219 protein-coding genes and 3 tRNA genes (1 of these 222 running past the window's edge) are annotated in these 218349 nt (G+C 65.1%); 106 read left to right on the forward strand and 116 right to left on the reverse strand.

Translation table 11 applies throughout. The features are described 5' to 3' along the window. The 11 genes in view from JF290_RS07030 to JF290_RS07080 are tightly spaced (at most 25 nt apart) and all read right to left on the reverse strand, a layout consistent with a single transcriptional unit that may run on beyond the window. A protein-coding gene (locus JF290_RS07030; RefSeq protein WP_328701215.1) for a putative quinol monooxygenase crosses the window boundary here: on the reverse strand, positions 1 to 207 show its 5' portion. 129 nt of this gene lie to the left of the window's left edge; the window shows 207 of its 336 coding nt (coding positions 1–207); its start codon is at positions 205 to 207; the stop codon falls past the left edge of the window. After that, positions 179 to 1201, reverse strand: coding sequence for a Gfo/Idh/MocA family protein (locus JF290_RS07035; protein ID WP_199024135.1), 1023 nt, complete (start codon positions 1199 to 1201; stop codon positions 179 to 181). The genes JF290_RS07030 and JF290_RS07035 overlap by 29 nt, the downstream gene beginning before the upstream one ends. Next, a complete protein-coding gene (otnC, locus tag JF290_RS07040) occupies positions 1198 to 1836 on the reverse strand; it encodes a 3-oxo-tetronate 4-phosphate decarboxylase (protein WP_199024136.1) in 639 nt (212 codons plus the stop codon). The genes JF290_RS07035 and otnC overlap by 4 nt, the downstream gene beginning before the upstream one ends. Further along, on the reverse strand, positions 1833 to 3089 hold the full coding sequence (gene otnK / locus JF290_RS07045) for a 3-oxo-tetronate kinase (RefSeq protein WP_233155188.1): 1257 nt from the start codon (positions 3087 to 3089) through the stop codon (positions 1833 to 1835). Before otnK ends, otnC begins: the two co-directional genes overlap by 4 nt. Beyond that, complete coding sequence (locus tag JF290_RS07050; protein ID WP_199024137.1) at positions 3086 to 4189, reverse strand: isocitrate/isopropylmalate dehydrogenase family protein; 1104 nt, start codon at positions 4187 to 4189, stop codon at positions 3086 to 3088. Before JF290_RS07050 ends, otnK begins: the two co-directional genes overlap by 4 nt. A gap of 12 nt (positions 4190 to 4201) precedes the next feature. Then, complete coding sequence (locus JF290_RS07055) at positions 4202 to 5290, reverse strand: mandelate racemase/muconate lactonizing enzyme family protein (RefSeq protein ID WP_199024138.1); 1089 nt, start codon at positions 5288 to 5290, stop codon at positions 4202 to 4204. Then, positions 5290 to 6243 carry a 2-hydroxyacid dehydrogenase gene (locus JF290_RS07060; protein ID WP_199024139.1) on the reverse strand — a complete coding sequence of 318 codons (954 nt, stop codon included), beginning with the start codon at positions 6241 to 6243 and terminating at the stop codon, positions 5290 to 5292. The genes JF290_RS07055 and JF290_RS07060 overlap by 1 nt, the downstream gene beginning before the upstream one ends. Positions 6244 to 6246: 3 nt before the next feature. Then, positions 6247 to 7092, reverse strand: a complete 846-nt coding sequence (locus tag JF290_RS07065) for a fumarylacetoacetate hydrolase family protein (RefSeq protein WP_199024140.1) — start codon at positions 7090 to 7092, stop codon at positions 6247 to 6249. Positions 7093 to 7109: 17 nt separating this feature from the next. Next, positions 7110 to 8897, reverse strand: coding sequence for an IlvD/Edd family dehydratase (locus JF290_RS07070; RefSeq protein ID WP_199024141.1), 1788 nt, complete (start codon positions 8895 to 8897; stop codon positions 7110 to 7112). Positions 8898 to 8922: 25 nt separating this feature from the next. Further along, complete coding sequence (locus JF290_RS07075; protein WP_199024142.1) at positions 8923 to 9663, reverse strand: SDR family oxidoreductase; 741 nt, start codon at positions 9661 to 9663, stop codon at positions 8923 to 8925. Continuing rightward, positions 9660 to 10715, reverse strand: coding sequence for an L-idonate 5-dehydrogenase (locus JF290_RS07080; protein WP_199024143.1), 1056 nt, complete (start codon positions 10713 to 10715; stop codon positions 9660 to 9662). The genes JF290_RS07075 and JF290_RS07080 overlap by 4 nt, the downstream gene beginning before the upstream one ends. A 120-nt stretch (positions 10716 to 10835) precedes the next feature. On the opposite strand from JF290_RS07080, the gene JF290_RS07085 reads away from it, so the two are divergent. The 3 genes from JF290_RS07085 to denD are packed head-to-tail and all read left to right on the forward strand — an operon-like array spanning position 10836 to position 13479. Beyond that, positions 10836 to 11603 carry an SDR family oxidoreductase gene (locus JF290_RS07085; protein WP_199024144.1) on the forward strand — a complete coding sequence of 256 codons (768 nt, stop codon included), beginning with the start codon at positions 10836 to 10838 and terminating at the stop codon, positions 11601 to 11603. A 13-nt stretch (positions 11604 to 11616) separates the two neighbouring features. Further along, positions 11617 to 12501: an NAD(P)-dependent oxidoreductase gene (locus JF290_RS07090; RefSeq protein ID WP_199024145.1), complete on the forward strand. Its 885-nt coding sequence runs from the start codon at positions 11617 to 11619 to the stop codon at positions 12499 to 12501. Between the two features lie 3 nt (positions 12502 to 12504). Continuing rightward, positions 12505 to 13479 carry a D-erythronate dehydrogenase gene (gene denD / locus JF290_RS07095; protein ID WP_199024146.1) on the forward strand — a complete coding sequence of 325 codons (975 nt, stop codon included), beginning with the start codon at positions 12505 to 12507 and terminating at the stop codon, positions 13477 to 13479. Here denD and JF290_RS07100 read toward each other — a convergent pair. After that, positions 13449 to 14150: a GntR family transcriptional regulator gene (locus JF290_RS07100; protein WP_199024147.1), complete on the reverse strand. Its 702-nt coding sequence runs from the start codon at positions 14148 to 14150 to the stop codon at positions 13449 to 13451. The two genes, denD and JF290_RS07100, sit on opposite strands and share 31 nt — an antisense overlap. Before the next feature lie 152 nt (positions 14151 to 14302). Between JF290_RS07100 and JF290_RS07105 the strand changes: the two genes are divergently transcribed. From JF290_RS07105 to lpdA, 11 genes are all read left to right on the forward strand, one after another. Then, on the forward strand, positions 14303 to 15328 hold the full coding sequence (locus JF290_RS07105) for a TRAP transporter substrate-binding protein (RefSeq protein WP_199024148.1): 1026 nt from the start codon (positions 14303 to 14305) through the stop codon (positions 15326 to 15328). Between the two features lie 68 nt (positions 15329 to 15396). Continuing rightward, positions 15397 to 15975, forward strand: a complete 579-nt coding sequence (locus tag JF290_RS07110) for a TRAP transporter small permease subunit (RefSeq protein ID WP_199024149.1) — start codon at positions 15397 to 15399, stop codon at positions 15973 to 15975. A gap of 18 nt (positions 15976 to 15993) precedes the next feature. Further along, positions 15994 to 17577, forward strand: a complete 1584-nt coding sequence (locus JF290_RS07115) for a TRAP transporter large permease (RefSeq protein WP_199024150.1) — start codon at positions 15994 to 15996, stop codon at positions 17575 to 17577. A 21-nt stretch (positions 17578 to 17598) separates the two neighbouring features. Further along, a complete protein-coding gene (locus JF290_RS07120) occupies positions 17599 to 18543 on the forward strand; it encodes a phytanoyl-CoA dioxygenase family protein (RefSeq protein ID WP_199024151.1) in 945 nt (314 codons plus the stop codon). A 15-nt stretch (positions 18544 to 18558) separates the two neighbouring features. Continuing rightward, positions 18559 to 20070: a UxaA family hydrolase gene (locus JF290_RS07125; RefSeq protein ID WP_199024152.1), complete on the forward strand. Its 1512-nt coding sequence runs from the start codon at positions 18559 to 18561 to the stop codon at positions 20068 to 20070. A 163-nt stretch (positions 20071 to 20233) separates the two neighbouring features. Continuing rightward, entirely contained in the window at positions 20234 to 21121 is an 888-nt protein-coding gene (locus JF290_RS07130; protein ID WP_199024153.1) for an NAD(P)-dependent oxidoreductase, read from the forward strand. A gap of 3 nt (positions 21122 to 21124) precedes the next feature. Further along, on the forward strand, positions 21125 to 22024 hold the full coding sequence (locus JF290_RS07135) for a DMT family transporter (RefSeq protein WP_199024154.1): 900 nt from the start codon (positions 21125 to 21127) through the stop codon (positions 22022 to 22024). Between the two features lie 131 nt (positions 22025 to 22155). After that, positions 22156 to 22752, forward strand: coding sequence for a LysE family translocator (locus tag JF290_RS07140; RefSeq protein WP_199024155.1), 597 nt, complete (start codon positions 22156 to 22158; stop codon positions 22750 to 22752). Between the two features lie 226 nt (positions 22753 to 22978). Next, on the forward strand, positions 22979 to 25630 hold the full coding sequence (aceE, locus tag JF290_RS07145) for a pyruvate dehydrogenase (acetyl-transferring), homodimeric type (RefSeq protein ID WP_199024156.1): 2652 nt from the start codon (positions 22979 to 22981) through the stop codon (positions 25628 to 25630). Between the two features lie 24 nt (positions 25631 to 25654). After that, a complete protein-coding gene (gene aceF, locus JF290_RS07150; RefSeq protein ID WP_199024157.1) occupies positions 25655 to 26914 on the forward strand; it encodes a dihydrolipoyllysine-residue acetyltransferase in 1260 nt (419 codons plus the stop codon). Positions 26915 to 26926: 12 nt separating this feature from the next. Continuing rightward, the gene (gene lpdA, locus JF290_RS07155; protein WP_199024158.1) at positions 26927 to 28663 is read left to right on the forward strand and encodes a dihydrolipoyl dehydrogenase; all 1737 of its coding nucleotides are present in this window, start codon (positions 26927 to 26929) and stop codon (positions 28661 to 28663) included. Positions 28664 to 28667: 4 nt separating this feature from the next. Here lpdA and JF290_RS07160 read toward each other — a convergent pair whose 3' ends face one another. Genes JF290_RS07160 through JF290_RS07175 form a run of 4 tightly spaced genes read right to left on the reverse strand, consistent with a single transcriptional unit; the run spans position 28668 to position 31292 of the window. Further along, positions 28668 to 29285 (reverse strand): 2-dehydro-3-deoxy-6-phosphogalactonate aldolase, encoded by a 618-nt coding sequence (locus JF290_RS07160; RefSeq protein ID WP_199024159.1) that lies wholly within the window; start codon positions 29283 to 29285, stop codon positions 28668 to 28670. Continuing rightward, a complete protein-coding gene (locus JF290_RS07165) occupies positions 29282 to 30175 on the reverse strand; it encodes a 2-dehydro-3-deoxygalactonokinase (protein ID WP_199024160.1) in 894 nt (297 codons plus the stop codon). Before JF290_RS07165 ends, JF290_RS07160 begins: the two co-directional genes overlap by 4 nt. Next, positions 30175 to 30951 carry an SDR family NAD(P)-dependent oxidoreductase gene (locus JF290_RS07170; protein WP_199024161.1) on the reverse strand — a complete coding sequence of 259 codons (777 nt, stop codon included), beginning with the start codon at positions 30949 to 30951 and terminating at the stop codon, positions 30175 to 30177. Before JF290_RS07170 ends, JF290_RS07165 begins: the two co-directional genes overlap by 1 nt. 32 nt (positions 30952 to 30983) lie before the next feature. After that, positions 30984 to 31292, reverse strand: a complete 309-nt coding sequence (locus tag JF290_RS07175) for an EthD family reductase (RefSeq protein WP_199024162.1) — start codon at positions 31290 to 31292, stop codon at positions 30984 to 30986. 183 nt (positions 31293 to 31475) lie between these two features. Here JF290_RS07175 and JF290_RS07180 point away from each other — a divergent pair, with 183 nt between their 5' ends. The 9 genes from JF290_RS07180 (at position 31476) to JF290_RS07215 (ending at position 39520) form a co-directional block, all read left to right on the forward strand. Next, entirely contained in the window at positions 31476 to 32519 is a 1044-nt protein-coding gene (locus JF290_RS07180) for an AraC family transcriptional regulator (RefSeq protein WP_199024163.1), read from the forward strand. 204 nt (positions 32520 to 32723) lie between these two features. Further along, positions 32724 to 32906 (forward strand): hypothetical protein, encoded by a 183-nt coding sequence (locus JF290_RS07185; RefSeq protein ID WP_199024164.1) that lies wholly within the window; start codon positions 32724 to 32726, stop codon positions 32904 to 32906. A gap of 198 nt (positions 32907 to 33104) precedes the next feature. Then, positions 33105 to 33335, forward strand: coding sequence for a hypothetical protein (locus JF290_RS19470; RefSeq protein ID WP_233155189.1), 231 nt, complete (start codon positions 33105 to 33107; stop codon positions 33333 to 33335). Continuing rightward, positions 33310 to 33663 carry a Gfo/Idh/MocA family protein gene (locus JF290_RS19810; protein ID WP_425503925.1) on the forward strand — a complete coding sequence of 118 codons (354 nt, stop codon included), beginning with the start codon at positions 33310 to 33312 and terminating at the stop codon, positions 33661 to 33663. The genes JF290_RS19470 and JF290_RS19810 overlap by 26 nt, the downstream gene beginning before the upstream one ends. Positions 33664 to 34108: 445 nt before the next feature. Continuing rightward, positions 34109 to 35110: a type I glyceraldehyde-3-phosphate dehydrogenase gene (gene gap, locus JF290_RS07195; protein ID WP_199024165.1), complete on the forward strand. Its 1002-nt coding sequence runs from the start codon at positions 34109 to 34111 to the stop codon at positions 35108 to 35110. A gap of 31 nt (positions 35111 to 35141) precedes the next feature. Next, a complete protein-coding gene (locus JF290_RS07200; protein WP_199024166.1) occupies positions 35142 to 35363 on the forward strand; it encodes a hypothetical protein in 222 nt (73 codons plus the stop codon). Between the two features lie 95 nt (positions 35364 to 35458). After that, the gene (gene xylB, locus JF290_RS07205) at positions 35459 to 36910 is read left to right on the forward strand and encodes a xylulokinase (RefSeq protein WP_199024167.1); all 1452 of its coding nucleotides are present in this window, start codon (positions 35459 to 35461) and stop codon (positions 36908 to 36910) included. Further along, positions 36907 to 38214 carry a xylose isomerase gene (xylA, locus tag JF290_RS07210; protein WP_199024168.1) on the forward strand — a complete coding sequence of 436 codons (1308 nt, stop codon included), beginning with the start codon at positions 36907 to 36909 and terminating at the stop codon, positions 38212 to 38214. Before xylB ends, xylA begins: the two co-directional genes overlap by 4 nt. Next, positions 38207 to 39520, forward strand: coding sequence for a cytochrome-c peroxidase (locus JF290_RS07215; RefSeq protein ID WP_425503926.1), 1314 nt, complete (start codon positions 38207 to 38209; stop codon positions 39518 to 39520). Before xylA ends, JF290_RS07215 begins: the two co-directional genes overlap by 8 nt. On the opposite strand, the gene JF290_RS07220 is transcribed toward JF290_RS07215, so the two are convergent. Both JF290_RS07220 and JF290_RS07225 read right to left on the reverse strand, forming a co-directional pair. Then, complete coding sequence (locus JF290_RS07220; RefSeq protein WP_199024169.1) at positions 39514 to 41058, reverse strand: CRTAC1 family protein; 1545 nt, start codon at positions 41056 to 41058, stop codon at positions 39514 to 39516. The genes JF290_RS07215 and JF290_RS07220 overlap by 7 nt on opposite strands. Next, positions 41048 to 42244: an ROK family transcriptional regulator gene (locus tag JF290_RS07225; RefSeq protein WP_199024170.1), complete on the reverse strand. Its 1197-nt coding sequence runs from the start codon at positions 42242 to 42244 to the stop codon at positions 41048 to 41050. The genes JF290_RS07220 and JF290_RS07225 overlap by 11 nt, the downstream gene beginning before the upstream one ends. A 217-nt stretch (positions 42245 to 42461) precedes the next feature. On the opposite strand from JF290_RS07225, the gene xylF reads away from it, so the two are divergent. The 4 genes from xylF (at position 42462) to JF290_RS07245 (ending at position 46674) form a co-directional block, all read left to right on the forward strand. Next, entirely contained in the window at positions 42462 to 43490 is a 1029-nt protein-coding gene (gene xylF / locus JF290_RS07230) for a D-xylose ABC transporter substrate-binding protein (RefSeq protein WP_199024171.1), read from the forward strand. Positions 43491 to 43583: 93 nt separating this feature from the next. After that, the gene (locus tag JF290_RS07235; protein ID WP_199024172.1) at positions 43584 to 44882 is read left to right on the forward strand and encodes a sugar ABC transporter permease; all 1299 of its coding nucleotides are present in this window, start codon (positions 43584 to 43586) and stop codon (positions 44880 to 44882) included. A gap of 34 nt (positions 44883 to 44916) precedes the next feature. Beyond that, positions 44917 to 45693 (forward strand): ATP-binding cassette domain-containing protein, encoded by a 777-nt coding sequence (locus JF290_RS07240; protein WP_199024173.1) that lies wholly within the window; start codon positions 44917 to 44919, stop codon positions 45691 to 45693. 6 nt (positions 45694 to 45699) lie between these two features. Further along, complete coding sequence (locus tag JF290_RS07245; RefSeq protein WP_199024174.1) at positions 45700 to 46674, forward strand: glucokinase; 975 nt, start codon at positions 45700 to 45702, stop codon at positions 46672 to 46674. On the opposite strand, the gene JF290_RS07250 is transcribed toward JF290_RS07245, so the two are convergent. From JF290_RS07250 to JF290_RS07270, 5 genes are all read right to left on the reverse strand, one after another. Further along, entirely contained in the window at positions 46668 to 50669 is a 4002-nt protein-coding gene (locus tag JF290_RS07250) for a translocation/assembly module TamB domain-containing protein (protein ID WP_199024175.1), read from the reverse strand. The genes JF290_RS07245 and JF290_RS07250 overlap by 7 nt on opposite strands. Continuing rightward, positions 50669 to 52474 (reverse strand): autotransporter assembly complex protein TamA, encoded by a 1806-nt coding sequence (locus tag JF290_RS07255; RefSeq protein WP_199024176.1) that lies wholly within the window; start codon positions 52472 to 52474, stop codon positions 50669 to 50671. Before JF290_RS07255 ends, JF290_RS07250 begins: the two co-directional genes overlap by 1 nt. A gap of 173 nt (positions 52475 to 52647) precedes the next feature. Further along, positions 52648 to 53643 carry a type I glyceraldehyde-3-phosphate dehydrogenase gene (locus tag JF290_RS07260; RefSeq protein ID WP_199024177.1) on the reverse strand — a complete coding sequence of 332 codons (996 nt, stop codon included), beginning with the start codon at positions 53641 to 53643 and terminating at the stop codon, positions 52648 to 52650. Between the two features lie 42 nt (positions 53644 to 53685). Continuing rightward, entirely contained in the window at positions 53686 to 54006 is a 321-nt protein-coding gene (locus tag JF290_RS07265) for a hypothetical protein (protein ID WP_199024178.1), read from the reverse strand. A gap of 82 nt (positions 54007 to 54088) precedes the next feature. Continuing rightward, positions 54089 to 54922, reverse strand: coding sequence for a bifunctional allantoicase/(S)-ureidoglycine aminohydrolase (locus tag JF290_RS07270; RefSeq protein ID WP_199024179.1), 834 nt, complete (start codon positions 54920 to 54922; stop codon positions 54089 to 54091). Positions 54923 to 55127: 205 nt separating this feature from the next. Here JF290_RS07270 and JF290_RS07275 point away from each other — a divergent pair, with 205 nt between their 5' ends. Both JF290_RS07275 and JF290_RS07280 read left to right on the forward strand, forming a co-directional pair. Further along, positions 55128 to 55481, forward strand: coding sequence for a hypothetical protein (locus JF290_RS07275; protein WP_199024180.1), 354 nt, complete (start codon positions 55128 to 55130; stop codon positions 55479 to 55481). Positions 55482 to 55530: 49 nt separating this feature from the next. Beyond that, positions 55531 to 56466 carry a hypothetical protein gene (locus tag JF290_RS07280; protein ID WP_233155191.1) on the forward strand — a complete coding sequence of 312 codons (936 nt, stop codon included), beginning with the start codon at positions 55531 to 55533 and terminating at the stop codon, positions 56464 to 56466. A gap of 10 nt (positions 56467 to 56476) precedes the next feature. Here JF290_RS07280 and JF290_RS07285 read toward each other — a convergent pair whose 3' ends face one another. The 4 genes from JF290_RS07285 to JF290_RS07300 all read right to left on the reverse strand — a co-directional run bounded on the left by JF290_RS07285 (position 56477) and on the right by JF290_RS07300 (position 59255). Further along, the gene (locus JF290_RS07285; RefSeq protein ID WP_199024182.1) at positions 56477 to 57172 is read right to left on the reverse strand and encodes an EI24 domain-containing protein; all 696 of its coding nucleotides are present in this window, start codon (positions 57170 to 57172) and stop codon (positions 56477 to 56479) included. Next, complete coding sequence (locus JF290_RS07290; protein WP_199024183.1) at positions 57169 to 57747, reverse strand: nitroreductase family protein; 579 nt, start codon at positions 57745 to 57747, stop codon at positions 57169 to 57171. The genes JF290_RS07285 and JF290_RS07290 overlap by 4 nt, the downstream gene beginning before the upstream one ends. 87 nt (positions 57748 to 57834) lie before the next feature. After that, positions 57835 to 58944 (reverse strand): class II histone deacetylase, encoded by a 1110-nt coding sequence (locus JF290_RS07295; RefSeq protein ID WP_199024184.1) that lies wholly within the window; start codon positions 58942 to 58944, stop codon positions 57835 to 57837. 65 nt (positions 58945 to 59009) lie between these two features. Continuing rightward, positions 59010 to 59255 (reverse strand): hypothetical protein, encoded by a 246-nt coding sequence (locus JF290_RS07300; RefSeq protein WP_199024185.1) that lies wholly within the window; start codon positions 59253 to 59255, stop codon positions 59010 to 59012. Positions 59256 to 59356: 101 nt separating this feature from the next. Between JF290_RS07300 and JF290_RS07305 the strand changes: the two genes are divergently transcribed. The 5 genes from JF290_RS07305 (at position 59357) to JF290_RS07325 (ending at position 61421) form a co-directional block, all read left to right on the forward strand. Further along, positions 59357 to 60100 (forward strand): M48 family metalloprotease, encoded by a 744-nt coding sequence (locus JF290_RS07305; protein WP_199024186.1) that lies wholly within the window; start codon positions 59357 to 59359, stop codon positions 60098 to 60100. Between the two features lie 102 nt (positions 60101 to 60202). Further along, positions 60203 to 60490, forward strand: coding sequence for a DUF6455 family protein (locus JF290_RS07310; protein ID WP_199024187.1), 288 nt, complete (start codon positions 60203 to 60205; stop codon positions 60488 to 60490). After that, positions 60481 to 60762: a DUF6455 family protein gene (locus JF290_RS07315; RefSeq protein WP_199024188.1), complete on the forward strand. Its 282-nt coding sequence runs from the start codon at positions 60481 to 60483 to the stop codon at positions 60760 to 60762. Before JF290_RS07310 ends, JF290_RS07315 begins: the two co-directional genes overlap by 10 nt. A 1-nt stretch (position 60763) precedes the next feature. Next, a complete protein-coding gene (locus JF290_RS07320) occupies positions 60764 to 61033 on the forward strand; it encodes a DUF6455 family protein (protein ID WP_227362397.1) in 270 nt (89 codons plus the stop codon). Positions 61034 to 61061: 28 nt separating this feature from the next. Then, positions 61062 to 61421: a YigZ family protein gene (locus JF290_RS07325; RefSeq protein ID WP_199024189.1), complete on the forward strand. Its 360-nt coding sequence runs from the start codon at positions 61062 to 61064 to the stop codon at positions 61419 to 61421. Positions 61422 to 61480: 59 nt separating this feature from the next. Here JF290_RS07325 and JF290_RS07330 read toward each other — a convergent pair whose 3' ends face one another. The 8 genes from JF290_RS07330 to JF290_RS07365 all read right to left on the reverse strand — a co-directional run bounded on the left by JF290_RS07330 (position 61481) and on the right by JF290_RS07365 (position 69046). Further along, positions 61481 to 61726: a CDGSH iron-sulfur domain-containing protein gene (locus JF290_RS07330; protein WP_199024190.1), complete on the reverse strand. Its 246-nt coding sequence runs from the start codon at positions 61724 to 61726 to the stop codon at positions 61481 to 61483. Between the two features lie 55 nt (positions 61727 to 61781). Further along, positions 61782 to 62147 carry a thiol-disulfide oxidoreductase DCC family protein gene (locus tag JF290_RS07335; protein ID WP_199024191.1) on the reverse strand — a complete coding sequence of 122 codons (366 nt, stop codon included), beginning with the start codon at positions 62145 to 62147 and terminating at the stop codon, positions 61782 to 61784. 81 nt (positions 62148 to 62228) lie between these two features. Next, the gene (locus JF290_RS07340; RefSeq protein ID WP_199024192.1) at positions 62229 to 62852 is read right to left on the reverse strand and encodes a DUF2799 domain-containing protein; all 624 of its coding nucleotides are present in this window, start codon (positions 62850 to 62852) and stop codon (positions 62229 to 62231) included. Between the two features lie 94 nt (positions 62853 to 62946). After that, positions 62947 to 64320, reverse strand: a complete 1374-nt coding sequence (gene rimO / locus JF290_RS07345) for a 30S ribosomal protein S12 methylthiotransferase RimO (RefSeq protein WP_199024193.1) — start codon at positions 64318 to 64320, stop codon at positions 62947 to 62949. A gap of 149 nt (positions 64321 to 64469) precedes the next feature. Next, entirely contained in the window at positions 64470 to 65966 is a 1497-nt protein-coding gene (locus JF290_RS07350) for a phosphomannomutase/phosphoglucomutase (protein WP_199024194.1), read from the reverse strand. A gap of 20 nt (positions 65967 to 65986) precedes the next feature. Continuing rightward, positions 65987 to 66820: a 3-deoxy-8-phosphooctulonate synthase gene (gene kdsA, locus JF290_RS07355; RefSeq protein ID WP_199024195.1), complete on the reverse strand. Its 834-nt coding sequence runs from the start codon at positions 66818 to 66820 to the stop codon at positions 65987 to 65989. 2 nt (positions 66821 to 66822) lie between these two features. Beyond that, a complete protein-coding gene (locus tag JF290_RS07360) occupies positions 66823 to 68409 on the reverse strand; it encodes a KpsE/RkpR family capsule polysaccharide export protein (protein ID WP_199024196.1) in 1587 nt (528 codons plus the stop codon). Beyond that, positions 68387 to 69046 (reverse strand): ABC transporter ATP-binding protein, encoded by a 660-nt coding sequence (locus JF290_RS07365; protein ID WP_199024197.1) that lies wholly within the window; start codon positions 69044 to 69046, stop codon positions 68387 to 68389. Before JF290_RS07365 ends, JF290_RS07360 begins: the two co-directional genes overlap by 23 nt. Before the next feature lie 106 nt (positions 69047 to 69152). On the opposite strand from JF290_RS07365, the gene JF290_RS07370 reads away from it, so the two are divergent. The 4 genes from JF290_RS07370 to JF290_RS07385 all read left to right on the forward strand — a co-directional run bounded on the left by JF290_RS07370 (position 69153) and on the right by JF290_RS07385 (position 71805). Further along, positions 69153 to 69797 carry a uracil-DNA glycosylase family protein gene (locus JF290_RS07370; protein ID WP_199024198.1) on the forward strand — a complete coding sequence of 215 codons (645 nt, stop codon included), beginning with the start codon at positions 69153 to 69155 and terminating at the stop codon, positions 69795 to 69797. Next, positions 69794 to 70585, forward strand: coding sequence for an SseB family protein (locus JF290_RS07375; protein WP_199024199.1), 792 nt, complete (start codon positions 69794 to 69796; stop codon positions 70583 to 70585). The genes JF290_RS07370 and JF290_RS07375 overlap by 4 nt, the downstream gene beginning before the upstream one ends. 189 nt (positions 70586 to 70774) lie before the next feature. Beyond that, on the forward strand, positions 70775 to 71293 hold the full coding sequence (locus tag JF290_RS07380) for a YHS domain-containing (seleno)protein (protein ID WP_199024200.1): 519 nt from the start codon (positions 70775 to 70777) through the stop codon (positions 71291 to 71293). A 113-nt stretch (positions 71294 to 71406) separates the two neighbouring features. Continuing rightward, on the forward strand, positions 71407 to 71805 hold the full coding sequence (locus tag JF290_RS07385) for a DUF302 domain-containing protein (protein WP_199024201.1): 399 nt from the start codon (positions 71407 to 71409) through the stop codon (positions 71803 to 71805). A 7-nt stretch (positions 71806 to 71812) separates the two neighbouring features. Here the strand turns inward: JF290_RS07385 and JF290_RS07390 are convergent, their stop codons facing one another. Next, positions 71813 to 72397 carry a GcrA family cell cycle regulator gene (locus JF290_RS07390; RefSeq protein ID WP_199024202.1) on the reverse strand — a complete coding sequence of 195 codons (585 nt, stop codon included), beginning with the start codon at positions 72395 to 72397 and terminating at the stop codon, positions 71813 to 71815. Between the two features lie 136 nt (positions 72398 to 72533). Here JF290_RS07390 and JF290_RS07395 point away from each other — a divergent pair, with 136 nt between their 5' ends. Then, positions 72534 to 73343: an ABC transporter permease gene (locus JF290_RS07395; RefSeq protein ID WP_199024203.1), complete on the forward strand. Its 810-nt coding sequence runs from the start codon at positions 72534 to 72536 to the stop codon at positions 73341 to 73343. A gap of 16 nt (positions 73344 to 73359) precedes the next feature. Here the strand turns inward: JF290_RS07395 and JF290_RS07400 are convergent, their stop codons facing one another. Both JF290_RS07400 and JF290_RS07405 read right to left on the reverse strand, forming a co-directional pair. Further along, positions 73360 to 74580, reverse strand: coding sequence for an MFS transporter (locus tag JF290_RS07400; protein ID WP_199024204.1), 1221 nt, complete (start codon positions 74578 to 74580; stop codon positions 73360 to 73362). 138 nt (positions 74581 to 74718) lie between these two features. Then, positions 74719 to 75603 carry a DMT family transporter gene (locus JF290_RS07405; RefSeq protein WP_199024205.1) on the reverse strand — a complete coding sequence of 295 codons (885 nt, stop codon included), beginning with the start codon at positions 75601 to 75603 and terminating at the stop codon, positions 74719 to 74721. A gap of 71 nt (positions 75604 to 75674) precedes the next feature. Here JF290_RS07405 and JF290_RS07410 point away from each other — a divergent pair, with 71 nt between their 5' ends. Then, positions 75675 to 76103: a YqaA family protein gene (locus tag JF290_RS07410; RefSeq protein ID WP_199024206.1), complete on the forward strand. Its 429-nt coding sequence runs from the start codon at positions 75675 to 75677 to the stop codon at positions 76101 to 76103. 2 nt (positions 76104 to 76105) lie between these two features. On the opposite strand, the gene JF290_RS07415 is transcribed toward JF290_RS07410, so the two are convergent. Together JF290_RS07415 and JF290_RS07420 are read right to left on the reverse strand one after the other, a co-directional pair. Further along, positions 76106 to 76669, reverse strand: a complete 564-nt coding sequence (locus JF290_RS07415) for a hypothetical protein (RefSeq protein WP_199024207.1) — start codon at positions 76667 to 76669, stop codon at positions 76106 to 76108. Positions 76670 to 76908: 239 nt separating this feature from the next. Further along, complete coding sequence (locus tag JF290_RS07420; protein WP_199024208.1) at positions 76909 to 78456, reverse strand: flavin-containing monooxygenase; 1548 nt, start codon at positions 78454 to 78456, stop codon at positions 76909 to 76911. Positions 78457 to 78755: 299 nt separating this feature from the next. Here JF290_RS07420 and JF290_RS07425 point away from each other — a divergent pair, with 299 nt between their 5' ends. The 3 genes from JF290_RS07425 to JF290_RS07435 all read left to right on the forward strand — a co-directional run bounded on the left by JF290_RS07425 (position 78756) and on the right by JF290_RS07435 (position 81950). Then, complete coding sequence (locus tag JF290_RS07425) at positions 78756 to 79931, forward strand: aspartate aminotransferase family protein (protein WP_199024209.1); 1176 nt, start codon at positions 78756 to 78758, stop codon at positions 79929 to 79931. Between the two features lie 76 nt (positions 79932 to 80007). Then, positions 80008 to 80934: an ornithine carbamoyltransferase gene (gene argF / locus JF290_RS07430; protein ID WP_199024210.1), complete on the forward strand. Its 927-nt coding sequence runs from the start codon at positions 80008 to 80010 to the stop codon at positions 80932 to 80934. Further along, on the forward strand, positions 80919 to 81950 hold the full coding sequence (locus JF290_RS07435) for a 2-dehydropantoate 2-reductase (protein WP_328701216.1): 1032 nt from the start codon (positions 80919 to 80921) through the stop codon (positions 81948 to 81950). Before argF ends, JF290_RS07435 begins: the two co-directional genes overlap by 16 nt. Positions 81951 to 81963: 13 nt before the next feature. Here the strand turns inward: JF290_RS07435 and JF290_RS07440 are convergent, their stop codons facing one another. Then, a complete protein-coding gene (locus JF290_RS07440; protein ID WP_199024211.1) occupies positions 81964 to 83442 on the reverse strand; it encodes an inorganic phosphate transporter in 1479 nt (492 codons plus the stop codon). Positions 83443 to 83534: 92 nt separating this feature from the next. Beyond that, entirely contained in the window at positions 83535 to 83993 is a 459-nt protein-coding gene (locus tag JF290_RS07445; RefSeq protein WP_199024212.1) for an NUDIX hydrolase, read from the reverse strand. Between the two features lie 165 nt (positions 83994 to 84158). Here JF290_RS07445 and gndA point away from each other — a divergent pair, with 165 nt between their 5' ends. Then, positions 84159 to 85574, forward strand: a complete 1416-nt coding sequence (gene gndA / locus JF290_RS07450) for an NADP-dependent phosphogluconate dehydrogenase (RefSeq protein WP_199024213.1) — start codon at positions 84159 to 84161, stop codon at positions 85572 to 85574. 3 nt (positions 85575 to 85577) lie between these two features. Here gndA and hrpB read toward each other — a convergent pair whose 3' ends face one another. Further along, positions 85578 to 88034, reverse strand: coding sequence for an ATP-dependent helicase HrpB (gene hrpB, locus JF290_RS07455; protein ID WP_199024214.1), 2457 nt, complete (start codon positions 88032 to 88034; stop codon positions 85578 to 85580). A gap of 52 nt (positions 88035 to 88086) precedes the next feature. Continuing rightward, positions 88087 to 88695 carry a flavin reductase family protein gene (locus JF290_RS07460; protein ID WP_199024215.1) on the reverse strand — a complete coding sequence of 203 codons (609 nt, stop codon included), beginning with the start codon at positions 88693 to 88695 and terminating at the stop codon, positions 88087 to 88089. A gap of 82 nt (positions 88696 to 88777) precedes the next feature. Here JF290_RS07460 and JF290_RS07465 point away from each other — a divergent pair, with 82 nt between their 5' ends. From JF290_RS07465 to ptsP, 7 genes are all read left to right on the forward strand, one after another. Next, positions 88778 to 89269: a GNAT family N-acetyltransferase gene (locus tag JF290_RS07465; RefSeq protein ID WP_199024216.1), complete on the forward strand. Its 492-nt coding sequence runs from the start codon at positions 88778 to 88780 to the stop codon at positions 89267 to 89269. Between the two features lie 74 nt (positions 89270 to 89343). Then, entirely contained in the window at positions 89344 to 90102 is a 759-nt protein-coding gene (locus tag JF290_RS07470; RefSeq protein ID WP_199024217.1) for an EcsC family protein, read from the forward strand. Between the two features lie 122 nt (positions 90103 to 90224). After that, a complete protein-coding gene (locus tag JF290_RS07475; RefSeq protein WP_199024218.1) occupies positions 90225 to 90686 on the forward strand; it encodes an NUDIX hydrolase in 462 nt (153 codons plus the stop codon). 67 nt (positions 90687 to 90753) lie between these two features. Then, entirely contained in the window at positions 90754 to 91182 is a 429-nt protein-coding gene (locus tag JF290_RS07480; protein WP_199024219.1) for a DUF1178 family protein, read from the forward strand. 49 nt (positions 91183 to 91231) lie between these two features. Next, on the forward strand, positions 91232 to 91888 hold the full coding sequence (locus JF290_RS07485) for an SDR family NAD(P)-dependent oxidoreductase (protein ID WP_199024220.1): 657 nt from the start codon (positions 91232 to 91234) through the stop codon (positions 91886 to 91888). A 112-nt stretch (positions 91889 to 92000) separates the two neighbouring features. Next, positions 92001 to 93239: an aspartate kinase gene (locus JF290_RS07490; RefSeq protein WP_199024221.1), complete on the forward strand. Its 1239-nt coding sequence runs from the start codon at positions 92001 to 92003 to the stop codon at positions 93237 to 93239. A gap of 47 nt (positions 93240 to 93286) precedes the next feature. Further along, positions 93287 to 95530, forward strand: coding sequence for a phosphoenolpyruvate--protein phosphotransferase (ptsP, locus tag JF290_RS07495; RefSeq protein ID WP_199024222.1), 2244 nt, complete (start codon positions 93287 to 93289; stop codon positions 95528 to 95530). 19 nt (positions 95531 to 95549) lie between these two features. Here the strand turns inward: ptsP and comE are convergent, their stop codons facing one another. Genes comE through hisD form a run of 5 tightly spaced genes read right to left on the reverse strand, consistent with a single transcriptional unit; the run spans position 95550 to position 99688 of the window. Next, on the reverse strand, positions 95550 to 96116 hold the full coding sequence (gene comE / locus JF290_RS07500; protein ID WP_199024223.1) for a sulfopyruvate decarboxylase subunit beta: 567 nt from the start codon (positions 96114 to 96116) through the stop codon (positions 95550 to 95552). Positions 96117 to 96118: 2 nt separating this feature from the next. Continuing rightward, positions 96119 to 96616: a sulfopyruvate decarboxylase subunit alpha gene (gene comD, locus JF290_RS07505; RefSeq protein WP_199024224.1), complete on the reverse strand. Its 498-nt coding sequence runs from the start codon at positions 96614 to 96616 to the stop codon at positions 96119 to 96121. A 23-nt stretch (positions 96617 to 96639) separates the two neighbouring features. Beyond that, positions 96640 to 97620, reverse strand: coding sequence for a zinc-dependent alcohol dehydrogenase (locus tag JF290_RS07510; protein ID WP_199024225.1), 981 nt, complete (start codon positions 97618 to 97620; stop codon positions 96640 to 96642). After that, positions 97617 to 98375, reverse strand: a complete 759-nt coding sequence (locus JF290_RS07515) for an SDR family NAD(P)-dependent oxidoreductase (protein WP_199024226.1) — start codon at positions 98373 to 98375, stop codon at positions 97617 to 97619. Before JF290_RS07515 ends, JF290_RS07510 begins: the two co-directional genes overlap by 4 nt. Before the next feature lie 5 nt (positions 98376 to 98380). Next, on the reverse strand, positions 98381 to 99688 hold the full coding sequence (gene hisD / locus JF290_RS07520; protein WP_199024227.1) for a histidinol dehydrogenase: 1308 nt from the start codon (positions 99686 to 99688) through the stop codon (positions 98381 to 98383). Between the two features lie 114 nt (positions 99689 to 99802). Between hisD and JF290_RS07525 the strand changes: the two genes are divergently transcribed. Beyond that, complete coding sequence (locus JF290_RS07525) at positions 99803 to 100834, forward strand: LacI family DNA-binding transcriptional regulator (RefSeq protein WP_199024228.1); 1032 nt, start codon at positions 99803 to 99805, stop codon at positions 100832 to 100834. Positions 100835 to 100994: 160 nt separating this feature from the next. On the opposite strand, the gene phoB is transcribed toward JF290_RS07525, so the two are convergent. The 7 genes from phoB to JF290_RS07560 all read right to left on the reverse strand — a co-directional run bounded on the left by phoB (position 100995) and on the right by JF290_RS07560 (position 107704). After that, positions 100995 to 101684, reverse strand: coding sequence for a phosphate regulon transcriptional regulator PhoB (gene phoB / locus JF290_RS07530; RefSeq protein ID WP_199024229.1), 690 nt, complete (start codon positions 101682 to 101684; stop codon positions 100995 to 100997). Next, on the reverse strand, positions 101684 to 102400 hold the full coding sequence (gene phoU, locus JF290_RS07535) for a phosphate signaling complex protein PhoU (protein ID WP_199024230.1): 717 nt from the start codon (positions 102398 to 102400) through the stop codon (positions 101684 to 101686). The genes phoB and phoU overlap by 1 nt, the downstream gene beginning before the upstream one ends. Before the next feature lie 10 nt (positions 102401 to 102410). Continuing rightward, positions 102411 to 103208 carry a phosphate ABC transporter ATP-binding protein PstB gene (gene pstB, locus JF290_RS07540; RefSeq protein ID WP_199024231.1) on the reverse strand — a complete coding sequence of 266 codons (798 nt, stop codon included), beginning with the start codon at positions 103206 to 103208 and terminating at the stop codon, positions 102411 to 102413. 26 nt (positions 103209 to 103234) lie between these two features. Continuing rightward, positions 103235 to 104539: a phosphate ABC transporter permease PstA gene (gene pstA, locus JF290_RS07545; protein ID WP_199024232.1), complete on the reverse strand. Its 1305-nt coding sequence runs from the start codon at positions 104537 to 104539 to the stop codon at positions 103235 to 103237. A gap of 10 nt (positions 104540 to 104549) precedes the next feature. After that, on the reverse strand, positions 104550 to 105926 hold the full coding sequence (gene pstC / locus JF290_RS07550; RefSeq protein ID WP_199024233.1) for a phosphate ABC transporter permease subunit PstC: 1377 nt from the start codon (positions 105924 to 105926) through the stop codon (positions 104550 to 104552). Between the two features lie 71 nt (positions 105927 to 105997). After that, positions 105998 to 107035 (reverse strand): substrate-binding domain-containing protein, encoded by a 1038-nt coding sequence (locus JF290_RS07555; protein WP_199024234.1) that lies wholly within the window; start codon positions 107033 to 107035, stop codon positions 105998 to 106000. Positions 107036 to 107630: 595 nt separating this feature from the next. Then, positions 107631 to 107704, reverse strand: a tRNA-Cys gene (locus tag JF290_RS07560). A gap of 142 nt (positions 107705 to 107846) precedes the next feature. On the opposite strand from JF290_RS07560, the gene JF290_RS07565 reads away from it, so the two are divergent. The 3 genes from JF290_RS07565 (at position 107847) to JF290_RS07575 (ending at position 110687) form a co-directional block, all read left to right on the forward strand. Then, positions 107847 to 108500 carry a protein-L-isoaspartate O-methyltransferase family protein gene (locus JF290_RS07565; RefSeq protein WP_199024235.1) on the forward strand — a complete coding sequence of 218 codons (654 nt, stop codon included), beginning with the start codon at positions 107847 to 107849 and terminating at the stop codon, positions 108498 to 108500. 80 nt (positions 108501 to 108580) lie between these two features. Beyond that, positions 108581 to 109999 (forward strand): TolC family outer membrane protein, encoded by a 1419-nt coding sequence (locus JF290_RS07570; RefSeq protein ID WP_233155192.1) that lies wholly within the window; start codon positions 108581 to 108583, stop codon positions 109997 to 109999. Positions 110000 to 110072: 73 nt separating this feature from the next. Beyond that, positions 110073 to 110687 carry a hypothetical protein gene (locus JF290_RS07575; RefSeq protein ID WP_199024236.1) on the forward strand — a complete coding sequence of 205 codons (615 nt, stop codon included), beginning with the start codon at positions 110073 to 110075 and terminating at the stop codon, positions 110685 to 110687. Between the two features lie 130 nt (positions 110688 to 110817). Here the strand turns inward: JF290_RS07575 and JF290_RS07580 are convergent, their stop codons facing one another. Next, complete coding sequence (locus tag JF290_RS07580) at positions 110818 to 111138, reverse strand: DUF6280 family protein (protein WP_199024356.1); 321 nt, start codon at positions 111136 to 111138, stop codon at positions 110818 to 110820. Between the two features lie 218 nt (positions 111139 to 111356). Here JF290_RS07580 and efp point away from each other — a divergent pair, with 218 nt between their 5' ends. Then, positions 111357 to 111920, forward strand: coding sequence for an elongation factor P (gene efp / locus JF290_RS07585; RefSeq protein WP_199024237.1), 564 nt, complete (start codon positions 111357 to 111359; stop codon positions 111918 to 111920). 148 nt (positions 111921 to 112068) lie between these two features. Here the strand turns inward: efp and ygfZ are convergent, their stop codons facing one another. Further along, a complete protein-coding gene (gene ygfZ / locus JF290_RS07590; protein WP_199024238.1) occupies positions 112069 to 112803 on the reverse strand; it encodes a CAF17-like 4Fe-4S cluster assembly/insertion protein YgfZ in 735 nt (244 codons plus the stop codon). A 68-nt stretch (positions 112804 to 112871) separates the two neighbouring features. Here ygfZ and JF290_RS07595 point away from each other — a divergent pair, with 68 nt between their 5' ends. After that, positions 112872 to 113555 (forward strand): TIGR04283 family arsenosugar biosynthesis glycosyltransferase, encoded by a 684-nt coding sequence (locus JF290_RS07595; protein WP_199024239.1) that lies wholly within the window; start codon positions 112872 to 112874, stop codon positions 113553 to 113555. A 2-nt stretch (positions 113556 to 113557) separates the two neighbouring features. Here the strand turns inward: JF290_RS07595 and JF290_RS07600 are convergent, their stop codons facing one another. Continuing rightward, complete coding sequence (locus JF290_RS07600; protein ID WP_199024240.1) at positions 113558 to 115414, reverse strand: ABC transporter ATP-binding protein; 1857 nt, start codon at positions 115412 to 115414, stop codon at positions 113558 to 113560. A gap of 154 nt (positions 115415 to 115568) precedes the next feature. Between JF290_RS07600 and JF290_RS07605 the strand changes: the two genes are divergently transcribed. Continuing rightward, positions 115569 to 116780 carry a pyridoxal-phosphate-dependent aminotransferase family protein gene (locus tag JF290_RS07605; RefSeq protein WP_199024241.1) on the forward strand — a complete coding sequence of 404 codons (1212 nt, stop codon included), beginning with the start codon at positions 115569 to 115571 and terminating at the stop codon, positions 116778 to 116780. A 10-nt stretch (positions 116781 to 116790) separates the two neighbouring features. Here JF290_RS07605 and JF290_RS07610 read toward each other — a convergent pair whose 3' ends face one another. The 3 genes from JF290_RS07610 to JF290_RS07620 form a co-directional block, all read right to left on the reverse strand. Next, a complete protein-coding gene (locus JF290_RS07610; protein WP_199024242.1) occupies positions 116791 to 116976 on the reverse strand; it encodes a hypothetical protein in 186 nt (61 codons plus the stop codon). Between the two features lie 65 nt (positions 116977 to 117041). Continuing rightward, positions 117042 to 118163, reverse strand: a complete 1122-nt coding sequence (locus JF290_RS07615) for a pyridoxal phosphate-dependent aminotransferase (RefSeq protein WP_199024243.1) — start codon at positions 118161 to 118163, stop codon at positions 117042 to 117044. A gap of 42 nt (positions 118164 to 118205) precedes the next feature. Further along, positions 118206 to 118622, reverse strand: coding sequence for a YbaN family protein (locus JF290_RS07620; protein ID WP_199024244.1), 417 nt, complete (start codon positions 118620 to 118622; stop codon positions 118206 to 118208). 132 nt (positions 118623 to 118754) lie between these two features. Here JF290_RS07620 and JF290_RS07625 point away from each other — a divergent pair, with 132 nt between their 5' ends. Further along, the gene (locus tag JF290_RS07625; protein ID WP_199024245.1) at positions 118755 to 119537 is read left to right on the forward strand and encodes a crotonase/enoyl-CoA hydratase family protein; all 783 of its coding nucleotides are present in this window, start codon (positions 118755 to 118757) and stop codon (positions 119535 to 119537) included. Between the two features lie 19 nt (positions 119538 to 119556). Here JF290_RS07625 and JF290_RS07630 read toward each other — a convergent pair whose 3' ends face one another. After that, positions 119557 to 122676 carry a valine--tRNA ligase gene (locus JF290_RS07630; RefSeq protein WP_199024357.1) on the reverse strand — a complete coding sequence of 1040 codons (3120 nt, stop codon included), beginning with the start codon at positions 122674 to 122676 and terminating at the stop codon, positions 119557 to 119559. Positions 122677 to 122923: 247 nt separating this feature from the next. Here JF290_RS07630 and JF290_RS07635 point away from each other — a divergent pair, with 247 nt between their 5' ends. Together JF290_RS07635 and JF290_RS07640 are read left to right on the forward strand one after the other, a co-directional pair. After that, the gene (locus JF290_RS07635) at positions 122924 to 125224 is read left to right on the forward strand and encodes a xanthine dehydrogenase family protein molybdopterin-binding subunit (protein WP_199024246.1); all 2301 of its coding nucleotides are present in this window, start codon (positions 122924 to 122926) and stop codon (positions 125222 to 125224) included. Then, positions 125199 to 126296, forward strand: coding sequence for a DUF2235 domain-containing protein (locus JF290_RS07640; protein ID WP_199024247.1), 1098 nt, complete (start codon positions 125199 to 125201; stop codon positions 126294 to 126296). The genes JF290_RS07635 and JF290_RS07640 overlap by 26 nt, the downstream gene beginning before the upstream one ends. Here the strand turns inward: JF290_RS07640 and JF290_RS07645 are convergent. After that, entirely contained in the window at positions 126289 to 126768 is a 480-nt protein-coding gene (locus JF290_RS07645) for a PaaI family thioesterase (RefSeq protein ID WP_199024248.1), read from the reverse strand. The two genes, JF290_RS07640 and JF290_RS07645, sit on opposite strands and share 8 nt — an antisense overlap. 57 nt (positions 126769 to 126825) lie before the next feature. Further along, positions 126826 to 127692 (reverse strand): methylenetetrahydrofolate reductase [NAD(P)H], encoded by an 867-nt coding sequence (gene metF / locus JF290_RS07650; protein ID WP_199024249.1) that lies wholly within the window; start codon positions 127690 to 127692, stop codon positions 126826 to 126828. Between the two features lie 90 nt (positions 127693 to 127782). Here metF and JF290_RS07655 point away from each other — a divergent pair, with 90 nt between their 5' ends. Continuing rightward, positions 127783 to 128688 (forward strand): LysR family transcriptional regulator, encoded by a 906-nt coding sequence (locus tag JF290_RS07655; RefSeq protein ID WP_199024358.1) that lies wholly within the window; start codon positions 127783 to 127785, stop codon positions 128686 to 128688. Between the two features lie 87 nt (positions 128689 to 128775). Here the strand turns inward: JF290_RS07655 and JF290_RS07660 are convergent, their stop codons facing one another. Further along, complete coding sequence (locus JF290_RS07660; RefSeq protein WP_199024250.1) at positions 128776 to 129816, reverse strand: NADP-dependent oxidoreductase; 1041 nt, start codon at positions 129814 to 129816, stop codon at positions 128776 to 128778. A 166-nt stretch (positions 129817 to 129982) separates the two neighbouring features. Between JF290_RS07660 and JF290_RS07665 the strand changes: the two genes are divergently transcribed. Continuing rightward, complete coding sequence (locus JF290_RS07665) at positions 129983 to 130768, forward strand: inositol monophosphatase family protein (protein ID WP_199024251.1); 786 nt, start codon at positions 129983 to 129985, stop codon at positions 130766 to 130768. Positions 130769 to 130895: 127 nt separating this feature from the next. Here the strand turns inward: JF290_RS07665 and JF290_RS07670 are convergent, their stop codons facing one another. Next, on the reverse strand, positions 130896 to 131639 hold the full coding sequence (locus tag JF290_RS07670; protein ID WP_199024252.1) for a rhomboid family intramembrane serine protease: 744 nt from the start codon (positions 131637 to 131639) through the stop codon (positions 130896 to 130898). Positions 131640 to 131721: 82 nt separating this feature from the next. Further along, positions 131722 to 135129, reverse strand: coding sequence for a bifunctional proline dehydrogenase/L-glutamate gamma-semialdehyde dehydrogenase PutA (gene putA / locus JF290_RS07675; RefSeq protein WP_199024253.1), 3408 nt, complete (start codon positions 135127 to 135129; stop codon positions 131722 to 131724). 105 nt (positions 135130 to 135234) lie between these two features. Between putA and JF290_RS07680 the strand changes: the two genes are divergently transcribed. The 8 genes from JF290_RS07680 to JF290_RS07715 all read left to right on the forward strand — a co-directional run bounded on the left by JF290_RS07680 (position 135235) and on the right by JF290_RS07715 (position 141667). Continuing rightward, positions 135235 to 135723 carry an Lrp/AsnC family transcriptional regulator gene (locus JF290_RS07680; RefSeq protein WP_199024254.1) on the forward strand — a complete coding sequence of 163 codons (489 nt, stop codon included), beginning with the start codon at positions 135235 to 135237 and terminating at the stop codon, positions 135721 to 135723. Between the two features lie 31 nt (positions 135724 to 135754). Next, a complete protein-coding gene (locus tag JF290_RS07685; protein ID WP_199024255.1) occupies positions 135755 to 136324 on the forward strand; it encodes a tetratricopeptide repeat protein in 570 nt (189 codons plus the stop codon). A gap of 84 nt (positions 136325 to 136408) precedes the next feature. Beyond that, positions 136409 to 137038, forward strand: coding sequence for a paraquat-inducible protein A (locus JF290_RS07690; protein ID WP_199024256.1), 630 nt, complete (start codon positions 136409 to 136411; stop codon positions 137036 to 137038). Next, positions 137035 to 137658 (forward strand): paraquat-inducible protein A, encoded by a 624-nt coding sequence (locus JF290_RS07695; protein ID WP_199024257.1) that lies wholly within the window; start codon positions 137035 to 137037, stop codon positions 137656 to 137658. The genes JF290_RS07690 and JF290_RS07695 overlap by 4 nt, the downstream gene beginning before the upstream one ends. Continuing rightward, positions 137655 to 139742, forward strand: a complete 2088-nt coding sequence (locus tag JF290_RS07700) for an MlaD family protein (RefSeq protein WP_199024258.1) — start codon at positions 137655 to 137657, stop codon at positions 139740 to 139742. Before JF290_RS07695 ends, JF290_RS07700 begins: the two co-directional genes overlap by 4 nt. Before the next feature lie 7 nt (positions 139743 to 139749). Next, a complete protein-coding gene (locus JF290_RS07705) occupies positions 139750 to 140319 on the forward strand; it encodes a PqiC family protein (protein ID WP_199024259.1) in 570 nt (189 codons plus the stop codon). 53 nt (positions 140320 to 140372) lie between these two features. Further along, positions 140373 to 140457 (forward strand) — tRNA-Leu (locus tag JF290_RS07710). 163 nt (positions 140458 to 140620) lie between these two features. Further along, positions 140621 to 141667, forward strand: coding sequence for a ligand-gated ion channel (locus JF290_RS07715; protein WP_199024260.1), 1047 nt, complete (start codon positions 140621 to 140623; stop codon positions 141665 to 141667). Between the two features lie 41 nt (positions 141668 to 141708). On the opposite strand, the gene JF290_RS07720 is transcribed toward JF290_RS07715, so the two are convergent. The 5 genes from JF290_RS07720 to JF290_RS07740 all read right to left on the reverse strand — a co-directional run bounded on the left by JF290_RS07720 (position 141709) and on the right by JF290_RS07740 (position 146225). Beyond that, a complete protein-coding gene (locus JF290_RS07720) occupies positions 141709 to 143733 on the reverse strand; it encodes a PhoX family protein (RefSeq protein WP_199024261.1) in 2025 nt (674 codons plus the stop codon). Between the two features lie 105 nt (positions 143734 to 143838). Beyond that, on the reverse strand, positions 143839 to 144897 hold the full coding sequence (locus tag JF290_RS07725; RefSeq protein WP_199024262.1) for a YeeE/YedE family protein: 1059 nt from the start codon (positions 144895 to 144897) through the stop codon (positions 143839 to 143841). Positions 144898 to 144959: 62 nt separating this feature from the next. Continuing rightward, complete coding sequence (locus tag JF290_RS07730) at positions 144960 to 145304, reverse strand: ArsR/SmtB family transcription factor (RefSeq protein WP_199024263.1); 345 nt, start codon at positions 145302 to 145304, stop codon at positions 144960 to 144962. A gap of 28 nt (positions 145305 to 145332) precedes the next feature. Next, a complete protein-coding gene (locus tag JF290_RS07735; RefSeq protein WP_199024264.1) occupies positions 145333 to 145836 on the reverse strand; it encodes a GlcG/HbpS family heme-binding protein in 504 nt (167 codons plus the stop codon). Next, positions 145833 to 146225 (reverse strand): thioredoxin domain-containing protein, encoded by a 393-nt coding sequence (locus tag JF290_RS07740; protein WP_233155193.1) that lies wholly within the window; start codon positions 146223 to 146225, stop codon positions 145833 to 145835. The genes JF290_RS07735 and JF290_RS07740 overlap by 4 nt, the downstream gene beginning before the upstream one ends. Positions 146226 to 146335: 110 nt before the next feature. On the opposite strand from JF290_RS07740, the gene JF290_RS07745 reads away from it, so the two are divergent. From JF290_RS07745 to JF290_RS07825, 17 genes are all read left to right on the forward strand, one after another. Then, positions 146336 to 147073: a cytochrome c biogenesis CcdA family protein gene (locus JF290_RS07745; RefSeq protein WP_199024265.1), complete on the forward strand. Its 738-nt coding sequence runs from the start codon at positions 146336 to 146338 to the stop codon at positions 147071 to 147073. Positions 147074 to 147100: 27 nt separating this feature from the next. Next, a complete protein-coding gene (locus JF290_RS07750; protein ID WP_199024266.1) occupies positions 147101 to 147679 on the forward strand; it encodes a thioredoxin family protein in 579 nt (192 codons plus the stop codon). A gap of 121 nt (positions 147680 to 147800) precedes the next feature. Beyond that, positions 147801 to 148271 carry a sulfur oxidation c-type cytochrome SoxX gene (gene soxX / locus JF290_RS07755; RefSeq protein WP_199024267.1) on the forward strand — a complete coding sequence of 157 codons (471 nt, stop codon included), beginning with the start codon at positions 147801 to 147803 and terminating at the stop codon, positions 148269 to 148271. A 36-nt stretch (positions 148272 to 148307) separates the two neighbouring features. Beyond that, the gene (gene soxY / locus JF290_RS07760) at positions 148308 to 148727 is read left to right on the forward strand and encodes a thiosulfate oxidation carrier protein SoxY (RefSeq protein ID WP_199024268.1); all 420 of its coding nucleotides are present in this window, start codon (positions 148308 to 148310) and stop codon (positions 148725 to 148727) included. A 42-nt stretch (positions 148728 to 148769) separates the two neighbouring features. Further along, positions 148770 to 149099, forward strand: coding sequence for a thiosulfate oxidation carrier complex protein SoxZ (gene soxZ, locus JF290_RS07765; RefSeq protein WP_199024270.1), 330 nt, complete (start codon positions 148770 to 148772; stop codon positions 149097 to 149099). A 27-nt stretch (positions 149100 to 149126) separates the two neighbouring features. Continuing rightward, complete coding sequence (soxA, locus tag JF290_RS07770; RefSeq protein ID WP_199024272.1) at positions 149127 to 149987, forward strand: sulfur oxidation c-type cytochrome SoxA; 861 nt, start codon at positions 149127 to 149129, stop codon at positions 149985 to 149987. A gap of 93 nt (positions 149988 to 150080) precedes the next feature. Further along, positions 150081 to 151778 carry a thiosulfohydrolase SoxB gene (gene soxB / locus JF290_RS07775; protein ID WP_199024273.1) on the forward strand — a complete coding sequence of 566 codons (1698 nt, stop codon included), beginning with the start codon at positions 150081 to 150083 and terminating at the stop codon, positions 151776 to 151778. A gap of 35 nt (positions 151779 to 151813) precedes the next feature. Beyond that, complete coding sequence (gene soxC, locus JF290_RS07780) at positions 151814 to 153100, forward strand: sulfite dehydrogenase (protein ID WP_199024275.1); 1287 nt, start codon at positions 151814 to 151816, stop codon at positions 153098 to 153100. Then, positions 153084 to 153719 carry a c-type cytochrome gene (locus tag JF290_RS07785; protein ID WP_199024277.1) on the forward strand — a complete coding sequence of 212 codons (636 nt, stop codon included), beginning with the start codon at positions 153084 to 153086 and terminating at the stop codon, positions 153717 to 153719. The genes soxC and JF290_RS07785 overlap by 17 nt, the downstream gene beginning before the upstream one ends. A gap of 4 nt (positions 153720 to 153723) precedes the next feature. After that, positions 153724 to 154434: a c-type cytochrome gene (locus JF290_RS07790; RefSeq protein WP_199024279.1), complete on the forward strand. Its 711-nt coding sequence runs from the start codon at positions 153724 to 153726 to the stop codon at positions 154432 to 154434. A 36-nt stretch (positions 154435 to 154470) separates the two neighbouring features. Continuing rightward, entirely contained in the window at positions 154471 to 155730 is a 1260-nt protein-coding gene (locus JF290_RS07795) for an NAD(P)/FAD-dependent oxidoreductase (RefSeq protein ID WP_199024280.1), read from the forward strand. Positions 155731 to 155887: 157 nt separating this feature from the next. Next, a complete protein-coding gene (locus JF290_RS07800; protein WP_199024281.1) occupies positions 155888 to 156520 on the forward strand; it encodes an ATP-dependent Clp protease proteolytic subunit in 633 nt (210 codons plus the stop codon). A 154-nt stretch (positions 156521 to 156674) separates the two neighbouring features. Beyond that, positions 156675 to 157943 (forward strand): ATP-dependent Clp protease ATP-binding subunit ClpX, encoded by a 1269-nt coding sequence (gene clpX / locus JF290_RS07805; protein ID WP_199024282.1) that lies wholly within the window; start codon positions 156675 to 156677, stop codon positions 157941 to 157943. A gap of 3 nt (positions 157944 to 157946) precedes the next feature. After that, positions 157947 to 158309 carry a RidA family protein gene (locus JF290_RS07810; RefSeq protein ID WP_199024283.1) on the forward strand — a complete coding sequence of 121 codons (363 nt, stop codon included), beginning with the start codon at positions 157947 to 157949 and terminating at the stop codon, positions 158307 to 158309. 85 nt (positions 158310 to 158394) lie between these two features. Then, the gene (locus tag JF290_RS07815) at positions 158395 to 158778 is read left to right on the forward strand and encodes an NADH:ubiquinone oxidoreductase subunit NDUFA12 (RefSeq protein WP_199024284.1); all 384 of its coding nucleotides are present in this window, start codon (positions 158395 to 158397) and stop codon (positions 158776 to 158778) included. A gap of 28 nt (positions 158779 to 158806) precedes the next feature. Further along, positions 158807 to 159259, forward strand: coding sequence for an outer membrane lipid asymmetry maintenance protein MlaD (mlaD, locus tag JF290_RS07820; protein ID WP_199024285.1), 453 nt, complete (start codon positions 158807 to 158809; stop codon positions 159257 to 159259). Further along, positions 159256 to 159615: a DUF2155 domain-containing protein gene (locus tag JF290_RS07825; RefSeq protein ID WP_199024287.1), complete on the forward strand. Its 360-nt coding sequence runs from the start codon at positions 159256 to 159258 to the stop codon at positions 159613 to 159615. Before mlaD ends, JF290_RS07825 begins: the two co-directional genes overlap by 4 nt. Here JF290_RS07825 and aat read toward each other — a convergent pair. From aat to accB, 3 genes are read right to left on the reverse strand one after another with little or no spacing between them, the layout of a single operon-like run. Further along, complete coding sequence (aat, locus tag JF290_RS07830) at positions 159579 to 160211, reverse strand: leucyl/phenylalanyl-tRNA--protein transferase (RefSeq protein ID WP_199024289.1); 633 nt, start codon at positions 160209 to 160211, stop codon at positions 159579 to 159581. The two genes, JF290_RS07825 and aat, sit on opposite strands and share 37 nt — an antisense overlap. Positions 160212 to 160257: 46 nt before the next feature. Further along, positions 160258 to 161610 carry an acetyl-CoA carboxylase biotin carboxylase subunit gene (gene accC, locus JF290_RS07835; protein WP_199024290.1) on the reverse strand — a complete coding sequence of 451 codons (1353 nt, stop codon included), beginning with the start codon at positions 161608 to 161610 and terminating at the stop codon, positions 160258 to 160260. An 8-nt stretch (positions 161611 to 161618) separates the two neighbouring features. Continuing rightward, positions 161619 to 162116: an acetyl-CoA carboxylase biotin carboxyl carrier protein gene (gene accB, locus JF290_RS07840; protein ID WP_199024291.1), complete on the reverse strand. Its 498-nt coding sequence runs from the start codon at positions 162114 to 162116 to the stop codon at positions 161619 to 161621. A 265-nt stretch (positions 162117 to 162381) separates the two neighbouring features. Here accB and JF290_RS07845 point away from each other — a divergent pair, with 265 nt between their 5' ends. Beyond that, positions 162382 to 163881 carry a class I adenylate-forming enzyme family protein gene (locus JF290_RS07845; protein ID WP_199024292.1) on the forward strand — a complete coding sequence of 500 codons (1500 nt, stop codon included), beginning with the start codon at positions 162382 to 162384 and terminating at the stop codon, positions 163879 to 163881. Continuing rightward, the gene (locus JF290_RS07850; RefSeq protein WP_199024293.1) at positions 163878 to 164681 is read left to right on the forward strand and encodes a 3-hydroxybutyrate dehydrogenase; all 804 of its coding nucleotides are present in this window, start codon (positions 163878 to 163880) and stop codon (positions 164679 to 164681) included. The genes JF290_RS07845 and JF290_RS07850 overlap by 4 nt, the downstream gene beginning before the upstream one ends. A gap of 9 nt (positions 164682 to 164690) precedes the next feature. On the opposite strand, the gene JF290_RS07855 is transcribed toward JF290_RS07850, so the two are convergent. From JF290_RS07855 to JF290_RS07880, 6 genes are all read right to left on the reverse strand, one after another. Then, a complete protein-coding gene (locus tag JF290_RS07855; RefSeq protein WP_199024294.1) occupies positions 164691 to 164960 on the reverse strand; it encodes a hypothetical protein in 270 nt (89 codons plus the stop codon). 150 nt (positions 164961 to 165110) lie between these two features. After that, positions 165111 to 165866, reverse strand: coding sequence for an ABC transporter ATP-binding protein (locus JF290_RS07860; RefSeq protein ID WP_199024295.1), 756 nt, complete (start codon positions 165864 to 165866; stop codon positions 165111 to 165113). 12 nt (positions 165867 to 165878) lie between these two features. Continuing rightward, a complete protein-coding gene (locus JF290_RS07865) occupies positions 165879 to 166634 on the reverse strand; it encodes an ABC transporter ATP-binding protein (RefSeq protein WP_199024296.1) in 756 nt (251 codons plus the stop codon). A 12-nt stretch (positions 166635 to 166646) separates the two neighbouring features. After that, positions 166647 to 167849, reverse strand: a complete 1203-nt coding sequence (locus JF290_RS07870) for a branched-chain amino acid ABC transporter permease (RefSeq protein ID WP_199024297.1) — start codon at positions 167847 to 167849, stop codon at positions 166647 to 166649. Positions 167850 to 167852: 3 nt separating this feature from the next. Further along, on the reverse strand, positions 167853 to 168884 hold the full coding sequence (locus tag JF290_RS07875; RefSeq protein ID WP_199024298.1) for a branched-chain amino acid ABC transporter permease: 1032 nt from the start codon (positions 168882 to 168884) through the stop codon (positions 167853 to 167855). Between the two features lie 116 nt (positions 168885 to 169000). Next, complete coding sequence (locus JF290_RS07880) at positions 169001 to 170350, reverse strand: substrate-binding protein (RefSeq protein WP_199024299.1); 1350 nt, start codon at positions 170348 to 170350, stop codon at positions 169001 to 169003. Positions 170351 to 170581: 231 nt separating this feature from the next. Here JF290_RS07880 and JF290_RS07885 point away from each other — a divergent pair, with 231 nt between their 5' ends. The 5 genes from JF290_RS07885 to JF290_RS07905 all read left to right on the forward strand — a co-directional run bounded on the left by JF290_RS07885 (position 170582) and on the right by JF290_RS07905 (position 176600). Beyond that, positions 170582 to 171889 (forward strand): helix-turn-helix domain-containing protein, encoded by a 1308-nt coding sequence (locus JF290_RS07885; protein WP_199024360.1) that lies wholly within the window; start codon positions 170582 to 170584, stop codon positions 171887 to 171889. An 86-nt stretch (positions 171890 to 171975) separates the two neighbouring features. Beyond that, positions 171976 to 172356: a response regulator transcription factor gene (locus tag JF290_RS07890; RefSeq protein ID WP_199024300.1), complete on the forward strand. Its 381-nt coding sequence runs from the start codon at positions 171976 to 171978 to the stop codon at positions 172354 to 172356. After that, positions 172353 to 172664: a hypothetical protein gene (locus JF290_RS07895; protein WP_199024301.1), complete on the forward strand. Its 312-nt coding sequence runs from the start codon at positions 172353 to 172355 to the stop codon at positions 172662 to 172664. The genes JF290_RS07890 and JF290_RS07895 overlap by 4 nt, the downstream gene beginning before the upstream one ends. Next, a complete protein-coding gene (locus JF290_RS07900; protein WP_199024302.1) occupies positions 172665 to 175343 on the forward strand; it encodes an ATP-binding protein in 2679 nt (892 codons plus the stop codon). Between the two features lie 108 nt (positions 175344 to 175451). Continuing rightward, positions 175452 to 176600 (forward strand): flagellar motor switch protein FliM, encoded by a 1149-nt coding sequence (locus JF290_RS07905; RefSeq protein WP_199024303.1) that lies wholly within the window; start codon positions 175452 to 175454, stop codon positions 176598 to 176600. 38 nt (positions 176601 to 176638) lie between these two features. Here the strand turns inward: JF290_RS07905 and JF290_RS07910 are convergent, their stop codons facing one another. The 4 genes from JF290_RS07910 to JF290_RS07925 are packed head-to-tail and all read right to left on the reverse strand — an operon-like array spanning position 176639 to position 178835. Further along, positions 176639 to 177064, reverse strand: coding sequence for a protein tyrosine phosphatase family protein (locus JF290_RS07910; RefSeq protein ID WP_199024304.1), 426 nt, complete (start codon positions 177062 to 177064; stop codon positions 176639 to 176641). 9 nt (positions 177065 to 177073) lie between these two features. Next, positions 177074 to 177505 (reverse strand): DUF6691 family protein, encoded by a 432-nt coding sequence (locus tag JF290_RS07915; protein WP_199024305.1) that lies wholly within the window; start codon positions 177503 to 177505, stop codon positions 177074 to 177076. Next, positions 177505 to 177933, reverse strand: a complete 429-nt coding sequence (locus JF290_RS07920) for a YeeE/YedE family protein (protein ID WP_199024306.1) — start codon at positions 177931 to 177933, stop codon at positions 177505 to 177507. The genes JF290_RS07915 and JF290_RS07920 overlap by 1 nt, the downstream gene beginning before the upstream one ends. A 38-nt stretch (positions 177934 to 177971) precedes the next feature. After that, positions 177972 to 178835 (reverse strand): MBL fold metallo-hydrolase, encoded by an 864-nt coding sequence (locus JF290_RS07925; RefSeq protein WP_199024307.1) that lies wholly within the window; start codon positions 178833 to 178835, stop codon positions 177972 to 177974. Positions 178836 to 179103: 268 nt separating this feature from the next. Between JF290_RS07925 and JF290_RS07930 the strand changes: the two genes are divergently transcribed. Next, positions 179104 to 179319 carry a hypothetical protein gene (locus JF290_RS07930; protein WP_199024308.1) on the forward strand — a complete coding sequence of 72 codons (216 nt, stop codon included), beginning with the start codon at positions 179104 to 179106 and terminating at the stop codon, positions 179317 to 179319. A gap of 4 nt (positions 179320 to 179323) precedes the next feature. Here JF290_RS07930 and JF290_RS07935 read toward each other — a convergent pair whose 3' ends face one another. Next, entirely contained in the window at positions 179324 to 179542 is a 219-nt protein-coding gene (locus JF290_RS07935) for a hypothetical protein (RefSeq protein ID WP_199024309.1), read from the reverse strand. 161 nt (positions 179543 to 179703) lie between these two features. On the opposite strand from JF290_RS07935, the gene JF290_RS07940 reads away from it, so the two are divergent. Then, the gene (locus JF290_RS07940) at positions 179704 to 179961 is read left to right on the forward strand and encodes a DUF2312 domain-containing protein (RefSeq protein WP_199024310.1); all 258 of its coding nucleotides are present in this window, start codon (positions 179704 to 179706) and stop codon (positions 179959 to 179961) included. Positions 179962 to 179968: 7 nt separating this feature from the next. Here JF290_RS07940 and modC read toward each other — a convergent pair whose 3' ends face one another. From modC to JF290_RS07960, 4 genes are all read right to left on the reverse strand, one after another. Beyond that, complete coding sequence (gene modC, locus JF290_RS07945; protein WP_199024311.1) at positions 179969 to 181054, reverse strand: molybdenum ABC transporter ATP-binding protein; 1086 nt, start codon at positions 181052 to 181054, stop codon at positions 179969 to 179971. Continuing rightward, positions 181051 to 181749, reverse strand: a complete 699-nt coding sequence (gene modB / locus JF290_RS07950; RefSeq protein WP_199024312.1) for a molybdate ABC transporter permease subunit — start codon at positions 181747 to 181749, stop codon at positions 181051 to 181053. Before modB ends, modC begins: the two co-directional genes overlap by 4 nt. Continuing rightward, positions 181746 to 182525, reverse strand: a complete 780-nt coding sequence (modA, locus tag JF290_RS07955; protein WP_199024313.1) for a molybdate ABC transporter substrate-binding protein — start codon at positions 182523 to 182525, stop codon at positions 181746 to 181748. Before modA ends, modB begins: the two co-directional genes overlap by 4 nt. Before the next feature lie 86 nt (positions 182526 to 182611). Beyond that, a complete protein-coding gene (locus tag JF290_RS07960) occupies positions 182612 to 183487 on the reverse strand; it encodes a hypothetical protein (RefSeq protein WP_199024314.1) in 876 nt (291 codons plus the stop codon). Between the two features lie 182 nt (positions 183488 to 183669). Between JF290_RS07960 and JF290_RS07965 the strand changes: the two genes are divergently transcribed. Both JF290_RS07965 and JF290_RS07970 read left to right on the forward strand, forming a co-directional pair. Continuing rightward, entirely contained in the window at positions 183670 to 185490 is a 1821-nt protein-coding gene (locus JF290_RS07965) for an ABC transporter transmembrane domain-containing protein (protein WP_199024315.1), read from the forward strand. A gap of 246 nt (positions 185491 to 185736) precedes the next feature. Continuing rightward, positions 185737 to 187626: an acyl-CoA synthetase gene (locus tag JF290_RS07970; protein WP_199024316.1), complete on the forward strand. Its 1890-nt coding sequence runs from the start codon at positions 185737 to 185739 to the stop codon at positions 187624 to 187626. Positions 187627 to 187672: 46 nt separating this feature from the next. Here JF290_RS07970 and JF290_RS07975 read toward each other — a convergent pair whose 3' ends face one another. The 11 genes from JF290_RS07975 to JF290_RS08025 all read right to left on the reverse strand — a co-directional run bounded on the left by JF290_RS07975 (position 187673) and on the right by JF290_RS08025 (position 200121). Continuing rightward, positions 187673 to 188509, reverse strand: a complete 837-nt coding sequence (locus JF290_RS07975; protein ID WP_199024317.1) for an alkaline phosphatase family protein — start codon at positions 188507 to 188509, stop codon at positions 187673 to 187675. 96 nt (positions 188510 to 188605) lie between these two features. Continuing rightward, on the reverse strand, positions 188606 to 189553 hold the full coding sequence (locus tag JF290_RS07980) for an NAD(P)H-binding protein (RefSeq protein ID WP_199024318.1): 948 nt from the start codon (positions 189551 to 189553) through the stop codon (positions 188606 to 188608). A gap of 105 nt (positions 189554 to 189658) precedes the next feature. Then, entirely contained in the window at positions 189659 to 190876 is a 1218-nt protein-coding gene (locus tag JF290_RS07985) for a TsoY family (seleno)protein (protein ID WP_199024319.1), read from the reverse strand. Positions 190877 to 191016: 140 nt separating this feature from the next. Then, complete coding sequence (locus tag JF290_RS07990) at positions 191017 to 191679, reverse strand: VPLPA-CTERM sorting domain-containing protein (protein WP_233155194.1); 663 nt, start codon at positions 191677 to 191679, stop codon at positions 191017 to 191019. A gap of 107 nt (positions 191680 to 191786) precedes the next feature. After that, positions 191787 to 193424 carry an ABC transporter ATP-binding protein gene (locus tag JF290_RS07995; protein WP_199024321.1) on the reverse strand — a complete coding sequence of 546 codons (1638 nt, stop codon included), beginning with the start codon at positions 193422 to 193424 and terminating at the stop codon, positions 191787 to 191789. Next, complete coding sequence (locus tag JF290_RS08000; protein WP_199024322.1) at positions 193424 to 194239, reverse strand: ABC transporter permease; 816 nt, start codon at positions 194237 to 194239, stop codon at positions 193424 to 193426. Before JF290_RS08000 ends, JF290_RS07995 begins: the two co-directional genes overlap by 1 nt. Positions 194240 to 194354: 115 nt before the next feature. Beyond that, on the reverse strand, positions 194355 to 195311 hold the full coding sequence (locus JF290_RS08005) for an ABC transporter permease (protein ID WP_199024323.1): 957 nt from the start codon (positions 195309 to 195311) through the stop codon (positions 194355 to 194357). Beyond that, the gene (locus tag JF290_RS08010) at positions 195311 to 196906 is read right to left on the reverse strand and encodes an ABC transporter substrate-binding protein (RefSeq protein WP_199024324.1); all 1596 of its coding nucleotides are present in this window, start codon (positions 196904 to 196906) and stop codon (positions 195311 to 195313) included. Before JF290_RS08010 ends, JF290_RS08005 begins: the two co-directional genes overlap by 1 nt. 120 nt (positions 196907 to 197026) lie before the next feature. After that, on the reverse strand, positions 197027 to 199000 hold the full coding sequence (locus JF290_RS08015) for a CocE/NonD family hydrolase (RefSeq protein ID WP_199024325.1): 1974 nt from the start codon (positions 198998 to 199000) through the stop codon (positions 197027 to 197029). Positions 199001 to 199003: 3 nt separating this feature from the next. Then, positions 199004 to 199441, reverse strand: coding sequence for a D-aminoacyl-tRNA deacylase (dtd, locus tag JF290_RS08020; protein ID WP_199024326.1), 438 nt, complete (start codon positions 199439 to 199441; stop codon positions 199004 to 199006). Next, positions 199441 to 200121, reverse strand: a complete 681-nt coding sequence (locus JF290_RS08025; protein ID WP_199024327.1) for a nitroreductase — start codon at positions 200119 to 200121, stop codon at positions 199441 to 199443. The genes dtd and JF290_RS08025 overlap by 1 nt, the downstream gene beginning before the upstream one ends. Positions 200122 to 200268: 147 nt before the next feature. Between JF290_RS08025 and JF290_RS08030 the strand changes: the two genes are divergently transcribed. Continuing rightward, a complete protein-coding gene (locus JF290_RS08030; protein WP_199024328.1) occupies positions 200269 to 200688 on the forward strand; it encodes an Hsp20/alpha crystallin family protein in 420 nt (139 codons plus the stop codon). A gap of 39 nt (positions 200689 to 200727) precedes the next feature. Here JF290_RS08030 and JF290_RS08035 read toward each other — a convergent pair whose 3' ends face one another. The 7 genes from JF290_RS08035 to JF290_RS08065 all read right to left on the reverse strand — a co-directional run bounded on the left by JF290_RS08035 (position 200728) and on the right by JF290_RS08065 (position 207489). Further along, complete coding sequence (locus JF290_RS08035) at positions 200728 to 201843, reverse strand: TFIIB-type zinc finger domain-containing protein (RefSeq protein WP_199024329.1); 1116 nt, start codon at positions 201841 to 201843, stop codon at positions 200728 to 200730. Then, the gene (locus JF290_RS08040; protein WP_199024330.1) at positions 201830 to 202261 is read right to left on the reverse strand and encodes a hypothetical protein; all 432 of its coding nucleotides are present in this window, start codon (positions 202259 to 202261) and stop codon (positions 201830 to 201832) included. The genes JF290_RS08035 and JF290_RS08040 overlap by 14 nt, the downstream gene beginning before the upstream one ends. Positions 202262 to 202265: 4 nt before the next feature. Continuing rightward, complete coding sequence (locus JF290_RS08045; RefSeq protein ID WP_199024331.1) at positions 202266 to 203369, reverse strand: SPFH domain-containing protein; 1104 nt, start codon at positions 203367 to 203369, stop codon at positions 202266 to 202268. A 25-nt stretch (positions 203370 to 203394) separates the two neighbouring features. Further along, complete coding sequence (locus JF290_RS08050) at positions 203395 to 204360, reverse strand: DUF2927 domain-containing protein (RefSeq protein ID WP_425503931.1); 966 nt, start codon at positions 204358 to 204360, stop codon at positions 203395 to 203397. A gap of 8 nt (positions 204361 to 204368) precedes the next feature. After that, positions 204369 to 205559 carry a toxic anion resistance protein gene (locus JF290_RS08055; RefSeq protein WP_199024332.1) on the reverse strand — a complete coding sequence of 397 codons (1191 nt, stop codon included), beginning with the start codon at positions 205557 to 205559 and terminating at the stop codon, positions 204369 to 204371. A 19-nt stretch (positions 205560 to 205578) separates the two neighbouring features. After that, entirely contained in the window at positions 205579 to 206469 is an 891-nt protein-coding gene (locus JF290_RS08060) for a 5-bromo-4-chloroindolyl phosphate hydrolysis family protein (protein ID WP_199024333.1), read from the reverse strand. Positions 206470 to 206670: 201 nt separating this feature from the next. Further along, positions 206671 to 207489, reverse strand: coding sequence for a pseudouridine synthase (locus JF290_RS08065; protein WP_199024334.1), 819 nt, complete (start codon positions 207487 to 207489; stop codon positions 206671 to 206673). 61 nt (positions 207490 to 207550) lie between these two features. Between JF290_RS08065 and JF290_RS08070 the strand changes: the two genes are divergently transcribed. After that, entirely contained in the window at positions 207551 to 208024 is a 474-nt protein-coding gene (locus JF290_RS08070; RefSeq protein WP_199024335.1) for a nucleoside deaminase, read from the forward strand. Positions 208025 to 208029: 5 nt separating this feature from the next. On the opposite strand, the gene JF290_RS08075 is transcribed toward JF290_RS08070, so the two are convergent. From JF290_RS08075 to JF290_RS08090, 4 genes are all read right to left on the reverse strand, one after another. Beyond that, positions 208030 to 208452: a nuclear transport factor 2 family protein gene (locus JF290_RS08075; RefSeq protein ID WP_199024336.1), complete on the reverse strand. Its 423-nt coding sequence runs from the start codon at positions 208450 to 208452 to the stop codon at positions 208030 to 208032. A gap of 113 nt (positions 208453 to 208565) precedes the next feature. Next, positions 208566 to 209258 (reverse strand): metal-dependent hydrolase, encoded by a 693-nt coding sequence (locus JF290_RS08080; protein ID WP_199024337.1) that lies wholly within the window; start codon positions 209256 to 209258, stop codon positions 208566 to 208568. 66 nt (positions 209259 to 209324) lie between these two features. Next, entirely contained in the window at positions 209325 to 209720 is a 396-nt protein-coding gene (locus JF290_RS08085) for a hypothetical protein (RefSeq protein ID WP_233155195.1), read from the reverse strand. Then, entirely contained in the window at positions 209638 to 210762 is a 1125-nt protein-coding gene (locus JF290_RS08090; protein ID WP_199024339.1) for an alkane 1-monooxygenase, read from the reverse strand. The genes JF290_RS08085 and JF290_RS08090 overlap by 83 nt, the downstream gene beginning before the upstream one ends. Positions 210763 to 210889: 127 nt before the next feature. Between JF290_RS08090 and ftsY the strand changes: the two genes are divergently transcribed. After that, entirely contained in the window at positions 210890 to 212197 is a 1308-nt protein-coding gene (gene ftsY, locus JF290_RS08095) for a signal recognition particle-docking protein FtsY (RefSeq protein WP_199024340.1), read from the forward strand. A gap of 30 nt (positions 212198 to 212227) precedes the next feature. Here the strand turns inward: ftsY and JF290_RS08100 are convergent, their stop codons facing one another. After that, complete coding sequence (locus tag JF290_RS08100) at positions 212228 to 212713, reverse strand: MgtC/SapB family protein (protein ID WP_199024341.1); 486 nt, start codon at positions 212711 to 212713, stop codon at positions 212228 to 212230. A 69-nt stretch (positions 212714 to 212782) separates the two neighbouring features. On the opposite strand from JF290_RS08100, the gene JF290_RS08105 reads away from it, so the two are divergent. After that, entirely contained in the window at positions 212783 to 213685 is a 903-nt protein-coding gene (locus tag JF290_RS08105; protein ID WP_199024342.1) for an EamA family transporter, read from the forward strand. An 8-nt stretch (positions 213686 to 213693) separates the two neighbouring features. Beyond that, positions 213694 to 214329, forward strand: a complete 636-nt coding sequence (locus JF290_RS08110; protein ID WP_199024343.1) for an inner membrane-spanning protein YciB — start codon at positions 213694 to 213696, stop codon at positions 214327 to 214329. Between the two features lie 3 nt (positions 214330 to 214332). On the opposite strand, the gene JF290_RS08115 is transcribed toward JF290_RS08110, so the two are convergent. Further along, entirely contained in the window at positions 214333 to 215256 is a 924-nt protein-coding gene (locus JF290_RS08115) for an alpha/beta hydrolase (protein ID WP_199024344.1), read from the reverse strand. A gap of 268 nt (positions 215257 to 215524) precedes the next feature. Between JF290_RS08115 and JF290_RS08120 the strand changes: the two genes are divergently transcribed. After that, a tRNA-Thr gene (locus JF290_RS08120) sits at positions 215525 to 215600 on the forward strand. A gap of 379 nt (positions 215601 to 215979) precedes the next feature. Beyond that, on the forward strand, positions 215980 to 216903 hold the full coding sequence (htpX, locus tag JF290_RS08125) for a zinc metalloprotease HtpX (RefSeq protein WP_199024345.1): 924 nt from the start codon (positions 215980 to 215982) through the stop codon (positions 216901 to 216903). A gap of 243 nt (positions 216904 to 217146) precedes the next feature. Here the strand turns inward: htpX and JF290_RS08130 are convergent, their stop codons facing one another. Next, a complete protein-coding gene (locus JF290_RS08130) occupies positions 217147 to 217626 on the reverse strand; it encodes a hypothetical protein (RefSeq protein WP_233155196.1) in 480 nt (159 codons plus the stop codon). Positions 217627 to 218349: the final 723 nt, after the last annotated feature.

Genomic DNA, 218349 nt, shown 5'->3' on the forward strand with positions numbered 1-218349 from the left:
TTCGTAGAGCAACACCACGTTCGTGCCCGTATCGACGCAGATGTCGAACACATGGCAATCGGGCTCCTTGGCCAGCGAGGTGCGGGCCTGGACGCGCATCAGGGGCAGGAACGCAGGCAGCGCGTCCTGCGCCAGTTCAAAGGTCACGCAAACGGCGAACATGTCGATCCTTTCGGGGTCATGGCACGATCCGGCGGCGTTCGTCATGCGAGCGATAGGCCGCGTCGGTGGCGCGGATCACGCCGAGGTAGTCCTCGGCGGTGTTTTCGGGCACCGTGCCGTCGCGCCGGCAGCGGACGAGATGGTCGATCAGCGCGGCCACGCACCCACCGCCGAACGCGTCGGGATCGATAGGGGCCCGCAGCGGAACGATCTCTGCCGCGCGCGCGCCGAAGGGCCGAAAACGCAGCGTACCATCCCCGTCCAGTTGCAGCGTTCCCGCTTCGCCTTCCAGACGCAGTTCGCCCATGGTGAGGCGCGGGTTCCGTGCCGGCACGTCCGACAGGCGGTTGCCGTCGAAGACCGATTGCGTACCGCCCGCATGCGTCAGGATCAACGTGCCAGCGTCTTCGCCGGCGAGAACCGGGTTGATGCGGCGCAGGTCGGCATAGACTTCGGTGATCTCGCCGAAAAGCCAGCGGAACAGGTCGATGAAATGCACACCGGTTTCGTGGATCAGCAGGCGCGGCATGGTCTGGAACGAAGGTTGGCGGGCCAGATAAGCGTCGGGGCCGCGCCCGTCGCCTGGCCGCAGGTCGAAGCGGCACTGATAGACCTGTCCCATCCGGCCCGCGTCGAGAAACGCTTTCACCTCGCGGTACCAAGGTTGAAAACGGAAATTCTCGTGGATCACGAGCTGTGTTTCGGCCTTTTGCGCCGCGTCGAGCGTGGCCTGCGCTTCAGCAAGCGACCGACAGAACGGCTTCTGGCAGATGATCATGCGCCCCGGTTTCAATGTGGCGCGGATCAGCGCGGCATGGGCCGGCGGCGGGGCGACGATATCGACGATGTCCGGGTCCTGCGCGGCAAGCAGATCCGGCAGATCCGCATATCCCGGCACGTCGAGCCGATCGGCTGTTGCCTCTGTAAGCGCGCGGTCCAGATCGGTCACGCCGACGATCTCGGCATCCTCGCGCGCGGCCCACGCCTCCTGGTGCAGTCGGCTGAAATAGCCCAACCCGACGATGGCGACACGCATCATGTCCGCACCGGATGTCTGCGTCTCAGGTCGGCGACCTGTTCTGGGGTCAGCGGGCGGGTCTTCATGCCGTGCACCGCAAGGAACAGCTTTGCCGTCTCCTCCAGTTCTTCCGTGGCGTGGACCGCGTCGCGCAGGGACGTTCCGGCAACGACCGGGCCGTGGTTGGCCAGAAGAACCGCGTGGTGGTCGGAGGCCATCTCGCGCACCGCGCGCGCGAGATCGAGGTCACCGGGGGCGAAATAGGGGATCAAGGGCAGCGTGCCGATCCGCATCACGTAATAGGCCGTCAGGGGCGGCAGGACGTTGGCTGGATCGATGTCGTGAAGGCAGCTTACGGCGACCGAATGGGTGGCGTGCAGATGCACGATCGCCCCTGCGTTCGGGCGGCGATCGTACATGGCGCCGTGCAGGAACGCTTCCTTGGTCGGGGCGTCACCGGACACGTGCCGTCCCTCAGAGTCGAGCTTGCTGATCCGCGCCGGGTCCAGATCGCCCAGCGATGAGCCGGTCGGCGTCATTAGCCAGCCATCCTCAAGGCGCAGGCTGATGTTCCCCGAACTGCCGAAGGTCAGACCCCGGTCGAACAGGGATTTCGCCAGGGAGACGATATCGTCGCGCTGCCTGGTTTCGCTCATGCCAGCACCTTGAACGCCTTGTCGAAAAAGTCGACGCCACCGAAATTGCCGGATTTCAGTGCCAAGGCCATCGGCGGACCCGAAAGCGTGCGCGTCCACGGCACGCCGGGGTCGATCTCGCCGCAGATCTCGAGTGCTGGCAGGTCCAGTGCGCCAACCACGGCGCCGGAGGTTTCCCCGCCGGCCACGACCATGCGCGAAAACCCCGCCGCGCGCAGACCGGTCGCAAGTCGGGCCATTGTCTGTTCTACGAGCGCTCCGGCCCGGTCCGCGCCGAGCCGTGCCTGGACACGCGCGACGGTGGCGGGATCGTCCGAGGCGTGGATGAGCAGCGGTGAACCAGCCGGTGTTTCCCGCGCCCATGCGAGGATGTCCGCACAGGGGTCAGGGCCTTCCGCCAGTGCCTCGGCGTCGATCTTCCAATTGGGCCAGATATCCCGCACATGGTCGATCTGGGCCCGCGTCGCTGTCGAGCAACTTCCGGCCAGCACGACGCTTCGCCCTTGGACCTCGGGGCGGACGGGTGGGGCGTCGCTGGCGGTGAAGCCGAAATTCGCGGGCAGGCCGAGCGCGATACCCGAGCCGCCTGTGATCAGCGCATGGTCCGCCGCGGCTTGCCCGATCGTCCGCAGGTCGTGGTCGTCTATCGCGTCGAGCACCGCATACCGACGCCCGTCCGTTTGGAGTTTCCCGATCGCCGACCGCACCTCATCGGCTCCGCGCGCAACGACCGGGTGCGGGACGAGGCCGACCGTATGCCGGGACTGGGCCGCCATCAGGCTGACAAGGTTGCTGTCGCGCATCGGGGTCAGCGGGTGGTCACGCATGGGCGACTCCGACAACAGCTGTTCGCCGACGAAGAGATGGCCCATGTATACGGTGCGCCGATTGACCGGGAAGGCCGGGCAAACCAGCGCGAGCGGAGCCTGCAATGCCTCTAGCAGGGCGTCGGCGACAGGACCGATATTGCCTCGCTCGGTCGAATCGAAGGTCGAGCAGTATTTGAACATCACCTGATGCGCACCGCGTGCGCGAAGCCAATCCAGCGCGGCGAGCGATTGCGCGACGGCGTCGGGGGGCGCGATGGTCCGCGATTTGAGCGCGATCACCACCGCGTCGGCCGCGCCGATATCTATGGGTGATTCGGGTACTCCGAACAGCTGCGCGACCCGCATCCCCCCCTTGACCAGCGTCACGGCGAGGTCCGTCGCGCCAGTATAGTCGTCAGCGATGGCCCCAATGCAGATCGTCATGCACCCTCGCCGATCAGGTCCACGACCGTCGCAGTGACCGCGCGTGTTCCCATGTCGCCGCCGAATTCCATCGGTCGGAGCCGGTTGGCGACGAAACCAGCCATCACGGCGTCGTCGATCAAGGTGGCTGCGTTCGCATAGGCCTCCACGCCCAGCCTGTCGGCAAGGTAGTCCAGCATGAGTCCGCCCGACAGGATCGCCGCAAGGGGGTTAGCCTTGTCCTGGCCCATGATGTCTGGCGCGCTGCCATGCGCGGGCTGGAACAGCCCGTGGCGATCCCCGATCTCGGCGCAAGCCGCCATGCCCATGCCCCCGACCAGCCCGCCGGCGAGGTCCGACAGGATGTCGCCGAACATGTTCTCGGTCACCAATACGTCAAAGGCCCAGGGCTGGCGCACGAGGTCGAGTGCTTGCGCGTCGACATAAGCGTAGCCGGTGTCGATGCCTGGAAACTCCGGGCTGATCTCGTCGAAGATCTTGCGAAAAAAAGCCATCGACGCGAAGACGTTGGCCTTGTCGACGCAGGTCAGCAGGCCCTTTCCGCCCCGTGCCTTGCGCTTCTCGGCCAGGCGAAACCCGAAACGATGCAACCGTTCGCTGACCGAGCGCGTGATGCGCAGCGTGTCGCGCACCTCGCTGTCGCCGATGATCTGGCTGCGGCCATGCACTGCGGCGGAGTAGAACAGTCCCTCGGTGGATTCACGCAGGATCACCAGGTCGATATCCGCCGCACGCGGGTCCGCCAGCCGTTGCGGCGCGTTCGGATAGGCGCGCACCGGGCGCACTCCGGCATAGAGTTCGAACCGGTCGCGCAGGCGCAGGTGCGGCGAAATCTCGGTTCCGTCCGCATGGCGCACCGAGGGCAGTCCGATCGCGCCCAGGAAGATCGCATCGGCCTCTCCAGCGCGCTCTTCGCCGCCGGGTTCGATATCCTTTCCGGTGTCGCGAAAATAGCCTGCTCCGGCTGCGATGTCGTCATAGACCGGCCTCGGCAAGCCGACACGGGCGAGTGCTGTTTCGACCACTGCAAGCGTCGCATCCGTCACGTCGAGGCCGATGCCGTCTCCCCTAATGACGGCGATCCTGGCGGGCTGTGTCATGGCGAGAGTCCTTCAGACGTGATAAGGCGCGAGCCGGTTCCAGTCGAACGCGACACCCGTGCCCGGCGTGTCTGGCGCGACGGCCAAGTGGTTTTCCACAACCAGTGGTCGCGTGGTGTAGCGATCTATCGGAAATGAATGAACTTCGATCCAGCCGGGATTGCGCTGCGCGGACACGAGGCTGACATGCAGTTCCTGCATCCCGTGACTGCACACCGGAATGTCGTGGCGCGCGCAGACCGCCGCGGCCTGGAGCCACCCGGTGATGCCGCCGCAGTTGGATGCGTCCGGTTGCAGATAAGCCACGCGCGCCTGTTCGGCGGCATATTCGAACTCGTGGATCGTGTGCAGGTTTTCACCCATTGCCAGCGGCATTCCAGTGGCCTGCGCAATGCGGGCATAGGCGCTGTAGTGGTCCGGGATGATCGGCTCCTCGAACCACAACAGGTCGAACGGAGCAAAGGCGTGGGCGGCCTCTGTGGCCTGCGGTTCGGACATGGAGTAATTGGCATCGACCATGAAGGCGATGTCAGGGCCGATCAACTCACGCACCGCCTTGATGCGCTCCAAATCCTCGGCCAGCGTCGGCTGGCCGATCTTGATTTTCACGCCGTTGAAGCCGCGATCCAGATAGTCCTGAACGCTGTCCAGCAGCTTGGGAAGGGGAAAGCCCAAATCGATCCCGCCGCAATAGGTCCGGCAACGGTCGGCGGTCCCGCCCGCCATTTTCCAGAGCGGCTGCCCGCTGGCTTTTCCACGGATATCCCAGAGCGCGATGTCCACCGCGGAGATCGCGAAAGAGGCGATGCCACCGCGCGCAACGTAGTGTACGTGCCACTGCATCGCCTCATAAAGCGCTTCGACGTCCCCGGCGTCCTGACCAATCAGGAAAGGGGCGAGATCATGCTCGATCATCGCCTTGATCGCGTGCCCGCCCTTGCCGCCGGTATAGGTGTAGCCGGTGCCGTCCCGTCCGTCCTCCAGAGTGACCGTCGCGGTGATCAGCTGGAAATGCGTGTGATCGCCGTGTTTCGCATCCACCAGCACTTCGTCCAGCGGGACATTGAACAGTTGGCAGCGAAGCGCGGCGATCTTCGGCATCAGAGGTCCTTGCACTCGGGAACGGGGGTGACGGTGGTGCCGTCCTTCAGCCACCGGGTCAGGTTCTCGCAGGTCAGGTCGCCCATCGCCTGGCGGGTCTCATGCGTGGCGCTGCCCACGTGAGGCTGCAGCACGACGTTGTCCATCGCGAACAACGCCTCGGGCACTTTAGGTTCGGCTTCGAACACATCGAGCCCAGCGCCGCCAAGTTTGCCGTCCTTCAGCGCCTGCACCAGCGCGGTCTCATCCACGACCGTGCCGCGCGCGACATTAACCAGAATGCCCTCGGGTCCGAGCGCGGCGATCACATCGGAACTCACCAGATGCTTGGTTTCCGGCCCGCCGGGCGTGATGACGATCATCACGTCGCACTCCTTGGCCATCTCGGTCAGATCACCGTAGTAGCGATACGGCACGTCCTTTTCGCTGCGCGCGTGATAAACCACGGTCGCGTCAAACACCGCGAGCCGATCCGCGATGGCCTGTCCGATCCGGCCCAGACCGACGATGCCGACGGTGCGGCCCTGAACGGAGTGGGTTAGCGGCGTGTTGCCCTCCTTCTCCCACCGGCCCGCGCGGACATAGGCGTCGTAGGGCACCAGGCGGCGGCTGACCGCGAACCACAGCAGGATGGCCGTGTTCGCGACCTCGTCGTTCAGCACCTCCGGGGTGTGGGTGACGACGATGCCGCGCTTTGCAGCAGCGGCGGCGTCGATCGTGTCGTAGCCGACCCCGTAGTTCGAGATGATCTTGAGGTTCGTAAGCGCCGCCATCAGGTCGGGAGGCACCCCGTAGTGGCCGACATTGACGACGGCGGTGAAGGACTCGGCGTGCTCGGCGATGAACGCCGCTTGCGTGTCATCCATCGGCAGCGGAACGATCTCGAATTCCGCTTCCAGGTGGGACTTCATCCGCTCGGTGAGCGGTCCGATCTGCAGCAGTTTGGGGGCCATGGCTCAGGCGTCCTCCGCCACGGTCTGGGTCTGCTGGCCGAGGCCCTCGATCCAGACATCCATCCGGTCACCGACCTTCAGATACACGGGGTTCTCCATCCCCAAAGCCACACCGGGAGGGGTGCCGGTCGAGATCACGTCGCCCGGATGCAGCGTCATCAGACCCGACAGGTGTTCGATGATCTGCGCCACGGTGAAAATCATGGTCTTGGTGTTGCCGGTCTGGCGGCGCTCGCCGTTCACGTCGAGCCACATGTCGAGGTTCTGCGGGTCTGGCACTTCGTCGCGCGTCACCAGCCACGGGCCGGTCGGCCCGAATGTGTCGCAGGATTTGCCCTTGGTCCATTGGCCCGACAACTGGCTCTGGAAATGCCGCTCGGACACGTCGTTGATCACGCAATAACCCGCCACATGGTCCAGCGCGTCGGCTTCGGACACGTACTTCGCGGTCTTTCCGATCACCACGCCCAGTTCGACCTCCCAATCTGTATGGGTCGAACCGCGCGGCATGCTGACCGTGTCGTTCGGGCCGACGACGGCGGAATTGGCCTTGAAGAACAGGATCGGGTGATCCGGAATCTTGGCACCGGTTTCAGCGGCGTGGTCGGAATAGTTCAGGCCGATGCACAGAAACTTGCCGATGCTCCCGACGCAGGGGCCGATGCGCGGATCACCCGACACGGCAGGCAGGCTTGCCGGGTCGAGCCCGCGCAGGCGGGCAAGAGTATCGTCATCCAGTGTTGCGCCGATGATGTCGGCGATCTCGCCGGATAAGTCGCGCAGAGTGCCGTCACCGTCGATCAGGCCGGGCTTCTCTGCGCCGGGTTCGCCAAAACGTACCAGTTTCATATAGTTGGATCCTTTCTTCAGTGATTGTCACGCGGCAGGGACTTGTGCGCGATGTCCTGGAATTTCGTGGCACCGTCCAGCACCATGCCTTCGGAGAAGGGGCGCACCTTCTCGCGGAAGATCTCCTGCCAAGGCGATTGGCTGTCCGGCGCAAAGGGGCGCTCGGGCAGGGCGGCACGGCGTGCGTCCAGTTCGTACTGATCAACCAGCATGTTGGCGGTGCACTTGCGCAGGTCGATGCGGATGCGATCACCCGTCTTGACCAATGCCAGGCCGCCGCCATCCGCGGCTTCGGGGCTGGCGTTCAGGATCGACGGGCTGCCCGATGTGCCCGATTGCCGCCCATCGCCCATGCAGGGCAGGGCGTGGATGCCGCGTTTCAGCAGGTAGGCAGGCGGGCGCATGTTCACGACCTCGGCCCCACCGGGATAGCCGATCGGTCCGGCTCCGCGCATGATGAGGATGCAGTGTTCGTCGATGCCAAGGCTCTCGTCGTCGATCCGCTTGTGGAAATCCTCGGGCCCGTCGAACACGATGGCGCGGCCTTCGAAGGCGTCCGGGTCCTCTGGATTGGACAGGTAGCGGTCGCGGAACTCCTTGGAAATCACGCTGGTCTTCATGATCGCGCTGTCAAAGAGGTTGCCCGACAGGTTGATGAACCCGGCCTCCCTGGTCATGGGTTCGGCGATCGGCTTGATCACGTCGGGCGTTTCGGTGCGCTTGTCGCCGCAGTTTTCGGCCATTGTCTGGCCGTTTGCGGTGACCGCGTCCGGATGCGGCAGAAGCCCCGCGCCGATCAATTCTCCGATCACGGCGGGCACGCCGCCCGCGTGGAAGTAATCTTCGCCCAAGTAGGCTCCGGCGGGTTGCAGGTTCACCAGCAGCGGAACCTTGTGGCCCAGTTTCTGCCAGTCGTCGTTGTTCAACTCGACGCCCAGGTGGCGCGCGATGGCGTTCAGATGGATCGGCGCGTTGGTCGAGCCGCCGATGGCCGAGTTGACCACAATGGCGTTTTCGAACGCCTTTCGGGTCATGATGTCGGTCGGTTTCAAGTCCTCATGCACCATCTGCACGATGCGCTGTCCCGTGGCATAGCTCATCTGCCCGCGCTTGCGGTAAGCCGCTGGAATCGCGGCGGAACCCGGCAATTGCATCCCCAGCGCCTCGGCCAGGGAGTTCATCGTCGTGGCGGTGCCCATGGTGTTGCAATAGCCGACCGACGTGGCCGAGGAGGAGACGAGTTCGAGGAACCCGTCGTCGTCGATCTCGCCCGCCGCCAACAGTTCCCGCGCCTTCCAGACGATGGTGCCCGACCCGGTGCGCTCGCCCCGGAACCAGCCGTTCAGCATCGGGCCAACCGACAGCGCGATGGCGGGGATGTTGACCGTCGCCGCCGCCATCAAGAGCGCCGGTGTGGTCTTGTCGCAGCCGATGTTCAGCACCACCCCGTCGATCGGATAGCCGAACAGCGTTTCCACCAGCGACAGGTAGGCCAGGTTGCGGTCGAGCATCGCGGTCGGGCGCTTGCCGGTCTCCTGGATCGGGTGCACGGGGATCTCGATCACCGTGCCGCCCGCCGAGATCACCCCGTCGCGCACCCGCTTCGTCAGCTCGATATGGTGACGGTTGCAGGGGCTCAGGTCGCTGCCGGTCTGGGCGATGCCGATGATCGGCTTGCCCGACTGCAGTTCCTCGCGTGTCAGCCCGTAATTCAGATAACGTTCGAGATAGAGCGCGGTCATCTCCGGATCGTCCGGGTTGTTGAACCAGTTCTGCGACCGCAGCTTGGGAGTCTTGTCAGACATTGCGAGATTCCTTGTGATGGGCCGGTCAGCCTGACCAGCCACCGTCGATGATATGCGGCTGACCCGTGGTGAAGGCGCTTTCGTCGCTGGCAAGGTAAACAACCAGCGCGGCGATCTCCTCGGCCCTGGCGATCCGGCCCATCGGCTGGCGGGCGACGAAATCCTTCATCGCCTGGTCGTAGTCGCCGGTGGCCCGCAGCCGGTCATGCAGCGACGGGCTTTCGACCGTACCGGGACAGATCGCGTTGCAGCGGATGCCCTTGGTGATGTACTCGATCGCGACTGATTTCGTCAGCCCGATCACCGCCGCCTTGGTGGTGCCATAGACGAACCGGTTGGGCGCACCTATCACCGACGAACAGGCCGAGGACATGTTGATGATCGAGCCGCTGCCGCGCTCGATCATGCCGGGCAGGGCGGCACGGATCGTGCGGAACATCGACTTCACGTTCAGGTTCACGGCGAAGTCGAACTCCTCCTCGCTCGCGTCCAGAACCGAGCCGGAATGAACGAACCCCGCGCAGTTGAACAGCACGTCGGGAGCCGCCCGTTCGACGCCTTCGCGCACCGACGCGTCGTCCAGAACGTCGAGCCTGTAGGTTTCGATCTTGCCTTCTGCTTCGTCCGCCAGCTGCGCCAGCGCCTCCTCGTTGACGTCGGTCGCGAAGACCTTCGCTCCTTCGGCGGCCATGGCCAAAGCCGAGGCCTTGCCGATACCCTGGCCCGCGGCGGTCACCAGGGCGCGTTTGCCGGTCAGTCGTGTCATGTCGATGTCCTTGAGTGGGTCGTGAAATCGAGTTGGACCTTCATCGCCCGGCTGCGATCGGCGGCGAGGGTGAAGGCCTCTGTCGCTTCGGCGATCGGAAAGCGCGCGGTCAGAAGCGGTGCGAGGTCCAGCACCCCGGAATTGATCAAGGCGACGGCGTCCGCGAACTCTTCATGAAAGCGGAAAGCGCCGCGCAGGTCGATCTCCTTGGCGACGATGGCGTTGATCGGCAGGCTGATGTCGCCGCCCAGCCCGAGTTGCACCAGCGTCGAACGCGGGCGCAGAACGTCCAGTCCCGCCCGCAACGCGGCCTCGGTGCCGGACGCCTCCAGCATCAGGTCGAAACTGCCTTTGTCAGCCGAATGGCTTGCGGTCCAGTCTGGCGAGGTCGCGACATTGATCGCCCGGTCGGCGCCGAGCGTGCGAGCGATGGCAAGCACGTTGTCGACCACGTCGGTCACGACGATCTCGGCCGCACCGCTGTGTTTCGCGGCCAGAACACCGAGCCCGCCGATCGGGCCGCAGCCGGTGATCAGAACCCGCTTGCCTCTGACTGAGCCTGCGCGCTTGAGCGCGTGGAGTACGACCGACAGCGGTTCGGCAAAGGCCGCGTGTTCGATCGGAACGTTCGCATCGATCTTGTGGCACTGGCTGTCGTCGGCAACCAGGCTTTCCCGGAACGCTCCCTGGATATGGGGCATCGGCATCGCGCTGCCGTAGAACCGCATGTTCAGGCAGTGGTTGAACAGGCCTTCGTCGCAGTAGCGGCATGCATGGCAGGGCCGGCTGGGCGAAACCGCCACACGGTCACCGATTTCCAGCCCCGTCACGCCGTCGCCGAGCGCCTCGACAACGCCCGCGACTTCGTGCCCGAGGATCATCGGTTCGCGCAGTCGCACCGCGCCGAATCCGCCATTGTGAAAATAGTGGAGGTCCGAACCGCAGATCCCGCCCGCCTGCACCGCCAGCTTGACCTGACCGGGGCCAACTGGGTCGCATGTGCATGATTCTATGCGCAAATCCCTTGCGGCATGGATCACGACAGCCTTCATACGATCCCTCCAGATCGGCGTTGAACCACGCCGTTTTTTAATGGCCTAGTGCAAAGCGATTGAAAATACTAGGGTCCAGTTCTGCCTGCTTGTGCGGGCGAGGATCCGGGGGGAGAGGCCATGACACGGACACATTTCGACCTGACGGGGCACCGGGCGCTGGTCACGGGATCGAGCCTCGGGATCGGTCGCGCACTGGCCGAGGGGCTGGCTGAATACGGCGCCAGCGTGGTGCTGAACGCGCGCAACGAAACCCGCTTGCACGAAGCGGCAGACATCTTGCGCGGGCGCGGCTTCGATGTTGCGGAAGCGGCATTCGATGTCACCGACGCGGCCGCGGTGGAGACTGCCATCGCCCGGATCGAGGACGCCGAAGGTCCGATCGACATCCTGATCAACAACGCCGGAATGCAGTTCCGCGCGCCGCTCGAGGAGTTTCCGACTGACAAGTGGGACTTGCTGCTGGCGACCAACGTCACCAGCGCCTTCCTGGTCGGCAAGGCCGTGGCGTCGCGGATGATCACGCGCGGCGCGGGAAAGATCATCAATATCGCGTCTGTGCAGAGCGAACTGGCCCGCCCCGGTATCGCGCCCTATACCGCCACCAAGGGCGCCATCCGCAACCTGACCCGCGGGATGGCGACGGACTGGGCGCGGCACGGGCTGCAATGCAACGCCATCGCGCCGGGCTATTTCAAGACCCCGCTAAACCAGGCGCTGGTGGACGATCCCAACTTTACCGCTTGGCTGGAACAGCGCACTCCCGCAGGGCGTTGGGGCGATGTTGACGAACTGGTCGCCGCAGCGGTGTTTCTCGCCGGGCCGGGGTCTTCCTTTGTCAACGGGCACACGCTCTATGTCGACGGCGGCATGACCGCCTCCATCTGAAAAGGACAGCAAGATGACCGTAACCGTTACCGTTCTGGGCACCGGCCTGATGGGGGCGCCGATGGCGCGCAACCTGCTGAAGGCGGGGTTTCCCGTGCGCGTCTGGAACCGCAGCACCGCGAAGGCCGAGGCGCTTGCGCCCGACGGCGCCATCGTCTGTGCCGACCCGGCCGAGGCGGTGGCAGAAGCGGATTTCGTGATCACCATGCTCAGCGACGGCAGCGCGACCGGCGCGATCATCCATGACACGGGCGTAACGGACGCCCTGAAGGACGGCGCGACCTGGCTCGACATGAGTTCGACCAAGCCCGGCGAGGCGCGCGCTCAGGCCGAGTATCTGAAAAATCTGGGCTTCGATCACCTCGATGCGCCGGTTTCGGGCGGCACCAAGGGGGCCGAGGACGCAAGCCTTGCGATCATGGTCGGTGGCGATGCCGGGGTCTTCGACAGGGCGACGCCGGTCTTCGAGGCGATGGGCCGCCCGGTTCATGTCGGCCCGAGCGGCGCAGGGCAGCTTTCGAAACTCGCCAACCAGGCGATCGTTGCCGTGACCATCGGCGCGGTGGCCGAAGCGATGCTGCTGATCGAAGAAGGCGGGGCCGATCCGGCGGCGGTGCGGCGCGCGCTCAAGGGCGGGTTTGCGGACAGCGTGATCCTGCAGCAGCACGGTCAACGCATGACCCAACGCAATTTCGTACCAGGCGGTCTGTCCAAGTTCCAGGTCAAGGACCTGGACAACCTGCTCGAGGAGGCTGCGAGCCTCAACTTGACACTGCCGACTTCGCAACACATCCGCGACCGGTTCGTGGCCTTCTGCACCGAGATGGACGGCGCCGAAAAGGACCATTCCGGCCTTTACCTCGAACTGCGCCGGCAGAACGGCATGGACAAGGACTGAACGATGACCAACATCCTGATCCTCGGCGGCGGCGGCATGATCGGCCAGAAACTGGCGCATCACATCGCCCGCGAGGGCTGGCATGGCCAGCCCGCCAGCGTGACCCTGCACGACATCGCCTTTCCGCCCGATGGCGCCCCTGCGGCGCAGCGGATCACCGGCAGTCTGGCCGATACGGACGCGGCGGAGAAGCTGGTCGCCAGCCGCCCCGACGTGATCTTTCACCTCGCCGCCATCGTGTCGGGCGAAGCCGAACAAGCGTTCGACAAGGGCTGGCAGGTCAACATGTTCGCCACCTGGAACCTGCTTCAGGCGGTGCGGGCCGAACATGAGGCGAGCGTCGGCAGCTATCGGCCGCGGCTGGTGTTTTCTTCCTCCATCGCCGTCTTCGGCGCGCCGTTTCCCGAGCGGATCGACGACGAGTTCCTGACCGCCCCGCTGACGTCCTACGGCGCGCAGAAGGCCTGCTGCGAGCTGATGGTCAGCGATTTCAGCCGCAAGGGCTTCGTCGATGGCGTCTCGATCCGCCTGCCGACGATCTGCGTCCGGCCCGGCACGCCGAACAAGGCGGCCTCGGGGTTCTTTTCCGGCATCATCCGCGAGCCCCTGAACGGGCAGGAGGCGATCCTGCCTGTACCCGACAGCGTGCGCCACACCCACGCCTCGCCGCGTTCGGCCGTCGGCTTCCTGGTGCGGGCTGGAACGATGGATCTCGATCCCCTGGGTGCAAGGCGCAGCCTGAACATGCCCGGCTTGTCCTGCACCGTGGCCGAGCAGATCGAGTCCCTGCGCGAGATCGCGGGCGCCGATGTCGTGGCGTGCATCAAGCCAGTGCCGGATGAGGCAATCATGAAGATCGTCGAGGGCTGGCCCCGCGACTTCGATCCGAGCCGTGCCAAAGCGTTGGGGTTTGAGGCCGAAACCGATTTCGCCCAGATCATCCGCACCTACATCGACGAGGACATGACCGCCGGCTGATCGCTTCGCAGGTTGCGTTTGAGGTGGTCATGGATCGCCGCGCGCAGCGCGTCGGCATCCTTGGTCAATGCCGTTTCGACGATGCGCTGATGTTCGCTCACGTTGCCGGGGAAGTAGCCGTAGTTGCGCTCCTTGCTGACCAGTTGCTGGCGGAACTGGTCATAGATCGACTGAAAGGTGCGGATCAGGAACGGCGAGTCGCAGGCCGAGACGAGGGTTTCGTGGAATTCCCATTCCGCCCGGCACCACGGGATCAGGATCGGCTCGATCTCGCCCGTGTTCCTGATCTGTGTCTCGATATGAAGCAGCTTGTGATGAGCGGCGGTCAGGCGGGCTTCCCATTCGATTCCGCCCCGCACCATCGACTGCGTCGCGCCTTCCTGTTCGAGCGTGATGCGAAAGGTCGTCAGGTCGTGTTGCCGCTGCGGGCTGGCAGGGCTGGCGCGAAACCCGCGTTGGTCCTCGAACAGGACGAGGCCGACGGTAGACAGCCGGAACAGCACTTCGCGGATCGTGTTCGCCGAGCACCCGTAGGCCACGCGCAGATCGGCCGGTTTCATCTTCGCGCCCTGGCGAAAACCGGCCATCGTCAGTTTGATCCGAAGATCTTCATAGATATCGCGCGTGTCCTGGCGTGTGAGCCGCGGGGCGTTCTGGTCCTGTGATTTCATTTTCTTGAAATAACCCAAAAATTTCAAAATTCAAAGAATTTCAGAATTTTTGTTGTCGGGTCAGACCTCGGTTGCTACAGTTTTCGAACGCAGCCCGCCAAGCGCTCGCAGAAACCGCAGGGCAGCACTGACAAATCGTCTGGGAGGACATCATGAAGATTTTGACAAGAACGGCTTGTGCCGTGGGTGCCGCGGCGTTGCTGTCGGCCACTGCCATGACGGCATCGGCACAAAGCACGCAACTGCGGATTCAGACCCACTATGCGCCGGAAACGGTATCGGGAAAACTGGCCGCCGAGTACGTGGACAACGTTCAGACCATGTCCAACGGCGAAATCTCGATCGAGATGTTCTATTCGTCCTCGGTCGTTAAATCGGTCGAAACCTTCGACGCCGCGGCGACCGGCATCCTCGATTGCGACATGACGGGCGGAGCCTACCAGACCGGCAAGAACCCGGCCTTCCAGTTCGTCGGCGACATCATGGGCGGCTATTCCACCCCGTATCAGCAGCTGAGCTGGCTCTACTATGGTGGCGGTCTGGACGCGGCGCAGGAGCTTTACAACAAGTATGACATGCAACTCGTCGGCTGGTGGGTCTACGGGCAGGAAAGCCTGGCCTCGACCAAACCGATCGCGGGCATCGCCGACCTCAAGGACTGGAAATTCCGCTCGCCTCCGGGGATGGAGACCAAGATCTTCGAGAAACTGGGCGCCAAGCCGATCGTGATGGATTTCACCGAGATCTTCACCGCGCTGGAAACCGGGATCATTGATGGCGCGGACGCCTCGGGCCTGGCGAATAACGTGGGTCTCGGTCTCTACGACCTCGGCAAGTTCACCAACTACCCGGGCTTCCACTCGATGCCCTCCGATCACCTGGCCTGCAACAAGGCCAAGTGGGACGCGATGCCCGAACATCATCGCCGCATCATGTCGGTCGCAATGGAATCGCTCGCCCTGCGCACCGCGCTGACCTTCGAGAAGAAGAACGCCGAAGCCGCCGCGCAACTGCGCGAGCAGGGGGTGACCCTGTCCGAATGGTCGCCTGAAGACCTGCAGGCCTTCCGCAATGCCGCGCAGTCGACCTGGCCCGAATTCGCGACCACGCCCGAGGCGCAAGCCCTGGTCGAGGCGCATCTCTCCTATCTCGATCAACTGGGTCTCGTGTCAAAGTAACGACGCGCCCGATGGGCGGCCGTTGCATCGGCCGCCCGTTTCGTTTCACCTGACAGCACGAGGGCACCATGGTCGAACATGAGCGCACCGGATGGGTCGACGCGATTACCTGGCGATTCAGCCGGGCGGCGATGATCCTGCCGGCCATAATCGTTGCGATCATGTTCTACGAAGTGATCATGCGCTACGTGTTCGAAAAGCCGACGCTGTGGGTGAACGAGGCGTCGCTCTGGCTGGGCGGAATGATCTATTTGTTCTCCGGCCTCTACGCCATGCAGCAGCGCAGCCATATCCGGATCTTCATCCTTTACGATGCGGTTCCGCGACCCTGGCGCAAGCTGTTCGACGTGCTGTCGACGCTGGCGATCATCATCTTCTGCGTCGCGGTCATCTGGGGCGGGTTCGGCGAGGCTTATGCCAAGTTCATGCGCTGGGAGCGGTTTGGAACCGCGTGGGATCCACCGATTCCCGCGACGATGAAACCGCTGATCCTGATCACTCTCACATGGGTCACGATCCAGGCCGTCTCCAATCTCTACCACGATTGGGACAAGGACCCGGAATCGCACGATGTGACCGACGACATCGACATCGCAATCGAAGAAGTGAAACGCGCACAGGCCAAGGTCGAGAAAGACCAGGCCTGACGCCGCCGGGAGCCCGTCATGGATATCGGAACGATCTCGCTGGTTCTCCTGATCGGCATGCTCGCCCTGCTGGCGATCGGGATGCCGCTCGGCTTCGCCTCGGGTTTCCTGGCCGTTGTGGTCATGGTGATGAAGTTCGGCCCCGATCTGCTGTTCAGCAACTTCGGGACCGGTCCGCTGAACATTCTGGCGCAACGGATGTACGGGCTGACCACCGACTACGTGCTGATCTCGGTGCCGCTCTTCATCCTGATGGCGACGTTGCTCGAACGCTCCGGCATCGCGCGCGACATGTACTCCTCGCTCTCGGTCTGGCTGAACCGCACCCGCGGCGGCATCGCGCTGGTCACGTCGCTGATGGCGGTGGTCATGGCGGCGATGTCGGGCATCATAGGGGGAGAGGTCGTGCTGCTGGGCCTGATCGCGCTGCCGCAGATGCTGCGGCTGGGCTATGATCAGAACCTCGCCATCGGCACGATCTGCGCCAGCGGATCGCTCGGCACGATGATCCCGCCCTCGATCGTGCTGATCTTCTACGGACTGATCACCGAAACCTCGATCCACGCACTGTTCAAGGCGGCGTTCGTCCCGGGCTTCATCCTCGCGGCGTGCTACATGATCTACATCATCGTTCGCACCCGGATCAATCCGGACCTCGCCCCCTTGCCCGAGCCGGGGCCGAACGACATGACCGGCCCGCAGAAACGTGTTTATGGCAGCGCGCTGCTGTCGATGATCGCCATTCTCGTGCTCAGCGTGACGCTGGTGCGCTCGGGCTTCCTGATCGCGATGGACCGGGTGGACGAACAGACGTCGATCCTGTCCTCGACGCAGATGATCACCCGGGGTCTGATCGTGGCGGCGCTGTTGGCCTACCTGATGATCGTCGTCAAACCGGCGCGGGTTGTGGCAGCGTGGCATGTGGGCAAGGGCCTCCTCGCGCCGATGCTGGTGGTCGGCGTCGTGCTGGGCTCGATTTATGGCGGCATAACAGGCATCACCGAGGCGGCGGGCATGGGAACCGTGGCGGTTCTCGTCCTCATCATCTTGCGCGGGGAATTCTCGTTCACGCTGGTGCGCGAGGCGTTGATGCGCACCTTCAAGTCGACCGGCACGATCATCTGGGTCACCTTCGGCGCGACCGCGCTTGCGGGCGCCTATACGATCGCGGGCGGGCCGACCTATGTCGCCAACCTGATCGTCGGATACGAGTTGCCGACGCTGGGCGTGCTGGCCGTGATGATGATCATCTTCCTGTTTCTCGGCGCGTTCATGGATTGGGTCGGGATCGTGCTGCTGGTCATGCCGGTCTTTCTGCCCATCGTGCTGAAACTGCCGATCGACGAGATCGGCGTCTTCGCACCGCTGGTCGCGGATCCTCGTTTCCTCTCGGTCTGGTTCGGCATCCTCTTCTGCGTGAACATGCAGGTGTCCTTCCTGTCCCCGCCCTTCGGGCCGGCGGCCTTCTACCTGAAATCCGTAGCGCCGCCGCACATTTCGCTGCCGGATATTTTCCGCGGATTCCTGCCTTTCATCGCGATCCAGCTGTTCGTTCTGATGCTGATCCTGTTCTTCCCGGAACTGACGATGTTCTTCAGATGACTCAATACCCGGTGACATTCCGTGTTGACGCCTGACCAGATCGCCCGATTTCGCCGCGACGGCTATCTGGTCGTCGAGAACATTCTGGACCAGGCGCGCGTGCTCGACCCGGTACGCGCGGAATACGCCGTGCTGATGGACGATCTTTACGAAGGTTGGCTTGCCAAGGGGCGGGTGCCCGACGACGTGGCAGGGTTCGAGGCCCGTCTTCTAGCGGCTTACGCGGCCGGCTGCGACTGGTTCCAGCCGATGGACATTTCGCTGCCGGGCGATCGCATCACGATGGACACGCCGATGCATTTCGGTCCGGCGGTGTTTGACATGGTGACCGATGGCCGCTTGCTCGACCTCGTCGAGACGCTCATCGGACCCGAGATCACCTCGACCCCGATCCAGCATGTGCGCATCAAGCCGCCCGCCAAACAGCTGGCACCGGGCGAAGCCCGTGCGCATGTCGGCGGCACCGATTGGCACCAGGACCGCGCCGTGGCGCTTGAGGAAGCCGACCAAACCGAGATGGTCACCGTCTGGATCGCCGTCACGGACGCGACGGTCGAGAACGGCTGCCTTCAGGTCATTCCGCACAGGCACGACCGGATGCTTCCACACTGCCCGAAGACGCAGACCGCCATTGCCGACGGACATGTGGACGAACGTCACGCGGTGCCGCTGCCGGTGCGGTCGGGCGGTGTCGTGATCCTCGATCCGCTGGTGCCGCACGCCTCGCTGCCCAACCTTTCGGACGGATTGCGCTGGTCCTTCGATCTGCGCTTCAACAGGACAGGGCAGCCCACCGGCCGCGCACATTTCCCCGAATTCGTCGCCCGCTCGCCCCGCGCGCCGGAAACGGTGTTGACGGACTGGCGCGCATGGCGCGATCTCTGGCGCGAGGCAAGGGCGCGGCTGTCCGTGCAGCCTCATATCGACATTCACCGCTGGCGGTCGGATTCACCGTCGTGCGCGTAACCCGACGAGGACAAGATGCAAAAGGCGATCCGACTGGACCCGGACGACAACGTGGTGACGGCGACCCGGGCGCTCGAGGCTGGAACCGATGTGGACGGCATTGCAACTTGCAGCCTGATCCCCTCGGGCCACAAGATCGCGACCCGCGCCATCGCCAAGGGCGAACAGGTGCGCAAATACGCCCAGTTCATCGGACTGGCGTCGCAGGACATCGTGCCGGGAGAGCATGTGCACACCCACAACGTGGATTTCAGCGCGACCGATGCGGATTATGAATATGGCACCGACATGCGTCCGGTTCCTCCGGTCGCCGATGCGGACCGGGACAGCTTCATGGGCTATCGCCGCGTGACGGGACGGGTCGGCACGCGCAACTACATCGCCGTCGTCACTTCTGTGAATTGCTCGGCCACTGCCGCACGTCGTATCGCCGATGCGTTCGGCCGCGAGGAACTGGCCGCCTATCCCAATGTCGACGGGGTGGTCGCTTTCGTGCACGGCACCGGCTGCGGCATGGCCGGAGATGGCGAGGGGTTCGAGGCGCTGCAACGGGTCATGTGGGGCTATGCGCGCCACCCCAACCATGCCGGTGTCCTGATGGTCGGCCTGGGCTGCGAGATGAACCAGATCGACTGGCTGCTCGAGGCTTACGGTCTGAAACAGGGACCATTGTTCCAGACCATGAACATCCAGTCCGTCGCCGGATTGCGGCGCACGGTCGAACTGGGGATTGAAAAGGTCCGTGCGATGCTGCCGCTTGCCAACGAGGCGCGGCGCGAACCCTGTCCGGCGTCCGACCTGATGGTGGCGTTGCAATGTGGCGGCTCGGATGCGTGGTCGGGCATCACGGCCAACCCGGCGCTGGGATACGCTTGCGACCTATTGGCCGCCCAAGGCGGCACCGGTGTTCTGGCCGAGACGCCCGAGATCTATGGTGCAGAGCACCTCCTGACCCGGCGCGCGGTCGATCGCGCCACGGGAGAGAAGCTGGTCGGGCTGATCCGCTGGTGGCAGGATTACACCGCGCGCAACAAGGGCAGCATGGACAACAACCCCAGCCCCGGCAACAAGAAGGGTGGCTTGACCACGATCCTCGAGAAATCGCTTGGCGCTGCGGCCAAGGGCGGTACCAGTCCCTTGACCGGCGTCTACAAGTATGCCGAGCCGGTCACGGCGCGCGGCTTCACCTTCATGGACAGTCCCGGATACGATCCGGCCAGCGTCACCGGGCAGATCGCGGGCGGTTGCAACCTCGTCGTGTTCACGACCGGGCGCGGCTCGGCCTTTGGCTCCAAGCCTGCGCCGACGATCAAGGTGGCCACCAACACCGAGATGTTCACCCGCATGACCGAAGACATGGACATCAACGCGGGCGACATCCTGACGGGCGACTCGACGGTCGAAGCCAAGGGTCGCGAGATCTACGAGATGATCCTGCGGGTCGCCTCCGGAGAGGCGTCGAAATCCGAAGCGCAGGGTCTTGGCGACTATGAGTTCGTGCCCTGGCAGATCGGGGCGGTAATGTAACGGGCTTGCCGGGGCCGGCCTGATCGCATGCAGGTGCGCCGCGTTTCTCGAACATCCCGTGCCGCTGCTGGTCGGACCAGTGCCGCGGTGGCGAAGCACCATGCAGGACGCACCGCGGCGAATGGACAAACTCTGGACGCAAAACAGAAAGGGAGAATGAAAGATGAGCAAACCACGTATCGGGTTTATCGGGCTGGGTCTGATGGGAGCGGCGATGGTCGGGAGGCTGCAATCGCTTGGCTATGATCTGACCGTTCTGGGCAACGTGACCCGCCACCGGATCGACGCCGCCGTGGCCGCCGGTGCGACCGAGGCGGCCAATCCGCGCGAGCTCGCCGCGGCATCGGACATCGTCATGCTGTGCATGGACACGTCGGACTCCGTCGAGGCGCGGATGCGGGGCGATGACGGCGTGATCACCGGGCTGACGGCCGGGACCATCGTCATCGACTTCGGCACCTCTCTGCCCGGATCGACCAAGGCGCTGGGAGACGAGGTCGCCGCGGCCGGTGCGGTCTATCTCGACGCACCGCTCGGACGCACGCCCTCGCACGCGGTCGACGGGATGCTCAACATCATGTGCTCGGGCGACAAGACGGCCTTCGACACCGTCGAACCGGTGCTTCAGGATCTCGGCGAGAACGTCTTTCACCTCGGCGCGCTGGGGAACGGGCATACGATCAAGCTGATCAACAATTTCTTCGCGATGACCACCGCCAACGCCATGGCGGAGGCGTTCGCGATGGCCGACCGCGCCGGAGTGTCGCGTGAGCAGCTTTACAACGTGATGTCCGCGGGGCCGCTGAAATCTGGCATGATGGATTTCATCAAGGCCTATGGCGTCGATGGCGATCCCAATATGCTGGCCTTCTCGGTCCGGAACGCAGCCAAGGATGTGGGCTATTACGGCACGATGGCCAAGGATCTTGGCGCGGCCACGATCATGTCGAACTGCGCCCGCGAGGCGCTGGGGACGGCGATCGAGGAGGGCATGGGAGACGCCATGGTGCCCGAAATGGTCGACTTCTTTGTCAAGCGCTTCGACAAATAGGCCATGGCCGGCCTGACCGCCCAGGTTCGGCAGGATCGCGCCCAGCTCGGCATTGCGATGATGCTGGGCGCGTACATGCTGTTCGCGGCGGTCGATACCTCGGTGAAATGGCTGGTTCTGGCAGGATTCCACGCCTTCCAACTCGCCTTCATGCGCTATCTCGGGCATTTCCTGATATCGCTCGTGCAGATCGGACGGGGCGGGGTCACTTTCGCCCGGTTCGGATCGGGCCACGTCGGTCTGGTCCTGCTGCGGGCAAGCTTCCTCGTGGCCTCGACCGTGTTGAACTTCATTGCACTGAACTACCTGACGCTCACGGTCACCTCGGCGATCATGTTTTCGGCACCGATCATCCTCTGCGCCCTGTCTGTTCCGCTTTTGGGCGAGCGGGTCGGCCCTTGGCGCTGGTTCGCGATCTTCCTCGGCTTCGCGGGGGTCCTCGTGATCATCCGCCCGTTTGATGAAACCTTTCACTGGGCGGCGTTGCTGTCGGTCGGAAACGCCTTCTCGATGGCTTTCTACTCGGTTCTGACCCGGCGTCTCGCGGGCCTGATCGCGGCGGAGACGATGCAGCTTTATGCCGGGGCGCTCGGAACGGTCGTGCTGTTTCCGCTGGCCGTGATGACGTGGCAAACGCCCGATACCGGGCTCGACTGGGCGCTGATGCTGGGGCTCGGGCTCTGGGGCTGGGCCGGGCACGAGTTGCTGACCCGCGCGCATGGCTTCGCGCCGGCGAACACGTTGATGCCCTATACCTATTCCTTCATGATCTATCTGACGATCACCAGCTATGTGGTTTTCGGCAACGTGCCGGACATCTACACCCTGATCGGCGCTGCCATCGTGGTCTTTTCGGGGCTGCTGATCTGGCAGCGCGAGCGGGCGCTCGGATTGCGCAGATGAATGCTCCAATCGATGCGCCGGACGGAAAGGTGTGACTCTGCCGCTCGTTTCAGGCAGCCTGTGCCCATGACGCGCGACTTCCTGCACTCCGATCCGGCCAAGATAGGTCCAGCGTTGCGTGGAGTCCGGTCATGCTGACTTTCGCTGCGGCCGTGTTCTTTCTCATCATCACGCCGGGGCCGGGCGTTCTCTCGACCGCCGGCGTCGGCTCCGGCTTCGGCGCGGCGGCGGGAACCCGCTATGTTGGCGGCCTGTTCATCGGCACCAATCTCGTCGCGCTGGCGGTGGTCAGCGGGCTTGCCGCCCTCCTTCTCGCGGACACGCGGCTGCGGACCGCGCTGTTCGTGCTGTCGGTCGCCTACCTGTTCTATCTGGCGACGCGGATCGCCTTTGCCGGCTCGAACCTGGCCTTCATCGAACGGCAGCGACCGCCCGGAGTTCTGGGCGGCATCGCGCTTCAGGCCATCAATCCCAAGGCCTATGCGGTGAACACGACGCTGTTTACCGGCTTTTCCTTCTTGCCGCAGAGCCTGCTGGCCGAAACCGCGCTCAAGTTCGTGATCATCAACGCGATCTGGGTGCCGATCCACTTTCTCTGGCTCTGGGCGGGGATCCGTCTGGGACAGCTCGACCTTCCGCGCCGGATGCACATGGCGATCAACGGCGCGATGGCGGTGTCGATGCTGCTGGTCGTCGGGCTCGCAGTGGCGGCGCAGGTTTGGGGGTGATCCCGCATGGCCTCAAAAAGGTTCAAGGCTAAACAAAAAGACATGCATTCTGCAGGGGGGAGCTATGCAACAGACAGTCTACGCAACGTCACCTTGGCATGTTAGGGCGTGCGCGAGGGAGCGGACCATGATGCGACAGTGCGAGTTTGCCCTGTGGAACTTTTGATAGTTCAACGTTAAACAAATTCAAAACGCTCTGCTGTGAGGCGAGGGAGAGGAACACAAAATGGAACAAGTCAAGGACATCGACCCGGTCGAATCCCAGGAGTGGCAGGAGGCGATCGAGGATGTGATCGAGCGCGATGGTGCCAACCGCGCGCATTTCCTGCTCGACAAGGCGGTTCAACAGGCCCGCGCCGCCGGCGCCAACCTGCCGTTCTCGGCAACCACCCCGTATCAGAACACCATTCCGGCGGACGATCAGGAGCCGTTCCCCGGTGACATGGACATGGAATGGCGCATCCGCACCATCAACCGCTGGAACGCTATGGCCACGGTCGTGCGGCGCAACAAGGTCAGCAGCGAATATGGCGGCCATATCGCCAGTTTCGCCAGTTCCGCCGTCATGTATGATGTCGGGCTGAACCATTTCTGGCGCGCGAAATCCGCCATTCACGGCGGCGATCTTGTGTTCTTCCAGGGTCACGTGATCCCCGGGATCTATGCGCGCTCCTTCATGGAAGGCCGTATCAGCGAAGCGGAACTCGAAAACTTCCGGTCAGAGGTCGATGGCAAGGGCCTGTCGAGCTATCCGCACCCGTGGCTGATGCCCGACTATTGGCAGTTCCCGACCGTGTCGATGGGCCTTGGCCCGCTCATGGCGATCTATCAGGCGCGGTTCATGAAATACATGCACAACCGCGGCCATATCGATATGGCCGACCGCAAGGTCTGGTGTTTCCTTGGCGATGGCGAGATGGACGAACCGGAAAGCCGGGGCGCCATCGACCTTGCCGCGCGAGAAGGGCTCGACAACCTGATCTTCGTCATCAACTGCAACCTGCAACGGCTCGACGGGCCGGTGCGCGGCAACGGCAAGATCGTCCAGGAACTCGAAGGCGATTTCCGCGGCGCGGGCTGGAACGTCATCAAGCTTCTCTGGGGCAAGGGCTGGGACGAACTGCTCGAGAACGATTCGACCGGACGCCTGCGCCAGTTGATGGATGAAACCGTCGACGGCGATTACCAGACCTTCAAATCCAAGGACGGCGCCTATATCCGCAAGCATTTCTTCGGCAAGTACCCGGAAACCGCGGCGCTGGTCGAGGACTGGACCGACGACCAGATCTGGGCGCTGCGCCGGGGCGGGCACGACCCGGAAAAGGTCTTTACCGCCTTCAAGCGCGCCAGCGAGAACAAGGGCCAACCGACCTGCCTGTTGGTCAAGACGGTCAAGGGCCACGGCATGGGCACCGCTGGCGAGGGGCAGAACACCACCCACCAGCAGAAGAAGCTGAACGAGGAGCAATTGCGTGCCTTCCGCGATCGTTTTCAGATCCCGGTCAGCGACGAGGATGTCGGCAAGGCACCTTTCGTGACGCTGAACAACGCGCAGAAGGCCTATCTTGCGGATCGGCGCAAGGCGCTCGGCGGTGCGTTCCCGCAGCGCCAGGCGACCAGCGACAAGCTCGACATCCCGGAGTTGGCCAAGTTCGACGGCCAGCTCAAGGGCACAGGGGATCGCGAGATTTCGACCACGATGGCCTTTGTGCGCATCCTGACGACATTGCTGCGCGACAAGAAGGTCGGCAAGTACGTGGTGCCGATCGTGCCCGATGAAAGCCGCACCTTCGGCATGGAAGGGCTGTTCCGCTCGGTCGGGATCTACAACCCGCTGGGGCAGAACTACACGCCCGAGGACCGCGAGCAGATGTCCTACTACAAGGAAAGCACCGACGGGCAGGTGCTGCAGGAAGGCATCAACGAGGCCGGTGCCATGGCCGATTGGATCGCGGCGGCGACGTCCTATTCCAACCACGGCGTGCCGATGATCCCGTTCTTCATCTACTATTCGATGTTCGGCTTCCAGCGGATCGGCGACCTGGCCTGGGCGGCGGGCGACAGCCGGGCGCGCGGCTTCATGCTGGGCGGCACCGCCGGGCGCACGACGCTGAACGGCGAGGGCCTGCAGCATGAGGATGGCCACAGCCACATCCTTGCGAGCACCATTCCCAACTGCATCAGCTATGACCCGACCTTCCAGTACGAGGTCGCGGTGATCGTGCATGACGGGCTGAGGCGCATGTATGTCGAGCAGGAGGACGTTTATTTCTACCTGACCCTGATGAACGAGAACTACGCCCATCCGGACATGCCGATGGGGGTGGAAGACGACATCATCAAGGGGCTCTACCGGTTCCGCGAAACGCCGAAACCCGGCGAGCGGCACGTCAACCTGATGGGCTCGGGCACGATCCTCGTGCAGGCGCTGAAGGCGGCCGAGATGCTGGAAGAGGATTTCGGCGTGACCAGCGACATCTGGTCGGCGACCTCGTTCAACGAGTTGGCGCGCGAGGGTCAGGATTGCCTGCGTCACAATCGGCTGAACCCGCTGGCGGAGGAGCGCGTGCCCTTTGTGACGCAGCAATTGAGCAAGGCCAAGGGCCCGGTGATCGCGGCGACGGATTACATGAAGAACTTTGCCGAACAGATCCGGGCGATGGTGCCGGGGGATTACACCGTGCTGGGCACGGATGGCTACGGGCGGTCCGACAGCCGGGTCAACCTGCGCCGCTTCTTCGAGGTGGACGCGAACCACATCGCGGCGGCGGCGATGGAACGGCTGTTCCGCGCCGGTCACGTGAGCCGTGACGAGATGGAATCGGCCCTGAACAAATATGACATCGACGGCGCCAAGCCGAACCCCCGCCTGGTTTGAGAACGGGCACGAGGAGACAAGAGAATGACGACTGAAGTGAAAGTGCCCGATATCGGCGATTTCGGCGACGTGCCGGTGATTTCGATCCTGGTTGAGGTGGGCGACATGATCGCGCTGGAGGATCCACTGATCGAGCTGGAAAGCGACAAGGCGACGATGGAAGTGCCAAGTTCGGCTGCCGGCAAGGTCAAGGAGATCAAGGTCAAGGAAGGCGACAAGGTGTCCGAGGGCGCCGTGATCCTGCTGATCGAGGAAGAAGGGGGGGCGGCCGAAGCCGCCGTCGAGGCGGCTCCGGCCGCGGCCGCCCCGGAGAAGGCAGCGCCTGCCGAGGCCCCAGCGCCGGCGGCGGCGCCAGCTGTGACCGATGCGGGGTTCGGAAAAGTCCATGCCAGCCCGTCGGTGCGCGCCTTCGCGCGTCAACTCGATGTCGATCTGGCGAAGGTCAACGGTACGGGGCGCAAGGGCCGCATCCTGCGCGAGGATGTCACCAAGTATCTCAAATCGGCCGTGGCGCCGGCCGCTGCAGGAGGTGCCGTGCAGGGCGGCATGGGCATTCCGCCGATTCCGCCGGTCGATTTCAGCAAGTTCGGTCCGGTCGAAGAGATCGAGATGCCGCGCATCAAGAAGCTGTCCGGCCCGGCGCTGCATCGCAGCTGGCTGAACATTCCGCATGTGACCCACAACGAAGAGGCCGACATCACCGAGTTGGACCAGTATCGGCGCGAGTTGGATGCGCAGGCCAAACAGGACGGTTATCGCGTGACGCTCTTGTCGTTCGTGATCAAGGCGTCTGTGTCGGCACTGAAAACCCATTGGGAGGTGAACAGCTCCATTCATCCCGACGGCGACAAATTGATCAAGAAGGATTTCTACAATATCGGCTTCGCCGCGGACACGCCGAACGGGCTGGTGGTGCCGGTGATCAAGGATGCCGACCGTAAGGGGATCGTGCAGATCAGCAAGGAATTGGGCGATCTCAGCGCGCTCGCCCGCGAGGGCAAGCTCAAGGGGCCGGACATGTCGGGCGCGACCTTTACCATCTCGTCGCTGGGCGGAATCGGCGGCACGTCCTTCACCCCGATCGTCAACGCGCCTGAAGTTGCGATCCTGGGTCTGACACGGTCCAAGATGGCGCCGGTCTGGGATGGAGAGGCCTTCGTGCCGCGCAACATGCAGCCGCTGTCGCTGTCCTACGATCATCGCGCCATTGACGGCGCCTTGGCGGCGCGGTTCTGCGCCACGCTGAAATACCTGCTCGGCGATGTGCGCCGGCTGATGCTGTAAGGGGCGCGCGCAATGGAAGTTCAAGTTCCCGATATCGGCGACTTCACCGATGTGCCGGTGATTTCGATCCTGGTCAGTGTCGGCGACACGGTGGCCGAGGAAGACCCGCTGATCGAGCTGGAAAGCGACAAGGCGACGATGGAAGTGCCATCGCCGGCAGCTGGCGTGGTCAAGGAAATCAAGCTGGATGAAGGCGACAGGGTCTCCAAGGGCAGTGTCATCCTGGTGCTGGAGGGGGCGGCGTCCGGCGCCGCCGTCGAGACGGCGCCGGACGCGGCTGCGCCGGCAGCCCCGGCTGCCGTCGCAGCGACCGGGGGGGCGACGGGCAAGGGCGAGCAGCATGCCGAAATCGTCGTTCTGGGCTCCGGCCCCGGCGGTTACACGGCGGCGTTCCGCGCTGCCGATCTGGGCAAGTCGGTCATCCTGATCGAGCGCAACCCGACCCTGGGTGGTGTCTGTCTGAACGTCGGTTGCATCCCGTCCAAGGCGCTGTTGCACGCGGCCAAGGTCATCACCGAGACCGAGGAGATGGCCGACCACGGGATCAGCTTTGCCAAGCCGAAGATCGATCTGGACGCCCTGCGTGGCTGGAAGGACAGCGTCGTCGGCCAGTTGACCGGCGGTCTGGACGGGTTGGCACGGGCACGCAAGGTCAAGACCGTGCGCGGCACCGGCAAGTTCACCGGCCCGAACATGATCGCGGTCTCGGGGCCTGATGGCGATACCACCGTCAGTTTCGATCAGTGCATCATCGCGGCGGGGTCCGAACCGGTCAGCCTGCCCTTCATCCCGCAGGATGATCCGCGGGTGATGGACAGCACCGGTGCGTTGGAACTGGCCGATATCCCCAAGCGGATGCTGGTGCTGGGTGGGGGTATCATCGGGCTGGAAATGGCCTGCGTCTATGACGCATTGGGCAGCAAGATCACCGTGGTCGAGTTCATGGACCAGCTGATGCCGGGGGCGGACAAGGACATGGTCCGCCCGCTGCACAAGCGCATCGAGGGGCGGTACGAGAACATCCTTCTTAAGACCAAGGTGACCGCGATGGAGGCCCAGAAGAAGGGGTTGAAGGTCACATTCGAGGACGACAAGGGCGAGGTCAGGACCGACATGTTCGATCGCGTCCTGGTCGCCGTGGGCCGCAAGCCCAATGGCAAGCTGATCGATGCCGAGGCCGCGGGCGTGGCCGTGGACGAACGCGGCTTCATCGCCGTGGACCACCAGCAACGCACGGGGCAGAAGCACATTTTTGCCATCGGGGACGTGGTCGGCCAGCCGATGCTGGCGCACAAGGCGGTGCATGAAGGCAAGGTGGCAGCCGAGGTCGCCGCCGGGCACAAGCGGGCCTTCGATGCACAGGTGATCCCGTCGGTCGCCTATACCGATCCCGAAGTCGCCTGGGTCGGGTTGACCGAAACCGAGGCCAAGGCCAAGGGCATCAAGGTCGAGAAGGGCGTGTTTCCATGGGCAGCATCGGGGCGGTCCTTGTCCAACGGGCGCAGCGAGGGCATGACCAAGCTGCTGTTTGATCCGGAAGACGACCGGGTGATCGGCGCGGCCATCGTGGGCACCAACGCGGGCGACCTGATCGCAGAGGCCGCGCTGGCCATCGAGATGGGAGCGGATGCCGTCGATCTTGGCCACACGATCCACCCGCACCCGACGCTGAGCGAAACCATCAATTTCGCGGCCGAGATGTTCGAGGGCACGATCACCGACCTGATGCCACCGAAGAAGCGCAAATAGGCGCTTAGCCTCTTCGCCCGGACGTGGCCGCATCGAATGCGGTCACGAGTCCGGCGGCGCGCGTAGCGATATCGCTTGCGCTGCGGCCCGGCGCATAGAGCGCGGTTCCGATGCCGAACCCGTCTGCGCCGGCCTCCAGCCACGTTCCGATGTTGGACGGATCGACGCCCCCGACGGCGAAAACCGGGGTGGCGGCAGGCAGGACGGCGCGCATCGCCTGCAGCCCGGCCGGTCCCGCCAATCCGCCGGGAAACAGCTTTAGGGCGTCCGCGCCTGCGCGCAGGGCAGTGAAGGCTTCGGTCGGGGTGAAGACACCCGGCCAGCTTTGCAAGCCCTGCTCCTTGCTGCGCGCGATCACTGCCGGGTTGCAATCGGGCGAGACGATCAGGCGCGCACCGCAGACGGAGACCGCGTCAACTTCGCTGACGCTCAGCACCGTCCCGGCCCCGATCAGGGCCGTATCGCCGCAGGCATCCACCATGGCCGCGATGCTCGTCAGGGCGTCTGGACTGTTCAGCGGTACCTCGATCCGGTCGATGCCCGCATCGATCAGCGCCCGCGTGACGGGGACTGCATCCGGCGGTGTGATACCGCGGAGAATGGCGATCAGAGGCCGGCTCATAAGGCGCGATGGGCGGCGGTCAGCCCGGCCAGTGTCATGCGATCGCCATCGGCGACCGTGGCGGGCACGCCCTGCAACTGCAACGCCCGGACATAGGGCGCGGCCGTCTCGCTCGCGCCGATCACGGCGACCTGTTGGCCCAGCCAGTACGCCCGGCTCGCGGCCAGGTCCGCCCCGATCAACAGACCCGAGAGCCGGGCCCGCGCGGTGTCGGGCGGGCAGCCGTTCAGCAGGTCGTCAGCGCGAAGGGCGAACAAGGCGGCGGCCAGCCGTTCGGGCCGCGACCGGGCCTGATCGAGCGCCGCGGCGAAGGCATCCTCGTCCCAGCCGGTTTCGGCAATGGAATGGCGCAGCGTCGAGTGGCGCGCCAGCAGGGCGAAAAGCTCTCCCGTCAGCGCGGTCTGGAAGCTGACGACCTCCCCGGCACTGACATGCACCCATTTCGTGTGGGTTCCGGGCAGGCAGATCACCCCGTCCCAGCCCTTGTTGAGCGCAAGGAAACCGGCAATCTGGGTCTCTTCTCCGCGCATCACGTCGGGCGGGCTGGCCTGTTTCATGCCCGGCACGATCCACAGCCTGACTCGCGTGTCGATTGCCGGGGACCGCACTGCCGCTGCGACCGGCGGGGCAGTGGGCACGGCCACATAGGGTACTTCGTGCCACCCCTGCCGCGCGCCGACCATGCCGCAGGCCACGATATCCATGCCGTCCGGACCGATCCAATCGCCGGCAAGGCGCAGCAACGCGGGTTCGAATGCGTCAGGCGTCAGGCCGGTCAGACCGTCCTCGCTTTGCCGCTGCTCGCGCGCGGTCGCACCCTGCATCGCCCAGACGCGCAGGCGGCTCGTGCCCCAATCGACGGCGATCCAGTCTGGTGCTACCTGCACCATCAGCCCGTTCCCACGACGCCGCCATCGACGACCATGCACTGGCCCGTCATCATGGCGCTGGCCTGCGAGGCCAAGAACAGAACGGGCGCGACCATGTCGTCGGGCATGAGGTGCCGCTTGAGGCATTGCCGGTCCATGTGCGCAGCCAGCGCCTCGGGCGTGGCCCAGAGATCACGCTGGCGCTGGGTCAGAACCCACCCCGGCGCGATGGCGTTCACACGGATGTTCTCGGGGCCGAGTTCCCGCGCAAGGCTGCGCGTCAGACCGGTGATCGCGGCATTGGCGGCGGTATAGGCCGGGTATCCCGCGTTGCCCATCATGTAACTGATCGAGCTGAAGTTGATGATCGCGCCACCGCCCGCAGCCGCCATTGCATCCGCGACGGCCTGGCAGGAAAAGAAATAGGCCTTGAGATTGACCGCCAGCAGCGCGTCCCAGGAGTCGGGCGTGACCTCGCGTAACGTGTGGCGCAGGTCATGGGCAGCGTTGTTGACCAGTATTGTGACGGGCCCGTGCGCTTCGGCGGCCTCGGCGAGGGCAGAGCGCAGGCGGTCCGTGTCGGTGATGTCGCCTTGCAGAAACAGCGGAGCGTTGCCGTGCCGCTCCTGCATCCGCCCGACGAAATCGCCGGCATCCGAGCGCCCGATGAAGGCGACGCGCGCGCCCTGCGCTAGGAAGCCGTCGGTCAACGCGGCACCGATTCCCGCCCCGCCCCCGGTGATGAAGACCGAGGCACCGTCGAGGTCGGGAAACCGTGCAGGGGCAGGCGTCTGCATGAGGGGCTCTTGGGTCTTGCGCAGATGGTGGATCAGCCGACCACGTCGCCGATCAAGATCTGCGGCGTGGTATCTGTGAAGTTCGGGATATCCGCCATCACGGGGGCCGATACCTTCATCGCCTTGCCCATCGCTTCCTGGTCGGCAAAGACGATCGTCGCGACCGCATAGAGAGAGGGTGGCGTATCCGGCCCGCCCGCGACACCTTTCGTTACCAGAGTGCTCTGGATGTGCGGACCCATATGTTCGCCGACCAGCGCCATGTGTGTGGTCAGGTAGTAATCGTAGTCGAACTTGGTGTCGTCACGGATCGGATACATGACCTGGAGAGAGACCGGCATAGATTTTCCTTTTTCGGTGTGCAGGATACATCTGGAGACATTAACACCGCGGGTCGACACGATGTCAAAGCATGCTTGGCCGGCGGTTCACGTGGACAGAGGGAGGCGACGTTTGACACGAGGCTCGGAAAGTAGCCATGCGCCGCCGTGCAGCGCGACGGCGCCCACGCAGGACATCGCAAGATGCCGCGAACCGGGCGGGGGCACCTGATGCCGGCCCGATCGCCCCGTCATGGCGCTGTCTATGTGCAGAGCCTGGCCGAGGATCTGCTGGCGCAGGGATTCAGCGAAGCCGAGGTGTTCCGGGACTTTCCGTTCGGTCCCGAGATCCTCGGCGAGAGGAATCCCGTCGCCGAGTTTTCAGACATCGCGGCTTTTTTCGAACACGCCGCCGAACTGACCGACGACGACACGCTTGGTTTCCGGCGTGGCGAGGTACGCGAAATGCGTCGGATCGGGCTGTTGTGTTATGTCGGGATATCGTCGCCGACCGTGATGGATTTTATCAAGAACATCGCGCGCTACCGGCGCGTGTTCACCGACGCGCTGGAGATCGATGTGCAGCATCTCGAGGACCGTGGAGAACTCCGCTGGTCCTTCGCGGTGCCCAGCACGGTGGGGCGGCGGCAGTACGTGGAATTCGGCGCGTCGGGCATCGTCGCCGCGATCCGACAGGCGACGCAGACGAGGATTGAACCGCTCAACGCCCGTTTCCGCCATGCCCGGAACACCGATGTGGCGATGGTGGAAAGTTTTCTTGGATGTCCCGTCCAGTTCGGCACGGAGGTGAACGCGTTCCAGTTCGCCGCCGGGGACCTTTCGCTGCCGCTGTCGACCTCGGACGACCATCTGTTCGATATGCTGCAGGGCTATGCCGAGGATGCGCTGCAACGCTCGGCCCCGGCCACATCCTCGCTCGTCGTGCGGGTCGAGCGCGAGATCGCCGACCGGCTGGCTTCGGGCGAAGCCGTGCAGGACATCGTGTCCCGCGCCATGGGAATGAGTGCGCGCACCTTGTCGCGCAGACTGGCCGAGGAGGATACGACCTTTTTCTCCATCCTTGACAACCTGCGCCATTCGCTCGCCATCACCTATCTCTCCAACCCTGACCTGCGGCTGCGGGAGATCGCCTTCCTGCTCGGTTATTCCAGCCTCGCAGCCTTCCATGATGCGTTCCGCCGCTGGACCGGGACCAGCCCCGGAAAATTCCGCGACAGGGAGACATGACAGGTTCAGGCCGACGGAGTGGGAAGATCATGCTTGCCAAGACGGTGGCGGGAGGGGGAACCGCGAGGATGCAAGGGAGACGACCGTGAAGACGATCAAGGCCGGGCACCGTTCCTGGCGTAGTTCACCGAAGACGAGGTGCCGTCAAACACGTGGCCGACGATCAAGATATAGGTGGGCAACTGCGGCTACAAGGACGTGCGGGTGCCCAGCTGGGATGCACGGGTCATCGATCGCGCGACGGCGGCGGAATCGGTCGACTTCTGGGACACGTTCAAGGGGGGCACCGCCTGGAACTGGATCGAAGTCACCGAAGTTTCGTATTACCTGCAGGGCCAACTGGTGGCGTTGCGCCCGGCCTGTGACGCGTCCCTTCGCCGGCTCTGACACTGACGTGGCGGCGAACCGCAGGGCGCTGGGGCTGTGAGCGGGGTGGGGGCTCTGCCCCCGTCCCTGCGGGACTCCCCCGGAGTGTTTGCACGAAGATGAAGGGTGAAGAGTCGCTCGGGAGGGGAGAACAGATATGGGAATAGCAGAATCAGGTTGGGGATGGTCGGCGGCGGGCAGGGTGCATTCATCGGAAACATGCACCGGATCGCCAGCCGGATCGACGGAGGTTCGAATTGGTGGTGGGGTGTTTTTCAGCCATGGTGGCGAAATTGCGCTGCGTCGGCCGATCTCGGGTTCGGCGCGTCGCGGGGCAATGACGACGTCACCGTGATGGCGCAGCGGGCGGCGCGGTTGACGCAGGGGATGGAGACGGTGGCCATCGTCGCGCCGAACCACATGATTGCCCGGTGGCGCGCGAATTCCTGAAGCGAGGAATCCATGTCATCTGCGACAAGCTGCGGTCCACGCGCCTGGGCGAGGTGAAGAGGATGGCCGACACGGTGCGCAGATCCGGGGCGTTTTTCGGGCTGACCCTCCGAGACTCGAATCCGTGTGTGCGGACATGCAGAGCTTCGTCCCGGGGCTTCGGCTGGAAAACAATGCTCATGTGTTGCTGAGGTTTCACGGCGGCGCGTGCGGTGTTTTCTGGTCGAGCCAGGAGGCGGCCGGCAACCAGAACGCCTTGCGACAAAGGACTTTCGGCGCGAAGGGTGAACTGGAATCGACAAAGGAGACTCAGAACCCGCTTGGGTGACCCCCTATGGTGCGCCCCCGCAAAAGCTGACTCGCGCTCATGCCGCCAGCGGCCTGGCTGCCGCCCGTGTGAGCCGCTTGCCGCCCGGCCATCGCGAAAGGAAACTTGTGGCTATCGTCACGATCTGCGGTAAAGCGGCCCAAGCGATCCGGCCTCGTCGGGAAGGTAAGAAGCTCGCTGAGGAGGTCGAGTTTTCGGATGTGGCGGACGGATTGGCGGGCATGGCTTTCGGGGGCGCCTGCATCAGATCTTCGACCAGGGGCGGTGCGTGGACCAAGATCAGCGATTGAAAACCGCGTCCGACTTACCACGCCGATCTGCGTGGCTGGCGTCTCCCGACCGGGGCTGGCCAAACCGGCGGAGCGATGATAGGTGAGTCATGTTAGCGCTAACCTTCCTGCGGACCGGCCAAGCGCGCCCGCCAGAGCGAAAAGGACCACATGTCATGCCAGTCAGACTCGCCATCAACGGTTTCGGACGGATCGGCCGATGCGTGCTGCGCGCCTGGATCGAAAGCGGGCGCAAGGATGTCGAAATCGTCGCGATCAACGACCTCGCGCCGCTCGACATGAATGCGCATCTTCTACAGTTCGACTCGGTACACGGACCTCTGACCGCGCCGGTTTCCATCGAAGACGGCGCGCTCGTCGTCGCGGGTCACCGGATCCGCGTCACGCAGGAGCGCAGCCCGGACAGCCTGTCCTGGCAGGACGTGGACATCGCGTTGGAATGCACCGGCATCTTCAAGGCGCGCGACAAGGCAGCGCACTACCTCGAGGCGGGGGCGAACAAGGTGTTGATCTCGGCACCGGGAGAGGGGGCTGACCGGACCGTGGTCTATGGCGTCAACCATGATGGGCTGGGCGCGGCGGATCGGATCGTTTCCAACGCCTCCTGCACCACCAACTGCCTCGCACCAGTGGCTAAGGTGCTGGATGACGCCTTCGGCATCGCGACGGGCTACATGACCACGGTGCACAGCTATACCGGCGATCAGCCAACTCTGGACACGGCGCATTCGGATCCTTACCGCGCCCGCGCCGCGGCTCTTTCGATGATCCCGACCTCGACCGGAGCGGCAAAGGCCGTCGGCTTGGTGCTGCCGCAATTGCAGGGCAAGCTCGACGGCTCGGCGATCCGCGTGCCAACGCCGAATGTCTCGGTCGTCGATCTCTGCTTCATGCCCGAGCGGGCTGCCACAGCCGAAGCGGTCAACGCCGCCCTGCGCGCGGCCGCGGACGGCCCGCTGGCGGGCGTGCTCGGTGTCAGCGATTTGCCGCTCGTCTCCTCCGATTTCAACCACAATCCGCTGTCTTCGATCGTGGCCAGCGCCCAGACCCATGTGGGCGAGGGCGGCCTTGTGCGCGTGCTTAGCTGGTATGACAACGAATGGGGCTTTTCCAACCGGATGCTCGACACCGCGATGGCGATGCACGACGCGGGTTGACCGGGGCTTGCCTGCGACTAGATCGCAGAAGATGAGACATGCTTTGCTTCCCGCTCTCGCCGGTCTGCTCCTGTCCGCTTGCGACACGACGACTTCGGCCCCGCTTGCAGACCAGTCGCCCGCCGAGGCGCTGGCCGAGTGCCGCGATCTCGGCTTTGCCGACGGTACAGCCGAAATGCAGAAATGCATCGACGCCGACTCTCGCGCCGAGCGCCGGGTGCTGATCGACATGGAAACCTACGGCACCTTCTGATCGCCTTCCCCCGGGTGAACCAAGTCCAGTGTCAGGTTTTAATTTGACTTGAGAATTAAATCGCGAAACACTTCTCCCAAGGGTGGGGAAGCAGCATGTTCATCGGTCTTGATCTGGGAACCTCGGGCGTGCGCGCCCTTCTTGTCGACGACGAGGGAGCGCCGCGCCACAGTGCTGAAGCCCGGCTTGCCGTAACTCATCCCAAATCCGGCTGGAGCGAACAGGACCCGGCTGACTGGATTGCCGCGGCCCGCGCCGCCGTGGTCGCGCTCGCCGCGGACAGGCCGGCGGACATTGCCCGACTGCGTGGCATCGGATTGTCGGGGCAGATGCACGGCGCGACCTTGCTGGACGCAAACGGCGGAGTGCTGCGCCCCTGTATCCTCTGGAACGACACCCGCAGTCACAGGCAGGCCGCGCGGCTCGACGCGCTGCCGGGCGTGCGTGAACGGTCGGCCAACATCGTCTTTCCCGGGTTCACCGCGCCCAAGCTCGCCTGGGTCGCCGAGGAGGAGCCCGAGATCTTTGCGCGTGTCGCAACGGTTCTGCTGCCCAAGGATTACCTGTCTTTCTGGCTGACGGGGCGCCGCGTTTCAGAGATGTCCGACAGCGCCGGCACCGCTTGGCTCGATGTCGGTGCGCGCGCCTGGTCGCCCGATCTGCTGGCGCAGGGCGGGATGCGTCGGGACCAGATGCCAGACTTGCTGGAGGGAACCGACATCGTCGGCCCGGTCCGGGGCGATCTGGCGCGCGATCTGGGCTTGCCCGAGGATGTGCTGGTCGTGGCTGGTGGAGGCGACAATGCCGCCGCGGCCTGTGGCGTCGGCACGCTGACCGAGGGCGATGGCTTCGTGTCGCTTGGCACCTCGGGTGTCCTGCTGACGGCGCGTGACGGTTTTGCTGCGGCACCCGACAGCGCGGTGCACACCTTCTGCCACGCGGTGCCGGGGGCGTGGTACCAGATGGGTGTCACGCTTGCAGCCACCGACAGCCTGAACTGGCTCGCCCGCGTCACGGGAGAGACGCCCGCCGCGCTGACGCGTGCGCTTGGCGAGGATCTCGACGAGCCGGGCTGTGTCCGCTTCCTGCCCTATCTGTCGGGAGAGCGCACGCCCCACAACGACAGCGCGGTACGCGGTGCCTTCATCGGACTCGAGATTGCCACCGGGCGGGACGATCTGACTCGTTCGGTGCTCGAAGGGGTCAGCTTTGCCCTGCGCGACAGCCTGCTCGCGCTTCAGGCCAGCGGCGCGACGCTGGATCGCCTGCTCGCCATCGGCGGCGGGGCGCAGTCGCGCTACTGGGTAAAGCTGCTGGCGACCGTGCTCGACCTGCCGATCGATCTGCCTGAGAAGGGAGAGCTCGGAGCCGCCCTCGGAGCCGCCCGTCTCGCCATCTGCGGCGTCACCGGCGCCGCGCCTGCCGAGGTCATGACTAAACCGCTGATCTCTGAAACCGTCCTGCCCGATCCCCGGCGCAGCGCCGCCTACCGCGACGCGCACGCCGCCTTTGCCCAGACCTATCCAGCATTGAAGGCCATGCCATGACTGACAGCTATTTCTCCGATATCGCGCCCATCGCCTATGAGGGAGAAACCAGCGACAACCCGCTTGCCTTCCGCCACTACGACCCGGACCAGATCGTGATGGGCAAGCGGATGGAAGACCAGTTGCGCTTTGCCGTCGCCTATTGGCACAGCTTCGCGTGGGAGGGGGGCGACCCTTTCGGCGGTCCGACGTTCGAGCGCCCCTGGCACCCACAGGACGATATGGAGCGCGCCCGTATCAAGGCCGATGCCGCGTTCGAGATGTTCGATATCCTCGGCCTGCCGTTCTTCTGCTGGCACGACGCCGACATCCGCCCCGAAGGTGCGACCTTCGCCGAGTCCTTGCGCAACTTCGAAGCGATCATCGACTATTTCGGCGAGAAGATGGAGAGCCGCAGGATCGGCCTGCTCTGGGGCACCGCAAACATGTTCAGCCACCGTCGCTGGATGGCCGGCGCCGCCACCAATCCCGATCCCGACGTGTTCGCCTGGTCTGCCGCCACGGTGAAGACCTGCATGGATGCGACCCATCGCCTGGACGGGCAGAACTATGTGCTCTGGGGCGGGCGCGAAGGATATGAAACCCTGCTCAATACCGATATGGGCCGCGAGCTGGACCACATGGGCAGATTCCTGAACATGGTCGTCGACTACAAGCACAAGATCGGCTTTCAGGGCGCCATCCTGGTCGAACCCAAGCCGCAGGAACCCTCCAAGCACCAGTACGATTACGACGCCGCCACCTGCATCGGCTTCCTGCGAAAGTATGGCCTTGAAAACGAGGTCAAGCTGAACCTCGAACAGGGCCATGCCATCCTCGCCGGGCACAGTTTCGAACACGAGATCGCCGTCGCCACCGCCGAAGGCATGTTCGGTTCCATCGACATGAACCGAAATGACTATCAGTCCGGCTGGGACACCGACCAGTTCCCCAATAACGTGCCCGAAGTAGCTTTGGCCTACTATCACATCCTCAAGGCGGGCGGCTTCACCACGGGCGGCACCAATTTCGACGCCAAGCTGCGCCGCCAGTCCCTGGATGCCGAGGATCTGATCGCCGCACATGTCGGCGCGATGGATGTCTGCGCGCGGGGCCTCAAGGCCGCTGCCGCGATGATCGAAGACGGCAGGCTGGAAACGGCGCAGCGTGAGCGCTATGCGGGCTGGGACACCTCGGCGGCGCAAGCGATGCTCGACAGCGATTTCGACAGCATCTTCGCGCGCGTCCTGTCGGGCGACGTGATCTCCACCCCCCGTTCTGGCCGGCAGGAGCGGCTGGAAAACATCGTCAACCGTTTTGTCTGACGTCCTGCATCGCTTCGCGGCGGCGCTTCTGGCGGCTTGTGCGTTCACCGTGCCAGCCACGGCTGAACCGTTGCCGGTCGCGGATGCCGTCTTTGCCGACCACAGCCGCGAGGAGATCACGCTGGGGCGGCTGCTCTACTACGATCCGATCCTCAGCGGCAATCGCACCGTGTCTTGCGCCACCTGCCACCATCCCCGGTTCGGCACGTCCGACGGGCTGTCGTTGGGGTTGGGCGATGGCGGCACCGGACTGGGCCCCGGGCGCCGCATCGACCCTGAAAACCCGCCCGAACAGCGCATCCCCCGCAATTCACCGGCGATGTTCAACCTGGGTGCGGAAGAATTCATCCGCTTCTTTCACGACGGCCGCCTCGAATCCGATCCCTCCCGCGCCTCGGGTCTGCGCACGCCGTTGGGAGCCGACATGGAACAGGGCTTTGCTTCGGCCCTCGCTGCGCAGGCGATGTTCCCGGTGCTGTCTCCCGACGAGATGGCGGGGCATTACTCGGAAAACGATGTCGCCCAGGCGGTGCGGCAGGGGCGGCTGACCGGGCCGGGCGGTGCCTGGTCGATCCTGACCGACAGGGTCGCGGCGATCCCCGAGTACCGCGCGCGCTTCACCGACGTGATCGGCTCGCGCCCGATCGCGTTTGCCGACATCGCCAACGTGATCGCAGCCTTCGTCGCCTTCGAATGGCGCGCCGATGACAGCCCGTTCGATGCCTTCCTGCGTGGCGAGGCCGGTCTGCCCGTGCCCGCCATGCGCGGTCTGCGTCTTTTTTATGGGGCGGCGGGCTGTGCCACCTGCCATTCCGGGCAATTCCAGACGGATCACGATTTCCACGCCATCGCCATGCCGCAGCTGGGTCCCGGCAAGGCTGCGCGGTTCGAAAGCCATGCGCGCGATGTCGGGCGGATGCGGGTCACGGGCGATCCTACGGACGCCTATCGCTTTCGCACGCCGAGCTTGCGCAACGTGGTCCACACCGCGCCCTACGGCCATTCCGGCGCCTTCGCGACGCTTGAAGCGGTGCTGCGCCACCATTTCGACCCGGTGGCGAGCCTGATGGGCTTTGATCCGGCGCAGGCGGTTCTGCCCGTGGGTGACCTTGCGGGCGACGCGGCGCAGCCGACCCCCGACCGTGCCGAGATCGCCGCAGCCAATACACTCGCGCCCTCTCGTCTGACCGAGGCGGAGTTGGCCGATCTCATCGCGTTTCTCGACGCTCTGACCGATCCGCGGAGTCTTGCGGGCCGGCTCGGCATTCCGGCCACCGTGCCCAGTGGCCTGCCGGTCGATCAGTAGGGCCGCGCCACAAGTGCCGCACCGCTGCGCAGCACCCGAACGCGCCTGTTGACCGGAAGATCGACCCAGCTCGACACCGTTCCGTCCGGCCAGAACACGCGCACGCGGACCACGGCCTCGGTGCCGATCCCGAAATGCTCGCCGACCGAGACACCGCCCGCATGGCCGCCGCCCACGGTGACTTCGCGTACGAAATGCAGTTGACCGGCGCGCAGCTCGATCCAGGCGCCGATGCCGCTGATGTTCGGCCCGTGCTGGGACAGCGACAGGCTGACCCAGTTGCCCCCGTCGCTGGTGACGTTCTGCCAGACTTCCAGCGGTGCGCGTCGATTGTTGACGATGACGTCCAGCAATCCGTCTCCGTTCAGATCGACCAGCGCGCCGCCGCGCCCGCGATGCAGGCTGGCCAGCCCGGCCCGGGCACCGGCCTCGACGAAGCGCCCGTCAGGCTGCCCGAGCAGCAGGTTATTGGGGTCATCCATGGCGCTGTCAGGCATTTGGTCGACATTTCCCTTTGTGATGAACACGTCGTCGATCCCGTCATTCTGAACGTCGCCGAAGACCACGTGCCAGCCGGTCGACGGCCGTCCGTCGCCCCCGGTATAGGGCCGGTGCGCTGTGCTGCCGCGGTCGAACGGGACATCGGCGTAGGTGGGCAGGTCGGTCTGGGTCAGCCGTTGCAGGCGCTGATCGCCCATCGAGGTCAGGAACACCTCGGGCAACCCATCGCCGCTGAGGTCACGCGCAGCGATCCCCATGCCCCAGAGCCTGTGCGTGCGCCAGCCATCCGCCTCGGTCAGCAGGCGCGGCTGCGTCTCCATCGCCCACATCTGCTCCTGTCCATCATCAACATAATAATGGCGGTCATTGCTGATGCGCAGATCAGCGCGTCCCTGTCGGCCCCAGTCGCTGAACAGCATCGACAGGGCGCAATGGCCCGGCGTCAACGGCAGCGGCGCGCCATAGGTGCCGCCATCCGGGCGATACAGCAGGTTGGCGTCGCAGGCGCGGAACGGACCTTCCGGATCGGCGCGGTCGACATAATTGCCGAACGCCAGGGTCGGGAGTCGCGCTTCGCGCTCCCAGGTGGCGGAAAAGGCGGTGGTCCAGCGGTCACTGCTGGTGAAACCGATGTCGTCGAGGCTCGTGAACGTGCAGCCGGGTCCGCCGCGGAGCAGCAGGTTCTCGCCCGCGCGCAACACCACCAGATCCTGCCAACCGTCTCCGTCGATATCCAGCGGATAGGCCCCGATGACCGCGCGCAGGCGCAGCGGAACGGGCGTCGCCTCCTCCAGGTGGATCGCGCCCCCCGGCGTCGAGCGGTTTGCAAGCAGCACCGCTTCGCTTGCGCCCCCGGCAGCGAACACCTCGCCCAGCCCGTCGCCGTCGCAGTCCAGAACCGCCACGCCGCCACCGACGAAGTGTTCCCAGCCGCCGGAATAGACATGGGCGGGCACCTCGACCGGGGCGAAGGCCGGCCCGGCCAGAACCGGGGTGCACGTGAGCGCTGCGATCAGCGCGACCGCCTCAGGCCGCATTGTCGTCGAGCCCCGCAAGCGCCAGTTCGGACACGTTGTCCAGCGCATAGGCCGCAGCCCCCCGCGCCCACATCAGATCCCCCCACTTGTGGATCACCACCTCGGGCGGCGCCTTGTCGATCTGCACGATCGAGTTTCGCATCGCCGCGATGACCTCGTCGGCGTAGAGATGGTCGAACCGCATCTGTTCGCCGGCAAGGATGATCAACTCGGGATCGAAGATGTTCACGAGGTTCGCCAGCCCCAGCGCAAACATCCGCCCGGCGCGCCCGACGATGCTGCGCGCCGTCGCATCGCCCGTCCGCGCGGCGGACAGCAGCGCCTCGATCCGGGCGGCGGGCGGCGCGGTCGGGTCGTCGCCAGGCACCGTCATCGCCTCGCGCAGCAGCGCGTAATCCGCGACATAGGCCTCAAGGCACCCGCGCTGTCCGCAACGGCACAACGCCCCGTCCAGATGCACCTTGGTGTGGCCGAACTCGGCTCCGCACCCGCGCGTGCCGCGGTAAAGCTCGCCGCCAATCACCAGCCCCATTCCGACGCCACTCTCGATCGTCACGACGATGAAATCCGAATGGTTCTGACCCAGCCCAAAAGTCTTCTCCGCCACCGCCACAAGGTTTGCGTCATTGTCGATGAAGACCTGACGCTCCAGCCGCCGCGACAGGATTGCGCCGAAGTCGACATTGCGCTCGGTCAGGGAGGGCGACCAATAAACCACCCCCTCGGCGGCCTGCACGATCCCCGCAATTCCGACTCCCACGCCCGAGATGTCCCGGATCGACCGCCCCGCGGTGCGCGCCAACGCCGCCACGGCGCGGGTGATCGCTTCAGCCATCCCGGCACAGGGCAGGGCGTCGCGTTCGATCGAGGTCTCCCATGTCGCGAGTTGGGTGCCTTCGAAGTCCAGCAGCACCAGAGACAGCTTGCGGTTGGATATTTTCACCCCGGCCACCAGCCGCGCAGCGCCGCGAATCTTCAGGTCGACACGGGGTCGTCCGCGGCGCGTGTCGGACTCGCCGCCGGGGCGGTCGATCTCCTCGATCAGCCCGTTCTGGAGCAGTTCGGCGGTGATCGTCGTCACCGTTGCACGGCTGATCCCGGTCTGGTCCGCCAGTTCGATACGCGGGATCCTGCCGGCTCGCCGGATGTGTTTCAGAAGAGCGCGACGCCCGTATTCTCTCGCCAAGACAGCCACTTGCGACTTTCCCACCCAGCCTGCCAAACAACCCGTCAGGGCCGCTGATGACCGGCGCTGGCACGTTGAACCTCGGTGATCCGCGCCGGTTCCTTCCAGCCTAGGCGATTTAATTTGATTTTCAAATTTAAATACTCCACCCTTTTGAAACGCACACCGCGCTTCAGAACAACAATGGCGGTGCGGACACAGTTTTGGAGGAGCACACATGAAATTCTTTGCAACCGCCACGGCGGTCATCGCGGGTGCCGTTCTGGGGACGGCATCGCTCGCCGAGGACCTTGTGATCGGGGTCAGCTGGTCGAATTTCCAGGAGGAACGCTGGAAGACCGACGAGGCGGCCATCAAGGCCGAGCTGGACGAGCACGGCGCGACCTATATCTCGGCTGACGCGCAAAGCTCCTCCGCCAAGCAGCTTTCCGACATCGAAAGCCTGATCGCGCAGGGGGCCGACGCGCTGATCATCCTGGCACAGGACGCCCAGGCCATCGGCCCGGCGGTGCAAGCCGCGGCGGACGAGGGTATCCCGGTGGTCGGCTATGACCGGCTGATCGAGGACAGCCGCGCCTTCTACCTGACCTTCGACAATGTCGAGGTTGGCCGGATGCAGGCCCGTGCCGTGCTCGAAGCCGCGCCCAAGGGGCGTTATGTGATGATCAAGGGCTCGCCCACCGACCCGAACGCCGATTTCCTGCGCGGCGGCCAGCAGGAAGTTCTGCAGCCAGCCATCGACGCGGGCGACATCGAGATCGTCGGCGAGGCCTATACCGACGGCTGGCTTCCCGCCAATGCGCAGCGCAACATGGAACAGATCCTGACGGCGACCGATAACGGGGTCGATGCGGTGGTCGCCTCCAACGACGGCACCGCGGGCGGAGTCGTTGCGGCGCTGACCGCGCAAGGGATGGAAGGCATCCCGGTCTCGGGGCAGGATGGCGATCACGCCGCGCTGAACCGCGTCGCCAAGGGCACCCAGACCGTCAGCGTCTGGAAGGACGCCCGCGACCTTGGCCGCGAGGCCGCCCGCATTGCCGTGTCCATGGCCAAGGGCACCCAGATGAACGGAATCCAGAATTCCGAACTGTGGACCTCGCCCGCTGGAACCGAGATGAACGCGGTGTTTCTCGCTCCGCAACCGATTACCCGCGACAACCTGAGCGTGGTGGTCGATGCCCAGTGGATCACCAAGGACGCGCTGTGCCAAGGCGTGACCGACGGTCCCGCTCCCTGCAACTAAGCCAAGACCACTCACGCGTGACAGTCCCGCCCCGGCCAGACCGGGACGGGGCGACCGCCCTCCGGCAACCGCCCACGCCCCGCAGGACATGACATGACCAAGTCCGATACGGACCCAGCACCGGCGCCGCGCCGCAAATCCGTCATCCAGGCTCTCGACCTCGACCTCCGCCTGCTCGGCATGGTGGGCGCTTTCGTGGTGCTTTGCATCGGCTTCGACCTGATGACCGGTGGCCGGTTCCTGACGCCGCGCAACATCTTCAACCTGACGATCCAGACGGTTTCGGTCGCGATCATGGCCACCGGCATGGTCTTCATCATCGTGACGCGCCATATCGACCTCAGCGTCGGGGCGCTGCTGGCGACCTGCTCGGCGGTGATGGCCATGACCCAGACCGAAATCCTGCCGAACATGCTGGGGCTGGAGCTCGGCCATCCGCTGATCCCATGGATCGCGATCCTCGCGGGGCTGGTGACCGGCACGCTGATCGGTGCGTTCCACGGCTACCTGGTCGGTTATCTGATGATCCCGGCCTTCATCGTGACGCTGGGCGGTCTGTTGGTCTGGCGCAACGTCGCCTGGTACCTGACCAGCGGCAAGACGATCGGTCCGCTCGACGAGACCTTCCAGAAGTTCGGCGGGATCAACGGCACTCTGGGCGCGACCGGGTCGTGGATCGTCGGCGGATTGGCCGTGGCGGCCGCGGTCTATGGCCTCTTCGCCGCGCGCCGCAACAAGCTGCGCCACGGAGTCGCCGTCAAGCCGCTCTGGGCCGAGGCGGTGCTGGCCTCGCTCGCCGCCGTTGCGATCCTCGCGTTCGTCGCGGTGCTCAACGCCTACGAGGTGCCGACCCGCAGGCTCGAACGTCTTTTCGAGGACCAGGGGCTGGTCATGCCCGAGGGTTATACCCAGTCCTATGGCATCCCGATCTCGGTGCTTCTGCTGATCGCCATTGCCATCGCCATGACCATCCTCGCCAAGCGCACCCGCTTCGGACGCTACATCTTCGCCACCGGCGGCAATCCCGACGCTGCCGAACTGAGCGGCATCAACACCCGCTGGCTGACCGTCAAGGTCTTTGCCCTGATGGGCGCGCTCTGTGCGATCTCGGCCGTCGTCGCCTCGGCCCGGCTGACGAACCATTCCAACGATATCGGCACTTTGGACGAGTTGCGCGTGATCGCCGCTGCGGTCATCGGAGGCACGGCGCTGGCCGGTGGGCTGGGCACCATCCATGGGGCGATCCTTGGCGCGCTGATCATGCAATCCCTGCAATCGGGTATGGCGATGGTCGGCGTCGACGCGCCGCTTCAGAACATCGTCGTGGGGGCGGTGCTGGTCGTGGCGGTCCTGATCGATATTCTCTATCGCAAGCGCACCGGGGGCGGCTGAACATGGATTGCAGATTTCAGACAAGGGCGCCGACATGACTGGTTCGGTCCAGACAGAAGGGCAGCTGCCGCTGGTCGAGATGCGCGACATGTGCATCAGCTTCGGTGGCGTGCAGGCGGTCGATCACGTCAGCGTCGACCTCTATCCCGGTGAAGTGGTCGGGCTGCTGGGCCACAACGGCGCCGGCAAGTCGACGCTGATCAAGATGCTCTCGGGCGCCTACCGTCCCGACAGCGGTGCGATCTTCATCAACGGCGAAAAGGCCGAGATCCACAACCCGCGCGATGCCCGTCGCTACAACATCGAAACGATCTATCAGACACTTGCGCTGGCTGACAATCTTGACGCCGCCAGCAATCTGTTCCTGGGGCGCGAACTGGTCACGCCGCTGGGGCTGGTCGACGACGACGCGATGGAAAGCGAGACCCGCAAGATCATGGCGCGGCTCAATCCGAACTTCCAGAAATTCGCCGATCCGGTCTCGGCCCTGTCCGGCGGGCAGCGCCAATCGGTCGCCATCGCTCGCGCGGTCTATTTCGACGCCCGCATCCTGATCATGGATGAACCGACCGCTGCGCTCGGCCCGCACGAGACCCGGATGGTGGCCGAACTGATCACCCAACTCAAGGCTGAAGGGATCGGGATTTTCCTGATAAGCCATGACATTCACGACGTGATGACGCTCTGCGACAGGGCCAGCGTGATGAAGAACGGCAAGCTCGTCGGCACCGTCAACGTCGCGGATGTGACAGATGACGACCTGCTCGGCATGATCATCCTGGGCAAGGCGCCCGGCGCTGTCGAGGCCTGAGGCGCCATGACGCCGGCCGAGGGCCGCTTTCTGGTCGCGGATGTCGGGGGAACGAATACGCGCATCGCTTGCTTCGACCCGTCACGGGATCTTGGCCGGATCGCCCGCTTCGCAAATGATGATTTCGACCGGTTCGCGTCTGTGCTGGACCGGTTCGTCGCCACCAACGGGCTTGCGAACCTCGCCGGTTGCGCAATCGCGGTGGCCGGACCGGTGCGGCCGCAGAGCGCCCGCCTGACCAACCGGGACTGGCAGTTCAGCCCGACCGGGATCGCGCCGCACCTGCCCGGCGTGTTGCCGGAGAGCGTCTTCCTTCTCAACGATCTGGCGGCGCTCGGCCATGCTTTGCCATCGCTCGACGCGGGGCAGGTCGAAGACGTCCGTGCGCCGTCCGGGGATGACCCTGCCAACGATCAGGCGCTGGTGGCGGGGGTAGGGACCGGGTTCAACGTGTGCCTGGTGAAGGGCGCGGACACGGTTCTGGAGGCTGAACTGGGCCATGCCAGCCTGCCCGTCGTGCTGGCCGATCTGCTGCACGCGGAAATCGGTACCGCGTCCCGGCAGTTCGTCACCTATGAGGCGCTGTTTTCCGGGCGCGGCTTGTCGCACCTGTTTCGTATCCTTTCGGGCGGGGGGACGATGGGTGGCAATGCCGTTCTCGCCGCGTTCGAGGCAGGCGACAACGAAGCCGCCACGCGCACGGTCGAGCTGGCGGCGCGTCTCTTGGGCGTGCTCAGTCGCGAGCTCGTCTATCAGTATCTGCCTTTCGCCGGCATACATTTCGCGGGCGGCGCTGCCCGCGGCATCCTGACGTCGCGCGCGCGCGATGCATTCCTCTCTGCGCTGGATGCGCCGGGGCTGTTGTCGGACCGGCTGGGCGATGTCCCGATCCGAGTCATCACGGACGACGCCGCGGCGCTTGGCGGTGCGGCGCGGGTCCTGGTTCAGAGGCTGGAAGCGGCGACGCGGCGCGCTCAGTAATCGCGTTCGAAGAATAGGCCGAGCGAGGTTTCCCCGGTGTTGTCCACCGACCCCTTGACCGTGAAATTGTCGGTCAGATCGAGGTTCAGGTTCACCTCGGTATTGCCTTCGGTGTTGATGTTGACGTCCGTATAGACCCCATCGGCGATATACTTGCCGACGCCGACCTGCGCGCTGCCGGTATCGTCGGTGCCGATGTCGAACGCATCGACGCCGAGCCCCTCGCGCGCGGACTCTCCGACACCACCGCCACCGCCGCTGAGCTGTGCCAGGGACGCGGCCAGCTGCGCCACTTTGAGCGGCGACAGGTTGGTGAACTGATCGCCGAATACCAGCATCGCCAGCGCCTCTTCGCTGGGGCGTTCCGGGTCGGAGTAGACGTTGACCTTCGGCGCGTTGAGCGGCCCGGCGATTTCGATCGTGGCATCCCCCTGCGAGGTGCTCGTGGTCGCCACGAACTCCATATAGGGCACCAGAGAACCTTGAAGCGCGACCAGACCCCGGGTCAGGTTCAGGCGCCGCGTCAGGATCGCCATTGTGCCGCGAACGAGATCGATCTGCCCCGATGGGATGACCTGCGCCGTGGTGCCACGCACCAGGATGTCGCCGTCAAGCTCTGCCTGCAATCCGCGTCCGCGCACGAAGATGCTTTCGGCGGTCACGATCCGCACGTCGAGACTGTAGACCGGCCCGCCGCTTTTGGTTTCACCGGTCGAGGTATCGATCAGCCCGGCCCATTCACGCGTCGCGCGCTCGGCCGCGGATTCACCGACATGCTGCATCGGTGGAATCGGGGCCGCACTGGCCGAGCCTGCCATCGTGGCGATGTTGATGTTGGTCTCGCCGATCAGGATCTCGCCGGCGATGGCGCCCGGACCGGCAAGTGCGCCGTTGAAGGTGATACGCCCATCGGCCGAGGAGTCGATCGAGACGTTATCGGTCAGGATCAAGCGCTGGAGGTCGACCACGATCGAGGCATCGAACGGCGGAGCCAGCGCGATCGGACCGCTGACCCGGATCTGTCCGCCCGCGGCGATCTGCGCGGTCGCGGAGACGTCGGCCGAGCCGTTGGCGAGCCCGATCCGCACGTCGAGGTCGTCCACCGCCTGGCGAATATCGGGGATCGCCACCGCGGCGTTGTCCATGGTGATCGTTCCGCTGAGGGACTCGGGGGATGCGGGGCCGTTCAGCGCCAGATCGAAGCGCGCGAGCCCTCGGATCGAGTTCGGCTTGATGAACTGGTTGGCGGCCCCAACCTGCAACTGCCCCGTGGCGGTCATGTCGGCTTCCATCGTCGCCTGGTCGAACGTGCCGGACACGTCCGCGGTGACACTTGCAGGACCTGTCGCAGAGGTATCGATCGTCCAGAGCGTATCTCTGCGCGAGGCGGTGCCCTTGGCGGTCAGGGTTCCCGGGAACTCCGGAACGAAGCGTTCGATCCGGGTCAGGCTGGCGTCGTAGGTCACGTCGATCGCGCCTTGCGCGTCCATCGTGCCCTGCAACTCGGCCGTCGAACCGGTGGGGCCGTTGACGCTGCTGGTCACCTCCCAGGCCTGGTCGACACGGGAGGCGACGCCGCGCGCCTTGACCGCCCCGACGATCTGCGGCACGAAACGTTCGACCGCGGCCACGGTGGCGTCATAGGTCACCTGTATCGTACCGTCCGCGTCCATTGAGCCGTCGAGTTGCGCAACCGATCCGGTGGGGCCATTGACGCTGCTGGTGACCTGCCACGCCTCGTCTACACGGGTCGCCACGCCGCGCGCCGTGACCGCGCCGACGATCTGCGGAACGAAACGTTCGACTGCGGCTACGGTCGCATCATAGGTGACTTCGATGCTGCCGTCGGCCTCCATCGCGCCGTCGAGCTTCGCGATCGACCCCGTCGGTCCGTTGATCCTGCTGGTGACCTGCCATGTTTCACCCTTGCGGCTGGCGCGGCCTTCGGCGCGGATCGCGCCCACGATCTGTGGCACGAAGCGTTCGACCGCGGCGAGCGTCGCGTCGTAGTCGACGTCGATATCGCCCTCGGGCGTCATGCTGCCATCCAGACGAGCCATGGACCTCTCGGGGCCATTGGCGCGGACCTTCGCGGTCAGGCCAGCCTCGGTCTGGGTCACGTCGCCCGAGAGGGTGACGGGGCCGCTGACGTCGGGAACAACGCGGGCGAGGTCATCGAGCCGGGCGTTGAACGTGGCGTTGAGATCGCCGCTTCGCACGGTGCCTTCGGCATCGGCGCTCAGCGCGGTGCCGGCGAGGTCGAAGGTGCGGATCTCGAGCCCGGTTTCGTCGCGCTTGGCGTCCAGCCTGAGACGCGTGGTGCCGGCGATCAGGTTGTCGACCTGCTCCATGCCAATGCTCGGGTCCTGCGCGGTCGCGGTCAGATCGATATCGAAACTGCCGGCAAGCGGTGACCCCTGTCCGGTGACGCTCGCCTCGACCGCGCCGGTCAGGTCGCGCCCGGCCAGTGCCGAGAACCGCGCGAGGTCGTCGGCGCGCACGGTGGCTGTGCCATCGACCGCGAAGCCGCTGTCGAGCCCGTCGATCCGGGCATCGACGGTGGCTTGGTAATTCGGTCCGCGCAGGCGGAAGGCCTGCAGGCTGAGAGCGGTCTCGTCCTGCAGATCAAAGCTGCCGTCGAGCAGAACCTGGCTGCCGACGGCCTGTTTCAGAGCTGGATCCTGCAGGTCGATCCCGCGCAGGGCAGCGTTTACCTGCCCGATGAGACGCATAGAATTTTGCTGATCGAGCGTGCCGCTGGCCGTGATTTCGGCGCGGGCAAGCGCGAGGTCCGGGCGGCCCAGGCCGTCGACCCCCAGTCTCAGGGTCCAGCCGTTGTCCTGTGACGTGTCGAGTTGCGCGTCGATCGAGGCAGAGCGAATCGTGGTGCGCGGTTCGCCGATGGGAAGCACGACATCTGCACCGCTGGGCGGCTCGATGCGGCCCTGAAGCTGCACGCGCTCGACCACCCCGGCGCCCGATATGTCGAGACCGCCTGTCAGGTCCATTGCATTGGAGCGCACGTCGAACGTCTCCACAGCGATGCGCCCGTCGGATTCGGATCGGCCCTGCACTTGCAGGCGCGTGCCATCGCCGAAGAATTCGCGGTAGTCCTCGGCCAGAAGCGGGGTGATGTCTCCTGCGAGGTCCGCTTCGAACCCGATGCCCGGCGGCGACGCATCGTCTGCATCCGGGTCGGTCACGCTGGACAGGCGCACCTGCCCGGCGAGACGTTCCTCGTCGTTCGACGCGAGGGTGATGTCGGCGGTGAAATCGGTGACCGGGCCTTCGCCCTGGGCGGTCAGCAGGATCGAGGGACGATCGGGGATGCTCAGCACCTCGGAGACCAGACCGCCGGCGGCCTCGATCAGCCGCAGGTCGAGCGTGATGACGCTGGTCTCGTTGGCGAAGCCCGCGGTCAGGTCGAGCTGGTCGGTCGGCTTGTCCAGCCGGGTGATCTCGAGTCCCGAAGACAGCGTGCCGTCGGCGAGGCTCAGCGATCCGTCCACGGCCAGTTCGGCGGCGCGCCCGATCAGCGGCTCGCCCAGTTCGATACGGTCCACCCGCAACTCGCCGATTTCCACCGCGACGGGCAGTTCCGGCAACTGGAACGGTTTGGCTTCGGGCTCCGGCAGGTCCTCGGCGGCCTCGGTCGCGCCGGGTTTGCGCGCGACGATGATCTCGGCCGCGCTGAGCGTGTTGACCGAGAAGCGCCCGCGCACCAGGGCCAGGCGATTCCAGTCGAGCACCGCCTCGTTGACCGTCAGCCAGACGCCGTCATCGTCGGATACGGTGATCTGCTGGATCCGGGCTGCGCCGCTCAGTGCGCCTTCGAGTCCGACGACGCGGATATAGCGATTGTCGCCCGACAGGTTGTCCTGCAGCAGGTTGACGAGGAAGCCGCCGGCCTCTTCTTCATCCTGCGCCGACACCGGTGCCGCCGGAGCGATCGCAGCAAATAGCGCCGCGACGAGGAGATATGCCAGTAGACGCATCAGAATGCCTGTCCGATCCCGAGATAGAATTGCAGCCCGTCGCCGGTGTCGCCATCGACCGGCAGCGCGAGGTCCAGGCGCAGCGGGCCGAGTCCGCCAAGATCATATCGAACGCCAAGCCCCGCGCCGGAATGAAACGGAGAGTCGCCGTCGACGAACTGGCTGCGATCGATCGCGGCGATGTCGAAGAAGCCGACGACCGATATCGTATCGGTGATCTTTGTGCGCACTTCGGCCGACAGTGCCAACAGCGAGCGCCCGCCGACCAGCCCGTTGTTCACGGGGATGCCGAGCGATTCGTAGGGCTGACCACGGACGGTGCCCGCGCCACCAGAGTAGAAGAGGTATTGCGGCGAGATGTCCGCGAGGCTGGGTCCGACGACCGATCCCAGTTGCACACGCCCGGCCAGCACGACCCGGTCGTTGGCCCCGAACCCGAGGTAACCGCGCGCATCCGCGACGATGGAGGTGCCGGATTCGGTGCCCGACAGCCCGAGATAGGGCGTGAGCGTCGAGCGGATGAAGAAACCGTCGGTCGCGTTGACCTTGTTGTCGCGCAGATCCCATTCCACCAGCACCGGGAGCGGGATCATCTTGAACACGCGCCCGTCGCCGAAAGCGTCGTCTGAATCGTTCCACTCGGCCAGGATCGACGCTTCGGCGAAAAGCTGGTCCGAGAAGGTCCGCCGCACCCCGGCGCCGAGATAGGCCCGCGTCAGCGAATAGTTCGGCTGGTTGTCGCGGGACAGGCCGCCGAGATAGAACTGGTTGTCGTCCCCGCCGAAGCGTGCCGGTCGGTCGAGCCGGAACGAAATCGCTCCGTCGATATCCTCCTCGCCGCCGATGTTTCGCACGCGGGCGTCGAAGAGAAACCGCTCTGCATTGCCGAACAGGTTGCGGTGGATCCATTGGGCCGACAGTTCAACGCCGGTTTCGGATGCGATCTCGCCGCCCAGGGAAATGCGGCGGGGAGCCTGGTCCTCGACCAGTGCTTCGAAATCGAGCGTGCCGTCCGGGTTCGGGGTTTCGGCTTCGCGGATGCTGACCGTCGAGAAGGCACCGGTGCGGCGAAGGCGCGTGCCGACCCGCTGAACCATGGCGGGCGAGAATTGCTCGCCGCTCGGAAAGGCGGCGATCTTGGCGATGGCCTCGGGGCGGACGGCGGAATTCTGCGGTACGGTCAGGCGCCCGAAGCGCAGTTTCGGCCCCGGCAGCAGCGTGATGTCGGCGTCCAGCTTCGCCTGACTGTTGCGCGCGGTGATCTTCTGCGGACCGACATCGGCCTTGGCATGGCCGACGTCGCGCCAGCCCAGCACCCCGGCAGAGGCCGCGTCGCGCAGCACGCCGGTGGTCGCGGTCTCGCCGCTGCGAAACCCCTCCGGCAGGTCTGTGTCGGGTGCAACCGGTGCGATGCGCGCAGTGCCGAAGGTGAACTTGCGGCCGGGCTGCACCGTTATGGCGATCGTGTCGATCGACCGGGGTGGCTCGAGCACCGGGATCAAGGCCGCTTCGCGCCCGTCCACGCGGATCGTCACGACCGGGGCAAAATAGCCTTCGTCATACATGACCTGCACCAGCGTGCGGTAATCCGACAAGGCGGCGGCGATCAATTCCTGCGGCTTGGTCAGACCGTTGGATTCAGCCGACATGACCGAGGACGAGCCGGACAGTCGCTCTTCGACGTCCTCCGGCGCGCCGGGGGCCTTGAGCGTCGTGGTCAGGGCCATTGCGAGGCCGGGGGCGCAACAGAGCCAGAGCGCGAAGAGGCTGCGGCTGAGGCGGGTACGCCGACCTGCTGTGTTCATGTGCGAGGCTCCGTCTTGCCTGTTGACCGGGAGCGGTCTCGCGTCAGCGCGGTTGTCGACCCCGATATATCATCTCTCACGTTTCGTTAACTATCACGTCCGGCGTTTAAAAAAACACGAAATTGCCCTTGCGACGCTTCTTGGAGGCGGTGCCGGCACGACCGGACCGGGATTCAGCGCGCCTCGCGCCGCGCCATCAGCCGCGCGACGTCCAGCATCCGTACGGAGAATCCCCATTCGTTGTCATACCATCCGAAGACGCGCGCCTGGCGTTGGCCCGCGAGGCGGATTTCAGGACCCGCGATGACGAGCGATTCAGGCCGCGCGCGCAGATCGCCCGAAACCAGAGGCGCATCGGTCCAGCCCAGAACGGGCGAGATGCCCACCCGCTCGCGAAGCATTTGCGGGAAAACATCCTCGGCAACGTCATCGCGGGTGCGTACGACAAGATCCACCGCCGACACGCTGGCCACGGGCACCCGCACGGCGGCGCCGGTGATCCGCCCGGCGAGCTGTGGCAGCACCTCGTCCACCAGATGCGTGGCGCTGCTGGTGGTCGGCACCATGGACAGCGCCCCGGCCCGGCTGCGGGCGAAATCGTCGCGCGGGGCATCCACCAGCGGCTGGCTGTTGGTGTAGCAATGGATGGTCGTCATGTGCGCGTTTTCGACGCCCACCGAGTCATCCAGAACCTTCAGCAGCGGTGCAAGCGCGTTGGTCGTGCAGGACGCGTTGGAGACGATCCGGTGCGCGCCGATCTGCGCCTCGTTGGCGCCCAGCACCACGGTCACGTCCGCCGCAGGCGAGGGGCCCGAGATCAGCACCGACCGCGCCCCGGCACGGATCCCGCGATGCGCGACATCCGAACTGCGCGCGATGCCGGTGCATTCCAGCACCACGTCGACCCGGGCGAGATCGAGCCGGGTCAGGTCGTCCGAATGGGTGACCGGTATTGCATGTTCCCCGATCCGCAAGACGCCGTCGCTCGCGATGACCTCTTCGTCCAGCGGTCCGAATGTGCTGTCGTAGCGAAAGAGATAGGCGAGCATGTCGGCATCGGCGATGTCGTTGATCACCGCGACCTCGACGTCGCCGTGTTCGGGCCGGGTGAGGACCTGGCGCAGGATCGTGCGGCCGATGCGGCCAAATCCGTTGATCGCGATACGCATTGGGGCAGGTGTCCGGTGCGGAAATCAGTCAGGTCGTGGCGGTCAGCCGGGGCAGGCCATGTCGGCGTGATAGATCGCCCCGACATCCTGGCTGATCCGTCCGGGCACGACCTTGCAGCCGGTCGCCAGTTGCAGGGCGCGCACTGCCTGCGGGGTGCGCTGCGCGGCGGGGCCTCCGAACGGATTGAGGTTGTTGTTGTCGCGCTCGGCGACGAAGGCGTTGGCGCGGTCCGGCTCCGCGGTCACGGTCCATGTGCGGCCCATGACCTGAACCTGGGTGCTCTCGGGCGGATCGAACGGGTTCGTCGTCGAACACCCGGCGACGCCGAGGGCAAGGGCGGTCAGCAGGATCGGGGTTTTCATCGGCATGCGCTCCAAGACTGGCGGTCGGCCCGCGTGAAACCAGTGTTAGCCATTCCCGCCGCCGCCGCAAGGCCGCCGCGGGTCAGCGCCGGGACAGGCGCAAGGGCATGTGGCGGTTCACGTCCTTGTAGAGCAGGTAGCGGAACGGGCCCGGCCCACCGGCATAGCAGGCCTGCGGGCAGAACGCGCGCAGCCACATGTAGTCGCCGGCCTCGACCTCGACCCAGTCCTGGTTCAGCCGATAGGCCGCCTTGCCCTGAAGCACGTAGAGCCCGTGTTCCATCACGTGGGTTTCGAGGAAGGGAATGACGCCTCCGGGCTGGAAGGTGACGATGGTCACATGCATGTCATGGCGCAAGTCGGCGGGATCGACGAAGCGCGTGGTTGCCCAACGGCCTTCGGTGCCCGGCATTTCGGTCGGGGCCACGTCGGCATCGCGAGTGACAAGAGGGTCTGGTGCGCCCACACCGTCCGCGGCTTCATAGGCTTTCCTGATCCAGTGAAAGCGCGCCTCGGACCCGGCATGGTTGTGCAGCGTCCAGTTGCATCCGGCGGGCAGGTAGGCGAACCCGCCCGGCTCCATCACGTGCCGATCTTTGCCGATGGTCAGCGTCACCGCACCGTCGACCACGAACAGAACGCCCTCGGCCTCGGGGTCGCTCTCCGGCCGGTCGCTGCCGCCGCCGGCCGCGACTTCCATGATGTAATGCGAAAAGGTTTCGGCAAAGCCGGTCATCGGGCGCGCGATCACCCAGAGCCGGGTGGCGGTCCAATGCGGCAGGAAGCTGGTCGTGATGTCCCGCATGGTGCCTTTCGGGATGACCGCATAGGCTTCGGTGAACACGGCGCGATCGGTCAGCAGCTGGTCCTGCGGAGGGTGGCCTCCGGTCGGCGCGAAATAGAACTTGTCGGACATGGGGTTCCTCGGTTTGGAGTTGGTCGCAGTATGGGGCGAAAGGCCAGGACGCGGCTAGGCGTGGTCTTCAAGCAGGATTGTTAGCGGATTTTTGAAAATACCGGTCGCGCTGTGCAGAAAACATGGGGATGGCTCGTGTCGGCTTTGGACAAGAGCGCATCTGCCGTGTAACGATTTCCCGAGATTTGCTGTCACGAGGACTGTCATGAGACCATTTCCGATCGCCCTTTGCGCCCTCTTGATTCTGTCGGTCGCGCCTCAGGCGGGTTTCGCCAAGCCGCTGTCGAAAATCGTCGCGCAGGCGGGGCTGAGCCCGGAGGACTTCAAGATCATGTCCGCGACCGAAGACGCGTTGATCGCGCCCGCCCCGAAAGCGGGGCGAAATGCGACATGGGACAATCCGGAAAGCGGCTCGAAGGGCATCGTCGAAGTGACATCCGTGCGCGACGGGTGCGCCTATATCCGCCACGTGTTTCACCCCAAGGGCCGGGACGCGTCCGAAGAGCTGAAGTTCAGGAAATGCAAGGCATCGGACGGGGTCTGGCGGCTGACGCCCTGAGGCACTGGGGCGCGTGATCGTGCGGCGTCTCATTCTCGCCCTGGCTGTGATGGCGTCGCCGGTTTTGGCGGTGGCGCAGGGATGGGAGTTCAACACCTTCGACGATGGCTCCTATTTCAGCGCAGCGATCCGCACCGAGCCCGGTCCGGCCTTTGCGCTGCTTTGTGGCGAGCGCTCGCCACAGGGGCTGTCGCCCCAGCAGACCGGTAACATGGAGCCCGACATAACCCGGCCGGACAGTGTCCGCCTGTTCTTTGACGACGCGGCAATCAGCGGCTTTGACGGGGTGACGCTTGAGCGACAGGACGTTCTTCTGGTGGTCGGATCTACCGGATATCGGCTGCCCACGATCATTTGGGACGAGTTGTTCAGCGCCTGGCAGACCGACCTGCAGGCCAACGACCCGGTGTTCAATGTGATCGCCGCACAGCCCGAGTTCGAACTGCGCAGCGCAGACCGGTCGGTTGTCGTGCCGGCGAACGGCTTCGGGGCGGCCTTCGCGCAACTGACCGCGCATTGCCAGGCGATGTTCACGGCGATCGGCAAGCCGTGGGCCACTGTGCCGGCGGCCCAACCCTCCGCGCCAGTGCGGGCGGGAATGCGCGAGGTGGCCGAAGCGTCGATCCGTACCGGCTGCGGCGGGCCGGCGCAGCTGGACGCGAACGCCATCCTGACTGGCAATATCGACGGTGACGGTCGCGAGGACGTGGTGGTTGACTGGTCCGCGATCACCTGTTCGGGTGGATATCCGCGCCCGTTTTGCGGCGCCGCGATGTGTTCCGCGACGGTCTTCGTGAGCCAGGGGTTCGACGCAAGCGAAGGCCCGGCCGATCTTCTGGCGGCCGGGGTCAGGCTCATCGATCTGAACAACGGCAACAACGGGGTGGTGACCGGTGGATCGCTGTCGATGTGTCAGCAGCGCGGAACCACCAGCTGCGATTTCATCTGGTATTGGGACGGGAACGATTTACGCTTGATCGAGTGAGCGCCCGCGGTCACTCGTGGACGTTCTGCACCCGGTGAAAGATATGCGTGAAGGTGGCCGCGCCGAGGATCGGGATCACCAGGTTGACCAGCGGCACCGACAGCGGGATCGCCATCAGCGTGCCGGCCAGCCAGATCGTCCCCGTATTGCGTGCCCGCAGCTTGCGGGCTTCGACCCGCCCGACGCGCCGGATGGCCGCCAGGGTGAAGTATTCGCGGCCCAGGAGGAAGCCGTTCAGCGCCCAGAAGATGAAGGGCGCGAGCGGTGTGAAGATCACGTAGAGGATCAGCGCCAGCAGGTTCGCGAGGATCAGCACACCGAGGAACCCGACCGTGTCGCGCACAGCGTCGATGACCGGCACACCGGGCACCTCCGGCAGACCGGGATAATGTTTGTCCTCGACCGCCTGTGCGACTTCGTCAAGGAACATCGAGGTGATCGCCGAGGCCACCGGCACCATCAGGAACACCGACAGCACGATCATGACCAGAAGTGAGGTCCAACTCAGTACGTCGTTCAACCACGCCACCTGCCCGATGAAGGGCAGCGAGGCATCCTCGCCCACCAGCCAGCCAACAAGCGCCATGAACCCGACGCTGGCCGCGATCAGCAGGCCCAGCGTCAGGGCCACACCTGTCAGGAGGACGCGGCGGAAACGCGGGTCCCCCAACTGGGCGAGGGCCAGGGAAAAGGATTGCAGGATCATCTGTCGACCCAGTCGACGATCTGCGCGAGGTCCGGGCGCGGGCGCTCGGGCGGGGCGCTGCGTTCGGTGCCAATGTGGATGAATCCGGCGATGCGCTCGCCGTCGGTCAGCCCCAGCCCGTCCTCGCCGAAGGTGCGGTCGTGGCTGGGCCAGCCGCTCAGCCAGTTGGCGCCCCAGCCCGCGGCCAAAGCCGCGTTCAGCAATGCGAGGCAAACCGCGCCGCTGGAATAGCTCTGCTCGATCGCGGGGATCTTGTCGGATGGCTTCTGCACCTCGATCACGGCGACCGCCAGGTGACCCTGGTCGAACTGAGCTCGGCCCTTTTCGATGTCCTCGGGCGACTTGCCGAGCGCCTCCCCGCGCTCCTGCACGAGCCGCGCCAGCCGGCCGAAGGCCGCGCCCTTGATCACGATGAAGCGCCAGGGTTCGAGCTTGCCGTGATCCGGGCTGCGCGCCGCCGCCGTGAGCAGCGGTATCAGGTCGTCGCGCGACGGCACCGGGGGCGCGAGCGTCTTGGCCGGGCGCGAGCGGCGGGTCAGAAGAAAGTCGAGCGCGGCCGGATTTGCGTCAGGCATGGAACGGGCCCCTGTTGATGCGTCAGCCCTCCATGTCGGTGGTTTCGGGCCGAGTTTCAAGCGCGAACCGCCCCTTGGCAGGAGGGGTCAACCGGGACGCAGCTGCTGTGCCGCATCGCGCACGACCTCGCGCAGGAAGGTGTCGAACCGCTCGGAGGGCTGGCGCACGGCGAAGGTCTGGGCCATCGGGTCGGGCGCGGTGATGGCGCTGCCGGACAGCGCCTCGAGCGTGGCATGGCCGCAGAAAGGCACGTACATCTCGGAATAGCCGCCCTCGTGCACCAGCACCAGCCGCTCGCCACAGAGGTCGCGCGCAGCGTCCATCATCCGCAGGGTCATCTGGCGGAACGTGTCCGCCGTGGCCAGCATCCGCGCCAGCGGATCGCAGGCCGAGGCGTCGTAGCCGCAGGCGACGACGATCAGATCGGGACGGAACGCATCGAGCGCGGGGCGCACGATCTCGTCCATGACCGCGAGATAGGCAGTGTGTCCGGCCCCTGCAGGCAGCGGTATGTTGATGTTGAAACCTTCGCCGGCGCCGCGCCCCCGGTCACCGATGCCGCCGGTGTCCAGCGGGTAGTTGCCTTCCTGGTGCACCGAGATCGTCAGCACGTCGTCGCGGTCGTAGTAGATCGCTTCGGTGCCGTTGCCGTGATGCACGTCCCAGTCGATGACGGCGACCCGACCGAGGCCGTGGCGGGCCTTGGCGGCCTCGATCGCGATGGCGATATTGGCCAGAAGGCAGAACCCGTTCGGGAAATCGGGCAGGCAGTGATGCCCTGGCGGGCGCGACAGGGCATAGGCGTTGCGGTGCTGCCCGGTGAGGACCGAGTCGACCGCCGCCATCGCCAGACCGGCGGATTGCGCGGCGATCTCGAAGCCGCCCGACGCGAAGGGTGTGCGCAGCCCAAGCTGGCCGCCGCCGGCATCCGAGAGGGCCTTGAATTCGCTCAGGTAGGACTCGGGATGCACGCGCAGAAGATCGTCCCACGTGGCCGGGGCGGCGCCCCGCGCGTCGAGTTCGCGGGTCAAGCCGGTCACGTCCATCAGGTTCTTCAGACGCCGCTTGGTTTCGGGGTTCTCGGGAAGGCCGCCCGCGACCTGTGGCTGCACCAGCCCGCCCACCGGCAGGGTGAACACGTAGTTCCCGCCGGCGTGCCAGAAACACCGCTCATCCCAGTAAAACCCGGTCGCCATCAGGCCGTTCCCTTCTTGCTGTCCTTGAAAAAATGTTCCCGCCGCCGGCGAACACCCGTCATCCTCTAGTCCTGATCACGGTCCACGCGCAGCTGGTAGACGCCTTCCGGCAGGTCCAGGGCGGCCGCGAGGTCCCGGACCTGTTCGGGGGAGAGCGTGATCTTCTGCACCCGGTCGGTGCGCGGGTCGAATTGCTCGAGGGTCACGCATTCGGCGAAACTGTTGATGATCACGTCCTCCTGCAGGGGGGCCGCGCCGTCATCCACCAAGGTGATCACCGTGGAGTCGAATTCATGTTCGATCGAAAACATGGCCGTAGCCTGCCGCTGGCGGTGATCCTTTGCAAGCGCCGTTTTCGCGGCGTGCTGAATGGCACTGGCAGCCGGGCGCGCGCGCGCCTAGATATCGGGTCATGATTTGGTCAGTCCGTTTCAGAGCCCCTTTCCGCTTGGCGGCGCTAGGCGCCGCCCTGGTCACGCTTGCGGCCTGCGAGGTCGCGCCGATCACACCCGTTCCGGCGCCGCAGACGCAGGTGCAGGGCACGATCGTGCAGATGACGCCCGAACAGGCGGCGCGCAGCTTCACCGACGTCGTACGCGCCGTCGAGCCGGTCGCGGAGCAGGAATGCCGCCGCCGCAGCCCGTCGCTGAACTGCGACTTCCTGATCGCGGTGGATCGCAACCCGCGCGCGCAGCCCAATGCGTTCCAGAGTGTCGACCCGCAGGGACGGCCGGTGCTGACCTTCACGGTGTCGCTGATCGGCAGCGTGAACAACGCCGACGAGATGGCCTTTGTCATGGGGCACGAAGCCGCGCACCACATCGCCGATCACCTGTCGCGCCAGCGCCTGAACGCCGCGGCCGCCGCCGACATCTTCGGCAGTCTCGCCACCCTGACGGGCGGCGGCGCGGCGGATATCGCCACGGCACAGGAGCTGGGCGCGGCGGTCGGGGCGCGCGCCTATTCCAAGGAATTCGAACTTGAGGCCGATCAGCTCGGCACGATCATCACCTATCGCGCCGGGTTCGATCCCCTTGTGGGGGCTCAATATTTCACCCGGATTCCCGATCCGGGCGACCGCTTTCTGGGCAGCCACCCGCCGAATGCGGCGCGGATGGACGCGGTGGCGCGCACGGTGCGGGCGCTCGGCGGCTGAGCGGTCCCGCACGGTCGACGGCCCATTGACCTGCATCAAGGCGCCCAATTCTGTTTCCGATAGGCTCGGGAGAAGACGCGAGTTGGACAGGAGCCTTGCCAGATGCCGACGCCCGACAGGATCAAGCAGCATGCTGCATTGCTCGACAGGATGGCCGAAGCGGTGGGGGTCGATCTCGAAGGCGCGGTGATGTCGGGGCGGCTGCCGATGGACGATCTGGCGGACAGTGTGCTGCATTGTACCGACTGCGCCCGTCCGCAACTCTGCGAAACATGGCTCGAGAACAAGGTCGGGCGGCCACCGGATTTCTGTCTGAATCACGCGGTCCTGATCGGGCTGCGCGCAGGTGGCGACGCCCCCGAGGACAAGGAGACGACGCGATGCGGGTAATGGGCAAACTGATGGATCATGTCCGCCTCGTCGCGCGCATGGCGGGGGCGACACGGACCGACCTGGTCGCCGCCCATGCGCAGGGCGAGCTGACGCAAAGGGACTGGGCGAAGATGGTGCAGACATGTCGCCGCTGTGGCTGGTCTGATGAGTGTGCCGACTGGCTGGACTGCCACGAGACCGCCGAGTCGGCACCGGGGCAGTGCCCGAACCGCGCGGTGTTCGAGAGGCTTCGGACAGCGGCCCCGCAGAACGAAACCCAAGAGGCGTGAAATGGCCAGTATGTCAGTGACTTGCAGCGAAATCGAACGGCACTTCTGGCTGACCCGATCGGTCGCGCGGGTGATGGGCGTTTGCCTGAGCAAGGCGATGGCGCAAGGGCGGCTGAGTCCGGATGAGTATTGCGAGATGGTGACGCGCTGCCGCAGCGGGTCGTGCCGGGAGTCCTGCCAGCTTTGGCTGGCGTCCCGCACCGAATTGGCCGAAGAACCGCCGGAGGAGTGCCTGCATCGCGACGTGCTGAAACGCTTGCGGCAGGCCTGATCGCGCCGCGGCGGACCAGGGACGGGCCATGCAGATTTTCGAAGGCGTGCTGACCGATCGGGGCAGTCGCTACGCTGTTTCGGGCGGCGTCGCGCGCAGCCGGGAGGAGGCGCAGGATTTCGTCAAGCGCTTGTGTTCCAACCGGAAATTCGCCAAGGCGACCCACAACACCTGGGGGGTCCTGCTGGCGGACGGGCCGCTCAAGAACGATGACGGGGAGAGCGGGGCGGGGATGGTGATCCTGCGGATGCTCGAGCGCGAGAACCTGACCGATCACATCGTGGTTGTGACCCGTTGGTACGGTGGCCGGAAACTGGGCGGCGACCGGTTCCGGCGGGTGCAGGACGCGGTGCGACACTACCTCGATCACCGTGACGGGGCGGGCTGATCGGGCGATGCAGATCGCGTGCAGATCGCGTACATACCGCGTGCATACGCGAGTAGGGATCAGAGCCGGGAATGGGTGCCGTCACAGAGCGGACTGTTGTCGGTGTGCTTGCAGCCGCAGAAGAACACCTTGCGGTCGGAGTCGGCGGTGAACTTGACCGGGACGAAGTCCGTACCCTTGTGGCTGCCGTCGCAGAAGGGTTGCCTGGCGGATCGGCCACAGGCGCACCAGAAGTAGCTTTTGCCGGCGGTCACTTCGACCGGGTAGGGGGCCTTCTGGGCGATGATGGGGGTGTCGTCGGACATGCTGGCTGCTCCTCGTGCTGGCGTCGGCACAACCATGGCATCCCGCCGGGTGGGGTCAAGCGCTTCGTCGGCGCAAGTGCCGCCGGTAGAGCCGCGGCGCGAGAATGCGGTCATAGACCAGCCCGGCCAGTTGCCGCAGCCCCGGCAAGCCGACCAGCATCGCCAACAAACGATAGCGCGGCATCTGTCGCCACAGGACGAGGAAGCCGTCGATACCGGAATGGAGCTGCCCGTCCTTGAGCACATGCAGACGCTTCGCCGCCGTGTCGGCGTCGATGCCCCAGTCGGCGCGGGCCCCGGAGTTCAGATCGTCATAACGCACGGGCAGGCCGCGCGCTTCGGTGTAGCGGGCGTAGTGGTCGATCTCGGCCCGGCAGACCGGGCAGGCGGCATTGTAGAGCACGCGGGTTTCGCTGGGCATGGGTCCTCCTGATCAGGAGGTAAGGCGCGGCGTGAGTGCGGCAAGCCCGGTGGTCATCCGGCGCGGTGCGACGGGGGGCGGTCAGAAGGGATGGTCGGGCTTGTCGTAGGTCGGCAGCCTGTCACGTTCGGACTCCATGCTGCCGATCTCGTAAAAGAGATCGTAGGGATAGCTGAAATCCGGCGCCTTGCGGGCGTCGCTGGAGGTGCGCTCTTCGAACTCTCTTTCGGCGTTCTCGATCCGGGTATCGAGCCGCTTGTAATGGCGGCCGGCCTCGTTGGCCGTGTTCAAGGCGGCGCCGATGGCGGGCGAGCATTGGGCGGTCTTGACCCGCGGGCCTTCGGAGGGGCCGAGGTTGCCGCGTCCAAGCCAGTAGGCGCCCTCGGGCGTGCAGTAGGTCTTGCGGCCGAGGGCCTGGCCGCGTTCGAAGGCTGCCTGGTCGACCGTCCGCCCCTGCCGCGTGCAGAGCGGGCCATACATCTTGGCGACCGTGACCTGGTTCGAAAAATGGCCCTTGGCGGCGTCGAAATAGCCTTCCCTGACCCAGTCCTGCGTGGTGTCCGGGCAGCTGAAGGTCAACCGGAAGATCGAGGGCGTGGTGTTCCTTTCCCAGTCGTCGGACACCACGAAGGTGGCGCAGGCCGCGAGCGCGAGGGGCAGGCCGAGCGCGCCGAGCGCGCCAAGAGTCGAACAGCTGAGGGGCATCTGCGGACCTCGGCTTGTTTGATATCGTCACAATTGAATATAACGATCCGGAGGCGGATCGCAACCTTGCGCGACGACTTGGCCCGCGCGGGGATCAGGCGGAGGCGCGCGTGCCCCAGAGGTCGTAGTCGCCGGCCTCGTCCACCGTGACGGTGACGATGTCGCCGGGGGAGAGCGTCTCGTGCCCGGTGTCGATGAACAGGTTGCCATCGATTTCCGGCGCGTCGGCCATGGTGCGGCAGGTGGCGGCGTCGGCGTCGACCTCGTCGACGATGACCTGAAGGGTCCGGCCGAGTTTGGCGGCGAGCTTCGCCTCGGAGATCGCCTGGGCCTTCTGCATGAACCGGTCCCAGCGGTCCTGCTTGACCGCTTCCGGCACATGGCCGGGCAGGGCGTTGGACCGCGCCCCGGCGACGTTTTCGTACTGGAAACAGCCGACCCGGTCGAGTTGCGCCTCGTCGAGCCAGTCGAGCAGGGTCTGGAATTCTTTCTCGGTCTCGCCCGGGTAGCCGACGATGAAAGTGCTGCGCAGGGTGAGATCGGGGCAGATCGCGCGCCAGGCGGCGATTTCATCCAGCGTGCGCGCCGCCGCTGCCGGGCGGGCCATGCGTTTGAGCGTGTCCGGGTGGGCGTGCTGGAACGGAATGTCGAGATAGGGCAGCAGCCCGTTCGCCGGGTCGGCCATCAGCGGCACGAGGTCGCGCACGAACGGGTAGGGATAGACGTAATGCAGCCGCACCCAGGCGCCGAGCGTGCCGAGATCGCGCGCCAGGGGCAGGATCGGGTGCTTGTGGTCGCGTTCGCGGATATCGGTGCCATAGGCGCTGGTGTCCTGGCTGATGACCAGCAATTCGCGCACGCCGTTCTCGACCAGTTTCTCGGCCTCGCGCAGCACCGCGCGGGCCGGGCGGGAGGCCAGCTTGCCGCGCATGTCGGGGATGATGCAGAACTTGCACTTGTGGTTACAGCCCTCGGAGATCTTGAGATAGCTGTAGTGGCGCGGGGTGAGGCTGATGCCGCTGGCGGGCAAGAGGTCGATGAACGGGTCGGGATCGGGCGGCACCGCCGCATGCACCGCGTCGAGCACCTGTTCGTACTGGTGCGGGCCGGTGACGGCCAGGATGCGCGGGTGATGCGCGCGGATGTAGTCGGGTTCGGCCCCGAGGCAGCCGGTGACGATCACCTTGCCGTTCTCGGTCAGCGCCTCGCCGATCGCATCGAGGCTTTCGGCCTTGGCGCTGTCGAGAAACCCGCAGGTGTTGACGATCACCGCGTCCGCCCCGGTGTAGTCGGGCGAGATGCCGTAGCCCTCGGCGCGCAGGCGGGTGAGGATGCGTTCGCTGTCGACCAGCGCCTTGGGGCAGCCGAGGCTGACCATGCCGATGGTGGGCTGACCGGCACGGGGGGCGTCGGACAGGCGGGCGCGCGGGGCGAGGTCGGGGCGCAGGGTCGGGGGATTCGTGGCCATGCTGGCGGATATAGGCGCAATGGGTGGCGCTGCCCAGAGAGAAGGACTGAGGCGCTGCCGTCGCCAGTGTCGCTCGGACCAATGGCGCTTCTCTGGCGACCCCCGGAGTATTTCAACAAAGATGAAGAGGCTTCGGGATGCGCCTCGGCTCAGATTGTCTGGTCGTAGTCGCCGACCGCCGGTTCGGTGCGGATCACCGCGTCGATCTCGGCGAAGATGGCGCGCAGTTCGGCGTCGCTTTCGGGGCTTTCGCAGACCACCACCAGGTTGGGCGTGTTGGAGGAGGCCCGCACCAGCCCCCAGGCGCCGTTGTCGAGGATGACGCGCGCGCCGTTGACGGTGACGACCTGCGCGATCGCGCGCCCGGCGATGGTGTCGCCGTTTTCGGCTTTCTTTTCAAGCTTTTCGACCAGGCGGGCGAGCACGTCGTATTTCTCGGTGTCGGCGCAGAAGGGCGACATGGTCGGGGTGGCGTAGGTGCGGGGCAGGGCGCGGCGCAGGTCGGACATCGCCTTGTCGGGGTTGCGGTCCATCAGCTTGCAGATTTCCACCGCGACGCGCAGGCCGCAATCGTAGCCGCGCCCGATCGGGTCGGCGAGGAAGTAGTGGCCGGATTTCTCGAAGCCCGCCAGCGCGCCGATCTCCTTGACGCGGCGCTTCATGTGGGAGTGGCCGGTCTTCCAGTAGTCGGCCTTGATACCGTGTTTCAGCAGTTCGGGGTCGGAGGCGAAGAGGCCGGTGGATTTCACGTCGGCGACGAAGGTCGCGCCGGGATAGAGCTTGGCCAGGTCGCGCGCCATGATGACGCCGACCTTGTCGGCGAAGATCTCCTCGCCCTCGTCATCGACCACGCCGCAGCGGTCGCCGTCGCCGTCAAAGCCGAGGGCGAAGTCGGCCCCCGAGGCACGGACGCTGTCGGCCATGTCATGCAGCATCTCCATCGCTTCGGGGTTGGGGTTGTAGTGCGGGAAGGTGTAGTCGAGGCGGTTGTGGCTGGGCACGACCTCGACCCCGATGCGCTCGAACAGCTCGGGTGCGAAGGCGCTGGCGGTGCCGTTGCCGGTGGCGCAGACCACCTTGAGCTTGCGGGTCATCCGGAAGTCGCCGACGAGATCGTCCAGATAGGCCTCGCGCACGCCGTCGACGAAGCGGTAGCCGCCCCCCGGGCGGGCTTCGCCGGCGCCGGTCAGAACGATGTCGCGCAGTTCGGCCATTTCGTCGGGGCCATGGGTCAGGGGGCGCTCGAACCCCATCTTGACGCCGGTCCAGCCGTTGGGGTTGTGGCTGGCGGTGACCATGGCGACGGCGGGCACGTCGAGGTGGAACTGGCTGAAATAGGCCATCGGCGAGAGCGCGGGGCCGATGTCATGGACCTGGATGCCGGCCTGCATCAGGCCCAGCATCAGCGCGTTCTTGATCGACAGCGAATAGTCGCGGTAGTCGTTGCCGACGGCGATCTCGGGCCGGATGCCGCGCCGGTGCATCTGGATGCCCAGGCCAAGGCCCAGCGCGGTGATGCCGGGCAGGTTGATTTCGTCCGGGTATTTCCAGCGCGCGTCGTATTCGCGGAAGCCGGTGGGTGCGATCATCGGGTCGCGCAGGAAGTTCCAGGTGTTCGGCGTCACCTCGGCGGCAGGTCTGGTCATGCGGATATCTCTGGTGGAGTTCAAATTGCGACGGGATTGGCTTTGGCGATCCCGTCGAGCTGCATCAACATGGCGACCAGGTCGGGCATCTGGTCGAGATAGACCATGTTGGGACCGTCGCTGGGCGAGCGGTCGGGGTCCTCGTGGGTTTCGATGAAGACGGCGGCGACGCCGATCGCCACGGCCGCGCGGGCCATGACGGGGGCGAATTCGCGCTGCCCGCCCGAACTGCCGCCCTGGCCGCCGGGCTGCTGCACCGAATGGGTCGCGTCCATCACCACCGGGTAGCCGGTCTTGGCCATGATCGGCAGCGCGCGCATGTCGGCGACGAGCGTGTTGTAGCCGAAGGAGACGCCGCGCTCGGTCAGGAGGATCCGGGTGTTGCCGGTGCTTTCGATCTTGTCGACCACGTTCGCCATGTCCCAGGGCGCGAGGAACTGGCCTTTCTTGACGTTGATCGCGGCCCCCGTGCGTCCGGCGGCGAGCAGCATGTCGGTCTGCCGGCAGAGGAAAGCGGGGATCTGCAGGATGTCGACGACCTCGGCCACGGGGGCGCATTGCGACTCGGTATGGACGTCGGTGAGGACGGGCACGCCGATCCGGGCCTTGACCTCGGCCAGAACGCGCAACCCGTCGTCGAGCCCGAGACCGCGCTTGCCCGAGAGCGAGGTGCGGTTGGCCTTGTCGAAGCTGGCCTTGAACACGTATTGCGCGCCGGCGGCGTCGCAGGCCTCTTTCATGCGGCCGGCGATCATCAGCGCATGGTCGGCGCTTTCCAGCTGGCATGGACCGGCGATCACGGTCAGCGGGCGGTCATTGCCGATGCTCAGGCCGGCGACGTCAACATGGGGCATGGTTAGGATGTTACCTGTTCGCGCAAGATCGATGCGGTGAGTGAGATCATGAGATAGATGCCAGCAAATATCAGGAATGCAAGGATCGTGTTCTCGAACTTGCGGGGATAGCTGGGGTCTTGGCTGGGCACGGGGTTCACTGAGACGGTGAGATAGCGCACCTGGCGGTTGGCCTCCATCCGTGTCTGTTCGACCTGTTGCAGGGCCGATTGCAGCATCATGTCGCGGGTGGCGAGGTCGGCCTGGGCCATCTGGATCCGCACGGTCAGCTGCGCCAGCGAGTTCTCGCCCTTGGAGGCATCGACCATGCGGGTGTTCAGCGCGGCGAGCAGGTCCTCGAGGCGGCCGATATCGGCGCTGGTGCCGTCGACCTTGGCCTGATTGGGGCGCGGATTGTCCATCAGCGCGGCCAGCTGCAGCTGTTTCTCCTGCAGCTGCAGCTCGACATTGTTGATCTGGGCGCGCAGCCCGGCGATCACGCCTTCGGGGTCGAGGATCGCGCCCTGCTGCTGCAGTTCGACCAGCGCCTCCTGCGCCTTGCGCCGCTCCGCCTGGGCGTCCTCGAAGCCTTGCAGCGCGTCCTCCATCTGGTCGCCCCGCTTCTGTTGCGAGAGGCTGTTCACGCGGTCCTCGGCATAGGAGATCAGGTGGGTGCTGAAATCGGCGCTGACCTGCGGATCGGCGGCCATGACTTCCATCCGGATCACGCCCTCGGTCGGGTCGTAGCCGATCTTCACCGTCTTGCGGTAGGTCTTGTAGGCTTCCTCGTTGGTCGGGTTCGCGGTCAGGCGCTGGACCGGGTCGATCCAGTCCTGGCTGAAGTGGGACTTGAAGCCGAGATCGGAATCCAGCCGCAGCATGGCGTCCTTGGATTGCAGGTAGGATTGCACCGCGATGGAATCCTGGCTGGTGGCGAACTGGGTGCCCGACAGCAGCCCGCCGAGCCCGCTGCCGCCCATGTTGTCGGCCTGCAGGATCAGGAACTCGGACTTGGCCGCGTACATCGGCGTCGCGACCTTGTAGAAGTAGAGGCCGGCGATCGCGGTCGGCAGGAAGACGAAGAAGGCGAGCCGGGCCATCAGCAGCGCCAGCCGGCGGCGGCGCCGCCGCGCGATGTCGCGCTGGATCGAGCGGATCTCGAAGTCGCGCTGGGCGGCGGGGCTGAGCTCGGTCGCGGGTTCGGTGACCTTGTCGCGCACGGTCTGGGGCAACTGGATGCGGGGCGCGTCGCCCTCGCGCGAGTCTGCCGCGGCGCCGGCCTGGGGCACCACGAGTTCGAGCATGTTGGAGCGTTTGAACGGGTCGATGCCCTTCTGGCGCAGCAGCCGGACGGCGTCGTGGTCGGAGGTGGCGGGCAGGTTGTGTTTCTGCGCGACGCGGCGGGCCATGCGCAGTTGCCGCCCGGTCAGCCCTTCGGCGCGGATCGCCTCGATCGCCTGTTCGGCCCCGGTGGGGGGGGCGGCGTAAGGGGTGTCGGGGCCGCGCGCGGCGTCGCCGGCGGTGTCGGGCGCCTCGGGGGCGGGCCCGTCCCCGGAGGGCGCACCGGTGCGCCTGATCCTGAACCGTTTAGCCTTGGGTTTGGTAGTCATAAAGCTGCTTGGCCTCTTCCAAGGTGTCGAACATCTGCAGGCGGCCATCGATGAGCACGGCCGCGGAGCGGGCGAATTTTTCCAGCGTCGCGGGCTGGTGGGACACGATGATGATGGTGGTGGTCCGGAGTCGCTCCTCGAGGATCGCGCCGGCCTTCTTGTTGAATTCCACGTCGGTGGTGCCGGGCATGCCCTCGTCGATCAGGTAGATGTCGAAATCCAGCGCCAGCATCAGCGCGAAGGAGAACCGCGCCCGCATCCCGGCGGAGTAGGTGCCGAGCGGCTGGTCGAAATACTCGCCCAGATCGCAGAGCCAGCGGCAATAGGCTTCGACGTAATCCGGGTCGAGCCCGTAGAGCTTGGCGATGTAGCGGGCGTTCTCCATCGCCGAGACCTTGCTGACCACGCCGCCCATGAAGCCGAGCGGGAAGGAGATGTTGCAGCCGCGGCGGATTTCGCCCTCGTCCGGTTTTTCGAGCCCGGCCATCATGTTGATGAGGGTCGTCTTGCCGGTGCCGTTGGGGGCGAGCACGCCGAGCGACTTGCCCAGCTCGACCCGGAAGGACGCACGGTCGAGGATGACCTTGCGCTGGGTGCCGGTCCAGAAGGACTTGCTGACATTCTCGAATTCAAGCATCGGCCTTCCTGCGGCGGATGTGCCGCTATCGTCTCCCGCGTCTGGTCTGCGCTGCCGTCCGTAACAGAACTTCGTTAACGGGCGTTCTTGTTGTAACAGGCTCATTATGTCCAATTGTGAAACAAATACCAATCGCAATCGGGGCGAGGGCGGCGCGCTGCGGGAGGGGGCGGAGCTGATCGACGCGATCCGGGGCTGCCGGATCTGCGCGGCGCGCTTTGCCGCCACCGAAACCCGGCACGCGCCGCGCCCGGTGGTGTGGTTCCGCCCCGGGGCGCGGATGCTGATCGCGGGGCAGGCGCCGGGGGCGCGGGTGCACGAGTCGGGCCGCCCGTTCACCGATCCGTCCGGCGACAGGTTGCGCGACTGGCTGGGGATCGACGCGGCGACCTTCTATGACCGCGACCGGGTGGCGGTGGTGCCGATGGCCTTCTGCTTTCCCGGTTACGACGCGCGCAAGGCCGACCTGCCGCCGCCGCCGGTCTGCGCGGACACCTGGCACGCGCGGGTCATGGAGATGCTGCGCGACGTCCGGCTGACGGTGCTGGTCGGCGGGCATGCGCATCGCTGGCATCTGGGCCGGCGCGCGCCGGTGACCGAGACCGTGCGGGCTTGGCGGGACCATGCGCCGCGGGTCTTCCCCTTGCCTCATCCGTCCTGGCGCAATACCGCATGGCTGAAGCGCAACCCGTGGTTTCAGAGCAACCTGTTGCCGGTGCTGCGCCAGCGCGTGCAGGAGGTGCTGAGATGACGGATACGACGGTTCTGGACCGCGCCCATGCCGCGATGGAAGAGGCGGGCGGCGGGGATGCCGCGCGGCTGCGCTTCTTCGAGCGGCTGGGCGATTGCGAGCTGTTCATCCTGCTGACCGAGGAAGCGCGCGGCGACAGCCTGTCGCCCGAGATCTTCGACGTGGCGGATGGCCGGTTCGTGCTGGGTTTCGACCTCGAGGCGCGGCTGGCCGCGTTCGCGGGCCGCCCGGCGCCCTATGCGGCGCTGTCGGGGCGCGTGGTGGCGCGGATGCTGGCGGCGGAGGGCCTGGGGCTGGGGCTGAACCTCGACGTGGCACCCTCGGCGACCCTGATCCCGGCCGAGGCGATGGGCTGGCTGGCGCAGACGCTGGACCACGCACCCGACGAGGTCGAGGCGCGGATCGACTCCGTGGGCGCGCCGCGCGGGCTGCCCGAAACGCTGCTCGGGGCACTGGACGCCAAGCTGGCCTCGGCGGTGGGGTTGGCGGAGGCGGCCTACCTGGTCGGAGTCACCTATGCGGAGGGCGGCACGGGGCACCTGCTGGCCTTCGTCGATGCGCGCGAGGGCGCGGAGGCGGCCTTGGCCAAGGCGGCTGGCGAGGCGCTGACCTTTTCCGGCATCGAGGCGGGGGCGATGGACGTGGGGTTCTTTGCATCACAGGACCCGATGGCGGCGCGGCTGGCGGCGCATGGGCTGCGGTTCGACCTGCCGCAACCCGAGACCGCCGCCCCGGCCGACCGTCCCGGCCCCGGGCGCGATCCGGACCGCCCGCCGATCCTGCGCTGAGCGGCTGAAACATCCGGCCCGAGCGGCGGCGCGCACGCCGGCGGTTCTGAAACAATGCCACCGATCCGGTCACATCCGGTCGTGCCGCGTCACAGGCGCGAGAGCAGGGCTTCGCGCGGCGGCGGTCCTGGAGGATGGTGTCCCCAGCGCCCGGCACCGGGCCGGCGTGTCGATTCCCTAGGAGACCCGATGAGACGTTTTTCCCTCGCGCTCGCCACCACCCTCGGACTGGCCTTCCCGGCCTTCGCAGGCGAACAATATGTCGATACAACAGGCTTTGCCGTGTCGGGCTATGACGTGGTGGCCTATCGCGACCTGCCGCAGAACCCCGTCGGCACGGAACAGCCCGCCGCGGTTCCCGGGCGGGCGGACATCACCGCCGACTACAACGGCGCGACCTTTGCCTTTGCCACCGAGGAAAACCGCGACCTGTTCCTGAGCGATCCGGCGAAATACGCGCCGCAATATGACGGCCATTGCGCCTATGGCGTCAGCAAGGGCGGCAAGGTGCCGGGCAACCCGAACCTGTGGCGCATCGTCGATGACAAGCTCTATCTGAACATCACCAAGAACGTGGTCGGCTTCTGGGAAGAGGACATTCCGGGCAACATCAGCCTGGCCGAAGGCAACTGGACCGAGATCGACCCGGCGCCGGCCTCGGAGAACCCGATCCCGAACTTCGACTCAAGCGCCCCGGCGCGGAACTGAGCCCCGGTGCCCGGCGGAGCCTCCGCCGCCGGGCCGCCACCTGCTTGACCCTCGGCGCGCTTGCGGAAAGACTGGGACCGTTGAATGCTGAACCGACGAAAAGGAGTCTCGCCATGACGCATGATCGCATCCGGCTTGCAGCCGATTTCGACGCCGCGATCGAGCGGGTGACGCAGGCGCTGGCCGACCAGGGCTTTGGCGTCATCACGCGGATCGACATGCACGACACCTTCAAGGAAAAGCTGGGGGTGTCGTTCCCGCGCTACACGATCCTCGGGGCGTGCAACCCCAAGCTGGCGCACCAGGCGGTGTCGGCGGCGCCCGAGATCGGCCTGCTTCTGCCCTGCAACGTCACCGTCGAGGAGGCGGACGAGGGCACGCTGGTGCGGATCCCGGATGCGCGCGAGATGCTGGGCGGGTCGGGCCTGACCGAGGCGCCGGACCTGTCGGAGCTGGCCAGCGATGCGGGCGACCGGCTGGACCGGGTCGTGGCGGCGCTGCGCGACGGCTGAACGCCGGTCAGCGCCGGCGGTCGCGGCGCGAACTCATCGGTTGGAACGCGACGCCGACATGGGCCTCGCAATAGGGCTTGCCCGCCTGCACGGGCAGGCCGCAGAACCAGAAATCCTCGGTCGCGGGGTCGCCGACGGGCCATTTGCAGGTGCGTTCGGTCAGATCCATCAGGCCGATCTTCTTGGCCTTCTTCTCGACCTCGTTGACCTTGGCCAACGCCTCGGGGCTGATCTCGTTCGCCGAGGGCTGCGGCGGCAGCGGCTGACCGGCCGGGATGATCTGGCGGCGCGCCGGGGTGGATGGCTTGGCCTCGGCGTTGGGGTCGGCCTGCGGGCGCGCGGCCTCGGTCTTGGGCTGCGGGCGCGGCTTGGCCTCGGGCTTGGGCGCCGGGGCGGGGGTGGCGGGCTTCGACTTGGCCTCGGGCTTGGGAGTGGCGGTCCCGGCCGTCCGGTTGGACAGGCCAAGGCGATGCACCTTGCCGATCACCGCATTGCGCGTCACACCGCCGAGTTCCTTGGCGATCTGGCTCGCAGATTGCCCTTCGCCCCACATTCTCTTCAGCGTTTCGACCCGCTCGTCAGTCCAGGACATGGAAACCCTTTCCAGCTAAAAAGCGGCCCACCGCAGCGGCCGCTTCAGGTTTTTTTCTTTGTCTCCCTATTTTAGTCAGTGCGGGCTGAGTTACAAGGCGTCTTGAACGGCCAACCGGCCGCGCGAGGCGCAGGGAATGGAAAAGATGCAGGACGAAACGCAGGGGATGCGCCGTTTCGGGCGCGTGAACTGGCTGGGGCTCTACACGCTGGCCAAGCGCGAGGTCATGCGCTTTGCCACGGTCTGGACCCAGACCTTGCTGGCGCCGCTGGTGACGGCGGCGCTGTTCCTGATGATCTTCAACCTGGCCATCGGTCCGCGCCGGGGCGACGTGATGGGGGTGCCGTTCCTGACCTTCATCGCGCCGGGTATCCTGATGATGACGGTGATCCAGAACGCATTCGCCAATTGTTCGAGTTCGATCGTGATCTCGAAGGTGCAGGGGAATATCGTCGACACGCTGATGCCGCCCCTGTCCGGTGCCGAGCTGGTGCTGGGCTATCTCGCCGGCGGGATCGCGCGCGGCGTCGTGGTGGCGGTGACGATCGGGTTGGGCCTGCTGCTGGTGCTGGGGATCGCGCCGGCGCATCCGCTGATCGCGCTGGTCTTCGTCGTGCTGGGCGCGGCGCTCATGGGCGCGCTGGGGATCGTCGCGGGGATCTATGCCGAGAAGTTCGACCAGATGGCGGCGATCACCAATTTCATCATCACGCCGCTGGCCTTCCTGTCGGGCACCTTCTACTCGGTTCAGGCGCTGCCGCCGGTGCTGAACGAGATCACCCACATGAACCCGATCTTCTACCTGATCGACGGAGTCCGGTTCGGCGTGATCGGGGTTTCGGACAGCTCGCCGATGCTGGGTCTCGCGGTGTGCGGCACGGCGACGCTGGCGGTGTCGCTGCTGGCGTGGTGGATGCTGAGAAGCGGGTACCGGCTCAAGGCCTGAGCGCTTGGCGGCGCGCTCATTCCGCCGGTTGCACCGGCATCCGCGCGCGGCCGAGCCGCGGATTCAGGCGCTGCGCGATGCCGAGGGCCGCGAACATCGCCACGCCACCGGCGGCGAAGATGCCCGACACCGGCGCGACCAGCAGCACCAGCCAGGCAAGGCCCGGCGTGGCGATGCCCGACACGTCGCGGAAGCTGGAATAGATCGCCGACATCTCGGTGCGCTCGGAGGGTTTCACCGCCATCAGGAACGGCAGGCCGCCGCAGACATCCAGCACGATCAGGAAGAACGAGGCCGCCATGAGGGCCGCGACCGCCAGGGGCGGCAGGGGCGCCGCGACGGCGGCGACGCAGAACAGCAGACCGGCCGCGCCGAAGCCGGTCGAGACCGCCCGGCGCAGGCTGCGGCGCTGCATCCAGCGCAGGATCAGCGGCGCGGCCAGCAGGCTGGCATTGGTGATCGACAGGACGATGCCGCCCAGTTCCTTGCCCAGCCCGCTCTGCACCGCGAAGATCGGCAGGTAGACGACGTAGATCCACCAGCCGCAGGAGCGGATCACCGCGAAGAGCCAGCCCGCCACCAGCCGTGGCTGGGCGAAAAAGCGCGGCAGATAGGCGAGCGGGTTGGGCGGTGCGCGCCGCGCCCGGCTGATCAGCTTGCCGTTGCCCAGCCGCATCATCCAGAACAGCGCCAGCATGGCGAGTGCGGCCGTGGCCGAGATCAGGAAGGGCGCGGGTCGCCACCAGCCCATCAGGAAGACCCCGGCGACCGGGCCCACGGTCCAGCCGGCGGCGCTGTAGAAAAGCCGCGCGGTCTCGCAGCGGCCGAGTTCGACCCGTGCGACATAGTCCAGCACGTAGGCATTGAAGCAGACGAAGGTCGTGACGGTGGCGACCGTGTTGAGTGCCAGTGCGGTGATGACGCAGGCCGGCCGCCCGTCGATCGCGAAGCCCGCGGCCAGAACGTAGAACAGCGCGCCGGCGCTGTAGATCCAGCGGCGCGGCACGTGGCGGATTGCCCAGGGCACCATCAGGCCGACGACGAGCGACAGGATCCCGATGGCGAAATAGAGCGCCGAGACGATCTGCGCGTCAGCCACCGCCTGGTAGAGAATGACCGGAAAGACCGACACCAGCATGCCGCGCACCACCGCCTCGCATCCGGCGAGCGAGGCGAAACCGCGGATGCCGGGGGCGGGCGGATGCCGCAACCATTCGGGAATTCGTTTTTCGTGCATGGGGACGTCTTCGGAACTGCGCGTGCTGTCCTGTCCCTGCCAAACCGGCGGGGGGGTTGTCGCAGACGAATGCGACCGTGTGGCAGGTCGTTTTCGCGAAACCGTGATCGGATGCGGGCGGCGGGGCTTGCCTGCGGGTCAGGCGCGGCGCACCCGGCCTTCGCGCCAGGCCAGGAGCAGCGCGCCGGTCAGGATGACCGAGGCGCCGAGCACCGACACCGCGTCGGGCACCACGCCGAAGCCCGCGAAGTCGTAGAGCGCGGCCATGATCAGCGTCGCATAGCTGAACGGCGCGACGAAACTGGCATCGGCCCGCGCCATCGCGTTGACGAAGAGCGTCTGCGCGCAGGCCATCAGCAGCCCGAGGGCCGCCAGCGCGCCCCATTGCGCCGCGGTCGGCGGCTGCCAGACGGTGAGGACCGCGACCGTGGCGATGCAGAGCCCGATCATGTTGTTGACCAGCAGGATCTGGAACACCGGCTCGCGGCCCGACAGTTTCTTGATGAAGATCAGCTCGAGCCCCATGACGCAGGCCGCCCCCAGCGCCAGCAGCGCCGCCGGCTGGAAGGTCGCGGGGGTCGGGCGCAGCAGGATCAGCGCCCCGGCGAGCGCGATCGCGGCGGCGCTCCAGCGGACCGGGCCGACCTTTTCGCCGAGCAGCGGAATCGCCAGCATCATGGCGAAGACCGGGTTCAGGAAGCTGATCGCGGTGGCGTCCGACAGCGGGATGAAGGCCACAGAGGCGAACATCAGCGTGACGCCCATCCAGCCGAACAGGGTGCGGCCCAGGTGCAGGCGCCAATGCGGCGCCGAGATGCGGGGCCGCACCACGGCGGCGACCGACAGCAGCGCGGTGAAGGCGAAGAGAAAGCGCCCGTGGCTGATCTGCAGCGGGTTGAGGGGCGGACCCAGCGTGTCGGTGCCCAGCGCCTTGGCGAGCAGCGTCGTCGCCGCGATGAACGCGGTCGCAACGAGGATCAGGAGCGCGGCCAGCGCGGGATTGTGGGCCTTGGGGACGAACATGGCGCTGCCTTGCCCCCGAAACGCCGCCGGGGCAAGAGCGTTTCACCGGTCGCGACGCGGGCCTTGCCGCGATGATCGCGCTGGGCGGGCTGTTCCTGTCGGCGTTGCTGGCCGCGACGCTCTTGCCGGCGCAATCGGAGGCGGTGCTGATCGCCCTGCTGGTGCAGGGGCAATACCCGGTTTTGACCCTGCTGGCGGTGGCGAGCGCGGGCAACGTGCTGGGCGCGATGATCAACTGGGCGCTGGGGCGCGGCCTCGCCCGGTTCAGCGACCGGCCATGGTTTCCCGTCGCGCCGGCCCAATTGGCGCGGGCCGAACGCTGGTATCACCGGTTCGGACGCTATTCGCTGTTGCTGAGCTGGATGCCGGTGATCGGCGATCCCCTGACCGTGGTCGCGGGCCTGTTGCGCGAGCCGGCATGGGTGGTGCTGGTCCTGGTCACCATCGCAAAAACCGGGCGCTACGTGATCCTGGCGGCGGCGACGCTGGCCTGGATCTGATCTCAGAACTGAAACGAGAAGAGCAGCGTGGCGGTCATCTGGTCGCGCAGGCTGGCGCTGCCCCGTCCCGGCAGGTCGCTGTCGATGAACTCGGTTCCCAGCACGACCCATTCGTTGATCTGGTAGGCCGCGCCGATGCCGAAATCGGCGCCCTCGTCCCGGATGCTGCGCGTGGGATCGGCCCGGTCCTGCCAGGAATATCCGATCACCGCGTAGGGCAGGAAGTCGCCACCGTCAAAGCCGATGCGCGCCCGCAGGTGGCGCATCTCCTCGACGCCGCCATGGCCGATGGTCGCGGTCTCGAGATCGCGCTTGATCTCGCCCGCCAGCACCAGCTGACCGAAATCGCGGTGATAGCCGGTGTGCAGGCCGAACAGCGTCGGATCGCCGTGAATGTCGATGGTCGAGACGCCGGGCATCCGGCGGGATTTGCGCGGCTTGGTGTCCAGTTCGATCCCCTTGCCGAGCAGGACCCTGGCCCAGCTGGGCCGCTCCCTGTCCTGCGCCATGGCCGGCAGGGCCGCCAGCGTGGCGGCCAAGACCAGAAATGCGGTAGCGGTAGTCATGCCGTCCTCCCGATTTCCGTGCCGACCCGGTCGGGTCAGGTCGCCGCGATGCCTGCGGCGGGCGTGCCCGGAGCGGGCCCGGCGGCCCGGCGACACGGTGCGTGGTCTGCGCTGATCCGATCGGGATTTGCGACCTTGAAAAGGCTATCCAGCGCCATGCGATGTCCTTCCGGTTCTGCAACTTGGATTAAAGGTTGCAGGTAAGCCGCAGCATGGAAACAATTTTCTTCCCGTGGGTATTAATTTCCGGTTAACCCTGACCGAAACGTCACACCTGCAGGTTCGGGATGCGCCGTCTCATAGACCAGCGTTCCGTCTTCCAGATCTGCGACGGGAAGGGTGATCCGGTCGTCGAAATAGTCCTGTGTCATCACCCAGGGCTGGCGGTCGCCCTGCTTGGGAAGCCGGTCCAGCGCGCGCAGGATATAGCCCGCGTTGAAGTTCTCGGGATCGATCCAGGGGCGCAACGTCATCTCCTCATCCTCGGCGCGCAGACGCGGGGTCACCGACTGCGCGCCGCGGGTGTCCATATGCGCGAGCAGCCGGCAGACATAGTCCGAAACCAGATCGGCGCGCAGGGTCCAGCTGGAGCGCAGGTAGCCGAACACCATGGCGAGATTGGGCAGGCTGGAGAGCATGATGCCGCGGTGGGTGATGCACTCCGACAGGTCGACCGGCACGCCATCGACGGTGAAGCCGAGATCGCCGAGCGCGTTCAGTTCGAGCCCGGTGGCGCTGACGATCAGGTCGGCCTTGAGCACCTCGCCCGAGCGCAGTTCGATACCCTCGGGAACGAAGCGGGCGATGTCGTCGGTCACCACCGACGCCGCACCCGAGCGGATCGCGACGAAGAGATCGCCGTCGGGGATCATCGCGACGCGCTGCCGCCAGGGCCGATAACGCGGCGTGAAATGGGTTTCGATGTCGACCGCGTCGCCGAGATAGGCGCGCGCGGCGCCGATCATCTCGGCGGCGACCGCATCCGGGTCCTCGCGCGCCCGGCGCGCCACGGTGCGGGACTCGTGCAGGTGCTTGCGGCGCATGATTTCGTGAAACCAGTCGTCGGGCAGGTCGAGCGCGCGCAGGGTTTCGGTGAACTCGTCGCGCATCGGACGGGGGAAGTAATAGGTCGGCGAACGCTGCAGCATGGTGACGTGTTCCGCCGTTTGCGCCAGCGCCGGGATCAGCGTCGCCGCCGTGGCGCCCGATCCGATCACCACGATCCGCTTGCCCGCGTGATCCAGCGTGTCGGGCCAGGTCTGCGGATGAACGATCTCGCCCGCGAACCGCTCCATGTCGGGCCAGCGCGGCTGGTATCCCCGGTCATGGCGGTAGTAACCCGCGCACATCCAGAGAAACCGGCATGTCAGCTCGCGCGGACCGTGGGGCGACCGCACCGACACCGTCCAGAGCGCCGTGCCGCTGTCCCAGGAGGCCGTCTCGACCCGGTGGCCGAAGCGGATGTGCTGGCACAGGTCGTTTTCCTCGACCGCCTCGGCCAGGTAGCTGCGGATCTCTTCGGCGGTGGCGATCGCGACCCCTTTCCAGGGTTTCCACCTGAAGCCGAAGGTGAACAGGTCGCTGTCCGAGCGGATGCCCGGAAAACTGTGGGTCGCCCAGGTGCCGCCGAACGTGTCCTTGCTCTCGAGAAGGGCGAAGCGCGTGCCGGGCCGCTCGCGCGACAGGTGATAGCCCGCATCGATGCCCGAGATGCCGGCGCCGACGATCAGGACATCGAAATCCGGGGCAGGGTCGGGTGTCGGGGGGCGGGCATCCTGGCGTGTCACGGGCGATCTCCTCTGCTGTGCGGTCAGCTTGCCCGCAACCGCGCCCGGCGCAAAGCCCGAATTCGCCGCGGTTCGACCAGCGGCGCGTCGAAAGGGGCTTTCCCCGGCGGCATTTCTGGCCTAATGCCCCCCGCATGACAGGACACACAGATATCGCGCCCCTGCGCCTGCGACGCCGACGCGCGTAAACCCGCGCCTGTCCCCGCGCCGGTGTTCGGCGCCCTTCCATCGAAAATCGTTGACGAAACCGCCCCGCGTGATGCACTCACAGGGCTTCCTGCCTGAAAAAGGATGATCCGATGATCCCGTCCGTTCTGCCGACCTACTCCCGTGCGCCCCTGACCTTCGTCAAGGGCGAAGGCGCCTGGCTGATCGAGGCGGACGGCCGCCGGTTCCTCGATTTCGGGGCCGGCATCGCGGTGAACGCGCTGGGACATGCCCATCCGGCTCTGGTCGAGGCGCTGACCCGGCAGGCCCGGGAGCTGTGGCACACCTCCAACCTCTACCGGATCCCGCAACAGCAGGCGCTGGCCGACCAGCTGGTCGCCGCGACCTTCGCCGACACCGTGTTCTTCACCAACTCGGGCACGGAATCCTGCGAACTGGCGGTCAAGATGGCGCGCAAGTACTGGCACGACAAGGGCCAGCCCGCGCGCACCGACATCGTGACCTTCGCGGGCAGCTTCCATGGCCGCTCCTCGGCCGGGATCGCCGCCGCCGGCTCCGAGAAGATGACCAAGGGCTTCGGCCCGCTGCTGCCGGGCTTCATCCACCTGCCCTGGGGCGATCACGCGGCGCTGCAGGCGGCGATCACCGACACGGTCGGCGCGATCCTGATCGAGCCGGTGCAGGGCGAAGGCGGCATCCGCCCCTTGCCCGACCAATGCCTCAAGGGGCTGCGCGATCTCTGCGACGAGCACGGGATCCTGCTGATCCTCGACGAGGTGCAATGCGGCATGGGCCGCACCGGCAAGCTCTTCGCCCATGAATGGGCCGGGATCGCCCCCGACATCATGATGGTCGCCAAGGGCATCGGCGGGGGCTTCCCGCTCGGTGCGGTTCTCGCCACCGAGCAGGCCGCGGCGGGCATGACCGCCGGCACGCATGGCTCGACCTATGGCGGCAACCCGCTGGCCTGCGCCGTCGGGAGCGCCGTGATGGACATCGTCGCCACGCCGGACTTCCTCGCCGAGGTGAATCGCAAGGCGGGGCTGCTGCGGCAGGGGCTCGAAGGCCTGGTGGCCTCGCATCCGTCGGTGTTCGAGGCGGTGCGCGGCAGCGGCCTGATGCTGGGGCTCAAGTGCCGGGCCACCAACACCGACGTGGTCAGCGCCGGCTATGACGCCCTCATCGTGACGGTGCCCGCCGCCGACAACGTCATCCGCCTGCTGCCGCCGCTGACCCTCGGCGACGCGGAGATCACCGAGGCCCTGCGCCGGCTCGACGCCGCTGCCCAGGCCGTGTCTTCCGCCTGATCTTCATCTTCGGACAAATACTCCGGGGGTGCGGGGGCTGGCCCCCGCCACCGGTCCAGACAAGAGCGACACCGACATGAACCACTTCCTCGATATCCACAAGACCGACCCCGCCGACCTGCGGGAGATGATCGATCACGCGGGCCGGATGAAACAGGCCCGCGACGGCCGCCCGCGCGGTGCCCCGGACGATGAACAGCCGCTCACCGGGCGCATGGTCGCGCTGATCTTCGAGAAACCGTCGACCCGGACCCGCGTCTCCTTCGATGTCGGGGTGCGCCAGATGGGCGGCGAAACCATGGTCCTGTCGGGCAGCGACATGCAGCTCGGGCATGGCGAGACCATCGCCGACACGGCGCGCGTCCTGTCGCGCTACGTCGACCTGATCATGATCCGCACCTTCGACGAAACCGTGCTGACCGAGATGGCGGATTATGCCGACGTGCCGGTGATCAACGGGCTGACCGACCGCACCCATCCCTGCCAGATCATGGCCGACGTGATGACCTATGAAGAACATCGCGGCCCGATCGCCGGCAAGAAGGTCGTCTGGGCCGGCGATGGCAACAATGTCTGCGCCTCTTTCCTGCATGCGGCGGGCCAGTTCGGCTTCGACCTCACCTTCACCGGTCCTGCCCAGCTCGACCCCGAGGACGAATTCGTGGGCCTCGCGCGCAACAAGGGCAGCACGATCACCATCGAACGCGATGCCCACAAGGCGGTGCAGGGTGCCGACCTCGTAGTCGCGGACACCTGGGTGTCGATGCATGACAGCCAATCGGCGCGCGAACGCCGCCACAACATGCTGCGGCCCTACCAGGTCAACGCGGCGCTGATGGCCGAGGCCAAGCCCGACGCGCTGTTCATGCACTGCCTGCCTGCCCACCGCGAGGAAGAAGTCACCTCCGAGGTGATGGACGGGCCGCATTCGGTGATCTGGGACGAGGCCGAGAACCGCCTGCACGCCCAGAAGGCCGTCATGCGCTGGTGTCTGGGCGTCTGATCTCCGCATCCTCCCATATCGTCGTCGCCGGCGCCGGCAGCGTCGGTTGCTTCACCGGCGGGCTGCTGGCCGCCGCGGGGCGGCGGGTCACCCTGCTGGCGCGGCCCCGCACCATCGCCGAGATCGCGGCGCATGACCTGACGCTCACCGATTTCGCGGGGCTCGACCGGACCGTGCCCGCGGCACGGATGACCCTGACGGAGGATCCTGCCTGCCTCGCCGGTGCCGACCTGACCCTCGTCACCGTCAAGACCGCGGCGACCGCCGCCATCGCGGAGGCGATTGCGGACCACGCGCCGCCGGCGGCTCCGGTGGTCAGCCTGCAGAACGGACTCGACGGGATGGAGATTTTGACGCGCAGGCTGTCCGGGCGCGATCTGCGGGCCGGCATGGTGCCGTTCAACGTGGTGCCGATGGGGCCGGGCCGCTTTCACCGGGCCAGCAGCGGCGACATCCTGATCGGCAGTGGCGCGCAGCCGCTCGCGCCGCTTCTGTCGGTGCCCGGCCTGCCGGTCGCGGAAACCGCCGACATCACCGCGGTGCAATGGGGCAAGTTGCTGCTCAACCTCAACAACGCGCTGAACGCGCTCTCGGGCCTTACCCTGCACGCGCAGTTGCAGGACCGGGAGTGGCGTCGCCTGATGGCCGACCAGATGTCCGAGGCGCTGACGGTGCTGCGCGCGGCGGGCATCGCGGTCACGTCCACCACCGCCGCGCCGCCGGGCCTGATCCCGCACGTGCTGCGCCTGCCAACGCCCCTGTTCGCGCGCATCGCGGCGCGGATGATGGTCATCGATCCCAGCGCACGGGCCTCGATGTCGCATGACCTCCTGGCGGGACGCGCCACCGAGATCGATGCATTGCAGGGCCGGATCCTCCGCCTGGCCGAGGAGACCGGTACGCCGGTGCCGCTCTGCCGCCGCGTCGCAGGGCTGATCCGCGAGGCCGAAACTCGTGGGGCGGGGCTGCCGGGTCTCAGCGTCGCGCAGGTCAGGGCCGGCTGGTCCCAGAGGTAGGTCGGCCGTGCCGCTACTGTACGACCGTGTTCAGCAGCAGGAAGATCAGCCCGGACATCAGCGCCGCGGCGGGCACGGTGATGACCCAGGCGGCGACGATGGTCATGAAATGCGAGCGGCGCACCAGCTTGCGGCGGCGACGTTCCTCGGGCGCGATGCGCTTGACGTCGGGCTTCAGTTGCTGCGACCGCAGGCGCCGTTCCATGTGCCATTCGCGGTAGAAGCCGACCCCGAACACCCCGCCGACGGCGATATGGGTCGAACTGACCGGCAGGCCGAGCCAGCTGGCGACGATCACCGTGATCGCGGCCGAGAGCGCGACGCAGAAGGCGCGCATCGGGTTCAGCTTTGTGATCTGGCTGCCGACCATGCGGATCAGCTTGGGGCCGAACAGGAACAGGCCGAAGGAAATGCCGAAGGCGCCGATCACCATGACCCAGGTCGGAATCGCCACCTTGGCGGCGAAATCGCCGAACTCGGCGGCGTGGACGATGGCGGCCAGCGGGCCGACCGCGTTGGCGACGTCGTTGGCGCCATGGGCAAAGCTGAGCAGCGCGGCCGAGACGACCAGCGGCAGGCCGAACAGGGTCTTGAGCGACTTGTTGCGGTTCTCCATGCCCTCGGATTGGCGGCGGATCATCGGCCGGGTCACCATCCAGACCAGGAGTCCCACGATCACGCCTATCGCGAGCGAGGCGGGCAGGTCGATCTCGATGACTCTTTTCAGCCCCTTCAGCGCGAGATAGGAGGTGAACGTCCCGGCCATGATGCCCACCAGCACCGGAACCCAGCGCCGGGCCGCCGCGATCTTGTCGTCCTGGTAGATGATCTTGGCCTTGATAAACGCGAGGAACATGGCTGCCACCGCGCCGCCGAGGATCGGCGAGATCACCCAGCTGGCGGCGATCGCGCTCATCGTCGGCCAGTTCACCGCGGCAAAACCCGCGGCGGCGATCCCCGCGCCCATCACGCCGCCGACGACGGAATGGGTGGTCGAGACCGGCGCGCCGACCCAGGTCGCGAGATTGACCCAGAGCGCCGAGGAGATCAGCGCCGCCATCATCGCCCAGATGAAGGTTCGCGTGTTCTGCACGCTGGTCGGATCGATGATGCCCTTGGAAATGGTCGAGACCACGTCGCCGCCCGCCAGCAGCGCGCCGGCGCTTTCGCAGATCGCCGCGATCAGGATCGCGCCGCCCATGCTGAGCGCCTTGGCCCCGACCGCCGGCCCCATGTTGTTGGCCACGTCGTTGGCGCCGATGTTGATCGCCATGTAGGCGCCGAAGGCGGCGGCGAACAGAACCACCAGGCTGATCGGGGTCTGTCCGAACAGCACCGCGCCGACGAGGGCGGCGATCACGATGAAGGCCATCGCGATGCCGGTGGCGACCATCGGGCGGCCGACATAGGCGGCCGCGTACTCGACCTGGCTGATCCTGTTGAGATCTGTGTCCAGCGTCTTCCACTGGCTGCCGATTGGCGCGTTGGACATGCCTTTGGTTCCCGAACCGTCCGTGGTGATGCTCGTGAGCGCGCCTAGTGTGTCAGGATCGGGATTGCAACAATTTCGTGACGGTCACGTCGTCACAGCTTGCGCAGAATGTCCTTGAGGCCGGGCTCGTCGACCATGTTCGCAGCCTCGTCCGGCGCGACCCATTTTCGGTCGCGTTCGTCCGATTCCGGGTAGGTGTTGTCGAGGTCGATCACGCGCGTCAGGTAGACCGTGGTTTCGACCAGCGCCTCGCCGCCGGAATCCAGCCCCTTGACATACTCGTAGGTGCCGGCGGCCTCGGGATCGATCTCGGCGGTCTTGACGCCGGCCTCTTCCCAGGCCTCCTGCAGGGCCGCTTCGGGCCCGTCGAGACCGTCGATCGGCCAGCCCTTGGGGACGATCCAGCGTCGTGTGCCGCGGCTGGTGATCAGCAGAACGTCCTTGCCCTTGTTGCCCTGCCGGTAGCAGAGCGCCGCGACCTGGACCCGCTTGGGGCGTTGGATCAGCGGAAGGACGAGTTCCGTCCACGCTTTCGAAATTGCATTGTCCATCGTTCAAGCCTGCCTGTGAACTGATTACTTTATTATTAAACATCAATATAGCAGCTTGCGCGGACAATACCAGTTCCGCTCCCCGGGGCCGGCCATGGATTGCGCATCGGGGCGAATGCGCGGATGCTTGGGGTACGGGCAGGAACTTGACGGGGAGCGCGCAAGATGCAGCCGGCACGGATCGGGGTTTACGGATTGGGAACGATGGGGCGGGCCCTGGCGCTGAACCTCGCGGAGAACGGCGTGCGGGTCGCCATCGCCAACCGCGAGACCGACTGGGTTGCCGACACGATGTCCGAAGCCGGGCCGCTGGCTGACCGCCTGGTGCCCGCGGAAACGCTGGAGGGTTTCGTCGCCGCGCTCGAGCCGGCGCGCATGGTGCTGTGCATGATCCCGTCCGGCGCGCCGATGGACGACATGATCGCCCGCCTGCGGCCGCTGCTGGACAGGGGCGATGTGCTGATCGATGGCGGCAACGCCGATTTCAACGACACGCGCCGGCGCGCGGCCGAGCTGGCCCCGCACGGTCTGGACTATGTCGGGATGGGCGTGTCGGGCGGCGCGGAGGGTGCGCGCACCGGTCCCTCGCTGATGGTCGGTGGCAGTCCCGAGAGCTGGGACCGCCTGCGCCCGATCCTGACCGACATCGCGGCCCGGTTCGGCGCGGACCCCTGCGTGGCGCATGTCGGCTCGGACGGGGCGGGGCATTTCGTCAAGACGGTGCATAACGGGATCGAATATGCCGACATGCAGATGATCGCCGAGATCTATGGCCTGTTGCGCGACGGCGCAGGCTGGGAAGCCGGGCGGATCGCGGGGCTTTTCGGCGACTGGACGCGCGGACCGCTGGCCTCGTTCCTGGTCGAGACGACGGCGCAAGTGCTCGGCCACGTGGATGCCGAAACCGGCAGGCCGCTGGTCGACCTGATCGAGGATCGCGCGGGCCAGAAGGGCACCGGGCGCTGGACGGTGATCGAGGCGTTGCGGCTCGGCCAGTCGGCGAGCGCGATCGAGGCCGCGGTGGGTGCGCGGGCGTGGTCCGCCGAGATCGCCGCGCGGCACGCGGGGAGCGCGCTGTTTAACGCTCCGCCGGTTGCGTCGGACGCCCCGTCGCAGGACGCGCTGGCGCAGGCGTTGCTGGCCGGGCGAATCCTGTCCCATGCGCAGGGCTTTGCCGTGCTGCGGGCTGCGGCACGGGAATATGGCTGGGACATGGACCTGTCCCGCATCGCGGAAATCTGGCGCGCCGGCTGTATCATCCGCTCGGCACTGCTCGACGATCTCGCCTCGGCGTTGGCGGGGCAGGTGCCGCATGGGGTGCTCATCCTGTCGCCCGACATCGCCGCGCGCCTTGCCGACGCGGTGCCGGGACTGCGGCGGGTCGTGGGGTGGGCGGTCGCCAGCGGCTTGCCGGTTCCCGCCCTGTCGGCGGCGCTGGCGTGGCATGACAGCATGGGGCAGGCGCGCGGCACCGCCAACCTGATCCAGGCGCAGCGCGACAGTTTCGGCGCGCACGGGTTCCGGCGGATCGACAGGCCGGGCGATCATCACGGGGACTGGCCGCGCGTCGACAACGCCTGAGCGCTACTTGCGCGGCTTGGCCCGCAGGGTCGGATCGGCCGAGGTGGGGTCCTCGGGCCAGGGGTGCTTGGGGTATTGCGCGCGCATGTCCTTGCGCACCTCGGCATAGGAGCCGGCCCAGAAGCCCGGCAGGTCGCGGGTGATCTGGATCGGCCGCTGTGCCGGCGAAAGCAGCGTGATCTTGAGCGGCACGCCGCCGCAGGTCGGGTGCCGGGTCACGCCGAACACCTCCTGCAGACGCAGTTCCACGGCGGGATCCTCGCCGCCATAATCGATCGGCACCCGGCGGCCGAGCGGCGTGGTGAAATGGCTGGGCACATGGGCATCGAGCGCCTGGGTCTGCGCCCAGCTCAGCGCCGCGCGCAGGGCAGGCAGCGGATCGAAGCGTTTCCAGTCCTCGGCCGAGCGCACGCCCGACAGCATCGGCAACAGCCACTCCTCGAGCGACGCCATCAGCCCGTCGGTGGAGAAATCGGGCAGGTCCAGGCCCTCCGCCCGGGCGAGTTCGACCCGGGCCGCGAACCGCTGTGCCGCGGGCGGCAGGCGCAGGCCGATCTCGCGCACGCCGTCGAGCATCGCGCGGGCGATCCCGTCGTCGGGCGCATCGGTCCATGTCCGATCCGACAGCACCACGGCGCCGAGCCGCTCCTGCCGCCGGGCCAGGACCCGGCGGTCGCGTCGGGACCAGGTGCAGATGTCCTCGGACGTGATGCGGTCGGCGAACAGTGCGCGGATCTCGCGCTCGGTGATCTGGGCGGCCATGCGGATGCGCGCCTCGCGCGGGTCGCCGTCCAGATCGGTGACGACGAGGAAGGGCGCACCGGCCAGCGGATCGTCCGGGGCGAGGGCCGCGCCCTTGCCGCCCGAGAGCACGAAGCGGGGGTCGTCGCCCTTGCGCCGCTGCGCGATCCGGTCGGGATAGGCCAGCGCGGCCATCGCGGCGACGGAGAGATCCGTATCGCCCTGGCGCTGCCCGCGCGCCAGCCGCCGGGAGTCGTCGCGGATGCGGGCGAGCGCGCCCGGATCGGCCTGGTGGGGCTGCCCCGCACCATCGCGGGCCCAAAGCGCCTTGAGCCGCAACGACAGATCGCAGGGGGCGCCGCGCAGCGGGTCGCGATCGGCCATCAGCGCGGCCAGCGGCGCCGCATCGCGCCCGGCCGTGACGAGCATATGGGCCAGCCGTGGATGCAGCGGCAGCGCCGCGAGACTGCGCCCATGGGGCGTGATGTGTGAACGATCATCCAGTGCGCCCAGCAGCGCCAGCAGGGCGCGCGCTTCGGCCAGCGCGGCGGCGGGCGGCGGCGTCAGGAAGGCCAGGTCGTTCTCGTGCGCGCCCCACAGCGCCAGTTCCAGCGCCAGTCCGGTGAGATCGGCGGCTTCGATCTCGGCAGGGGGGAAGGCCTGCAACGCGCCTTCCTCGCCGCGGGTCCAGAGCCGGTAGCAGATGCCGTCGCCCACGCGTCCCGCACGGCCCTGCCGTTGTGTCGCCTCGGCGCGGGTCACGCGTTCGGTGACCAGCCGGGACATGCCCGAGCCGGGGTCGAACCGCGCGCGGCGGGCCTGGCCGGCATCGACCACGACACGGATGTCGGGCAGGGTCAGCGAGGTTTCCGCGATCGACGTGGCCAGCACGACCTTGCGCCCGCGCGTCGCCGGGGCGATGGCGGCGCGTTGCCTGGCGAAGGGCATCGCGCCGAACAGCGGGCTGAGCGTGCATGTGTCAGGCAGACGGCGGGTAAGTGCCGCCTCGGCGCGCCGGATCTCGGCCTCGCCGGGCAGGAAGACAAGGAGGCCGCCGCCGAGGGCACGGGTCTCGGCCTCGGCCCGTGTCACCAGGTCGGCCAGTGCGATGTCGCGCCGGTCGTCGGGCCGCAGGGGGCGGTCGAGCCAGCGGGTCTCGACCGGGAAACTGCGGCCTTCCGAGGTCACCATCGGCGCGTCGATCAGCGCCGCCACCGGCTCTGCGTCGAGCGTGGCCGACATCACCAGCAGCCCCAGATCCTCGCGCAGCGCGCCCGCCACCTCAAGGCAGAGCGCGAGGCCGAGGTCGGCGTTGAGCGAGCGTTCGTGGAATTCGTCGAAGACCACCATGCCGATACCGGGCAGGTCGGGCGCGGATTGCAGCATCCGGGTCAGGATCCCTTCGGTCACGACCTCGATCCGGGTCGCCTCGGAGGTCTTGGCGGCGCCCCGCATGCGGTAGCCGACGGTGCGTCCGACCGGCTCTCGCAGGGTCTGCGCCATCCGTTCGGCGGCGGCGCGGGCGGCGAGGCGGCGGGGCTCGAGCATGATGAGCCTCTGGCCTTCGGGAAGCAGCCCCGCTTCGAGCACGGCGAGCGGCACGCGGGTGGTCTTGCCCGCGCCGGGCGGGGCCTGCAGCACCGCGCGCCGGCCGTCGCGCAGCGCGGCGATCAGCTGCGGCAGCGCATCGTCGATGGGCAGGGGAATGTCGCGGGCCATTGTCGCGTTATCGCCGAGCCCCGCGCCGAGGTCCAGCGCGGGAGCCTCGTGCTCAGGCCTCGTCGGGGCGGATCATCTCGAACACCTCGGTCACGTGCGAATAGTCGCGATAGCCCAGCCGGCTCAGCGGTTGGAAGGTGGTCACGTCGAACCGTCCGTCGCGCAGGCAATCGTCACGCATGTGCACGCCCGTCACCTCGCCCAGCACCAGGCGATTGTGCGCGCCGGGCAGTTCGACGATCCGGGTCAGCTTGCATTCCAGCGCGGCGGGCACGCCGTCGACGCGCGGGCAGTCGATGGTTTCGCAAGGAAGCGCTGTGAGACCGGCGGCGTCGAACTCGTCGACCTCGCGGCCGAGCCCTGCCGAGCTGACGTTCATGGCATCGCGCATCGCATATTCGACGATGTTGACGCAGAACACGCCGGTTTCGGCGATATTTGCGACGCTGTCCTTGGTGCCGGGCTGGTCGGGTTTGGCCCCGGTCGAGGAGAACATGACCTGCGGTGGAACGTAGGCCACGGCGTTGAAGAAGGAATAGGGCGCCAGGTTGCGGGTGCCATCCGCTGCGCGGGTCGATATCCAGCCGATCGGGCGCGGCGTGACGATGGCGTTGAACGGGTTGTGCGGCAGTCCGTGGCCGTCCTCGGGTTTGTAGAACATTGGGGGTCTCCGGGATGTTTGCCCCAGACCTAGCGGCGTGTTAGGGCGATTGCCACCCGATTACGCCGCACGGACCTCTCGCGTGATAGAACTGAAGCCCGAAAGACAGGACGACTGGTGGGAGGTCGAGGCGCTGTATGACCTGTGTTTCGCGCCCGGTCGCGAAGCGCTGTCCTCCTATCGCCTGCGTGACGACATCCCTCCGGTGTCCGGACTGTCGCTGGTGGCCCGCGACGAGAGCGGCATCGTGACCGGCGCGATCCGGTTCTGGCCGGTGCGGGTCGGGGGGCTGCCGGCCTTGCTGCTGGGGCCGGTCGCCGTGCACCCGACGCACCAGGGCGAGGGGCTGGGCGGCGTGCTGATCCGCGACGGGCTGGCGGCGGCGCGCGCGCACGGATGGACGCGGGTGATGCTGGTGGGCGATGCGCCCTATTACGGGCGTTTCGGCTTTTCGCGGTTGACCGATGTGCGGATGCCACCGCCGACCAATCCGGAGAGGGTCCTGGGGCAGGACCTGACGCCGGGGGCCTGGGACGGGGTCGCGGGTGATGTGCAGCGGTGGGACGCGGTTTGACGCCGCCGTGGGGTGGCAACATTGAAAAGCCCGCGCGCAGTGCCGATCTTGGAGCGGATATCGGAGGGTTCGGAATGAACGACATCGTGACCGTGGAGCCGGTTGACCTCGAGGCGGAACTGGACCGGCTGGCGCGGGAGTACCGCGCGGCGGGTGGGATCGGTGTGCAGATGCTGACGACGCTCGGCGGGCGGGCCGAGAACCTGCTCGACCGGTTGCCGGCCCCGGTGCGCGCGCAGTTGAGCGGGGCGACGGCGCAGGCGCTGATCCTGGCGATGCAGGCGGCGCAGAGCTCGCGCGGCGCCGTGCCGGACCAGAAGCCCTGGGTGAATACCGCGGTGACCACGGCAATGGGGGCCGCCGGCGGGTTCGGGGGCTTGCCGACCGCGCTGATCGAACTGCCGGCCACGACCACGATGCTGCTGCGCTCGATCCAGGGCGTCGCCGCCGACATGGGATTTGATCCATCCGCCGAGAACGTGCAGTTCGACTGCATTCGGGTCTTCGCTGCTGCCGGACCGCTGGCGGAGGATGACGGGGCCGACCTCGGGTTCATTTCGCTGCGGCTGACGCTGACGGGGGGCGCGATGCACAAGCTGATCGCCACGGTGGCGCCCAAGCTTGCCGCGGCGCTTGGCCAGAAGCTGGCGGCGCAGACCGTGCCGATACTGGGCGCGGTGGCCGGCGCGACGGCGAATTACGTCTATACCAGTTATTACCAGCAGATCGCGCGGGTGCATTTCGGGCTCAGACGCCTGGCGATCGATGCCGACGTGCCGCAGCAGGAGCTGGTCGCCGCGCTCACGGCGCGGATGCAGGACAGGTTGCGCTGAGACTGCGTCACCAAGGCCGCTATCCGTGAAAATCGGATTTCCGCGCCGCATTTTGGGGTGGAATGCCCGCACGCCGCGTGTAACCTGACGAAAAAACACGAACCAGAGGCAAAGTGCGCGGGATGTTGATCAAACAATTGCCGATCACTGTTCGGGCGTCCCACAAGAGCGACGTGCGCACCCAGTTTGCGGCCTTGTGTTTCCGGATCGCCAAGAACAAGCCGCAGGTCCTGCTGGTGACGTCGCGCGGCACCGGACGCTGGATCATACCCAAGGGCTGGCCGATGCACGGCAAGACCCCGGCGCACTGCGCCGAGCGCGAGGCCTGGGAAGAGGCGGGCGTGATCGGCAAGGCGGCGGACCAGGCGCTTGGACTGTTTTCCTACAACAAGGTGCTGGATGGCAGCGGGCTGCCCTGTGTCGCCATCGTCTATCCCGTCCGCGTCAAGTCGCTGGCCCCGGACTATCCCGAAAAGAACCAGCGCCGGCGCAAGTGGTTTTCGCCCGCGAAGGCGGCGAACCGCGTGTCCGAGCCGGAGCTGGCCCGGATATTGCGCGATTTCGATCCGAAAATGATCCGCTGAGCCGCTCTGTTGTCTTGATCGCAACGGCCGGGTGGATATCTAACACTGTGCACGACGAGATGGGACGATGATCCAATACGCCCTCAAATGTGCCGAAGGGCACAGTTTTGACAGCTGGTTCCAATCCGCAGCCGCCTTCGAAAAGCTGGCGGCCGCCGGACTGGTTTCCTGCGCGGTCTGTGGTGGCACACAAGTCGAGAAGGCGATCATGGCCCCGAGAGTGAGCGGGCCGCGCGACAGTGAACCAGCCCCCGGCCCGTTGAGCCAGCCCGCAAGCCCCGCCGAACAGGCCTTGGCCGAATTGCGCCGCAAGATCGAGCGCGAATCCGACTATGTGGGCAACCGGTTCGTGACCGAGGCGCGCGCGATGCATGACGGCGACACCCCCAAGCGGGCTATCCATGGCGAGGCGCGCCCCGAAGAGGCGCGCAAGCTGATCGAGGATGGCGTGCCGGTCGCCCCGCTGCCCTTCCTGCCCAAGTCCAAGGCCAACTGAAGCAAAGCGACCGCCGGTGCCGACCGTGCGGTCATGCAAGGAGACGCGCATGTCCGAGCCGACCCATATCGTCATCACCGGGGCCAATCGCGGCATCGGTCACGCGCTTGGCGAGCATTTCCGCGCCGCGGGCAACCGCGTCACCGGAACGTCGCGCGACGGCAGCGCCGGGCTGGCGCTGGACGTGGTCGACCCCGCGCAACATCGCGCGGTCGCGGATGCGCTGGCGGGACAGGCGGTCGATCTTCTGATCTGCAATGCCGGTGTCTATCTCGACAAGGGGCAGGCTCTGGATGATGGCTATCCGCCGCGCATGTGGCAGGACACGTTCGCCGCCAATGTCACCGGTGTCTTTCTGACCGTTCAGACCATGCTGCCGCTGCTGCGGCTGTCGGAGGCGCCGAAGATCGCGATCATCTCGTCGCAGATGGCGTCGCAGACCAACGCGCCGGGCGGCAGCTACATCTACCGCGCCTCCAAGGCGGCGGCATTGAACCTCGGGCGGAATCTGGCCGCCGACCTGCGGGGGGAGGGCATCGCGGTCGGCATCTATCATCCCGGCTGGGTGCGGACCGACATGGGCGGCGGCGGTGCCGACATCACGGTCGACCAGGCCGCGACCGGCCTGATGGCGCGGTTCAAGGCGCTGTCGCTGGACAGCACGGGCTGTTTTGAAACCTGGGACGGCAGGTCGCACCCGTTCTGAGCCCACGTCACGGCGGGCGATCGCCCCCGCGTCTTTGCCCACTTGCCCTTGAGGCACCCCTCGCATAAGAGGCGGGCGATACAGACTGCCCAGGCGCGGAAAGACCCGGACCATGCCCGTTCTCGTGATGAAATTCGGCGGCACATCGGTGGCCAATCTCGACCGGATCCGCCGCGCGGCCAAACGCGTCGGCGTCGAGGTCGCCAAGGGCTATGACGTGATCGTCATCGTTTCGGCAATGTCGGGCAAGACCAACGAACTGGTCGGCTGGGTCGAGGAAACCTCTCCGCTGTTCGATGCCCGCGAGTACGACGCGGTGGTTTCGTCGGGCGAGAATGTCACGGCCGGGCTGATGGCGCTGACGCTGCAGGAGATGGACGTTCCGGCGCGCAGCTGGCAGGGCTGGCAGGTGCCGGTCAAGACCAGCAGCAGCCATTCCAGCGCCCGGATCGAGGAAATTCCGACCGACAACATCACGGCGAAGTTCGGCCAGGGCATGCGGGTGGCGGTCGTCGCGGGCTTTCAGGGCATCAGTCCCGAAGGCCGGATCACCACGCTGGGCCGGGGCGGGTCCGACACCACGGCGGTGGCCTTCGCCGCCGCTTTCGGGGCCGAGCGTTGCGACATCTATACCGATGTCGATGGCGTCTATACGACCGACCCGCGGATCACCGACAAGGCGCGAAAGCTCGACCGGATCTCGTTCGAGGAAATGCTGGAGCTGGCCAGTCTGGGCGCCAAGGTGCTGCAGACGCGGTCTGTCGAACTGGCGATGCGCTATAAGGTCAGGCTGCGGGTTCTGAGCAGCTTCGAGGAACAATCCGACACGGCGGGCACGCTGGTCTGCGATGAGGAGGATATCATGGAATCCAATGTTGTGGCCGGTGTGGCCCATTCCCGCGACGAGGCCAAGATGACGCTGCTGTCGGTGGCGGACCGTCCCGGCATCGCCGCGACGATCTTTTCCGCGCTGTCCGATGCCGGGGTGAACGTCGACATGATCGTGCAGAACATCTCGGAAGAGGGGCGCACGGACATGACGTTCTCTTGCCCGACGGCGCAGGTGGCGCGGGCGGAAAAGGCGCTGGCCGACATCAAGTCGTCCGGGGGGTTGAATTTTGCCGAACTCGTCGCCGACAAGGACGTGGCGAAGGTCTCGGTCGTCGGGATCGGGATGCGCAGCCACACCGGGGTCGCGGCGAAGATGTTCAAGGTGCTCTCGGAGGAGGGGATCAACATCAAGGTCATTACAACCTCAGAGATAAAGATTTCCGTGCTGATCGACCGGAAATACATGGAACTCGCCGTGCAAGCCCTGCATGATGCGTTCGAACTGGACAAGGCGGCCTGAGGGCGATCCCGCGCGGCCGCCCTGTCGAAAAGGACTGAAGCGGAGTCATGGTCGAGCGTATGGAGAGCGAAAGCCGCAAGCTGCTGGGGCGTCTGCGAGACGCCATGGCCAGCGATGTGGCCGGGCAGGCCAGGCTCGACAAGATCACCCACCTGATCGCCGACAGCATGGGAACCGAGGTCTGCTCGGTCTACCTGTTCCGGGACGATGAAACGCTGGAACTCTGCGCGACCGAGGGGCTCGACCAGGCGGCCGTGCACCAGACGCGCATGCGTCTGGGCGAAGGCCTGGTTGGCCGGGTCGCCAAGACCGGCAAGACGATGAATACGCCCGATGCGCCGGCGGAAAAGGGTTTCCGCTACATGCCCGAAACCGGGGAGGAGCGGTATTCGTCCTTCCTCGGCATCCCGATCCAGCGCCTGGGCGAAAAGCTGGGCGTGCTGGTGGTGCAGTCGCATGACGCGCGCGTCTATACCGCCGACGAGACCTATGCGTTGGAAGTGGTCGCGATGGTCATCGCCGAGATGACCGAACTGGGCGCCTTCGTCGGCGAGGGCGCGGCCCTGTCGGCGCGTCACCAGCAACCGGTCGTATTCAAGGGCACCACGGCGCAGGAGGGCGCGGCGGAGGGCCATGTCTGGCTGCATGAACCGCGCGTGGTGGTCACCAACCCGATCGCGGACGATCCGCAGAAGGAACTCGAGCGGCTCAAGGAGGCGGTCGAGCAGTTGCGCGTCGGTGTCGACAAGATGCTCGACATGTCGCGCAGCGGCGACAGCGAGCAGCTTCAGGTGCTGGAAGCCTACCGGATGTTCGCCAATTCCAAGGGCTGGATGCGGCGGATGGAGGAAGACATCAGCCGCGGCCTGAGCGCCGAGGCGGCGGTCGAAAAGGAACAGTCGCTGGCCCGGGCCCGGATCGGGCAGGTGACCGACTCCTATCTGCGCGAACGCCTGAGCGACCTTGACGACCTGTCCAACCGCCTGTTGCGAATCCTGACCGGGCAGGGCCGCGAGACCGGCGCCGATCTGCCGCCGGACCCGATCCTGATCGCGCGCAACATTGGTCCTGCCGAGTTGCTGGAATACGGCCGCAGCCTGCGCGGTGTCGTGCTCGAGGACGGATCGGTCGGCAGCCATGCGGCGATCGTGGCGCGGGCCCTGGCGATCCCGTTGATCGTCCATGCCGGGCGCATCGCGACCGAGGCGCTGAACGGCGATCACATCATGGTTGACGGCGACCAGGGCGTCGTCCACCTGCGCCCCGACGACAGCGTCGTCACCGCCTTCCGCGACAAGATCGCCATGCAGGCCGAGGCGCAGCAGCGCTATGCATCGATCCGCGACACGCCGGCGGTGACCCGGTGCGGCAACCGGATCGAACTGAACATGAACGCCGGCCTGATGGCCGACCTGCCGTCGCTGCAGGGATCGGGTGCCGAGGGGGTGGGGCTCTTCCGCACCGAGTTGCAGTTCCTGATCCGCAACCAGATGCCCAAACGGATGGAACTGGCCGAGCTTTATGCGCGCGTTCTGGATTCCGCGCATGGCAAACGGGTTGTCTTCCGCACGCTCGACATCGGCAGCGACAAGGTGCTTCCCTACATGAAGCCCAATGACGAGCCCAACCCGGCGCTCGGCTGGCGGGCGATCCGGGTGGGTCTCGACAAGCCCGGTGTCATGCGGATGCAGTTGCAGGCGCTTATCCGCGCCGCCAACGGGCGGCCGTTGACGATCATGTTCCCGTTCGTGGCGCAGTTCGAGGAATACCGCCAAGCCCGCAAGGAGGTCGACAAGGCCATCGCGCGCGAGGTGAAGCTGGGTCACGTGCTGCCCGAGACGCTCGAGGTCGGCGCGATGCTGGAAACCCCGTCGCTGGCCTTCGCGCCCGAACAGTTCTTCCGGGAGGTCGAGTTCCTGTCGATCGGCGGCAACGACCTCAAGCAGTTCTTCTTCGCGGCGGATCGCGAGAACGAGCGGGTCCGGCGACGCTATGACACGCTGAACGTGAGCTTTCTCAGCCTGATCGAAAAGATCGTGGAGCGCTGCGCGCGGACCGACACGCCGCTCAGCTTCTGTGGCGAGGATGCCGGGCGTCCGATCGAGGCGATGTGCCTGGCGGCGATCGGCCTGCGGTCGCTGTCGATGCGACCCGCGTCGATCGGTCCGGTCAAGAGCCTGTTGCTGCGCTGCAATCTCGAAGAGGTGCGCAAGGTCATCATCGACGCCCGCCACCGCGGCGAACAGAGCGTCCGCCCTGCCGTGATGGAGTATCTGCGGGAACAGGCCTGACCCCGCAGAATTGCGCGTGTCAGCCGGCGTTCCGACGCGCCACTTCGCGCATGAAGCGGTCGCGGATCACGACAGGGTCCATCGTGATGACGGGCACCTTGATGTTGCCGCTGTCGCACTTGCAGACGATGATCGTCATCCTGTCCCCGGCCAGCGCGGTTTTCAGCGCCTCCGCCGTGTCTTCGGCGGCCACCTCGACCACGGTCTCGCAGCCGCAGGCCCGGGCCACCGCCGCCAGCGAGGTCTTCTTGCCCGCATAGGTCGGCTGATCCCCGGTCGAGCCGTAGCTGCCATTGTCGATGATCAGCAGGATGAAGTTGTCGGCCTCGTTGTTGGCGATGGTGGGCAGGGTGCCGAAATTGGTCAGGACGGATCCGTCGCCGTCGATGGCGATGACCTTTTCCTTCTGCCCGAGCGCCAGGCCCAGCCCGATCGACGAGGCCAGGCCCATCGTGCCGAGCATGTAGAAATTGGTCGGCTGGTCGTCGATCATGTGCAGTTCCTGGCTGGGCAGGCCGATGTTGCAGACAACCAGCTGGTCGGAAATCACGGGCGCGATGGCGCGCAGGACGTCGGAGCGGTTCATGATCAGTATCCTCCCCAGAAGGACGCGTCGGTCAGGATCGCGACGGGCTTGTTGCACATGAAGGTGTGTTTCAGGATCTTGTCGAGTTCGGCAACGTCGTCCTGCTTGTGGAAATGGTAGGTCGGAATGTGCAGCTGCGCGAGCAGCGCCTTGGTGTGGACCGCCATCTCGACCTGGCAGGCCACCGGCTCGCCGAGTTCGCCGCGATAGGAGATCAGCATCGGCAGCGGCATCCGGTAGAATTGCGTCAGCGTCACCAGGGTGTTGATCGTGACGCCGAGCGCGGTGTTCTGCATGATGATCATCGGTCGCTTGCCGGCCATGAAGGCCCCGGCGCAGAGGCCCATGCCCTCGTCCTCCTTGTTGGCGGGGACGTGGTGGATGTCGGGGCAGGCCTCGATCCGTTCGATCACCCCGCCAAGCTGCTTGCATGGTACGGTGGTGACGAATTCGATCCTGTTGGCGACAAGGTCGGCCACGATTCTTTCGTCGATGGACACGGACTCTCTCCTCGGGGTTGGCGTTACGGTGTCAGCATGATCTTCGGCGCGGCGGTGCGCCCGGCGCGGATGTCGTCAAAGGCTGCGGCCCCGCCCTCAAGGGACCGGCTCTCGACCCAGTCGAGCGCCCCGAACCGGCGGTCGAAGATGGCCTGCGCGGTGTCTCGGAAATCCTGTGCCGTGTAGGTATAGGTGCCGATGAAGGTGATTTCCTGCAAGGTCATTCGGCGCACATCCAGCCCGCCGCTCGCCTCGCCCAGCCCTATATGGACGATCATGCCGCCGGGGCGTACGGCGGCGCAGGCGCTGGAACGGGTGGCGGCGAGACCGACGCCGTCGATGACGAGGTCGAACGCACCATCGGGCAGGGTCTGTGCTGTGCGAAACTGCGGTTGGCGATCCAGTGTCGCGCGCCGCGCGGTGTTCGGTTCGACCAGGGTGATGTCGAGAGCGCCCCGCGCGGCCAGGGACAGCGCCGCGCCGAGCCCGATAGCGCCGCCGCCCAGAACCACCGCGCGGGTGTCCCGAGCCTCCTGCGCCAAGGCGGCAAGGCCCAGCCGGACCCCGTGCCAGCCGCAGGCGAGTGGCTCGGTCAGCGCGGCCTGTGCAAGGTCGGCGTCGTCCGGTAGGTGGACGAGGTTGCGGGTCGGGATCGCCACCAGTTCGGCAAACGCACCGTCGCGCGGGGGCATCGAAATGATCTGCCGACTGGCACAGAGGTTGGTCTTGCCGGCCCGGCAGGCGGGGCAGGTGCCGCAGGTGACCAGCGGGTTGATCGTCACCCGCCGCCCATCGTCCGGCCCGCCGATCACGAGGCCAGAGGCCTCATGGCCGAGGATGAGCGGCGCGGGGCGGCGCTCGTCATGGCCGAGAAAGGCGTGCATGTCCGACCCGCAGATGCCGGAGTGGCGTATGCCGACAAGGGTTTCGCCCGGCCCCGCGACGGGGTCCGGCACCTCGCGCAGGGCAAGGCTTTCGGGACCGGTATAGACAAGCGCCTTCATTTCGCGGTGAACCCCCCGTCGACGAAAAGCACCTGTCCGGTGACGTAATCCGAAGCCGGGGCGCAGAGAAACAGCAGCGGGCCGCGCAGGTCTTCCGGCGTGCCGTTGCGTCCGATGCAGGTCTGCTCGGCCAGGCGGCGCGCCCGTTCGGCGTCGGCAAAGACCGGCGCCGTCAGTTCGGTGTGGAAGAATCCCGGCGCCAGTGCGTTGGCGGTTATGCCGTGGCGCGACCAGGCCTCGGCCATGGCGCGGGTCATCTGTTCGACGGCCCCCTTGGACGCGCCATAGGCAATGCCGTCGGGAAAGGCCCGGCGCGATTGCAGCGAAGCGAAGTTGATGATCCGGCCCCAGCCCTTGGTTCGCATCGCCGGCACCAGCGCCTGCGCCAGGAAGAAGGGGGCCGCGACGTTGAGCGTCTGTGTCGTGGCCCAATCTTCGGGCGTGATCGTATCGGCGGGTTGGCGCGGGTTGATCCCGGCGGCGTTGACGAGGATGTCGGGCGATCCGAACGGTTGGGCGACGGCGTCGGCCACTTCGGGCCAGCTTGCGCGGTTCGAGAGATCCGCCTCGTGGATCGCCGTGCTGCCCGGGGTTGCAGCCTGCCATGCGGCCAGCGCATCGCCCCGCCGCGCGACGCTGACGACCCGCCCGCCGGCCTGCGCCAGCGCCATCGCGCAAGCCCGGCCCAACCCGCTGCTGGCGCCGGTCACGCAGGCCACCTTGCCTGCAAGATCGAAGATCGGGTCCGGCGGCACCGCGCCTATCCGGTCGACGTGAGATCGAAGGATTCATCCGGAAAATACTTGCGCAACCGGATATCGGCGCTGCGCGCGTGGCCTTCCATGCCTTCGAGGCGGGAAATCCGGGCCGTCGCCTCGGCCACGTCGCGCGAGCCCTCGCGGGTCGCCCGCTGCCAGGTGACGATCTTCATGTATTTGTGCACCGACAGCCCGCCGGTGTATTTCGCGCTGCGCGAGGTCGGCAGAACGTGATTGGTTCCTGACGCCTTGTCGCCAAAGGCGACGGTGGTTTCCTCGCCCAGGAACAGGGAGCCGTAGCATTGCAGCCGGTCCAGCCACCAGGGCAGGTCATCGGCTTGCACGGTCAGGTGTTCGGGTGCGTATTCGTCCGATGTCGCCGCCATTTCCTCGCGGTCGGCACAGAGGATCACCTCGGCATAATCGCGCCAGGCGGCCTCGGCATTGGCGCGGTTGAGCTCGGGCAGATCGGCGATGAGCTCCGGCACGCGCTGCAGGACGGTTTCGGCCAGGGCGCGGTCGGAGGTGACCAGCCAGACCGGCGAGTTGTAGCCGTGCTCGGCCTGGCTCACCAGATCTGTCGCCACGACCTCGGGATCGGCGGTATCATCGGCGAGGATCAGGCTGTCGGTCGGTCCGGCGATCATGTCGATCCCGACCCGCCCGAACAGGATGCGCTTGGCCTCGGCCACGAACTGGTTGCCGGGGCCGACCAGGATGTCGGCCTTGGGCAGACCGAACAGCCCGAAGGTCATCGCGGCGACACCCTGCACCCCACCCATCGCCATGATCCGGTCGGCGCCGCAGAGATGCGCGGCATAGACGATGGCGGGCGCCACGCCTTCGTCCGGGCGCGGGGGCGAACAGGCGACGATGTGCTTGCATCCGGCGACCTTGGCGGTGGTCACGGTCATGATCGCGCTGGCGATGTGGCTGTAGCGGCCGCCCGGCACGTAGCAGCCTGCGGCCTGGACGGGGATCGCCTTCTGCCCGGCGATCAGGCCCGGGACGACCTCGAATTCGATATCATGCATGGTCTGCTTTTGCGCCTCGGCGAAACGGCGCACGTTGTCATGGGCAAAGGCGATATCGGCCTTGAGCTTTTCCGGCACGCGGTCGGCAGCGGCGCGGATGTCGTCGTCGCTCAACAGGATGTTGCCGTCATATTGGTCGAACCGGTTTGCATAGGTGCGCGCCGCATTGTCACCGCCGGCCTCGATGTCGGCGAGTATGGCCTGCACGGTCTCCCGCACGTCGCCGGCATCTGTCTGGGCGGTCTTGGTGGCCTTCTTCAGGTAGACGGGCGCCATGCGGGGCTCCTCTTTCCGGGTCGGGACTGGCGAGTGCACCCAAGATGTAAGCGCTTGCATCGGTTGTTGCAAGCGCTTACATTTTCACAGTCGTAGTTTTTTTGGACCTCGCGCATGGACCGCACTGGCCATCCGACACTGCAGGACGTTTCCCGTCACGCCGGTGTGTCGACCGCGACCGTGTCGCGCTGTGTGAATGACCCTGAAAAGGTCGCGCGCAAGACCCGTGAACGGATTGAACGCGCCATCGAAGAGCTTGGATACACGCCCAATTTCGGCGGGCGGGTGCTGGCGTCGCGGCGCAGCAACACGATCGGCGTCGTGATCCCCACGATGAACAACGCGATGTTCGCGGGAGCGCTGCAAGCCGTGCAGGAGGTGCTGTCGGATTCGGGCAAGTCGATGCTGGTCGCAACGTCCGGCTATGACCCCGAACAGGAGTTCCGGCAGATTCGGGCGCTGGTCGGCAGCGGCGCGGACGGGCTCCTTCTGATCGGAACCGACCGACCGGCCACCACGCGCGACTACCTCGCCCGCCGCGCCGTTCCGCATGTCCTGACATGGTGCCATGACCCGGCCTCGGAGGCCCCGACCGTCGGGTTTGACAACCATGAAGCGGGCAAGGTGATCGCCGAGGCGGCGATCGGGCTGGGGCACCGGGCCTTGGGGATCATCGGCGGTATCAGCACGGACAATGACCGCGCCGCCGGCCGGATCGAGGGTATGCGCGCCGCCGTGGCCGAAGCGGCCGGCGGGGTGCGGATCGTGGGTGTGCAGGAAACGCGCTACAGTCTGGACCGGGGCGACGAGGCATTCGATCGCTTGATGGCGAGGGCCCCCATTCCGAGCGTCATTCTCTGCGGCAACGACGTTCTGGCCACCGGCGCAATCCTGCGGGCGCGGGCGCGTGGCGTGCGAGTGCCAGAAGATGTTTCGATCACCGGTATCGACGATCACGACCTTGCGCGGGTTGTCTTGCCGGCGCTCACGACGGTGCGGGTGCCGCAGCGCGACATGGGACGGCAGGCCGCGCAGGTTCTTCTTGAACGGATTTCCGGAGCCGGGCCTGTGCGTGGGCGGGAACTGCCGCTCGAACTGGTCTGGCGCGATTCCCTGGCTGCGCCGCGCCAGGTTCCACCGGACTGAAAGCGTGGCGTCAGAGGCCGGTCAGCGCGCAGCAGATGCTACGCCGGGATCCAGGCGGACCGATACGCGGTCCAGCGATCAGGTGACGCCGCATTCGGAAAACCAGGCCTTGGCCACCGGCAAGCGCCAAGGCCTGTCCGTGTCCGGTGCAGGCCGTGTCCTATCCCAGAGCATATCCTGCACCGCGGACGGTGCGGATCGGATCCTCTCCACCGTGTCGGATCAGGGCCTTGCGCAAGCGCCCGATGTGAACGTCCACGGTCCTCGTGTCGACGTAGATTTCCCGGCCCCAGACCCGGTCGAGCAGTTGTTCGCGGCTCCAGACCCGGCCCGGTTTCTCCATGAAGGTCGTCAGAAGGCGAAACTCGGTTGGCCCGAGCTTGAGCTCGTTTTCACCCCGAAACACCTTGTGGGTTTCGGCGTCGAGCATGATGTCGTCATAGGTCAACCGTTCTCCGACCGATGCCGCGCGTGATCTGCGCAGATGCGCTTTCACCCGCGCGATCATTTCGACCAGAGAGTAGGGCTTGCAGATATAGTCGTCGGCACCGGTTTCGAGGCCGCGCACCCTGTCCACCTCTTCCGAGCGCGCCGAGAGCATGATGACCGGGATCATGCGCAGCGATGGGTTCAGCTTGATGCGCCGGCAGATCTCTATGCCCGAGGTGCCGGGCAGCATCCAGTCGAGCAGGATCAGGTCGGGCTCTTCCTCCTTGATCAGCAGCAATGCCTCGTTCCCGTCCTCGGCCTGGATGACGCGAAATCCCTCGCTCTCGAGGTTGTAGGAAATGATCTCTCTCTGCGCCGGTTCATCCTCGACGACCAGGACGGACGCTTGCATCTCGGCCATCAGTCCTTGGCCTCCTGCAACTCCAGCGAGGTGCGGTCCTTCTTCGGTCGGTCATCATCCGGGAGGTCGCCGGTCACGAGATAGATGGTCTGCTCGGCGATCCCCGTCGCGTGATCGCCCACCCGTTCGATGTTCTTGGCGATGAAGTGCAGATGCATGCCGACGGCGATGTTGCGATGGTCTTCCATCATGTGCGTCAGAAGCGACCGGAACAGGGTGTTGTAGATCTGGTCCGCCTCGAGGTCCCGGTCGATGATCTCTGCCGCCGCCGACGTGTCCCGCTGGATGTAGGCGTCCAGCGCGTCCTTGACCATTGCCTCGACGAAAGTGGACATGCGGCCGAGCGCCGTCAGCGTGCCGCTGATTTCGCCGCTTTCCGCCATGGCGATCGTCCGCTTCGCGATGTTCTTCGCGTAATCGCCGCACCGTTCGAGATGCGACGCGATCTCCATGACGGAAAGCACGGTCCGCAGATCGCCCGCGGTGGGGGATCGAAGCGCCAGAAGCCTGGCGGCGTCGGTCTTGACCGTCATGTCGAGCTCGTCGACCACTTTGTCGCCTTCGCGGACCTGCCCGGCCAGTTCGACGTCGCGAGTCTTGAGGGCCGTGGCCGCATCCATCAGTGCCTTTTCGACGAGACCGCCCATCTTCATGACCGTTGCCTGGATGCTTTCGAGGTCCCGGTCGAACGAGGACACGATGTGTTTTGCGTTCATGATCTTTTCCTTACCCGATTCTACCGGTGATGTAGCTTTCGGTGCGTTTGTCCCTTGGGTTGGTGAAAATCTCGCCGGTATCGCTGAACTCGACCAGGTGCCCCAGGTGAAAGAACGCGGTTTTCTGGCTGACACGCGCCGCCTGCTGCATCGAGTGGGTCACGATCACCACCGAGTAATCCTGCCGCAACTCGTCGATCAACTCTTCGACCTGCGCCGTGGCGATGGGGTCCAGCGCCGAGCAGGGTTCGTCCATCAGCAGGACCTGGGGTTCGGTCGCAATGGCCCGCGCGATGCAAAGACGCTGCTGCTGCCCGCCCGAAAGCCCGGTTCCGGGCTGATCCAGACGATCCTTCACCTCGTCCCATATCGCGCCCCGGCGCAGGGATCTTTCGACGATGTCGTCCAGCTCGGCCTTGGATTTCGCGAGGCCGTGGATGCGCGGACCGTAGGCGATGTTGTCGTAGATCGACTTGGGGAACGGGTTCGGTTTCTGGAACACCATCCCGACTTGCGCGCGCAGTTGGACCGGGTCGACCGACTTGTGGTTGATGTCTTCGCCGTCGATCCTGATCTCGCCCGTCACCCGGCAGATGTCGATCGTGTCGTTCATGCGGTTGAGGCAGCGCAGGAAGGTCGACTTGCCACATCCGGACGGTCCGATGAACGCGGTCACCGTCTTGTCGGCGATGTCGACGCTCACGTCCTTGATGGCATGCGTGTCGCCATAGTGGACGTCGACGCCCCGTGCCGTGATTTTCGTATCGGTCATCATTGCGTCCCATTCGATTTTTCTCATGTCGTTCATATCAAATGTCCTCCGGTTTGGGACGCTTACCATTTGCGCTCGAATTTCTGCCGAAGATAGATCGCGACAGCATTCATCATCACGAGGAACCCGAGCAGGACCAGGATCGCTGCCGAGGTGCGCGAGACGAACCCGCGCTCGGGGCTGTCGGCCCAGATGAAGATCTGGGTCGGCAAGGCCGTCGAACTGTCGAACGGGCTGCTGGCCGCGGATGTGATGAAGGCGTTCATCCCGATGAGCAGCAGCGGAGCGGTTTCGCCCAGGGCTTGCGCCAGTCCGATGATCGTCCCTGTCAGGATGCCCGGCATGGCCAGCGGAAGCACGTGGTGAAACACGACCTGCTGTCTGGACGCCCCGAGACCGAGCGCCGCTTCGCGGATCGACGGTGGAACGGCTTTCAGTGCTGCGCGCGTGGCGATGATGATCGTCGGCATCGTCATGAGCGCGAGCGTCAGGCCACCGACGAAGGGGGCAGAGCGCGGCAGCCCGAACCAGCCGATGAAGACGGACAGTGCCAGCAGGCCGAATACAACCGAGGGCACGGCGGCGAGATTGTTGATGTTCACCTCGATGAAGTCGCTGAGCCTGGACTTGGGTGCGAATTCCTCAAGATAGATCGCGGCCCCGATGCCCAGCGGAAACGAGATCAGGAAGCAGGTCAGCAGCGCCCAGAAGGACCCGACAAGGGCACCCTTCAGACCCGCCAGTTCCGGAAATCGCGAGTCGGCATTCGTGAACAGCCCCCAGTTGAACGGCTTGGAAATCGCGCCGTTGGCGGCCAGCGTATCGAACCAAGCGACCTCGTTGTCCTTGACGCGGCGGTTCACCTCCGGGGTTTCGCGCTCGATCAGGCCCTTGTTCAACTGATCGAACGGGTCGGACACCGGCACCGTCATGGTGATTGTCTGCCCGATCAGGGACGGATCCGCCACGACACGGTCCCGCAGCTCGAACTGGGCGCCGTTGGACAGGATGCCTTCGACCGCGCGGGCCGTGCCTCGATCGCTCATGTCGGTGCCGGGCAGCATGCGGCCGAGCGAGGCGGCGAGGGCATCGTCGAAACCGCCGCGCGGCAGGCGTTCGGCGGGGATCTCCTCGGGATCGACATAGACGTCGAGGGTCACGTGCGTTTGCGTGAAGGCCTGCCACCCCGTCGACACCAGTGATGCCACCAGGATGAACAGCATCAGGAACGCGATCAGGATCGCGCCCAGGCCGACCCCTTGCAGATAAGCCTGCTTGCGTCGGCGGCGCTTGAGAGAGGCGGCGACCAGTTCGGACGACGTTGTCCGGCGCGGCGCGGCGCCATGGGCGTTGGAGATATCGGTCATGGCAGTGGCCTCAATCGTAGGCTTCGCGATACTTGCGCACGATGCGCAGCGCGAAAATGTTGATGACGAGCGTGACGAGGAACAGCATCATGCCGAGGGCGAAGGCTGCCAGCGTCTTGGGGTTGTCGAACGACGTGTCGCCGATCAGCATGGTCACGATCTGCACGGTGACGGTCGTGACGCTGTCCAGCGGATTGATCGTCATCTTCGCGATCAGGCCCGCGGCCATCACCACGATCATGGTCTCTCCGATCGCCCGGCTGACCGCCAGCAGCACGCCCCCGACAATGCCCGGAAGTGCCGCCGGGAAGAGCACCGTCGTCATCATTTCTCCGCGGGTGGATCCCAGGCCAAGCGCACCGTCCCGCATTGCCTGCGGCACGGCGGAGAGGGCGTCATCGGCGAAGGAGGAGATGAACGGGATGAGCATGATGCCCATGACGCCACCGGCGGCCAGGGCGGTGTTCGGGGATACGTCAAGACCGATGGATTGTCCGAAGCTCCGGATGGCCGGGGCCACGACGAGAATGGCGAAGAAGCCATAGACGACCGTCGGCACGCCAGCGAGGATCTCGAGCACCGGTTTCACGACCGAGCGCAGCCGTTTCGGCGCGAATTCGTTGAGGTAGATCGCCGAGAAAAGACCCACCGGCACCGCGACGACCAGCGCCACGACGGTAATGACGATCGTGCCGAGGATCACCGGAAGCCAGCCAAACGCGCCCTCGGCCGCGATCTGGTCGTCGCGCAGCGGGATCTGGGGTTCCCAGTTCAGGCCGAACAGGAACTCGGTCACGGGAACGAGTTCGAAGAAGCGATAGGTTTCATAGGAGAGCGAGAGGATGATCCCGATCGTGGTGAAAATCGCGACGGTCGAACAGAAGATCATCAACCCCGTGACGATCCCCTCCACCCCTTGGCGAGCGCGGAAATCGGCGGCGACCCTGGATCGCGCAACGGCCAGCAGGGCAAGTGAAAGAACGCAAACCGCGGCGACAAGGAACCAGTCCGCCCGCGTGTGGAGCAGAACGTATCGTTCCGAGGCGGCGATCTTCCAATCCTCGGGTGTTCCGAAGATTTGGCCGCGGGACACGGACTTGATCTCGGCCAGGATCAACTGGACTCCTCCCGAGTCGAGCCCGTCCAGCGCTCCGTCGGGCAATCCGCTCATCGTGATACGATCGATGACCGGGCCCTGGAGTGCCAGCCAAAGCAGCGTGAATGTCAGCACCGGCACGAGGATCAGCAACGCCGCGAACACCCCGTGATAGGAGGTCATCGAATGGAGCCTGCTGCCCCCGTCACGAATGGCGCGCGCCGCGCCGCGGTTGATCGCGTATCCGGCGGCGACCGCGAGGATGAGCAGGAGAAAGGGAAGAGCTGTCATCGGACTGTTCTTTCGAAAGAAATGCCCGGGGCGCGCTCAGGCGTCCCGGGCCGTCGATCCATCTTTGGCGCTTACTTCGGAGCGTCCATCGACTTGCCGTTCAGCACCGCATCCTGAAGGGCGGCGCGACGGTCGTCAGACAGCGCGACGAGGCCGCGCTCGGACAGGTAGCCGCCGGCCTCCAGCGCGTCTTCGGACATGTACTCCTCGATGAACTCGTTGAGGTTCGGTATGACGCCGCGATGCGCGGTCTTGACGTAGAAATACAGCGGGCGGGAAACCGGGTAGGACTTGTCGGCGATCGTCTCGATCGACGGATCGACACCGTCGATCATCACGCCTTTGAGGTTGTCCAGGTTCTCGTAGAGGAACGAATAGCCGAAAATGCCCATGGCGTTGGAGTCGGCATCAAGACGCTGAACGATCAGGTTGTCGTTCTCGCCCGCTTCGACGAAGGGCCCGTCGGTGCGCATGCGCGAGCAGTTTTCCTTGACCCAGTCGCCGTCGAAACCACCGTTCTTGACGAAGTCCAGTTCCTCGCAACCGGCGTGCATTGCCAGTTCGACGAAGGCGTCGCGGGTGCCCGAAGTCGGCGGGGGGCCGTAGGCGAGGATCTCCACGGCCGGCAGGTCGGGATTGATCTGGTCCCATGTCGTGTAAGGGTTGTCGGCCCATTCACCATCGACCGGCACCTGGGCGCCCAGAGCCAGGTAGATTTCGCCGAGCGTGAGGTCCCAGGCGAAATCGTTGGTCCGCGAAATGGCCAGCGACAGGCCGTCAAAGCCGATCAGGGCTTCGGAAATCTCGGTGACGCCGTTCTTCTGGCACAGCTCGTACTCGGACGCCTTCATCGCGCGCGATGCCCCGGTAACGTCCGGATGCTGTTCGCCGATGCCGCCGCAGAAGATCTTCATGCCGCCGCCGGTGCCGGTGGATTCCACGATCGGCGAGGGCGCGCCGGTGTTGTTGGCGAACTGCTCGGCCACCGCCTGGGTATAGGGGAACACGGTCGAGGACCCGACGATGCGGATCTCGTCACGTGCTGCGGCGGCGGTGGCGGACACGGCAAGAAGTGCCAGAGCCGACACGGAAAGCTTGTTGAAGGACATTGTATCTCCTGATTTCGTTTAGGGCCGGAGCAGTCAGCCTCTGCGGCGTCGCTAACGAGATTCTGTGATGCTTATGCAAAAGTGATATGACAGTTTTGTAACAGGGACCGAGCAGCGCGGAGCAACCCGACACGCCGACGTGTTTGGCGGAATTGGGAAGGTCGACAAGCAGGTCGTACCTCAGCGCTTGTCCTGCGTATTGCCGTCAGTTCAAGACAGTTTGCGGCGACACGCAGCCACTCGGGCTGTTCTTGCTGACCGCTCGGCACTTGGTCGCATTCCTTCCGGAACAGCAATTCCGTCGTGGAAGCCGGCGGACCGGGTCAAGGCCAAGGTCACTGGGTTTCAGCACCGACTCGCCGCTGTCGCTTGAGGATAGGTCCAGGCGAGCTGCTTTTGCCACGAGCTGCATACGGCCAGGGCCCGCAAGTCACAGGCGCACTCACCAAGGATAACGGCAATTTTTTGGTTTCTGGCGGTGCAAAATCGCCCGAAGAAAACGGGATATTGCCGTCAATATCCAAATGGAACGATCGCAGACATTGCACTTGCAACCTTAAGTGGGCGCAAAAGCCGTCAAAATTCGGAAAACACTTGGAGGCGAGTACCGGAATCGAACCGGTGTACACGGATTTGCAATCCGCTGCGTCACCACTCCGCCAACTCGCCGCGCTTTGGTGCGATCCGGCTGATAGCCGATCCGCCGCTGCGCCGCAAGTGTCACAATGGGCGAATTCGCGTCGCTCCCCGTTGCCGGGGCAGATACAATGTGTCAAAACCTCGATATCAGTCTGAACGGAAGATTTTGGCCATGACAGATTACGCCGCCCGCCGCCGCATGATGGTCGACACGCAGGTCCGCCCCTCGGACGTGACCAAGTTCCCGATCATCGATGCGATGCTGTCCGTCCCGCGCGAGGTTTTCCTGCCCGACGCGCTGCGCGAAGCGGCCTATGCGGGCGAGAATATCGACTTGGGTGACGGGCGTGTCGTGCTGGAACCGCGGACGCTGGCGAAGATGCTCGATGCGCTCGATATTTCCGGCGACGAGATGGTGCTGGATATCGGCTGCGCGCATGGCTACTCCTCCGCGGTCGTGGCGCGTATGGCGCAGGTTGTGGTGGCGCTGGAAGAGGACGAGACGATGGCCGCCGAGGCAGAGACCGCGCTCGCCGATGCCGGCGTAGACAATGTGATCGTCCATACCGGCGCGCTTGCGCAGGGCGCTGCGGAGCACGGACCCTATGACGTGATCCTGATCGAAGGAGGGATCGGCACATTGCCCGACGCGATTGCGGACCAGTTGAAAGAGGGCGGCCGCATCGCCTGCCTGTTCATGGAGGACGCATTGGGTGTCGTTCGGATCGGCTACAAGTCCGGCGGCGCGATCTCGTGGCGGTTCGAGTTCAACGCGGGTGCCCCGGTTCTGCCGGGGTTTCGGAAGCAAGAGGCCTTCGCCTTGTGACAGCAGTCTGACACGGGGCAGGGCCGACACAGAGAGATCGCCGGAAAGAAAACAATTAAATCCGGCGGCAGGAGGCTGAAATGAGCAGACCAGGGATAGCCGGATGGCTGAAGGCCACCGCGATGGCAGCGATCGCGGTGCCGCTTCTGACAGTGGGAAGCACGGCCCGGGCCGAGAACCTCGCGGACGCGCTGATCGGGGCCTACAACACCAGCGGTCTTCTTGAACAGAACCGTGCCGTGCTCAGGGCGGCGGACGAGGATGTTGCCACTGCGGTGGCCAGCCTGCGCCCGGTGGTGCAATTCGTCGCCCGCGCGATCGCCAGCAACAGCAGCTTCAACACGAGCAACAGCTTCGGCGAACTGGCGACCTCGCGGATCACGACCGATCTGGAGGCGACGATGACGCTGTTTGACAACGGGGTGCGCCGGATCACGGTGCAGGCTGCCAAGGAACTCGTGCTCGCCACCCGGCAATCGCTCCTGTCTTTCGAACAGCGTGTGCTGTTTCGAGCGGTCACCGCCTATATCGACGTGATCCTTCAGACCGAGAACGTTTCGCTCCGCGAGAACAACGTGCGGGTGCTGGGCGAGGAATTGCGCGCGGCGCAGGACCGGTTCGAAGTCGGGGAAGTCACGCGAACCGACGTCGCCTTGGCGGAATCCCGGCTCGCGGCCGCGCGCAGCAACCTGGCCGCTGCGCGCGGCCTGCTGGTGAACGCCCGGTCCGAGTATGTGAATGCGGTGGGGCGCGAACCCGGACAGTTGGTCACGCCGACGAACCTGCCCGAGCGCCCGACGTCGATCGACGCGGCGCAAGCCGTGGCGGTCCGGTATCACCCGGATATCCTGTCGGCACAACGCACCGTGGCCGCGCGTGAATTGCAGATCGTCAGCGAAACGAAGAAGCTGGGTCCGAATCTCACTGGCACCGCGCGGGTCGGCTTGTCCGAGGATTGGAACCGGGCTCTTGACGGCAACGACGCCGAGGTGTCGTTGAATTTCAACCAGCCGATCTACAGCGGTGGCGCGCTGCAATCCAACATCCGCAGGGCGATGGCCAATCGGGACGCAGCCCGCGGCAACCTTCTGAATGTCCAGCGTGACACGGTGCAGAACGTCGCCAACGCCTTCGTGCGTTTGGAAGTAGCACGTGCCAGTCTCGAGGCCAGTGCCGAACGGGTGCGCGCGGCGCAGGTCGCCTTTGACGGCATCCGCGAGGAAGCTACGCTGGGTGCGCGCACGACCCTCGACGTTCTCGCGGCCGAGCAGGAGCTTCTGGACGCGCTGACGGCACAGATTTCAGCCCGTGCCGAGGAGATCATCGCCTCGTATCAGCTGGTTGCGTCGCAGGGCCTGTTGACAGCCGAACGGCTGGGCCTCGCGGTTCCGATCTATGATCCGACCATCTACTACAACCTGGCCAAGGACGCGCCCGCGCGGGTCTCCAAACAATCCCGCGATCTCGACCGGGTGCTCGAGGCGATCGGGAAACGGTGACAATTGGCGCTATCGGTTGCCGTTCAGGCCGTCGGAAGGGTAGTCTTGCAAGCAAGGAGAGAGCGGTAGCGCGATGAGTGATCCTGCAAAATCCATTCACGTCGAAGATGTCCTGTCCTCGATCCGGCGGATCGTGACGGATGAGACAGCATCGGCCGTCGATGCGAGTGTATCCGCGTCGTCGGCGCCAGAGCGTTTCATCCTGACGCCCGCCTTGCGTGTTCCACGCGAACTTGCCGTCGCACCCAAGGCGCAGATGGCAGTACCGCTCGCGCTGGGTCAGTACCGGAGGGAGGATGTGCCGAAAGCACCGGATACGGATGATGCCAAGATCAACCATGGCAACAGCGATCCGTTTCTGCTGCAAGCCGAGCACATGATCGCGGCAGGGCCGGCGGAGACATGTGAGGGCATGGCCGACGACGAGACCGGTGCAGAGCCTCGATCGCGTGAGCCGCATGCGCAGGATGCCAATTCGGGAACGCAAGAGACTGCGACCGCCGACGCCGATCGCACGGCCAGGCTTGAACAACTCGCCCAGGTCGATCCTGACATGCTGCGCTCGATGGTGGCCGAGATCGTGCGCGAGGAGCTGCAGGGGCCGCTTGGCGAACGGATCACGCGGAACGTACGCAAGCTGGTGCGCCGCGAGATCAATCGCGCGATGACCGCACACGAATTCGACTGACCTGGTCGGTTTGCCGGGCGCAACCTGTCGAAACTGAACGGCGACCGTCCCCAAGGCATCCCGAAAGACAAAATGAAAACACGCTGCCAAGGATTGGCAGCGTGTTTTCAAAACGCACGTATTTGTTGGATCAGGCGGCTTCGGCCTGCTGCGCGGCGTTGCGGCGTTCGCTCTCTTCGCGAGACAGGGCGACGGAGGTGCGCACACCCCGCCCGACGAATTCCATCAGGCCGGCCACGACACGTTCGTTGGGATCGATCCCGGCGCAGGACAGCACCTCGCGACCATCGCGAGAGCGCGCCCAGCGGGCGATTTGTTCAGGACCATTGCCGTATTTCTTGTCGTCGGCTATGGCGTCATCCAGTGCAGCCAGCACAACGGCGGCAAAAAGTTTGCGTGCACGATTGCCTTGTTCGTTGTTAAAGGCTGTGCCGTCAACGAAATCTCTCATCTCGTTTCCTTTGTTATTCTTGCTCTTGCGTTTTTCGGCGTGGCGTTCTTTATGACCGATCGATATCGATTCGGATACCCCGAAAATGCATAACACCCTTGCATTGAGCGCATGGCTTTCTGCAGGTGCAGCACGATATTTCGTTGTCTTGCCAGCCTGTAGCCCGCCATATATAGGAGCCGCAAAGTGGCTATCAAGCATTTGTAAAGGTTCTGACCATGCCCAAGATCAACGGCAATGAAATCCGGCCCGGCAACGTTCTGGACCACAACGGCGGCCTGTGGGCTGCGGTCAAGGTGGACCATGTGAAGCCCGGCAAGGGCGGCGCCTTCGCCCAGGTCGAACTGCGCAACCTGCGCAACGGGTCCAAGTTGAACGAACGCTTTCGCAGCGCCGACAAGGTCGAGCGCGTGCGCCTCGAACAGAAGGATCAGCAGTTCCTGTACGAAAACGACGGGATGCTCGTGTTCATGGATGCGGAAACCTATGAACAGGTTGAACTTCCAGCAGAAATTCTGGGCGACCGTCGTCCCTTCCTGCAGGACGGAATGACTGTCGTGGTCGAGTTCCACGAGTCCGAAGCGCTCAGCGCGTCGTTGCCGCAGAAGGTCACCTGCAAGATCGTCGAAACCGAACCGGTGGTGAAGGGACAGACCGCCGCAAACTCGTTCAAGCCGGCGATCCTCGACAACGGGCTGAAGGTCATGGTGCCGCCGTTCGTTGGACAGGACGAGATGATCGTCGTGAACACCGAAACCATGGAGTATTCCGAGCGGGCGTGACGTTGCGTCTCGCCTGATCTGCGGGGGGTGCTGGCGCAGCTCTTGGTTGTGCCCACAGTTCGATTGGCCGACCAAGCGGGACAGGCGCGGGCGTCGGATCGTCCGTGCTCTGTCACGGGGCGCGCGGAATGCCGCCTGCGAAAGGGGCTCAGGCCAGCTTCACCGATGCCGGGCCCGCGACCATGCCTTCGCCCGCCCGGTCCAGCCGCAGATAGGCCAGCGCGCGATCGCCCGACTGGGTAAAGAGTGTGCCCAATGGCTTGCCATCGCGCGTGATCGGCGTGCCGACAGGGGCCTCGCCTTTGATCTCCACCCGGCGCAGGCCCTTGCGCAGTTCTGTCTTGTGTTTCATGCGTGCGGTGACTTCCTGACCGACATAGCAGCCTTTCCGGAAATCGACTCCGTTCAGAGGTTCGAACCCGGCTTCCAGGATGAACGTGTCCGGGGTCAGTTCGATGCCGCTTTCGGGAATGCAATTGGCGACGCGAATGGCGGCCCAATCGGTTCCGTCATCGCTTTCGGGAGCCGCACTGTAAGCGCGCCAGCCGAGATCCGGGTGCCGAGGGTCGGGAAAGGCGCCTCCGGGTGCGGGCCCGGTGCCTCGTTGCAGGTTCAGCCCCGACTCGGCGATGCGCACGTCGGCGCGCAGCTTGTACATGTTCAGCCGTTTCACCAGGTCGTCGGCCAGTGGTTCGGCCACGTCCAGAAACACGCCGTCGCCATCCCGCAACAGCATGAAGTCGGCGATGTACTTGCCCTGCGGCGTCAGCAGCGCCGCATAGACAAGACCGTCCTTCAGCCGGGAGATATCGTTTGTGACCAGGCCTTGCAGGAAGCTGTCGGTGTCCCGGCCGGTCAGTCGAAGAATGCGGCGTTGCGTCATCGGGCCCCTCCTGAATTTCATGTAGGCTTGATATAGGTATCGCGCAGCCCGTGAACAGGAAAAGACCCATGTCCGCCGAAATCTCCATCGTCATTCCGACATTGAACGCCGAAGCGGTGCTGCCGGGCTGCCTTTCGGCATTGATGGAAGGGGTCACGGCAGGATTGATTCGCGAACTGATCGTCACCGATGGCGGCAGCGCCGACGCGACCCTGCGGATCGCTGACGAGGCGGGGGCACGCCTCGTGCAGGGTCCGGCGTCGCGCGGCGGCCAGTTGCGGCGCGGCGTGGCGCAAGCGCGCGGGCGATGGTTGCTGATCCTGCACGCGGATACGGAACTCGAGGAAGGCTGGGCGCGCTCCGTTTCGGATCATGTCGCCTCGGATCAGTCGGCTGCAGCGTATTTCCGCCTCGGCTTTCGCGCCCGTGGGATCGGCCCGGTCTGGGTCGCGGGCTGGGCGAACCTGCGCGCTCGAACCCTGCGGCTGCCTTATGGCGACCAGGGCCTTCTGCTGAGCCGCGCCGCGTATGACCAAGCTGGCGGGTATCCGGATCAGCCCCTGATGGAAGACGTCGCTCTTGTCCGGGCGCTGAAGGGGCCGCTTGTGGCGCTGCCGCAACGTGCGATGACCAGCGCGGTGCGGTATCAGAGCGAGGGATGGGTCAGGCGTGGTGCACGCAACCTCTGGACCTTGGGGCGCTACATGGCCGGGACCGATCCGGAACGGCTCGCGGCCTCGTACCGCCGCTGAGGCTATCCGAACAGGCGTTGCGCGATCCGGCGCATCAGGGACGGTTCCGGCGCGGTCAACTGCGGTGCGCGCGGCAGCAGAGCCGCCGCACCCTTGGGGTCTATCACGGTTTTGCCGCCCTGGTATTGCAGGTGGTAGAGATCGGCATAGATACCGCCGCCTGCCAGCAATTCCTGATGGGTGCCTTCGTCCACGACACGGCCCTTGTCCATCACGACGATCTTGTCTGCGTTGACGATGGTCGACAAGCGATGCGCGATGACGAGTGTGGTGCGTCCCCCCGCCAGCTTGTCGAGCGCGCTCTGCACCACCTTCTCGGACTGCGCGTCAAGCGCGCTGGTCGCTTCGTCCAGGAGCAGAATCGGCGTGTTGCGCAGCAGCGCGCGAGCGATGATTACGCGCTGGCGCTGGCCACCCGACAGGGCCGAGCCGCGCGGCCCCACCAGCGTGTCGAGCCCGTTGGGCAAGGTGGCGAGGAAGTCCGACACATGCGCGGCATCCAGCACCGGCTTCAGATCGGCGTCGCTGATCCCCTGACGGCCCAGAAGTATGTTCTCGCGCAAGGACTCGTCGAACAGCACGGCTTCTTGGCTGACCACCGAGAACAGGTCGCGCAGGTCGTCGAGCGCGATCCGGTTTACATCGACGCCGCCCACCTGCACCTTGCCCTCCCGCGGATCGACGAGGCGCGTCAGGACATTGAAGATCGTCGACTTGCCCGCCCCCGATGCCCCGACCAGCGCGGTGGTCTTGCCCGCTTCCGCATGGAGGGTCAGATCGTCGAGGATGCGCGCCTCGCCATAGTTCAGCGTCACGTTCTTCAGATCGACGGTCGGCAACCCCTTTGGGGCGGGAACCGGGTTTTCCGGCGAGGTCAGCTTGATCGGCGCGTCCATCAGTTCCTTCAGCCGTTCCAGAGCCGCCGCGGCGGCCTGCCATGCTCCGCTCAGGCTCGCCAGTCGGCGCATCGGATCGAACGCCAGCCCGATCGCGGTGAAGAAACTCATGAACTGGCCGACGGTCTTCTCGCCCGAGATGATCTCGGCGCCGCCGTAGAGCAGCACGCCCATGAACCCGATCCCGGCCATGATGTCGATCAGGCCGGTGATGACGGCGGTGCCGAAGGAGGCGCGGATCTCCGAGCGCACGAAGGTGTCCGAATGGCCTTCGTAGCGGCCGACCTGGTAGTCCTCGAGCCGGTTCAGCTTGATCGGCGTGATGCCATGAAAAACCTCGTCCAGCCGGGTCGACAGGGTGGCGCCCAGATCGCGCGCGGCCGAGGCCTTCTTGCGCACGTAGCGTTGCGCCACGCCGATGGGAAGGAACATCAGCGGCACGCCCACCAGCATGATCGCGGTCCAGACAAGGTCGACATTGACCGCGACACCGATCAGCACGATCAGTGAAATGAGATCGCGCCCGGCCCCGGTGATGATGCCCTGCCAGACGATATTGATCGACCCGACATCACCCTGGATGCGTTGGATCAGAAAGCCCGGTGGATGGGTCTGGTGAAACGAAGTGTCCTGGCGCACCATGCGCTTCATCAGGTCCACTCTCAGATGCGCGGCCGTCAGTTGCGACACGCGCGCCAGCAGAACCTTCTGAACCACCCCGGACAGCCCGCGCACCGCGAAGATCACAAGGAAGGTCACGCTGACCCATTTCAGCGCCGAAGCGTTGCCTTCGACGAACACCAGGTCGAACATCGGCTGCATCATGTAGCTGACGGCACCGACCATGCTGCCCTCGATCACCATGAACAGCATGGCAAAGGCCATCGTGCCGGTGTGCTGGTGCAAATAGTTGCGCCAGAGCCACCTCAGCAGTTCCGGTGCGGATTTGGGCTGGGTGCGCATAAGCTGTTGATCCGATTGACGGCGGAGGCAGCACGCCCCGGTTTCGTGGTGGCGCCATTTAACCACGTGACGACAACAGCGCAACCCGCGCACCGGTGGATTGACCTTGCCGCCGCCGCGGCTAGGGTGATCCGGTATCAGTCGAGAGGACCGCATGACTCATCCGCTTTCGCTTGCGCAGGGGCGCGAATACCTCGCGATTCCGGGACCGTCGGTGATCCCCGATGCGGTGTTGCAGGCCATGCATCGTCCGGCGCCCAATATCTATGCAGGTGCGCTGATCGAAATGACGGCGACGCTGATTCCCGACCTCAAGCGCATCGCCCGGACCGAGCATTCCGCCGCGATCTATATCTGCAACGGACATGGCGCCTGGGAAGCGGCGCTGGCCAACGTGATCGCGCCGGGCGAACGGGTGCTTGTGCCTGCGACCGGACGCTTCGGCATCGGCTGGGGAGAGATGGCAGAGGGGCTTGGGGCCGAGGTCGACGTGATCGATTTCGGGAAATCCTCACCCATGGATCTCGACCGGATCCGGGATGCTCTGCGCGACGACAATGCGCATGCGATCAAGGCGGTGCTGGCGGTGCATGTGGACACGTCGAGTTCCGTGCGCAACGACATCGCCGGTCTGCGCGCGGTGCTGGACGACGTCGGCCATCCGGCGCTCCTGATGGCCGATTGCATCGCGTCGCTCGGCTGTGACCGGTTCGAGATGGACGCCTGGGGCGTCGACGTGATGGTGACCGGCTGCCAGAAGGGCTTGATGGTGCCGCCGGGAATCAGCTTCGTGTTCTTCAACGACAAGGCTGCCGCGGTACGCGCCGCGATGCCGCGGGTCAGTCGATATTGGGATTGGGGGCCGCGCGGCGATCCGGCCGAGTTCTACCAGTATTTCGGCGGCACCGCCCCGACCCAGCATCTTTATGGTCTGCGCACGGCGCTCGACATGATCCACGCCGAGGGGATCGAACATGTCTGGGCGCGCCATCAGCGTCTGGCCGAGGCGATCTGGACCGCCTGCGAGACCTGGGGGCAGGCCGACGGGCCGCTCAGGCTCAACATCGAAGACCGGGCGTATCGCAGCCACGCGGTCACGGCGCTGCGGCTGCAACCCCCGCAGGGCACGGCGCTCAGGAACTGGGTGCAGGAGAATCTGGGTCTGACCCTCGGGATCGGGCTGGGCATGGCCGCGCCGGGCGATCCGGCCTGGCACGGGTTCTTCCGGTTGGGCCACATGGGCCACGTCAACGGGCAGATGGTTCTGGGGATGTTGGGCGGGATCGAGGCGGGGCTCTGCGCGCTTGAGGTTCCGCATTACACCGGCGGGGTGGCGGCGGCGGCCCGGGTGATCGCCGGGCGCTGATCGGCCATTGTCAGCCGGCGTTACGCCGCGCGGACAGCCGGTCGATGCCGTGATGCAGAGCCAATGCCACGAGCAGCACAGGCACGAAGCCGAAGATCGCCCAGAGCAGGCCGAAGACCCAGATCAGATTGATCGCCATCATCGTCAGGGCGGCAGTGGTATAGTTCGGGGCGGCGCCGGGTCTGTCGTCGTTCATGGCATGGTCCCTTTTGCACGCCCCCACGATTGATACGGTTTTATCCCCGATCCGCTGATTGCCCGTCAACACTCCGGTGATCGGCGACGCGCTGCCGCCAGCGCCTCGGGCAGCGCGGCGGCAAGGGCGTCAAGATCGGCGGGCGTGCCGCAACTGACCCGAATGCAGCGGTTCTGGGGGGCCGCGAACGGCATCCGCACGAATATCCCGCGTTCGATCAGCCCATCCAGCACGGCCTTGGCAAAGACCCCGTCGGCGCCGCAATCGATGGCGGTGAAATTCGTCGCCGAGGGCAATGGCGCGAGGCCGTTCTCGCGTGCGATGTCGCCGATGCGGGTGCGCGCCGCGTCGATCTGGTCCTGAACGTGGCGCAACCAGTCCGTGTCGCCAAGGGCTGCCAGCGCGGCGGCCTGCGCTGCACGGTTCATTCCGAAATGGTTGCGCACCTTGTTGAAGGCCAAGACCAGATCGGGTGCCGCCAACCCGTAGCCGACACGCGCTCCTGCCAGCCCGTGCACCTTGGAAAACGTCCGCATGCGGATCAGTCTCGGGTCGTCGGCATCGACCGGGGCGGCCGTCCCCTCGGGCGCGCATTCGACATAGGCTTCGTCCAGGACCAGCAGGCAACCCTCGGGCAGGCCATCCAGTGCCGCGACGATGTCCGCACCGCTGTGCCAGCTTCCCATCGGGTTGTCCGGGTTGGCCAGGTAGACCAGCTTGGCATCAACGTCGGCTGCCTTGGTGAACAGGCTGGCCGGATCCTCGCGGTCATTCACATAAGGCACCTTGTGCAGCGTGCCGCCATAGCCGGCCACATGGTAGTTGAATGTCGGATAAGCCCCATCCGACGTGACGACATGGTCCCCGGGTCCGACCAGCAGTCGCACGAGATATCCCAGCAGCCCGTCGATGCCCTCGCCGACGACGACATGATCGGGCGTCACGCCGTGATGGGCGGCAAGTGCCGCGCGCAGGTCGTGGTTCTCGGGGTCGCCATACATCCAGATGTCGCCAGCGGCTCCCTGCAGGGCGGCGATCGCCTTGGGGGAGGGGCCGAACACGCTTTCGTTGGCACCGAGGCGCGCGGCAAAGGGGGCGCCGCGGGCGCGCTCCTGGGTCTCGGGGCCGACGAAGGGCACCGTGGCGGGCAGGGATCGGGCAAGCGGGGTGTATCTGGGTCCGGTCATGAGCGCAGTTAACCCACGCGTTCGGGCAAGGGCAAGCAGTGCTCAGCCTGGCCCGTCGGGTCGCGTCAACACATAAGTTGCGGCGCCCGACAGGCAGATGGCCTGCACGACGAGAACCCAAGGGGAAACCCCGGCCCAGACGTTGGCCGCGAAGACCAACGCCATGACGGCGCAGGACAGCCGCTTGATCGGGCGCGGGATCGCGCCATGCGCCTCCCAGTCGGCGATCACCGGGCCGAACACCCGGTGCGCCAGCAACCAGCGCCGCAAGCGGGGCGAGCCGCTCGAAAAACAGAAGGCCGCGAGAATGACGAGCGGCGTCGTCGGCAGCACCGGCAGAACGACCCCGATCAGGCCGAGCGCCAGCGCCAACAGGCCCGCGATAGTCCAGGCGAGTCGGCGCGCGGCATCGCGCTTGCGCGGCGCCGGGGCACCGGGGGGAGGGGCCGAGTCATCCATGGCGGAGCCTTTGCAGATCGGCCACGCGATTGCAAACCCGCCGCCGGGCAACCTGCCGTGCCCTGACGTTCGGCTGGTCAACCGGGCGGAAATCGGGTCAACATGCGCTCGGATCAGACCAGGAGGCAGGACATGGCGCGCGTTTCGATCACATACGAAGACCACATTGCACAGGTCACGCTGACCCGTGGCGACAAGATGAACGCGCTCGATGATGCGATGTTCGAGGCGATCGTGCATGCCGGCGAGGAAGTCGCGGCGTCCGATGCCCGCGCCGTGGTGCTGTCGGGCGAGGGCAAGAGCTTCTGCGCCGGGCTCGACCTCGCCAGTTTCGCCAAGATGGGGCAGGTCGATCCGACCGAATGGCTGATGGGGCGGACCCATGGCGACACCAACCTGATGCAGGAAATGGCGCTGTGCTGGCGTCGCGTTCCGGTGCCGGTGATCGCGGCCCTTCACGGTGCGGTCTATGGCGGCGGTCTGCAACTGGCGCTGGGGGCCGACATTCGCATCGCCGCTCCCAACGCCAAGCTGTCGTTGATGGAGATGAAGTGGGGCCTCGTGCCAGATCTCGGCGGCATGGTGCTGTTGCCGCGGCTGGTGCGCTCGGACGTACTGCGCCAACTGACCTACACCGCGCGGCCGATCCAGGCCGATCAGGCCGAACGCTGGGGCCTAGTCACCTCGATCTCGGACGATCCGCTGACCGCGGCGCTCGACATGGCCGCCGATATCGCCGGCAAGAGCCCCTCGGCCATCCGCGCCGCCAAGCGCCTGATCGAGGTCGCGGAAACTGAAGAGCGCGCCGACGTCCTGATGGCAGAGTCCCGCGAATCCGCCGGCCTGATCGGCCAGCCCGATCAGATGGAAGTGATCGCCGCCCAGATGCAGGGACGCAAACCCAAGTTCAAGTGACCCGAACGCGCGGGCGTGGTCAGGCCAGTTCGGCCAACCGCGCCAGCGCGTCCTTGATCTTGGCTTCTTCCTCTTCGCGCGCGGCGAGGTTGGCGCGGGTTTCCTCGACCACCTCTGGCGGGGCGCTTTCGGCGAATTTCGGGTTGTTCAGGCGCCCACGCAGGCCGCCCAGTTCCTTGGCCAGCTTGCCCAGCGTCTTCTCCAGACGCGCCTGTTCCTCGGCAATGTCGATGATCCCGGCCAGGGGCAGGCCGAAGCGCGCGCCTTCCGCCGTGATCGCGACCGTGCCTTTCGGCAATTCTTCCGCGTCGCTCAGGCTTTCGATCCGGGCCAACCGCTTGATCAGGGTTTCGTTGCGCTGCCAGGCAGCGCGCCCCCGCGCGTCGATATCGGTGACCAGCATCGGCACGTAGAGCCCCGCTGGCACGTGCATCTGCGCGCGCGCCGAACGCACGCTTTCGATCAGCCCGATCACCCAGTTCATCTCGTGATCGGCCTCTGAATCCACCAGTTCGGCGCCATAGCTCGGCCAGTCGCCGTGGATCAGCATCTTGTCGCGCTGCCCCGACAGCTCCCACAGTTCTTCGGTGATGAAGGGCATGATGGGGTGCAGCATCAGCAGGCACTGGTCCAGAACCCATTTCATCACCTGCCGGGTCTCTTCGCGCGCCGGGTTGTCGTCGAGCAGCAGCGGCTTGGAGAATTCCACATACCAGTCGCAGACCTTGCCCCAGACAAAGGCATAGAGCGCGTTGGCCGCGTCGTTGAACCGATAGCCTGCCAGCGCGTCGTCAACCTCGATACGCACCTTGGCGACCTCGCCGATGATCCACTTGTTCAGGGTCTGCGTCGGAGCGGGGAGACCGGTGCCTGCGGCGGTGAACACCTCGTTCATCTCGGCAAAGCGCATCGCGTTCCACAGCTTGGTGCCGAAATTGCGATAGCCCGCGATACGTTGCGTATCCAGCTTCAGCGCGCCGCCAAGCGATGCCATGGCCGCATTGGTGAAGCGCAGCGCATCCGCGCCGTACTCGTCGATCAGGTCGAGCGGGTCGACCACGTTGCCGGTCGACTTGGACATCTTCTTGCCCTTGGCGTCGCGCACCAGCCCATGCAGATAGACCGTCCTGAACGGGATCTCACCGACCACGGACAATTGCATCATCATCATCCGAGCGACCCAGAAGAACAGGATATCGGTGCCGGTGATCAGGTCACTGGTCGGGAAGTATTTATTCAGTTCCTCGGTGTCCTCGGGCCAGCCCAGCGTTCCGATGGGCCAGAGCCCGGAGGAGAACCATGTGTCCAGCACGTCGGGATCGCGCCAGACCGGATAAACCAGCTGCGTCGGGTCCTGGCTGACCGCGTATTGTGCGAGGCTTTCGGCGAAGCGGTGGATCGCCTCGTGCTTGTCGGCGACCTCGATCGTGGTGGCGTGGCTCAGCGGGCTGGGAATGTCGGCGTTGTCATCGAGAAACTTGTCGGTAACGTCTTGGAAGCTGGCGGCGCATTCCATCACGGGGCCACGATTCAGCATGCCGCCCTCGTTCAGCAGACGACCCAGTTCGACCAGGTCGAGCTGTCCGTCGTTCTCATCGTCCTTGAAATCCTCTGCGGACAGGTCAAGCCCGTACCAGACGGGAATCTGGTGCCCCCACCAGAGCTGGCGGGAGATGCACCACGGTTCGATATTGTCGAGCCAGTGGAAATAAACCTTTTCCTCGCGCACGGGCAGGATTTTCACGTCGCCGTTGCGCACCGCGTCCAGCGCCGGTCCGACGATCTTGCCGGTGTCCACGAACCACTGATCCGTCAGCATCGGTTCGATCACGACCTTGGAGCGGTCGCCGAAGGGCTGCATGATCGGCTTGTTTTCGACCAGCGGTTCCTGAACCGTGATCTCCTCCCCCGTCTCGGCATCGGTCGTTGCAACCGGATGCGTCACGGCCAATCCCTCGGCGGTGATGTCGGCCACGACGCGTTTGCGGGCTTCGAACCGGTCCAGCCCGCGATATTCGTCGGGCACCAGGTTCATCGCCGCGATCATCGCCTCGTCGAAATTCTGCTCGCCCGCCGCGATGGCCTGTGCCACGGCGGCCTCCTCGGCATAGGGTTTGCCGTCGGCACGCATCGCGCCCTTGGTGTCCATCAGATTGTACATCGGGATGCCGCCGCGCTTGGCGACCTGATAGTCGTTGAAATCGTGCGCCCCGGTGATCTTGACCGCGCCACTGCCGAAATCGGGGTCCGGGTAGTCGTCGGTGATGATCGGGATCAGGCGGCGGTGCTCTTTCGGGCCGACCGGGATTTCGCAGAGCTGCCCGACAATGGGCGCGTAACGCTCATCGGATGGATGCACCGCGACCGCGCCGTCGCCCAGCATGGTCTCGGGCCGGGTTGTGGCGATGGCGATGTAGTCGCGGGTTTCGCGCAGGGTGACGGTGCCGTCTTCGTCCTTCTCGACATACTCATAGGTCGCGCCATTGGCGAGCGGGTACTTGAAGTGCCACATGTGGCCCGCAACCTCGATATTCTCGACCTCGAGATCGGAAATCGCGGTTTCGAAATGCGGGTCCCAGTTGACCAGTCGCTTGCCGCGATAGATCAGGCCCTTGTTGTACATCTCGACAAAGACCTTGATCACCGCATCGTGGAAATTGCCCTCTTCTCCCTTGGGCGCGCCCGGGGCACCGGACATGGTGAAAGCGTTGCGTGACCAGTCGCAGGAGGCTCCCAGCCGCTTGAGCTGGTTGATGATCGTGTCGCCACTCTCGGTCTTCCACTTCCAGATCTCGGCGGTGAAATCCTCGCGACTCCAGTCGCGGCGCGGCGGTTTGCCTTCGGCGGCCAGCTTGCGCTCGACCACCATCTGCGTCGCGATGCCGGCATGGTCCTGGCCGGGCTGCCACAGCGTGTCGAACCCGCGCATCCGGTGCCAGCGCACCAGGATGTCCTGCAGCGTGTTGTTGAACGCATGACCCATATGCAGGCTGCCGGTCACGTTCGGCGGCGGGATCATGACGCAGTAGGTTCCGGCACGCGAGGCATTCGCCCCGGCCCTGAAGCAACCGGCCTTCTCCCACGCCTCGTACAGGCGCGCCTCGGCCCGGGCCGCATCGAATGTCTTGTCCATCGCCATGTCGAATGCCTCTTTCTGGTCGCGCTTCATCTAGCGAAAGCCCGCCCCAAGGGGAAGGTGGCACTACGGATTTCTTCATGAACAGGGTGGGGTGGTTGCCGACCGGTGGCTCAGGGTGCGGGCGATCGGAAAGGCGCGGCAATGGTGTCTTGGTGCAACTCTCTCATCCAATCCCGCAACTGGACATCAACGCGGCAGGGGCTACTGTCCGCAGCGCAGTCGCAAAGGTAAGAAGACGGTGGGACACATGCAGAAATTCGGAAAAAGCCAACCCGTGACACGGGTCGAGGATGTGCGGTTCCTGCTGGGGTCGGGCCGGTATGTGGATGACACCGCACCGGCGGGCGCCTTGCACGCTCATGTTCTGCGCAGCCAGGTCGCCCATGGCGAGATTGTCGATCTGGACGTGTCCGCGGCGCGCGAGATGGACGGCGTGCATCTGGTCCTCACCCTGCACGACCTCGAGGCCGCCGGGCTGGACGTCGCCATGGATGCGACCCTCGTGAGCAATCGCGACGGAAGCGAGGCGGCCGCGCCCGAGCGTCCGATTCTCGCACGGGACCGGGTACGCTTTGTCGGCGAGCCCGTGGCGGTCGTGATCGCCGACACCCCGGAGCAGGCGCGCGACGCGGCCGAGGCGATCCTACTGCAGATCGACGATCTGCCGGTCAAACTCGACCCCGTCGCCGGCGGTCCAGTGATACACGTCGAAGCCCCCGAGAATCGTGCGTTTGACTGGGCCATGGGAGACGATGCCGCAACCGAGGCGGCGTTCAAGTCGGCGGCGCGAGTGGTTGCGCTGGACATCGAGGACAACCGCATCATCGTCAATGCGATGGAGCCGCGCGCCTGTCACGCGTCATGGGAGGACGGACGCCTGCATTTCGTGTTCGGCGGGCAGAACGTCTGGGGCATCAAGGACCGCCTCGCTCGGGCCCTCGGGGTCGAGCGGGAGCGCGTACACGTGCGCATTCCCGATGTCGGCGGCGGCTTCGGGATGAAGGCCATGGCTTATCCCGAGTACTACGTTGTCGCCCATGCCGCGCGGGTGCTGGGAACGCCGGTGCGCTGGATCTCGGACCGGTCCGAGGCCATGCTCAGCGACAACGCGGGCCGCGACCTGACCTCTCGCGCCGAGCTGGCCTTTGACGAATCCGGTCATATTATCGGTTACCGCGTTCATTCGCGCGTGAACCTCGGGGCCTATAACAGCCAGATGGGCCAGCCGATCCAGACCCAACTGTTCTCGCGCGTGCTGATGGGGTGCTACGACGTTCAGGCCGTCTGGATGCGTGCCGAGGGGTTCTACACAAACACCACGCAGGTTGACGCCTATCGCGGCGCCGGCCGCCCCGAAGCGATTTATGTTCTGGAACGGGCGATGGACCGCGCGGCCCGTGAATTGGGCATCGACCCGTGGGAACTGCGACGGCGCAACTTCATCCCTGCTGACCGCTTCCCCTACCAGAGCGCCACCGGCGAAACCTATGATGTCGGCGATTTCCGCAAGGTGCTCGACAGGGCCGCGGCCGAAGCCGATCACGAAGGGTTCGCCACGCGTCGGTCCGCGGACGCGGCGCGGGGCCTGCTGCGGGGGCAGGGGCTCTGTTACTATATCGAAAGCATTCTGGGTGATCCTGCCGAAGGCGCGAAGGTCGAATTCCACGAGGATGGATCGGTGAGCATCTATGTCGGCACCCAGAGCAACGGGCAGGGCCATGAAACGGTCTATGCGCAGTTCCTGTCGGACCAGACCGGGATTCCGGCTGACATGATCCATGTGGTGCAGGGTGATTCCGACCTGATCGCGCAGGGCGGTGGCACCGGCGGGTCGCGATCGGTCACGACCCAGACTCACGCGACCCTGGTCACGGTAGACAAGATGATCGCAGCCTTCACACCCTATGTCGCCGACAAGATGGGGGTCGACCCCGAAACGGTCAACTTCGAGGACGCCACCTTCCGTGCCACCGGCACCAACCTCGCGCCGACGCTGCTGGACGCGGCCGAGATGGCGCGCGCTGATGGCCGCGTCGATCTGCTGCAGCACGAGGCCCGCGCGACGCTGCCGGCGCGCAGCTTCCCGAATGGCGCGCATGTGGCAGAGGTCGTCGTCGATCCGGAAACCGGCAGCGTCAAGGTCGAGAGATATACCGTGGTTGACGATTTCGGTAACCTGATCAACCCGCTTCTCGCCGAAGGGCAGGTGCATGGCGGTGTCGCGCAAGGCCTCGGCCAGGCGATCACCGAGCGGGTCGTGTTCGACGAGGATGGCCAGATCCTGACCGCAAGCTTCATGGACTACGCGATGCCACGCGCCGCCGACGTCCCGATGATCGCGTTCCATTCCGAACCGGTGCCCTCCACCGCCAACCCGATGGGGATGAAGGGATGTGGCGAGGCCGGAACCGTCGGATCGATGGCCGCGGTCGCCAATGCCGTGCAGGACGCGTTGTGGCAGGCCGGCGTCCGCCAGGCCGACATGCCCTTCACGCCGAACCGCGTGTGGGATATGCTGAGACATGCGTCTGACGCGCCTCGCCAATAAGCTCCTCGGCTGGCTGGGTCGCCCCCTCTGGGCGACGCATTCCGCCGAGGTCGTGCCGCGCGGCCCACTGACCCATGTGATCATTCTGGATGGCACCCTGTCGACGCTCGAACCGGGCTTTGAGACCCACGCCGGGATGACCTATCGGCTGTGCCGCGAGATGGGAGCGCAGGTTTCGGTCTATTACGAGGCCGGGGTGCAATGGAGCACTTGGCGAAACACCATCGACGTGATCATGGGGCGCGGAATCAACCGCCAGATCCGGCGGGCCTACGGCTATCTCGCCTCGCGCTACCGACCGGGCGACCGGATCTTCTTCTTCGGCTACTCGCGCGGGGCTTTCGCGGTGCGCTCTCTGGCCGGCGTGATCGACATGGTCGGCCTGCTGAAGGCGGAACATGCGACCGAGCGCAATATCCAGACCGCTTATCGCCACTATGAACTGAACCCGAACGGGCCGCACGCGCGCGCCTTTCGCGCGGCCTTCTGCCACGATTCCGTGCCGATCGAAATGGTCGGGGTCTGGGATACGGTCAAGGCTCTTGGGTTGCGCCTGCCCCTGCTGTGGCAGTGGTCCGAGGCACGACACGCCTTTCACAACCAGCAACTGGGCCCAAGCATCCGCAACGGCTTTCACGCGCTGGCGCTGGACGAGACCCGCCAGGTCTACGAGCCCGAGATGTGGACATGTCCCGACGGATTCGAGGGCCGTGTCGAACAGGTCTGGTTCCGCGGCACACATGGCGATGTGGGCGGCCATCTGAACGGCTATGAACCGGCGCGCCCGCTGGCCAACATCTCGCTGGTGTGGATGCTGGACCAGGCCGCATCCTGCGGCATGCCGCTGCCGGAAACCTGGCGCGCGCGCTTCTTCACCGATCCCGATGCGCCGTCGGTCGGCACCTGGCGCGGATGGGGGCGGATCTTCTGGCTCAGGCGCGGGCGGGTGTTCGGGCGCGACCGCTCGGAACGGCTGCATGACAGCGTGCGGATCGATGGGCTCGCCAACGGCAACGCGCCTTCGCTGCGGTTTCAGTCCCGCGACGGCGGCGGTGCCACCGAGGTCAGGTGATCTTCATGATGATGCAGGTGGTCGAGCCGGTGGCATAGAGCTTGCCATCCTCGATGCCGCGGATCTCGCCATGGGCCACTCCGGTGGAGCGTCCGGCATGGTCGATTTGACCGATGCAGTCGATCGCCATCCCCACGGGGATCGGCCGCAGGATGTTCACCTTGTATTCGAGCGTCGTGTAGACCGATCCGCGCGGGACCTTCGTCATCACCGCGCAGGCCATTGCGCTGTCCAGCAGCGTTCCATACCAGCCGCCGTGGACCGTGCCCATCGGGTTGGTGACGCCGAACGCGGGCGCGCCACGAAACACGACCCTGCCGTCCTCGACCGCGTGCAGGGAATAGCCCATCGTTTGGGCGATCGGCGGCCCGGGATAGCGGCCCTCCTTCATGCCCTGCATGAATTCCAGCCCCGACATCGACAGGACCTCGGAGGTGTCGAGCAGTTCGTCGGGTGTGCGGGCGATGTTCATTGGGGTCTCTCCAGCTGATCGCCCGGAGGCTAGCAGCGACGGAGGGCTTGGCAATTGTTACGCGACGTTCTGCAGTTGGACCTTGGGCGTGACGCCGAGCGCGTGGCAGACGTCGCGAGTCAGTTCGGGTCGGTTCAGCGTGTAGAAATGCAGCATCTCGACGCCGCCGTCGATGAGTTCGCTGCACAGCTCGGTGCAAAGCGCCGTGGCCAGCAAATCCTGGCGGTCGTCGCGCACGGCCTTCTCAAACGCGTCTTCGACCCAGGTCGGGATCGCGGCGCCGCAACGGCGGGCGAAGTTGCGCGCACCTTTCCAGTTCTCGATCGGCAGGATGCCGGGCGTGATCGGGGCGTCGATGCCAGCCGCCGCGCAGGCGTCGCGGAAGCGGAAGAAGGTTTCGGACTCAAAGAAGAACTGGGTCAGCGCCTCGCTCGCGCCGGCGTCGAGCTTGGCCTTGAGCCAGTCGATGTCGGCGGCCATGTCGCGCGCCTCGGGGTGGATGTCGGGATACGCGCCGACGCGGATCGTGAAGCGCCCGGTGTCGGCCAGCGCGCCGATCAGTTCGACCGAATTGGCGAACCCCTCGGGATGGGCGCGGAAGGCACCGCTGTCCTTCGGCGGGTCGCCGCGCAGCGCGACGATGTCGGTGACGCCCGCCTCGGCGAAGCCGTCGGCGATGGCCAGCGTTTCCGCGCGCGTGGCGTTTACGCAGGTGAGGTGTGCCGCCACGTTCAGGCCCGATGTCTCGTGCAGCGTCGCCACCGCCTCGCGCGTCAGGTCGCGGGTGGTGCCGCCGGCGCCGTAGGTGACCGACACGAAGCGCGGTTCGAGCGGTGCCAGCGTCTGCACGGTGTCCCACAGCCGGAACGAGCCGGCCAGGTTCTGCGGCGGGAAGAACTCGAACGAAACGGCGGGTGTGGTCATGATGGATTCCTCTGATTTCCGCTCTTGTTGCACGCGAACCGTTGTGAGACAATTTCATAATCCTCAACAACAACATGAGTGAGACGACAGTTGCATATCGAGTTCCGCCATCTGCGCACCATCAAGGCGATCCATGAATGTGGCGGACTCGCCCGCGCGGCGGAGCAGCTGCACATCACCCAGAGCGCGCTGAGCCACCAGATCAAGGGGCTCGAGGACCAGGCCGGGGTCGAGCTTTTCGTCCGCCGTTCCAAGCCGATGACCCTGTCTCCGGCGGGGCTGCGGCTGTTGCGCCTTGCTGATCAGGTTTTGCCGCAGGTCGAGGCGACACTGGCGGAATTCGGCAACCTGCGCGAGGGCAAGAGCGGCCGGATGCACATCGCCATCGAGTGCCACGCCTGTTTCGAATGGTTGTTCCCGGTGCTCGAGGGGTTCCGCAAGACATGGCAGGACGTGGATGTGGACATCCGTCCGGGTCTGGCGTTCGACGCGCTGCCCGCGCTGCAGAAGGAGGAGGTCGACCTCGTGGTCTCCTCCGATCCGGAAGACCTGTCGGGTGTCGAGTTCATCGAGTTGTTCGACTACGCGCCGGTCTTCGTCGCCGCCGCGGCGCATCCGCTCGCAGGCAAGCCGTGGATCGATGCCGAGGATTTCCGCGGTCAGACGCTGATCACCTATCCGGTCGAGCGCAGTAGGTTGGACGTGTTCAGCCAATTGCTGATCCCGGCCAAGGTGGAACCGGCACAGGTGCGCCAGGTCGAGCTGACCGCGGTGATCCTGTTGCTCGTCGCCTCCAACCGAGGTGTCGCGGTGTTGCCGGACTGGGTGGTGCGGGAGGTCAAGTATTCGTCTGACTACGTGACGCGTCCTCTGACCGAGCAGGGGATCACCCGCAGGCTTTACGCCGCGATCCGTACAGAGGATCGCGACAAGCCGTTCATGCAGACCCTGATCGCCCTGGCGCGCAGCGAGGCGCGCCGGTTGCAGGCGGCGTAAGCGGGATAGGGGGCGGCAGGGGGCCAGCCCCCTCTGGACGCCGGGGGCGTCCATTCACCCCCGGAGTAGTTGCCGCGAAGATGAAGGTCAGGCGATCTTGACGATCTGCTTGCCAACGTTCTTGCCCTGCAAGAGGCCCATGAAGGCCTCGGGCGCGTTTTCCAGACCTTCCGCGACGTCTTCGAGAAAGGCGATTTCGCCCTTGGCGACCCTGGGGCCAATCTCGCCCAGGAAGGTCGGGTAGCGGTCCCAATGGTTGGAGATGATGAAGCCGTTCACCGACAGGAACTTTACGAGGATGTTGCGCCAGAGTGCCGGGGCAGTCAGCTGTTCCTGTGCGGCGCCCGCGCCGAGACCGCCGGCGTTGTACCAGCTGATCATGCCGCAGATCGGGATGCGCCCGTGCGGGTTCATCAGCGGAAAGACCGCTTCGAGCACCTTGCCGCCGACATTTTCGAAATAGATGTCGATGCCGTCCGGGCATTCGGCGGAAAGCGCCTTGCGCAAGTCCGAGGCCGTGTCATGGGCGCGGTGGTCGATGCAGGCGTCAAAGCCGAATTTCTCGACCGCCAGCTTGCACTTGTCCGCTCCGCCCGCGATGGCGACGGTGCGCAGGTCGAGCGATTTGGCGATCTGCCCGACCATCGACCCGACAGGGCCAGTGGCGGCGGCGACCACGAGGGTTTCGCCCTTCTTGGGGCGGCCATACTCCATCAACCCATGCCAGCCGGTGAAGCCGGGCATACCGAGAACGCCGAGCGCTGCGGTGATTGGGCCGTGCGCAGGGTCGAGCTTGCGCAGCATCTTGGCGGGTTGCACCGCGTGGGTGGCCCAGCCCAGCATGCCGAAGGCGAAATCGCCGGGCTTGAAATGGGGGCTGTTTGAGGCCACGACCTCGCCAACGCCGCCGGCTTCCATGGTGCCGCCGATCGGCACCGGGGCAGCATAGGACTTCGCGTCATCCATGCGCCCGCGCATGTAGGGATCCAGCGACATGTAGTGCACCTTGACAAGCACCTCGCCATCGCCGGGAGTCGGCATCGGCTTGCTTTCGAGGCGGAAATTCTCGGGCGTCGGGGCGCCGCTGGGGCGGCTGGCGAGTGCGATGTGTTGCATCTGGTCGGTCATGGTCGGTCCTCCTGTTGCGTTGGCGCGACGGTGCCGACCCGCCGTGGCAAAGGCAAGGGCGATGCGGTCTGACGCTGCGGCATCGGCGGATGCGTGCGAAGCGACGGCTTGGCAATGGCCGCTGGCGCGCGTATACGCGCGGCCTGATCGGACAGGAGCGGGCGACATGGTAGGCAGTGCAAATCTCAACGTGATGATGAAGGCCGCGCGCAAGGCGGGCCGGTCGCTGGTCAAGGATTTCCGCGAGGTCGAAAACCTCCAGGTGTCGATGAAGGGCGCCGGTGATTTCGTGTCGCGGGCTGACTTGGCCGCAGAGAAGATCATCCGCGACGAGCTGATGGGCGCGCGCCCCACCTATGGTTGGGTCGGCGAGGAAAGCGCGCCGGTCGACGGCAAGGACCCGACCCGACGCTGGCTGGTCGATCCGTTAGACGGCACGACGAACTTTCTCCACGGCTTGCCGCATTGGGCGGTCTCGATCGCGCTGGAACACAAGGGCGAGGTGGTCGCGGGGGTGATTTTCGATGCCGCCAAGGACGAGATGTTCTTTGCCGAGAAGGGAGCGGGTGCCTGGATGAACGACACGCGGCTGCGGGTGTCGGGGCGCAGCAAGATGATCGAGAGCATCTTTGCGACCGGCTTGCCCTTTGGCGGACGGGCCGACCTGCCCAAGACGCTGAAGGACCTGGGGCGGCTGTTGCCGGCCTGCGCCGGGGTGCGGCGCTGGGGCGCGGCGGCGCTGGACATGGCCTATGTGGCGGCAGGTCGCTATGACGGTTTCTGGGAGCGTCGGCTGAATGCCTGGGACATGGCGGCTGGCGTCGTCATCGTGCGCGAGGCAGGTGGTTTGATCGAACCGATCCAACCGGGTGGAGATCTGCTGGGCGACGGCGAGGTCCTCTGCGCCAACGAGGCGATCTTCGACCAGTTCGCCAAGGTCATCCGGGGCTGAGAGCTTCAGAGCCGCGAGACCCCACGGGCTTGCAGAGATCTATTCGCGGGCGATCCAATATCCTGTTGTAAGGCGGCACTTCCAAACAGTTTTTGGGGTGTGCGATCGCGTGGAGCGGAGTCGCGGTTCAGCGGCGGGGCACGCGCGGGATGCGGCTTGGGCTGAAGCGATAGCGCGCTTCCGGATGGGGCGGGTGGCCTTCGGTGCGCAGCCAGAAGCGCGGACCGCCAAGCCGGAGCCAGAGGGGCGTCGCCAGAACGAGGCCGACGACGAAACCGCCCGCATGGGCCCAATAGGCGACCCCGCCAAGATCCGGGTCGGAGCCGAGCCCACCGATGAACTGCATGGCGAACCAGACCGCCAGCACGATCCATGCCGGAATCGTGAACACGCGGAAGTAGACGATCAGGATCAGCAGGATGTCGACGCGCGCCTTTGGAAACAACAGTAGGTAGCCACCCATGACTCCGGCGATCGCTCCCGAAGCGCCGACCATCGGCACCTGTGATTGCGGTGCGGTGGCGACCTGCAGCAGGCCCGCGCCAACCCCGCAGAGCAGGTAGAAGCCGAGGAACTTGTAGTGTCCCATCTTGTCTTCCAGGTTGTCGCCGAAAATCCACAGGAACAGCATGTTGCCGGCGAGGTGCATCCAGCCGCCATGCAGGAACATCGAACTGAACACGGTGTGTAGACCGTCGCCATAGCTGATGCGGATCGGGATCATAGCCCAGTCGATGAAGAGCTGGTTCATCACGCGCGGATTGTCCATCGCACCTGCGTAGCTGAGGAAGATCAGCACGTTGGCGGCGATCAATCCGTAGACGACGTAGGGCGTGCGGCCGGACGGGTTGTGGTCGCGGATCGGGAACATGCCGTGACGCTGGGCGCAAACCGGGGCGGGGTCAAGAGCCGTCGGAACGACCTCGCCCCGCGCCGGTTGGTCGTGCGTCCGCTCAGGCGTTGCCGCCCAGGAGGGCTGCGTTGCCACCGGCGGCCGTGGTATCGACGCAGACATGCCGTTCGCCCATGACGCGGGCGATGTCCGGCTGGCCGGGGATCAACGGTATGATCGGACCGTCGCGCCTGGCCAGCACCTGCTCGATATGGCGCGCGGTTTCGGCTTCGCCCCACCAGATCACGCCGCCCAGGTCGGAGAGTTCGCCGAGGCGACCGGGATCGATCTGCCCGTCGGGGACGATGGCCCGACCGCCGAGCGCAGTCACGGCTTCGGCCTGGGACTGGGCGGTGGCCTTGCCCGGCCCCATGCAGAGCAGGGGCGCGCGTGGCATCATCGACAGGCGGTTGGACTCGCCTGTCGGACCGGGCAGGGTCTGCGGCGGTGGGGCCTTTGGCGCGCGATTGGGAGCGGGCAGGGCGGTGGCGGGTTGATCCCAGGTGTCGCTGCTGCTCTGACGGTCCGGTGCGCAGAAGCGGGGCATGTAGTTCGGCCCGCCCGCCTTGGGACCGGTGCCCGAGAGGCCTTCGCCTCCGAAGGGTTGGCTGCCGACGATGGCGCCGATCTGGTTGCGGTTGACATAGATGTTGCCGGCGTGGATCGCCTCGGTCACGTGTTGCACGCGGTCGTCGATACGGGTGTGAAGCCCGAATGTGAGGCCATAGCCGGTGGCGTTGATGTCCCCGATGATTCGGTCCAGATCGCGCGCCTTGAAACGGGCGACATGCAGGATGGGGCCGAAGATCTCGCGCTCCAGATCCCCGATGCCGTTGATCGAGATTAGGGTCGGGCCGACGAATGTGCCGCCGGCGGGGGCGCGCAGTTCCTTGAGCACCCGGCCATTGACGCGGGCCCGGTCCACATGGCTCTTGATGCCGTCCAGAGCCTGCTGGTCGATGACGGGGCCGGAATCGGTGGCGAGGTTCCACGGATCGCCCAGCGTCAGCGCATCCATCGCACCCTTGAGCATGGTCAGCACGTCCTCGGCGACGTCATCCTGCAGATAGAGGCAGCGCAGGGCGGAACAGCGCTGGCCCGCCGACTGGAAGGCGCTTTCAACGATGGACTGAACGGCCTGTTCGGGCAGGGCGGTGCTGTCGACGATCATCGCATTCAACCCGCCGGTTTCCGCGATGAGCGGCGAACCGGGGACAAGGTTGTCGGCCATGGCGGCGCGGATCCTGAGCGCGGTGGCGGTCGAGCCGGTGAACGCGACGCCATTGACGCGCGCATCCGATGTGAGCGCCGCGCCGACTGCCCCACCGCCGGGCAGCAGTTGCAGGGCATCTTTCGGCACGCCTGCCCGGTGCAGGAGGGTGACGGCGAGATGCGCGATCAGCGGGGTCTGTTCGGCGGGTTTGGCCAGAACCGCGTTTCCGGTCGCCAGTGCAGCGGCGATCTGGCCCGTGAAGATCGCCAGTGGGAAGTTCCACGGGCTGATGCAGGTGAAGGTACCCGCAGGTGGGGCGTCGGGGATGTTGGCGGCGTAATAACGCAGGAAATCCACCGCCTCGCGCAGTTCGGCAACGCCGTCGAGCAGCGACTTGCCGGCCTCACGCGACAGGAGGGCGAAGATCTCACCGAAGTTCTCCTCGTAGAGATCCGCGGTGGCGTTGAGGATCGCGGTGCGGTCGGCCGCGGCGGCCGTCCAAGGCGCTGCCTGCGCCAACGCGGTTTCGATATCGGCGGTGCTGGTGGTCGCGACGGTGCCGACCCGTTGCCCGGTGGCGGGGTTGGTGACCGGGGTTTCATCTTCGGGCGCGGCTTGGCCTGCGATCAACGGAGCCGCTTGCCAGGAATGATCACGGAACGGATTGCGGGCGGCATTGATGGCGGCCAGTGTCGGGGCGTGGGTCAGGTCGAACCCGCGCGAGTTCGGGCGCTCTGGCAGGAACAACTCGGTTCCGGTGGGCAGGTGCGGCGCATCCGCTTTGATCGCCTCGAACGGATCGGCGGCCACCGTTTCCGGCGGCACGGTCTCGTCTACGATCTGGTTCACGAAGGAACTGTTGGCGCCGTTCTCAAGCAGGCGGCGGACGAGATAGGCCAGCAGGTCGCGATGGGCGCCCACGGGGGCGTAGATGCGGCATCGCGTGCGGTTCTGGGTCTTGACGATCTGGTGCAGCGCCTCGCCCATGCCGTGCAGGCGCTGGAATTCGTAGCTCGCCGGATCTTTTGCCATGTGCAGGATCGCGGCGACCGTGTGCGCGTTGTGAGTGGCGAACTGCGGGTAGATCCGGTCGGTCATGCCGAGCAGTTTGCGCGCGTTCGCGATATAGGAAATGTCGGTCGCAGGCTTGCGGGTGAAGACGGGGAACCCGTCCATGCCGTCGACCTGCGCCTGCTTGATCTCGGTGTCCCAATAGGCACCCTTGACGAGTCGCACCATGATCCGGCGGTCATTTCGTGTGGCCATGTCGTAAAGCGCGTCGATCACGGTGCCGGCGCGCGGCCCATAGGCCTGCACGACGATGCCGAACCCGTCCCAGCCGGCCAATGCCGGTTCGCTGATCACCGCGTCGATCACGTCGAGCGACAGGGCCAGGCGGTCGGCCTCTTCGGCGTCGATGTTCAGCCCCATGCCCGCCGATTTGGCCAGCAAGGCGAGCGAGCGCAGGCGTGGCACGAGGTCGGACATGACGCGGGCCTCCTGCGCGACCTCGTAACGGGGGTGCAGGGCCGACAGCTTGACCGAGATGCCCGGATTGGCGCGGATATCGTCCGCGGTGCAGGCGGTGGCGATGGCGGTGATGGCGCGGGAGTAGGACAGGTGATAGCGCGACGCGTCGGCCTCGGTGCGGGCGGCCTCGCCAAGCATGTCATAGCTGTAGGTATAGCCCTTTTCCTCCATTCCTGCGGCGCGTTTCATCGCCGAGGTGATGGATTCGCCCAGAACGAACTGGCGGCCCATTTCCTTCATCGCGCGCCCGACAGCGGTGCGGATCACCGGTTCGCCCAGCCGTTTGACCGCGCTCCGCAGGGCGCGCACCGGGCTGGCGCGGTCGTCATCGAGCACCTTGCCGGTCAGCATCAAGGCCCAGGTCGAGGCGTTGACCAGCGAGGATGCGGAATGGCCGAGGTGCTTGCCCCAATCGCTCGGTGCGATCTTGTCCTCGATCAGCGCGTCGATCGTATCGGCATCCGGCACGCGCAGCAGCGCCTCCGCGAGACACATGAGTGCGATGCCCTCGTCGGTCGAGAGCCCGTACTCGGCGAGAAAGACTTCCATCAGCCCCGGTGCGGCGCTGCCGCGGATGCTGCGCACCAGGTCGGCCCCGGCAGCGCAGATCGCGGCGCGATCGGCTGCGCTCAAGTCGGCCTGCGCGATCAGCGTCTCGATCACGGCGGCTTCGTTGGCATATTTCCCGGTGTCGATACGGGTGCGCAGGTCGGGGGTGTCGATCATGTCTGGTCTCCGGTTTGTTCGGCCAGTATATACGTCAAATCGAGGGCGTTTGTCCTGAATCTGGAAAAACGGTAGCCTTTCGGACCGTAGTTGAAAGGATTTTCAATGCAAGACGACTGGGGTGCGCTTGACCGGTTCGACCGCAAGATCCTCGCCATTCTGGCCGAGGACGGGCGCATCAGCATCGCAGACCTCGCGCGGCGCATCGGGCTGAGCAAATCGCCGACGCAAGCGCGGTTGCGGCGACTGGAAAGCGACGGCGTCATCACCGGCTATAGGGCATTGATCGATCCGATCCGGCTGGGTCTGGATCACGTTGCTTTTGTCGAAGTGCGCCTGAACGACACGCGCGAAGCGGCATTGGCTGCCTTTAATGCGGCGGTCGCGAAGATCGGTGAAATCGAGCAGGTGCACCTGATTGCCGGCAATTTCGACTACCTGATGAAGGTGCGCACCCGGTCAATGACCGAGTATCGCATTGTTCTGGCTGAAAAAATATCGACCCTGCCGCATGTCTCGGGCACCTCGACCTATGTGGCGATGCAGGCGGTCAAGGAGGATGCCTCGTTGGGACCACTTGGAAATGTGGCTTGACCGGGACGACGATCACGTCAGCTTTGACGTCATGGTTCGTTTCATTTTCGCCGTGGCCGTCGCGCCCCTCCTGTTCGCCACCCCGCTCTGGGCGGACGGCTGTCCCACCGCGCCCGATCACTCCGACCGGTTGGACGCGTTGATCGCTCAGGTTCAGGCCGCCGGGTCGGATGCCGAGGCGCGGGATCTGTCCAACCGGATGTGGGCGCTGTGGGCGGATGCCCCGGACGAGCCGTCGCAGGCGATGCTGGACCAGGGGATGTCGCGCCGGTCGTCATATGACTATCTCGGCGCGCTCAAGGCGTTCGATCGGTTGGTCGACTACTGCCCGCACTATGCGGAAGGATACAACCAGCGGGCCTTCGTGAACTACCTGCGGCACGATTTCGCGGCCGCGCTGCCCGATCTGGACAAAGCCATCGAGTTGTCGCCCAAACACGTCGCCGCGATCGCCGGTCGGGCGTTGACATTGCTGGGCCTGAACCGGATCGACGAGGCGCGGGCCGAGCTTGACCGGGCGCTGGCCCTGAACCCCTGGCTTTCCGAGCGCGGTTTGGCGGCGCCGGGCGGGCCGCTCGCGCCCCCCGGCGAGGATATCTGACCTTTTGCCGGCACGGGTGCCTTGCGGCTGTCGGTCGAACCCGTCACTGTCCCGGCGCAACACTGGGATGCAGGACGATGCCCGATGACCGCACATGACCCCGCTCTGGACGCGCTGATCGCATGTCCGGCCTGCGACGCCCTGCATCGTGACGCCGAGGTGCCGGTCGGGGAACAAGCGCGGTGTCGGCGCTGTCACACCGTTCTCATGGCCCCGCGTGAAGGGGCGATGACGCAGATCGTCATGCTGTCGGCCACCGCGCTGATGCTGATGGTCGCGGCGGTGTTCTTTCCGTTTCTCAAGCTGAACGTCGCCGGACTTGAGCACAGCAGTTCCGTGATCGACGCCGTTCTGGCCTATTCCGACGGGTTGCTGGTGCCGCTGTCGGTGGCTCTGGCGGCGCTGATCGTGATCCTGCCGGCGGTGCGGCTGATCGCCGTGATCTATACGGTCGGGCCGATGATGACCGGCTACGCGCCGCTTCCGGCGGCGGAAAAGGCGTTTCGGCTGGCCAATGCGCTCAAGCCCTGGGCGATGGCCGAGGTGTTCATCGTTGGCGTCGCGGTGGCGCTGGTCAAGGTGGCGGGGCTGGCCACGGTGTCGATGGGTCCCGCGTTCTGGGCCTTCGTCGCACTGGTGCTGGTGACGACGTTGAAGGACACCTTCATGTGCAAGCTTACCGTCTGGAAAACTCTGGAGACCCGCCGTCAATGAGCGATGCGACGATCCAGACCGCGCGGGATGCGGGCCTCGTGGCCTGCACGCAATGCGGCCGCGTGCACGGGGCGCAGGAAACCATGTGCGTACGCTGCGGCGCGGCGCTGTCCAGCCGGGACGAGACCAGTCTGCAACGGGTCTGGGCGTGGTGGTTCGCAGGGCTGATCTGCTACATTCCGGCCAATATCTACCCGATGCTCAAGACCTCGACTTTCGGAAGCGAGCTCGACAACACGATCATCGGCGGTGTGATCGAACTGATCGACTACAAGAGCTATGGCGTCGCGTTCATCGTCTTCTTCGCGTCGGTCGTGATTCCGATCAGCAAGTTCCTCGCCATCGCCTATCTCGCCTACAGCGTGCAGTATCCCACGACTCTTCCGGGAAAAGTGCGTCAGCATCTTTACGAAACGGTCGAGTTCATCGGGCGCTGGTCGATGATCGACGTCTTCGTGGTGGCCATCCTGTCGGCGCTGGTGCAGTTCAATTTCATCGTCAATATCCACCCGGGAATCGCCGCCGTTTCGTTCGCCTTATCGGTTGCATTCACCATGCTTTCCGCCCAAAGCTTCGATTCCAGACTGATCTGGGACGCGGATGAGGACCGCCGAACATGACCGACATGCCGCAACCGGCAGAGATGGAACGGCGACCGCGCAAACCCTCGCCCTGGCGGAACCTGTCGGTTGTTTGGCTGGTGCCGGTCCTGGCGCTGGTGGTATCGCTCGGTATCGCATGGCGCACCTATGCCGACCGTGGTCAACTGATCGAGATCGAGTTCCAGAACGCCGCCGGGGTGAAGGCGGGTGAGACCACGCTGCACTACCGCGACGTGATCATCGGCACGGTCGAGAATGTCGGCTTCACGGAGGATCTGGAGAAGGTTCTGGTGTCGGCGCGGGTCGACAACAACATCGTGCCGTTCCTGAACGAAACCGCCCAATTCTGGGTGGTGCGTCCGGAGGTCACGGCGCAGGGAGTGTCGGGCCTGTCCACGGTCCTGTCCGGCGTCTACATCGAGGGCACCTGGGAAAAGACCGGCGGGCCCGCGCCGGATCGCTTCCAGGGGCTGGACCAGCGGCCGCTGGTCGACGTGACGGACGAGGGCACACGGGTTACCCTGACAACGCAGGATGGCACGGTGACGTCGGCAGGCACGCCCGTCTTTTACCGTGGCGTGCAGGTCGGACGGACCGAGGCACCGCGGCTGGACGAGTCAGGTTCGGTGGTAATGGTCGAAGCCTTCGTCGAGGCGCCGCATGACCGTCTGCTGACCACGGCAACGCGGTTCTGGGACAACTCCGGCTTCTCGGTCTCGCTCGGCGCGGATGGGCTGACATTGGACGTCGGCAGCTTTGCCGCGCTGCTGAGCGGGGGCATCTCGTTCAACACCTTCTTCGATGGGGGGCGGCCGGTCGAAGCCGGTCATATCTACGAGCTTTACGTCGATCAGGACTCGGCCAAGACGAACGCCTTCTCGCGCGTCTCGGGCAATACCGTGACATTGGCGACGGTGTTCCAGGGCGGCGTATCGGGCCTGACGAGTCCGGCGGAAGTGCGATACGAAGGTCTGAAGATCGGCGAGGTGCGCAGCGTTTCCGCTTTCGTGACCGGCGAGGGGAACGACATGGAGGTCAGTCAGCAGGTGCTGCTGGAGATTGATCCCGAGTTGATGGGCCTGCCCGCAAATTCCGGTCTCGAGGATGTGCTCGATCTGCTGTCCCCGGCGGTCGACGAGGGGCTGCGCGCGCGGCTGGAGTCGGCAAACCTGCTCGGATCGACACTGATCGTGGAATTGGCCAAGGTCGAAGGTGCCGGTCCCGCGTCGCTGGACAGGACGGCGGACCCCTATCCGGTGATCCCGAGCGTGCCGTCGAATGTGCAGGACATAAACGCGACGCTGGAAGGCGTGTTGAAGCGCGTGAACGGTCTCAGGATCGAGGAGCTGATCCAGCAGGCCACCAGCACGCTGGCGAGCATAGAGACAGTGGCAACAGGCTCCGAGATCCAGACGATTCCCAAGGCGGTAGTCGACCTGATCGAGGATGCCCGCGCGCTGGTGAACAGCGAGGCAGCCAAGGCGTTGCCGGGAGAAGCGCTCGATGCGTTGGCCGATTTGCGCATCACCATCGACAGGGTGAACAGCGACGGGGTGATCGCAAAGCTGTCTTCGACCCTTGCCAGTGCCGACGCAGCGATGGCGAACCTGTCCACCGCGTCGGATGAATTGCCGGCGCTGGTCGCGGACCTGCGCGAGGTGGCTGCGGAAGCGCGCGATCTGCCGGCGCGCGAATTGGTGGAGTCGGCGACCGAGTTCCTCAACGGTGCCGACGCGCTGATCGACTCCGAGGAAACCCGCGCCATTCCGCCCGCGCTGACCGCGGCACTTGAGCAGTTGCGCGGCCTTCTGGCCGAATTGCAGACAGGCGGCGCGATCGAGAACACCAACGCGGCGCTGGCCTCGGCCCGCTCGGCGACTGAGTCGCTCGAAAGGGCGACCGCGGACCTGCCATCGCTGACGGCTCGGCTGGAATCTCTGGTCGCGCGCTCGGAAGATCTGATATCGGCTTATGGGGCGCGGTCGGACTTCAACTCCGAGACGCTGTCGATGCTGCGCGAGATCAGCGCCGCTGCGCGCACGGTGACGTCGCTCGCCCGCTCGCTCGAGCGTAGCCCCAACTCCCTTCTGTTCGGAAAGTGACCCCGCCATGACCGCTTCCTTCCGCCTGACTCTCGGCCTGCTGTCGGCGCTGGCGCTGACGGCCTGCGGAGACCCCGCCGCGCGGTACCTGCTGGAGCCGCCTACCGCGCAGGAGCGGATGCGGCTGCCGGTGTCCACGATCGAACTGCGCGAAGTGACCCTTCCTGTCTATGCGTCAGGATCCGAGATCATGCTGCAGGGCGAAGACGGTGCCTTGCGCCCGTCCGACAACGCGGTCTGGGCGGACGATCAGGTGCGCGCAGTCACGCTGTCTCTCGCGCGCGACATCGAGGCGGTTTCGACCGCGACCGCCGCGGCCGAACCCTGGCCGTTGATCGACTCGCCGCAGGTGCGCGTCGAGGTGCGTATAGATCGGATGGTGGCGCAGACCGATGGTGTATTCCGCATGTCCGGCCAGTTCGCCATCGCGTCGCCTGGAGGTGCGGTGCGGGAAACGCTGAATCGGTTCGACATCGCGCAACCGATGGCCGCGGGAACGCCGACCGCGATCGCCGATGCCACGAGCGCAGCGATCACGACCCTCGCCCGACAAATCGCCAATCGGCTGAGCCGCTAGCGGTCAATCCGCCGTTGAGTAGCCCCTCGGCCTGTTCTAAGAACGGAACGCTTGCGGGCGTGATGGAATGGTAGACATATCGGACTTAAAATCCGAAGGCCTTGTGCCGTGTGGGTTCGAGTCCCACCGCCCGTACCACTTCAAGGTAAACTGGCGCCGAGACGGTTTCGACCGGAACGCATGGCGACCCGATTCACCTCAATCTTTTCGAAGCGCATCAAATGGGTTGGACATCATTTCCGATTTGGCGAAAGGTGATGTCTGGGACGGTCAAGGCCTTTGACCATTCGCGGATACGGACATGCGACATTTTCTTTTTGCAGTCTTCGCCCTTTTGCTGAGCGTGGGCGGGTTTCTTCTGCCCGCTGGCGCGTGGGCGCAGGACGCAGTCGCCCCCAACGCGTGTGTGCCTCCGAGCTATCGCAACGACGTACGTCCAGACCCGGACGGTGAACCGACCGAGGTGACGATCGGCATGCTGATCGCGGACCTTGTCGCGATCAGCGACGTGGACCAGTCGATTTCCGTCGATGTGGTCCTGCGGATGCGCTGGACCGACCCGCGTCTCGCCGCTTACGAGGGCTGCAAGCTGCCGATCAGCGCAATCTGGTTTCCCGAGCTGATCCTCAAGAATTCCGGCCGGATGTTCTCCCGCTGGCCCGAGACCGTGAGCATCGAGGAGGGCGGGCGTGTCACCTACCAGCAGCGGGTATCGGGATCGTTCTCGACCTACCACAAGCTCGAAGGATACCCTTTTGACCCGGTCGAAATCTCATTGCGTTTCTACCCGTTGGACTGGAGCATCGAGAAACTGGTCTTCAAGGACGATCCGGGTTTCACCGGGTCGGCTCCGCTTCTGAACATTTCGGATTGGCGCCTGTTGTCGGTCGAGGCGGCGGTGCAGACCCAGGATATCAACGGGTTTCACCAGACCCGGGCCAGCTATGAATTGAAAATCACGGCAGCTCGATACACCAGCTACTACTTCTGGAAGATCATGTTGCCGATCTCGATGATCGTCGTGATGTCCTGGTTCGCCTTCTGGATCGACCCCAAGGAATTCGGCACCCAGATCGGTCTGTCCGCCACCTCGGTCCTGACCATGGTCGCCTTCATCTTCGCGACCACGAACCTGCTGCCGCGCCTTGGATACTTCACGATGCTCGACAAGTACGTCGCCGCGTCCACTGTGTTTGTCTTCATCGCACTGTTCCAGTCGCTGGCGACCGGCTACATGACGTCGCAAGGGCGACACGCTCTGGCGCTGCGGCTCGACCGGATCAGCCGCGTCGTCTTTCCGCTGGGCTTCATCGTCACCTGCGTGATGTTCTATACCGCCCTGGTCTGAGCCGGCGTGCGATCCGCCGCACGCCGGCATCAGCTTCATGATCAGAGAGCGATCTTGCCGCCGCCCTGCCGTGTGACCACGACCACCGAGGGGCGCGGCGGCATCGCCGGGTCGAAATCGGGCCAGCGGGTCGCCGGGTCCTCGAACACCGAGTCGCGCTCGAATCCCTTGAAGTCCTTGGTGCCGTCGGTGCCCGGATGCTGCACCGCCAGGAACAGCGTCTCGTTGTCGGCGGTGAAGTAGGGGCCGCACAGCTCGCCGCCGATCGGGCAGCGAAAGAACAGCTGCGAATGCCCGCGCAGATCGCCTTCGGTTTCCAGCGCATAGAGCCCGTCGGACTTGCCGGTCTTGGCCCAGCTGCTGCCCTGGTCGGTACTGATCCAGAGACGCCCGTCGGCGTCGATGGCGCAGTTGTCGGGCGAGCCGAACCAGCCGTTCTCGCTGGTTTCCGGGTTCCACTGGGCGCCGACCTCGGCGATCGATGGATCGCCGCACTTGACGAGGATCGACCAGGTGCCCCGGGGTGCGGCGGGATCGCCGCCGTCTTCCTTGATCTCGATGATATGGCCAAAGCTGCTTTCCGGGCGGGGATTGGCGGCGTTGACCTCGTCAGCCTTGCGACGGGTGTTGTTGGTCAGCATGACATAGGCGGTGCCGTCCCCGCGCGGCTGCACGTCCTCGGGACGGTCCATCGGAGTTGCGCCGAGGGCATCCGCCGCGAGGCGCGTGTCGATCAGAACATCGGCTTGGCCGGCAAAGCCGTTCTCGGCGGTCAGCGGCCCTTCGCCATGCACCAGCGGCATCCAGGTGATGCTGCCATCCTCGTCGAACCGTGCGACGAACAGCGTGCCATCGCTCAGCAGGGCGGAGTTTGCGGAGCGGTCATCGGACACGGTGCCGGTCGAGACATACTTGTAGAGATAGTCGAACCGGTTGTCGTCGCCGGAATAGACCACCAGGTGTCCGTCCGGCGATATCGTGGTCTCCGCGCCCTCGTGGCGGAAACGGCCGAGCGCGGTGTGCTTGACGGGTTTCGCGCTCGGATCCATCGGGTCGACCTCGACGATCCAGCCCCAGCGGTTGGGCTCGTTCGGTTCCTTGTCGATGTTCCAGCGGTCGTGGAACTTGCCCCACGCGTACCAAAGTCCCGGCACTCCATATCGCTTGAGGCTGTCCGCATGATCATGCGCCGAGACATCGGGTTTGCCGTCTGCGTCCATGACCTCGGTCCAGAAGTAGCCGTGGAAGTTCTCTTCGGCCATCAGGTAGGTCCCCCAGGGCGTCATGCCGCCGGCGCAGTTGTTGACGGTGCCGATCACGGTCATGCCTTCGGGGTCGGCGTTCGTCTTCATCCGCTCGTGACCGGCGGCGGGGCCGCTGATCGTCATCTCGGTATCGAGCGGTGTGATGCGCCGGTTCAACGCGCTGTCGCGCACCAGCGCCCATTTCCCGTCCTCGCCGCGGGCGATCTCGACCACCGTGCCGCCATGCGCGGCCATCTCGATGTCCACCAACTCCTGCATCATGCCGGCGAACTCCTGCCGGTCCTGCCGACCGAGACCCGGAAACATCACCTCTTCGTTGGTGTATTCGTGGTTGACGCAGAGCACGCCGCGCGTGCCCTCGTCGTTCAGGGGCCAGAAGCCGACATAGTCGTTGTTGTAGCCGAACTGCTTGAGCTGGGCCGCAGCGGTCTGGTTCATCACGTCGAATTCGGGCGCGTCCGCGGTGATCGGGTCCCCCCAGCGCAGCAGGATATCGGCGTCATAGCCTTCGGCGATATGGTGGGTTTCGTCGTTGCCAGCGGTCAGTTCCTTGAACTTGTAGCGGCTGCCGGTCGCGGCAGCGGCCTGCCGCGGCGCGATCATCGCCGAGGTGCCGAACAGCGCCGTTGTTGCCGAAACGCCGAGAAACCCGCGCAGAACGTCGCGGCGGCCATAACGGGCGTTGATGACGTCTCCGATGGTGCGGCCGAGATGCGGGTTGGTCGGGATGTCGTCGAAGGCCTCGAACGCCTCCGCCTTGTTGCCGATTTCGGGGTCGGACAGAATGCTTTTGCGATCCATGGGGTTGCTCCTCAGCGAGTAGAAGGGAAATACCAACTTCAGCTAATGCGCGCGGTGTAACAGGCACATGAAACCGGGCCCCGCACAGGCCCGATCGAAGGTGAGTCACTCCGCCGGGGAGAACCCTTCGATCAATTGCCGCAGCCCGAAGGCCGCGCCCGCGAAAATCGCGAGACACGTGACCGGGGCGCTGATGGCGAGCAGGCTGAACGCGGACAGCCCCTGACCGACCGTGCAGCCCATGGCGATCACCGCACCGGCGCCCATGATGGCCGCGCCGATGATCTGGCGGCGCAGTTCACGCGGGTCCTCGCACGCCTCCCAACGGAAATGTCCCTTGATCAGCGAGCCGACGAAGGCGCCGATCCAGACCCCGGCGACCGAGCCCACCGCGAAGGAGACAGGGCGTGCGCTGCCGGTCATGGCATAGAGGATGGTTTCGCCGACCGGGGCGGAAAAGCTGTGCGATACGACGGGCAGCGCCTCGAACCCGGTGCGCGCGACCCAAGCGGTGCCGGCCCAACCCGACACGATGGCGAGGCCCACGACCACGGACCAGATCACCGCTCTCGGATCAGTTCGAAACGACGAGGACATGAGCGTCAGCGCGCAGATCGTGAGGCCGAGCGCGATGCCGATGCCCGCAACGGGCAGCCCGGTCAGCGCGGCGGCATGATGGGCCAGACCCGGTGGTGTATCCGTGGTCACCGGTGCCTGGTGGAACAGCAGATCGCGTAGCGGGGCGAGCGGGCCGGCAAGCACCACATAGGTCGACACGCCCATCACCAGCACGATCACGAAGGAGCGCAGATCGCCCCCGCCCAGACGCGCGATCGCGCCATAGCCGCAATTGCCCGACAGGGCCATGCCATAGCCGAACATCAGCCCGCCGACGATCGAGGCCATCGGCATCCAGCGGATTGAAAGATAGAAGCTGTCGGTGCCGGCCAGGAGCCCGGAGCCGATCAACGCGAAGCTGCCAAACACCGCCACGCCGATCGCCATCGCCCACATGCGCAACCGCACGTCGCTGCCGCCATAGAGCAGGTCTTCGATCGCGCCGAGCGTACAGAACCGTCCGAGCCGTGCCGCCAGCCCCAGCAGAACGCCGCCGAACATCCCGATCAAGGCGACGGCATGGCTGTCGGTCAGAACGGCATGCATTGCGGACTCCTCCCAGCTCCGCCTGCATCTTGCGCCGGGGCGGCCATTCGATCAAGTCACGATCAGGAGGCTTCCTCGTTCGCGCAGAACAGCTCGTAGACGACTTCGAGGATGCGGCGGGGCCGGTCGTCGGCGAGCCGGTAGTAGATCGCCTTGCCATCGCGGCGCGGAACGACAAGCCCTTCAAGACGAAGCCGCGACAATTGCTGCGATACGGCCGCCTGCCGCGCCGACAGCAGTTCCTCGAGCTCGGTCACCGATTTCTCCCCGGTGACGAGATGACAGAGAATCATCAGCCGGCCTTCGTGGCTGATCGCCTTGAGGAAGTTCGAAGCCGTGGTCGCGTTTTCGACCATCGCGTCGAGTTCGTCTTCGGCCATGTCTGGGGTAAACCGGGGAAGAGCCATGCGGGCGAATCCTGCTGCTGCGATCGCTTCAGAACGCGATCTGGTCTTCGATTGCGGCGATGCCGGCTTCGGCGCAGACATCGTCCAGTTCGGGGCCGGGTGCACCGGATACGCCGATTCCGGCAACGATGGAACCGCCACCTTCATAGACCACCAGCCCGCCGCCAAGCGGCAAGGCTTCGCTAAGATGCCGGATGCCCGAGGCGGTTTCACCTGCCTGGGTCGATTCGGCGAGCTCGGTCGTCGAGGTGCGGAAGCTGACGGCGGTCCAGGCCTTGCGGCGCGAGGTTTCATAGACATGGACCCCGGCGAACCGGTCGCGCACGAACACCTGCGGAATGCCGAACCGGTCCACCACGGTCACACCCACTTGGTAGCCGGCGTCGCGACAGGCGATCATCGCGGCTTCGGCCATGGTCTGCGCCACTTCCGGTTTCAGGACCTGGAAATCGACGAAGGCGCCGTCGTCCTGTGCGGCGGCCGGCAAGGCCAGGGCCGCGGTGGCGAGGCTAATCGCTGCGATCCGTTTCATCCGTTCTCTCCCTTGTAATCCGTGTGGTCAATCAACAGCTTGTTCAATACAGGCCAGAAGAACTGCTCGCCGGGATAGCCTTCGAGCCGCGCGATCTCGCGTCCGTCCTGCACGACCAGGAAGGTCGGCGTGAAGGTGACGCGGCGCTGCACCTCGAGATCCTCGGGCATCGCGCGCAGGTCCACCCGCCTGAGAGGCGCATAGGCGCCTTCGCTGGTTTTCGGATAGGCGGGGGCGATTTCGGCATTCCAGCGGGCGCACCATTCGCAGCCGCGCTGTTCGACCATAACGAGTTCGGTCGCCCAGGCGAGGCCCGTCGCCGATATCAGAACCAGCAGGCCCAGGACCGGCCCGAGAGCGGCCCTGCAAAGAAATCGCAGATTGGACATGCTGTCCCCGTTGACGTTGTCATATCGCACAACGTAATCTGAATATGTGAATGATTCAAGCTTTTGACTCTGAGTCGGCTTGAAGAACGGAACGTCAGGAGAAACTCGGGATGCTGGAAGTATCGCTCGTCGGCGCGGCATTCGCGGGTCTTCTCAGTTTCTTCACCCCGTGCATCCTGCCGATGGTGCCGTTCTACCTGTCCTACATGGGCGGGTTGTCAATGGCGGAGTTGCGCGGCGACGGAGCGATCGCTCCCGGCGCGCAGCGGCGCCTCGTCGTGTCGGCGCTGTTCTTCGCTCTGGGCGTGACCACGATCTTCATGCTGCTGGGCATGGGGGCGACGGCGCTGGGGCAGGCCTTCGGGCAGTATCTCGAACCGCTCTCCTATGTCGCGGCAGCGATCCTGGTGGTCTTCGGGCTGCACTTCCTGGGTGTCATCAAGGTGCCCTTGCTCTATCGGGAGGCGCGGCTCGAGAGCAAGGCCGAGGCCAGTACCGTGCTGGGCGCCTACCTGATGGGCCTTGCCTTTGGCTTCGGCTGGACGCCTTGCGTCGGTCCCGCGCTGGCCTCTATCCTGATGATCGCCAGCGGCATGGGCGACATCTGGCGCGGGGCGCTGCTGCTGTTCGTCTATGGCGTCGGGATGACCGCGCCCTTCATCCTGGCCGCCTTCTTCGCCAAGCCGTTCCTGGCCTGGGTGCAGCGACACCGCGCCGCCTTTGCCTGGGTCGAAAAGGGCATGGGGGTCATGCTGATCCTGTTCGCGGTTCTGATCGTGACCGGTGGCGTCAACCTGATCGCACAGGCGATGATCGATTGGTTTCCGGGATTCACGTCTCTGGGTTAATCTGGACATACAGGAAGGGAGGATATCATGAGACACTGGATCGCAACCGCTTTCGCGGTGGCCTTGGCCTGGCCGGTCGCAGCGGCGCAGCTGGGAGATGACGGGCTGCACAAGACCCCGTGGATGCGCGACACGTTCAAGGACCTGCGCGAGGACCTCGCCGAAGCAAACGCAGAGGGCAAACGCCTGGTCCTGTTCTTCGAGCAGCGCGGCTGCATCTACTGCACCAAGATGCACGAGGAGGTCTTTCCCGATCCCAAACTGACGCAGCTGATCGAGGACAAGTTCTTCGTCGTCCAGCTCAACCTGCACGGCGATGTCGACGTGACCGATTTTGACGGCGAAACGCTCAGCGAGAAGGACATGGCCCGCAAGTGGAACCTCCTGTTCACGCCGACGATTCTGTTCCTTCCGGAATCGGTCGCCGAGGGGCAGACCGCGCAACAGGCAGCGGTCGCGGTGATGCCCGGGGCCTTTGGTGTGGGCACCACGACCGACATGTTCACTTGGGTCGCAGAAAAGCGGTACGAGCTTGATAACGGGGAAGATTTCCAGCGGTATCATGCTCGTCGCATTCAGGAACGGTCGAACGGCAGCACCGACTGATCGCGCTCTCAGGACATGAATAATTCACAATCGTGAATTTGTTGTTGCGTTCTGAGGCGACCGTGTCCTACGGTATGCCAAGCTACGAAAGCCGCAGCAGGCGGCAGTCATGGGAGGGAACATGAAGCTGACGAAACTCACATTGGCAGCGGCGCTGCTGGCCGGACCGGCCATCGCCGAAGAGATCATGCCGGTGGATGTCGCCTATGTGGATGGCGCGATCGAATCCTCGTTGACCGGGATGCCCGGTGATGCGGCGAACGCGCCCGCGATCATGGACAAGGGTGCGGGCAACTGCATCGCCTGCCACGCCGTAAGCGCGCTGAGCGACATTCCTTTCCACGGCGAGGTGGGCCCGCCGCTCGACGGCGCCGGCAGCCGCTGGAGCGAGGCCGAGCTTCGCGGCATCGTCGCAAATGCCAAGATGACCTTCGAAGGATCGGTGATGCCGTCCTTCTACAAGAACGACGGGTTCACCCGGCCGGGCGACGGGTACACCGGCAAGGCCGCCAGCGGCCCGGTGCAGCCGTTGCTGACTGCACAGCAGGTTGAAGACGTTGTCGCATTCTTGATGACGCTGAAGGACGAGTGACGCGCAGCGCGTCACAGGACAAACAGGAGACAAGAGATGGAATTCTCACGACGCGAAACACTGGCCCTGGGATTGGGAGCCGCGGCGATGACGGTGCTGCCGTTCCGCGCTTATGCCTCTCTGACGGACGAGGCGATTGCCGCCTTCACCGGCGGGGCCGACATGGCCGATAGCGGGGTCGACCTGATCGCCCCGGAAATCGCCGAGAACGGCAACACGGTTCCGATCGAAGTGTCCGCCCCGGGCGCGGCCGCGATCATGGTGCTGGCCACCGGCAACCCGACGCCGGCCGTCGCCACGTTCAATTTCGGACCGCTGTCCGCAAGCCAGTCGGCATCGACCCGGATCCGGCTCGCCGGCACGCAGGACGTCGTCGCGATCGCCAAGATGGCCGACGGCAGCTTCGCGCGCGCGACGTCGACCGTGAAAGTGACAATCGGAGGTTGCGGCGGCTGATCGGCCGACCGTCACCCACCTGAGATCAAGGAGAGTTTAGAAATGGCATCTGGTGTAAAGCCCCGCGTCAAGGTCCCGAGTTCCGCCGCCGCAGGCGAAGCGGTCACGATCAAGACCCTGATCAGCCACAAGATGGAAAGCGGCCAGCGCAAGGACAGCGATGGCAACGTGATCCCGCGTTCGATCATCAATCGCTTCACCTGCGATTTCAACGGTCAGAACGTTGTCGATATCAAGATGGAACCCGCGATTTCCACGAACCCGTACTTCCAGTTCGAGGCCACCGTCCCGGAAGCCGGCGACTTCGCCTTCAAATGGTATGATGACGACGGGTCTGTCTATGAAGACAACAAGTCCGTCACCATCGCGTAAGGCCGGACAACAGGGAGGGACACGGATATGAAAAAGAGAACGGCGACGACATCGCTGACATGGCTGGCCTTGGCGTCGGTTTCACTGGCCGCGCCCGCGTTCGCGGACGAGGACGCCGCTCTGGTCGTCAACGGCGAGATCGAGATGGTCACGGAAACCGAGGCCCCGGCGCATCTCGACGGAGCGCTGTCGACCATCCGCTCCGGGTGGACCTTCCGCACGTCGGAAACGCAAGCCTTGCAGATGGACGACTTCGACAACCCGGCGATGGTCTTCGTCGACCAGGCGGCGGAAGCGTGGAACACCGCGGATGGCAGCGAGGGCAAGTCCTGCGCCTCCTGTCATGAAGGTGCGGAAACGATGACCGGTCTGCGCGCATCGATGCCCAAGTGGAACGAGGCGGCGGGCGAAGTCTGGACCATGGAGATGTACATCAACGACTGCCGCGAAAAGCGCATGGGAGCCGAGCCCTGGGGCTGGAAAGCGCAGCCGATGCTGAACATGACGGCCCTGATCGGGGCGCAATCGCGCGGTTTGCCCATGAACGTCGCCATCGACGGCCCGGTGCAGGAGACCTGGGAAAAGGGCAAGGAAATCTACTATACCCGCTACGGTCAGCTCGAGCTGAGCTGCGCGAATTGTCACGAAGATAACTATGACAACTACATCCGCGCCGACCACCTCAGCCAGGGCCAGACCAACGGGTTCCCGGTCTATCGCCTGAAGCAGGCGAACCTGATCGCTGTCCACAACCGCTTCAAGGGCTGCATCCGCGACACCATGGCCGAGACGTATTCCGAAGGTTCGCCCGAATTCGTCGCGCTTGAGCTTTATGTCGCGAGCCGCGGCAATGGCCTGACGGTCGAAACCCCGGCCGTCCGCAACTGATCCCGACCCGCGCCGCTTCGGTGGCGCGGGTTTTTCGGATCTATCGCATGCATACATGCGAATATAAATTTGGATACAGGAAAGAACGATCTCATGATCTCACGCCGTGATTTTTTGCAGGTGTCGATGGCCGCTTCGGCTCTTGTCGGCGCATCGGGCTTTGGCAACTGGGCGCGGCTGGCCGCGCAACAGGCCCTGACGCAAGATCAATTGCTGGAGTTCGACACCTTCGGCAATGTCAGCCTTATCCATGTGACCGATATTCACGCGCAGCTGAAACCGATCTATTTCCGCGAGCCCGAGATCAATATCGGCGTCGGCGAGAACAAGGGCGCGGTGCCCCATGTCACCGGCGCAGAGTTCCGCAAACTCTACGGGATCGAGGACGGCAGTCCTTCGGCCTATGCGCTGACCTACAACGATTTCTCGGCGTTGGCGCGGGAATACGGTCGGGTCGGCGGGCTCGATCGGGTCGCCACGGTCGTCAACGCGATCCGCGCCGCACGCCCTGACGCGCTGTTGCTGGATGGCGGCGACACCTGGCACGGCAGCTACACGTGCTACCACACCGCCGGTCAGGACATGGTCAACGTGATGAACGCGCTCAAGCCCGATGCGATGACCTTCCACTGGGAATTCACCCTCGGCTCCGCGCGGGTCGCCGAACTGGTCGAAAGCCTGCCGTTCGCTGCGCTCGGCCAGAACATCTTTGACGCCGAGTGGGACGAACCCGCCGAGATGTTCAAGCCTTACAAGTTCTTCGAGCGCGGCGGCGTCAAGATCGCGGTGATCGGGCAGGCATTCCCCTACATGCCGATCGCCAACCCGGGCTGGATGTTCCCCGAGTACAGCTTTGGCATTCGTGACGAGCACATGCAGGCAATGGTCGACGAGGTTCGCGCCGAGGGCGCCGAACTGGTCGTCTGCCTATCGCATAACGGGTTCGACGTCGACAAGAAGATGGCCAGCGTGGTCAAGGGCATCGACGTGATCCTGTCGGGTCACACCCATGACGCGCTGCCCGAACCGGTGCTGGTGGGCGAGACGATCATCGTGGCGTCGGGGTCGAACGGGAAATTCGTCAGCCGCGTCGATCTGGATGTGCGCGACGGGCGGATGATGGGGTTCCGCCACAAGCTGATCCCGATCTTCTCGGATGTGATCGCGCCCGATCCGGCCATGACCGCCCTGATCGACGAGCAGCGCGCGCCCTATGCGGACCAGCTTTCGGAAGTGATCGGCCAGACCGACAGCCTGCTGTACCGACGCGGAAACTTCAACGGGTCCTGGGACGACCTGATCTGCGACGCGCTGATTTCCGAGCGCGAGGCCGACATCGCGATGAGCCCCGGCGTGCGCTGGGGACCATCGATCCTGCCCGGCCAGGACATCACGCGCGAGGATATCTGGAACGTGACGTCTATGACCTATGGCAAGGCGTATCGGTCGGAAATGACCGGCGATTTCATTAAGGTGATCCTCGAAGACGTGGGCGACAACATCTTCAACCCCGATCCCTACTACCAGCAGGGCGGCGACATGGTGCGCGTAGGCGGGCTGGGTTACCGGATCGACATCACCAAGCCGCAGGGCGAACGGATCAGCGACATGACCCTGCTCAAGACCGGCGAGGCCATCGACCCGGCGAAATCCTATGTCGTCGCCGGCTGGGCCAGCGTCAACGAAGGCACTGAAGGCCCGCAGATCTGGGATGTCGTCGAAAGCCACATCAAGAAGCAGGGCACCGTGACGGTCGCCCCCAACACATCGGTTCAGGTGGTCGGCGCCTGAGCGCGCGGCCAACAGTATCAAGAGGAGCAGAACGCATGACGTTTGGTTTCAAGGACAAGAAAACGCCGTCGCGCCGCCAGTTTCTGACCGGCGCGGCTGCCGCCGGGGCAGGGGCCATGGCTGCGGGCGCCGCCAAGGCAAATGGCCCGGACCCGTTGATCACCGAAGTGCAATACTGGGCGCAGGGCTTCGGCGATGGCGTCGACGCCACGCCTTATGGCCTGCCGATCGAGTATGAGGCCGACGTGATCCGGCGCAACGTGGAATGGCTCACCGCAGACACGATCAGTTCGATCAACTTCACCCCGATCCACGCGCTGGACGGGACGATCACGCCGCAGGGCTGCGCATTCGAGCGGCACCACTCCGGCGCCATCGAGCTGCGCAAGGAAGATTACCGCCTGATGATCAACGGGCTGGTCGATACGCCGCTGGTCTTCACCTATGCCGATCTCGAGCGCTTTCCGCGCGAGAACCACGTCTATTTCTGCGAATGCGCGGCGAACACCGGCATGGAATGGGCCGGGGCGCAGTTGAACGGGGCGCAATTCACCCATGGCATGATCCATAACATGGAATACACCGGCGTACCGCTGCGCACGATCCTGGAAGAAGCGGGTTTGGACGCTGCGGGCGATCTGTCAGACAAGTGGGTTTACGTCGAAGGTGCTGACGCGTCCTCCAATGGCCGTTCGATCCCGATGGAGAAGGCGCTCGATGACGTGCTGGTGGCCTTCAAGGCCAATGGCGAGGCGCTGCGCAAGGAACACGGCTATCCCGTGCGCCTCGTGGTGCCGGGCTGGGAAGGCAACATGTGGGTCAAGTGGCTGCGCCGCGTCGAGGTGATGGACGGCCCCGTGGAAAGCCGCGAGGAAACCAGCAAGTACACCGATACGCTGGCCAACGGCATCAGCCGCAAGTGGACATGGGAGATGGATGCGAAATCGGTCGTGACCAGCCCCAGCCCGCAATCCCCGATCACCCATGGCGCCGGGCCGCTGGTCATTTCGGGCCTGGCCTGGTCCGGGCGCGGCGCGATCACGCGCGTCGACGTCTCAAAGGACGGTGGCAAGACCTGGGAGACCGCGCGCCTGGCCAAGCCCGGCGAGAAGATGGCGCTGACTCGTTTCTATCTCGATACCGAGTGGGATGGCGAGGAGATGCTGCTGCAGTCCCGCGCCATGGACGAGACCGGCTATGTGCAGCCCACAAAGGCCGAACTGCGCGAGGTGCGCGGATTGAACTCGATCTATCACAACAACTGCATCCAGACCTGGTGGGTCAAGGCAAGCGGAGAGGCGGAAAATGTCGAAGTGTCCTAAGAGTTTTGTCGCAAGCGCGCTGATCGCCGCCTTGGCCGCGGGACCGCTCTGGGCCGAGAAGCTGGGGTTGGGCCGTCCCGCCCTGCCCGAAGAGGTCGCGGCCTGGGATCTCGACGTCAGCCCGGATGGGACCGGGCTGCCCGAGGGCTCGGGCGATGTCTGGACGGGTGACGAACTGTTCGCCGACTATTGCGCCGTCTGCCATGGCGACTTCGCCGAGGGCGTCGGCAACTGGCCCAAGTTGGCCGGCGGCAAAGGGACGCTCGATCACGAGGACCCGCTCAAGACCGTTGGCTCCTACTGGCCGTATCTGTCGACCACCTGGGACTACGTCAACCGCTCGATGCCGTTCGGCAACGCGCAGAGCCTGACTGCGGACGAGGTCTATGCGATCGTCGCCTATATCCTGTACTCAAACGACCTGGTGGACGAGGATTTCGTGCTGTCCAAGGAAACCTTCATGGAAGTCGAGATGCCGAACGCCGACGGCTTCATCGTCGATGATCGCTTGACAGCCGAGGCCCATTTCGTGCGCGATCCCTGCATGGAAAACTGCAAGGACAACGTCGAGATCACCATGCGCGCGCGTGTGCTGGACGTGACGCCCGAAACAGAATGACGGCATGGTGAAACCTCACGCGTCGTGGATACTCTGCCTCTTGCTGTGCACGCCGGCCCTGGCCGAACAAGAAGCGGTGGAGATCGGCGATGCCGAGCGCGGCGCGATCCTGTTTGAGGATTGCGCCAGCTGTCATGAGGTCGGGGCCGGCGCCGAAGACCGGATCGGTCCACATCTGAACGGTATCTTCGGGCGCAAGGCCGCCGCGCATGACGGTTACCCCTATTCCGACGGGATCCAGCGCGCCGGACGTGACGGGCTGGTCTGGGATCTGCGACGTCTGGATGCCTATATCGAGAACCCCAAGGCGCTGGTTTCCGGCACCCGGATGAATTTCGCGGGATACGACGATCCGAAGGATCGCGCGGACGTGCTGGCCTATCTGCGCAGCTTCTCCGACAATCCTCAGAACATCCCGGAGGCCCAACCGACCGCGCGCCCGCGCGAGGTGGAGCTGCCGCCGGAAACGCTCGCCATCGTGGGGGACCCCGAGTATGGTGAATACCTGTCAAGTGAATGCACGGGATGCCATCAGCGCGACGGGAGCGCGCAGGGGATTCCGTCGATCACGCAATGGCCGGCCGAGGATTTCGCTATCGCGATGCACGCCTACAAGCGCAAGATCCGTCCGCATCCGGTGATGCAGATGATGGCGAGCCGCTTGTCCGACGAGGAGATTGCGGCACTTGCCGCCTATTTCGGGGCATTGGACTGACGACATAACGAGATACACCGACGGGAGGAGGACCCCATGACACTTAACAGACGGCACTTTCTGGGAACAGCGGTCGGCACCGCCGCCGCGTTGAGCGCCCCGATGGTCATGGCTGCGGGAACTCCGCGCGTGGTCGTGATCGGCGGCGGCGCGGGTGGCGCAACGGCGGCTCGCTACATCGCCAAGGACAGCAAGGGCGAGATCGAGGTGACGTTGGTCGAGCCGACGCGCAGCTACTACACCTGCTTTTTCTCGAACCTCTATATCGGCGGGTTCCAGGAGATCGGCGACCTCGCGCATTCCTATGGCGGGTTGGCGGCCTCGGGCGTCAACGTCGTGCATGACTGGGCGACCGGCATCGACCGCGACGCCAAGACCGTGACGCTGGCCGGTGGCGGGGTGCTGCCCTATGACCGGCTGATTCTGTCACCCGGTATCGACTTCGTCGACGAGTCGGTGCCCGGCTGGGACCTGTCGGCCCAGAACGCCATGCCGCACGCCTACAAGGGCGGCTCGCAGACCGAGCTGCTGAAGGCGCAGATCCTAGCGATGCCCGAGGGCGGGCGTTTCGCCATGGTCGCACCTCCCAACCCATATCGCTGCCCGCCCGGCCCCTACGAGCGGATCAGCATGGTCGCGCATCTGCTCAAGGCCAACAACCCGACTGCCAAGATCCTGCTTGTGGATCCGAAGGAGAAATATTCGAAACAGGCGCTGTTCGAGGAAGGCTGGCAGAAGCATTACGGTGGCATGATCGAGCGCATCGGCCCTGACTTCGGGGCAAGCAACGTGCAGGTGAACCCGGCAGAGATGATCGTGTCGATCGACGGCGTCGACGAGAAAGTCGACGTCTGCAACGTGATCCCGGCGCAAAAGGCCGGCGTGATCTGCGAACGTGCCGGCATCACCGAAGGCAACTGGGCACCGGTTTCAGGCCACACGATGCAATCTCGCGTCGATGAGAACATCCACGTGCTCGGCGATGCGACCGATCAGGGTGACATGCCGAAGTCGGGCTTTTCCGCCAACAGCCAGGCCAAGGTCGCCGCGATGGCCGTACGCGGGGCCCTGACCGGCTCCAAGGTCTTTCCGGCCAAATTCTCCAACACCTGTTGGTCGCTCATCGACGCGGATGACGGCGTCAAGGTCGGTGCGACCTACGAGGCGACGGACGAGAAGATCGCCAAGGTCGACGGTTTCATCAGCCAGACCGGCGAAGACGCCGATTTGCGCCGCATCACCTACGAGGAAAGCCTCGGATGGTATGCCGGTATCACCGCAGACATGTTCGGCTGAAACCGACCTGACAGACGGGCCGTCCCGGATCGACCGGGGCGGCCCTTGCCACTTCTAATTGTCCTGCCGCCCTTGCAGCCCCCCAAAGGCGATACTAAGACTCTGCTAACGTATGGCCGGGTATGGTCCCGGCAGTCCAAGCAGCAGGCAGGCACAGATGTTTGATCCCATAGACACCTACATGAACACCCTCGTCCCGATGGTGGTCGAGCAGACCAGCCGGGGAGAGCGCGCCTATGACATCTTCTCGCGCCTGCTGAAGGAACGGATCGTCTTCATCAATGGCCCGATCCATGACGGGATGAGCCATCTCGTGGTGGCACAGCTGCTGCATCTCGAGGCGGAAAATCCGTCCAAGGAGATCAGCATCTACATCAACTCGCCCGGTGGCGTCGTGACCAGCGGCCTGTCGATCTATGACACGATGCAATACATCAAGCCCAAGGTCAGCACGCTCTGTATCGGGCAGGCGGCATCGATGGGGTCGGTCCTGCTGGCCGGTGGCGAGGCTGGCATGCGTTTCTCGCTGCCCAACAGCCGCATCATGGTGCACCAGCCCAGCGGCGGCTATCAGGGCCAGGCGAGCGATATCATGATCCACGCAGCGGAAACCCAGAAGCTCAAGGACCGGCTGTATGACATCTATGTCAAGCATACCGGGCAGACCAAGAAGGCGGTCGAAAAGGCTCTGGATCGCGACAACTTCATGTCGCCCGAGGAAGCCAAGGAATGGGGCCACATCGACGAGATCGTGGCAAGTCGCGACAAGGGCGACGACAAGGGGGCATAACGCCTGCCTTAGTAGCACAGCTGCCGGGCCACATCGGGCGCGGCACGTTTTGCGATTGTGATGCCCGGATCGCTGTCCTAAGCTGTCCTGTGTGGGTGACCCTGTCCTGAAGAATTCGGGGCGACGTTGGAAATCGAAGCCGGAAAGGTTAATCATGGCAACGAACTCAAGCGGCGACAGCAAGAACACGCTCTACTGCAGCTTTTGCGGCAAGAGCCAGCACGAGGTGCGCAAGCTGATCGCGGGTCCGACGGTGTTCATCTGCGACGAATGCGTCGAACTCTGCATGGACATCATTCGCGAAGAGACCAAGGCGAGCGGGCTCAAGGCCACCGACGGTGTGCCCACGCCGAAGGACATCTGCGCGGTGCTGGACGATTACGTGATCGGTCAGGCGAATGCCAAGAAGGTGCTCTCCGTCGCGGTGCACAACCATTACAAGCGGCTGAACCACGCCCAGAAGGCGGGCAACGACATCGAACTGGCCAAGTCGAACATCCTGCTGATCGGCCCGACCGGCTGCGGCAAGACCCTTTTGGCGCAGACACTGGCGCGGATCCTCGATGTGCCGTTCACCATGGCGGATGCGACCACGCTGACCGAAGCGGGTTATGTCGGCGAGGATGTCGAAAACATCATCCTCAAGCTGCTGCAGGCCTCCGAGTACAATGTCGAACGCGCGCAGCGCGGCATCGTCTACATCGACGAGGTCGACAAGATCACGCGCAAGTCGGAAAACCCGTCGATCACCCGGGACGTTTCGGGCGAGGGTGTCCAGCAGGCGCTTCTGAAGCTGATGGAAGGCACCGTCGCCTCGGTGCCGCCGCAAGGCGGGCGGAAGCATCCGCAGCAGGAATTCCTGCAGGTCGACACGACAAACATCCTGTTCATCTGTGGCGGCGCCTTTGCCGGGCTCGACAAGATCATCGCCGCCCGCGGCAAGGGCAGTGCGATGGGGTTTGGCGCGGACGTGCGTGACAACGACGAACGCGGCATCGGCGAAATCTTCACCGACCTCGAGCCCGAGGATCTGCTGAAGTTCGGCCTGATCCCGGAATTCGTCGGTCGTCTGCCGGTTCTCGCGACGCTCGAGGACCTGGACGAAGAGGCCCTCGTCACGATCCTGACGCAGCCGAAGAACGCGCTGGTCAAGCAGTATCAGCGCCTGTTCGAACTGGAAGACACCGAACTGCAGTTTACCGACGATGCGCTGAAGGCAATCGCCAAGCGTGCCATCGAGCGCAAGACCGGTGCACGTGGCCTGCGGTCGATTCTCGAGGACATCCTGCTTGAGACGATGTTCGAACTCCCAGGCCTCGACAGCGTGACCAAGGTCGTCGTGAACGAAGAAGCCGTGATGTCGGACGCAGCGCCGCTGATGATCCATGCGGACGCGGAAAAGGACACCGTCTCCGCAGGTTGATCCATGACGATCCAGCGGATTGCGTCCGGCGGCCCGTTTGAAGAACGGGTCGGCTATTGCCGGGCGGTGATTGCGGGCGGTTTGGTGCATGTCTCGGGCACTGTCGGGCAAGGCGACACTGTGGTCGAGCAATGCCGCTCGGCGCTGTCGGTGATCGAGGACGCGCTGGCCAAGGCCGGGGCTGGGTGGTCCGACGTGGTCCGCGTGACCTACATGCTGCCCGACCGGGCCGAGTTCGAACCGTGCTGGCCGATCCTGTCAGAGACATTCGGCGCAAATCCACCCGCCGCCACCATGATCGAATGTGGCCTCATCGACCCGAAATACCGGATCGAGATCGAGGTGACGGCGCTGCTGCCGGAGTGACGCCGACCCGCCGCCCTGCGCTGCCTTGTCTCTGGACCTCGGGCACAGGATGGGTCATATCAGGGTCAACAAACCGGAGACTCTCATGGGCATCCTGAATTCCCTGCTGCGCGCCGTGACCTGGTGGAACGGGCAGACACTGAACACCCAGATCTTTACCTGGCGCAAGGGCGTCAAGGTCGGTGAAGACGAACAGGGAAACGTGTTCTATCGCAATGCGGATGACAGCAAACGCTGGGTCATCTTCAACGGCGAGGTCGAGGCGAGCCGGGTCAGCCCGGATTGGCACGGCTGGCTGCACCGCACTTGGGACGAACCGCCGACCGACCGCCCGCTCGCCCACAAAAAATGGGAAAAGCCGCACCAGGAGAATCTAACGGGTACCGCGATGGCCTATGTCCCGGCCGGGTCGCTGCGCCGCGTCGATCCGACCCCGCGCCGCGACTACGAGGCGTGGACGCCGGAGTGAAACCGGTCCTTTCGACGGAGCGTACGTGATGTCGCACAACACCACCGAAATCCTGGTCGGGGGCGCGGTTCTGGCCGGCGCCTTGGCCTTCGCGATCTATGCCGGGCAGGCCTCGGGCCTGTCCACCGGGGGCGATGGCTACGAACTGAACGCGAGCTTCCGTTCGCTCGAGGGTGTTGGCGTGGGCACTGATGTGCGCCTTGCCGGCGTCAAGATCGGAACCGTTACCAACGTGGAGCTGAATGCCGAAACCTATCGCGCCGATACGCGCTTTTCGGTGCGTAACGGGATCGAGATTCCCGATGACAGCGCTGCGGTGGTGGCCTCCGAGGGACTGCTGGGCGGCAATTTTCTCGAGATCGTGCCGGGCGGTTCGCCCTTTTTCTTCGACCCGGGCGCCGACATCGAAGACACGCAGGGCGCGGTCAGTCTGATCTCGCTTCTCGTCAAGTTCGTGGCCGGCAGCGGGAGCGGCGAGTGATCCGCTCTGTCCTGCTCGCGGCGCTGCTTCTGACCACGCCGGCCATCGCCCAGGACCAGGCGGTCTCGGGCAAGGGGGCCGTGCTGCGGGGGCTCGACAAGGTCAACGGACAGACGGTGGACGTGCAGATCCAGACCGGGGGACGGGCAGAAGTGTTCGGCCTCACGGTGGACTTGGCGGATTGCCGGTACCCGGCGGAGAACCCGACCGGGGATGCCTTTGCCTTTCTGACGATCCTCGACACCGGGCAGACGAACGTTCGCTTCCAAGGGTGGATGATCGCGTCGTCGCCGGCGCTGAATGCGCTTGACCACAGCCGCTATGACGTCTGGGTTTTGCGCTGCATCACTTCATAAGGCGAAGGTGTCTTGGGTGCCCTAAAATCGGCAGGCAGTGCGAGGGCCTCGGCCAAGCGGCGGTGGTACTCCGCGCGGGTCACCTCGATCGCGCCCAGTGACGCCAGATGCGCCGTGAGAAACTGCGTATCGAACAGTCGGAACCCGGCCTTGCCGAGCCGGTCCACCAGGTAGGAGAGTGCGATCTTCGAGGCGTCCGTGCGCCGCGAGAACATGCTTTCGCCGAAGAACGCGGCCCCGATCGCGACCCCGTATACGCCGCCGACCAAATCGTCGCCGTCCCAGACCTCGAGCGAATGCGCCCGGCCAGCGTCGAACAAGGCAATGTAGAGCGCGCGGATCTCCGCGTTGATCCAGGTTTCTGCCCGGTCTGCACACCCATCCAGAACGCCGGGAAAATCGGTGTCGATGGTGACGTGATACTGTCCACGACGCAGCCGGCGTCGCAGGGAGCGCGAGACGTGAAACCCGTCAAGCGGCAGGATGCCACGGCGCTTTGGATCGACCCAGAAGATTTCTGCATCGTCCCGGTGTTCTGCCATCGGGAAGATGCCGATCGTGTAGCCTTGCAGCAGAAGCTCGGGCGTCAGTCCCATCGGATCGTCCATCCCGGGGCGCGTGTTCGGCTGGCCGAAGCCACGATCACCCGTCGGCCAGGTTGGTTTCCAGCCAATGCTCCAGCCAGTGAATGTTGTAGCTGCCGCGCAGCAGATCCGGTTCCTGGAGCAGGGCGTGAAACAAGGGCACCGTGGTGTCGACGCCATCCACGATCAGTTCGCCAAGCGCCCGCCCCAACCGGGCCAGCGCTTCGGGTCGGTCACGCCCATGCACGATCAGCTTGCCAATCAGGCTGTCGTAATAGGGCGGGATCGAATAGCCGTCATAGAGCGCTGAATCCATCCTGACGCCCAGGCCACCCGGCGCATGATATTGCGTGATGCGTCCGGGGCAGGGCGAAAAGTTGGGCAGTTTCTCGGCATTGATCCGGACCTCGATCGCATGTCCCTTTATCTCCAGGTCCTCCTGGGTGAAGGACATCGGCAGACCGGCGGCGACGCGGATCTGTTCGCGCACTAGGTCGACCCCGAAGATCGCCTCGGTCACGGGGTGTTCGACCTGAAGCCGTGTGTTCATCTCGATGAAGTAGAACGCGCCGTTCTCGTAGAGAAACTCGATCGTGCCCGCGCCGATATAGTTGATCTTGGCGACTGCATCTGCACAGACCTTTCCGATCCGCGCGCGCTCTTCCTCCGTGATCACCGGGCCTGGTGCCTCTTCAAAGACCTTCTGGTGACGCCGCTGCAGCGAGCAATCCCGCTCGCCTAGGTGAACGGCATTTCCCTTGCCGTCGCCAAAGACCTGGATCTCGATATGACGCGGCGTGGTCAGGTATTTCTCGATATAGACCTCGTCATTGCCGAAGTTTGATTTCCCCTCGGCGCGTGCGGTCTGGAAGGCGCGTTCCATGTCGGCGGCGGATTTCGCGACCTTCATACCCTTGCCGCCACCACCTGCGGTGGCCTTGATGATGACCGGATAGCCGATCTCTTCACCGATGCGCTTGGCGGTTTCGAGGTCCGGCACGCCGCCGTCGCTGCCCGGCACGCAGGGTACGCCAAGCGTCTTCATCGTGTCCTTGGCGGTGATCTTGTCGCCCATGATACGAATATGCTCGGCGGTGGGGCCGATGAACGTCAGCCCATGATCCTCGACGATCTGCACGAAATTCGCGTTCTCGGACAGGAACCCGTAGCCCGGATGAATCGCCTGCGCGCCCGAGATCTCGCAGGCCGAGATGATCGCAGGAATCGAAAGATAGCTCTGCGGGCTGGGGGCGGGGCCGATGCAGACCGATTCATCCGCCATGCGCACATGCATCGCGTCGGTGTCCGCAGTCGAATGCACCGCGACGCTGGCAATGCCCATTTCGCGCGCGGCCCGGACCACGCGCAGGGCGATCTCGCCGCGATTGGCAATCAGGATCTTGTCAAACATGGGATCGCCTATTCGATGATGACGAGCGGGGTGCCGTATTCGACCGCGGCGCCGTCCTCGACCAGGATCCGTTTCACAGTGCCGGATTTCGGCGCCGGAATATGGTTCATCGTCTTCATGGCTTCGACGATGAGAAGCGTGTCGCCTTCACTCACCGCGGCGCCCACGCTGACAAAGGCGGCTGCATCGGGTTCCGGCTGCATGTAGACCGTGCCCACCATCGGCGACAGAACGGCGCCGGGATGCGCGGCCGGGTCATCGCTGGCGGCGGGCGGCGTGGCCGCTGCGGGCGCGGAGGACGAGGCGGCCGGGCTGGGCAATGCGGCGGTGACCGGAGCGGCCGGTGCCGGCGCGACCGCCAGGGTGCCGCGGCTGACGCGCACGTTCAGGCTGTCGTCGGGTCCATAATCGCGTTTGACCTGCAATTCCGTCAGGTCGTTCTCGCGCAGCAGCTCGGCCAGGGCCTTGATGAATGCCACGTCCGACTCGTGATTGGTGTCTGTCATGATGTCCTCGACCGGTTCCGCATTCCCGTCTGATGCGCGGGATTAACACTGCAGGCGCTTATAGGCCAAGGTTCAACCCGTGAAAAGCGCCGTTGCGTAAGCGGACCATGGCAGGGATGCGGGCAAATGGCCAGCAGCCGACTTGGCGCGGCGCGCGCGTTGTGGAATTGCAGCCGGCATGAAAGGCGCGCTATCCTGACGCGGGGAGGACGACGCGCGTGATGATCACAAAGACAGCACTGGGCCTTGGCGAGGTCGGCTGGCGATGAACCTCGCGCAATGGCTTTATCGTCAAGCGCAGGCGCTACCGGAACGGCCCGCCCTGTTCCACGGGACGCGGCAGATCGCCGATTACGCGGCCTTTGATGCGCGCGCTGCGCGGCTGGCGGAATGGCTGAGGGCTGGTGGGATCGTGCCCGGTGACCGCGTCGCCATATTCATGAAGAACTGCCCCGCCTACCTGATCGTGCAATACGCGATCTGGTATGCGGGTGCGGTGGCGGTTCCGATCAATGCCAAGCTGCACGGGAGAGAGACCGCGTTCATCCTCGAGGATTCTGGCGCGCGGCTGTGTTTCGCCTCGCCGGACCTGGCCGAAGCGCTGGCCGAAGCCGATGTCTCCTGTGACGTGGTCGACCCGGCCGCGATCGATACCGCGCAAGGCGCGCGGCTGGCGGTGCCGATCCAGCGTGATGCTGACGATTTGGCCTGGTTGTTCTATACCTCCGGCACGACGGGGCGGCCCAAGGGCGTGATGATCACCAACCGGATGCTGATCGCCATGTCGCTGGCTTATACCGTCGATGTCGACCCGGTCAGCCCGGAAGACTCGGTAATCTATGCCGCCCCGATGAGTCATGGTGCCGGGATCTACAACATGATCCATGTCCGGATGGGCACGCGGCATGTCTGTCCCGTTTCGGGCGGCTTTGACGAGGCGGAAGTCTTCGACCTCGCCCGCCACTTCGGGCGGGCGCAGATGTTCGCGGCGCCGACGATGATCAAGCGGATGGTCGATGCCGCCGCGAAGAGTGGCGCGACCGGCGAAGGCTTGCGGACGATCGTCTATGGCGGCGGGCCGATGTATTCCGCCGACATCATCGAGGCTGTCGAGCGCTTTGGTCCGGTCTTTGTGCAGATCTACGGACAAGGCGAATGCCCGATGGGCATCACGGCGCTGTCACGGCACGACGTGACAGACCGCACCCATCCGCGTTGGTGGGAAAGGCTGGCCAGTGTCGGGCGGGCGCAATCGCCTGTCGAACTGCGCATCGCGGATGCCGAAGGCAACGCGCTGGACCCCGGAGAGGTGGGCGAGATCAGGGTGCGCGGTGACGTGGTGATGCCGGGCTATTGGCGCAACACCGAGGCCACGGCAGCGACCCTTCGCGACGGGTGGCTCTGCACCGGGGATATGGGGTTCATGGATGCGGACGGCTACGTGACCATGCAGGACCGATCCAAGGACATGATCATCACGGGGGGCTCGAATGTCTATCCTCGTGAAGTCGAAGAGGTGTTGCTGACCCATCCGCGCCTGCGCGAGGTATCGGTGATCGGCCGGCCCGACCCGGACTGGGGCGAAGTGGTGGTTGCCTGTATCGTTGGGGATGTGGACACGGCAGAGCTCGATCGGCTCTGCATCGAGAACATCGCCCGCTTCAAGCGGCCCAAGGACTACTTGCGGCTCGACCAGTTGCCCAAGAACAATTACGGCAAGGTTCTCAAGACCGAGTTGCGCAAGATGCTGAAGGACAAGACATGACGGATCTGACTGGAAAAACCGCATTGGTCACCGGCTCGGTACAAGGGATCGGACTGGCCATTGCCGGGGCCTTCGCCACGGCCGGCGCGCGGATCGCGGTCCACGGTCTGGCAGGTGACGCACAGGTGCACGAAGCCTGTGAACACCTCAAGGCGCTCGGCGCGCCCCAGGCCGAGTTCTTTCACGGCGATCTTCGCAATCCGCAGGAGATCGCCGAGTTGATGGCTGCGGTGCAGGCCTGGGGCGGGGCGGACATCCTGGTCAACAACGCTGGTGTCCAGCAGACCGCGCCGCTGTCGTCGATGCCGGCGCAGACCTGGGACAGCATCCTTGCCATCAACCTGAGTGCGGCGTTTCACACCATGCAGGCCGCCTTGCCCGATATGGCCGTGCGCGGATACGGGCGGGTCATCAACATCTCTTCGGTGCATGGGCTGGTCGCCAGCAAGAACAAGGCGCCCTATGTGGCGGCCAAACACGGTTTGGTCGGGCTGAGCCGGGTGGCGGCGCTGGAGTATGCCGATGCGGGCGAACGGTCCAAGGGTGGTGTAACCGTGAACTGTATCTGTCCCGGATGGACGCAGACGGCGATCATCGAGCCGCAGATCGAAGAGCGCATGGACGCCTTCGACGGTGACCGCGACGCGGCCATCGCCGACCTGCTGCGGGAGAAGCAGCCCAGCCTCCGCGTATCGGACCCGTCCGAGATCGGTGCACTGGCCGTCTGGCTCTGCAGTCCTCTGGCGCACAATATCACCGGAACCGCGATCCCGATCGATGGGGGATGGACCGCCCAGTAGCGGTTGCGCTCACTCGGCTGCGCCGTCCTCGCGTTCGGCCATTTCCAGCGCCTGCTGCTCAAGGATCTCCATGATCTTGCGCTGGATGGCGGTGGGCGGGGCGGTCTGCCTGTCCTGGCGGGACGCGAAATCCCGCGCGCGGGATTCATCGGACGCCGCGCCGGCGCCTGCGGGCATGACCTTGCTGTCGGACTTCTGCACTGCAGGATCCGGTGGCAAGGACGCCGGATGACCCGTCGGTTGCGGGGCCATCACGGGCAATGCGATAGATATGTTCATTCTGATGCTCCATGGACGGAGCCCTCACCCAATCTTAAGGTTAACTCAACGGGTGTTAAGATTCCCCTAACGAGACAGGTCGCGTCGCGTTCCACATGAAAAAGGCCGGCCCCTCGGGACCGACCCTTTCAACACGACAAGGCGATACGCTCAGATCGCGAGGTATTCGGCGCGCAACTCCTCGTTCTCAAGCACCTCTGAGGCAGCGCCGTCAAAGACGATGCCGCCTGTGTCGAGAATCACCGCCCGGTCGGCCAGTTCCAGCGCGCGCACGGCGTTCTGTTCGACGATGATCGTGGTCATGCCCTGTTCCTTGATGTGGATCAGCGTTTTCTCGATCTCGTCGACGATCACCGGGGCGAGCCCCTCATAGGGTTCGTCCAGCAGCAGGACCTTGATGTCGCGCGCAAGGGCACGGGCGATCGACAGCATCTGCTGCTCACCGCCCGACAGGGTCACGCCTTCCTGGTTCTTGCGTTCGCCGAGGCGCGGGAACAGCTCGTAGAGCCGTTCGATCGACCAGCCGATCGGCGGTGCGATTTGCGCCAGCTTCAGGTTCTCCTCGACGGTGAGACCGGCGATGATGCGGCGATCCTCGGGCACGAGGCCCAGACCGACGCTCGCGGCCTCGTAGCTGGTCATCTTGTGCAGCGGTTGGTGGTCGAGCCAGATCTCGCCGTGGGTGACCTGGGGATCGCCCAGCCGCGCGATCGAGCGCAGGGTCGAAGTCTTGCCCGCCCCGTTGCGGCCCAGAAGCGCCAGGATCTCGCCCTCGTGGACGTTGAAGCTGATGCCCTGCACGATGTAGCTTTCGCCGTAATAGGAGTGCATGTCCCACACCGACAGGAAGGCCGGTGCGGTCGTGGCCATGTTGGCGTTCTTGGAAAAGTCCGGTTTGACGTTCATGGGTCTTCTCCCTTACGCGCTTTCGCCCAGATACGCTTCGCGCACCTTGGGGTTGCCCTTGATGTTCTGCGGATCGTCCTCGACCAGGGGCGTGCCCTGGGCCAGAACCGTGATCCGGTCGGCGAGACTGAACACCACGTGCATGTCGTGTTCGATGATCGCGATCGTGATGTCGCGCTCTTCCTTGATCTGCTTCAGCAGGTCGATGGTGTTGTTGGTGTCTGCTCGCGCCATGCCGGCGGTGGGTTCGTCCAGCAGCAACAGGCGCGGCTCCTGGGACAGGCACATCCCGATCTCGAGCCGCCGCTTGTCGCCACGGGACATCGCGGCGGCATGCATGTCGCGCTTGTCGATCATGTTCATGTCCACCAGCATCGCCTCGGCCTTTTCCACGATGTCCTTTTGAGACGGGATCGAGGCGACGGCGTTCAGTTCGAACGATCCGTCACGCTTCGCGAAACAGGGGATCATCATGTTCTCCATCACCGTCAGATCGCCGAAGATCTCGGGTGTCTGGAAGACGCGGGAAATACCCATCTGGTTGATCTCGTAGGGCGCGCGTCCCAGCACTGACTGGCCGTCGAACATGACGCTGCCGGTGTCGGGGATCAGCTTGCCGACCAGGCAATTCAGCAGGGTGGATTTCCCGGCCCCGTTGGGGCCGATGATGGCGTGGACGGTGTTTTCCTTCACCGACAGGTTCACGTCTCCGAGCGCCTGCAACCCGCCGAACCGCTTGTTGACGCCTTTGACTTCAAGGATACCCATGTGCTCGTCTCCCTATTCCGCAGGTTTGGTGGATTTGGAGGCCTTGTCCCGTGACCCGGCCTTGCCGCCGCGCACCCAGGCCGCGATCTTCTGGCCGCCCTGGACCAGCCCGCCGGGCAGGAAAATGACCACCAGCATGAAGACGATGCCCAGCGTCAGGTGCCAGCCCTTGCCGATGAAGGGATAGATCAGCGTGACGATCAGATCCTCCAATCCGTCGGGCAGGAAGGCGAACCATTCGTGCAGGATGCCCGAGTTGATCTTGGAGATGATGTTCTCCATGTACTTGATCAGACCTGCCCCCAGAACCGGGCCGATCAGGGTGCCGGCACCGCCGAGGATCGTCATCAGGACGACTTCGCCACTGGCGGTCCAGAACATGCGTTCGGGGCCGACCTGCGTGTCCATCGCGACCATCAGGCCGCCCGCGAGACCGGCATACATGCCCGAGATCACGAAGGCGGCGAGCGTGTAGGGACGGGAGTTCAGGCCGGTGTAGTTCATCCGCTGCTGGTTCGACTTCACGGCGCGCAGCATCATGCCGAACGGAGAGCGGAAGATGCGGATCGACAGGTAGAAGGCCAGCAGCATCACCACGGCCGCGATGTAGTAGCCGGCGTTGAAGGTGAAGAGCCAGTTGCCGACTTCCAGTTCGTAGCTCGACGTCATCGACAATCCGAACAGGTTCGCCCGCGGGGTGGCGCCTTCGGTGAGGGCTGCGTCGAGAATGCGCGGATCGGCCATCTTGGGCTGCAGTCCCGTTTCACCGCCGGTGATCGGCGTCAGGACTGAATAGGCCAGCGCATAGGACATCTGCGCGAAGGCCAGCGTCAGGATCGAGAAATAGATGCCCGAGCGGCGCAGCGAGATGAACCCGACGAGCAGCGCGAATACCCCCGCGACGATGACGGCCATGATCATGGCCGGGATCACGTTCATCGTCAGCAGCTTCATCATCCAGATCGCGGCATAGCTGCCGACCCCCAGAAAGGCCGCGTGCCCGAAGCTGAGGTAGCCCGTCAAACCAAAGAGAATGTTGAACCCGATCGCGAAGATCCCGAAGATCACGAAGCGCTGCATCAGGTCGGGATAGCCCGCGTTGAACTGCGCCATCGCCGAACCTTCGGGGAAGGGATTCAGGAGGAAGGGCGCGAACATCGTCAGGCCCGCCACGATCAGCAGAAGGGTGAAGTCTTTCTTGTTCAATCCGAACATGGCTTATTCCTCCATCACGCCCTTGCGGCCCATGAGGCCACGCGGACGGGTCAGCAGAATGATGATGGCGACCAGGTAAATGATGATCTGGTTCAGGCCTGGCAGAACATCCAGCACCTGGGTCATCGATGCGATACTTTCGAGAATGCCCAGCAGGAAGCCCGCAAGCACGGCTCCGGGCAGCGACCCCATTCCGCCGACCACGACCACGACGAAACTGAGCACGAGGAAATCCATCCCCATGTGATAGTTCGGCGAATTGATCGGCGTGTACATCACGCCCGCCAGACCCGCGACCGCGGCGGCGAGGCCGAACATGATGGTGAAACGCTTGTCGATGTTGATGCCGAGCAGGCCAACGGTCTCGCGATCCGCCATTCCGGCGCGCACGACCATCCCGAAGGTGGTGAATTGCAGGAAGGCGAAGACCGCGCCGATGATGATTGCGGCGAAGGCGAAATAGACCAGCCGCCAGTAGGGATAGATGATGGTGTTCGGATCGAAACCCAGCATCGCGCCGAAATCGAACGATCCGGTGAAGGCCGAGGGTGCGGGCGTCGGGATCGGGTTCGCTCCGTAGAAATACTTGATGACTTCCTGCAGCACGATGGCCAGGCCGAAGGTCACGAGAATCTGGTCGGCATGCGGACGCTTGTAGAAATGCTTGATCAGGCCGCGTTCCATGATGACGCCGACGCCGACCATCACCGGAATGGCGAACAGGATCGACAGGGGCACCGCCCAGTCGATGATCACGTCACCGGTCGCCTGCCCGAAGATGTCGTAGATATAGGGCACGTCCACCTTGAGCGGGTTGCCGAGGAAATCGGTCTTGGTCTCGTCGATCACCGTGTGGCTGAGCGTCAGGATGCGTGACAGGGTGACGGCGCAGAAGGCCCCGATCATGAACAGCGCACCGTGTGCGAAGTTCACGACGCCCAAGGTGCCGAAGATCAGCGTCAGGCCGAGCGCGATCAGCGCATAGGCCGAGCCCTTGTCGAGCCCGTTGAGAATTTGCAGGATGATTGCGTCCATTGGTCTGAACCCTCGGATTGATCAGAATGGCAGGCACCGGCGCATCGCGGCCAGAGGCCGGATACGGGATGTCCGGCCGCATCCGAAGATGCAGCCGGGGATCGGTTCGGACTGGATCAGGCGCCCGGGTTGCAGGAGCCGAGCGAGCCGCCCGCGAACTGCGGGTGATCTGGCGGATAGGTCACCTGGGCGACCGGGGTCACCTCGACGATCTCCAGAAGGTCGAACTCGGAGGTCGGGTTCTCTTTCCCTTTCACGACCAGCACGTCCTTGAAGCACTGGTGATCTTCGGCGCGATAGAGCGTCGGGCCGTTGCCCATGCCGTCGAATTCGAAGCCTTCCAACGCCTCGACGACGCCACAGGGGTTGAACGTGCCGGCGCGTTCCACCGCATCCGCATAGAGCAGCGCCTGCACATAGCAGGTGTGCGCGGCCTGGCTCGGCGGGAAGCCGTACTTGGTGCCGAAGGATTTCACGAAGGCCTTGGAGGCATCATCCTGAAGCGACCAGTGCCAGTTCGTGGAGCCGAAGATGCCCTTCACGTTGGCGCCGGCACCCTTGGCCATCAGGCGGCTGTAGAGCGGCACGACGATTTCGAAGTTCTTGCCGTTGACCTGCTTGTCGCGCAGGCCGAACTGCACCGCGTTGGTCAGCGAGTTGACCATGTTGCCGCCATAGTGGTTCAGGACCAGCACGTCGGCGCCCGATTGCAGCACCGGCGCGATGTAGGAGCTGAAGTCGGTCTGGGTCAGCGGGGTCTTCACGGTGTTCACCGTTTCCCAGCCCATGGCCTCGGTCGAGGACACGATCGCCTCTTCCGTGGTGTAGCCCCAGTTGTAGTCGGCGGTCAGGTGATAGGCCTTGCGGTCGCTGCCGTACATCTTCTCGAGCACCGGCGCGAGCGCCGCGCCGGACATGTAGGAGTTGAAGAAATGGCGGAAGCCGTTGGCCTTCTTGTCCTTGCCGGTTGTGTCGTTGGAATGGGTCAGGCCGGCCATGAAGATGACGCCCGCTTCCTGGCAGAGCGCCTGCACGGCCACGGCCACACCGGAGGAGGAACCGCCGGTGATCATCACCGCGCCGTCCTTCTCGATCATCGATTTCGCGGAGGCGCGTGCGGCGTCCGACTTGGTCTGCGTGTCGCCGGTGACGTATTCCACCTTCTTGCCAAGGATCCCGTTGCCCTTCAGCGCCTTGGAGCTGAAGGTCTCGAGCATGCCGTTGTCCGCGCCGGTGCCGTTGAGATGTTCGACTGCAAGCTCGTAGGCCCGCAACTCGTCGGCGCCCTCGTCGGCGTAGGGGCCGGATTGCGGCACGTTGAAGCCCAGCGTGACGGTGTCGCCGGTGGGTTCGTTGGTAAAGGCCGAAGCGGACGACGCGGTGAAGATCGTCGGAACGGCGAGACCGGCTCCGCCGACCGCACTGGTCTTGAGCAATCCGCGACGTGTAAAGTTCGACTTGGACATGTATTCCCTCCCGTTGGTGAAAAGTGCGGCGCGACTCCTCGTTTCGCGCGGCACAGGCACTATTGTGCAAAAGCAGTATGTGAATGCTTCGGAAAATTTGGCAATAAGCTCTTTTAATAGAAGGATTATTCTGTAAATATCTCAACAGTCAATCGGCGCCGACTGTAAATAAACTTATGTTGCGGCGCAGAAAGTCTTTGATATAGAACCGGAATCAAAGCCATGGAAAAGATGGCCCGCGACACCCTCACCGGAAGCCGGATTCGCGAGCGCAGGTTGATCGCCGGATTGCGCCAGGCCGAACTTGCCCGGCAGGTTGAAATCTCGGCGTCCTATCTCAACCTAATCGAGCATAACCGCCGCAGAATCGGCGGCAAATTGCTGCTCGACATCGCGCAGGTTCTGGGGGTCGAACCCTCGATGCTGACGCAGGGAGCCGAGGCCGCGCTGATCGCCACGCTGCGGGAAGCGGCGGCCGATGCCGGAGCGGTGGCGGCCGAGATCGACCGCGCGGATGAGTTCGCAGGGCGCTTTCCCGGCTGGGCCGAGGTTCTGGCGGGCGAGCACCGCCGCATCGCCTCTCTGGAGCGCACGGTCGAAACCTTGTCGGACCGGCTCACCCATGACCCGCATCTTGCAGCCTCGCTGCACGAAGTGCTGTCGACCGCTGCGGCGATCCGGTCGACTGCGTCCATTCTCGCGGAAACGGATGAGCTGGAACAGGAATGGCGCGACCGGTTTCACAAAAACCTCAACGAAGACAGTTTGCGTTTGGCGGAAAGCAGCAAGGCGCTGGTCGCCTATCTCGACGAAACCGAGCAGGCCGAGGATCGCCGCGGCGCGCCACAAGAAGAGGTGGAGGCCTTCGTGGCCGGGCGCGGCCATCATTTCGATGCGCTCGAGGAAGGCAGCGCCGCGCCCGACAATCTGGTTCAGGCCGCACCGGAACTGACCTCGCGTGCGGCACGGCTGATCGGTCGCGACGTGCTGACACGCTATGCCGAGGATGCGCAGAAAATGCCGCTGGCGGCTTTCCGCGATGCGCTGGCGCGGTTCGGTCCCGATCCGATCGCGCTTGCCGAGCGGTTCGGCGTCAACCTCTCGGCCGTGTTCCGGCGCCTTGCTGCCATGCCGCACGAGGTTCTTCCGTCGGAGGTCGGGCTGGTCGTCTGCGATGCGTCCGGCAGCATCATCTATCGCAAGCAGATCGAGGGCTTCGCGATGCCGCGCTTCGGCGCGTCCTGCCCGCTCTGGCCGATCTTCGCCGCGCTCAGCCGTCCGATGGTGCCTCTGCGCCGCAGGGTGTCGCAACTGGGGCGCTCGGCGATGCAGTTCGATTGCCTGGCGGTGGCCGAACCGGTTTCGGCACCCGAGTTCGACTCTGATCCCCTGTTCAACTCGACCATGCTGATCTTGCCGGTGCCGACGGACGACGACAGCGGCGGCAATGTGCAGCCCGTCGGCAGCAGTTGCCGGGTCTGTCCTCGGGGTAACTGCCGTGCCCGGCGCGAACCTTCGATCCTCAGCGAAGGGTTTTGACACCGCCGCGACCACGGGGTTAAGCTTTCGAAAAAAGAAAAGGCCGCATGGTCGCATCATGTGCGCTCGGGGGAGGATAGGCCTGGATGAGCCGAAAGGTGCTGCTGATCGAGGATGAACCGAACATCATCGAAGCCATACGCTTTCTGTTGACCCGCGACGGGTGGCAGGTGGATACCCATTCCGACGGAGCCGACGCCGTCGATGTCATACGCGCGGCCGGGCCAGATCTGGTGATCCTCGACCTGATGCTGCCCGGCAAGAGCGGCATGGATATTCTACGCGAGGTTCGCGACATTCCCGATCTGGTCAAGCTGCCGGTCCTGATGCTGACCGCGCGCGGGCAGACACGCGACCGCGACATGGCCGAAAAGGCCGGTGTCAGCCGTTTCATGACCAAGCCGTTCTCGAATGCCGAAGTCCTGACCGCCGTGCGTGACCTGCTGGCGCAGGCCTCGAGGTTGTGACCGAACCCGCGACAGAGCCGGGCCGTGCCCTCAGGCCGGTGTTCCTCGAGCGGCAAAGCTATCGCCGCCGGCGTCTTATGGATGCGGCGCGCCTGCTACCGCTCCTCGGCATCCTGCTGTTCGTGATCCCTCTACTCTGGCCGGTGCCCGATCCGGACGTTCCGGGCGGTGATGGCGTGCCGATGTCGTCTGCCATGATCTACATGTTCGCGGCCTGGGCGGCGATGATCGTGGTGATCGCGCTGTTCGGGCTCAGCTCGCGCCACTGGAGCCGCAATGACAGCCCGCATGGGCCGGGACAGGGGTAAGTGACCTCGCTGAACTTCCTGGTGCTGGTGTGCTTGGGCTATGTGGCCCTGCTGTTCACCGTCGCCTTCGCTGCAGACCGCCTGGCGGCACGCGGGCGCAGCACATGGTTGCGTTCTCCCCTCGTCTATACACTGTCCCTGTCGATTTACTGCACCGCCTGGACGTTCTACGGCGCGGTCGGCTACGCGGCTCGGTCGGGACTGGAATACGTGACGATCTACCTGGGTCCCACGCTGGTCATGCTCGGCTGGTGGTGGGGGCTGCGCAAGCTGGTGCGGATCGGGCGCAGCCAGCGCGTTACCTCGATCGCCGACCTGATTTCGTCGCGCTACGGCAAGTCGAACTCGCTCGCCATCTGTGTCACGCTGCTCGCCGTGATCGGGGTCACACCCTACATCGCGTTGCAATTGCAGTCGATCACGCTGTCCTTCTCGATATTCGCCGATGCGGACCCAAACGGAGCCTATGCGGAACACTCCAGCGTCGTTCTGGTGGCCATCGGTCTCGCTGTGTTCGCCATCCTGTTCGGCACCCGCAACCTTGACGTGAACGAACGCCACCACGGGGTCGTTACCGCGGTCGCGCTCGAGGCCATCGTCAAGCTGCTCGCACTGATCGCGGTCGGGGTGTTCGTGGTCTGGGGGCTGGCCGGTGGCATCGGCCCGATGATGGAACGGATCGATGCGTCCGAGATCGGCACATGGCAGGTCAACTCCGGGCGCTGGGTGGCAATCACCTTCCTGGCCGCTGCGGCCTTCGTCTGCCTGCCGCGGATGTTTCAGGTCATGGTGGTCGAGAATGACGACGAGCGTCACCTGCGCACCGCCGCCTGGGCCTTTCCGCTCTACCTGCTGTTGATGAGCCTTTTCGTGGTGCCGATCGCCGTGGTTGGCCTCGACATCATGCCGGAGGGCTCCAACCCCGACATGTTCGTGCTGACCATCCCGATCAGCCAGGGGCGCGACGGGCTGGCGATGCTGTCCTTTCTCGGCGGATTTTCCTCGGCCACCTCCATGGTGATCGTCGCGGCCATGGCGCTGTCCACCATGGTCTCCAACCACATCGTCATGCCGATCTGGCTGTCCTCCCGCGGGGGCGGCGCGTCGGTTTCGGGCGATGTGCGCGACGTGATCCTGCTGGCGCGACGCGTGTCCATCGCGGTCATCATGGCGCTGGGATACTTCTACTACAGGCTGTCCGGAGGCGGGGCGGCGCTGGCGGCCATCGGTCTGATCGCCTTTGCCGGCATTGCCCAGATCCTTCCGGCACTTGTCGGGGGGCTGTTCTGGCGCGGGGCCACGCGGACAGGGGCTCTTGTCGGCCTGATCGTTGGGTTCGCGGTCTGGACCTATACCCTGCTGCTGCCGACGCTCGGCGCCGGGATGCTCTCGCAGGCGGTTCTCGACGCGGGGCCGTTCGGCATCGTCTGGCTGCGCCCACAGGCACTGTTCGGTATCGCCGGGCTTGACCCGATGGTGCATGCGACCCTCTGGAGCCTGTCGTTGAATGCCATCGCCTTCTGTGCCGTGTCGCTCGCCAGTTTCCCCAGCCCGCTCGAACGCCTGCAGGGCGCGCAATACGTCAACGTGTTCGATCATTCGGCAGGGCCGCGCGGCTGGACCGGGTCGGTGGCACAGAGCGAAGACCTGATGATCATGTCGCAGCGCATCCTCGGCGCTGGGCAGGCGCAGGAGCTGTTCAGCAGCGAGGCGGAGGCACAGGGCGTGAGCGGCCATCTGCCCGAACCGACCCCTGTATTTCTCGAGCGGCTCGAGCGTGAACTCGCGGGGTCGGTCGGCGCGGCGACGGCCCATGCGATGATCGGACAGATCGTCGGTGGTTCCTCGGTATCGGTCGAAGACCTGTTGGCCGTGGCGGATGAGAGCGCGCAGCTGTTGGAATACTCCAGCCAGCTCGAAGCCAAGTCCGCCGAGCTGAGCCGGACCGCCCGCAAGCTGCGCGAGGCGAACGAGAAACTGACCCAGCTTTCGGTGCAGAAGGACGCGTTTCTGAGCCAGGTGAGCCATGAACTGCGCACGCCGATGACCTCGATCCGGGCGTTTTCCGAGATCCTGCGCGATGCGGACGGTTTGGAGCCCGCCGACAAGGTGCGCTATGCGACCATCATCCACGACGAGGCGCTGCGCCTGACCCGGTTGCTGAACGACCTTCTGGACCTGAGCGTTCTCGAAAGCGGACAGGTCAACCTCAATCGCCGCGACGGGCTTCTCTGCGACGTTCTTGACCATGCGTCGGCAGCGGCGCTGGCGGGATCGGATCGGACGCTGATCCTGCACCGCAACCGCCCCGACGAGGAGATCCATCTCAGCACCGATCTCGACCGCTTGGCGCAGGTGTTCATAAACCTGATCGCGAATGCCCAGAAGTATTGCGATGCCGAACAGCCCGAGCTGCGGATCCGTGTGCATGGCAATGCAGACCGGTTGATGATCGATTTCGTCGACAATGGCAGCGGCGTGCCGGGCGAGGCGCAGGGTCTCATCTTCGAGAAATTCGCGCGGATCGGCACGGAGAAAGCGAGCGGGGCCGGCCTGGGCCTGGCGATCTGCCGCGAGATCATGCAGCGGCTCGACGGAACCGTCACATATCTGGATGGAATTCCGGGTGGCGCGTTCCGCGTCACACTGCCGATGGCGGCGCGTCTGGCGGCACAGTGACCGGGCGAATCCGCCTGCTGTAAAGAAGTTCGTAACCACAGCCGGTCTAGACCGAAGACCTAGCACAGTCCGCGGGGCAGGTCGGAGTCGATGTCAACCACAGGGTCCATGTCACCATTGCAGCGCAAGATGGCGGCCGGTCGGGATGCCGCCGAAAGCATCGGGCGATCGGCGGCCGCGGCCTTGCGTTTGGCCATTGCGCGGGCCGCCGACGACCTGTTCGACCTGGCTCTGGTGGTGATCGGCGTCAGCCAGGCGCGGGTGACTCAGGACGAACTCGCGCCGCACTTGCCGCAGGACCGATTGCTGGTGATGCTCGACGGACCGGAGGGCCAGTTCGGCATCTTGACGCTTGACCGCATGCTTCTCACGGCGCTGATCCAACAGCAGACGATGGGGCAGATCAGCGGCATGGTGCCGGATGACCGGCCGTTCACGAGTACCGATGCTTCGCTTGCGGCGCCGTTGGTCGACGAGATGCTGACACGGGCCGCTGACCTCGCCGACAAACCTATCGACATCCAGTGCCTGAGCGGGTTCCGTTTCGGTGCCCGCGCCGAGGACGCGCGCTCGGCGATGCTGTCGATCGAGGCGGAACGATTCCGGCTGTTCGAGCTGACGCTCGAATTCGGCAGCGAAGGCCAGCAGGGCGTGCTGACGCTCGTGCTGCCCGAGCCGATCAAGGCCGCCACCGGTCAGGAGGTCGAAGCGGACAGTACGGCGCCGAAGCTCGGCGCCGCGATCGAGATGGCGCGGGCGGACCTGACGGCCGTCATCTGTACGATGCGAGTGTCGCTGTCCGATCTTTCGGCGATGGCCCCGGGGGACGTCTTGCCACTGGTCAAGGATCATCTGGACCGCACCGAACTGGTCGGGATCACCGGGCAACCTGTTGCCGTCGGACGTCTGGGCCAGATCGGCGGTCTGCGTGCGCTGCGCCTGAACGAAACCAAGTTGCGTATGACGCGCGCGCCTGATCAGTCGGGGTTCGCCGCGGATATCGGTGCACAACCTTCCGTTGCCAATGATCCGGATGTGCTTGAAGGGGAACTGGCGCCATCCCCGCCCACGACGCCGGACGTTCCGTCAAAACCCGTCACGAGGCCGCACCGTCCGGAGGAGGATGAGGACGGCGACGATCCTTTCTCGAACATGAGTGCGGAGGAAGCGGCCTTGGAGATATCCGCCCTTGCGGGGCTGTCGCCGGATGATATCGACGCCGAGGACAACAGCGATCTGCCGATGACGATCGGCTGATCGGGAGCGAAGTCGCCTCAGGGTCCGGCCTGCCGAGCTCAGCCCTTGTACATCTGCTCCAGCGTCGGGCGCAGCCCGTCGAGTTGGTAGCCGGCCTTCGACGTGCAGGCGAGGATGTCGTCGGCAGGTCGGGTTTCCGCTTGGCCAAGCGCCCAGACCACCGAACAGCGGGTACCGGAGGCGCAATAAGCCAGCACCGGCCCGTCGGCACTTTCGACCAGGTCGCGTTGCCGGGCAACGTTTTCGGGGGTCATGGTCTGGTGGGTCAGGGGCAGGGTCTCGAATCTCAGGCCCACCGCGCGCACTGCCGCTCCGATCGCGTCGGCCTGGTGGCTTGGCGGCACCTCGGAGTCGGGCCGGTTGCAGATCACGAGCGTGATGCCCGCCTCAAGGAGGGCGGGCACGTCATCGACCGCGATCTGCGGTGATACGATATAGCGGGGGGTCAGTGGGCGTAGGTCCATGCCAGAGCTTTACGCCGGGCTTTCGAACCTGTCCAGACGTGCCGCGAGTGTCGGGGCCGCGCCCATGCCGACCAGCATCGCTGCCATGAAGACGAGACCGCCTGTTCCGCCATAGCTGAGCGATGCGACCGCCGGCCCAGGGCAGAGCCCGGCCAGTCCCCAACCGACGCCAAACAGGACCGAGCCGACGATCAGGCGGCGGTCGAACTCGGGCTTGGGGAGGGCCGGAAACGTTCCGCCCGCAAGCGGTGAGCGGCCCCGTGTCAGATGCCAGGCAACCATCATCGGCAGGATCGCCCCGCCCATCACGAAGGCGAGGGTCGGGTCCCAATCTCCGAACACGTCGAGCCAGCCCTGCACCTTGGTGGTGTCGGTCATGCCCGATACGAACAGCCCGGCCCCGAAGAGGCTGCCGGACAAGAGCGCCAACAGGATACGCATCAGATCACTCCCAGAACATGGCGGAAGAGCGCGACCGCCAGGCCGCCCGCCAGGATGTAGAAGACGGTGGCGACGATGCCGCGCAAAGAAAACCGCGAGATCCCGCAGACGCCGTGGCCCGAGGTGCAGCCATTGGCGATTCGGGCGCCGACACCCACCAGCAGGCCAGCAACGACGATCACCAACCAGTTGTCGGTGATGTTGGTCGCGATCTGTTGTGCGTAGAGCGGGGTCAGAAGAACCGGGAGGACGATCACCCCCGCCAGAAAGGCCAGACGCTCCCACAGCGTGTCGCGACCGGTCCCGTCGACAAGGCCGCCGATGATCCCGCTGGCGCCCATGATGCGCCCGTTTCCGAGCAGATACACTGCTCCCGCCAGCCCGATCAGCCCACCGCCGACCAGGCCCCAGATCCAATCCTGATGCATTCCGTTTGTCCTTGTTGTTCGCGGTTTTTTCGGTCGGATCAGAGCTTGTTGACCGGCAGTTTCAGAAAGACATCGCCCTTTTCATCCGGCGGCGGCATCTGCCCCGCGCGCATGTTGACCTGCAGCGACGGCAGGATCAGCCGCGGCATCGGGAGGGTCGAGTCGCGTTCGTCACGCATCCGGGTGAATTCCTCGATGCTGCGCCCTTTGCCGATATGCACGTTCAGCGCCTTTTGTTCGCCCACCGTGGTCTCCCAGGCATATTCGTCCCGGCCCGGCGCCTTGTAATCGTGACCGACGAAGATCCGGGTCTCGTCGGGCAGCGCGAGGATCTTCTGAATCGAGTTGAACAGCGTTTCGGAGGAGCCGCCGGGGAAATCACAGCGCGCGGTTCCGAAGTCAGGCATGAACAGGGTGTCGCCGACGAACGCCGCGTCGCCGATGACATAGGTCAGGCAAGCCGGCGTGTGGCCGGGCGTATGCAGCACGTCGCCGCGCATCTGGCCAATCTGGAAACTGTCGCCTTCCTTGAAGAGCGCATCGAACTGACTGCCGTCGCGCTGGAACTCGGTGCCCTCGTTGAAGACCTTCCCGAACGTGTCCTGCACCACGGTGATCTGGTCACCGATGCCGATCTTGCCGCCCAGTTTCTCCTGAATGTAGGGCGCCGCCGAAAGGTGATCGGCGTGAACATGGCTTTCCAGAACCCATTCGACCTTCAGACCGGTGTCGCGGATATAGGCGATGATCTCGTCTGCGGAGGAAGTATCGGTGCGTCCTGACGCGTGGTCGAAGTCCAGCACGCTGTCGATGACGGCGCAGGCACTGCCCTTCGGGTCGCGGACCACATAGGACACTGTGTTCGTCGCGTCGTCGAAAAATGCTTTGACCTGGGGTGTCATGAAAGTCTCCATTCGTTGCTCGGCAAACATATATAATTTGACGCATGTGTTTCAACCCTGTTTCGAACCACCTCGGCTTTCGGGCGGGTTTGACGTGCATCAACGACTCGTGATCCGGCGTCAGCGAAAATGGCGGCGTCCGGTTTTGCAGAGGTCGACCGCGGTTCCCATCTCGACAGCATACCACGTCTTTCTGCGAAAAAGGCAGGCAGTCGCACGACCGTTGCAAGACCAGCTATACTGATCCACATCCACAGGGGGAAATCACATGCGAACCGAAGATCTCAAGCGCAAGGCCGAAAATCTCGAGCAGATGATTGCGAAGGCAGAGCCCGAGCGGCGACTGGCGCTTCAGCCCCAGTTCAGCGAGTTGCTGGAAAGGATGAAATCGGCGGGTCAGACCGTTCCGAACCGAATGCGCGATCTTGACGCCGCGCTGATCGAAGAGGCGATCGAGGCCCGGTTCGACAACATGCCCGTCTGAGGCCTCAGCCGAGCATCACGCCGACCACGACCAGCATCAGTCCGATGACAGACAGGAAAAGGGCGCCCAAGTTCAGCGGCAGCACCTTTTCCAGCACCTTGCGCATGTCGTCATCGGCCAGTTTGGCGCGCCGCGCGCTCCATACCCGGATGATACACCAGATCAATCCGGCGAGACCCAGTAGCGAGACCGCCGCACCGGCCCAGACCATCATATCGAACATGCCGCCTCGGGGCCTCCTGTTTCCGTGCCGAGCGCCTACCCGATAGGTCAGGCTGGCGCAAGCCGACAGGATGCGAGGCGAGTGATGTATTGCGTCTTGCGGCCCGCGCGGCGTGGCGGTATCCGGCAGGTCCCACCCAGGCCGCGACACGGAGAGCACGGATGAGCGATACCAACACAGACACCAGCTATCGCGTGACGGCGGACGAGCTGCGCCAGTTCATCGAGCGGGTCGAACGGCTGGAAGCCGAAAAGAAGGACATCGCGGACCAGCAGAAAGAGGTGATGGCCGAGGCGAAGGCGCGCGGCTATGACACCAAGGTCATGCGCAAGGTGATCGCGCTGCGCAAACGCGACAAGGACGACATCGCCGAAGAGGAAGCCATCCTCGAGATGTACAAGGAAGCCCTCGGCATGTGAGTGTCGATCAGCCCGCGCCGACATCGGTCCGGGCGATCGAGACGGACTTCACCACCGCATGGATTCGGTCGCCCGGTGCGAGCTGCATGGCATCCGCGGACCGACGCGTGATCCTGGCCAGCAAACGGTCTTCCCCGGATTTCATCTGCACGATCACGCCCGGTCCGCTGCCTTCGCGCAGCGCTATGATGTCCGCCGGCAGGATGTTCAGCGCGGATAGTCCGACCGGAACGTCGCGTGACAGGATCACGTCCTGCGCGAGGATCCGGACCCGCGTGACAGTGCCGGGCGCGGTTTCCATCTGCGGCAGGAACAGGCGCCCGCCGGATACCGACAACTCGGTCAACCCGTCGTCGTGGTGACGCAGAATGGTCGCGGGCAGGACCGCGCCGGCCTCCCTCACGCCGATCTGTCGTACCATGTCGGGATCAGACAGAACCGTTTCGGCCCGGCCGGACCTTGCCACCTGGCCGCCTTCGAGCACGACGACCGTGGTCGCGAGACGGGCGACTTCGGCCACCGAATGGCTGACATAGAGCATCGGGATGTCGGTCTGATCACGCAGGCGCTCAAGAAAGGGCAGGATTTCGGCCTTGCGGGCGGAATCCAGCGCCGCGAGCGGTTCGTCCATCAGCAGCATCCGGGGCCGCGACAGCAATGCGCGTCCGATGGCAACCCGCTGCTTTTCACCGCCCGACAACCCGCCGGGGCGGCGGTCCAGAAGGTCGGCGATGCCCAGAAGGTCGCAGACTTCCTCCAGCGAGGCGCCCTCGGTATTCCTCGCGAACCGCTGACCATAGGTGAGGTTCTGGCGCACCGAAAGATGCGGGAACAGCCGCCCGTCCTGGAAGACGTACCCCAAGCGGCGTTTGTGCACCGGGAGCGACAGCTTGGATGCGGAGTCAAACAGGGTTTCTCCCGACAACTCGATGCGGCCGGAGTCCGGATGCAGCAATCCGGCGACAGCGTTTATCACGGTTGTCTTTCCGGTGCCCGAACGTCCGAAAAGGGCGGTGATCCCGCCCGGTGCCTGAAAGGCGATGTCCAGTTGCAACTCACCGAGGCGATGGGAGATGTCGACCGACAGGCTCATGCGCCGGCCACCCGTTTCGCGGCGCGGCGCGCCATCAGTTCCGAGGCCAGAAGCGCCGCCATCGCGACCGCGATCGAGATCAGGACCAGCCGCAACGCCGACGCTTCGCCACCGGGCACTTGCAGAAAGGTGTAGATGGCCGAGGGCAGGGTCTGGGTCTGACCCGGGATGTTGGACACGAAGGTGATCGTGGCGCCGAATTCGCCCATCGCCTTGGCGAAGGCCAATACCGCGCCCGCGATCAGACCAGGCAGGATCAGCGGCAGGGTCACGGTCACGAAGACCCAGTGCCGGGACGCGCCCAGTGTCGCGGCGGCCTGTTCCAGCTTGGGATCGACAGATTCGATCGCCAACCGCAGGGCGCGCACAAGGAGCGGAAAGGCCATGATCGCGGCGGCCAGCACCGCGCCGGTCCACCGGAAGGCCAGCACCAGGCCGAATGTCTCCTGAAGCCATTCGCCGATCGCTCCACGCGCGCCGAAGGTCAGGAGCAGCAGGTAGCCGGTCACGACCGGCGGCAGGATCAGGGGAAGATGCACCAGCCCGTTCAGGACCTGCTTGCCGGGAAAGCTCCATCGTGCCAGCGCGTAGGCGACCAGCAGCCCCGGCGGCAGGCTCAGCAACGTCGACCAGAAGGCGACCTTGAGCGACAGCGCCAGTGCCTCCCATTCCGCGGGGGCGAGCCAGTCCGTCACCCGCCGCTCTCCGATGCCAGGCCAAAGCCGTGGCTGTGCAGGATCGCGGCGGCTTCGGGTCCGCGCAGATAGGCGAGAAGCGCGCTGGCGTCCGGCGTGGCGCGTCCGGCGACGAGTGCCACGGGGTAGATGATCGGGGGATGGCTATCTTCGGGGAAGGTTCCGACAACGCGCACCCGCGGATCGGCCTCGGCATCCGTGGCATAGACGATGCCGAACGGTGCTTCGCCCGTGGCGACCAGCATCAAGGCTGCGCGCACGTTGTCGGCCTGCGCCACGCGATCGCTCAGCGCCTCCCAGACGCCGAGGTGCTGCAGTGCCGCGCGTCCGTACAGCCCGGCGGGTACCGCATCGACCAGCGCCATCGCCAGGCGACGATCGCCCAGCAGACCCAAGAGATCAAAACCCGGTGCGATGACGATCTCGTCATCGACATCCGGGGCCGCGATCAGCACCAGCCGATTGGTCAGCAGATCCCGGCGTGTGCCGGGTTCGATCAGCCCCTCCACTTCAAGCCTGTCCATCCACTCGGCATTTGCCGACAGGAACAGGTCGGCAGGTGCTCCATACTGGATTTGCCGTGCGAGGGTCGAACTGCCACCATAGGAGATGCGCGTCTTGACACCGGTTTCGGCGAAACGTGCCGCGATGTCGTCCAGCGCGGTCTTGAGGCTGGCCGCCGCGAAGACGGTCACAGGGCCGTCTGCCTGCGCGGATGTCGACGCCGTGACGAGGCACAGCGCCAGCAGCAGCTTCCGGACGGCCGGGAGGATCATGGGGCATGCGCTCCGCTTGCGGTTGGATCGCAAGAGGTATCGCAAGCCCGCACGGCCCGATGCAAGCCGATTTGCGTGCCGGTTCGTCAGGGGGCAATGAAATTGACGCCGGGCAGGGTGCGGATGCGTTCGATGTCGGAATCGTAGAGCCGTGTCAGTTCATCGACCTCGGCATCCGTCCAGCCGGGCATGTCGAGCTCTTCCTCGATCTTCTCCTCGATGGCGTGTTTCTCGAGAAAAGCCATCATCACGCGCCGCTTGCGCGGCTCGCTCATCCTGGGTCGCCGCTGCAGGTGGGCGCGAAACAGCTTCATGCCCTCGGGTGTCATGATCTCGGACAAGAGGTCGAAACCGCCGACGATCTTCTCGCCGGGCGGCAGGCCGGCCATCTCCCGGATGATCGCCGCCCACAGCACGGGCGAATCCTCGTTGCACCAGATCGTCATGCTCACATCCGGGGCCGCCTCGTGAATGCGCGCCAGGCAGCCCGACCAGCGCAAGCTTTCGGGCGTGGCATCACCGAGCACGCCGTTCTCGCGATGCGGGCCGATCTTGCCGATCACCGCGGGCAGCAGGCTGGCCGGATTGCGCAGGGCCATGAACATCTCGACCCGGTCGCCGGGGAACAGCCGCTGTAGATGGGCGACGCGCGCGGGGGCATCCGGATAGATCTCGCCGTCCCGGATCGCGAAGCGGAGCGGCCCGAAGAAGAAGGCGTTGGACAGGATCATCCGGTCGGCGGTGCCGTCATCGAGCAAGGCATCCATCAGAACGGCGCGCGCGTCCGGAGCGGGCGCAGCAGTCTGCATGGCGTCGAGGGTCTCGTCCAGAAGGTCGCGGTATCGCGCCGGCCCAGGCACGCTGACGCCCCGGGCGGCGAATTGCTGCTGGTTACGCAGCAGGCATCTCAGAAGCTTGTCGTTGTCCGTGCCATGCGCGCCGGTGTGAAGGATGATCTGCATCTCTTGTGTGGTGACCGCCCGTTGCCTGAGATTGGCCTAGCGGCAGTTTCCGGTCAGGTCAAACGGCTTGGATTCGCCGTGGCAGCGGGGCAGGGGCCCGGGGCGCGGCATCTCACCGCTTGACCCCAAAGCTTCGTGCGGCCATGAACCGGGGCCAGACCTACGCGATCAGAGGACCACTCATGGCCCGAACCCAGACCGCCCAGACCAGCCCACCGCCGGCCCCCGGTGCGACCGAGGAGCGTGCGCGTTCCAAGGAGATCGGCGGGCTGCAAGCGCTCTGGCCGTTCATGGCGCCCTATCGCGGCCTGATCATCGCTTCGGGGCTGGCGCTGGTGCTGACCGCCTGCGTGTCGCTGACACTGCCGCTGGCGGTGCGCCGGGTGGTCGATAATTTCCGCGTGCAGGACGGTGCGATCCTTGACCAGTATTTCCTTGCGGCACTGGCCATCGCCGGCTTGCTCGCGATCGGGACCGGGCTCCGCTATGCTCTGGTCACGCGACTTGGCGAACGGGTCGTCGCGGATATCCGCAAGGCGGTGTTCGATCGTGTGATCGGCATGAGCCCGGTCTTCTTCGAGAAGATCATGACCGGCGAAGTGCTGAGCCGGATCACCACAGACACCACACTGATCCAGTCGGTGCTGGGCTCGTCGATCTCGATCGCGCTGCGCAATGCGCTGATTTTCGTGGGCGGTCTGATCCTGATGCTCCTGACATCGGGCAAGCTGACCGGGATGGTCATGCTGATCGTACCCGCCGTGGTGGTGCCGATCCTCGTGCTGGGGCGCCGCCTGCGCAAACTGAGCCGCGAGAACCAGGATTGGATCGCCGCCAGTTCGGGCAATGCCTCCGAGGCGCTGGGGGCGGTTCAGACGGTGCAGGCCTTCACCCATGAAGCGGCCAGCCGCAAGCAGTTCGCCGACATGACCGAGACCGCCTTCGACGTCTCGCGGCACCGTATCCGGGTGCGGGCGGTGATGACGGTCATCGTGATCTTTCTCGTCTTCACCGGCATCGTCGGCGTGCTGTGGATGGGCGCGCGGGACGTGCGCGATGGGGTGATGACCGAAGGCACGCTGATCCAGTTCGTCATCTATTCGGTGATGGTGGCGGGGTCCGTCGCCGCGCTGTCGGAGATATGGGGCGAACTGCAACGCGCCGCCGGGGCGACCGAACGGCTTGTCGAACTGCTCAACAGCACCGATACCGTGAAGGATCCGGCGAACCCCGCACAGTTGCCGACGCCGGTGCGCGGGCATATCGAGTTCCGCGATGTGTCCTTCCGCTATCCGGCACGGCCCGACACCGTGGCGCTGGACGACATCTCGCTCGACATCTCGCCGGGTGAAACCGTGGCTTTCGTAGGCCCCTCGGGTGCGGGCAAGACGACGATCATCCAACTGATCCAGCGCTTCTATGATCCGGATCGTGGCCAGATTCTTCTGGACGGCGTGGCGCTGCCGAGTCTGGCGCGCGACGCGTTCCGCCGGCACATCGCCCTGGTGCCGCAGGACCCGGTGATCTTCGGCGGCACCGCGCGCGAGAACATCCGCTTCGGACGTCCGGAGGCAACCGATGCCGAGGTCGAGGCGGCGGCGCGGGCGGCGGCGGCACACGAGTTCATCTCGCTCCTGCCCGAAGGCTACGAGAGCCAGGTCGGTGAGCGCGGTGTCATGCTTTCGGGCGGGCAGAAACAGCGGATCGCCATTGCGCGCGCCATCCTGCGCGACGCGCCGGTGCTGTTGCTGGACGAGGCGACCAGCGCGCTCGACGCGGAGAGCGAACGCGCGGTACAGCGCGCGGTCGACGAGCTCAGCGCCGGGCGGACGACGCTGATCGTCGCGCACCGGCTGGCGACGGTGAAGAAGGCCGACCGTATCGTGGTGATGGATCAGGGCCGGATCGTGGCGCATGGCTCGCATGATCAGCTTGTCGCGCAAGACGGCCTCTATGCGCGTCTGGCGCGGCTGCAGTTCACCGACGGTCTCGCTGCCGAGTGATCCGGCGGAGGCCCGTTCCGGGCCATTCCTCTTGCTGAACGTTTTCCGGTCGGAAAACGTGGAGCGTGGCAAACGACGCGCGCGCATGTCCGGGCGGATCGCGGGAGGGCGCCGCAACTGGCGCAACGTCATACACGCGAAACCGCCGCGGGCGTGACGAGGTGCCTTGCGCGACCGTGGTTTTGGCCCCATTTTAGGCGGAATTCAAAAATACCCAGAAACTGGGCCATCAGGGGAGGAGGCGATATGTCTATCGCGAACATGGCGGATCGAAACGCCATCGAGAATGAAATGCCTTGGACCGAGCGGGATGTTCCCAAGACGCTCTACGAGATGCTGTCGCGCACCGCGAAGACGCATCCGTCCAACAAGGCGGTGAGCTTCCAGATCCTGTCGGGGCCGACCGACAAGGCGGAAACGCTGACATGGACGCAACTGCGCGAAAAGTCCTGCCAGGCCGCCAACCTCTTCCGGTCGCTGGGCGTGACCGAGAAGGACGTGGTGGCCTTCATCCTGCCCAATTGCAACGAAACCGTGCTGACCCTGCTGGGCGGGGCGATTGCCGGGATCGTGAACCCGATCAACCCGCTGCTGGAGCCCGAGCAGATCAGCTCGATCCTGCGCGAGACCAAGGCCAAGGTCGTGGTCACGCTGAAGCCCTTCCCCAAGACCGATGTGGCCCAGAAGACCGCCGAGGCAGTGCGCCACGCACCGGATGTCGATACCGTTCTCGAAGTCGATCTGAACCGCTACCTGACGCCGCCGAAATCCTGGATCGTGCCCCTGATCCGGCCCAAGATGGCCGACAAGGAGCATCTCGCTCACGCGGATTACAAGGATTTCAACAAGGAGCTCGCCAAGCAGCCCAAGCAGTTGGCCTTTGCCGACAGCACCGGGGATCGGGTAGCGTTCTATTTCCACACCGGTGGAACGACCGGGATGCCCAAGGTCGCGCAGCACAAGTACTCGGGGATGGTCTATAACGGCTGGGTCGGCGGCGAGCTGTTGCTGGGACCGGACGACAACATCATGTGTCCGCTTCCGCTGTTCCACGTCATGGCCTGCCACGTGATCCTGATGGCAGCGGTCTATTGCGGCAGCCACGTGATCTTCCCGACACCGCAGGGCTATCGCGGTGAGGGCGTGTTCGACAATTTCTGGAAGCTGAACGAGCGCTACAAGACCACGTTCATCGTGACGGTTCCGACCGCCATCGCGGCGTCGATGCAGCGGCCGGTGGACGCGGATATCTCGACCGTGAAGAAGGCCTTTTCGGGCTCTGCCCCGCTGCCGCTTGAGCTGTTCAAACGGTTCGAGAAGGCGACCGGCGTCACGATCATCGAGGGCTACGGCCTGACCGAGGCGACGTGCCTTGTCTCGGGCAACCCCGTGGATGGCGAGAAGAAGGTCGGCTCCATCGGCATTCCGTTTCCCTACACGGACGTGAAGATCTACAACCAGACGCCGGACGGGCCGGTCGAGGCCGCAGTGGACGAGATCGGCGAGATCTGCATCTCGAACCCGGGTGTTTTTGCCGGTAACACCTACACCGAGGCGGAGAAGAACGCCGATCTCTACTACAACGGCACGCATTTGCGCACCGGCGACCTGGGGCGGATAGACCCGGACGGTTACCTGTGGATCACGGGACGTGCGAAGGACCTGATCATCCGGGGTGGCCACAACATCGACCCGGCCGAAATCGAGGAAGCGCTGCTGAGCCATGACGCGGTGGCGTTTGCCGGTGCGATCGGGCAGCCCGATCTGCATGCCGGTGAAATCCCCTGCGCTTTCGTCGAACTGGTCGAGGGGACCTCGGTCTCCGCAGAGGAACTGCTCGAGCATTGCAGCATCCACGTGCATGAACGCGCGGCGCGCCCCAAGCACATCACGATTCTGGACGAGCTGCCCAAGACCGCGGTGGGCAAGGTGTTCAAACCTGACCTGCGCAAGAACGCAATCACACGGATCTACAATGGCGCGCTGGAGGAGGCCGGTGTCCCGGCACGGGTGGTGTCCGTGATCGACGACAAGAAACGCGGATTGGTGGCGCAACTGGCGCCCAACGGCTCCGACGAGGCCGAGGTCTCCAAGGTGCTTGGCGGGTTCACACGCCCGTGGGAATGGGCGGCCTGAACGACCCTACCCTCTGACGAAAGGGGCGACAGGGCCCTTCCGACGGTCAGCTCAGGAACGGGCTGGCCGTCATCGATTCGGGCGCCGGTGCGCCGAGCCGGGACAGGATCGTGGGGGCCAGTTGCAACTGGTCGATCACGGTGCCTTCGGGCGGGCCTTCAGCGGGACCGAAGTAGTAGAGCGCAGTGTCCTGCTGCAAAGCGCCACGTCCGCCGTGATGGCCGCGTTCGTCCTGGCCGTGATCGGCGGTAATGATCAATTCGTAACCGGCAGCCAGCCATTGCGGAATGAAGGGAGCGAGCATCTCGTCCATCACCCCGCAGGCGTGATCCATTTCGGCGCAGTCGTGGAAGAAGCGGTGGCCCATGCTGTCCAGCGTGCAGGTATGCAGCATGCCGTAGTCCAGACCATAGCGTTTACAGAGGCTCGTCAGCGTGGCGAATAGATCGACGTCGCTGGGGGTCATCTGGTTGGAATGGCCATACGCGGTCATCGTATGGAAGCGACCGTGGTTGATGCTGTCGCTGTCGGGCTCGTCATACTCGATATCGCGCACGAAATCGAACGGGTGACGGTTGAAGAACTCGCTCCAGAAGGAATGCGCAACGGCCCCTGTCACTCCGCCCGCGGCACGCACCTGGCCGAAGACATCAGGCTGGGACAGGCGGAACACGTTGCCGTTACCGGTGCAGCCATGCACCTGCGGCGAAACGCCCGTGTGGATCGAGGCATAACAACTGGCCGAGATCGACGGCAGCACGGCGCGATGGGTCCAGACGCGGGCGTCTCCCGACTCCACCCAGCCTTCGAGATTGCCGAACAGGCGGCGAAAATTGCGCTCGGGCACGCCGTCAAGTATGATGAGGAGGAGCTTGGTCTGCATGTGGGAATCCTTGCATCTTTTCGGCTTGATTTGTGTACCTTGCGGCGCCCATGGGCAACGGATAATCGCCCTCTTCCGACCCACGGTGCGCCGCTGTCAGAACACCGCGTGATCGCCGCGCGGCGCATCGGCATGGCCCGCTACGAGGCGGGCGTAGAAGTCGAACAGATGCTCGGTGCCGGTTTCGGGCGTGGCGTCGGCATCGTAGCGCCTCGCGGCGGGATCCCAGAGCAGCATGGACTCCGTGGCGTAATAGCGCCCGATGGCGGCGAACTCGGCCCTCGCGGCGAGCGGGGGCAGGACACGCCCGCCAAGGCGCAGCGCGGTTTCGATGCTGGCGAGCAGGTTGAGGGGGACTCGGCGGTACCGCGGCGGTTTGCCGAGCAGTCGAAAGAGTTCCGCGCCCATCTCCCTGGGGGTGACGGCGGGGCCGGGTCCGCCAATCGGCAGAATGCGGTTGGCGCGGGATCGATCGGTCACGCAGTCCGCGATGTATCGGCCCAGATCGCCATCACTGATCGGCTTGCAGGCGGTCCTCGTGCCGTCGCCGAACATGAGATAGGGTTTGCCCTCGCGCAGCCGGTCAAGCTGCCCGCAGACCGATTTGAAAAAGGCGGTGGGCCGGACGATGGACCATGTCAGACCCGAGTCTGCGAGCGCGGTTTCGAAAGCGCGCTTTTCGTGCTGGAAGGCAAGGCGGGGCTTCTGCAAGCAGATGGCCGAAAGCAGGACGAAACACTCGACATTTGCCTGTTTCGCAGCGGCGAGGATAGCGAGATGAGCGTCACGGTCGATCATTCGGGCGTCAGCGGGATCGCCGGTGCGCGAGGCGAGGCACGAGACGACGCAATCATAGGACTTTTGGGCGAAAGCTGTCGCCAACTGCGCCGGGTTGGTTACCGCTCCAGGGTGAAACCGGACACCGTCTATGGCGGGATCGCTTCGGCCATAGCAGGTGACATCGTGGCCTGCGTCGCGCAAAGCGCGCGTTGTCGCGTGCCCGGCGGTGCCTGTGGAGCCGAAAACCAGAACGCGCGCTGCCATGTCTCTTCCCCCTGTGCCGCATCACTGTGTGCAGCGTGGGCCGCTTGCGCAAGCGAAAGGGGCCGCGTTTCGGCGCGGGCCCTTGTCGAGGAAGATTGGCGAGGCTCACTCGGCGGGGATCGCGGCTCCCGGATGGTCCGGACGGCCGAAATGCTGCTTGTTCAACCGCAGAACGAGACCGATCATCAACAGTTGTGCAGCGATGGCGAGCGCGGTGAGCGACCAGTAGCCGGCTCCGAACTTTGCGATCACGCCGGCAGTGACAAGGCCCTTGTTGATGAAGAAGTGCAGCATGACCGACAGGGCGACGCCGGGGCAGACCAGTGCGTAGGAGCCGGCGGACCGCTCGGACCCGAACACGAAGCTGTCGAAATAGCGCTGTCGCAGCAGCACGGTGGCGCCGAGCAAGAGGAACAATACCTGCACCGCGAGCAGGCGCGCCAGGAAGATCATCGTCTCGCCGGGGGCGTCATGCACGCTGAAAGCGGTGTGCAGGCCGTGATCCTGGCGCAGGAAGAGGATGCCGAGAACCGTGGTCAAAGGCACGATGATCATCAGCGTCGGGCCCGATTCCCGCGCCGTGCCGTGTTGCAGCATCGCGGCGATGCCGGTGATCGCGGCAATCACCGCGTAGAGCACAGCGGCGATACCGAAGAAGGTGGAGAGCACAAGGGAAACACCGACAACCAAGGTTTGACCGCTCATCGCGGCGGGTGCAGAGAGACCGACGCCGACCATCGACAATGCGAACGCAGGCAGCAGTTGTGCAAAAGAGTTGTGCGCAGTCATGTCGAAGGCGCCGCCCTGCGACAGGACGCGGCCGAGGAAGTCGCCGATCAGCGACAGCGCCCAGACCCCGATCAGGACGAAGGCCACCAGCGCCATCGGGAAGAGGTATTCGACGATGCTCCACAATCCCGGTACGAAGACCAGCCCGACAATGAACAGCGCGTTGACGGTCATTGCCATCGCGAGCGGCGCGGCGAGCAGCGTGGTTTCGCCGTTGGAACTGCGCAGCGCCTTGTAAGCGTCCGTTTGGCGGAATCGGGCCAGTGCGGCGAGGTTCCAACCCAACGATTTGAGGTTGAGGGCCGCGAAGAAGGCAATACCGATCCAGGCTGCGATGATCGCGGCCTGCATGGTGGGTCCGCCGCTGGCGAAGGCGGCAAGGATGTCCTCGAAGACCGGAACCGGGCGACCCGGGTGGGGCACCCAGAACATCAGGTACATGAAGAAGGTGACGGTCAGCCCTCCAGCGCCGAGGGAGGCCAGAAAGTAGAGCGGTGAATAGGCGGACTGGGCCTGGGATGCATGATGTGACACGGTCGGCTCCTTTTGAATTCAAATATTGGAATACATAAAGCATTCAAAAAAACGAATGTAAAGGGTCGAGTTGACGCAGCAGAACGAAAAAGGCCCGGCGACACGCCGGGCCCTCAAGACGATGTGAGTCTAATGTGTAGTCAGCCGCGCGCGCGCCGGCGCTTCATCAAGCCGAATGCGGCGAGGCCGCCGACAAGCAGCGGCAGGCCGGCCGGCAGCGGAACAGGGGCGACCGCTCCGGCAACGAGCTTGTCGCCCGTCACCGTCACGTAGTCGATCCGGAAACCTCTATTGGCGGCATCAACATCTGTCCAGAAAAGAAGGTTGAACTTGCCGTTAGCGGCACCGGTCAGCGTGATGGTTTCGGTGGACCAGGCTTCTGGGGACCAGTGTGCATCGCCATCGACACCGCCTTTAAATGCCTGAGTCCAGGCGGACGTGTCGTCGATGGCCGGCGCGGCGACGGACGTCCATGACAAGAAGAGACTGTCGCTCGCTGTGTTGCTGCTGTTGGTCCGCCAGTTGAAGGAGACAGTAACATTTTCGTATCCGGTGGCATCGATCACCATGCTCGAGGCCGCAGCATCTGGGTTGCCATCGCGAACGTCCCGAAGACGCAGCATGCCGTTGTTGACGAAAACGTCATTGGGCGCGCGTTCCAACTCGCTCCAGCCGCCACCGACGCTTTTGCTGTCGGGACGGTCAAAATCGTCGCTGAAAAGGGTTGCTGCTGCGGCCGAACTCGCGGCAAAGGCGAGGGCCACGGCGACGCAGGCAGGTTTCATAACGGCGAGCATTGTCATCGCAGATGGCTCCATACTGGTTAAAAACACAAAAACTAATCTAAATTACCCTTAAAACCCGCAGGGTTCAAGGACTATCAGGGTTAACACGGCAGGGTGACCCGGCGTCAGTGTCCGGCGCTTTCCATCTTGCGATGATCGATCACCTCTTCAAGCCAGCCTATCTTCATCTCGGGAACCGAGGACAGCAGAAGGTCGGTGTAATCATCGAAGGGCGGGCTGAGCACTTCGGATTTGGAGCCGTAGCGTTGCACCTTTCCCTGGTACATCACGGCGATCGAATCCGCGATGGCGCGCACCGTGGCCAGGTCGTGTGTGATGAAGAGATAGGCGACATCCTCTATTTTCTGCAGCTGGAGCAGTAGTTTCAGGATCCCGTCGGCGACCAGCGGATCGAGTGCCGACGTGACCTCGTCACAGATGATCATCTTCGGTTTGGCGGCCAGCGCCCTGGCGATGCAGACACGTTGTTTCTGTCCACCTGACAACTCAGCCGGATAGCGGTCCTGAAAGCCATCTCCCAGTTCGATCTCGTCCAGCAGCTCCTGGATGCGCCGCTGCTTTTCGCGCCCCTTGAGCCCGAAATAGAACTCCAGCGGTCGCCCGATGATGGTTCCGACAGTTTGGCGCGGATTCATCGCCGTGTCGGCCATCTGGTAAATCATCTGCAACTCGCGCAGATCCTCGTAGCTGCGCCCGCCGAGGTCGGGCGACAGTGTGCGCCCGGCAAAGTCGATCTGCCCGTCGCGCGGAGGCAGGAGGCCGGTGATCACGCGGGCAAGGGTCGACTTGCCCGATCCGCTTTCGCCCACAACGGCGAGGGTCTGGCCCGGGTGCAGATCGACGGTGACGTCGTGCAACACGTCGAACGGGGTGCCGGGATAGCGCGCGGTGATCCCGCGCACGCTGAGCAGCGGTTCGGGTGTCGGTTGTTTCTCCTCGTGCTTGATCGATCGCACAGATACCAGCGCCTGGGTGTATTCCTCCTGCGGCGTGTTGATGATCTGGTCGGTGGTTCCGTATTCGACCATGTCGCCCATCTTGAGCACCATGATGTGATCGGAGACCTGCGCCACCACAGCGAGGTCATGGGTGATATAGAGTGCTGCGACCCCGGTGTCGCGGATTGCGTCCTTGATCGCCGCCAGAACGTCGATCTGGGTGGTCACGTCCAGCGCCGTCGTCGGTTCGTCGAACACAACGAGGTCGGGTTCGGGGCAAAGCGCCAATGCGGTCATGCAGCGCTGCAACTGTCCGCCCGAGACCTGGTGCGGATAGCGGTTGCCGATGTTTTCGGGATCCGGCAGCCCCAGCTTGGCGAACAGCGCGACTGCACGCGCTTCAGCGTCTTTTCGCGAGAACTTGTTGTGGCGGATCGCGGCCTCGGTCACCTGCTCCATGATCTTCTTGGCGGGGTTGAAGGACGCCGCGGCTGATTGGCTGACATAGGTCACTTCACCGCCGCGCAGGTGGCGCACATCGCGAAGACCGGATTTCAGGATGTCGCGCCCGTTGACCCAGACCTCGCCGCCGGTGATTTCGACGCCGCCACGGCCATAGGCCATGGTGGCGAGGCCGATCGTCGATTTCCCGGCGCCGGACTCGCCGATCAGGCCCAGCACCTCGCCCTTCTGCAGATCGAAATCGACCCCGTGGACGATCTCGATCGGATGCGGCTTTTCGCCTGGCGGATAGACCGTCGCGCCGATCTTGAGATTGCGGACCTTGACGAGCGGATCGGACATCAGCCGCGCCCTCCTTTCAGGCTTGTGGTGCGGTTCAGCACCCAGTCGGCCACCAGGTTGACCGAGATCGCCAGCGTGGCGATGGCAAACGCCGGGATCAGGGCCGCGGGGATGCCGTAAACGATGCCTTCCTTGTTCTCTTTGACGATCCCGCCCCAATCCGCCTGGGGTGGCTGGACGCCAAGACCGAGGAACGAGAGGGTGGATACGAACAGCACCGCGAAGATGAACCGCAGGCCCATCTCGGCGACCAGAGGTGACAGCGCGTTGGGCAGGATTTCGCGGAAGATGATCCAGGCTGTCTTTTCGCCGCGCAGGCGGGCCGCTTCGACATAGTCCATCACGGTGATGTCGACGGCGACGGCGCGGGCGAGACGATAGACGCGGGTGGAGTCGAGCAGGCCCATGACGATGATCAGCACCGGGATCGTCACCGGCATGACCGACAGGACGACCAGCGCGAAAATCAGCGAGGGGATCGACATCATGAGGTCCACGAAGCGGCTGAGAACCTGGTCGATCCAGCCGCCGGAGACCGCCGCAATGAAGCCGAGCACCGAGCCTGTAACGAAGCTCAGAATGGTTGCCATCGTGGCGATGAAGATCGTCGTGCGCCCACCATAGATCATCCTGCTGAGCAGGTCGCGCCCGATGCTGTCGGTGCCCAGCAGAAACTGCTCGGAGGACGGCTCCCACACGTCGCCGACCACTTCGGCCATTCCATAGGGGGCCAGCAACGGCGCGAAGATCGCCATCAGAAAATAGAGCGACGTGAAGAACAGGCCGATCAGTGCGGAGATGGGGATGTTTTTCATGCGGGCGCCTCCGGTTTGCTGGGGGCGTCGTGTTTTGCCGAGACCGGGGGACCGCCGGCGCTTCCGTGCGGCGGGACTGCGTAGTCGTGCGGCATGAGTCCGTTCTGCGAAAACCTCATTTCGGGTGCCTCAGCCTCGGGTTGGTCAGGATCGACACGATGTCGGCGATCATGTTGAGACCGATATAGACGGCGGCGAAAATCAGACCGCAGGCTTGCACCACAGGCACGTCGCGTTTGGACACGTGATCGACAAGATACTGGCCCATGCCCGGATAGACGAAGACCACCTCGATCACCACGACGCCGACCACGAGGTACGCGAGGTTCAGCATGACCACATTGACGATCGGGGCGATGGCGTTGGGAAAGGCGTGCTTGCGGATCACGTCGAATCGGCTGAGTCCCTTGAGCTCGGCTGTTTCGATATAGGCGGATTGCATCACGTTCAGGATCGCGGCGCGGGTCATGCGCATCATGTGGGCCAGCACGACCAGAGTCAGCACCATGACGGGAAGCGCGATGGCGTTCAGTTTCTGGCCCAGCGTCATGCTGTCGTTGATCATCGCGACCGACGGAAACCAGCCGAGCTTGACCGAGACGAAATACATCAGCACGTAGCCGATCAGGAATTCGGGGATCGAAATCGACGCCAGCGTTACGCCGGAAATCAGCTTGTCGGGCCAGCGGTCGCGGTAGCGCACGGCCAGCAGGCCGAGGAAGATCGCCAGCGGCACCGCGATGACGGCAGCCCAGAAAGCGAGAAAGAGAGTGTTCCAGAAGCGAGTGCCGAGGCTTTCGGCGATGTCGCGCCCGTTGGTCAGCGCGGTCCCCAGATCACCCTGCAGCACGCCGCCGAGCCAGGTGAAGTAGCGCGTCACCGCCGGCTCGTTCATGCCCAGTTCCTCGCGCAGGTTCGCGAGCGCCTCAGGCGTGGCGGATTGACCGAGAATGGACTGTGCCACGTCTCCCGGCAGGATCGTCGTTCCTGCGAAGATCAGGATCGACGCGAAGAACAGAAGCAGCAGGCCCAGCGACAGTCGCTGGGCCACGAGTTTCAGGACCGGGTGCATCAGGCCGTCTTGAGCCAGCACTTCACCGCGGCTTGGTTGCTCATCATTTCGCCGTTGGGATCGTCGATCCAGCCGCCAAGGTCGTTGGAGACGCCGTTCACGAAGTCGTTGAACATCGGCAGGATCAGGCCGCCCTCGTCGCGCAGCATCATGCCCATCTTGGAATAGATATCCTTGCGCTTGGCGTCGTCGAGTTCGGCGCGGGCCTGCAGCAGCATGGCGTCGAAATCGTCGCGCTTCCAGCGGGTGTCGTTCCAGTCCGCGGTCGACAGGTAGGCCGTGGCATACATCTGGTCCTGCACCGGGCGTCCGCCCCAGTAGGAGGCGCAGAAGGGCTGCTTGTTCCAGACTTCCGACCAGTAGCCGTCATTGGGTTCGCGCTTGATCTCGAGTGGGATGCCCGCGGCCTGTGCGGTCTGCTGGAACAGTGCCGAGGCGTCCACGGCGCCGGGGAACGCGCCATCGGCGGTACGCAGGATGATCGGGCTGCCGTCATGGCCGGATTTCTTGTAGTGCTCGGCGGCCTTTTCGATCGAATGCTCGCGCTGCGGGATGGTGTCGTCGAACAGCGGATAGGACGCGTTGATCGGGAAGTCGTTGCCGATGCTGCCATAACCGCGGAGGATCTTGTCGACCATCTCTTCCCGGTTGATCGCGTATTTCAGCGCGAGGCGCAGTTCGTTCATGTCGAACGGCGGCGTGTCGATATGCATGATGAAGACATAGTGGCCGCGCCCCGAGGAACTGCGCACCGCCAGGTTGGGCGCGCGATCCAGCAGGCTTGCGACCTTGGGGTCGACCCGGTTGATCGCGTGCACCTGACCCGACTGCAGCGCCGCCGTGCGGGCGGTGGCGTCGTTCAGCACCAGCTGCTCCACCTCGGCCGCCCAGCCGCGGTTGTCGGCGTCCCAGTAGTCGTCGCGACGCTTGAAGCCGTGCCGCACGCCGGGCTCGTCCACCTCGAGCGTGTAGGGGCCGGTCCCGATGGCGGCGCCGGGATCGTCCATGCCGCCGCCGGGCTGGATGATCAGGTGATAGTCGGCCATCAGGTAGGGCAGGTCGGCGTTCGGGGTCTCCAGTTCGACGATGAAATTGTCGCCGTCGATCTTCATGTCCGCGATTCCGCGCATGATGCCGAGCGCACCGGACTGGCTGTCCTCGTTCGAGTGGCGCTGCATCGTCATCAGAACGTCTTCGGGCGTCATGTCCTTTCCGTTCGAGAACGGGATTCCCTTGCGGACCTTGAAGGCCCATGTCTTGGCGTCCGCCGACGCTTCGACGCTTTCGGCCATGCGGAATTCGATCTGGCCTTCGGGATCGACCTCGACCAGCGTCTCACCCCAGCAGTAGAGGTTGTTGAGCGGCACTTCCGACGCGGTCAGCGCCGGGTCCTGGGTGTTGGTGCTCTCGCCGCCCGAGCTGCCGATCTTGATGGTGCCGCCCCGTTTCGGAGTCTCCGCGCGGGCCGCGTCTGCAAAGATGGTGCTGGCCACGGCGGCGCTGACGCCGAGGGCCGCGGCCTTACCCATGAATTCGCGCCGGCTCATGCGGCCCGCAGTCACTCGGCTGGCCATGTAGGTCAGTTGATCGTTCATAGAATGTCTCCCGGTTGTCTCTGAAGCGCTTTCAGCGCCGTTTTTCTTGATTGATGGGTCAAGGTTTGCGTATTTCCGCCGACCCCGCAAGGGGCAATGTCCGACATTCCCGCGCAAAGCTCAGAGGTTGTCGCGGGGAATGCGCTCGCTCAGGTTGCGTTCGTGCACCACTTCGTCGTTCTCGAGCGCGGTGATCCGCGCGCTCAGGTGGAAGTGGGTCGCATCCGACCACATCTCGCAGAGTGTCTCTGTGCGCAGCCGGAGCCCGTCGCGTTCCAGCTCGTCCGTCCAGTGACATGCCCCGCGGGCCGAGAGCGGATCGTCGGGGTGGATGCTCCAGCGCTCGCGCGCCACCGATCCCGCGATCAGACCATGATCCGCATCCTCGACCTTGCCAAAATCGTCCTCGATCACCAGGTGGACCTGCCCGGTGACCTGATCGGTCTCGCGGCGGCGCACATGCGCCTCGGGGCGGAGTTCGCGGGTTTGCCACGGGGCGTCCGCATCCGGCGGTGGAAAACTCCAATCGGGCGTCGCGGTCACGTCGCAGAGCGGCAGATCGACCGATCCGCCAGTCAGGGTCAGGGTGGCGGCGCCGGGCGCGGGCCAGATCAGTGGCCAATAGGCGGTCGAGATCGCTACCCGCAGCCGATGTCCCGCCGGCACCTTGTAGGCGATGTGATCGAGTTGCAGGGCGATGTCGCAAGGCTGGCCCGGAACGAGGGGCGCCGGTTCTGCTGCGCCACCGCGATGGCTGAGGTTCAGTACACCATAGGTAATCCGCGTGCTGGCCCCGTCGGGGTGCACATGACAGAGTCGTACGGCGATCTGTGCCTGCGTCTTGTCCGAGGCCAACCGGAGCCGCAGGCGCGGAGCGCCGGCGATGGCCATGTCCGCGTCAAGCGGCGCGCTGTCGAAACAGGCCGACAGAGCATCGTCGCGGCGCTGATCGCCCGGCATCTCTGGGCCAAGCCAGATGGCGCAGTATTCGCCAGACTCGGCACCGCAATCCGCCGGCGAGCAGACGTTGCGTGTCAACGCGCCGCCGCTCGGAGCGAGCCCCGTGTCTGTCAGGTGCAGCCGTTCGGGGCGGGTGACGGGATCGGCCAGCCAGCGTCCGGGCCGGGTTTCATACCAGCGCGCAGGCCGCACGCCGTCCATCAGGTAGCTGCGCAGGTCGGGGTCGGAGTCGACGCCGGTGTCGGCCCCCTTGAGCCAGCGGTCCCACCAGCGCAATGCCTCCTGCAGAAACCCGATGCGCGGCTCGGGCACGGCGAAATGCGGGTACTTGTGAACCCAGGGGCCGATGATGCCCTTGCTGCCGGGGATGTTCTCCACGATCTGCGGCACCGCGTTCTTGTAGGCGTCGCCCCAGCCTCCGATCGCCAGCACCTTTGCCTTGATCGCGGCATACTCCTCGCAGACGGACCCGTGCCGCCAATAGGCGTCCCGGCGCTGGTGGCGCAGCCATGTCGCGGGCAGAAAGGGTTCGTTTTCAAGACGCTCCAGCCACATCCTTCGCCAGTCGGGGCGCAAGGCCGGGTCGGGCGCGCGGGACGAATAGCTCCACATCGTCGCGCCCCAGCCGAGGTTCTCGTTCAGGAGGCCGCCGCCCTTGTAGTGGATGTCGTCGGCGAAACGGTCCACCGTCGAACAGAGCGTGATGATCGCTTTCAGGGGGTCGGGCGCGAGCGCCGCGACCTGAAGCGAGTTGAAGCCGCCCCAGCTGATTCCCATCATGCCGACGGTGCCCGAACACCAGGGCTGCGTGGCGAGCCAGTTCACCACCTCGACCGCGTCGGAAAGCTCCTGTTCGGTGTATTCGTCGGTCATCAGCCCGTCGCTGTCGCCGTTGCCGCGGATGTCGACGCGGATGCAGGCATAGCCGCGCCGGGCAAACCAGGGATGGGTCAGCGCGTCGCGCGCGCAAGTGCCGTCGCGCTTGCGGTAGGGCAGGTATTCGAGGATTGCCGGCACCGGGTCGTCGGCCGCGTCGACCGGGCGCCAGACACGGGCCGACAGGCGGCAACCATCGGCCAGCGGGATGACCATGTCGGGCAGTTCTTCGATCTCGCGCAAGGTGTTCGTCTGCATCTCTCAGGTCTCCATCCAGATGGTCACCGGACCGTCATTGATCAGCGCCACGGCCATGTCGGCGCCGAACCGGCCCTTGGCCACGTCGATGCCCTGCGCGGCGAGATCGGCGGCGAAGAGGTCGTAGAGCGGCTCGCCCTCGTCGGGCGCGGCGGCGGTTGAGAACCCGGGGCGGTTGCCGCGCGACGTGTCGGCCGCCAGTGTGAACTGGCTGACCACCAGCGCCGCGCCGCCATTGTCAGCCAGCGACCGGTTCATCTTGCCGGCCTCGTCCTTGAAGATGCGCAGCTTGGGAATCTTCGCGGCGAGCTTTCTGGCCTCGGCCTCTGTGTCGCCCTGCATGGCGCAGACCAGGATCAGAAGGCCGGGGCCGATCCGCCCGATTACCACGCTCTCAACGGTGACGCTCGCCTCGGCGACTCTCTGGATCAGCGCGCGCATCAGGCCTCTCCCCGCCAGTCGACGATCTCGGCCAGATCGGCGCGGTCGGTGCGGAAGGCATTGGCCGGGTTGTCGGGATCGGCGCGGCCGAACGAGATCGCGCAGAGGATCAGGCGGTCTTCGGGGATGCCGAAGTAACGGTGCAGGAAGGGGCCGTATGAGGCCACCGCCGCCTGCGCGATCGAAGCTACGCCCTGCGCTTGCGCGGCGAGCGTGAAGGCGGTGACGAACCCGCCGCAATCCATCGCGCCGTAGGGGCCGAGATCGGCGGGGCTCGAGATGATGGCGCAATGCGGCGCGTCGAACAGATCGAAATTGCGCATCATCTGGCGGGCCGAGCCGGCGCGGTCGCCTTTTTCTATCCCGACCGCGTCATAGAGTTGAAAACCGCAGGCACGTCGGCGGTCTTGATAGATGCCGGTATAGCGCTTGGGCCATTCCATGTCGGGGTTTGGGGCCGTGCTTTCGGCCTCGGCGCGCAAGGCGACGCGGAACCGGTCGGTCTCGTCTCCGCTGGTCAGGGTCACCTGCCAGGGCTGCGCGTTGCACCAGCTCGGCACGCGCCGGGCGGTGGCGATGATGTTCTCGATGGTGGCGCGTGGCACCGGATCCGGCCGGAAGGCGCGGCAGGAGTGGCGCTGCGCGAAAAGCGCATCGAGATCGGCATGGGAGAGTGTCATGGCAGAGTCCTGCTGGTTTCGGGCGCAGGATGGCGGCAGGCGGCCGGAACCGCAAGGCCGGGATCGTGGTTGAATTTGACCGGGATCAAGGTTGACATTCCGGCTTTGGAATACGGTTTTCGCAGGAAACAAGAAGGAGGACCAACGATGGTGGAAAAGACCGAACACACCGGCCTCTGGCCGTCGCTTTACGATCCGTTCCGCGCCATGGGCGCAAGGATTGCCGACTGGCTGTCGCCCGCGACCGAAGCATCGGGCGGAACCGACAGCTATGACATCACGATGGAACTGCCAGGTGTGTCCGAAGACGATATCGACCTGTCGGTCGAGGACGGCGTGGTCACGATCCGGGGCGAGAAGAAGACCGAAACCGAGAAGAAGGGAGACACCTGGTATTTCTCGGAGCGCCAGTATGGCGCGTTCCGCCGGTCGTTCCGGCTGCCCGCGGACGCGGACGGCGCAAAGGCAAGCGCGAGCATGAAGGACGGCGTATTGCATGTGAGCGTGCCGAAACTCGCACCCGAAGCGACGAACAAGGCACAGCGGATCAAGATCGCGAAGGGCTGACCCTGAGCCACTCCACGGGGTAACTAGGCGGCGGCGGCCCTATTGCTGGGTCGCCGTCAGATACCCGATTCCGGCCGCCAGCAGCAGACCGAAGATCACGGCAATGGCGATCTTGACCGGTGACCAGGGACGTTGGCCCTGCACCCGTCCAGTCTGCCCGTTGACGACGAACCGATAGCTCTGCCCCTTGTATTTGTAAGCGGCGAGCCAGATCGGCAGCAGGATATGCTTGAAGGTCACGCCGCGCACGTCGCTGTCGATGGCGCTGATGCGTTGCTGATCGCCGCCGATATCGAAGCGCACGTCGCGTTCGATGACACGGGCCATGTAGGCACGGGCTTCCTGGTATCCTTCCTTGAGATCGACAGTATAGGCCTCGGCGCGGAACCCGGCGAGGTATTGCGGCTGGTAGGGCTCGAGCGCCGAGAGGTCCCAGGGCGGCAGCGCATCCGTGTGAGACTTGGGCAGGCTGCGCGAGGCCAGCACCAGCACGTCGTCAAAAGCCCGCGCGACGCGGCCCGAAACCGGGGTCCAGCGGATGTTGGCGACACGTTGCTGCACGCGCTTGCCGTTCTGCACCACGGTGCGCGTGGTGTAGTAGATCGTGCCGCGCTGGCCGGAGTAGCGCGACGTGGTGGCGGCGTCGTAGGTCCAGTAGGGGACATAAATGCCCTGCATTCGTCGCCCCTTGCGCGCGTATTCCTTGAGCCCGGAAGGCGCGAACCAGAGCCTGCCCAGCCAGTCGGTCATCGCGGCGTGGGCGCTGCGTTCGTCCAGTTGGAACGGCAGCACGCCGCGCGGCTTGATATGGCGGTTGGTGCCGGTGTCGGTGACCACGGGTGTCGCGCAGAACGGGCATTCGGCGGCATGGGTCGCCGGATCGAATTCGACCTGCGCGGCGCAATTGGGGCAGGTGAGAACGCGGGTTTCCTCGATCTCGGTGTCGGGAAGGGCGAGCGCGACACCGGCGTTGAAATCCTGCTCGGTCAGGCGCGCGCCGCCCCAGGGGCCGGCGTTGATCGCTTCGGTGTGGCCGCAATGGTCGCAGACCAGCTGGCCCTGCGCCGGATCGAAACGGTAGTCTGCACCGCATTGCTCGCAGGGAAAACGATGTTCGGTCGGCGCGGTCGCGGTCTTGGAGTCAGAGGAAGTCATGGATGATCCGGGGTGTCATGTTGCGCAGCGCGCCGTCGTTCAGCACCGTGTGCCGCCACATGTGGAAGATTCCGTGCAGCAGCCCGGCGCCCAGCGTCACGAGAAACAGCGTACGGACCGATCCCGAAAGCGGATCGGGTTCCGCGCTCCAGAGCGCGGCAGCGGCGAGACCGAGCAGCGCGAGAAGCAGCGCATGCGCCGGCACGAACAAGCGCCGCAGCGCCCCGGTCAGCGCGGGGCCAGGGCGGCCCGACAGGCCGAAGAGCAACGTGCCGCTGGCCCAGAGGCCGACCGCGAGGCTGAACGCGACGCGAAGGGGCAGGCTGTTGCCTGCAACCAGCGTGGCGATCAGCGCGCCGAACGCGGTCCAGTGCAGCAGCTTGACGGTGGAGCGCCAGATCGACCGGGCCGTTGCCACTACGTCACGCGCCCGGTGGTGGAGGTGGCAGAACGGTGAAGAGTTGGGCCAGTTCCTGTACGTCTTCGGCACGTAGCCAGCCATCCTGGCCGGCAGTCCAGACATAGGTGTCGCGCGTGACGCTGCCCTCGGCGGCCATCCGGCCGAGCGTCGCCTTGGAGAACGGGCCGCGCGTCTCGCCCGCGTCGACGATGTGCCAGACATGCTCGACGGGTGGTGGCGGCGGCGCGGCGGCGGGACGGCTGCCCCATGGCCCCTGCTGCTGGCTCATCTGATTTGCCATCGCCATGCCCATACCGGCCCCGAGCCCGGCCGCCATGCCCCCGCCCGACGGGTTGCTGGCGGCCGAGGTCATCGCCTCGGCGGCGGAATACTGGGTGAACTTGCCCAAGTCTCCCGCCAGCCCCGCCGATGTGCGCTTGTCGAGTGCCGCTTCGACCGCCGGAGGAAGCGAGATGTTCTCGATGTAGAGCTCGGGGATGGTGAGCCCGTATTCCTGCAAGGTGGGAGAGATCGCGGTGGCGACCAGCTTGCCGAGGTCGGAGGTGTTGGCAGCCATGTCCAGAACCGGAATGCCCGAGGAGGCGATGACACGGGAAAATTCCTGAACGATGACGTTGCGGATCTGGAAGCTGATCTCGTCCATGGTGAACTCGCCGTCCGTGCCGACGATTTCGGTCATGAACTTCGCGGGATCCGTCACGCGGACCGCGTAGGTGCCGAAGGCGCGGATGCGCACCGGGCCGAATTCCGGATCACGGCAGATGATCGGGTTCTTGGTGCCCCATTTCAGGTCGGTGAACCGGGTCGTGTTGACGAAGTAGATTTCCGAGACAAAGGGGCTCTTGAAGCCGTGATCCCAATGATTGAGCGTCGTGAGGATCGGCATGTTGTTGGTTTCGAGCATGTAGAGTCCGGGCGTGAACACATCGGCCAACTGGCCCTCGTGCACGAAGACGGCGGATTGGCCCTCGCGCACGGTCAACTTGGCGCCGTACTTGATCGCGTGGCCTTCGCGCTCGAACCGCCAGACCATCGTGTCGCGGGTGTCGTCGACCCAGTGGATCACGTCGATGAATTCACCGGTCAGAAAGTCGAAGATTCCCATGTCAGGTTCCTTTCGTTGCGTCGTCTCAGAGCGGTTGGCCCATCAGGTCGCGGGCGATGATGCGGGCCACCGGGCGGGCTTCGTCCGCGGTCATGCCGAGTTTCAGGCGCGGATCATAGAGCATCTTGAGCAGAAGCTCGTCCTGGTTGGTCAGCAGTGCGAATTCGTCGTCGTCGTTGAAGATCGAGGGGCGCGCGGAGGGGCTGTCATTGGGCAGGCCGAGCCCCTGGGCCATTTCTTCGTGAATGCAGGACTGGCGCACGAGGTCGGGATGCTCGGCGCGGATCAGAGCGATGGCGCGGGTGTACTGATAGGGTGTTCTGCTTCCCGACACGGCGACGACGAGGCAGTAGAACGAGCGCGGCAGGTTGCCGAAGAGATCGAGCTCGGTCGGACTGATGCTGGGGATCAGCTGCACAAGCCGCTCTTGCAGGAAGGCGCTGTCGTCCTCTCCCACCACGAAGACGTGGAAGTTGCCATTGCGGGCGACGCTGGTGATCGGATGGTCCGTGATCGCCGCCAGGCGCTTGCCATAGGCGTCGATCCGCGCGGCGTCGATGGCGCGCCGCTCCTGCGGGACGCTGGCGCCGAATTCGGTTTGGACGCGCACCGGTCCGTTCCAGCGGCTGAGCCGCCCGCTGCCGCCGTTGTTGCGGGCGCTGACACCCGACCCGGTGGTGTATTCGTCGTAAAAGGCGATGGTTTCGAAGTTGCGTGCCAGATCGTCGGCCGAAAACGGCGTGTCCGGTCCGCCGCCATCGGTGCGCAGCAGACCGCGCGTCAGCAGGTCGTTCTGGACACGGGTATAGTACCTGGCCAGGTCGCGGCTGGCTGCGGAGGGTTCCACCGGGACAACGGCGGGCGGCCGCAACGAGGCGGGGCGGGCTTGCGGCGTCGGCGAGGTCTTGACGCCCATTTCCTCGCAGCCGACCAGCGCAAGCGCCGCAGCCAGCGTCAGTGCCGCCGCACGAAAAGGCAGATTGGCACGCACAATCCGTCCTAGCCCGGAACCGCGCCGCTGGCCGTGTCGCCCAGGCCGTCCTTGCGGGCCTTGGCGCTGGCCAGGGTGTCGCGCAGCTCGGCCTCCATCTTCTGCAACTCCTCCTCGGCGGCGGCGCGCCGCGCCTTGCCCTCGTCGGCGATCGCGAGGCTTTCGTTGATCGTGCCGATCAGATCCTCGTTGGCCTTCTTGACGGCCTCGATGTCGAACACGCCACGTTCCATCTCCTGGCGGATGACCTTGTTGCTGTCGCGCAGGTTCTTTGCATTGGAGGTCAGCAATTCGTTGGTCAGATCATTGGCCTCGCGCACGGCGCCGGCGGCTTCGGCGCTGCGCTGGATGGTGACGGCCTGCGCCAACTGGGTTTCCCAGAGCGGCACCGTGTTGACCAAGGTCGAGTTGATCTTGGTCACCAGGCTCTTGTCGTTCTCCTGCACAAGCCGGATCGAGGGCAGGGACTGCATCGTCACCTGACGGGTCAGCTTGAGGTCGTGCACCCGGCGCTCGAGGTCGTCGCGGGCGGCGCGCAGGTCGCGCAGTTCCTGCGCCGCCATCACCTGGTCGGCCTCGGGCGCGGCCTTGACCGCGGCTTCCTTCTCGGGGATGGCGGTACCGTCGAGTTCGGCCATCTTGGCCTCGCCGGCGGCGATGTAGAGCGCCAGCTCGTCATAGAAATTCAGCGTCTTGTCATAGAGGATGTCCAGCGATTTGATATCCTTGAGCAGCGTGTGCTCGTGACCCAGCAGGTTGTCGGTGATCCGGTCGATCTGACCCTGCACCTCCTCGTACTTGGCGGTGAACTTGGCGAAGGGCGCGGCCTTGCCCAACAGTTTTTCCCACCAGCTGCGCTCGCGGCGCACGTCAAGCTCGCTGACCGAAAAGCCCCGGATCGTGGTGACGATGTCGCGCAGGCTGTCGCCGGCGGGTCCGACATCCTTGTTTCGCACATCCGCCAGCATCGCCTGGCTGATCTCCTGCAATTCGGCCTGCGCGGCCGATCCGAAGGCGACGATCGAATTGCTGTCGTTCATGTCGATCTCGCCCATCCGCTTGCGGATTTCCGCGCTGACGGGCGCGTCGGCCTTCTCGAGCGGCACGATATCGGACGCCGGTTCGGGCAGCACCACGCCCGTGACCTCCTGGACCTTGGTCACGGTTTCTTCGGCCTTCTTGCGGACGTTGTCGGACATGGGTGTCTTCCTTGTGTTGCTACGTGTCCAGCCGAACACCTTCGCGCTGCAGACGATCGCGCAGCACGTCGATTTCGACCGTCAGGTCGGTGTGGTCGTTCAGCAGCATCCTGCGGCTGCGGGCGGCGAAATTCTGTTCGAGATCGTCCAGGAGCGCGGCGTAATCGGCGCGCGCCTGCGGATCGCGGCTGCGTGCGTAGACATCGGCGAACTTGATCGTCGCGTCGCGCGCGCCCTGCAAGTAGACGGTCAGGTATTTTCGGGCCGAGGCGAGGTCGCGGGGATCTTCCTCGACCGTGCGGAACAACTCGCGGGCGGTAACCTGGAACGCCTTGACCCGGTCCTCCATCTGCCGGTCGCCCGCGCGGGCGATCGCGTCGGACATCTCGCGCAGATGCGCTTCGCCTTCGTCGATGACGCGCGCGACCCGATCCTGCTGGAACTTGTCGATGCCCTCCATCCCCTTGTTCCTGAGCGGATCAAAGCCAAAGGACAGGCTGTGCAGGCCCATCGCCGCCACACCGTAGAGGATCGGAGCGACAAGGCCAGGTTCGGTCTTGTAGGCTGCAACGGCGATGCCGAGGCCGGTCATCACGCTGGCCGCCATCTTGCGCGGAAAGGCGGGGCGGCGTGCGACCTTGCGCGCGTCATATGCGGCCTCGGCCCGCAGGCCTTCGCGCAGCAGGAAAGCCGCAAACGTCAGGATCGCAGCCGAGACAAGGCCGAGCGTCAGGCCCACCGCACCATCGTTGAGCGCCATGAAGACCATGACGACCGGCGGGATGAAGAGGACGTTGGCGCGCGCTCCGACAGGATCGACACGGGCACCGTCATACGCGCCACGCGGGGATGGATCGCTTTCGGATGTGGCGCCATCGGGGCTGTATTTTCCGCCAAAGCGTTTTGCCATGGCGTCAGAGGCCTCCCAGCCAGCCGGTGCAGACCCCGAACATCAGAACGATCAGAGCCGCATAGGCGGTTTTCTGGATACCATTTGGCGACACGCCAACCCCCTGACTTTACCCGAACAAAACCCAATCTAATGCATGGATGATGGGCTTGCTAGGGGGAACAGGACCGCAATCGGGCGCAAAACCGCCCGCGCCGGCGTTCATTTCGTGCGTTTCGGGCCACCTCGGGGCGGGGCAGGGCGACGCGGTCTGGCCTTGGGCTTGGCCTCGCCGGTGGTGTCGCCGATCTCCAGCCCGAGCTGGTCGCGCAGCACCTTGCGGCGGATTTCCTCGACCGATCCCGGCTTCAGAGTGCCCAGCTGGAACGGTCCATAGGAGATGCGGATCAGCCGGTTGACCGTGAAGCCGACATCCTCGATCGCACGGCGGATCTCGCGGTTGCGCCCCTCGCGGATGGCGATGGTCAGCCAGGCATTCGCGCCCTGCTGCCGGTCGAGAGTCACGATCATCGGCTGGAAGCGCTCGCCCTCGATCACCAGTCCCTGGCGCAACGGCGCGAAATCCTCGTCCTTGGGCCGCCCGTTGATGCGCACCCGGTATTTCCGCAGCCACCCGGTGCTCGGCAATTCCAGTTTGCGCTTGATCGCCCCGTCATTGGTCAGCAGCAGCAGGCCTTCGGAATTGATGTCGAGCCGTCCGACGCTCATCACGCGGGGCATGTCCTCGGGCAGATCGTCGAAGATGGTCGGTCGGCCTTTCTCGTCGCGCGCGGTCGTCACCAACCCCGGCGGCTTGTGGAAGAGCCACATGCGAGGGGGTTCTGGTTCTGCCAACGGTTTGCCGTCGACCGTGATGCGATCCTTGTCGGTCACGTTCAGCGCAGGGCTGTCGATGCGTGCACCGTTCACTGCGACGCGGCCCGCAGCGATCATCCGTTCGGCCTCGCGGCGCGAGGCGACGCCCGCTCGGGCGAGAATCTTGGCGATGCGCTCGCCGGGGGGCGGGGTCTTGTCCGTCATGCAGCGCGCTTAGACCATTCTGCCGGCTTGCGAAAGCTCCGTTTGCGGGCCACTCTGGGCCATGGTGTTCAAATCCCAGATGAATCAGGCACTTGAAGAGGCGCGCGCCGCAGCCGGGCGCGGCGAGGTGCCGGTAGGCGCGGTGATCGTTGCGCCCGACGGGCGCGTGGTCGCCTCGGCGGGCAACCGCACCCGCGAATTGAACGATCCGACCGCCCATGCCGAGATCCTCGCGATCCGGGCCGCCTGCGCGGCGGCCGGTTCCGAACGTCTGTCCGGCCATGATCTCTACGTGACGCTCGAACCTTGTCCGATGTGTGCCGCCGCCATCGCCTTCGCCCGGATCGAGCGGCTCTACTATGGGGCCTCGGACCCGAAATCGGGCGGGGTCGCGCATGGGCCGCAGGTCTTCGATCATGCCCAGACCCACCACGTTCCGGAGGTCTATGACGGGCTGGCCGCGGAAGACAGCGCCGCGCTGTTGCGCGCCTTCTTCGGCGCGCGCCGCGGAAAGGGCACAACGCCGGGAGCATGACGCGGTCACGGATCCGCGGGGCGGTCCGGTTCGTAGAGATCGTTGGGCGAACTGAAGGACGCGTGGCGTTGGGCGATCTTCCAGCTGCCGGACTCGCGGGCGAAGACCAGCGTGGCACGGAACACCAACGGCGCCTCTCGGCCTTCGAACCAGACCTTGTGGATGCAGAAACTCCATCCGATGTTGCCCGCCTCGAAGGCCTCGGCGAGCAGTTCGTCGCGCTGCGCGATCGCCGGCATGCGCGTGAAGTGTTCTGCGATCTCGGCGTGGGTCGCGGGTCCGGACCAGAGCTCTTCCTCGGCGGTGCCGATGAACCGGAAATGATCCCCGGCGGAAAGGAATTTCCGCATCGTCGTCTTTTCGCGGCTCATGACCGTGACAAACCAGCGTCGCGACACCGCGAGCAGTTCGGAGGACGGGCGGATCATGCCGGCCTCGTCCGCCCGGCCATGCCGCGGCTTGCGCCCGCTGTTCCGACGTGGCCGGGGTGGCGCGATACGTTGGATCCGGCGGTTCCCGAAGAGAGACGAGTTCGACGCATCTAGACGATGATGGCCTGCATGACCTGGGGTTCGACCACGTCGACATCGGGCAGGGCATCCACCAGGGATCGCGCCGACTGTTCGAGCAGCGGGAAGGTGCGGTAGTGGCAGGGGATCAGGGTCTTGAACGCGAAATAGCGCTTGGCGGCATAGGCGACCTTGGCCATGTCCATGGTGAAATGCCCGCCGGCGGACAGGATGCCAATATCGGGTTTGTAGTAATCCCCAAACCACTCCATGTCGGCCATGATGTCGGTATCGCCCGAGGCATAGATGACATGGTTCTCGGCGGCGATCATGAAGCCCACTTCGGAGCCGCCGGTGCGCGGGCCCTCCGGGGTGGCGAAGGTCGAGGAGTGCTGAGCTGTGACCATCGACACCTTTACCCCGCCCAGATCGACCGTGCCGCCCTTGTTGAAGCCGATCGTCTCGATGCCCTCCGTCTCGCCCCAGAAGCCCATCAGGTCGTACTGACCGACGACCGGCACGTTCAGGCGCTTGGCCAGGGGCAGCACGTCGACCACGTGGTCGAAATGGGCGTGGGTCAACAGGATGTGGGTCGCGCCCGCCACGGCAGCCTCGTGCTGGTCCTCGGGCAGCATCGGGTTGCCGTTCAGCCAGGGGTCGAGCAACAGTACGCGATCGCCGGTTTCGATGCGGAAACTGCCATGTCCAAGCCAGATGATCTTCATGTTGGTCTTCTCCTTCACTGGTTCCGGCGGACTATCGCTATGCGTGCGCCGAGGTGCAAGGGGGGCTCAGACGCCGGTATCCGGTCCGAGACAGAACATCTCCTCGCCAATCTCGTCGGCCTCGTAGAGTTCGGTCGAAACTGGGTCGTTCTCGAATCTTGCGATCAGGCCGTCAGGCGTGGACTGGAAGGTCCAGCATTGCGGGTCGAACCGGTCCTCGTAGATGAAACAGATCTGGCCGTTTTCCTCGTACCAGGTGCCCTCCTTGCATTGCCCGTCGAGGAAGGACCAGATCACGCGGCGGTCCTCGAGATAGCGTTCGACCCCGTAGGCCTGGCCGTCAAAGCCGTAGAACAACGTCTTGCCGCGCGTATAGCTGTCAAACGCTTCCGCCGAGAGGTCGGCTTGCGCCAGCGCCGGCGCCGCGATCAGGCAGAGGGGAATCAGGCAGGTCATTCGCATGGTCGATACCTTGGCAGATCGGGGGCGCAGACGCCACGGGCTCGCCCCGCCAGCGCGCGGCGCGGGGGTCCATCACGCGACGCCAGAGCGGCGGCAACAGCGCCAGCGCCGCCATCGCCGGCATCGGGCGCGGCCAGATCGGCATCGACGCGGAGGAGAGATCCAGGGCGGGAAATCGGCGCGCCGGGTGCTGATGGTGATCGGAGTGACGCGGCGCGTTCAACATCATCGCCGAGGAATACCAATGCGGGGCGTTCCAGGAATGCTGCGGGCCGACGGGTTCGAGTCGTCCTTCGGCGTCCCGCTTCCGGCGCAGGCCGTAGTGCTGAATGTAGTCGGCCAGAAGAAGTTGGGTCTGGGCATAGAGCGCGAGGCCCACTAGCACGAACAACCCCAATGACCCGGCCAGCGCAGCGGCCAAGAGAAGCGTGATCAGGGCGCCCCCGACATAACCCGCATAGGCGCGCCGTCCGCGCTCCCCCCGTATCGCGGTTTCGGCTTGCCAGCCTGCCAGGAAAGACCCGACCCATGCGCGAGGCCAGAAGCGATAGAAACCTTCACCAAGGCGCGCGCTGTTCGGATCGGCGTCGCTCGCCACGTAGGCATGGTGGACCTTTGGATGGGCCGAGGCGTGATGGCCGAACAGGAGCGAGGTGAAAACCGCCGCCCCGAGGCGCCGTGCCCCGCGCCCGGGTGCGTGGATCAATTCATGCGCGTTGGGCACCGAAACCTGGCCGAGCCAGAGCCCGAGCGCAAGCGCGGTGGCCCCGGTCTGCCAGGCGTCCCCCGGGGTGCCGCGGGCAAGGCACAGCACGCCGAGCGCGAGCACGGGAAAATGAAGCAGCCCAAGGGTAAGGTTCAGCGCATGGGCGGCACGGTCGGCATCCAAGCGCGGTGTGGTCGCTGCGACGGGCAGGCGGTCGAGCAGCGCGACCAGCAACGTCATGTGCAAGAGCGCGACCAGAGGCCAGACCCCGCCGAGCAGGCAGGCGGCGGCGAGGCTTGCCACCGGAGACAGGCTGGCCAAAGCGAACAGGATCATCGACGCCTTTCCGACGCGTGGGTGTCGGACCTCAGCATCGCGCGGCCATGCCGAGCTGTCAAACGCCGCCGCTCTTCCATATCGGCGCAATCGGGATTAGGTGATTTCGACGCGAAGGGAGATCCGCATGGCGTTTTTCAAGAAACTGAAGGACCGGCTGTTCAAATCGTCCTCCAAGCTCGAGGAGGGGCTGGACGCGATCGTGCAGGATGGCGGCGTCGAAGAGCCGGTGACCGGCAATCCCGCACCGGACCTGCCGACGGGTCCGCAGGAAGTGCCGCCCCAGCCCGAACCGGATGCGCCGGTTCCGCCGCCCGAGCGCCCGACGCCCGATCCCGGGCCGCAGCCGGAACCTGAACCCGAGCAGGTGCCCCAGCCTGCGCCCGAACCGGAAATCGTGCCCGAGCCGGAGCCCGCGCCTCGGCCAGACCCCGGACCCGGTCCCACACCCGAGCCCGAGCAGGTGCCACCGCCATCGCCCGATCCGACCCCGGCGCCTGAGCCGCTGCCTGACCCGATCCCGGTCGAGATCCCGACCGAGATTCCGCAGCAGCAGGGCGGTGGTCTTCTGGACCGGTTGCTGGGACGCAAGCAGGTGGTGCGCCGCGTGCTGGACGACGACATGCTCGAGCAGCTCGAAGAATTGCTGATCAGCGCCGACATGGGAGTGGACACCGCGTTGCGCGTCACCGCGAACATGGCGGAAGGCCGGTTCGGCAAGAAACTGTCGACCGAAGAGATCAAGACTCTGCTGGCGGGAGAGATCACGCGGATCATGGAGCCCGTGGCGCGGCCGATGCCGATCTATCCGAAGCGTCCCCAGGTTGTTCTGGTCGTGGGTGTCAACGGTTCGGGCAAGACGACGACCATCGGAAAACTGGCGAGCCAGTTCAAGGCGGCGGGCAAAAGCGTGGTGATCGCGGCGGGGGATACGTTCCGCGCGGCGGCGGTGGAACAACTTCAGGTCTGGGGCGATCGCGCCGGTGTGCCGGTGCTGACCGCGCCCGAGGGCAGCGATCCGGCCAGCCTCGCCTTTGACGCGATGACCAAGGCACAGGCGGATGGGGCGGATCTGTTGTTGATCGACACGGCCGGTCGGTTGCAGAACCGCGCCGACCTGATGGAGGAACTGGCCAAGATCGTCCGGGTGATCCGCAAGAAAGATGAGAGCGCGCCGCACAACACGCTGCTGGTGCTGGACGCGACCACCGGACAGAACGCACTGAACCAGGTGGATATCTTCCGCAAGATCGCGGACGTGTCCGGTCTCGTGATGACCAAGCTCGACGGCACTGCCAAGGGGGGTGTTCTGGTAGCGCTGGCGGACAAGTTCGGGCTTCCGATCCACGCCATCGGCGTTGGCGAGCAGATCGATGACTTGGCCCCCTTCGACCCCGAGGACTTCGCCGCGGCACTCACCGGTCTGGCCAGATGAATCATGATATCCTGCCGCGTTTCTGCGCTGTCAGTCCCGAGTTCCCATCTTCTTCTCGAGCCAGCCGATTCCGGCGAGCACGATGACCACGATGAAGGCGGCCATGGCGGCCAGCGGCATCTGTCCGGATCCGCAGGCCAGCCCGATCGCGCCGGCCATCCACATTGACGCACCGGTGGTGATGTTGCGCACCTGTCCGCCCGACGTGAAGATCGCCCCGGCGGCCAGGAAAGCGACCCCGGCGGTCACCGCCTCGATCAGGCGCAGAGGATCGACACGCATTTCGGCCTCGGCCCCGAAAGACATCGACGCCAGTTGCTGGCTCACCAGTATGAACAGGCAGGCAGCCATCGACACCAGCATGTGGGTGCGCAGGCCCGCTGGCTTGGCATGCATCTCGCGTTCAAGTCCCAGCACGGCACCAAGCGCCAGCGCCGCGACAAGCCGCGCCGCGGCCACGACGGGTGGCACGGACGTGAACGTGCCGTCGAGTTCGTTCAGGAACTGTGCCCACATGTGTGAATCCCTTCGTCCATATGGGGCCAACGCGCGGCGGGCGGAATGGTTGCAGCGCGGGGCGCCCGCATGAGCGCTTGGCTCGTCTCGCTGGAAGGCACCGAAGCCGGCCATACCCTGGCGCTGTGGCTGGCGCTGTCGGCGGCTTTCCTGCACGCCGTGTTCGGTGCCTTGCAGAAAGGGCGGCACGACCCGTGGCTGTCGCGCGGCGCGATCGATGCGTCCTATGCGATCATGGCGGCGCCCTTCGCGCTGTTCGTCGTGCCCTGGCCCGAGCCGCATATGTGGCCGATCTTTGCGGGCGCCTGGGCGATCCACTTGGTCTACAAGATGTTGCAGGCGATGGCCTACACAAAGGGCTCCTACACGGTCGTCTATCCGGTGGTGCGCGGGACCGGGCCGCTGTTCACGGTGATCGGGGCCTACCTGTTGTTCGGCGAGGTCTTCACGGTGGTTCAATGGCTGGGGGTCGCGGTCTTGCTGGCCGGGATCTACGGGCTCGCGGTCTACAACCTGCGCCATCTCGACAGCCAGCGCGACACGCTGCCGCTCGCGTTGGGGCTGGCGGTCGTGACGGGGCTCTTCGTTGCGCTCTACACCACGTTCGATGCTTATGGCATCCGTGCCACGGCCGATCCCTTCACCTTTCTCGCGTGGTTCTTCACCATAGACGGGCTGGTGATGCCGTTCATCGCCTTGCTGCGGTGGCGGTCGATGGACGCACCGCCCGCTGCGGCGCCGCTGATGCTGCGCGGTGTGATCGGTGGCCTGGTCGCGTTTCTCAGCTTCGGGTCGGTGATGCTGGCAACGCGGCTCGACAAGGTCGGCGAGGCGGCTGTACTGCGCGAGACCTCGACGGTCTTCGCCGCGTTGATCGGCTGGCTGGTTCTGAAAGAGACGGTCGGGCCTCGTCGGATCGCACTTATGACCTTGATCGCGCTGGGTGCGGTGATAGTTGAGGCTGGCGGATAGGAGCGGACATGGCCGAACGGAAGAAACCGAAAGAGATCAACATGGTGCTCAAGCAGGTGCTGGAGTTGGGCCCGACCATCGTGTTCTTCCTGCTCTATCTGCGCATTCAGGACGACACGTTTCAATTCAACGGAACGGAATATTCCGGTTTCATCGTTGCCGCTGTGGTCTTTGTACCGATTCTGCTTGTGGCGATGGGCATTCTATGGGCGCTGACCGGAGCGCTGAGCCGGATGCAGGTCTTCACGGCCTTCATGGTCATCTTCTTCGGCGGGCTGACCGCGTGGTTCAATGACGAGCGGTTCTTCAAGATGAAGACAAGCATCGTGTATGGCTGTTTCGCGGCGCTGTTGGGCATCGGATTGGCCCAGGGCAGGTCCTACCTGGAATGGGTGATGGGCGAGTTGATCCCGATGAAGGACGAGGGTTGGATGATCCTGACGCGCCGCTTGTTCGTCTTTTTCATCCTGCTCGCCATCGGCAACGAGTTGGTCTGGCGCAACATGTCTGAAAGCGCCTGGGTCAAGATCGAGACTTTCGGCTTTCCAGCGGCGCTGTTCCTGTTCCTCTGGTGGCAGATCGTGGGCCTGCAGCGTTACATGATCGAGCCCGACGAAAGTGGCGACAGGGACGCACAAAGTTGACTATCAAGTCAGCAGCTGCGCCCGCGCAAAGACCGGAGTGCCAGCTGTTTTCGAAGAACGATGTGGATCCGGTCGTTCGAGGCGTGCCCGCAGCAGCGAAAACCCATGCGTTTCCGGGTCCCGCAACCAGGCGCGATAGCAGTCGAGCGCACCCGGGCGTGTGTAGGCGGACCAGTGACAGATGCGGTGCGTCGGCTGCTCTATGGCGGTGCCGAGATCGGCGAGACGCTTCAGTGTAAGTTTGCAATCCAGATCGATCGTCAGGGCGTTGGAGGTGGTCAGACCGCGCCCCAGCGCCTTGTCATGCCGCTCGGGTGGGCTGATCAACCGTTCATAGAACATGTCGAATACGGTGTTCGCGCGGCTCACGACGTTGAAGAACTCCACCTCGCGCCCCGCGGGTGTCGCAAGCGCGGCGATGATCCGCGAGCGATAGGTGGCCCCGGTCATCGATACCATCCGATGGATCGTTCCGGCGGGCAGGTGATGCAAGGCGGCGGCGGCGACTTCGATACCCATCGAGTGGGCGATGACATGAACGCGGCGGCGCGGCGCTCGGTGCCGCAGTTCGGTCAGGAGTTTGGCCAGCGCGCGCCCCGCGGCGATGGCGCGGCGCCGCGCGCCCCAGATCGACCCGCGTGCGTTCCATCCGAAGGCGATCGCCAGTCCTTCACCGGACGCGCGATGCCCGAAGCCGAGACCTTGCGGCCAACTCGGCACGCCGCGAGGGGGGGGCGCGTTTGGCAGATCGAGCACCAGCCGGTGGGGGCAATGGTCGGGATGACTTGGTTGATAGCTAAACCCTGTGATCATGACGATGACCGGTCCGTCGCTCTCAGCCGCCCTGTTCAGTGCTCCACCAAGGGGCTGCATGGTTCCGTGCAAGCGGCAAACCTCTTGGTCGGCATTCACTCTGAGGATGGGCATCACGCCGGTCTCGCGTCAGGGTCTGGCTGTTGTCGAGGACGCTAGACGGGCTCGGTGAAAGTGGCGTGACATGACCGTGACGGAGCGGTTACGATTGCTTGAGAATTCGCCGAACTGCTCGTTGTGGAAGAGGTTCGTCCGCGGTTGCGGGAACATCTTGCCCCGTTGTGTGCGGGCTGCTACACGGCGTCAGCCGGCGAATCCCCGATCGTGGAGATATCCATGATTGCGCAGGCCATATGTCAGCGCCCGGCAAGGGCGCAGGCATGCCCCTATAGCTCAGCTGGTAGAGCAACTGATTTGTAATCAGTAGGTCCGCGGTTCGAGTCCGTGTGGGGGCACCATTAAAAACAATCACTTACAACCATTTTTGCTTTTTGGACCGCATGTGTTCTTGCCTCTGGTGGCGCTGTGGTGGCGCGCTGCTTTGGAGGCCGAAGTCGCTTTCTCCTGCCTTGTCGACGACTGCAAACTTTGTGGATTTGTCGACAACGGTTCTGACTGCAGCATGATCAAAGCCTGATGAAACCTCGGTACCAATCTCCAGTTTCAAAGTGACTTCGCCGTATGGAGGCGCCGTCATCGCGGCCCGCTCAAATCTGCCATCCCGCCACGCTCTCAAGACGATCCGTTTCGCCTGTGCGTTTGGTGCGCATGCTTGCGAAGGTCGGGAACCTCCCCATATTTCCTTCGCGACCTGAATGTGAAGACCGGAGAACCAGGATGGGCTATGTGAAGACAGCGATGCTGATGGCGGCGATGACGGCGCTCTTCATGGGCGTGGGCTACCTGATCGGTGGGTCGGGTGGCGCGGTGATCGCGCTTGTCGTCGCGGCGGCAATGAACGCCGTGACCTGGTGGAACTCGGATCGCCTGGTTCTGCGCGTGCACAATGCGCAGCCTGTGCCCACCGGCGACCGGATGGGCCTTCACGCGTTGACCGCCGAACTTGCGCGGACTGCAAACCTGCCCGAGCCGAAGGTCTATCTGATCGACACGCCGCAGCCCAATGCCTTCGCCACCGGTCGCAATCCCGCGAACGCGGCGGTCGCCGTGACCTCGGGCCTCCTGCGCAGCCTCACGAGGGAGGAACTGGCCGGCGTGATCGCCCACGAACTGGCCCATATCCGCAATCACGACACCGCGATCATGACGGTCACGGCGACTTTCGCCGGTGCCATTTCGATGCTGGCCAACTTCGCGCTGTTCTTCGGCGGATCCCGGGAAAGGCTCGGGCTGATCGGCACCCTCCTGGTGATGTTCCTAGCGCCCATTTCCGCGGCACTGGTGCAGATGGCGATCAGCCGGACGCGGGAATACGCTGCTGACAAAGCCGGAGCCGAGATCTGCGGCCAACCCCTTTGGCTCGCCTCGGCACTGGAGAAAATCGCCATGGGCGCGGCTCGGATCGACAACAACGCGGCCGAGCGCAACCCGGCGACGGCGCATATGTTCATCATCAACCCCCTGCACGCCCACAAACATGACAGTCTGTTCGCAACGCATCCCGCGACCGCGAACCGCGTGGCCGCGCTCCGTGCAATGGCAGAACAACGCGGAGGAGTTTCGCACGCAGCCGAACAGCCCATGTCCGCCAGCCGCATTCCCAATACCAGGAATCGTCGAAGAACCGGGCCCCGGGCCTGAAAACACCCTTGTTCCGTCTGACCAAGCGCACTGCGATTGAAGCGCATTCGCCGCAGATCGTCTCACTGTCCCAGCGGTCTCGGTCTGCTACCGGGCCTCTGCGGACATCTGCCACCGACCCCAATGCTGGGCCGCGGCCCGTCGTTGCGGACATTCGACGCAGCCGCAAATCCGGGCGGTGGAAAAATCTGTGTCCTACTGAGTGGACACTGTTGATGCCGCACTGCCCGGACCGGATAGGAACTATGTTTGCGAAGACCTGAGGTCTTCAAGGTAGCTACCAAGTTCGTCGCCATAGCCCCAGCCGGTATTGGCAACGCGTTGATATTCTTTCTCCAGCCGATCCAGCCAAGTTGCCGTCAGTTCCGGGTTGGCCTGCACGGACAATTTCTTCACGATCGAGCCAAACATGGACCCCATGCTGTTGTAGAAAGCCTCATCCATATCGCCGAACTCCAGCGTGACGTCATTGCCACATTTGACGTAGTAGAACATTAGCTCCAGCGTTTCGCCGAGCTGTCCCCTCGCCTTGTTGTAATCGGAGATGGCACGTCGAGCGTCGCGGTATTTGATGGGTGCGTCCCACCGACTTGGATTGATGGCTGCCTTGATCCGCTTCTTGTAGGGTGAAAGGTCGGTGCCCCCATCCGAAACCAGGAATCTTGCATGCAGGAAATCCTGGTTCTTCGGGTCGGCGCGATACAGGTCTTGGACGAGGCCCATGAGCTGTCCCCTGGAAAATCCCGACAACGCCCCCTTTATCGCAGTCCAGCTCTTTGTCACGATTCGAGCCCCTTCCAGTTTCTCCACGGCATTCTTTCTACCGACAACGTGAGAAAGGTGAAAACTTCAAGCCAGTGTTCCAGGGACGGCCCACAGCCGACCTCCACAATGCGGTCTCGATGCTGCGGTGCAGCCAGCCAAAGCCGCCGTTCGCTGCAGATGTTCAATCTTGGCGGTGGGCAAGGTCCGGATCGCCGGACAAAACTGCCGGGTGCACCCGCGGCATTTGCGATCGTCCCGACGGTTACACAGCAAGGAGCGCCTTGCTGCCGCGCAGCCTTCTGGTAGATCAACGCAGCTTTCGTCCGCCGTAGAGACTGTGTCCCATACCGACTTGGATTGAAGCCGACCGCAGAAACCAATCTGTCCAGACAGCCAGCGAGCGTGACGTCGACGTGATCCGCTTCGCCTGACGCGCTCAGTCCGCTGCGGGACGGCCGTCTAGGTGTTGGGTGGGGGTTTTGGCTTTGGACCGGAAACCTGATTTTGCACAGACCATTGGCGGTAGAGATTATGCTACGATGCCGAATGGGAAGCACAAGGCTCAGGACCCATTGATTTTGGTCGGTTTGCGTGGTTCGCGGCTACGAAAACGGAGCGGTGATATGTCTGACCCTTTCTGGCTGACGGATGCGCAGATGGCGCGTCTGGAGCCCTACTTCC

This window comes from Sedimentitalea arenosa (assembly GCF_016428585.1).
Taxonomy (GTDB): domain Bacteria; phylum Pseudomonadota; class Alphaproteobacteria; order Rhodobacterales; family Rhodobacteraceae; genus Sedimentitalea; species Sedimentitalea arenosa.

Coding starts and splice junctions, on each gene's coding strand:
- JF290_RS07035 (WP_199024135.1), bottom strand. CDS start 1,201: ATGATGCGTGTCGCCATCGTCGGGTTGGGCTATTTCAGCCGACTGCAC.
- otnC (WP_199024136.1), bottom strand. CDS start 1,836: ATGAGCGAAACCAGGCAGCGCGACGATATCGTCTCCCTGGCGAAATCC.
- otnK (WP_233155188.1), bottom strand. CDS start 3,089: ATGACGATCTGCATTGGGGCCATCGCTGACGACTATACTGGCGCGACG.
- JF290_RS07050 (WP_199024137.1), bottom strand. CDS start 4,189: ATGACACAGCCCGCCAGGATCGCCGTCATTAGGGGAGACGGCATCGGC.
- JF290_RS07055 (WP_199024138.1), bottom strand. CDS start 5,290: ATGCCGAAGATCGCCGCGCTTCGCTGCCAACTGTTCAATGTCCCGCTG.
- JF290_RS07060 (WP_199024139.1), bottom strand. CDS start 6,243: ATGGCCCCCAAACTGCTGCAGATCGGACCGCTCACCGAGCGGATGAAG.
- JF290_RS07065 (WP_199024140.1), bottom strand. CDS start 7,092: ATGAAACTGGTACGTTTTGGCGAACCCGGCGCAGAGAAGCCCGGCCTG.
- JF290_RS07070 (WP_199024141.1), bottom strand. CDS start 8,897: ATGTCTGACAAGACTCCCAAGCTGCGGTCGCAGAACTGGTTCAACAAC.
- JF290_RS07075 (WP_199024142.1), bottom strand. CDS start 9,663: ATGACACGACTGACCGGCAAACGCGCCCTGGTGACCGCCGCGGGCCAG.
- JF290_RS07080 (WP_199024143.1), bottom strand. CDS start 10,715: ATGAAGGCTGTCGTGATCCATGCCGCAAGGGATTTGCGCATAGAATCA.
- JF290_RS07085 (WP_199024144.1), top strand. CDS start 10,836: ATGACACGGACACATTTCGACCTGACGGGGCACCGGGCGCTGGTCACG.
- JF290_RS07090 (WP_199024145.1), top strand. CDS start 11,617: ATGACCGTAACCGTTACCGTTCTGGGCACCGGCCTGATGGGGGCGCCG.
- denD (WP_199024146.1), top strand. CDS start 12,505: ATGACCAACATCCTGATCCTCGGCGGCGGCGGCATGATCGGCCAGAAA.
- JF290_RS07100 (WP_199024147.1), bottom strand. CDS start 14,150: ATGAAATCACAGGACCAGAACGCCCCGCGGCTCACACGCCAGGACACG.
- JF290_RS07105 (WP_199024148.1), top strand. CDS start 14,303: ATGAAGATTTTGACAAGAACGGCTTGTGCCGTGGGTGCCGCGGCGTTG.
- JF290_RS07110 (WP_199024149.1), top strand. CDS start 15,397: ATGGTCGAACATGAGCGCACCGGATGGGTCGACGCGATTACCTGGCGA.
- JF290_RS07115 (WP_199024150.1), top strand. CDS start 15,994: ATGGATATCGGAACGATCTCGCTGGTTCTCCTGATCGGCATGCTCGCC.
- JF290_RS07125 (WP_199024152.1), top strand. CDS start 18,559: ATGCAAAAGGCGATCCGACTGGACCCGGACGACAACGTGGTGACGGCG.
- JF290_RS07130 (WP_199024153.1), top strand. CDS start 20,234: ATGAGCAAACCACGTATCGGGTTTATCGGGCTGGGTCTGATGGGAGCG.
- JF290_RS07135 (WP_199024154.1), top strand. CDS start 21,125: ATGGCCGGCCTGACCGCCCAGGTTCGGCAGGATCGCGCCCAGCTCGGC.
- JF290_RS07140 (WP_199024155.1), top strand. CDS start 22,156: ATGCTGACTTTCGCTGCGGCCGTGTTCTTTCTCATCATCACGCCGGGG.
- aceE (WP_199024156.1), top strand. CDS start 22,979: ATGGAACAAGTCAAGGACATCGACCCGGTCGAATCCCAGGAGTGGCAG.
- aceF (WP_199024157.1), top strand. CDS start 25,655: ATGACGACTGAAGTGAAAGTGCCCGATATCGGCGATTTCGGCGACGTG.
- lpdA (WP_199024158.1), top strand. CDS start 26,927: ATGGAAGTTCAAGTTCCCGATATCGGCGACTTCACCGATGTGCCGGTG.
- JF290_RS07160 (WP_199024159.1), bottom strand. CDS start 29,285: ATGAGCCGGCCTCTGATCGCCATTCTCCGCGGTATCACACCGCCGGAT.
- JF290_RS07165 (WP_199024160.1), bottom strand. CDS start 30,175: ATGGTGCAGGTAGCACCAGACTGGATCGCCGTCGATTGGGGCACGAGC.
- JF290_RS07170 (WP_199024161.1), bottom strand. CDS start 30,951: ATGCAGACGCCTGCCCCTGCACGGTTTCCCGACCTCGACGGTGCCTCG.
- JF290_RS07175 (WP_199024162.1), bottom strand. CDS start 31,292: ATGCCGGTCTCTCTCCAGGTCATGTATCCGATCCGTGACGACACCAAG.
- JF290_RS07180 (WP_199024163.1), top strand. CDS start 31,476: ATGCCGCGAACCGGGCGGGGGCACCTGATGCCGGCCCGATCGCCCCGT.
- JF290_RS19470 (WP_233155189.1), top strand. CDS start 33,105: ATGCACCGGATCGCCAGCCGGATCGACGGAGGTTCGAATTGGTGGTGG.
- gap (WP_199024165.1), top strand. CDS start 34,109: ATGCCAGTCAGACTCGCCATCAACGGTTTCGGACGGATCGGCCGATGC.
- JF290_RS07200 (WP_199024166.1), top strand. CDS start 35,142: ATGAGACATGCTTTGCTTCCCGCTCTCGCCGGTCTGCTCCTGTCCGCT.
- xylB (WP_199024167.1), top strand. CDS start 35,459: ATGTTCATCGGTCTTGATCTGGGAACCTCGGGCGTGCGCGCCCTTCTT.
- xylA (WP_199024168.1), top strand. CDS start 36,907: ATGACTGACAGCTATTTCTCCGATATCGCGCCCATCGCCTATGAGGGA.
- JF290_RS07220 (WP_199024169.1), bottom strand. CDS start 41,058: ATGCGGCCTGAGGCGGTCGCGCTGATCGCAGCGCTCACGTGCACCCCG.
- xylF (WP_199024171.1), top strand. CDS start 42,462: ATGAAATTCTTTGCAACCGCCACGGCGGTCATCGCGGGTGCCGTTCTG.
- JF290_RS07235 (WP_199024172.1), top strand. CDS start 43,584: ATGACCAAGTCCGATACGGACCCAGCACCGGCGCCGCGCCGCAAATCC.
- JF290_RS07240 (WP_199024173.1), top strand. CDS start 44,917: ATGACTGGTTCGGTCCAGACAGAAGGGCAGCTGCCGCTGGTCGAGATG.
- JF290_RS07245 (WP_199024174.1), top strand. CDS start 45,700: ATGACGCCGGCCGAGGGCCGCTTTCTGGTCGCGGATGTCGGGGGAACG.
- JF290_RS07250 (WP_199024175.1), bottom strand. CDS start 50,669: ATGCGTCTACTGGCATATCTCCTCGTCGCGGCGCTATTTGCTGCGATC.
- JF290_RS07255 (WP_199024176.1), bottom strand. CDS start 52,474: ATGAACACAGCAGGTCGGCGTACCCGCCTCAGCCGCAGCCTCTTCGCG.
- JF290_RS07260 (WP_199024177.1), bottom strand. CDS start 53,643: ATGCGTATCGCGATCAACGGATTTGGCCGCATCGGCCGCACGATCCTG.
- JF290_RS07265 (WP_199024178.1), bottom strand. CDS start 54,006: ATGAAAACCCCGATCCTGCTGACCGCCCTTGCCCTCGGCGTCGCCGGG.
- JF290_RS07270 (WP_199024179.1), bottom strand. CDS start 54,922: ATGTCCGACAAGTTCTATTTCGCGCCGACCGGAGGCCACCCTCCGCAG.
- JF290_RS07275 (WP_199024180.1), top strand. CDS start 55,128: ATGAGACCATTTCCGATCGCCCTTTGCGCCCTCTTGATTCTGTCGGTC.
- JF290_RS07280 (WP_233155191.1), top strand. CDS start 55,531: ATGGCGTCGCCGGTTTTGGCGGTGGCGCAGGGATGGGAGTTCAACACC.
- JF290_RS07285 (WP_199024182.1), bottom strand. CDS start 57,172: ATGATCCTGCAATCCTTTTCCCTGGCCCTCGCCCAGTTGGGGGACCCG.
- JF290_RS07290 (WP_199024183.1), bottom strand. CDS start 57,747: ATGCCTGACGCAAATCCGGCCGCGCTCGACTTTCTTCTGACCCGCCGC.
- JF290_RS07295 (WP_199024184.1), bottom strand. CDS start 58,944: ATGGCGACCGGGTTTTACTGGGATGAGCGGTGTTTCTGGCACGCCGGC.
- JF290_RS07300 (WP_199024185.1), bottom strand. CDS start 59,255: ATGTTTTCGATCGAACATGAATTCGACTCCACGGTGATCACCTTGGTG.
- JF290_RS07305 (WP_199024186.1), top strand. CDS start 59,357: ATGATTTGGTCAGTCCGTTTCAGAGCCCCTTTCCGCTTGGCGGCGCTA.
- JF290_RS07310 (WP_199024187.1), top strand. CDS start 60,203: ATGCCGACGCCCGACAGGATCAAGCAGCATGCTGCATTGCTCGACAGG.
- JF290_RS07315 (WP_199024188.1), top strand. CDS start 60,481: ATGCGGGTAATGGGCAAACTGATGGATCATGTCCGCCTCGTCGCGCGC.
- JF290_RS07320 (WP_227362397.1), top strand. CDS start 60,764: ATGGCCAGTATGTCAGTGACTTGCAGCGAAATCGAACGGCACTTCTGG.
- JF290_RS07325 (WP_199024189.1), top strand. CDS start 61,062: ATGCAGATTTTCGAAGGCGTGCTGACCGATCGGGGCAGTCGCTACGCT.
- JF290_RS07330 (WP_199024190.1), bottom strand. CDS start 61,726: ATGTCCGACGACACCCCCATCATCGCCCAGAAGGCCCCCTACCCGGTC.
- JF290_RS07335 (WP_199024191.1), bottom strand. CDS start 62,147: ATGCCCAGCGAAACCCGCGTGCTCTACAATGCCGCCTGCCCGGTCTGC.
- JF290_RS07340 (WP_199024192.1), bottom strand. CDS start 62,852: ATGCCCCTCAGCTGTTCGACTCTTGGCGCGCTCGGCGCGCTCGGCCTG.
- rimO (WP_199024193.1), bottom strand. CDS start 64,320: ATGGCCACGAATCCCCCGACCCTGCGCCCCGACCTCGCCCCGCGCGCC.
- JF290_RS07350 (WP_199024194.1), bottom strand. CDS start 65,966: ATGACCAGACCTGCCGCCGAGGTGACGCCGAACACCTGGAACTTCCTG.
- kdsA (WP_199024195.1), bottom strand. CDS start 66,820: ATGCCCCATGTTGACGTCGCCGGCCTGAGCATCGGCAATGACCGCCCG.
- JF290_RS07360 (WP_199024196.1), bottom strand. CDS start 68,409: ATGACTACCAAACCCAAGGCTAAACGGTTCAGGATCAGGCGCACCGGT.
- JF290_RS07365 (WP_199024197.1), bottom strand. CDS start 69,046: ATGCTTGAATTCGAGAATGTCAGCAAGTCCTTCTGGACCGGCACCCAG.
- JF290_RS07370 (WP_199024198.1), top strand. CDS start 69,153: ATGTCCAATTGTGAAACAAATACCAATCGCAATCGGGGCGAGGGCGGC.
- JF290_RS07375 (WP_199024199.1), top strand. CDS start 69,794: ATGACGGATACGACGGTTCTGGACCGCGCCCATGCCGCGATGGAAGAG.
- JF290_RS07380 (WP_199024200.1), top strand. CDS start 70,775: ATGAGACGTTTTTCCCTCGCGCTCGCCACCACCCTCGGACTGGCCTTC.
- JF290_RS07385 (WP_199024201.1), top strand. CDS start 71,407: ATGACGCATGATCGCATCCGGCTTGCAGCCGATTTCGACGCCGCGATC.
- JF290_RS07390 (WP_199024202.1), bottom strand. CDS start 72,397: ATGTCCTGGACTGACGAGCGGGTCGAAACGCTGAAGAGAATGTGGGGC.
- JF290_RS07395 (WP_199024203.1), top strand. CDS start 72,534: ATGGAAAAGATGCAGGACGAAACGCAGGGGATGCGCCGTTTCGGGCGC.
- JF290_RS07400 (WP_199024204.1), bottom strand. CDS start 74,580: ATGCACGAAAAACGAATTCCCGAATGGTTGCGGCATCCGCCCGCCCCC.
- JF290_RS07405 (WP_199024205.1), bottom strand. CDS start 75,603: ATGTTCGTCCCCAAGGCCCACAATCCCGCGCTGGCCGCGCTCCTGATC.
- JF290_RS07410 (WP_199024206.1), top strand. CDS start 75,675: ATGATCGCGCTGGGCGGGCTGTTCCTGTCGGCGTTGCTGGCCGCGACG.
- JF290_RS07415 (WP_199024207.1), bottom strand. CDS start 76,669: ATGACTACCGCTACCGCATTTCTGGTCTTGGCCGCCACGCTGGCGGCC.
- JF290_RS07425 (WP_199024209.1), top strand. CDS start 78,756: ATGATCCCGTCCGTTCTGCCGACCTACTCCCGTGCGCCCCTGACCTTC.
- argF (WP_199024210.1), top strand. CDS start 80,008: ATGAACCACTTCCTCGATATCCACAAGACCGACCCCGCCGACCTGCGG.
- JF290_RS07440 (WP_199024211.1), bottom strand. CDS start 83,442: ATGTCCAACGCGCCAATCGGCAGCCAGTGGAAGACGCTGGACACAGAT.
- JF290_RS07445 (WP_199024212.1), bottom strand. CDS start 83,993: ATGGACAATGCAATTTCGAAAGCGTGGACGGAACTCGTCCTTCCGCTG.
- gndA (WP_199024213.1), top strand. CDS start 84,159: ATGCAGCCGGCACGGATCGGGGTTTACGGATTGGGAACGATGGGGCGG.
- hrpB (WP_199024214.1), bottom strand. CDS start 88,034: ATGGCCCGCGACATTCCCCTGCCCATCGACGATGCGCTGCCGCAGCTG.
- JF290_RS07460 (WP_199024215.1), bottom strand. CDS start 88,695: ATGTTCTACAAACCCGAGGACGGCCACGGACTGCCGCACAACCCGTTC.
- JF290_RS07470 (WP_199024217.1), top strand. CDS start 89,344: ATGAACGACATCGTGACCGTGGAGCCGGTTGACCTCGAGGCGGAACTG.
- JF290_RS07475 (WP_199024218.1), top strand. CDS start 90,225: ATGTTGATCAAACAATTGCCGATCACTGTTCGGGCGTCCCACAAGAGC.
- JF290_RS07480 (WP_199024219.1), top strand. CDS start 90,754: ATGATCCAATACGCCCTCAAATGTGCCGAAGGGCACAGTTTTGACAGC.
- JF290_RS07485 (WP_199024220.1), top strand. CDS start 91,232: ATGTCCGAGCCGACCCATATCGTCATCACCGGGGCCAATCGCGGCATC.
- JF290_RS07490 (WP_199024221.1), top strand. CDS start 92,001: ATGCCCGTTCTCGTGATGAAATTCGGCGGCACATCGGTGGCCAATCTC.
- ptsP (WP_199024222.1), top strand. CDS start 93,287: ATGGTCGAGCGTATGGAGAGCGAAAGCCGCAAGCTGCTGGGGCGTCTG.
- comE (WP_199024223.1), bottom strand. CDS start 96,116: ATGAACCGCTCCGACGTCCTGCGCGCCATCGCGCCCGTGATTTCCGAC.
- JF290_RS07510 (WP_199024225.1), bottom strand. CDS start 97,620: ATGAAGGCGCTTGTCTATACCGGTCCCGAAAGCCTTGCCCTGCGCGAG.
- hisD (WP_199024227.1), bottom strand. CDS start 99,688: ATGGCGCCCGTCTACCTGAAGAAGGCCACCAAGACCGCCCAGACAGAT.
- JF290_RS07525 (WP_199024228.1), top strand. CDS start 99,803: ATGGACCGCACTGGCCATCCGACACTGCAGGACGTTTCCCGTCACGCC.
- phoB (WP_199024229.1), bottom strand. CDS start 101,684: ATGGCCGAGATGCAAGCGTCCGTCCTGGTCGTCGAGGATGAACCGGCG.
- phoU (WP_199024230.1), bottom strand. CDS start 102,400: ATGAACGCAAAACACATCGTGTCCTCGTTCGACCGGGACCTCGAAAGC.
- pstB (WP_199024231.1), bottom strand. CDS start 103,208: ATGAACGACATGAGAAAAATCGAATGGGACGCAATGATGACCGATACG.
- pstA (WP_199024232.1), bottom strand. CDS start 104,539: ATGACCGATATCTCCAACGCCCATGGCGCCGCGCCGCGCCGGACAACG.
- pstC (WP_199024233.1), bottom strand. CDS start 105,926: ATGACAGCTCTTCCCTTTCTCCTGCTCATCCTCGCGGTCGCCGCCGGA.
- JF290_RS07555 (WP_199024234.1), bottom strand. CDS start 107,035: ATGTCCTTCAACAAGCTTTCCGTGTCGGCTCTGGCACTTCTTGCCGTG.
- JF290_RS07565 (WP_199024235.1), top strand. CDS start 107,847: ATGACAGATTACGCCGCCCGCCGCCGCATGATGGTCGACACGCAGGTC.
- JF290_RS07570 (WP_233155192.1), top strand. CDS start 108,581: ATGAGCAGACCAGGGATAGCCGGATGGCTGAAGGCCACCGCGATGGCA.
- JF290_RS07575 (WP_199024236.1), top strand. CDS start 110,073: ATGAGTGATCCTGCAAAATCCATTCACGTCGAAGATGTCCTGTCCTCG.
- JF290_RS07580 (WP_199024356.1), bottom strand. CDS start 111,138: ATGAGAGATTTCGTTGACGGCACAGCCTTTAACAACGAACAAGGCAAT.
- efp (WP_199024237.1), top strand. CDS start 111,357: ATGCCCAAGATCAACGGCAATGAAATCCGGCCCGGCAACGTTCTGGAC.
- ygfZ (WP_199024238.1), bottom strand. CDS start 112,803: ATGACGCAACGCCGCATTCTTCGACTGACCGGCCGGGACACCGACAGC.
- JF290_RS07595 (WP_199024239.1), top strand. CDS start 112,872: ATGTCCGCCGAAATCTCCATCGTCATTCCGACATTGAACGCCGAAGCG.
- JF290_RS07600 (WP_199024240.1), bottom strand. CDS start 115,414: ATGCGCACCCAGCCCAAATCCGCACCGGAACTGCTGAGGTGGCTCTGG.
- JF290_RS07605 (WP_199024241.1), top strand. CDS start 115,569: ATGACTCATCCGCTTTCGCTTGCGCAGGGGCGCGAATACCTCGCGATT.
- JF290_RS07610 (WP_199024242.1), bottom strand. CDS start 116,976: ATGAACGACGACAGACCCGGCGCCGCCCCGAACTATACCACTGCCGCC.
- JF290_RS07615 (WP_199024243.1), bottom strand. CDS start 118,163: ATGACCGGACCCAGATACACCCCGCTTGCCCGATCCCTGCCCGCCACG.
- JF290_RS07620 (WP_199024244.1), bottom strand. CDS start 118,622: ATGGATGACTCGGCCCCTCCCCCCGGTGCCCCGGCGCCGCGCAAGCGC.
- JF290_RS07625 (WP_199024245.1), top strand. CDS start 118,755: ATGGCGCGCGTTTCGATCACATACGAAGACCACATTGCACAGGTCACG.
- JF290_RS07630 (WP_199024357.1), bottom strand. CDS start 122,676: ATGGCGATGGACAAGACATTCGATGCGGCCCGGGCCGAGGCGCGCCTG.
- JF290_RS07635 (WP_199024246.1), top strand. CDS start 122,924: ATGCAGAAATTCGGAAAAAGCCAACCCGTGACACGGGTCGAGGATGTG.
- JF290_RS07640 (WP_199024247.1), top strand. CDS start 125,199: ATGCGTCTGACGCGCCTCGCCAATAAGCTCCTCGGCTGGCTGGGTCGC.
- JF290_RS07645 (WP_199024248.1), bottom strand. CDS start 126,768: ATGAACATCGCCCGCACACCCGACGAACTGCTCGACACCTCCGAGGTC.
- metF (WP_199024249.1), bottom strand. CDS start 127,692: ATGACCACACCCGCCGTTTCGTTCGAGTTCTTCCCGCCGCAGAACCTG.
- JF290_RS07660 (WP_199024250.1), bottom strand. CDS start 129,816: ATGACCGACCAGATGCAACACATCGCACTCGCCAGCCGCCCCAGCGGC.
- JF290_RS07665 (WP_199024251.1), top strand. CDS start 129,983: ATGGTAGGCAGTGCAAATCTCAACGTGATGATGAAGGCCGCGCGCAAG.
- JF290_RS07670 (WP_199024252.1), bottom strand. CDS start 131,639: ATGTTCCCGATCCGCGACCACAACCCGTCCGGCCGCACGCCCTACGTC.
- putA (WP_199024253.1), bottom strand. CDS start 135,129: ATGATCGACACCCCCGACCTGCGCACCCGTATCGACACCGGGAAATAT.
- JF290_RS07680 (WP_199024254.1), top strand. CDS start 135,235: ATGCAAGACGACTGGGGTGCGCTTGACCGGTTCGACCGCAAGATCCTC.
- JF290_RS07685 (WP_199024255.1), top strand. CDS start 135,755: ATGGTTCGTTTCATTTTCGCCGTGGCCGTCGCGCCCCTCCTGTTCGCC.
- JF290_RS07690 (WP_199024256.1), top strand. CDS start 136,409: ATGACCGCACATGACCCCGCTCTGGACGCGCTGATCGCATGTCCGGCC.
- JF290_RS07695 (WP_199024257.1), top strand. CDS start 137,035: ATGAGCGATGCGACGATCCAGACCGCGCGGGATGCGGGCCTCGTGGCC.
- JF290_RS07700 (WP_199024258.1), top strand. CDS start 137,655: ATGACCGACATGCCGCAACCGGCAGAGATGGAACGGCGACCGCGCAAA.
- JF290_RS07705 (WP_199024259.1), top strand. CDS start 139,750: ATGACCGCTTCCTTCCGCCTGACTCTCGGCCTGCTGTCGGCGCTGGCG.
- JF290_RS07715 (WP_199024260.1), top strand. CDS start 140,621: ATGCGACATTTTCTTTTTGCAGTCTTCGCCCTTTTGCTGAGCGTGGGC.
- JF290_RS07720 (WP_199024261.1), bottom strand. CDS start 143,733: ATGGATCGCAAAAGCATTCTGTCCGACCCCGAAATCGGCAACAAGGCG.
- JF290_RS07725 (WP_199024262.1), bottom strand. CDS start 144,897: ATGCATGCCGTTCTGACCGACAGCCATGCCGTCGCCTTGATCGGGATG.
- JF290_RS07730 (WP_199024263.1), bottom strand. CDS start 145,304: ATGGCTCTTCCCCGGTTTACCCCAGACATGGCCGAAGACGAACTCGAC.
- JF290_RS07735 (WP_199024264.1), bottom strand. CDS start 145,836: ATGAAACGGATCGCAGCGATTAGCCTCGCCACCGCGGCCCTGGCCTTG.
- JF290_RS07740 (WP_233155193.1), bottom strand. CDS start 146,225: ATGTCCAATCTGCGATTTCTTTGCAGGGCCGCTCTCGGGCCGGTCCTG.
- JF290_RS07745 (WP_199024265.1), top strand. CDS start 146,336: ATGCTGGAAGTATCGCTCGTCGGCGCGGCATTCGCGGGTCTTCTCAGT.
- JF290_RS07750 (WP_199024266.1), top strand. CDS start 147,101: ATGAGACACTGGATCGCAACCGCTTTCGCGGTGGCCTTGGCCTGGCCG.
- soxX (WP_199024267.1), top strand. CDS start 147,801: ATGAAGCTGACGAAACTCACATTGGCAGCGGCGCTGCTGGCCGGACCG.
- soxY (WP_199024268.1), top strand. CDS start 148,308: ATGGAATTCTCACGACGCGAAACACTGGCCCTGGGATTGGGAGCCGCG.
- soxZ (WP_199024270.1), top strand. CDS start 148,770: ATGGCATCTGGTGTAAAGCCCCGCGTCAAGGTCCCGAGTTCCGCCGCC.
- soxA (WP_199024272.1), top strand. CDS start 149,127: ATGAAAAAGAGAACGGCGACGACATCGCTGACATGGCTGGCCTTGGCG.
- soxB (WP_199024273.1), top strand. CDS start 150,081: ATGATCTCACGCCGTGATTTTTTGCAGGTGTCGATGGCCGCTTCGGCT.
- soxC (WP_199024275.1), top strand. CDS start 151,814: ATGACGTTTGGTTTCAAGGACAAGAAAACGCCGTCGCGCCGCCAGTTT.
- JF290_RS07785 (WP_199024277.1), top strand. CDS start 153,084: ATGTCGAAGTGTCCTAAGAGTTTTGTCGCAAGCGCGCTGATCGCCGCC.
- JF290_RS07790 (WP_199024279.1), top strand. CDS start 153,724: ATGGTGAAACCTCACGCGTCGTGGATACTCTGCCTCTTGCTGTGCACG.
- JF290_RS07795 (WP_199024280.1), top strand. CDS start 154,471: ATGACACTTAACAGACGGCACTTTCTGGGAACAGCGGTCGGCACCGCC.
- JF290_RS07800 (WP_199024281.1), top strand. CDS start 155,888: ATGTTTGATCCCATAGACACCTACATGAACACCCTCGTCCCGATGGTG.
- clpX (WP_199024282.1), top strand. CDS start 156,675: ATGGCAACGAACTCAAGCGGCGACAGCAAGAACACGCTCTACTGCAGC.
- JF290_RS07810 (WP_199024283.1), top strand. CDS start 157,947: ATGACGATCCAGCGGATTGCGTCCGGCGGCCCGTTTGAAGAACGGGTC.
- JF290_RS07815 (WP_199024284.1), top strand. CDS start 158,395: ATGGGCATCCTGAATTCCCTGCTGCGCGCCGTGACCTGGTGGAACGGG.
- mlaD (WP_199024285.1), top strand. CDS start 158,807: ATGTCGCACAACACCACCGAAATCCTGGTCGGGGGCGCGGTTCTGGCC.
- aat (WP_199024289.1), bottom strand. CDS start 160,211: ATGGGACTGACGCCCGAGCTTCTGCTGCAAGGCTACACGATCGGCATC.
- accC (WP_199024290.1), bottom strand. CDS start 161,610: ATGTTTGACAAGATCCTGATTGCCAATCGCGGCGAGATCGCCCTGCGC.
- accB (WP_199024291.1), bottom strand. CDS start 162,116: ATGACAGACACCAATCACGAGTCGGACGTGGCATTCATCAAGGCCCTG.
- JF290_RS07845 (WP_199024292.1), top strand. CDS start 162,382: ATGAACCTCGCGCAATGGCTTTATCGTCAAGCGCAGGCGCTACCGGAA.
- JF290_RS07850 (WP_199024293.1), top strand. CDS start 163,878: ATGACGGATCTGACTGGAAAAACCGCATTGGTCACCGGCTCGGTACAA.
- JF290_RS07855 (WP_199024294.1), bottom strand. CDS start 164,960: ATGAACATATCTATCGCATTGCCCGTGATGGCCCCGCAACCGACGGGT.
- JF290_RS07860 (WP_199024295.1), bottom strand. CDS start 165,866: ATGAACGTCAAACCGGACTTTTCCAAGAACGCCAACATGGCCACGACC.
- JF290_RS07865 (WP_199024296.1), bottom strand. CDS start 166,634: ATGGGTATCCTTGAAGTCAAAGGCGTCAACAAGCGGTTCGGCGGGTTG.
- JF290_RS07870 (WP_199024297.1), bottom strand. CDS start 167,849: ATGTTCGGATTGAACAAGAAAGACTTCACCCTTCTGCTGATCGTGGCG.
- JF290_RS07875 (WP_199024298.1), bottom strand. CDS start 168,884: ATGGACGCAATCATCCTGCAAATTCTCAACGGGCTCGACAAGGGCTCG.
- JF290_RS07880 (WP_199024299.1), bottom strand. CDS start 170,350: ATGTCCAAGTCGAACTTTACACGTCGCGGATTGCTCAAGACCAGTGCG.
- JF290_RS07885 (WP_199024360.1), top strand. CDS start 170,582: ATGGCCCGCGACACCCTCACCGGAAGCCGGATTCGCGAGCGCAGGTTG.
- JF290_RS07890 (WP_199024300.1), top strand. CDS start 171,976: ATGAGCCGAAAGGTGCTGCTGATCGAGGATGAACCGAACATCATCGAA.
- JF290_RS07905 (WP_199024303.1), top strand. CDS start 175,452: ATGTCACCATTGCAGCGCAAGATGGCGGCCGGTCGGGATGCCGCCGAA.
- JF290_RS07910 (WP_199024304.1), bottom strand. CDS start 177,064: ATGGACCTACGCCCACTGACCCCCCGCTATATCGTATCACCGCAGATC.
- JF290_RS07915 (WP_199024305.1), bottom strand. CDS start 177,505: ATGCGTATCCTGTTGGCGCTCTTGTCCGGCAGCCTCTTCGGGGCCGGG.
- JF290_RS07920 (WP_199024306.1), bottom strand. CDS start 177,933: ATGCATCAGGATTGGATCTGGGGCCTGGTCGGCGGTGGGCTGATCGGG.
- JF290_RS07925 (WP_199024307.1), bottom strand. CDS start 178,835: ATGACACCCCAGGTCAAAGCATTTTTCGACGACGCGACGAACACAGTG.
- JF290_RS07930 (WP_199024308.1), top strand. CDS start 179,104: ATGCGAACCGAAGATCTCAAGCGCAAGGCCGAAAATCTCGAGCAGATG.
- JF290_RS07935 (WP_199024309.1), bottom strand. CDS start 179,542: ATGTTCGATATGATGGTCTGGGCCGGTGCGGCGGTCTCGCTACTGGGT.
- JF290_RS07940 (WP_199024310.1), top strand. CDS start 179,704: ATGAGCGATACCAACACAGACACCAGCTATCGCGTGACGGCGGACGAG.
- modC (WP_199024311.1), bottom strand. CDS start 181,054: ATGAGCCTGTCGGTCGACATCTCCCATCGCCTCGGTGAGTTGCAACTG.
- modA (WP_199024313.1), bottom strand. CDS start 182,525: ATGATCCTCCCGGCCGTCCGGAAGCTGCTGCTGGCGCTGTGCCTCGTC.
- JF290_RS07960 (WP_199024314.1), bottom strand. CDS start 183,487: ATGCAGATCATCCTTCACACCGGCGCGCATGGCACGGACAACGACAAG.
- JF290_RS07965 (WP_199024315.1), top strand. CDS start 183,670: ATGGCCCGAACCCAGACCGCCCAGACCAGCCCACCGCCGGCCCCCGGT.
- JF290_RS07970 (WP_199024316.1), top strand. CDS start 185,737: ATGTCTATCGCGAACATGGCGGATCGAAACGCCATCGAGAATGAAATG.
- JF290_RS07975 (WP_199024317.1), bottom strand. CDS start 188,509: ATGCAGACCAAGCTCCTCCTCATCATACTTGACGGCGTGCCCGAGCGC.
- JF290_RS07980 (WP_199024318.1), bottom strand. CDS start 189,553: ATGGCAGCGCGCGTTCTGGTTTTCGGCTCCACAGGCACCGCCGGGCAC.
- JF290_RS07990 (WP_233155194.1), bottom strand. CDS start 191,679: ATGACAATGCTCGCCGTTATGAAACCTGCCTGCGTCGCCGTGGCCCTC.
- JF290_RS07995 (WP_199024321.1), bottom strand. CDS start 193,424: ATGTCCGATCCGCTCGTCAAGGTCCGCAATCTCAAGATCGGCGCGACG.
- JF290_RS08000 (WP_199024322.1), bottom strand. CDS start 194,239: ATGAAAAACATCCCCATCTCCGCACTGATCGGCCTGTTCTTCACGTCG.
- JF290_RS08005 (WP_199024323.1), bottom strand. CDS start 195,311: ATGCACCCGGTCCTGAAACTCGTGGCCCAGCGACTGTCGCTGGGCCTG.
- JF290_RS08010 (WP_199024324.1), bottom strand. CDS start 196,906: ATGAACGATCAACTGACCTACATGGCCAGCCGAGTGACTGCGGGCCGC.
- JF290_RS08015 (WP_199024325.1), bottom strand. CDS start 199,000: ATGCAGACGAACACCTTGCGCGAGATCGAAGAACTGCCCGACATGGTC.
- dtd (WP_199024326.1), bottom strand. CDS start 199,441: ATGCGCGCGCTGATCCAGAGAGTCGCCGAGGCGAGCGTCACCGTTGAG.
- JF290_RS08025 (WP_199024327.1), bottom strand. CDS start 200,121: ATGACACTCTCCCATGCCGATCTCGATGCGCTTTTCGCGCAGCGCCAC.
- JF290_RS08030 (WP_199024328.1), top strand. CDS start 200,269: ATGGTGGAAAAGACCGAACACACCGGCCTCTGGCCGTCGCTTTACGAT.
- JF290_RS08035 (WP_199024329.1), bottom strand. CDS start 201,843: ATGACTTCCTCTGACTCCAAGACCGCGACCGCGCCGACCGAACATCGT.
- JF290_RS08045 (WP_199024331.1), bottom strand. CDS start 203,369: ATGGGAATCTTCGACTTTCTGACCGGTGAATTCATCGACGTGATCCAC.
- JF290_RS08055 (WP_199024332.1), bottom strand. CDS start 205,559: ATGTCCGACAACGTCCGCAAGAAGGCCGAAGAAACCGTGACCAAGGTC.
- JF290_RS08060 (WP_199024333.1), bottom strand. CDS start 206,469: ATGGCAAAACGCTTTGGCGGAAAATACAGCCCCGATGGCGCCACATCC.
- JF290_RS08065 (WP_199024334.1), bottom strand. CDS start 207,489: ATGACGGACAAGACCCCGCCCCCCGGCGAGCGCATCGCCAAGATTCTC.
- JF290_RS08070 (WP_199024335.1), top strand. CDS start 207,551: ATGGTGTTCAAATCCCAGATGAATCAGGCACTTGAAGAGGCGCGCGCC.
- JF290_RS08075 (WP_199024336.1), bottom strand. CDS start 208,452: ATGATCCGCCCGTCCTCCGAACTGCTCGCGGTGTCGCGACGCTGGTTT.
- JF290_RS08080 (WP_199024337.1), bottom strand. CDS start 209,258: ATGAAGATCATCTGGCTTGGACATGGCAGTTTCCGCATCGAAACCGGC.
- JF290_RS08085 (WP_233155195.1), bottom strand. CDS start 209,720: ATGCGAATGACCTGCCTGATTCCCCTCTGCCTGATCGCGGCGCCGGCG.
- JF290_RS08090 (WP_199024339.1), bottom strand. CDS start 210,762: ATGATCCTGTTCGCTTTGGCCAGCCTGTCTCCGGTGGCAAGCCTCGCC.
- ftsY (WP_199024340.1), top strand. CDS start 210,890: ATGGCGTTTTTCAAGAAACTGAAGGACCGGCTGTTCAAATCGTCCTCC.
- JF290_RS08100 (WP_199024341.1), bottom strand. CDS start 212,713: ATGTGGGCACAGTTCCTGAACGAACTCGACGGCACGTTCACGTCCGTG.
- JF290_RS08105 (WP_199024342.1), top strand. CDS start 212,783: ATGAGCGCTTGGCTCGTCTCGCTGGAAGGCACCGAAGCCGGCCATACC.
- JF290_RS08110 (WP_199024343.1), top strand. CDS start 213,694: ATGGCCGAACGGAAGAAACCGAAAGAGATCAACATGGTGCTCAAGCAG.
- JF290_RS08115 (WP_199024344.1), bottom strand. CDS start 215,256: ATGCCCATCCTCAGAGTGAATGCCGACCAAGAGGTTTGCCGCTTGCAC.
- htpX (WP_199024345.1), top strand. CDS start 215,980: ATGGGCTATGTGAAGACAGCGATGCTGATGGCGGCGATGACGGCGCTC.
- JF290_RS08130 (WP_233155196.1), bottom strand. CDS start 217,626: ATGGGCCTCGTCCAAGACCTGTATCGCGCCGACCCGAAGAACCAGGAT.